The sequence below is a fragment of the Raoultibacter timonensis genome (genome assembly GCF_900240215.1).
GTDB classification, from domain to species: domain Bacteria; phylum Actinomycetota; class Coriobacteriia; order Coriobacteriales; family Eggerthellaceae; genus Raoultibacter; species Raoultibacter timonensis.
The window spans coordinates 5,684-236,369 of the sequence record NZ_LT964681.1 but is presented as its reverse complement, the minus strand read 5'-3'; the positions used below and the strand labels follow the sequence as shown (position 1 = coordinate 236,369).

Genomic DNA, 230,686 nt, shown 5'->3' with positions numbered 1-230,686 from the left:
CTTTGGGCTGATAGTAGGCGACGAACTCGCCGTTTGCCAAAGCAGCGACCGCCTCGCCCTGCAGCGTTCGCTGCTCGATATCCCGTTCCTTCATATCGGAAGTATAAAGAGCGACCGTGCTGCGAGAGGCCTCGCCGATGCTCTCGCGTGCGTATCTCGCGCAGTCGATGAGTTCGGAAACGGGGTCTTTTCGCGTTTCGCCTCCCGCTTCGAGCACCGTGATGCCGCCGAATACGAGGACGCGGTATCGGTGCTTTTCAAGGATGCCGAGGCCGTTAAGCTCCTTGTCGAGCCGCTCGAATCTCCGCTCGAAATTTTCCTTGCCCGTCCAGCGGAGAAGCGCAACGAATTGATCGGCGCTCACGCGAGCGACAAACTCGTTTTCGTCGACGAACTGATCGAGCAGGTTTCCCATGGCGACAAGGAACCGATCGCCTTCGGCGTATCCGAAGGCTGCGTTGAAGTTCTTGAAACGGCTGATGTCGAAGAAGAGCATCGCGTGGGCGTGCCCGCCGTCCTCCTCGAGAACCCGAGACGCTTCTATCTGGAATCGGTTGAGGTTCCAGCCGCCGGTGAGGGGATCGGTGTAGACAAGGCGGGTGATTCTCTGCGCATTGCTCGTCTTGCTGCGGTAAATGTATACGAAAATGCCCGTTCCCGAGATGAACAGCAACGCGATCCCGCCGATGATCTGCAGCGGGTACTGCCTGATGATGTCGGCGGGGCTGGTGGGGTGTGAGATCAAAGCCGTTTCGGTAACCCATCGCGTCATCGTTGAATCGGAGGTGAACTGGACGCACCGATCGAGAATGCTGACGAGCAGGGGATCGGCTGAAGCGGATACGCCGATGGCCATGTTGTTGGTGTAATCGGTCAGGGCGAGCAGGCTGAGCGAATCGTACTGGGGCTCGGTAAGCAGGTAGTCGGCAACATGGATGTCGGCGTACGCCATATCGGCCTTTCCGTCGAGGATCGCATCGAAGCACTGTTTCGGCGTTTCGTAGTAGGTGGACTCGTGGTCCTGCGAATCCTCGGCGATTTCGGCGGCAAGCGAGAACCCCTTGGGCAGCGCAATGCGCGTCCCGGTCGGATTGCTTCCGACTATCTTCGCCATAGGGTCTTTGAGGTAGGGGCCGGTGGTGCGCATCGAGCTCGACGAAGAGAGTTCGACCGATTGGTCGACGGCGTAGACGATGTCGGCTTCTCCTGCTTCTACCATCGCGAGCGCCTCGTCGTGATCGTCGACGGGCACGTAGGTGAACTGCAGCCCGGTAATGCGCTCGATGTCTTCGAAGAGCATCGCGGTGACGCCGGCGTATTCTCCCGTAGTCGGATCGGTGTAGGAAAGCGGGGTTCTGAAAGAGTCGTAAGCCACCGTCAGCGTGGGCGCGTTCTCGATGTATGCGTACTCGTCGCGCGTGAATACGGGATCCTGCCTCGTGTTGATGCTGAAGTACGTTTCGTAGAGCTCGGTGAAGTAATCGGGATTGCGAATCAGCAGGCGGTCGGTCGCATCGTCGATAGCGGTTTTCAGGTCGTCTCTGCTTTTCGCGATGGCAATGTAGAGCGGTTCGGGCGAAAATTGCGCAACGGTTTTGTACTGCGTGTTGACGCCGAGGTAGGTTATGGCGATCGCGTCGAGCTCGCCTTGATCGAGGGCATCAGTGAGAAGGGGCGTTTCGCCGAAGGGCACGATTTCGACCGAGACCCCGTTTTTCTCGCAATAGCTTTCGAACGCACGTGCGTCGAGACCCCCCTCGATGACCCCGACCCTCATATTTTGGAATGCGGAAAAGTCGTCGTAGGCGAACCGATCGTCGTCGATGCGGACGTTGATTGCCGTGTAGATGCTGCATACGGGCGTTTTCGAGAAGAGCATGTCTGCGTCGCGCGCATCGGAGTGGTAAACCGACGGCAGGATGTCCACCTCGCCCGCCGCGATGGCGTCGTACGCTTCTTCCCAGGTTTCGAAATCGACGAACTCGTACGACCAGTCAGCATACCGTGCGATTTCGTTGAGGTAGTCGATGTTGTACCCCGCATACGATCCGTCGTCGTTGCGATGCATGTAATCGCCATCTTCGTAATAGGCGACTGAGACGGCTTTTTTCGACGCCGGATCGTCAGTGCTTTCCGCAAATGCTTCCGGGAGGGGCTTTCCTATGCAGGCGATCAGGCAAACGGCCACAAAACCTGCCGCGAGGAGGTGGCGTACGCTTTGCGCGATAAATACCGATGCTCGGATGGTGATCGTCTCGCTTTATTTCATCGAACGTCTGCCGCTCGGTCGACCGACGTGCAGCGGGTTGCTGCTACGTCTATGATAATACAAGTGAAATGATCATAGAACGACGATTGGCAATTCTGGTTTGCGCGCAAAGGTGGCCGTCCTGTCGTATTGAGGGGCCACGGGGCCGCTCGATAGGCGCTTTATGGGCGGGTGATACCTCGTTGAGGGTTTGTCTGCATTGCGGCACGGGCGCGATCGTGCGGTTCTCCTGAGCGTGGCGTTCCGGGAAAAGGGAGTATAATTGCAAGCGTATCGATAATATATGAATGGACGACAAATGAACGAAAAGGCCGCACCCTTGCTTCATGAGATGCCTCGCTTTGCACGTCGAGCCCTTTCGGTGGGATTGGCTGCGCTGTTGGCGCTCTCCTTTACGCCCCGGTCGTTGGCTTATGCGGATTCCACTCAGCCTGGTTCGGATGCTCGGATTGAGGCCGCCTCGGACGAGGGAAATGGGAGAGCGGCCGATTCGGGGGGAGATGCCGACCTCTTAGCATCGTATCCGATGCCGACGGTTCGCGCGGATGCGACAGTGCGCTCGAGCTTGGTTCTGCTCGTGAAATTCAAAGACGACGCATGGGGGGATTCCGATTTCTCCCATACCGGGTTTAACGCCGCGTACCCCTACGGGGGATTCCGAACGTATTGGGAAAAGTTCTGCGCGTCTCTCGATTCCGTTTCCGGAACGCCGGTTCAGCGGTCGTTCAGGAGCTATATTCGCCTGATGTCCGACGGCCAGCACGATGTGCAGAGCTTTTTCCCTCAGACCAACGAGTCCGACGGAACGGTGAGCTGCCTTTCCCTCGATTACGAGGCGTCCCACTACGTCGATAACGACGAGGAGATGATTGCCGAAGCATTGGCGAAGTTCAACGATGCGTATGCCGACTACGATGCATCGGCGCTCGATGCCAATGCCGATGGCTACGTCGATAACCTGCTTATCGTTCCCGTGGTGGGGCGAGGGGGCACGTTTACCAGCCACGAGGCGGTCAGCTACGGACAGCCGTCGATCGGGTCCGTATCGCCCAAGAAGATCGGATCCTACAACGTTATCGAAGCTTACATCGATCCGACCACTGGCGAGGTCAGCACGATTTTCTTCGAGGGCACGGCTGCGCACGAGTATCTGCATACGCTCGATGTTCGAGACTACTACCGCCTCGGCGATGGCGATGCGGATTTGGGCGTTCCTGTGGGCGTTTGGGATGTTATGGCCAATTCGGGAGCGTTCTCGTGGCCTCTTGCCCTTACGCGGCAGACTGCGGGGTGGTGCAGCATTGCCGAAGAAGCCCCTGAGGGAACCTACACGCTGTATGCTCCTGCGGATGTCGGCTCCGAAGAGGGGCGGGCTGCCGGCAAGCGCCAGGCCGTCAAGATCAAGACGCCGCTGTCGTCTTCCGAATACTTTGTGGTCGAATACCGCCAGAAAACGAGCGGCGTTTCGAACTACGACACCAAAATCGGCGGCTCGGGCTTCATCGTATATCGGGTGAACGAAAAATACGTAGAAGAGGGTAACGTTACCGCACAAGGCGACTACGTATACGTGTTCCGCGAAGGCGAAACGGGCATGACGAACGGGCGGGCGAACGGAGCAGGCGATATCGTACACGCTCAGGTCAGCACGCCCGATCGTTGCGAGGGGGGCAATCGCACCGAAATCGGCTTCACCGATGTGACGAAGGGTCTGACCGATGGTGCGATTTGCTATTCGGATGGGCGAAACTCCGGGCTGCATATAAAGCCCGTCGAGCAGACCGATGGATCCATTACGATCGAAGTGAGCCATGCCGATTGGTCGGGGACCGATTTTTGGCAGGAGGTTGCGGACCCGTCGGGCAATGTGCCGTTCGGCACGATGGGGGTGCCTGCTGTCGCCACGGCAACCGACGGCGCAAACGTGTATGTGCTAGCCAAGAGCCAGATGCTGGGGGGAGATCGGACGCAGCATCTCGGCCGTGTATGGAAGTACGATGGCAGCGCTCGTTCGTGGGGCGCTTGCGGTGCCGAGATAACGGGGATCTCGAACGCGCAACTGGCATGGTTCAACGGGGCTCTCTACCTGGCCGGCGCGGATGCGAACGCGCGAACCGTGAGGTTGATGCGCTTCGACGGCGCCTCCTCTTGGGTCGATGTTGCCAGCACTCCCGGGACCCCGACGGGAGCATCGTTTCCCGGCCTCGCCGTATCGGGCGGCGGTCTGTACGTTCTTGCCGACGACGGCGGCAGCAACACCAGGCTGTACCGACTCGATGGGGCGAATCTGGTCCAGCAAGGTGGGAATATCCCCCTCGGAATGGCGGCAAACTCCACGGTATTCGATTTGAACGGAAGCCCTGCAGTGGTTGCGGGCGACATCGACGCGATGCCATGGGAAACGGGCATATACCGTTTGGCGGGGAGCTCGTGGACGAAAACGGCAACGGTTGGTGCGGGTGCGGCGGCATCTATCAGCGCCGTTTCGGTTGGCGACACCGTCTATCTGTATACATTCGAATCCGGCAGCGGCACCGCGCGTCTTTCGTCTCTCGCCGACGATGGATCCGTCTTATCTGACTGGGTCGTTTCAAATGAGGTAGCCTCGGCTCTCTCCCTTTCCGGCTGCCTTGCGGCCGACGATGCCCATCTGTACCTTTGCGGCGTGAACAGCGAGGGGTCGGTGGCAGCGTATGCCGCACCAGTGGATGACGTTAGCGAGTTTATCCAGCTCGGTGACATGGTGTATCGAAGCGGCTCGGGTCTTTCCGTCGCTCTCGTCGAAGGCACGTTGTACTGTGCCGTTGCCGACGGTAACGGCAAGACAATCGCCGTGCGCTCGCATGACGCTCTGTCTGCCCCGAAACCGCCGGTCGATCCTCCGACCGACCCGCCTGTCGACCCGCCGACGATCCCCGATAATCCTGGCGAGACGGAACAGCCCGTGCAGAAAGCCGAAAAGGAGCTTTCCGGCTCGACGCGCATCGGTACAGCCATCGCGGTGGCGCGGGAGACGTATCCCGGGGGACCGAAAGGCGTCATCGTCGCCAAGTCGAACAATTTTCCCGACGCGCTTGCCGCTTCGACGCTGGCGGGAGCGAAGGGGTACCCCATTCTGCTGAACCCGTCGGACGCCCTGGACCCCGACCTGCGCGCGTACCTGCGTGCGACGAAGGGGACATTGGGCGAGATCATCTTGATCGGCGACAAAAACTCCCTGTCGAGAAAGGTGGAGTCGGACATCCGCGCGATCGTTCCGTCCGTGCAGAGGATCGGCGGCGTCGACCGCTTCGATACGGCAAGGCTGCTGCGGGAGGCGGCTAAGAAGGCGGGAGCTGCAAGCGACACCGCTGTTGTCGCGCGATCGGACAGCTTTCCCGATGCGTTGTCCGTCTCGCCGTACTGTGCGGCGACGGGTGCACCGCTTTTCATTGCGAGTCCCGGATCTTCGCTCGATAAGGCTCTCCTGAAAGAGCTTTCAGGCTATAAGCAGGTGCTTATCGTCGGCGATACGAACTCCGTTTCGGCGAAGGTTGAAGCTTCGTTGAAGTCGACTTCTGCGCGGGTGGTGCGGCTTGCGGGCGGGGTGGGCAACTCCTATCCCAAAACCCGCTACGGCACATCGGCGGCCATCGCCAGCTGGCTTGTCTCGAGTGCGGGATTCAGTGCCGAGCGGATTTCATTCGCGACGGGGCAGAACTTCCCCGATGCGCTCTCAGGCGGCCCGCTATGCGGTAGCAAGCGGTTTCCCATCCTGCTCGTCGATGCGGACGACTACTCGGCTATTCGAGTCATTCCCGCCGGGCAGGCAAAGGGATTGTACTGGCTCGGTTCGACGAATACGCTTTCTGCTGGTCTGAGAACCAAGATCAAGAAGACGATGGGATATTAACGCTGCGCGGCGTCGATGGCGAGCGGGCGGTCGCGATGCAGCGGAAGCGAGTGCGTTTTTGCATCCCCTTCGTGCGATTTGTGAAATACCGCATTGAGCAAGCGAATCTGAGCTCCGAGTGAAAGCGCCTATGCTATACTAATTCAGCTTGTATCGCAGATGCGGTATAAGCGTGAAAACTGTAGGCCCCCGAGACATGTTTGTAGCACGGTGATAAACCAGGCTTCATTGCATAAGCGAACATGGTGAATGTAGCAAGCAATCATGACGAAGGGTCCCCGATTTTTGTTTTGAAAGGGGTCCGTTTTGACCGAAATCAAGAACACGTCCGTTATCGAGTTCGACGACATCTCCGATGAGCAGATGAACCAGATGATCGACGGCACGCTGACCGAGTTCGACGAGGGCGATCTGGTCGGTGGTACGGTCGTTAAGATCGAGCATGACGAGGTGCTCGTCGACATCGGCTTCAAGAGCGAGGGCGTCATTCCCTCCCGCGAGCTGTCCATCCGCAAGGATGCCGATCCTGCTGACATCGTGAACCTGGGCGACGAAATCGAAGCTCTCGTTCTGCAGAAGGAAGACAAGGACGGCCGTCTCATCCTCTCGAAGAAGCGTGCCGAGTACGAGCGTGCATGGATTCAGGTTGAAGACAAGTTCAAGGCCGGCGAAGTGGTTACCGGCGAGGTTATCGAAGTCGTCAAGGGCGGCCTCATCCTCGACATCGGTCTGCGCGGCTTCCTGCCTGCTTCCTTGGTCGACCTTCGTCGCGTGAAGGATCTCGACATGTACCTGGGCACCGAGATCGAAGCCCGAGTCATCGAGATGGATCGCAACCGCAACAACGTCGTGCTGTCCCGCCGCGTGCTCCTCGAAGAGGGCCGCAAGAACGAGCGTGCCGAGATTCTCGAGAAGCTTTCCAAGGGCATGCGCCTCAAGGGCACCGTCTCCTCGATCGTCGACTTCGGCGCATTCGTCGACCTTGGCGGCATCGACGGTCTGGTGCATATCTCTGAGCTTTCCTGGAACCATGTCAACCACCCCTCCGAGGTCGTCAAAGTCGGCGACGAGGTGGAGGTCGAGGTTCTCGACGTCGATCTGCAGCGCGAGCGCATCTCCCTCGGTCTCAAGCAGACCACCGAGGATCCGTGGATCAAACTCGTCGAGGCATACCCGCTGGGAACCATCGTCGATGGCCGCGTGACCAAGATCGTTCCGTTCGGCGCGTTCGTCGAGCTGGGCGAGAACGTCGAGGGCTTGGTGCACATCTCCGAGATGTCGCTCAAGCACATCGATTCGCCTGCACAGGTCGTGCATGCCGGCGACGAGGTGAAGGTTAAGGTCATGGAGATCAACCCCGAGCGTCGTCGCATCTCCCTGTCCATGAAGGCCGCTGCTGAGGAGCTCGGTTTCGAGATCGAAGTCGACGAGAGCGTCGTCGTCGAGGAGAAGCCGGCCAAGAAGAAGGCTGAGAAGGTTGAAGAGGCCCCCAAGGTCGAGGCTGCCGAAGAGCCCGCCGCCGAATAACGCAGGTTCGATAGCGCGTTCAAGAAGGCGTCCGAGAGGGCGCCTTCTTTTTTGTACGGAGGATGCTGATTGACCGCGCAGAGAGCCATTTGGGCTCGGAGGATCCCGCGAAAGCTCCGATGCCTGCTAGCCGTTGAGCGGTTCCTTCTTGTCGAGCAGACGCTTCTCGTTCGCCTTCGCCTCCACGAGCGTGATGATCTCCTGCTGCGAGTGCACGTCGAGCTTTTTGTAGAGGTGATAGCAGTGGGTTTTTACGGTATGCGAGGAGATGAACAGGACATCGTGGATGTACTCGGTGTCCCTGCCCCGCGAGAGGAGCTCGAGCACCTCGGTTTCCCGCGGTGAGAGGTCGGCCTTTTCGGCGATTTCCAGAATGCTCTGCTTCCAGTAGTTCTTGCGATCATCCTCGATCCTGCTTGCCGTGTAGTCGGGCCAGCGGACGAACGTGAGGATGACGACGAGCAGAAACACGCAGCTGAGGCATGCCGTCGTGAAGACCGCATCGCCGAAGTCGCTTGCGAGAAGCACGATCGACCCTACGATCCAGCCGATCACCACGCCGATGGCGTTGGCGAACCTACCCAGCGCGAAGTATTTGGCGGGACGCAGCGATTCGGCGCGGATGATGCTTGCGAGGACGCTAAAGCTCAGCATGTCGTAGCAGGTAAAGCCAAAGATAAGAAGCGAACAGCAGACGATCCTCCAGAACGTATCGAGAAACGGGAGGGGCAACAGGATGGCGGCGATGCAGGAGAGGAGCACGCGCGATACGGTGGCGGTGCCGATATGCCGGTTAAGAACCGTGCAGTACAGCAGCAGAAAGACGCCGGGGAGTCCGAGCGCTATCCAAACAAAACCCTGACCTTGGTTGTGAAGCGAGAACGATACGCCGATGCAGAGGGCGAGACCGAATACGACCGAAAAGAAAAAAAGCTCAAGCGAAAGCTGCTTGAACGCCCGCGATGCGCCGGTGGTACGCGTTTTGACGATTTCGCTATCCTGCGAGGTGCAGAGGCGCGGCGCTCCCCAGAGAAGCGCTCCGGTGCTGCACGCGAGCGTTGCGATGGCGATAACGGCTGCAACGCCTTGCATGTTCGCAACGGCGAGGTAGATAATTCCAGCGAGAATCGTGCCCGTTGCTACGGCGTAGGGCAGCTTGTCGCCGTCGATGCGGGTGATGAGCGTGCCGAGTTGTACGAGCGCGGCGGCGGTTCCGCATCCCATGATCAGCCAGAGGACGGCTGTCGGCAGAGGCCAGGGGCCGAAAGCTGAAACGCTGCTGACGATCGGGGGAATGCAGGCCGCAAGCCCGCAGGTAAGGGGAAGCAGTTTTGGGGCGATGCTCCTGGTCCCTTGCGAAAACCAACTGTGGGTTCGGTATGCGACGAACAGAAAGAGGGCCGATCCTGCGAGCCCTGCTCCTTTGAGCAGCAGATCAGGTGCTTCGGTTCCCTCAAGGGACACCATGAGGATATCGGTGAAGTACGTCGAGAATATCCAGGCCCAATACAGGGCTACTGCAAGAAAGCCTGCGAGGAATTTCGGGGTGAAGTACGAAAGGGTGCTACTTGCTGCGTCGGGAATCGCACCCGACTGATCCTCGCTGCCCTGTGCGCTGTTCCGGCGACTTTGCGCTTCGCTTCGGTTGCTGTCGTATTCCGCCACGCGACCCCCTGATGTACGTAAAATGCAAACCGATCACATGATACTACCGAATGGCTTTGGGCGATCGGCCGAACGCAACCCCATACCGAAACCTTCGATCGTCGGCACCCTGCGAGCAAGGGCAAAAGGGTTCGAGCGATTCGAACCCCTTTGCGGGTGGGCGTTGTGTGCGCCATCGTGCGGATGCGCGCCTTATTCCGCTGGCTGCTTCAGCGAATCGGCCGATCCGAGGCGGCTGCCGCATGCCTTGCATCGCTTGGCGGTCGGGCCGTTCATGTGCCCGCATGCATTGCAATACCCCGGCACCTCTTCGAGTGCCGGTTTCGGGCGGGCAGGCTTCTTGCCGCATCGCCCGCAGTTCATGCACGCGTATCCGCACATCCGGCACCTCCTTCATTCGTGCGAAACGGGCTCGAGGCCGCGTTCACACCTTGTTCTTCTTGCAGTACACCCATCCGGCGGCTACGCCGAGCAGGATGAGGGCGGCGAATATGCCGAGCACGAGCGCGACCATGCTCCAGTCGCCCATGAGCGCCAAGGTGGTTGCGCCGAACACCGCATCCCCCGCGCCGACGGCCATGATGAGCATCCCGGCAGTGTTGAACGAGAGGAGCGACCCCATGATGCCGAGCGCTGAGAGCAGACCGCCAAGGCCCAAGCCGAAGATGAGAAGCTTGGGCGGTTCGAGCTTGGTCACCATCATGATGGCTTGGAATACGAGGCAGGTTGCCCCGCCGATAAGAAACGCGTTGAGAAATTCCATGTACGGTCACCTATCCGATCAGAAACGCGACGACGCCGACGATGACGACGATGAGCGAGCCTGTTCCGAGAACCCATGCTGCAAGCTTTACGCCGGCGAGCATCGAGGCTCCCATGGCCGCCCCGTCCTCTTTAGCCCGCACGACGGTTCCGGCAACAGCGGCGGCGAGTCCCGAGAACGGAAGCGCTGCACCGAAGCCGCCTACCTGCTCGATTTTCTGGTACACGCCGAACACGAACAGAACCGCGCCGACGAGGCCGACACCCACGAGCGTAGTTGCCGCAAGAAAAAACGAATCGGGTCCCAAAACGGCTACCGCGATGCTCATGAACGCCTGGCCGACCATTGCAAGTATTCCCCCAACGATAAACGAACCCACCAGTGCTTTAACCGAGTCCATCTGCTTCCCCCAATCGAGTGGGCTGCGGTGACCAAGGGGACTTGGACACCGCAGCGATACGAGTCCTTACGGTACGATGAGCAATTGCTGCGGCTTCTTCTCAAGCTCGCTTGCAAGCTCGGCGACGGGGCCGTAGGTGAGGCATTTTGCCTGACAATGCGCGACGCACGCAGGAAGCTTTCCCTTTTCGGTTCGCTCGCGGCACAGGTCGCACTCCTTGCTGAACAAGGGAACGTTCGCATGCTGCCAGTTCTTCCCCTCGATCTGCCACGGGCCGAGCTCGAACAGCTTCGCCCCGAAACGGTCGGTCGGCAGCCCGTGCTCCATCTGGCAGGCGACCTCGCAGGTGTGGCATCCGGAGCACCATTCGTAATCAACCAGTATTCCAAAGCGGGTCATGGCTATTCCCCTTCCTCGATCTTGTAAACCTTGCACAGAAGCGTTTTGTAGTTGCAGCCGAATCCGGCTTTGCCGGGGATGTACTGGAACAGGTTGTTCACATTCAGGTCCCGTACATCGAAGAGGTTCTCGGGATCGGCCTCCGGGTACCACCAGCCGTGGTCGGTCGAGACGGTCATCTCGTTGACGATGGGCGTGACTTCGAGGCGGCGCTTGCACCGTCCGCGCGCGTTCTCGACCCAGACCCAATCCTTGTCCTCGAGACCGAAGCGAACGGCGGTTGCCGGGTTCATCTGCACGATGGGGTCGGGGTGGACGGCGCGCAGATGGGGAACCTGGCGGTTTTCCGAATGGAACAGGGTGAAGTTACGGGCGCCGGTTGTGAGCACGAGCGGATACTCCTCGAGCAGCTCGGGCGTGGCGGTGGGTCCGGGCGTCGGCTCTTCGAAGTAGGGCAGCGGGTCGAGGCTAGCGTTGTTGTAGAAGTTGCTCCACAGCTCGATGCGGCCGGACGGCGTGTCGAAGCCGGGCTGTCCGTCGGCGCGAAGCAGGCCCTTTTCGTACTTGCGGTATTCGAAGGGGATGTAGGCGGGCGCGTTTTCCTGCAGCTCGTGGAAGTTCATGCCGACGCCTGCGTCTTCCAGGATGAAGGAGAACATCTCGTCGACGTCGGCCCACGGCCACGCGTCGGGGTTCAGGCGCTTGCCGAGCTCGAGGTTGATCTCCATGTCCGATTTGCATTCGCCGATTTGGGTCACCTTGTTGATGACCTCGCCGCGCTGGACGCCGTCGCCTACGCGCAGGCCGTCGCGCTCAGGATAGGTGCAGGCGGGAAGCACGATATCGGCCAGCGCCATGGCAGTCGGCGTCATGAACAGGTCGGTGACGACGATGAAGTCGAGTTTCTGCCACGCGGCCATCGTGCGCTCGGTGTCGGGAGCGGTGCAGGCAAGGAAGTTCGTGGTCTGCAGCCAGGCAGCCTTCATCTCGTAGGGCTTGCCGGTCTCGAACGTCTTGATCATCTCGTCGGTGGATGCAACCTGGAACCCGAAGTTCAAAAGCGCGTACTTGTCGAGGCCGATGCGTTTTTTGGCGATCTCGGGGTCGAGCAGCTCGTTGCCCCAGCCGCCCGCATAGTACAGGATGGAGGGCGGGGCGATCATGCCGCCGGGGTTGTCGATGTTGCCGGTGATCTCGAACAGCGCCGAAATGGCCTGACAGGCGGGCAGCGCCTCTTTGGTGGTGTCGATGGCGAGGCCCCACTGCATGATGGCGTTCTCGGCGTTCGCAAAGGTGCGCGCCGCTCCGATGATCTCCTCCGCGGGCACCCAGGTGATCTCCTCGACCTTCTCGGGCGTGAACTCGGCGACGCGCTCTTTCAGCTCGTCGAAGCCGTAGCACCAGCGATCGACGAAATCGTGGTCGTAGATATCCTCGTTCATGATGACGTTGAGCATGCCCATGGCGAGCGCGGCATCGGTGCCGGGGCGCAGCTGGCAGAAGTGCTCGGCCTTGCTGGAGAGCCAGGTGCGGCGCGGGTCGACGGTGATGATCTTCGAGCCCATCTTCATGCAGTCGACGATCCAATGGCCGTAGAGGCCGTCGGAGTTCGAAACGATGGGGTTGTTGCCCCAGAGCATGATGACTTCGGGAAGCTTCCAGCGCGGGTCGTCGTAGCGCTGGGCGAACTGTTGCGAGTAGTCGCCGAGCCAGAATGCGCCGGTGGTGGCGAAGCATCCGGCTACGCGGGGGAGGTAGCACGACATGCCGCTCATGCCGAACAGGTAGTTGGGACTGCCGTACGACCAGGCGAGACGCGTGATCCATGCGGCGATGTCGCGGCCGGTTCCCTGATAGAACGCCACACGCTCGGGACCGAACTCTTCACGGATATCGATGAACTTGGTTGCGATGGTGTCAAAGGCCTCGTCCCAGCTGATGCGCTCCCACGTGTTCTTGCCGCGGTCTTCGCGGGCTCGCTTCATGGGGTACTTCAGGCGATCGTCGTGGTTGGTGCATTCGGGCAGGGCGAGACACCGCGGGCAGAGGCGCCCTTCGTTGAAGGGGTTCTCGGGATCGCCTTCAACCTTGACGAGCTTGTCGTTTTCGTCGGTATAGAGTAAAACGCCGCAGCCGATATGGCATCCGGGCCCCGTCCATGCGCTTCCGCGCGTAACTTTGAGACCGTCCTCCTCGTAGTGCCATGGCTTCTCATGCGCTACGAGCTCAAAGCCTTTGTCTTCCATGTTTCCACATCCTCTCGTCTTACGTGCCGTGTGCGATGCATGCGGGCGGCGATACAGTTTCGGGCTTCCGAACCGCATGCGGGCTTGGGTGCATCATGGGCGGGTAAGGTGTGCAGCGCAATCAAACGGGGCGCGCCATTATGGGGAAAAGGGCGAAAGCAGGCTCATACCAGCGATGTGAATCGTCGGTAAGACGGGCTGTGTGAGTGTGGATAACACCTGGTAGAATTAGTTTACGGGAAAGGCGCACTGTCCGATTGCATGCGTTCCCGACATCGGATCCGGCATCGGACGGGCTGCTTGCCGACTTGCGGAGCCGATTTGATCTCAGCCTTCGAGTGCCTGCTTGATCATGTCGACGTAGACCCGAGCGCCCTCTTCGGTCAGATGGGTTCCGTCTCCGTCGAAGTAGCTTTCCTGCCCCGCGCTCAGCGCCGACCAGTCGATGAGGTGTACGTTTTCATATCGATCGGCCGCCGCTGCAAGGGCTGCGTTGGTGGCGTCGATCCACGATTCGGGAGCGCGTGCGGTGATGAAGTAGATCTGTCGATTTTCGCCGACCTCGGCTACGAGCTCGTCGATCTGATCATCGGTAGCTACGCCGTTGGTTCCCAGGGCGAACACGACGGTTTTTCCGACGACGCCCGCATCGTCATAAGGGTCGAATACGCTTTTTGCCGTATAGAACTGACGGCTGATCTGTGCGTCGATGAGTCCGTCGGGGAAGGCTTCTTCGAAGTAGGGAACGGTTCGAACCGAGACCGAATCACCTATCATCACCGGGTTGTATTTCTTGACGACGGGATCGGGTTTTGGCGCTTCGATCACATCGCCTACATGGCGATCGCCTATGAGGGGCATGAGCGAAACGTCGAGCCCCATCTGCTGCTTGACGAGGGAGGCGCGGCTTTTCTCGGAGCTGGTTTTCATCTCGTCAATACCCTCGACTGCCGAAGTGGGCGGCACGATCGCGATGCCGCCGATGGCCATTGCGGCAACGATTCCGCAGCTTGCGAGGGCAACGAGGTGCTTTTGCGCAAACGCCTGCAGGTTGATTTCGCCCGATCGGACGCCTTTGACGAAGGTGCCGATGGCGCCTTTCCTGATCGGGTCTTCGATGAATTTGAACGAGAAGGCGGAAACGGCGAAGATGGCGGCGAGCTGCACCAGGCAGTACAGAAGGTTGATCTCGCCTGTGGCATTGCCGGGGTTCATGAGCAGCAGCACGGGGTAATGCCACAGATACATGCCGTAGGATCGTTTGCCGATCCAAACGAGCGGGCGTGCCGAGGCGATCGACCCGAACCTGCTTCGGGGGTTCGCGATTACCGCAATGACGACGGCGGTGAGCACCGAGGCGATTACGAGGCCGCCCCAGTACAGAAACGGCGAGAACCCGTCGGTAAACGCCACCATGAGCACAAGGCCGGCAAACGCTGCTATGCCGATGCCGTCCATGGCCATGCGGCCTTGCTTGGTAAGGCGGGCGCCCACTTTGCCCATGCGGCTCGCAGGCATCTTGAACGCGAGCCATGCTCCGATGAGCAGCGAGAAAGCGCGCGTATCGGTTCCGTAGTACACGCGGCTCGGATCGGCGATGGGATTGTAGAGAAAGGCCATGGCGAGTGCGGATGCGGCGGCGAGCACGACGGCTATGCGGCGCAAGAGCGGCCGTTTGGCCCCTAGCTTGAATGCGGCGAGCAGGGCGACGGGCCATACGAGGTAGAACTGCTCCTCGATGGCGAGCGACCAGAAGTGGTTGAGCGGCGAGGGCGCGCCGAGGGCTTCGAAATACGAGAGGTCGTGGAAGATGTACCACCAGTTGCTGAAGAAAAGAAGCGCAGGCGGTATGTCGGGACGCATCTTCGTGAGCAGCTCGTGGTTGAACACGGTACAGAGGGCGGCTACGACTATGATGACGAACACGATGGCGGGCACGAGCCTTCGAACGCGCCGCAGCCAGAAATTCTTGAGGTCGATGGTTTTCGTTTGAGCCCATTCGGTTACCAGCAGGCCGGTGATCAAGTAGCCGGAAAGGACGAAGAATACGGTGACGCCAAGCAGTCCGCCTTGGGCCCACGAGAAGTTCATGTGGTAGGCGATGACCGCGAGAACCGCGAAAGCGCGCAAGCCATCGAGAGCGGGAATGTATCGCGATTTAGAGCCAGACATGCTGCAGTTCGTCCTTGGGTCAATGGTTGTCGAAACGTTCTTGCATCAACAGGAACCGATGCATTATAGCATCGCATTGCCTCATAAGCACAGCGAACGCGCGCAGGGATCGAGCGGTTGGGTCTAGGACAGCGAACGGTTGAAGCGGTGTTTACTTCATATTGGAAAAACGCTCGACCGCTTTCGCGAAGCTTTCGATGGTCTTGTCGGCATCGCCGTGTTCGATTCCGTCACGCACGCAGTGTTTGATGTGGCCCTCAAGCACGACCTGCCCCGCTTTGTGAAGCGCCGATTTAGCGGCGTTGATCTGCGCAAGCATGTCTTCACAGGGAATGTCTTCGTCGACCATGCGGTCGAGTGCCTGTACCTGCCCGACGATCTTTTTGAACCGGCGATGCAGATTGTCTGCATCCATGCACTGTCTCATGAAACCTCCTCGTCGCATCCGCGCGGCAGCGGCCGGCGCATGCGCGATTGCGTCTTCGGGAATCGCTTCGCTGTCCTCAGTATATACGAGTCGCTATTGCGGTCCGCTTTCGGAACCGAACGGAAAAGTTAAAAAACCTGTTGCCAGTATAACGTTTTGCTGTATTATACCAATACCCCTATAGGTATAATACCACGGTTAACATAATGGGATGCTACGGTGTACGGAGGCGAAAGCGCATGATGGGAATGCTTGAGAAAATCGTCGAGTGGGGCGGTGTGAAGCGCGACATTGCGTTCTTGATCGTATCGGCGGCGGCGCTCGCGCTGAGTTTGTTCAGACCTGCAGGGCTGCCTGTTGATCCTGCTTGGGTCGCCATCGTGCTCTGTGGTTTGCCCATCGTGCTCGAGGCGGTCATCGGACTGGTAACGGAGTTCGACATAAAGGCCGACGTGCTCGTATCGATTGCGTTGATCGCCTCGGTTATCATCGGGGAGTATTTTGCGGCGGGCGAAGTTGCCCTCATCATGCAGCTCGGTGCGCTTCTCGAGGATTTGACAGTGGCAAAGGCTCGGGCGGGCATTGAGAGGCTGGTGGACCTTACTCCGAGTACGGCGCATGTGATCGTCGGCGGATCGGTGCAGACCGTTGACGCTGCAGAGGTGCGCGTAGGGGATACGGTGCGTGTGCTCCCCGGCGAGACGGTGCCGGTGGACGGTATCATCGAAGAGGGGCAGACGTCGATCGACCAATCCGTGATGACCGGTGAATCGATGCCCGTCGACAAGAGCGGTGGCGACGAGGTGAAGAGCGGGACAGTCAACCAGTTCGGCGCCTTTACCATGCGCGCTACAAAGGTTGGCGAGGACAGCTCGTTGGCCCGCATGATCCGCCTCGTCCAATCGGCCGATGCCGGCAAGGCGAAGATCGTGCGCCTAGCCGACCGTTGGGCTACCTGGATCGTCGTAATCGCACTGGCATCCGCTGCACTGACATGGTTCGTGACCGGGGAGATCATTCGTGCCGTTACCATCCTCGTCGTCTTCTGCCCCTGTGCGCTCGTGCTTGCGACGCCGACCGCCATCATGGCGGCGATCGGCAATCTGACCAAGGTGGGCATTCTCGTTCGCGAGGGCGATGCGCTCGAGCGGTTGGCGAAGGTTCGTCGTATCGTATTCGACAAAACGGGCACGCTCACTTACGGAAAGCCCGAGGTCGTGGCGATCGAAACGCTTTCGCACGCGAACGAAATCGGGAAAGACGAACTCTATGCGCTGGCGGCGGCAGCCGAAGCTTCGAGCGAGCATCCCCTTGGCAAGGCTGTTGCCGAGAGCTATCGATGCGCCTACGGCAAAAACGCATCGGCGTCATCTGATTTCGAGATGCTTCCCGGGCGTGGCGTGTGCGCAAACGTTGAAGGGCGCCACGTGCTTGCGGGCAATGCCGAGATGATGATCGAGCGGGAGGTAAGCGGCTTCGATCTCGCCTCCGCCGAGTGCTACGTCTCGCAGGGCTGCACGATCGTGCTTGTTGCCGTAGACGGTGCGCCCGCGGGTTTCATTGCTCTTTCTGACACTATTCGCGAGGATGCCCGATCGACGGTCGCCTCGATCGGGGCGACCGGAATTCAGCCGGCACTGTTGACGGGGGACCACGCGCAGGCGGCAGGTCGTATAGCTGCCGAGGTGGGAATTGCCGACTATCGAGCCGATTGCCTGCCCGAGGACAAGCTCGCCGCCATCGAGGCCTATGGGCGGTCAGGCGAGCGGGTTTGCATGGTGGGGGACGGTGTGAACGATGCTCCTGCGCTCAAGAAGGCGTATGTTGGCGTTGCCATGGGCGGCATCGGCAGCGACATTGCGGTCGATGCGGCCGATATCGCGCTCGTGCATGACGATATCGCGGCTTTGCCCCATATGCTGGCGCTGGCGAAGCGCATGATGAAGACGATCAAGCTGAACATGGCGTTTTCCATGGCGTTGAACTTTATCGCCATCATCCTCGCCATGGCGGGCATCCTCGATCCGGTTGTCGGCGCTCTCGTGCACAATGCCGGTTCGGTGATCGTCATCGTGAACTCGGCATTGCTTTTACGGTGGGGCGTGCGAGGCCGTCGGCGGAAGGGTTTCCTGGCGCAGGCGCTTTCTCTGGAGTCGTCGGCTGCGAGCGCGAGTTGAGGATTGAGCGCTACCGTGTATGACCCTCGATCCCGCCAGGATTCTACCAGGTGCTTGTGTTGCGGCGGCTACCCGTCCGCCAGCCGGCGGACGGGTGCGGTTTTCGCGGGGCTTGCGTGTAGGCAATCGCGATTCTGCGGGCGATTGTGGTGTGGCGATAGCGTTGCCCGCAGCGCCGATATCTCGAAATATTTCCATACCCCCTTGACAGCTCCCTTCCTATCCTTATACTTATGAACAGTTGTTCATATGTTTGAAAGGTAAAGCTATGGAAACGGAGAACGAGCGCGCGACGGCTGCCGAGGAAGCATCCGCATGCGGATGCGGGGAGCCCCATGGCGAAGAGGCCCCCGAGTGCATGCCCGACGAAGAGCTCCTGTACGACCTCGCCGACTTGTTCAAGGTGTTCGGCGACACTACGCGCATCAAGATTCTCTACGCGCTCATGGGCAAGGAGCTGTGCGTAGCCGATATTGCCGAGACGATCGGGGCTACGCAGAGTGCGGTATCGCACCAGCTGCGCACGCTCAAACAATCGCGGCTCGTGCGTGCGAAGCGCGATGGGAAAAACGTTATCTACTCGCTTTCCGACGATCACGTATACACGATGCTCGCCCAGGGCATGACGCATATCTGCGAATAAGGGAACAATCGGGTGGCCCGCATATCGCGAAGGCGAAACCCGGATCCTCATACTGTTGCGACGAAGGGATACCACATGCGTAAGACATTCAAGCTCCAGGACCTCGATTGTGCGAACTGCGCGGCTAAGATGGAGAACGGCATCAAGAAGATAGACGGCGTGAATGACGCCACGATGAGCTTTATGACGCAGAAGCTTGTGATCGATGCCGACGACGGTCGGTTCAACGAGATTCTCGACGAGGTCGTCAGCGTGTGCAAGAAGGTAGAGCCCGATATGGTGATCCTTCGCTAGCAGGTAAGCCGCACTGCCGCAGGGATAAAAGACGAGACCTGCGGTCCATCGATTACGTTATGTTCGCCGACGGGCGCGGTCTATCCTCATGCCCGAAACCGGATAGGCGAATGAAGGGAAAGCCATGAATAAGAAGCAGAAGCGAACGCTCATCCGCATCGTTGTTGCGATCGTGCTGTTCGCTATCATATATCCGCTGCCGCTCGAAAGCTGGTTCGGGAGCCCCCTGGGGCTCTACGTCGAGTTCGCGCTCTTCCTCGTTCCGTACCTGATCGCGGGCTACGACGTGCTGTTCAAAGCGGCGCGCAACATTGGGCACGGCCAGGTGTTCGACGAGAACTTCCTCATGAGCGTGGCGACCATCGGCGCGTTCGCGCTCGTGCTGTTCCCCGATTCCGATCCGCATATGGCCGAGGGCGCAGCGGTCATGCTGTTCTATCAGGTAGGCGAGCTGTTCCAGAGCTATGCGGTCGGCAAATCGCGCAAATCGATCGCCGACATGATGGATATCGCGCCCGACTACGCCAACGTCATGCGCGACGGCGAGCTCGTGCAGGTCGATCCGTACGAGGTCGCCGTGGGCGACGAGATCGTCGTGAAGCCGGGCGAGCGCGTTCCGCTCGACGGCACCGTCGTGTCGGGCGCGTCGCANATCCTCGAACTCGTCGAGAACGCGAGCGAGAAGAAGGCTCGCACCGAGAACTTCATCACGCGGTTCGCGCGCTACTACACGCCCGCCGTCGTGATCGTGGCCGTGCTGCTTGCGGTCGTACCGCCGCTGCTGTTCGGCCAGAACTGGTCGGACTGGGTGCAGCGCGGTCTGATCTTCCTTGTGGTTTCGTGCCCCTGCGCGCTCGTTATCTCCGTGCCGCTTTCGTTCTTCGGCGGCATCGGCGGTGCGTCGAGGCTCGGCATCCTCGTGAAGGGAAGCAACTACCTCGAGGCGCTCGGCGATACCGAGACGGTCGTGTTCGATAAGACGGGGACGCTCACCGACGGTACGTTCAGCGTGGTCGCGGTTCATCCCGAAACCGACGTCGATCCCGACCTCATCCTGTCGGTAGCGGCGCACGCCGAAGCGTACTCCGACCATCCGATCGCCCTGTCGGTCAAGGAGGCCTATTCGGGGCCGATCGACCGCGAGCGCATCGCTGATGTGGAGGAGAAGGGCGGCCACGGCGTACGCGCTACGATCGACGAGCGGGTCGTGCTCGTGGGCAACGACAAGCTCATGTGCGAAGGCGGCGTGGACTACCACGATTGCGAGTTGACCGGCACGATTCTGCATGTGTCGCTCGACGGCGAATACATTGGCCATATCGTAATCGCCGATGTGGTCAAGGAGGATGCCGCCAAGGCCATCGCCGAGCTCCATGCGGTGGGAGTGAAACGGACCGTCATGCTCACGGGCGATCGCAAAGAGGTGGCCGCAGCCGTGGCTGCCGAGCTCGGCATCGACGAGTACCGCGCACAGCTGTTGCCGCAGGATAAGGTGGCTGCAGTCGAGAAGCTGCTCGATGAGACGACCGGCAAGGGCAAGCTCGCGTTCGTGGGCGACGGCATCAACGACGCGCCGGTGCTCACCCGCGCCGACATCGGCATCGCGATGGGCGCGATGGGCTCCGACGCCGCAATCGAGGCTGCCGATATCGTGCTGATGGACGACCGCCCCTCGAACATCGCGAAAGCCATCCACGTTGCCCGCAAAACCATGGGCATCGTGCGTCAGAACATTGTGTTTGCCCTGGCGATCAAGTTCCTTGTATTGATCTTGGCGGCGCTTGGCATCGCGAACATGTGGCTGGCCGTGTTCGCCGATGTGGGCGTGGCGGTGCTCGCCATTCTGAACGCCATGCGCGCGATGAACGTGAAACGGGATTAAGCTGCGGCTTCACGAGAAGCGCGGCATCTAAAGCGGCCCTGATCCTTGAGGATCGGGGCCGTTGTTCTGCCGATGCGAACTAGCCGCCAGTGCGCACTTTGCGGCGGACGTCTTCGGCTATCTGCAGCGATTCCGTGCGAAGCTCATGAAGATTGAGATCTTCGAGTGCAACAGGCTGGCCGGTTTTCGGAAACGCGCATGCACCCCGCAACGTTTCGTTGCTCTCATGCACCGCAATGCCTTGAATCATGAGCCCCAGCGGCTTCGCGCAGGAAATTACCGTATCGCCGTATGCATCGATTACCGCTTGCATCTTCTCGCGATCAGAAGCGTAGAGGTGCAGGCGATAGTATGGGGTGCCGCTTTCCGCCCGCCTGCTGAACCTCGTTTCCACCAGAGCCGCACCCTCGATCTTTTCGAGAATCGACCCGGCTTGGTCGAGGTTTTCGAAAGATCGGCAGAATGCGCGCTTAACCGTTTCGAGCAGGATGGACTGGTCGGCTCTCGCGTGGCGGGCGTCGGTTTTCGGCGCCCGCTTTCCGCTCGGCGAGTCTGCCTGCGCGCATCCGAGCAACTGGGCGATTCGCTCAACCGATTCGGGGAAGAGGTGGTGCTCCTTCATGCCCGCCCTTGCGGGGTGGATTACGATCTCGTCAACGTGGAGCCCCTCTTGCGCCATTGCGAGCCTCAGCAGTTCTCGGCGGGCGTTGATTTCCGAGCGGGCCATCGAATCGTCGATATAGACGCCTAGGAGGTACCATCCCTTGTCTTTCGCCGCGCCCTTGCGTGGCGCGGTATCCTCCTTGAAGTACAGGCCGTTCGTGTGGCTGAGCAGGAAGTCGGCAACGTTGGGATCGTCCGACCACGTGCTGACGACGGAATTCTTGTATCGCGTATTGTTTTGGGCAATGCGAAGCAGCTTGGCCTCGTCGGGATCGAGTGCCGCGAGAAGGTTCGATATTCCTGTGGCAAGGCTTTCCATGTTTTGCCTCTCGGATCGTGTCGGCGTCGAATAGTATAGCTTACCGCATACGATGCGCTCGGGCGAACACGAAAGCGGCGGGCGTACGGTTTGTCCTTGGCGCATGCTGCTCGCTGCGGATCGACCGGTTCATCGTCAAACCGGGATCGCGGTGCCTCGGTCGAACGCGAGCAGCCGTTGGTAGCGGGCGCTGGTTTGCTCGAGGTCGGCGGGCGAACCCGAGAGTTCGAGCTTGCCGTCCTCGATGAACACGACGCGATCCATCATCGAGGTGCCCTGGAGGTGATGGGTGATCATGACGAGCGTTTTGTCCCGCGTCGTTTCGAAGAACGTTTCGAGCAAAGCGCGTTCGGTTGCGGGGTCGAGGCCGACGGTGGGCTCATCGAGGATGATAATGGGCACGTCTTGGAGCAGGACGCGGGCGAGTGCGACGCGATGGCGCTCGCCTCCCGAAAAGCGCATGCCCGCCTCGTCGACGAGTGTGTCGAGGCCTTCGGGCAGCTGCGCGACCATGTCTGCGAGTCCGACCTTGCCGAGAACCTCCCGTATTTCATCATCGGTTGCGCGGGGGTTGCCGATCTGCAGATTCTCGCGCAGCGTCCGATTGAAAAGGTAGGTCTGCTGCTGGATAACGCCGATGTAGCGCGCCATGCTGTCGCCGAATCGGGTTGTCGCCACGCCGCCGAGCGTAACGGCGCCGGCAACCGGTTCGAGATCGCCGCGTATGAGCGAGGCGAGCGTGCTCTTGCCCGAACCGCTTTTCCCGAGGATCGCAAGCCGCTCGCCGTGCGCGATGTGAAGGGTGAGGTCATCGAGTACGCGGCGATTCGTGCCGGGATAGCGAAACGTCAGGCCGTCGATCGCTATATCGAGGGGCGCTTCGGGCTCGACCGCATCGCCTTCGGTGCGGGCGCTTGCCGGAAGTTCGCCCAGCCGCTCGATCGAATCGCGATACGAACTGGCTTCGGTTGCCGCTGCCGGCAGGGGGGTGAAGGCGTCTATGAGGGGGAAGAAGCCGAGTACGAATGCGGCGATCCAGTTGGCAGCGCCGCCATGGGCTCCGCCGAACATGTTTGCCGACCATACGAGCAGCATAACGGCGACCAGCGCGAACACTGCGCTCGTGAGAAGGTCGCGCCTGCGAGAGAAGCGTTCCGTCGATGCATCGATGTTCCTCATAGCGCGCTCGGTTGCTTTGTATCGGGCGAGGTACTCGTCGCCGCGATGCGAGAAGATCCAATCGGAGACGCCGAGCACGTTATCGGTGAGTTCGCTGTACAGTTCGTTCTTCATCGCTTTGCGCTTGGCGTTGCGTGCGCCGTTGACGAGCGCCGAGACGAGGGGTGCGAGAAACACGACCACGCCGAGGACGAGCAGCATCGCGAGGGCAAACCAGACCGAGAAGAACCCGAGGCCGATAACGATGGCGAAGTAGAGCAGCCAGGCCACGATCGTGGGGAAGACCGTGCGCAAGTACAGGTTCTGGATATGCCCGATATCTTCGGCGAGCAGCCCGAGGATATCGCCGGTTCTGCGGGATCGCTTGAAGGCTATCGCATCGCCTTCAAGCGCCTCGTAGAGCTTCAAGCGCAGACCCGACGTCATTCGGAGCACCCAATCATGGCTTGTGAGGCGCTCGAAGTATTGGAAGATCGGCTTTCCGATGCCGAATACGCGCACGAAGATGACGGGGAGGTGGATCATGAGGATGTTCCCCGGCATTTCGGCTGCACGGCTGATCAAATAGCCGGAGGTGAACATGAGGGCGCCTGCGAACACGAACGTAGCCAAGCCGAGTACAAGGGCGAGCACGAGGGCGCGACGATACTGCTTGAAGAACGGCTTGACCCAGCGATCGGCCTTGACGGTTGTCTTCCAGCTGCTCATCGGACCTCCGACCATTCCGTCAGCGCGGCAAGGGCGGCGAAGCTCTCGTTGCTCGCGCTTAAATCGGCAAGCGCTCCCTGCCCTGCGATGCGTCCGCGGTCCATGACGATGACCTCGTCCATGTCGTGCATCCAGTGCAGACGATGCGTAGCGAAGAAGACGAGCCTTCCTTCCATGAGCGGAAGCATCTTCTCTTTCAGCTCCATTTCCGTTTCGATGTCGAGGTGGGCGGTGGGCTCGTCGAAGAGCAGGATCCGCCGAGAACTGTCGAGGAAGGCGCGGGCGAGTGCGATCCGCTGCGCCTGGCCGCCGGAAAGCGGACGGGCCCCCTCGCCTATGATGGTTTCAAGGCCGTTGGGCAGTTCGTCGACGAGGCTGTCGAGCCCGACGATCTCGACGGCGCGCACGATATCCTCGGCGCATGCGCTCGGATGGTAGAACGCGATGTTGTCGCGCAGCGAGGCATGGAAAATATAGGGGTCCTGGGGAATGTAGATGACCTGTTTCTGCCAATCGGACTGCCCGAGATCGGGAAGGGCGGTGCCGTCGATCGAAACAGAGCCCTCGTTCGGCGCACAGAAGCCTCCGAGCAGGCTGATGAGCGTGCTTTTTCCCGCTCCGCTCGCTCCGACGATGCCGTACTTCTTCAAGCCGCTTGCCGTGAAAGAAATGCGGTCGAGCGTCGGCTGATCGGCGTATGCGAATCCGACGCCTTCAAGCGTGAGCCGCGATTCGTCCGACCAGGGTGAAATCGGTGTTTCGCTCGGTGTTCCGTCGGGCGAATCGATGAGGCTGCGAATGGATGAGAGGGCGTTCTTCCCATCGAGGGATGCGTGGTAGTCGGAGGCGAAGTTCCTGATGGGTCTGAAGTATTCGGGCGCAAGCACGAGGATGGCGAGCGCGGGGAACAGCACGAGCGTTCCGTCCAAAAGCCGCATGCCGAGCATGAAGGCAACCGCCGCGATCGAAAGCGTGGAGAACAGGTCGAGGACGAAGCTCGAGAGCGTAGCCACGCCGAGCGTCTTCATCGTGGCGATTCTGAACCGCTCGCTCACCTCGAAGATGGTCGTGCCGTAGCCTTTGCTCGCGCCGAAGAGTTTGAGGGTGTCGATTCCGCGCAGCGTATCGATGAAGTGGTTGGACATGATCTGAAAGGTGCGGTGCTGCTTCGAGGCCTTCTCCTTGGCGGTGCGACCGAGTATGGCCATGTAGAGGATGATGAACGGGAATGCGATGAGCATGATGAGTGCCGAGACCCAATCGAGGGGGAATGCGACGACGAGCAGGATGATCGGGATGACGAGCAACGCGCACATCTTGGGTAGGATGAGGCGAAAATACGTTTCGACTTGGTCGACGCCTTCGAGCACGGCTGCCGTAACACTGCCGGTGCCGTTTTCCTGCACGAGGCGCGCTTTCGAGGTGAACACTTTGTGCAGCAGTTCCGATCGGAGCGCGTCGGCGCGCTCGTAGGCGTAGCGATCCATGAAGCCGTCCTGAGCGTAGGCAACGCCCTGTTTGCCGATGAAGCACGCGAAAAAGAGGGCGATCCAGGCGAGCTGGTCGCCGAGGGCACCTCCGTACCAGAGGTTCGCGATGGCGCGTGCGAGCGACCAGGCTTCTCCGATGACGCACAGCGCTTGGCAGGCGGCGAATGCGCACAGTACGCCGAGGACCCGTTTGATCCCCGGCAAAGCGAAGACGGATTTGTCTAACATCGATTGCACTACCGTATGGTCCCTCGGTTGCTGTCGCAGGTGTTCTGGTTCATCCCGAAAGCAGAGTGTAGCACGCATGCCCCCTTTGTCGCTCGTTGACATCCTGCTGTAACCAATAATGATATAAATATAGTAGCATTTAATTTGAAAAGGCGCCACATGATGGAAGGCATGCAGGAACATCGTGTGCGAATCCGAGTTGCAAGCTCATGGTTTACATATGAGAACAGATGTTCTATATTGATAAGACGATAAGCCGGAACCCGCCAAAACATCGGACCATTTCCTCGCTGTGCGATCAGCTGGTGTCTTGGGCGAGTCCCGACAAGGAAAGGGGTTTCCTATGGAACTCGATCTCAAAGATTTTGCAGAAACCGTCAAAGCCGAAGAGGTGATGTATTTGGCGACGGCGGCGGGCGATAGGGTGTCGGTCCGTCCGGTTAGCCCGCTTTTGCTCGATGAGAAGACCGTCTGCTTCTACACCAGCAAAGATGCACTCAAGTATGCTCAGATGAAAGAGAATCCCCATGTCGGATTCGTCGTCGGCGCGGTTGGCCGCTATCAGGGGGAGGGCACGGTGCGATTCCTCGGAAGCGTCTTCGCCGAAGAGAACGCTGCTCTTGCGAACGCATATAAAGCGAAATACCAAGGAGCCTTCGAGGAGGCGGCACCCGGCGAGGTGATGGGGTCAAACGAGTTCCTGGTCATCGATCTGGGCTTGCTGAGGGGCTGGATATTCGACAAGGAAAACCCCGAAGTACCGATCGGGCAGGGCGAAATCGCGTTGTGAGAGCCGTGATCCCCGCCTGCTCGCGATCCCCGGCTTTTCTCGGCTTCGAACTCGTCTTGTCGCGAACCGCTCTTTTCCAGGCGTAAGGGTTCGGGGCGCGAAGGCCTCGTCGTCTACTGCTTTACGAGCAGGGGAACGGCGAGGCTTATAAGCAGAAAGATGGCGAGGATGACGAGCAATACCGCGGTTGCCTTGCGGTTGAGCTTGACGTCTTCGGCCTTCAGGGCGTTTTCGGCTATGAGCTCGTTCTCGGCAACGCGTCGTTCCCGGCCCATCTTTACGAACATCCAAACGAGGTAGGCGACCAGCGCTGCCGCGAAAACTCCGCAGAGAACGCCGCCGGCTGCGTACACCGCTTCGTTGTTGAGGTAGCTGCCGAGCCCGAGCAGGGGAATGGCTGCAATCATGGCGCAGCATATGATCATTGCGACCGATACGCGCTTGCCGAGCGTGCGCTGCTCGGGGCTGTTGTACTCCTCATCGGTTACGAAATTATTGCCGGCAATGGAGCGCAGCCATTGGCCGTGCCAGTACTTCCACGCCAAGAGCGCAAACAGGGCGAAGAGCGCGAGGGACAACGCGAGCCCTATGGCGAATGCACCGAGGTCGCCGACATGTTTCATAGCTCACTTCCTGTCTTGCGCGGTCGGGGTCGCCCGACCCGGATCATCAATACCTTAGCATTGCTAAATATACCCGAATCACTGTTAATTGGCAAGGCGAACGCACGCTGTCGAGTTGTGTCATCCATCCGAGGGGCTTCTTGGGCGTTCGGCGGGCGCTCTGTCCCGAAGCGACGGGGATCGTCTGCCGTAAGCGCATGGATGTTCAAGGGGTGGGGAAAGCCGTGTGGCAGAGCGAGTTTACAGATCCACCTCGCGTACATAGTCTACCCCTGTTCGTTCGCAGAGGCTGACGAGCCTCCGATCAGCCGTGAAGAGGGTCGCTGCACGACGTCTGGCCAACGTCAGATACAGCAGGTCGTATACCGAATGGTCGAGGCGTGCCGCTTCGAGAAACGCCTCATCGATGTTCTCTTCCAAGGGGATCGTCTCGTCGACGAGAGCGAGCGCCTTGGTGGCGTAGCCTCGTGCGGTGTTGTAATCGAGGAGGCCGGCGTGAACGTACTTCCAAAACGCATTGCGTACTTCAACGGTAAAAAGCGTGCTTGTGACGACTTTTTCCCGCTCAAGCATGAGGGCCCTGAAACCGGATCCAAGCGATGTGTCGCGTGCTATTTCGACGGCGGCGCTGCAATCGAGCACGATCATAGGGCGCTGCTCCGCTTCGGCTCGACGGCGGCCATGCGCTCCTCGCGCATCTCGCGTACCAAGTCGGCTGAATCGGGGAACCCTTTAGGTACGTCTAGCAAGGGGAGCTCGTCCATTTCGTCGAACAGCGCCTTGCGATACGCGATGCGCTCGGCCCATGGGTCGATGTTGGCTGCCTCGGCTTGCTCGTCGAATATCGCAACAACAGATTCCAGCGGGTCGGACTGCTTTCTTTTGCGCATGCTCAGATAAGCCCTCATAACGTGTACGGTCTGCTGGGAGATGCTCCTGTCGTCAGCGGCAGCGCATGCCCGCAGGTCATCGTAGAGGTCTTCGGGAAAATCCCGAACTTGCAAGGCTGGCATAGGCACCTCCTTCATATTACATACTTTTTCATGAAGTATACATGCATGATGAAAAGAGAGCAAGAGGATCGGGATTCTGGTCCAGTAACTTCGGTGGGCTTCGGTAGATAACGGCTATCGGCGGTCCTCTTCACGTGGAGGTTTCAGAGGCAATCTGGTTTACGGATTCGTCCAGTGCGAAGCGATCGGGGCGATGAATCTCGGCGCGCGCGAAAGGCGGGGTGCGGTGGAGATTGTCGGATCACTTGACGATGCAACGATGGCCGAAGTGATGGCTCGCGTTCTCGTCGTGATCGGCGCCGAGGCGGTCTAGCTTTCGGGTTCGCTGTAAGCTACTGTCGGCAGCGCCTGTTCGGAGACCCTGAGGCATCGGATCGTCGATGGTTGTGTGGGGCACGTCGGCGATGCTCCCAACATAGGGAAGCCATTCTATGTCCGCCAACCGCCGCTGTGCGATGGATTTCGGAGTCCCCTTCCGAATCCGAGACACGTTTCCCCTGATCAAAATTTTCCGAGCTGGATTATCAATAAAAAAACGTCGCACAGAGGCGGTTGGCGGACGTTGCATCGCGTGTTCCCTGCCGAATCGCTGCCGACATTGTCTCTGTTTGGGGCTTTGAATCGCCAGTTGCCGTCGGGGCCGCTCGGGGCCGGTAAACGGTGATTGCCGGTGGATGGGTCGGGCAGATCTTCCCTTTGCCTTCTCGAGCACATGCTTCCGTTTTGTAACTTGACAATACCCCTTGGGGGTATATACTTGCACGGAACGAACATACCCCTATGGGGCATATGAGCCCCGAGCGAGTCTTTCCACATAAGGACTGAACATGAACAAAACCAGACAAGGCGAAAAGGTATTCGAAGCCAACAGCGCTCCAGCGAACGACGGAGCAGGTGCTGCCCTTGACGCACCTGCCGGCAACGAAGCTGCGGCCGCTGCCTGCTGCCACCACAAGGACACACCCCGCAGCGCCGAATTCCAGGCCGATCTGCAAAAGCGGCTAAATCGTGCGATAGGTCAGCTCAACGGTGTGAAAGGGATGCTCGACGACAACCGTTACTGCGGCGATGTCCTCGTGCAGCTCGCCGCCGCCGAAAGCGCCATCCGAAGCGTTTCGGGAAAGCTGTTGCAGGATCATCTTGAAACCTGCGTTGTCGAGCAGATTCGACAGGGCAACGACGAGGTGGTCGGCGAAGTGATGCAGCTGATGAAGCGGTTCTCGCGTTTGTGATTTCCCGATCTCGGCGCAACGCTGCGCCGATTGCGAAGCAAGGAGCTATCCTATGAAACAGACATTCGACGTGACGGGCATGACGTGCGCAGCCTGTTCGGCGCGCGTCGAGAAGACGGCGAATGCGGTTCCCGGCGTCGAAAAGGCCACGGTGAACCTGCTTAAAAACTCGATGGAGGTCGACTATGACGGCGCGCCCGACACACTCGCCTCCATCAGCGCGGCCATCGACAAAGCGGGCTACGGCGCCGCACCGCGCCCGAGCGCTTCNCATATGTTCGGCTGGCCGCTGCCGAGCGTCTTCCTCGGTGACGAGAACGTGCTCATCTTCGCATTCACCCAGTTCCTGTTGCTGCTTCCCGTTATTTTCGTCAACTTCAAGTTCTTCCGTGGGGGCTTCAAATCGCTGTTCCACGGCTCTCCCAACATGGATTCGCTCATCGCGCTCGGATCGACCGCTGCGACGGTGTACGGCATCTACGCGATCTACAAGATCGGGTACGTCCTCGGCTGGGGCGACATGCACCTGGCTCATGCGACGGCCATGGATCTGTACTTCGAATCGGCAGCCATGATCCTCACGCTCATCACGCTCGGCAAGTACTTCGAGGCGCGGGCGAAGGGCAAGACGACCGATGCCATCTCCAAGCTCATGGATCTCTCGCCCAAAACCGCAACGCGGCTCGTTGACGGTACCGAAGAAATCGTTCCTGCCGAAAGCGTGCGGGCGGGCGACATCCTCGTGGTCAAGGCGGGGGAGGGCGTTCCCGCCGACGGCGTGCTCGTCGAAGGCGGGGGAACGCTCGACGAATCGGTGATCACCGGCGAAAGCGTGCCGGTCGAGAAGGGGCCGGGCGATCCGGTTACCGGGGCGACGGTCAACCGCTCGGGGTGGTTCACCATGCGCGCCGAGAAGGTCGGCGAAGAGACGGCGCTTGCGAACATCATTCGGCTCGTTGACGAAGCTACGAGCTCGAAGGCCCCGATCGAGAAAATGGCCGACAGGATATCGGGCGTGTTCGTACCTGTGGTTATCGTCATCGCCGTTATCACGTTCGTTGTCTGGATGGCGATCGGGGGCACGCTCGAAACGGCGCTCTCGCACGCCGTCACCGTGCTCGTCATCTCATGTCCCTGCGCGCTCGGCCTTGCCACGCCGACGGCCATCATGGTGGGCACCGGTCGCGGGGCGGCGAGCGGCATCCTTGTGAAATCGGCAGAGGCGCTCGAGACGGCGCACGGCATCTCCACCGTCATGCTCGACAAGACCGGCACCATCACCCAGGGCAAGCCCGAGGTCACGGACGTGATCGAGGCGGGCGGTGCGGCTGTTGACGGCTCGGACGGGGGCGTCGCTTCGACGGGTGCGCAGCCAGGCGACGCGCGCGCGTTCATCGCGTTCGCTGCCGGCATCGAGAAGCGTTCCGAGCACCCGCTTGCCCAGGCGATCGTGAGCTACGCCGAGGCGCAGGGTGTCGAAGGCGCTGCGGTCGGGGACTTCTCCCAGATTCCCGGCGAGGGTATTTCCGCGACGGTCGATGGCGAAGCTTGTTTTGCCGGAAACCTCCGCATGATGGAGGCGCACGGCATCGACGCTTCCGCTTTTACCGACAGGGCCCGCTCGCTTGCCGACGACGGCAAGACGGTGCTCTACTTCGCCCGCGCAGGACGGCTCGTCGGCCTGATCGCAGTCGCCGACGTGGTAAAGCCCACGAGCAAGCTCGCGATCGACGAGCTGCGGCACATGGGCATCTCGACTGTCATGCTGACCGGTGATAACGAGCGCACCGCTGCCGCCATCCAGCGCCGCGTCGGCGTGGACACGGTGATCGCCGGGGTGCTGCCGCAGGACAAGGAGAAGATGGTACGCGATCTGGCGGCCCAGGGAACGGTTGCCATGGTGGGCGACGGCATCAACGACGCCCCGGCGCTCGCGCGCGCCGACGTGGGCATCGCGATCGGGGCGGGCACCGATATCGCCATCGAGAGCGCCGACATCGTGCTCATGCACAGCGATCTTGCCGATGTGCCGGCTGCTATCGGCCTTTCGCGGGCGACCATGCGCAACATCAAGCAGAACCTGTTCTGGGCGCTGTTCTACAACGCCATCTGCATCCCGATCGCGGCGGGCGTGCTCGCGGGCATCGGCATCAACCTCAACCCGATGATCGCCGCTGCTGCGATGAGCCTGAGTTCGGTATGCGTGGTATCCAATGCGCTCAGGCTGCGTCGATGGAAGCCCGCGCTTTCGGCGGGAACCGCCGACGAAGTAGGCGCGGGGGACAAAGACGCTCACGATCGGCAGGCGAGTACCGATGCGATTGCCGGCCATGTTCCCGGCGAAGCGGCGCGAGCGATGGACGGGGACGCCGCCCAACGGCTGGATGCAGCCGAGACGGAAGCAACCCGGATTGCTGGAAACGATACGGAACCGAACGGAAAGGACACCACCATGGAAAAGACGCTCGATGTTGAAGGAATGATGTGTGCGCATTGCGTGGCGCACGTGAAGGAGGCGCTTGAGGGAATCGACGGCGTCGAGGAGGCTGTGGTTGATCTCGACGCGGGTACGGCCACGGCGAAGCTTTCCGCCGACGTGGCCGACCAAGCGCTTATCGACGCGGTGGTCGATGCGGGCTACGAGGCGAAGATCGCAAGCTAGGTACGACCGGGCGGGCGCGGATCGAATGCGGGACGGCGGGCTGCATGCCGCATGGGCAATCCTTGGCATTCGGCCTGCTGCGCGCCCCTACGACCCATCGGAATCCTTGCGGTTTTGCGTCTGCTCCGTCGCATCGAGGATGATGCGGTTGGGGATCTTACTGTGGAAATAGTCGGGCTCGCGGACCATCTTCCGACGCTCTGCGAACAGCGTTACGAGGTCGTATCCAGCGTGGGTTATGGCAACGAGAAGCAGGCTTCCCGTTGCGAGGTAGGCGACGTTCAGCAGAACGGCGAGCGCGAGGGTGAGCGCGCTCGACCAGAAGTCGCGATAGCGAACGTGCGCGATCCAGAACACGAACGACGAAACGAATACGGCGACGATCGCGGCAAGCAGCGGCGGCACGAAAAGGGAGAAGCCGTACAGCAGCAAGCCGAGCAAGACGAAGCGGAACAGCAGCTCCTCGGTGAAACCGGTCAGCACCATGAGGACGACGATGGCGCTTGCGGGCAGGCGGGGCATCTCGCCGTTTATCCCTTGCCGCGTTGCGATAACCGCTTTTCGCCCCGAAGGGCTGCGAAGCGCCCAGCGCTCGCATGTCCATGCGAGCGCGAGAAGTACGAGGGCGAGCGCGGCGCCGGCAACGGCTGCTTGTGCGGGGTTTGCGGACATCGAGACGACGACGCTCCGTATCCACTCGGAGCCGAACACCGTCTGCTCCCAGTCGCCCGAAGCCAACCCCGTGAGCACGATAGCGCCCGCAAAGCCGGCCAAAAGCAGGATACCCTGCGAGACGGCGAGGTTCGCTACGAGGGATCGTTCTTCGTTTTCATCAAGCGGATAGCGGTTCCGCGCGCTCACCGACGCCTCCTTACCCGGGTCTTCCGAACCATCGTAGCGCCGGCGGGCCCGCGGGCGGCGGTGATTCGCGCAAGTCCATGGCGATTCCGTCAGCGGCGGAATGCGCAGCTTGTTGATGATGGATGAGGGCGTCTGGCGATGGCAGCTCGTCAGCGAAATGACTAAACATGGCAAAGAATTGGACACAAGCTTCGGAGATGGATTGAGCTGTCGGAAATGGCCGACGAGGAGGTTTTCGCTTACCGCACCTCAGAGGCCTTTCATTTCGAAGCGCAGAAGAAAGAGACTGAGAAGCTAATGTGCGAGCATGCGAAAAAGGACCGTTGGCAAAGGCGTAAGGAGGCGGTGAGGTATCGAGATCATGACGGTGTTTGCGATCGTCGTCGAAGCCCGAGCATTCTCGCTCTGCCGTTTGTCAAGCGCTCTGCGTCATAGCTTGTTCTCGTTCCATCTGAGCGTTCGAGTGGAGACGGGCTCCGCTGCGGTAACACCACCAAGGTTGGCAGCTCGCACTTAAGGATATAAGTTCGTAGAGTCCCCTCGGAACCGTGCCGGCTCCCATGCGAGCCGCAAGCGCGACGAACGGAAAAGCGGTCTCTTCGAGAGTCGAGAACCATGCCGCTAAGGGAGCGAAGCGTCTGGTCGAGAGAAGATAGTGGTAACTAGAAGCCCGCATTCGCCAACTGCGCGACAACCCGTGGGCTCACATACTGGTTATGGGCGATCGGGCAGATACGCGAGGATGTCTCGTAGGCGGTCCGAAATCCAGCGCCACTTGCGGCGTCTTTTCTGCCTTGTTTGCCTTTTGGCCGATTGCCGTCGGAGGTCGTTCAGGTTTTGGTTTGAGTGCAGCAAAATGTAAGTACGCTCGTGGAATGATTCTTCTCACACGGAAGTGAGGATTCCAGCCGTAGTTCCGAACTGCGTTGCTGGCGTTCTCGGAATAACGGGTGCTGCGGTCAAGGTAACCGAACGAGACTTCGACCGCCTACGAAGATGAGCCTATGTATAGCAAACTGTAGAGACGGGCGTCTGATCAGGCACGCCACTCGAAAGACATGTGACAAGCGAAGATGGATCGGCTCCCGGTTTTAGAGGTTTTGAGCCTGGTCCCTTGTTTCCCCTTGGCAATGTTTGCTCATGTTATGCAAATCGGCGCAATATATTGCCATCTGTACTAGAAATGGGACTCGCTAACCATCCAAATGATATAAGGTGTCGAAAAGCTTATCTATCAGGTTATACTAAAAAAGAAGACCCTCAAGGGGATCTTCTCAATAAGTCGAATTTGCCACCTCCGTGGCGCCCGAGGGCTTTTGTGGCTATCGCCGTATTTCGACTTGCAGTGGAATCTTGACTGGTATCAAGACAGGCTTACTTTAGCACGGACGGAAGGGGATGTGAAGCATGAATTTGCGCCATGTTGACAAATACGACATCGGTCTCGATATAGGAACTGGATCGGTGGGCTGGGCGGCACTTAGCTCTGATGGCGAGCTATTGCGCTTTAACAAGAGGCCAGCGTGGGGCAGTAGGCTGTTCCCCTCTGCAGATACAGCGGAATCCACCCGACTCGCGCGTGGTCAGCGACGTCGCTACGAGCGACGTCGCTGGAGGCTTGATCTGTTGCAGGGGCTGCTGCAGGAAGAGATCGAAAAAGTCGACTCGGAGTTCTTTATTCGTCTGCGGCAGGCCCGACTGCTACCCGAAGATCGCGCAGAGGGCCATGCTGCATATCGATGGCCTCTTTTCAATGATTCCGATTTTACGGAACCCGACTACTACAAAAGGTTTCCGACAGTCTATCATTTACGCAAATGGCTTATGGAAACCGATGAGAAAGCGGATATAAGGCTCATTTACCTGGCTTTTCACAATATCGTGAAACATCGTGGCAACTTCCTGTACGAAAGCTCGACAAATTTGAGCGCCCGCCAGGCGAATATGAAGGATTCGGTTGATCGGTTCGCAAGCGCGTTCGAGGATTGGTGCGATGCGAACGGAGTTTCGTGTTCATGCCAGAATGCGGAAATCGCTCAGGCTCTCGAAGATGCCTCGAAAGGTAAAGGCGACAAGCGGAGAACGGTTCAAGCTCTGTTTGGTTTGGAAAAAGACTATGCTGCCACCATGGGAAAGGCGCTTTCTCAGGCGATGGTTGGGTACAAAGCAGAGTTATCTCACGTGTTCTTCGTCGAGAAAGCTTCTGAAACGAAGTTCAATATGGCTGAAGAGGAGAAAGTGGAAGTGTTTTGCTCCCTTTGTCCCGATGCCGGAATTGAACTGTTCGAAGCTCTGCAGGCAGTGCATTCCTCGTTCGTGCTCATGGGCATTCTCAAAGAAGCAAACGGGGGAACCCTGTCTACGTGCAAGGTGGCGGAGTACGATCGATACGGAGAGAATCTCAAAACCTTGAAAACTCTGGTAAGGAAGTACGCCCCCGAGCGGTACGATGCGTTTTTCAGAGGGGAGTTCTACGAGGGCACGCACGTGTACGATCCTACGAAAGCCCAAGGTTACACGAAGTACGACATCGGGCCGAAGAATTCCGCATATAAGCCAACTGCCCCTATGCAATACGAAGACTTTGAGCGAGCGGTACAGAAGCTGTTCGACAATACGCCTGCGATTGGCGATAAGCGCTATGTCGCGATGATGGACGGATTCAAGGAAGGCTCGTTTCTTCGGCGGCTTAAAACGAGCGACAACGGAAGCATTCCTTACCAGCTTCATCTCGAAGAAATGAGAGCCATCATCGAAAACCAGGGGAAGTACTATCCTTTTTTGAAGGAGGAGGAGAAGAAGCTCGTTTCGCTCGTGGAGTTTCGGATTCCTTACTATGTGGGTCCTCTGACGACGCTCAATGCGGCAAAGGATGCGAAAGGGAAAGCCCGCTTCGCGTGGTCCGTACGGAAGCCAGGGCAAGAACGGACGGCCATTAAACCTTGGAACTGGGAAGACGTTATAGACCGCCATCAAAGTGCAGAGAATTTTATCATGCGTATGACGGGATTATGCACGTATCTGCAAGGGGAGGTTGTGCTTCCTCGGTGCTCCCTGCTGTATGAGGAGTTTTGTGTTCTCAACGAGTTGAACGGTTCGCGATGGACTCTCGACGGTGACAAAGAGCCGCGATTTGATCGAAGCGATCGCGAGGGGATCGTGCGCGAGGTGTTCATGCGGCATAAGACGGTAACGTACAAGCGGGTGGCCGATTGGATGTGTCGCACGCATGGCTTCTCGAGCGTGCGCGTAAGCGGCGGGCAAGGGGAGGCGGGATACGAGTCAAAACTGGGTTCGTACATTTTCTTCTGCAAAGACGTTTTCGGTGTTGACCAGTTGCCCGAATCCGATATCCCCATGATTGAGGAGATAATCCTTTGGAATACGCTTTTCGAGGATCGAAAGATCTTACGGGAGAAAATCGAGGGGAAATACGGGGATCGATTGAGCGCCGAGCAGATCAAGACTATCTGTAAAAAGCGTTTCACAGGATGGGGCCGCTTATCGCGAAAGCTTCTTGCAGGGGTAAACGTTGAAACGAATGCGGGCCCGAAAACCATTATCGACGTGCTGCGAGAAGGTCATCCAAATGCGGGCCATAATTCTTCAGCTATGGTTCTCATGGAGGTTCTTCGCGATGACGAGATGGGGTTCCAGAAACATATCGATGAGCTGAATGAGGTGTACATTCAAGGATGCGGTCAATTCGATGTGGATGATCTACCCGGTTCACCGGCATTGCGACGAAGCATCAAACAGGCACAACGCATTGTTCGTGAGATTGCTTCTATCGCTGGGAAAGAGCCCGAGCATATCTACATCGAGGTGACGCGTGACGAGGATCCGAGGAACAAGGCCAAGCGCACAAGGCGCCGATACGACAACTTGAAAGAAGCGCTCGCAGCATTCAAGAACGAGGATCCCGATGTATGGAAAGAGCTATGCGATTTTGCGTCGCAGGATCTCGACGAGCGTTTGACGCTGTACTTCATGCAGCGAGGAAGGTGCCTTTACTCGGGCAGGCCGATCGATATAGCTCGAATTGCAGGCGATCTGTACGAAGTCGATCACATCTTGCCGCAGGCATACATTAAGGACGACAGCTTCGAGAACAAGGCGCTCGTGCTGCGAAGCGAAAACCAGAAAAAGACTGATACGCTTTTAATTGATCCGTCAATCCGCCGTGCGAGAAGCGCGTTCTGGAAGAGCTTGCACGATGCCAAGCTCATTGGGGATAAAAAGTTCAAGAACCTTATGCGAACATCGGTAGGCGAGAACGATATGAGGGGATTCATCGCACGGCAGCTGGTCGAAACGAGCCAAGTCGTGAAAATGACGCAGCAGCTATTGGCAGGGGAATACCAGGACACGAAAATCATCCCAGTTAAGGCAAGCCTTTCGTCCCAGTTGCGCGATGCTAAGAATCTGGTGAAATGCCGTGAGGCCAACGATTTCCATCATGCTCATGACGCATATCTCGCCTGTCAAATGGGCCGATTTATCGCTACGTGCCATCCTTCCGTATACGAGAACCCCATCGGCTTGGCACATGCGATAAAGGCTATGGTGAAGCAGCAGGGCGAAGAGTTCCGCAAGACGAGGCGAGCACCAGGGTCGAGCGTCTACTTGGTAGCTAGTTTCCAACGCCGGTTTATCGATCCCGATACTGGCGAGATCCTATGGGATGGCGAAGATGAAATCAGTCGCATCAGAAAATGTCTGAACTACAAAGACTGCTACATTTCGCGGATGCCCGAGCTCGCCACGGGGGCGTTCTGGGATCAGACGATCTACTCGCCGCGCGGAGGGAAGAATCTAGGTTTGCCGCTCAAGCAGGCGCTCGATCCTCAAAAGTACGGAAGCTTCTCGCGCGAGCAGTTTGCGTACTTCTTTGTATACGAGGCGTTTAATCCCAAAAAGAAGAAAAAGCTCTTCCAATTTGCGCCAGTACCTGTTCGCGTGGCGGCTCGTTTCGAAAGCGACAGCAATGCATTAGAGGAGTATGCCCGGAGGCTTGCCGCAGAAGTGGGGCTGGAATACGTACGTATCGCTCGGGAGAAAGTGTATAGGTATCAGCTGATCGAGCTTGATGGGGACAGGCTCTATGTAACTGGCAAGAAGGAGGTGCGCAATGCTCGACAGCTGGCTTTTTCGCAGAAAGAAACCGCTCTGTTGAAGAGGCTGGTCGAAGGAGGTGAGACGACAGAGGAGGATAGGGTGGCGCTGTTGAACAGTGCTGTCTCGAAGATAGAGCTGAGAGCCGGAAAACTTAGAAACAGTTTAAAGGTTGCTGAACTCGGCGATTTCTTCATACGGCTTGATCAAAAACAGCAAGCAAGTGTTTTGAGATCACTCATATCGATTGCAAATGGCAAGACAAACATGATCGACTTGTCTCTTGTTGGGGGATCCAAGTGTTCAGGATGCTTAAACCCAACGTTTTCGAAGGAACTCTCCGATCCCTCAGTCGTGTTCTGCTTTATCGACCAGTCTGTAACCGGGATGTTCGAAAGGCGGTACCGATTTGAGCTTTAGGACCGTCTTTATCGAGAATCCCTGCCGATGCTCGTACCAAAGCGGATACTTGGTCGTGCGAAAAGAAGACGATACGGCAAAAGTTCATCTTTCGGAAGTATCGTCGGTGATATTGCAGACAAACCAGGTTTATATCAGCGCGTATTTGCTGATGGAGTTAGCAAAGGCGAAGATATCGCTTGTCGTATCCGATGAGAGCTGTAACCCGATCGGCCAGTATCTCCCTCTTTACGGTGCCCACAACACCGTCAAGCGTATTGGCGAACAGCTGCAATGGGGTGAACCTATCAAGAAGCGCGTATGGCAGCGTATAGTGAAAGATAAAATAAACAGCCAAGCTCGGTTTCTGGAAGAGCGCGAGTACACGGAGGCGCCCGCCCTCAGGACGATTGCCGCTGAGGTGCGTTCCGGGGATACGACAAACAGGGAGGCGCATGCAGCACGCGTTTATTTCAAGGCGCTGTTTGGCCAAAGCTTTTCAAGGGATCAGGCCTGTTCTCAAAATGCGGCCTTGAATTACGGCTATGGGATACTCCTTTCCATGGTGAATCGCGAAATCGTTTCGCGTGGGTATCTGACGCAGTGCGGTGTTTGCCATCGCAACGAATTCAACCAGTTCAACCTTGCATGCGATTTCATGGAGCCTTTTAGACCGGCGGTAGATCGACTTGTTGTTGATTATCTTGCAAGCGAATTCGACGCCGAAGTCAAGCATGTTCTGGGAGATCTAGCTGGAAAAGGCGTGTCGTATCGCGGCGGTTCATATCGGTTGGGATCGGTAGTGTCGTTATATGTGCAGGATTGCCTCAATGCTCTTAACAAAAAGATTGCCATTGAAGATATCGAGGCGTTCGATATCTTATGAGCAGGGACGCGAGGATTCGGTATATGAGGCTGATGGTGCTTTTCGATCTTCCCGTGGAGACGGATCGACAGCGAAAGGAATATCGGGTGTTCAGAAAGCGCCTTATAAAAGAAGGCTATTTGATGATGCAAAAGTCCGTGTATGCGAAATTGGTTGTAAATGAAGGTGCTGCAGGAGCTGCGATTGTACGATTGCGTAAATTCCGACCTCCTGAGGGGCTTGTTCAGGTTCTGAAGGTAACAGAAAAACAGCTCGCCACAATGGAGTTTATTACTGGTGGTAGGGCTGATTTTGATGAGGTCGATACAATGGAGGAGTTCTTGATCTTATGAAAATCAGCTTTGCGGGCATGGATCGACCCATTGAGGTGGCGCAAAATGCTACTTCGGTTTTGGAGGTGGAGAACACGGTATTGCACGGGCGTATATGCCAGTCATTGATTTCAGGGATGGGTCAACAGGCGATCGAGCCGTATACGCTGTGGGATGAAAACGAGAACGAACTTCGTGCGGCTAGTATCTTTCTACCTGTTGCAAACCCCTTCGGGCTTCCTTGGGACGATAGGTCGTTGCAAGCAGGATGGTATGACCGTATAGGCGAGATTTACCTGGAGGACGATGATGTGCGATGTGAAGTAGAATCCCTTAACGCTCGTATGAATTCTCGTATTTCAGAACTGGGTTTTCAGTTGCATGCGGAGTATTCATTTGCGATAGAATGGGATCTGATTCGACAGATCAAGACGCTGGGGTTCGGTGTTCAGCGCTCTGCCAGCGATTCGCTCCTTGACAATTTGATACGATTTATTTCTTGGACAGTGGATGCCGGATGCTTGAAAACGCTTCTTTTCGTAAATCTCAAAACCTTTTTATCGAAAAGTGACCTTGTCGAACTATATGAGCAGGCGTTTTTTCTTGGCTCTGCGCTGCTGTTACTGGAAAACAAGCGTGACGACACAAGCTATGAATATGAAGCTAAAACGCGGATTGACCAGCGTTTTATTGAGTATTGAATGTGGTTCCAGTCGGGATTTCCATCTTTTTGCAGGAAAGATTTTGCTCCAATGGTTTCGGAGCAGTGGAATTCTGACTGGTAGCAAAACCTCTTCCAGTTCCCCCATGCCGAGGCAGATGTTTCGGAGCAGTGGAATTCTGACTGGTAGCAAAACCGGTCGTGGACAGCAACACCATCCGCATATGTTTCGGAGCAGTGGAATTCTGACTGGTAGCAAAACTAGTTACTGGTCAGAAGGCGGCAGGAAGTTGTTTCGGAGCAGTGGAATTCTGACTGGTAGCAAAACCCAGCCAAACCGTCACCACGAACACCAACGGTTTCGGAGCAGTGGAATTCTGACTGGTAGCAAAACGCGGGGATCATCAAGAACGACAACTGGACGGTTTCGGAGCAGTGGAATTCCGACTGATAATTAGTCGCAAATCAGTTTGCACCATATGGGGAGCACATTCTTTGGATGATAGGGTGGACATCGGGAGCTGTGATACACTGTGATCTTGCACTTCCTCGTGCGAGCGCTGCCGTGCCTGTGACGGCACCCGCAGTGAACTTCGACGCATGAGGGGCTCCCATGAACCATAAACGAAAACGACCGCGGAATCGCCGCGCTTGCTGCAAGCTCTGCAAGTTTTGGAAGGTGAACGGCTACGCAACCGAGCGCTCGGAAGGCGAGCGGTGGTCCGATCACAAGCGGAGGATAAACCTGTTTCGAGACTGATGAGAGATTGCGGGGCCCGTTGCTCGTCGTCGCGGCGATGCCGCAGTGCGGGCTCCGATACGATGGTGTGCGAGCGCAAGCGGGCGCCCGTACGGCTTTCGGACGGCTGCGAGGCGCGTACGGGGCATCGGCCAAGATAGCGCCCGACGGGCGCTAAATGCGGTCGGCTATTCCTCGCCCGTGTCGTCGACATGTTCGAGGATGTCGCCAGGTTGGCATTTCAGCTCGGTGCAGATGGCATCGAGCGTTTTGAATCGCACGCCGCTCACTTTGCCGTTTTTGAGCTTGGAGAGGTTGCCGTCGGCGATGCCCACCTTTTCGGCCAGCTCCCCGAGCGAAATCTTGCGGTCCGCCATCACGCGGTCGAGGCGTAAGATAATAGCCACGGCAATTCCTAAATGATCTCGTAGTTTTCGTCTTGGACGAGGTAGCCGTACTCGAAGATCTGTCCGAGGCAGAACACCACGAACGCGAGAGCGAGAGCCACGATGCTGTTCTCGTCGAAGATGACGAAGGATACCGTGCCCGTTGCACCGCTGATGACGGCATAGCCGATCCACTGGGGCACCGTGAGGGCGACGAACAACAGTACCGCTGCGATCTTGATTCTGCGGGGCAGCTCCTTGAAGAACGGCGTCTCCTCGGAACCGATGCGGAAGAATATGAGCGCCGCGTATACGAGCAGGGCCGAGATGAGCGTGTATCGTAGAAGCCATACGCCTGCATTGACCTGAGCGTGAATATCGAGCGTTTGTTTCCCGCCGATCCAGTTCCAGGCTCCCCAAAGGACTGCGCAAATGCAGATCGCCGCGATGCACAGCAAGACGACCGCGATGGCCGTACTCGTTCTTTCGATGCGCGCCCTTACCTCGTCCATGCCGTCCTCCTTCTGCTCGATGACTGCATCGTACCATAGAAAATGATGAAAATCGGCAAGAATATGACGTAAAACGTCATATTCTTGCCGAGAGTCAGCTGATTTGCGGCGTTGCATGATGCTCTCGGTTGTGCGGCGAATGCCATGAGGGTTGCTCGCTGGCGGTGGCTTGCGGCGCGCCCGACGAAAGCGGGATTCGTTTGCGCGCGGCGCGGCGCGTGCTTATATGCGCCACGCCTGATCCGATGGCGGTCGGCATAGGCGGCGGTTTTTCATGGTGGTGGCTGTACCGATGAGCTGCGCCGGTTCTTGAGCGAGCGCGCATATATGAGTAGAATGGTTGCCGTAAAGCGGCAATCGGGCGGTGGGAGGTCGCGGTGATCGATCGCATGTTCATGGTGGTTCCGACAGCGGTTGCCCTTGTCGTAGTTGCGGTAGCGTGCGTGTTCTACCGCGTCCGTCCCTCCCGTACCTTGCTCTATCTTACGCTCACGGCGTATGCGGGCGGGGTGATCGCGGTGACGCTTTTCCCGCTTCCGTTCGAACCGGCGTTTGCGTCGATGCAGACCGGCGGCGATTCGTGGGCCCGAGGCTTTAACTTCGTGCCCTTCGCCGTCATCGTCGATACGATCGAAGAGGCGGCGGCAACCGGATGGTGGTGGACGATTGCGGCTACGATCGTCGGCGGAAACGTGGTCATGTTCGTGCCCTTGGGCGCCATGCTCCCGATGCTCTCCGATAAGCTGCACAAGCTTTGGAAGACGGCGGTAGCCCTGGCGGCGTGCTCGGTGGGTATCGAACTTGCCCAGCTCGTCGTTGGCCTGGGTGTGGCGGGCTATATGTACCGGGTCGTGGATGTGGACGATGTCATTCTCAACGTGGTGGGCGGTTTAATCGGATACGGTCTCTGGCGTCTCGCCCAAGCTTTTCGCTTGCGCAAACTTCCGTCCAAATGGAATAGTCGCGACCGATCGGGTTAGATCGCGGCGCGGTCTTAGTAGATACTGTCTTCGACACAAGTAAACCTTGGCTAACAGTTAGGAGACGCTATGGCTACGCAGGTCGCGGTGAAAGCGAGCCCTCGAAGTTCAGAGGGAAAGGTTCTTAAGGGACGGGATCTCATCAACATCGGTATTTTTACCGCTATCTATTTCATCATCCAATTCGTGTTTATGTTGTGCGGCGGTATCCATCCGGCCCTTTGGGTGTTCATGCCGGCACTCGATGCGCTTTTCGCCGGCATTCCGTTCATGCTCATGTGCGCGAAGGTGCAAAAGCCCGGCGCCATCGTTATCATGGGGCTCATCGTCGCGCTCATCTATTATGTGACAGGCATGTTCACGCCGCTCATCCTCGTCATGATGGCGGGCGCGTGCATCATGGCGGAAGTCATCCGCGCAGTTTTCCGCTATACGAGCTTCGTCGGCAACGCGGTGGCCTATGCGGTGTTCGGCTTTGGCATGTGCGGCAGCCCCCTCCCGCTCTGGGTGTTCCATGATTCGTTTGTCGCTCAGATCGCCGAGCAGGGTATGGGCGCCGGCTATCTGGCCTCGCTCAATTCCCTGGCGACTACCCCGACGCTCATCGCCATGTTCGCCGCAACCTTCGTTGCGGGGCTTGCAGGCGTCTACATCGCGCGTGGGCTGTTCAAGAAGCACTTTGTGAAAGCGGGTCTTGTCTAATGGAGGCAGCGGTGCGGAGCAAAGGGGCATCGGCCTCGGCTGCTGGCGCAGCCGAGGCCGAACCTCGCGAAAGGGTTCTCGGCAACGTGCACAAGCGCGGCCCGATCTCGCTCGATCCGCGCACTGTCATGGGCGTGCTCTTCGCGGCATCGCTCGTCGCCTTTATGCCTAAGGGGCTGTACGTCGAGCTGGCGCTGGTTTTGGCCGTGGCGCTTTTGCAGGCGCTTTGCGGCCACTGGCGGATGGCGTTGGCGTTCGGCGGCTTCTATATGGCGCTTTGGGCTGCACTCAACGTGTTGTTTCCCCACGTCGGCGGCGTCGCCGCGACTATGTTCACCATCGGCTTCACCTTTTCTCGCAAGATATTCCTCTGTCTGATGGCGGGTGCTTTACTGGTTGGCGAATGCTCGGTCCATCGGTTGACTGCCGCGCTGCAGCGCCTGCGCGTTCCTCAGGTCGTTCTCGTTCCGTTGACGGTGACGATGCGTTATTTTCCGACGTTCAAAGACGAAGCCTCGCATATCCGCGATGCCATGAGATTGCGCGATATCCCGCTTTCCGAACGGGTCGAGTGCTTCATCGTGCCGCTTATCATGTCGGCCACGAACACCGCCGACGAGCTGTCGCGCGCAGCCACGTGTCGCGGCATCGAAAACCCGGCGCTTTCAACCGATACCGAGCGGTTGCGCATACAAGCGGTCGACTGGGCGGTGTTGGCGCTCGCTGCACTTGCGGTGGTGGCCGTGGCCTTGACGGGAGGTGCTCTGTGAAGGTCGCAGGCGGGGCTTTGGCCAAGGAAATGCATGAGCCGGCAGCCGATGAGCCCCTTGTTGAGCTTCGGGGCGTCACGTGTCGCACGTTGGATGGCGATGTGATCCTCGATGAGGTCGACCTTGCCGTAAGGCGAGGGGAGTGCGTGCTTCTGTGCGGGCGATCGGGTATGGGCAAGACTACGGTGACCAAGTGCATCAACGGGCTCGTCCCCGCGTTCGAGCCGTCGATCGAACGCGGGGGGAGCGTGTCGGTATGCGATTTCGACCCCGCTGATTGCGAAATGTACGAGCTCGCCCGTCGTGTAGGAAGCGTGTTTCAGAATCCGAAATCGCAGTTTTTCAACCTTACCTCGAGCGACGAGCTCGCCTTCGGCTTGGAGGCCGCCGGGGTCGACGCCGATACCATCGAACAGCGCATCTGCGAGACGGTTGACGCCCTGCGTGCCGAGCATCTGCTGGGCCGCAACGTGACGAAGATGTCGGGCGGCGAAAAGCAGAGTCTGGTTTTCGCTTCGGTGGACGTGATGGATCCGGACGTCTACGTGCTCGACGAGCCTACGGCGAATCTCGATGCGGAGGCGATTCGCATTCTGCACGACCAGATTGCGGCGATTCTCGCTCGCGGAAAAACGGTTATCGTTGCGGAGCATCGGCTGTACTTCATGGCTGATCTTATCGGCCGGGCAATCTACATCGACGCTGGGCGCGTGATGCGCGAGTTCTCGCCTTCCGAACTGGTATCATTGACCGACGACGAGCGCGAGAACCTGGGTCTGCGCGCCACTGATCCGACGGATGCCATGAACGCGGACTGTCCGCCCGCTCGAACGGGTGGGGCAAGCATCCTATCGAGGGGTCTGTCGCTGCGCGGCTTCACCTGCTTGCGCAACAAGCAGCAGGTGTTCGAACGCATCGATCTCGACGTGCCCCGCGGATCGGTCATGGGCATCATGGGGGCGAACGGCGTTGGCAAAACCACGTTTTTGCGGGCGCTGTCGGGACTTGAGCGCACGACGGACGGAAGCGTTCTGCTCGACGGTGCGCCTCTCGCCCGCAAGGCGCGTCGCCGTGCGGGCTCGCTCGTCATGCAGGACGTTAACCACCAGCTGTTCAGCGATAGCGTGCGCAACGAGTGCGAGCTTTCGGCAGGCTCTGAGGCGGGCCGTGTCGACGAGGTACTCGATGCGCTCGACCTCTCCCGCCTCGAAGATCGCCACCCGATGGCGCTCTCGGGCGGGCAGAAGCAGCGACTGGCTGTGGCCTGCGCGCTTTTTTGGGGGGGGGGGCCGTAAGGGGCTGTTACTCGACGAGCCGACGGGCGGGCTGGACTTCGGNGCAACCCGACGCGTGGGCTGGCGCAAGCGATGCGCACCTGTCGCACGCTGCATCGGGCTCCGGCTTCGGGGCTGTAGGCGGTGCGCTGGCGTGCAGGGCACGCCGATCCCGCGCAGCTGCAAGTCCGGGGCCGGTGTCAGGATGGTACACGGTGCGGGGCAGGACGTCATCCACGTGCAAAGCGATTCGGGCGAGGGTACTATGACGTTTTTCGAAGTGTTTCCGGGCGTGAGTCTCTCGTACAACGATTTTCACATGGACAGGTACGATTCGGGTTTTGTGGTGGACGGGAGCGTGCTGTGCATCGACCACTGCCGCGAGGGTCGTATCGAACAGCCTGTATCGGGCGGTGCGTACTCGTACGTGGCGGCGGGCGACCTCAAGATCGACGACCGCACTCGGCATACCGGCGAGTTCGTGCTGCCGCTTGCGCACTACCACGGCATTACCGTCTCGTTCGAAATCGAACGTGCTGCTGCCTCGATCGAGCAGGCGCTCGGGGGATTCCCTGTCGATCTGCGCGCGCTTCGCGATCGGTTCTGCGTGGGCGGCGACCCTCTGATCATGCACGATGCACCGGGCGTCGAGCACATCTTCTCCGAGTTGTATTCGGTACCGGAAGAGATTCGCAGTACGTACTTCAGAATAAAGGTGCTCGAACTGCTGCTGTTTCTGCAGGTGCTCGAACCGAATGCCAAGGTAGAGCGTCGTCCGTACTTCTACCGTTCGCAGGTCGAGAAGGTGAAGGCGGCACGCGATCTGATGGTGTCCGATCTTGCTGTCGAGCGTACCACCGAAGAGCTTGCCGAACGCTTCGGCCTGCCGCTGACTGCGTTCAAATCGTGCTTCAGGGGCGTCTATGGCATGCCGCTGTACGCATACATCAGGGCGTACCGTATGGAGCACGCTGCGTCGCTTCTGCGCGATACCGACATGCGCGTCGCCGATATCGGGCTTGTCGTGGGATACGATAGCCCGTCCAAGTTCACCGCTGCGTTCAGGGCGGTCATGGGGGATACGCCGACTGGATACCGCCGCACGCGCCGCAGATGAGTCGCGCCTGCCCGTTGTCGCAACCTTATTTCAGCCGAGTTGTCGACGTGTTTCCCTATCGTAATACCCCATCAGGCTTTATGTGCGTGTCTCCAAAATTCAAACGGTACCTGTAAAAAATATCTTGATTTCCAACAGGTACCCGTCTATTATGATGGGCATACTACAAACGGTACCTGTTAGAAATGTAAGGAGACCTATCATGGAAGCAACGACGAATGCGAATATAAACCTCTACGAAAAGCTCGCAACGCTTCAGCACCTGCTGATGCGGCAGCGGTTCGCCCGCAAGGGCGCAGGACCGGTAGCCGATCCCATGCGCGGCCAAGGCAGGATCCTCGCCCTCCTGAAAATAAAGGACGGCGTGAGCACCAAGGACATGTCGAGCGTGCTCGGCATCCGCACGTCTTCGCTCAACGAGCTTCTTTCCAAGCTCGAGGCCAAAGAATACGTTGTGCGCGAGCAATCGGAAGAAGACAAGCGCGTAATGGTGGTTAAGCTCACCGACAAGGGACGTGACGTCGAACAGCCCGCCGCCGGAGCGGCGACGGCCGATATGTTCGACTGTTTGACCGACGAGGAGAAGAAGGCTTTCGGCGAATGCCTCGATAAGATGATCGCGCACTTGGGCGCCGAGGTGAGCGAGCAGAGCGACGAGGATTTCGATGCCATGCTCCGCAAGCGCGAGAAGGCTTTCAAGAAGTTCTTCGGCGAAGGCCATCGATTCGACGGCCCCGAGGGGTTTCCTCCATTCGGCGCGTTCGGCCCGCGTGGCTGCTGCGATGGGTTCGATCCGCGTGACGAGGGCCGTCGCGGACATGGCCGCCGCTCGGAAGGTCGCGAGAGGGATTGAGCTTGCAGGTAGTAATCGGTAGCGGCGCTGGGCATTTCGATAAAGCGAGGTAATTTCATGGATATGGCGAAGAACTTGGGCAAGAGCGCGGGTGTGGGCGAGAGCTATGCCGACTTGCATGAGGAAGATGGATTCGCACGCGAGATGCGGGAGCTGGCGCTGAGTCTCGTCATGCAGGTGCCGTCTCGACCGCAAGCGGTATATGCGGCACCGAACGACGAGGGTCTTGCGGTTGGCGACTCGATTACCATCAGGCTGGCTGATCAAAGCGATATTGAGATCATTTGCGCATTGCGCTGCGCTCAATCGGTCGAATACTGGGAGGTGGCGCCTTCAGACGATGCGTACCGCCTGTTCTGCACCCAAACGGAAGCGTACGTGCGCCGCAACCTCAACACGCATGTGTATTTTGCCCTTGTCGAATACGATGGCAGCGTCGTATCGATGTCGGGCCTTGAAGTGGTGGATCGGATGCCCGCCATCGCAATGCAAGGGGGCGCCGAGCGTGCTGCAACGATCGTATCGTGCTATACGCTCCCCCAGCATCGAGGCAGGGGGTACATGGGCCAAATGCTTTCAACGTGGACAGCCATTGCCCCTATGATCGGGGTGGATGCGATATACCTCGAGAGCCGCAATCCGTCGATGCAGCTGCTTGCGCTCGACGAAGGCTACGAGTATGTATCCGAGAAATATCGAATCGACCTGAGGTCGCTCGATAGCGCACCGAACCCCGTTCAGCTCGAAGTGCTCGAATCGAGGCACATGCCCGAGCAGCTGCCCGCAAGCTAGCCGCAACGCGCAGCCGAGGGGACCGTAGGGGAAGTCGATCGATGCTGGCGGCGCTCGTCAACCCCCGCACCGTCGCCTTCGGGCACGGTTGAGTTTCGATGGGAGGTGCATCTCCCATCGAAACCGGCGGCTTGTGAACATGCGCTCCAAGAGCAAGAGGCCGCTCGTGTTGGCGGCCTCCTATGCTTTCGGAATGCTGGGGGGCTTGGGAGCACCGGGCGCTTTCGGTGCTTTGGGTGCGCCGCTCGTCTGCGGGGCTGCGGGCGGTTTGATCGTTCCTTCTCCCGCAGCGCTTGGGGCGATCGATGAAAGATCGGACCCGCATCCCGAGCACGTTTCAGGAAAAGGCATTCCTGGAATAACGGGAATGATTTTGCCGCATTGCGGGCATTCTTTGGGTCCTGAGATATCAGCTGGTCTGAAGCACATGGCGATTCCTTTCTGCGCGGATGAATGAGGCGCTACGGTCGCAAGTATATGAATCAACATGCCGATCGCACATGGCAAAACCTCCAAAATCGTTCGTTTGATTTTGGAGGTTTTACTCTGCCACCTGCTCAATTCGCTGGTTGGAGCGACGTGCGTAAGGCGGTTCGAAAAAGCTCTAAAAATCGGCACCTACTTTTGTGAACTCTTCCATGTTCGACCTCATTTTTCTTGGATAGACTGCGCCCAACGGAGCTCTTTGTGGGACGGGGGACAAAGCGTCGAATGGGTCGTATTCGAGCGCGCAACCGAGCTCTATCGGGGGCACCGTATGCATTCGGCATAAGCGGACGAGAGAGGAAGGTGGGGTTATGGAGCTTTTCGAAAAAAAGTTTGACCCTGAACTCTACAAGACTGATTTTCATTGGAAGGAGGGGGACTACGACGTTTACCGCGTGTGCCATTGGTCGGCACCGGGCTGCCACAACTCATGCGGCATTCTTCTGTATGTCAAGGATGGAAAGCTGGATCGGGTGGAAGGCGACCCGAATCAACCGTATAACAGAGGTCGCTTGTGCATGCGCTGCCTTAACCTCCCCGAGGCGTGCAACGAGCTGCTCGATCGCCTGAAGTGGCCCGTGAAGCGGGTAGGCGAGCGCGGTGAAAACAAATGGGAGCGCATCAGCTGGGACGAGGCGTACGACATCATCGTCGAAAACGTTCAGCGCATTCAGAAGGAATGGGGCGCTGAAGCGATTTGCGGCATGATCGGTACCGGTCGAAACGTCTGCTGGCAAAACCCGCTGATTTGCTATGCGGGCTTCGGAACGCCCAATATGAGCTTTGGCTTCCTTTCCGGCGATTGCTGCATGGTTCCCCGCACGTCGCTGTCGTTCTGCGTGTGCGGAGATCTTCCTGTTGTGGACGCATCGCAGTTTAACGAGGAGCGCTGGGATCATCCCGAGTACGAATACCCTGAGGTTGTTCTCGTCTGGGGTAACGATGTGATCAAGTCGAACGGCGACGGCTTCCTCGGTCACTGGATCGTCGATATGATGACCCAAGCCAAGACGAAGCTCATTGTCGTCGATCCCGACCTTACCTGGTTGGCGTCTCGCGCTGACGTTTGGATTCAACCCAGGCCGGGTGTCGATTCCGCTATTGCCATGGCCATGACCAACGTGATCATTCAAGAAGATCTATACGATCATGATTTTGTAGAAAATTGGACGTATGGTTTTGAACAGCTGGCCGAAAGGGTCAAGGATATGACTCCTGAGAAGGCGGCTGAAATCGCTTGGGTCGATGCGGAGGATATCCGAAAAGCAGCTCGGATGTTTGCGGCGGCGAAGCCTGGCGCTCTCCAATGGGGATTGACCACCGACATGCGCGTTAACGGTATTTCCGAAGCGCATTGCCTCATGTCCCTGAACGCCATTTGCGGCAATGTCGACCAAGCCGGTGGCAACTACCTCGCCCGTGAAGCGTACAGCATGAACCTCGCCTATCTGTGCGGTTATTTCGAGAATCTCGACGTTGACATGCGCGCTAAACGCCTCGGCAACGATATCTCGCCCATGCATCAGTTCGGATTGAGCTCAACGGCTGCTTCGGATGTTGTGCTTCAGGCCATCGAATGCGGCGATCCGTATCCGGTGAAGATGCTGTGGTTCCAGGGCTGCAACTCGATTGCAAACATGGCTGCAGAAGCACCGCGCGTATACGATGCCATCAAGACAACCGAATTCAACGTCGTTGTCGACTACTGCATTACCCCGACGGCGGTTGCCTGCGCGGATATCGTGCTGCCGTGCGCTATGAGCCCCGAGCGCAACCAGCTCCGTACGTGGTGGACTCCGCTGCGCCAGTCGACGAGGGTTGTCGAGTACTACGAATCGAAGACCGATGAACAGATCATTCTTGAGCTCGGAAAACGCTTGAACCCCGATGCCTGGCCGTATGAGACTGATGTCGATCTGCTCAACGCCCGTCTCAAAGAGGGCGGTGTGCCCGAGGATTTCGCCGGATTGCAGGAAATGGTGTACGACTGGGAGCCGCTTCAGTACCATCGCTACGAAAAGGGCCTCCTGCGCCCCGACGGACAGCCTGGATTCAATACGCCGACAGGTATGATAGAGCTGTACTGCACGACTCTCGAGGCGTTCGGAAACGATCCGCTTCCCAGTTACGAAGAGCCGCCCGAGGGCCCGTTGAGCACCCCGAAACGGTTTGAAGAGTATCCGATCGTTCTCACGACGGGGCATCGTTCGTTCGAATTCTTCCATTCGGAGCATCGCAACCAGAAAACCATGCGCGAGTTCCATCCTGAGCCGCGGGTGCGCATCCACCCCGAAACCGCTGAGAAATACGGTATCGAAGACGGACAATGGGTTTGGATCGAGAATCAGCGCGGTCGCTGCCGTCAGATCGCCTGGGTGACCGAGGGCATGAAGCCCGATTGCGCAAGCGCCGAGCACGGTTGGTGGTTCCCCGAAACCGACGGCGCTGAACCCCATCTGTTCGGTGTGTTCGATTCCAACATCAACAACCTTACCTCGATGATGGTTGTCGGTGAGACGGGCTACGGCGCACCGTACAAGGGGTTGCTGTGCAAGATATACCCCTGCACCGAAGAAAATAGCAGAATCATGCCATCCGAGCAGGTCACCCGCCTCGGTGGTTGGGAGTACGACCGCGTTGAGAAGTTGGCTATGGGAGGTCATCAGTATGAGTAACAACTACGGACTTTTCATCAATTACGAGTATTGCACCGGCTGCCATACGTGTGAAGTTGCATGCAAGAAGGCGCTGAACCTTCCCGAAGGACAGCACGGGATCGTGCTCTGCGAGGATGGGCCTCGCAAGAATCTCAATGGCCAGTGGGAGCTTACCTACCTTCCGCTTCCTACCCATCTATGCGATTTCTGTGCCGATCGGGTAAGCGAAGGGCGCCTACCCAGCTGCGTGCATCATTGCCAGTCGGGGATTATGGTCTACGACACTTTGGATAACCTGGCAAAGCTGGCAGCAGAACATCCGCGCAGCGTCGTCTTCAGCTCTCAGCAATAAGCGAGAGTGAAGCGCCGTTGCGGCGGATCGCGTATCCGATTTCTATAGAAGGGAGATCGAAATGACTGAAAGGGAGCCTTTCCCTACGTTGGTTGTAAACGAAGTATGGGCTCGATGCGGCGGCTGCTGCGAATGCGAAGACGTATCTCACGGGCATGAGGGCGCCTGCGGGCAGCGGTGCATTCTCCCCATGCAGGGAGGCCCGAATATCGGTGGCTGGGAGGCTGTTGCTCGGGATCCCGATGGGCCTCTGACGGCCGAGAACTGCATGATCGTCTGTGCTCCGTGCTTTAAAAAGATGCGCGAGTCGGGGCAATAGCATCTGGTATTCGGCAGGGGGCGCTCTGTGCGGCATCCCCTGCCGGTCATTGTTCGCACGATGAAGGAGTCGTTTATGGACGAGTCGAAAAAAATAGCAAAGACGCCGTATGCGTGGTTGATCCTTGCTGCGGCGTGCCTTGCCCATTGTTTTTGGAATATCGCTATCATTCAGCCTGGCGGCCTCTCGCAATTCTTCTTTGACCCTGCCGGTGCGTACCTGTATACGCCCATGGAGTTTTCCATGGTTATGACCGTTCCGTTTCTTACAACGGGTCTGTTCGGCCTTGTGTTCGGCGTATGGGCGGACAAGAAAAGCCTTGCGATAGCTACCGACGTTGGCGCTATCTTGGGCCTTATCGGCGTAATCGCAAGAGTTTTCTTGTGCGACGGCGGATTCATGCCGATGTTTTGGTCGAGTTTTTTGATGGGCTTCGGTCTTGCGGGCCTCAATGCGAACGCTTCTAAAATATTCGCTTCGTGGTTCCGTCCTGAGAAAGTAGCTATGCTCATGGGGCTCTATATCGGCAGTTGTACGCTGGGCGCGGCAATTGCTTTGGGTATCGGAGCTCTTTTCGACGGATTGCGGTCGGCCTTTACCTTTTCCGCGATTCTCGGCGTTGTCGTGGTAGTGATCTACGTTGCCGTTCTGAGAGATCGTCCGAAAGGCGAGCCTAAGCCAGCGGCGGAGCCGACAATCGAGTATCTCAAAGTGGTTGCCAGCAAGAAGCTCATATGGCTTGCAGCCCTTGCAGCCGCTATCTTCATTGCGTTCGGGACAACGCAGAACAGCTATCTTACGCAGGCCTTGACGACTATCACGGGAGCCGATCTCCTGGGCGCTGGTTTCGTGGGAACGATCGTGAACGTTGCCGTTATCTGCGGTTCTTTGTTTTGGCCGTGGTTCGCTACGAAGGTCGGGCGATTCCGCATCGTCGCCGTTGGAGCTGTGCTCGCCGCTGTTTGCACGGCGATTGCCATCTTTGCTCTCCCGTTTGGCACATGGACGTACGTGCTGTATTTTATAGTCGGATTCGGTGCGGGCGGCGGAGCTCCGATCGTTATGGCGATGCCCGCCCTTATGCCCGGTGTGGGGGCTAAGTATGCAGGTGCTGGCGGCGGCCTGATCTCAACGGTCATGAACCTCGCTTCGTTCGTTCTGCCTTCGTTCGTGCTTGCACCTCTGTTTGCAAACGATATGAGCGTGCTCTTCACCGTTATCGTCGTCGGTTATGTTTTGTTCGCCGTGTCTCTGTTCGTCATCCCCGAGGTTGGCCGTAAGGGGAAGATATGGAAACAAGGAGGCTCCGAGGGGGCTGTTCGGTAGCCTTTTTCGCTGATCTGATCGTATCTATCTTATGTCCCGCGTTTCATTGCTTAGGGGGTTTGAAATGACGGAAATGAAGTACACGGTCTCTAAAGAGGGTATAAAGCTCTACAACTATCGATGGGTTATCATTGCCTGCATGTTCGTTGTTCATTGCTGTCTGAACGGGGCGCTTTTGATTCTCGGTGGAGCAGCGTTGAACGTGATGTCTGCGTTCGAGCTCGATCCCCAGGGTTTTTCGCTCTGCATGAGCGTTTCGTTTCTGACGGGAGCCATTCTCGGCATTCCGTCGGGGACGCTTGCCGATCGGATCGGTATCCGCAAGGTTATGATACTGGGCCTTGTTGTTGCCACCATAGGAGCGGTTTGGCGTGTGTTCGCCGTTGATTTCTGGACCTTGTTTTTATCCAGCTTCGTTATGGGCGTTGCACTTGCTGCGCTGAACGCCAATTCGGCAAAGCTGCTGAGATTGTGGTTTCCTGGCCGGTTCATGTCGGTTGGCATGGGGATCTACGTTGCCGGTGCGACGGTCGGCTCCGCAACTGCCATTGCATGCGGTCAGTTCGTCGATATTCATGCCGCCTTTATCGTGCTGGCCGTTCTACTTGGGATATGCGTTGTCGTCTGGGCTGTTTTCTGCAAGACGCACCCCGATGGCGAAGGTGGCGTTAATGAACCAGTCTTCGAACACATTGGCGTTGTCTGCCGAAGCAAGGGACTTTGGATAACGTGCATACTCATGTTTTTGATCATGGGCCTTTCGTTGACCGAAAACGGGTTTCAGGTGGCGGCGTTGACGTCCCCTGCTGCGGCAGGCGGGTTGGCCTGGGATCCCGTCTTGGCCGCTACGCTCACGTCGGCGACGAACGTATGCGTGTCGATTGGCGGCGTCTTGATTCCGGCTATAGCTGCGAGAATCAACAAGGTAAAACCCGTGTTTATCCCCGCGGCATTCGCGATGGCCTTGCTGGTGGCCATAGCGTGGTTCTGCGGCAACCCGATAATCACGTTCGTTTGCTTCCTGTGTCAGGGGGTTCTTATGGGAGGCGTTATCCCCATCGGGAAAACCATGCCGGGGCTCTTGCCGGATATCAAGCCAGAGCATATGGGCGCTGCCGGAGGCCTGCAATCAACGTGTCAGAACCTCGGTGCGTTTATAGTCCCTTCCTACATAGTAACGCCGCTTGCGGGTAGCAATTACACCAGCATTTTCATCGGCGTGATCGTGCTTTGCATCTTGATCGGATTAGTGGGTTTTGCTCACAAGGAGACCGGTGCAACCCCAGCGCACGATCGGACAGAGTAGAAAACGAGGTGTGGGCATGCCGTGTTATGTGTGCAATCCGCAATGTGGCCGCTGTCGCCCCCCGCGCCGAGGAATGCGGCGATGCCCCTACTGCAACGTGCTTGCGATGCCCTCGGATGACTCTGACATTTTGGGCGAAAACGTATGCCCCCGATGCGGGCGCATGCTTCCAGAGCCTGAGAGCACCAAGTGCGAGTACACCAGGAGGCTGTGCGGAATTCCCTGCGTTCGGGCAGTTGAAGAGGCGGAGTCGGGGCTTTCGGAGCCATGTCCTTGGGGTGATGATTTCGGTCGATAGGGCCGATGGCATTTCGGTGCCAACCGATAGATAGGAGACGTCATGGACTATAAAGAGTGCGGGGAAAACGAAAGCAAACTGCAGAAGCGGTTCAGCGTGGCCCTTTCTCGAGACGAGTACGGCGAGCTTTCGCAAGAGATACTCGTCTTTCTCGCCATGCAAATGGGTGTTGACTACATTACAAACCAGCCCCAAGACGCATTGCGGAAGAAACTAGGCGACGATTTAGACCATCAGGTTGCGCTTTGCCTGGCGAATCAATGCGTTGACGAGATCGTAGGCAGGGAGGACCTGCCGGCGGCTCTCGAGCCGGTCGTTGAATCCATGGCGGGATATCCTGAAGGTCCGGAGTTCACCTTCGAAGCAACGGTGTATCTCAAGCCGGAACTTGAGTTATCGTCGTACGAGCCCGTAGCTCTCGCTCTGCCCGATTTCGCTGTATCGGACGATTTGGTCGCCCGGAACATGCAGGCCATTGTTGAAGAAAAAGCCCGCCTCGTCAAAGACGAGCAAGCGAGCGAAGCCGATGCCGGCACCAGAAACGTCATTTCGCTTGATACGAAAAAATGCGGGATGCAAGTGCGGGCCCTCACGATGGCGGAGACGGTTTATCGCATAGGCGATGGCTTGCTGCCCCCGCAGATAGAGGAACGGCTTCCCGGCATGAAGCCTGGCGATATCAAAGAGTTCTCGTTTGTCGTAAAAAGCAAGAATTTCCTCGGCCTTGAAGTCGAAGAGACGATGGACTGCGTGCTCCATCTGATCGATATTGTAAAAAAAGACACGCCTGACGTTACCGACGATTGGGTGAAGAGCTCCATACCGGGTGCGCATGATGTCGAGGGCTTTCGCACTTTGGTCAGGGAGAGTTTGGCCGAAAAGGCGCGCGTCGACTACGATAGGGCGAAAGAGGAAGCCGTTGCGTCTGCTCTAGCGCAGCGGTTAAGGGATCTCGATCTGCCGGAAGTATACTACGATTACGCCCGCGCGGGACTGATGCAGAATATCTCCGCGGCTCTTGCTAAGCAGGGTATTGCTGAAGAGGAATTCTATGCAATGCAGGGGGTCACGGGTGCTCAATTCATGGCACGTATGCGCATGAGGGCTGAAGAAGTTCTGCGTCAGGGTCTTGCGTTGGATGCCCTGGCCCGCCATGAGAACTTGGAAATTGGCGAGGATGACATATTTTGCGCCCTGAGGACCATAGCTCCAGGAAGCGAGCTTGAGACGCGTAGGATGCTTGAAATGAACGGCCGTGTGTATCAGTTGCGCGAAATGGCATTGCGGGCCAAGGCGCGTACGCATCTTTTAGATAACGCGGTCATCCAGCTGGCCCAAAGCGCCTGAACGCTTTGAGGGCACTAAACGGTCCGAGTCGCTGTGCCTTGCGATTCGGACCGTCGTTTTTCATTCCGCGATCTTGAGGGCTTGCTCCGCAGATGCTTCCTACGGGGTATCTTGTCCGAGAATCTCTCGGTACAGTTCAGGGTTTCGCATGAGCTTGCAATACAGGATCGAGAAATCAAAGAGCACCCTATCGCGCGACCAGCTTTCGTCGAAGTTCAATCCGAAGCGCTTTTCGATTTTATCGATTCGATACAAGACGGTATTTCTATGCATGTGGAGCTTCTCTGCAACGGCGGTCGCTTTGCGTTCGTGATGAATGTACGATGCGAGAATGCGAGCATCGTCACCGCCGGTTGCGATGTCCTCTGCAATGATCTTCTCTAATATCGTATGGGAGAACGAGAAATCTTTGAGTTCTTGATTCATGTCGCTGGAGTCGAGGATAGCGAACTTGAGTACTTCTTCGAATGTATAGCACGGAGCCTGCAGCTCCTTGTCCGCTGTCGTAAAACGCTGTTCGAGGTTGACGAACTCTTTGTATTTGATGACGAGGTTAGTCTGCTGGTATGCAAACAAAAGGTTGGAAATGTCATCGAATACTTGCGACATTGCCACGTATCCTTTGATGGGGCCACAGCAACGAAGCAATTCTTCTTCAATAATCGAGTTCGAAAGAATGTTGTCGAGACCCTTCGAGTAGAGCAACACAAGCAAGTCATCGTTGTAGACTACGGGAAGGCATTTCCCATCGTTCATGTGTTTTGCTTCGTTAAGCAGGCTCGGCAAACCGTCATCGGCTTCGGGGTTCTCTGAAACGAAACGAAGGAGCCTGAATTCGGCATCAAGGGGGAAACCGATGTTGTACGCGTAATCGTTCAGCAGACCCTTGGCAACGTATCGCCCCTGTATCAATTCATCGAAAAGCGAATATGCCGAGAACCGGGCAGGGGAGTAGCTGCCCGTTTGCCGATCCGATTTTTCTGCAATCTTTTTTGCAAGCATGGCGAATAGGTCGCGTTGGCCCGGCGTTGGCTCTTTTTCGTACAGGGCGAGAACGTGGTAAAGGTCTTTGTTTTTGTTGCGAATGAGCTCATTCGCAACAAAAACATTGCTTGCCGTGCCCTTGAACGAGATCAAAGGCCTTCTCAGCATGAGTACGCTGTTGAGGATTTCCTTCTCACGTTCGGCGAACATCTTGCATAGGGGAAGATTCGCATTGAACCACGATCGAGCCAGCGGCACGAGATCGGCGTTATAGAGCAGCAGCGGCACTCCGAGAACCTTTCCGCTTTTGTGGAGTACCTGTTCGTACCCGTCAGAGGAAAGCGGGATCCGATCGAGTTCGTTTTGCCAAGCTTGGATTGAGAGAAAATAGTTCTGCAGTATTTGCAATAGGTTAGCCGAACGGGAAGTGCCCCGTATGACGATTGCCTGATTGGGGATGTCGGGCGTCGCCTCGGAAGCATCCTCTTCGGCGATTACGATCAGGCAGGACGAGGGGTGAAGCTTCGATGCCTGTTCGGCGGCTTTGCCTTTGCATACGAACAGCATGTCCTTTTCGGGGACAATGCCCTTTTCCCAATGGACCGACGACACCCATTTGAATCCCTTGGGGGGATGTGCCGGTTCGGAGATAATCTCATTCGGTTGCAGCATGTCGATAACCATGTTGTACGAGATGGTGGTAATGTATGTGCCGTTAGCCACAGCGTCCCCCGATCCAATGGCCGCGCACCCAAAAGCGCCTCTGATGTTGCTTAGTGATGTGTTTTGCGGTATGCCTGCTTATCATACCATGTGGGTGGGCGCTTCTGCCGTTATGGTCTTGCGTACGCCATAGCGCAAACTACGCGGGCACGGGGATTACGACGTTGAGCACGAACACGCCGTCCTTCGCCTCGAAGCTCATGGCTCCTCCGTGTTTCTGGGCTATTTCCTCGATGCTGTCCAATCCGAAACCGTGGCCTTCTCGCTGGCTTTTCGTGGTTGCCAGACGCTGCCCTCTCTTCGAAAGCTCGCCGACGAAGTTGTTGTTTACCCGCATGACCATGAGGTTGCGATCGTAGGATACCTTGAGGGCAATCTCGCGCAGCGCTTCTTCCCCAAGCGGGGCCGTAGCTTCGATGGCGTTGTCGAGGGCGTTGCCGAACAGCGCGCACAGTTCGAAGCTCGTCATGAAGCCGAGACGGCTGGCGTCGACGTAGGGGACGAGCCTGATCAGCTCGCTCTGGCAGAGGGCGGCCTTGTCGGCAAGGATGATGTCGACCGCTTCGTTGCCTGTCTCGACGAACGCCTCGTACGGCGAGATGCTCTGGCTCATGCCCTCCACGAACGCCTGCACCTGGCCGATATCATGGCTTGATTCGAGAGTTCCCAGGTAGTGCTTCAGGTCGTGGTATTGGCGCCGCACCGCATCGACGGCGTTCTTCTTCATCGCATAGTGCTGATGCTGCTCGCGCAAGAGCGCCTCCATCTGCAGAAGCTCGGCCTTCTTCACGACCGAAGAAAGGTTCGCGGCGTTTACCACGATGATGACGATGATCGACCCGAGCAGCAGAAGCAAGGTGAGCACCATGTCCTGGTACAGGGGCGTATCGGCGTTCTCGTAGGCGTAGCTGCGCGATCGCAGCAGCATGAAGGGGAGGATGGGCAGAAGGATCGAGAGGCACTGGGTCCACGTGAGGTTCTCGGCGCCGTTGTCGAACAGCCAGCGGCTCACGAGAAGCGAGATGGCTGCCAGCACGCCGAAGGTGAGGCCGAAGTTCAAGAGCGTGAGCGCAAGGGGCGACCACTGCGAGAAAAGATCGACGAACGGCTGCATGAACAGGTCGAGGGCGACGATCTTTCCCGCCTCTACGCACAGGATGAACACGCAGCTGACGTAGAGGTCCTGCTGCTTGCTCGAGCTTTTCTCCCAAGCGAGGTAGGAGAAGTACCCGGCGAGGCAGAGAAAGAAGTCGATGGAGAACTGCTGGTGCAGGTACGTGACCAGCATTTGGTAGGCAACAAGCGCGATGGCCGCCCATGCGGCGGGCCAGCCGAGCGGGCGGCGGCTTTGCAGGGGCCGTACGAGCACGAAGAACACGAGGCACTCGAGCAGGCAGGGAACCTGCCAGATGATGCCCGTCGTGTCGAGAAAGTACCCGCTTATCATAGGAACCGTCCTTTGTAATCGGCAAGCACCTTCATGAAGAAATGCTTGCGGTGCTTGCTGATGGGAATAGCCGTGCCGCGGACGACCACGTCTTTCGGCATGACGGTGTCGACGTAGGCGAGATTTACGAGAAACGATGCGTGCACGCGGAAGAACTGGGCGGGATCGAGTTTCTTTTCGATCGCCTGGAGCGCCTCGTTGCAGAAGATGCTGCTCGTATCGGTATGGACAAGCGAGCGTTTCTGCGATGTTTCTACGTACATGATCTTATTGCTGTTCACAAACACGTGCTCGCGGCCGCTGCGCAGGGTGACGAACCGCTCCCGCCGTTGTTCGAGCGTTTGTATCGCGCGCTGCATATGGGTGCGGAAAAGCGGATAGCGCAGCGGCTTGACGATGTAGGCAGACGCGTTGACCGTATATCCCTCGAGTGCGAACTGGATCATGTTCGTTACGAAGAATATGAGGACGTCCCCGTCGTGCGCGCGTATGGTGCGTGCCGTAGACAGGCCGTCGAGCCCTCCCATTTCGATATCGAGAAAGACGATGTCGGTGTCGGCGGGGTAGCGCTCGACAATATCCGCGCCGTCGTGAAAGACCGCAATGTCGAATGCGGTGCCCTGCTCCGCCGTAAAGCGGTCGAGCGCTTCGCGCAGAAGACGTGCGTCACGGTCGTCGTCCTCCACTATGCAGACGCGAATCGAATCCATACCGTCTCTTCCCGTGCGGCCGCGCAGCGCGACGAGCCGTTTTCGCCTGATGCCAGTATAGCAATTCGGCGAAAACGCTTTGTGCCCAATCGTTCCCGTCTCGCGGCCAAACGTCCATGGTTTCTTGAGGGCGGCCAACGGGCTTGCCATGATGTGCCCCGCAAGGGGGCCGGACGCATGAGCGGAACGTGTGCGCGGTGCACACGATGCCGGCCGCACCCAAGAGAAGGGATGTACGCATGGAGAACTTCGAGTCTGGACAAGGCGCTGGATTGTCGCGCCGTTCGTTTCTGATGGGCCTGGCGTTGGCCGGGACGGCAGCGGCGGGAGCGGGACTTGCGGGCTGCAGCCCTGCGAGCTCGACTGCGGCGGCCGAAGACGGTGCCGCCGATAGTGCGGGCGAGGAGGCGGGAAGCGGGGCCTCGTCTACGTCGAACGTGGGAACCGACGTCAACGGCAATACCGTGTACTACTCGATGCGCCGTGACTGGTTGGGCGAAGCTCCGACGATAGCAGACGATCAGGTAACCGAAACCCAAGAGGCGGATATCGTGATCGTCGGCGCAGGGTATGCGGGATCGCAGTGCTTTCGCATGGCATGCGAGAAAGGTCTGACCTGCATCGTCGTCGACACGCAGGCAAAGGAGACGTTCGAGACGTACGGCGGGCAGCTCGGGCATTTCAACTCGACGTGGCAAGAAAAGGTGCTCGGCATTCCGAAAGATACGTTCGACCCGGTCGATTTCATCGACAGCTATCAGCTGCAGTCGGCGGGTCGTGCTCATCCCGATCTCATCAGGCAGTTCGCCCATCGCAACGGCGAAATGGTGGATTGGATGATGGAGCTGCAACCCGATCTTTCGGCTGTCACAGGCGTGAATTCGCTCAATACGAGCGGGGACTACAGCTACAAGAAGGGTTACTTCTGGACGTACCCGGCGGTCATCAACCTCGGGTCCGGCGCGTTCGAGACATCGGGCGCCTTCTGCACCGCTTCGGTCGACAAAGGCATCGAGGCGAGCCCCGATTCGCAGGCGCTGTTCGGCTATACCGCCAAAGTTCTTGTCAAAGACGGCGATGCGGTGAGCGGCGTTATCGTGCAAAACGATGCGGATGAAACCTACGTCAAACTTGTCGGCGCAAAGGGCGTTGTGCTGGCGACCGGCGACTTCAGCGCCAATTCCGAGATGTACAGCGCGCTCTGCACCGAGGTGCAGGAATCGAACCCCTACACGCAGCTTGTAGGCTCGGGCCGCGACGGTTACGGCATCAGGATGGGCATGTGGGCCGGTGGCGTGATGGAGCTCGGCCCGCGCGCTGCGATGGGCGGATGCACCTCGGCTCTGCCGATGGGCACGTTCGGCGCCGCATCGGGGCTGTGGATCAACAAATACGGCAAGCGCTACTGCAACGAGGCGTTCGGCGTACCGTTCGTGGCGGGCGTGCAATCGGCTCGTCAACCCATCGACAGCAGTGTCATCCAGGTGTGGGATAACGGGCATTGGCGCGAGTTCGCCCAAAACCAAGCGCTCGGGCACTTCAACCTGAGCGATATCAGCGATGCCAAGATGGACGAGCTTGCTGCTACGCTGCAATCCGCCGTCGATGCCGGTGCGACGGGCGTGAACGAGAGTCTGTTTGCAGCGGATACGCTTGAAGAGCTGGCGGGATATCTGGGCTTCGAGGGCGAAGCCGTCGACAATTTCGTCGAAGCGGTGCAGACCTACGACGCCTACGCGGCCGCGGGCAAAGACGATGATTATGCGAAATCTGCCGATATGATGTTCCGCATCAGCGAACCCCCGTACTTCGCCGAGAAGCTGCAGCGCAACGCCAACATCGTGCTCGTAACGCTCGCGGGCCTGTTCATCGACGGCGACGGCAGGTGCCTCGATCAGAACTTCGAGCCCATCGAGGGCCTCTATGCTACGGGGAACGCTTCCGGCGGTCGCTTCCCCCTGCAGTACACCGCGCCCATGAACGGCATCAGCATCGGGTTTGCCACCGTGTTCGGCGCCCTTTTGGGTGAGCATCTGGCCGAACAGGCGTAAAGACCGGTACCGTTTATGCCGCCATCCGAGCGCCGGGCCGCAGCATGCGATGCACTGCGGCCCAGGTTCGCTCGAATAAGCTGCGGGTCGCTCGTTTGATCGAAGGGCGATGCCGCGCCGACCTCCGAGCGCGCGACGGCGTTGCGCGCTCGCTGCAGAAAGACAGACGATTGGAAAACCCATGTACAACCCCGATGCAAAGCAGCCGATAGCCTTGTTCCTCAGCGCTCCGTTTTGTCCTTGCGTGTGCCCGTACTGCATGCAGGCGACGCTCGAGGCGGGCGATCCGCGGGTGCGACGTGCCTACATTGAGGCGCTCGGCCGCGAGATCGAATCGGCGGCGGGCGGATTCGACGATTGCACCGTCGCGGCCGTTTGGGTGGGCGGCGGCATCGCGGGGCACATGTTCGACGAAGAGCTCGGCAATCTTCTCCGGTCGCTTCCCCGCATGTTCGATATGGCCGCTGATGCGGAAATCACGTGTACGGTGCATCCCGGCATGGTGAGCGTCGAGACGCTCAACGCTTGCAGAAGGGGGCGTGTGACGAGGCTTGCGGTGGAGTACGAAACCGCAAGCCCGTCGGAGTGGGCGACGCTCGGGAGATTCCTCGATCCGTCTGCCATGGATACGACGTCGATGGTCCTGGGAACCGCTGCCCGCGCGATGCTTTCGCTCGAGTTCAGCCTTGCCGTGGGCATAGCGGGGCAGACCACCGCCTCGCTTCGGCGGAGCATCGACAAGGCGATTGCCTACGGAGCCGCGCACATCACGCTGCAGTCCGTGAGCCCGCAAAGCCCCGCATGCGCTTCCTCCTCTGACGAAGGGCGCGCGCAGCTGCTCGGCTTCGCCACGGCCTACCTCACGGCACACGGCTTCGATCAGTACCTTCCCCTGCTGTTCGCGCAGCCGGGTGCCCGGTGCCGATATCGCGAAATGGAGGCGGGCGGTAGCGACGTGCTCGGGTTCGGCCTTGGAGCCCGAACCCGCTTCGCGGGAGTTCGGGCAACCAATACGACGGACCTCGACACCTACCTTCCTTACGCTGACGCCCCCGACGTGTGCGTTGCCGAGATCACGCGCCCCACGGCGGTTTGCTAGTTCGCCCGTGCGGCCGATCGCGATTGCTCACGCGGCCGCTATCGGTATCGCTCACACGGAAAGAGCATCCCGCTTAGCGAAAACACGGCCATGATCCAAAGAAATATTGGATAATGCAGCAGATACGCTTTATTATGGTAAAGCGGTTGTCCGTAGTAATTTGCGCATGTGGACCATGCAAAGAGGGAGGGATACCTATGAAATTGAAGAAATGGAGCCTGCTCGCCGTCGTTGGCGCGCTCGTTGCAGCGCTTGCGCTGTTCGGCTGCTCGTCGGGCGACGACGGTGCCAAGAAGGACGAAGGCGGAAGCGCTCCCGCCACTGAGTCGGGCTACGCGCTCATCAACGACGGCAAGCTGACCGTTGCCGCTTCGCTCGACTTCCCGCCGTTCGAGAACCTCAACGGCGACAAGCCCGAGGGCTTCGAGGTGGAGCTCATGCAGGCTCTGGCCGAGGAGATGGGCATCGAGTGCGAGTACCTGCCGTCAACGAAGTTCGACACCATCGTGCCGCTCATCCAGACCGGCGGAAAGGCCGATGTGGGCGTGTCGGGCATCACCATCAACGACGAGCGCCTCGAGCAGGTTGATTTCACCGATCCGATCTGCGACGTGAACCAGGGCATCACTGTGCTCAAGGAGTCCGGCATCACCGAAGTGAACCAGCTCGAGGGCAAGAAGGTCGGCGCCCAGACGGGCACGACCGGCTACGAGTGGGCTGCCGAGAACATCAAGGACGTCGAGATGGTCGGCTTCGACGAGATGACCGCGGTGTACGCGGCGCTGCAGTCGGGCCAGATCGATGCCATCGCCGTCGATTTGCCGGTGACCAACTACTACGTGAAGACCGCCTACACCGACTGCGAGGTCATCGCCGAGATCCCGACGGGCGAGCAGTACGGCATTGCGGTGAGCAAGGACAACCCCGAACTCACCAAGGCGCTCAACGAGGCTATCAAGGCAGTGCGCGATAGCGGGAAGTACGACGAAATTGCCGCCAAGTGGCTGCAATAACCTACCGAGCAATCTACAGATAGGGTGACGATGCGGACCGCTATTCAGTTCTTGCGGAAACACACTCTTAGCGCCGTGGCGATTCTGTTCGCCGCGGCGCTTGCCCTTTCGTTCGCCTTGCCGGTCCAAGCGCATGCCCTCGATGTGGAGCGCTGGACCGCCAAGCCGAACAAAGACGGCGATAGCACGACCGTTTTGGGCGCAACGGCAACGCGGGTAACGTGGCAGGGCCAATCCGCCGAAGACGAGTCGGTGGCCGGCGTGGTCATCGAGCTGCCCGAAGGATCGACCGTCGAGGCCGAGAACGTTAAAACGACGGTGCTCGCGGGGCTCGATCGTCTCGAGGCCGAGGCCGAAGCGACCGTCGACGGATCTTCGGTCACAGTGGCGCTCTCCGAGCCGGCTCCGGCAGGATCGCTCATCATGGTCGAGTGCAACCGAACGCTCTTGCCCGCGAACGGCGGCACGTTCGGCGTTGCGGGAAGCTACACCACCGCCGACGGGCAGCAGCACGAGATGCCGGCGACCGACCAGGTCATTACGGTTTCGAGCACGTCTCCAACGGAGCAGGCCTCGTCGTGGCTCGGCGAACAGGAATGGGTCAAGGCGTGGAACTCGAACAAGTTCCTCCACCTGTTCTTCGATCCCACGCTCATCGTCACTTCGGTGCCGGCGCTGTTCTCCGGCTGGCTCATGTCTTTGGGACTCGTCATCATCAGCTTCCCTCTTGCCATTCCGCTCGGCCTCATATGGTCGTTTTTGCGCATGGCGAAGCATCGCCTGCCGCGGGCCCTCGGCGCAACCTACATCAACATCGTTCGCGGAACGCCCCTGTTCCTGCAGCTCTACATCGCGTTTTTCGGCCTGCCGCTCATGGGCGTGCAGATGGACCCGTTTATGATGGGTGCCATCGTGCTCATCATGAACTCGAGCGCGTATCTGGCCGAGATATTCCGTGCGGGCATACAGTCGATCAACAAGGGCCAATCCGAGGCGGCGCGCTCGCTTGGCATGAGCGGCATGCAGACCATGTTCTTCGTGATCATCCCTCAGACGGTTCGCCGCGTTATCCCGACCATGACAAGCGAGTTCATCCTCATGTACAAGGACACCTCGCTTCTGGCTGCGGTCGGCGTCATGGAGCTCATGATGTACGCGAAAACCATTACGGCCGCAACGGGCAACGTGACGCCCTATATCGTGGCTGCGGGCTTCTACCTTATCGTGACCATCCCCATGACGAAGTTCATCAACTCGATGGAGGCGCGCATGGCGCACGGCCATCGCAAGCACAAGAAATCCGATGGCGGCTCGGCGGGTACGGCGGAGGCGGCTTTCGAACCCGGCTCCGACGCCGCGGTGGCGCGCTCTATCCGCATGTCCGAAACGTTTGCCGGTCCGACCGAGGCCGATGCGGCAGCGCAGATCAAAAAGACCGCGCAGCGCAATGGCAACCACATCAGTCACTAGGGGTGAGCGGTAGATGAGCGAATCGAACAACGAGATCGTGGTCCGCATCGAGGACCTCCATAAGAGCTTCGACGATAACGAGGTGCTGCGCGGCATCGACCTCGCCGTGCGCCGCGGCGAGGTTGTGGTCATCCTCGGTCCTTCGGGTTCGGGCAAGTCGACGATGCTGCGGTGCGTGAACCTTCTGGAAAAGCCTACGGGAGGGCGCATCTTCTTCGAGGATACCGAGATTACGGCCAAGAAAACCGATATCAACGTCGTGCGCGCGAAAGTGGGCATGGTGTTCCAGAACTTCAACCTGTTCCCGCACCTGACGGCGAAGAAGAACGTGATGCTCGCCCAGCAGAAGGTGCTCAAGCGTTCCAGGGAAGAGGCCGAGCGCGTGGCCGTCGACCAGTTGACCCGGGTGGGTCTCGGCGACCGCATCGATTACAAGCCCTCCGAACTCTCGGGCGGCCAGCAACAGCGCGTGGCCATCGCCCGCGCGCTTGCCATGGATCCGCACGTGATGCTGTTCGACGAGGCTACGAGCGCGCTCGATCCGGAGCTCGTGCGCGACGTGCTCGGCGTTATGAAGGAGCTTGCCAAAGGCGGCATGACCATGATGGTGGTGACGCACGAGATGGGGTTCGCGCGCGACGTAGCCGATCGGGTCATCTTCATGGACGGCGGCGTGATCGTGGAGGAGGGAACGCCTGAGGCGGTGTTCGACAATCCGCAGTCCGACCGCACGAAGGACTTCCTCGGGCATATCTCGTAGAACACGGCGGCTACGATGGGCGATCGCGCGACAGCACAAAAGATCCTCGTCGTCGAGGATGACCAGGATATCAACGCTCTGCTTGCGAAGATCATGCGAAACGAGGGCTACGAGACGGTCCAGGCGTACTCGGGCACCGAGGGGCTGCTCCGCATCGAAAGCGATGCTTTCGATCTCATACTGCTCGACATGATGCTGCCCGGTATGGACGGGATGTCGTTCGTAGCCCGGTTGCGCGGCGAGCTGCTATCGAGCACGCCCGTCATCATCGTATCGGCGAAAGCGGGTCTTGCCGATAAGGTCGACATGCTTTCTCTCGGCGCCGACGATTACATCGTGAAGCCGTTCGAGCCCGAAGAGGTTGCCGTGCGCGTGCGGGCCGTACTGCGGCGCAGCGGGGACGCATCTGCGCGGGAGACGGACGGTGGGGGGAAGACGTACGTTTTCAAAGGTTTAACGCTGGACGAAACGGCTCGCAGGGTGATGCTCGACGACGCCGAAATCACGTTGACGGTATCGGAGTTCGATATCCTTTCCGTGCTGATCCAGTCTCCCGACAAAGTGTTTTCCCGAGAGCGCCTCTACGAGCTCGTATGGAAGAGCGGTTATTACGGGGAGGATAACGCCATCAACGTCCATGTGAGCAATATCCGCAAGAAGCTTGCGGCGATTCGCCCCGACGAGGAATACATCAAGACGGTATGGGGCATCGGGTTCAAACTCTCGTAGGCGGGATCTGCGCCGCGGTGCTTGCGGATGCGCGCGGACGGTGGCGATTCGGGCTTCGGTCGGCGCAAAAGTCGATCTTGATCTGCGGGTATCCAACGGTCGCGGATTGGTTGCAGCATGGGTGCGGCGGCATCTTTACGATTTCCTTAGATTTCGTTGAGGACTTATTAAAGGCCCGAACGGTACAGTTCTCTCATGCAATCGAGACCGTGGGAGAAAGGAAGAACCGATACCTATGGATACGGTGATAGAAACAAGGGGCTTGACGAAGCGGTACGGTGATTTCGCCGCCCTGGACGGGGTGGACGTTTCGGTGCGCCGCGGTGAGATATTCGGACTCGTCGGCGATAACGGAGCCGGAAAAACGACGCTCTTCAAGCTGCTATGCGGGCTTGCGTTTCCGAGCGGGGGCGAGATGCGCCTCTTCGGCGAACACGCGCAGGCCGATCTCGAACGGCAGCGTTCGCGGGTGGGGGCCATCATCGAGCAGCCGGGGTTTTATCCGAACCTGAGCGTCGAGAAAAATATCGAGTACTACCGAATACAGAAAGGCGTTCCGGGCAAACAGGTGGTTTCGGAGCTTTTGGAGCTCATGCGCCTCACCCACGCGAAGAGGCGCGCATGCAAAAACCTTTCGATGGGAATGAAGCAGCGCCTCGGGCTCGCGATGGCGCTTCTGGGGGAGCCCGAGATCCTTATCCTCGATGAGCCGATCACGGGGCTCGACCCGAGCGGTATCGTCGAGATACGCGCGCTTCTGCAGCGGCTTAACCGCGAACGGGGAATTACCATCGTGCTTTCGAGCCACAATCTGGCCGAACTCGAACAGCTGGCAACCACCTATGCGTTCATGAGCCATGGGCGCATTCTGGAACAGGTGAGCGCCGAGCGCCTTGTTGCGCGATGCGCCGATTGCATCGACATTGCCGTCTCGGATGCCGAGCGCTACACGGCTCTGTTCGAAAAGAGCTTCGGGCAGACTCGCTATCAGGTGCTTCCCGACAAGACGGTGCGCATTTTCGATCCGCAGCAAAGCATTGAAGCCTACAGTGCTCTGGCGAGCGAGCAGGGGATGGGCATCTTCAAACTCGAACGGCATCGCATGTCGCTCGAGCAGTACTATCTGGATTTGAAGGAAAGGGGAATCGCGTAATGCTGAACTATATGAAAAGCGAGTGGTACCGCATCGTCCATGGCAAAGAATTGTACCTGATAACCGGCATACTCTCGGCGGTTGTTTTGGCGGCGAACGTCATCTTGTATGCGATGACGTTCGTCGAGGATGCGTTTCCCTATGCGTCGGTGCGATTTTCGCTCAGCAACCTTTTGTATATGATGACCATGCTGTTCGCTCTCGGAGGCGTGCTCGTCGCCGTATTGTACGCCGATGATCGGAAAAACGGCACGATGAAGAACGCGATCGTGCACGGCTGCTCGCGCACGAGCCTCTTCATCGGAAAGAGCCTCATCTCCGTGGCGGCGGGGCTCATATGCATGGCGGCGGTGCTGGTCGTCTATATCGGAAGCGCTGCGCTTTTGCTCGAAGGCCCTGCTGCAGAGCCTGCAGTCGAGCTTTTGATGGCCGTCGTAGCTGCGCTGCCCTCGGTTGTTGCAATCGTCGTGCTCGCGGTGGCGCTGGATGGTTTCTTTTCGAAGACGACCACCGCTATCGTCGCGTTCGCGGTCATCGTGTTCGCCATCCCGCAGGTGCTTGCGCTCATCGGTTTGCGCTATGAGCCGATCGCCGAGCTCGCCAGCTGGTTTCCGGCGGTCCTGTTCGGCAACGATGTGGGTGTATGGCCCCTTGATTTCACCATGCCGTGGGAACAGCTGTTAGGCTGGGCGAAATGCATGGTCGTCGGATTCGGATGGTTGGCGGTGTTTGCGGTTGCGGGCCTTTGGCGCGCACGCAGGGTTGAGCTGTAGGAAAGGAAGCGTATGGCTGAAGCGCCCTTGATCGTTGTGCTCGTACTGGCTCTCGTGGCTGCGGGGTACTTCTGCCTGCGGTACTTCCTGTTGAAACGGTCGCTGCGAAACGCCGATCGCGAACTGCGTGAAATTACGGAGGATTTAGGGGAGAACCGCATAGTCAAATTGGCTGCTCCCGATCGTGATCTGGAGGCGTTTCTCGGAACCGTCAACCAAGCGCTGGCCCATATCCGAGGCGAAGCGGTGCGCTACGCACGGCAGGAAGCCGAATTGAAGTCGCAGGTTGAACGTATTAGCCACGACCTGCGAACGCCGCTCACCTCGATCCTCGGATACTTGGCGCTTGTGGACGAGGGCAGCCTCGATGGGGAGACGCGCGATTCCCTTGCAACCGTGCGCCGCAAGGCCGATTCGCTTCAACGGCTGATCGCCCAGTTCTACGACCTCTCTTGCGTGAGGAGCGAAGATTACCGTCTCGATGTGGGCGAGGTTGAAGTCGGTCGGCTCGTGCGGGAGTCGGTTGCCGGGCAGTACCGGCTCCTCTCCGAGGCCGGACTCGAGGTGGACGTGGGGATTCCTTCGCATGCGGTGTTCGCGTTGGCAAACGAGGCTGCTGTCGAGCGCGTGCTGGCGAATCTGCTCACCAACGCCGGCAGGTACGCGAAGACGGCGTTCGAGGTAACGGTTTCGGAGAACGCGGACGAAAGCGGCGTTTCGCTCGTATTCGCCAACGATACCCGCACACTCGACGAGAGCGAAGTCGTTCGCCTGTTCGAGCCGTTCTACACGGTCGATGAATCCCGTACGCAGGAGAGTTCGGGTTTGGGTCTGACGATTGCGCGGCACCTTGTCGAGCGCATGGGAGGTACCCTGACGGCGCAAACCGAGGTGCGCGGCGGTACTCAGTGGTTGAAGTTCGAAGTGGTGCTGCGGGCCGGCGGGTACTCGGCGAACTAATCGACTAGGGTTTCGACGGCGGGGAAGTCGCACTGCTCGAGCGTCTTTACCTGATAGGTCATCTGAAGGCTCAGCCAGAAATCCGGCGTTGTGCCAAGCGCCTTTCCGATAAGATACGCCATTTCGGGCGTGATGGACCGCCTGCCGTGGATGATGTCCGAGATGGCGGATTGCGGCTTGCCGATCGCCTTGGCGAGACGGTACTGCGAAATGCCGAGCGGGTCGAGAAACTCCTCCTTAAGGATTTCACCTGGGTGAGAAAGGAGCGTTTTAATGGTAGTCAACGAATTCAACCTCCTCGATACCGCGTTTTGTCCAAGAAAAGCAGAGGCGCCACCGACTATTCATCCGTATACTGTAGCGTCCCTCGCGGTTTCCGCTGAGTTTCTCGAGTCGATTGCTGGGCGGGATGCGCAAATCGCCCAAACACCCCGATGCTTCAGCGGCGTCGAGCATCTGGAGCTTTCTCATCAGCGGCTTCCGAAGCTCTGGTGGCACGCGTCGGGATGCGGTTCCTGAGCAATCGATCCAAAAAGATTCGATGTCTCGATCTTTGAATTACATGGCGGCTCCCATACTTCTGCAAAACAGAATGCTACTGCAAAACAGATATAAAGGCAAGCGCTGCTATACCAGCGTGGCTTGCCGATCGCCTTGGGCTATCGGGTCGAGTAGTTGGGAGGAAGCGTGTCGAAGAGCATCTGGTGGAGCTTCCGCCTTCTCGTGCGGTAGTCTTCGCTGTCTTCAGGGGGTTCGACTCCCAGATGCCTCATGAGCTCATGGGCGATTTCCTCGTTCGCATCGAAATCGGCAAGCTGTTCGCAGGTTACCTCGATTACGGTGGCATCGGGGTGGGACGCAATATCGAACGGCCGTCTTCCCGGATCGTCGATGATGTCGATGGCTACGTTCGCTTCGGGCCAGTAGAGGCTCATGATCTGCTCCTTTGTCGCGGTGGCGGTATATTCTGAGTATAGAGCGGTCGTTTTGACTGTTCGTCCGACAGGTTTCGCGGGGTTCTTGCAGAAATCGCACGCGGTCGCGACGCAAACCTTGCAGAAATCGGATGCGAATCGTACGGTTTGCGGAACCGTTCGCGATCCCGGCGCGACGTGGGCCGCCGATCGTTCGGCGGCCCACGGGCTGTACTCGCGAATGCGCTGCGGCTTGTCAACCTCGAACCGCGATACGGTTCGAGGCGGTAATGCAGTTTCCCCTACGATGAGTCTCGAGCGTGCAGATCGACCACTGTCCCGTCGATGGTTACAGCTACCAGATCGTCGAAATCCTCGATAGGGGCGATGATGAAGATAGCTCCTTCCTGCGCGGTCAGATCGATCGAAGAGCCGTTTCTCGGTGCCTCGCTCAGATCCCTTTCCGTTCCGTCGCGGTACACGAGTCGCACGTCGGCATCGACGGCGTTTTGCTGTACGGCGGCATCGACAGCGTTTTCATCGGCTAACGCTTCATACGTGAAGGACAGCTTCACGCCGAGCGGCGAGACGCTCACGGCGTCGACGATGAAGTTCTTTCCCCTGTCGGGCAGGGCTACGCTGGTCTCGATCTCAAGCACATCGATCCGCTCGGGCACGGTGAACGCCACTTCCCAGTTTCCTTCGATCAGGGTGTCATGCGAGAACCCGTATACGTGCAGCCGATAGTACGGCAGATCGGCTTCATCGATGCGGAAGACCGCTTCCCGGTAATCGCAGGCAAGGTAGGTCATGCCGTCTTTCGGACACTCGTATGTTCCGTATCCCACCTCGTAATAGATGTCGATCTTTTCGCCTGTGCGCATGTCGATGAGGTTGAAAGATTGCATCGCCTCGGGGCCGCCGCTCACCTCATCTGTGGGGTTCATTTGAACGTGCAGAAGACCGTCTTGGTAGCAGATGTTGGATAGGTAGCCGGTATCGAGGCCAGGGATGGCAACGTGCATCTCGTCGCGCACGAGGACCCGATCGACGTCTTCGATGCGGTGCCCTTCTGCGACGAAATCCGTGCTCGACCCGCCGCTCAATCCGCCCTCGCTCATCCAATCGATATCTTCGAACGTTCCGCCTTGTCCGAGCAGCCCCGCAAGGTCGAGGTCTTCGGCGACCATGCTATGCTCTGCCCGATTGGCGTAGATGTTCGAAATCGATAAAGTGGCCGTTTCCCCCGATGCCAGCCCGGAACCCTGCATCATGAGCGTGGCGGTTTTCGTTTCGGGATCGTAGCTCAGCGTCTCCTCGCTATAGCCGTGCGAATTGTCGTCGAGGCTCATCTTTCCGAAATGCAGGTTGTCGGACAGGCGATCGCCGGTCGTATCCTGCAGATCGACGACGAGGTAGGTGGTTTCGCCGTCGTTGATTGCCGCTGCTACGTCGAGCTTGATTCCCTGGTCGGTCGTGCTTGAGCCGATGACCTGGGCTTGCTTGGCGACCTCGGCACCTCCCCCGAAATACGACACGAACAGTTCCTGGATGCGGTCGGCGTAGGTGAATCCTGCAAGCACGATAAGCGCTGCGGCCGCGAAGAGCGCGACGAAGCGCCCGGTCCTGCGATGGGGGGCTTCGGGGGCCTGCTTTTCCTCGTCGACACAGCGGGGAACCGTTGCCCCATGTTGTTCGGCCGATGCCGCAGCGATCTTCTGGGCGAATCGTGCTTTGATGCGTTCGGTGCGATCGTCGTCGAAGGGGTGCTCGTACGACGCGATGTCGCGCAGTGCGTCGTCGGACAGGTTTTCGGGGTATCGTTGGTTTTCGGTCATCGCTGATCCTCCTGATTCTCGGACAGGGAGACGGATAGGGTTCTCTTCGCTCGGTACAGTCGGTTCTCCACGTCCTTTTTCGCTCTGCCCATCGCTTCGGCGATGGCGGCAGGCTTCTGCTCGTAGAAGTATCGGCGCATGAGAATCTCGCGCGTCGGTTCGGGCAGGTGCGCGATCGCTTCGTAGAGAGCCTGGTAGTCGATGGGGTCTTCGGGCTGGGCGGCGGCGAGCTGCTCATAGCAGTCTTCGAGCGAAACGGTCGATCCCCGGGCTTGTTTGCGATATGTGCTGATGGCTCGGTTTCTCGCCATCGTGCAGAGATACGTTTTCAGGCTGCCTTTGCTCGCATCGAATCGTTCGGGGTGCTGCCACAGCTGGAAAAACGCATCGCTCACGCATTCTTCGACATCCTCTGCGGAGAATCCGGCGGATTTCGGCAGATAGCGCCCCGCCACTACCCAGAGCAGCCGTGCGTACTCGTCGACGATCGCCTCGTATGCTCGCTGATCGCGCTCGCGCAACTTCTCGATAAGCTCATGGTTGCTCAATCGTCCTCCTTGGTCGAAGGCCTGCGATGCGGCCGCCGCATCCTTCGTCGTTCGCTGTTCTGTAAGCTTACCTATACGTATTCGCAGCGAACGCGAAAAACACTCGCCGGATAAAGTAGATCGCGCGATCGGTCGGCATAATAATCACTTCCAAAGTAACAATTATGTGAAAGTTCACCACTGATAACATTCGAGCGGCTACTATGGCAGCATAACCTTAAGAGACAGGAGCAACCCATGTCCATGATCAACCAGGAGATCGACGATTTTTCCGTCCAGGCCTTCCATAAAGACGATTTCGTCACCATCACGAAGGACGACGTGCTGGGCGGGTGGTCGGTGTTCTTCTTCTATCCCGCCGACTTCACGTTCGTGTGCCCGACCGAGCTCGAGGACCTCGCCGCCATCTACGATAAGTTTCAGGAGGCCGGATGCGAGATATACTCGGTCTCGACCGACACTCACTTCGTCCACAAGGCGTGGCACGACACCTCCGAGAGCATCGCGAAACTCCCGTTCCCGATGCTCGCCGACCCGACGCATCGGCTCTGCGACATCTTCGACGTGTACATCGAGGGAGAAGGCGTGGCCGAACGCGGCAGCTTCATCGTGAACCCCGAGGGCAAAATCGTGTGCTACGAGGTGAACGCGGGCAACATCGGGCGCAACGCCGCCGAGCTGCTGCGTCGTGTGCAGGCGAGCCAGTTCGTCGCCGAGCACGGCGATGCCGTGTGCCCGGCCCGCTGGATGCCGGGCGCAGAAGTGCTCCATCCGGGCATCGATCTGGTCGGCAAGCTGTAGACGCGTCGTAAGCCTGACTGCCGCAAAGATGCTCGGCGCTGTGGCAGGTTTCGACATCGGACGATCAACCGAATAGGCGGTTCGCGGCCCGGGCGAACCCGGGCCGCGGTACAATAGCCGCGAGAGAAAAGGATTGCGCATGTACGACGGCGAAGGACAACCCGGTCGCAACGACGAATGCTGGTGCGGCAGCGGCAGGAAATACAAGAAGTGCCACCTGGAGACCGACGAGCGGCTCCAGCAGCTCTACGAACAGGGGTTCGAGGTTCCGGCTCGCGGTTTGCTCAAAACACCGGCAGACATCGAGGGCATCAAGAAAAGCGCAGCTGTGAACATCGGCGTGCTCGACTACGTTGCCGAACGTATCGGACCCGGCACGACCACCGGCGAGATAGACCGTTGGGTATACGATTACACGGTCGAGCACGGTGCTGTGCCGGCTCCGCTCGATTACGAGGGCTATCCGAAAAGCGTATGCACTTCGGTGAACGAGGTGGTGTGCCACGGCATTCCCTCCGACGACGAGGTGCTCGCCGAGGGCGATATCGTCAACGTCGACTGTTCGACGGTACTGGGCGGCTACTTCTCGGATTCCTCGCGCATGTTCTGCATCGGCGAGGTGTCGCCCGAGAAGCAGGAGCTTGTCCGCGTGACGAGAGAATCCCTCGACAAGGCGCTCGAGCACGTGAAACCCTGGGGCCTCATCGGCGATGTCGGTCGGGCGGTGAACGATTTCGCGAAGGAGCACGGCTATTCGGTCGTGCGCGAGTTCGGCGGCCACGGCATCGGCCTCGAGTTCCACGAGGATCCGTTCGTGAGCTTCGTCGCGCAGGCGAAAACCGGCATGGTGCTCGTACCGGGGCTCGTGTTCACCATCGAGCCGATGATCAACCTGGGCGCGCAGGAGATCGACATGAGCGATCCGAACGGCTGGACCGTGCGCACCAAAGACGGCAGCCCGACGGCGCAATGGGAAATCCAGCTTGTTGTAACCGAAGACGGATACGAGCTTTTGTCCTGGTAGGGCTGCGGCTGCATTGAGGCTATACGTGCCGCCTCGAAAACGAATACGTTTCGTGGAAAAGGCGATTGGCATAAAGTGAAGTAAACGTACAGTGTGGTCAGAGAAGCGCCCGACGATTCGTATTGCACCTACCTCCGGCGCTTTCATATCCCCAGTAGTTTCTTCGCCCTGCTTTCCGAGGGGAGTGTCCTTGGTCCAATTCGCAAAACGGTTAGCTGTGTGTCTCCGTTCGGCGCATGGCGGCAATCTCGGCTCCTTCCTTTGCATCGAGCAGATTTGCCACAGGTGTTGAACGATTCGTACCGTGCGAGCGCCGGGAAATCTGTTTTGCATCCAGTGAGGTTTGCCGCCTGAAAGAGCCCGCAAACCGGGCTCTGAGGAACTTTTTGTATGTATACCGATAAGCTTTCATGTATCATCAAGTGAGCTGAGATTCGCCAATCGCTTTCGAACGCTTAGCGGCGGGTTGATTTGCGGAATCGGAAAATGCGAAACGGAAAGGTTGGAAGATGATGTTGATTGAAGCAGGCGGCGCGGACGCTTCGGCGCCGGCGGCACGGTGCGAAATGCGCCGGGGGGGGGTTCTGTTTTAAGAGCCGCTCTGCTGGCTTTTTCGGTATGCTTGGCGGCGTTGGCTCTTGCGGGATGCGCTGATACCGCTTCTCCTTCAAGTGGGGGGAACGCCCCAGCGGACGACGGTGCATCCGTCCCGGCTCAGAGCGAGCCGCCCCAAACCGATGAGCCCCAAGCCGCTGCCTCGGTCGACACCTACTACGCGCAACATACGCGCGGAAACACCATGACCCAGCTGGCCTCCACGTCGGGGGAGGTCGTCGAGCTGCCCGACGGATACCAGGTCGTAGGGCCCTATTCCGAGGGTTTGGTCATGGTGCGCTGGCTTGAAGCCTCGAACGACCGATGGGGGGTCGGCACCGACGGGAACTTCGACTACGGGTTCATGGACGCGTCGGGCAACCTCGAAATCGAGGTGGACGATGCGGCGGCGTCCATTGGGCTGCCGGCCGAAAACGACGAAGGAGCCGCCCTGCGGTGCACTCCGGGCGCGTACTTTCAGGAAGATCGTGCGGTGCTGGACTGCCGGTACGGCGCGCGCGGCAACGGGTACCATTTCTCGCTGGTGATCGACGCCCAGGGAAGCGTCGTCGCCTGGACGGGGCTCGACGCCGGGTACATGGACGTCGAGTCGGCGGCCTCTTTGCCCTATACGAGCTTTCCCGACTCCATGGAGCTCGTCAACTTCCCCAGCTTCGGCATCGCGGGCGCGTACGAGGACGGGCTCCTTCGGACGAGTCTGGGCACGTCTCTGGCCCAAGACCATACGATTCTGCTCGATGCGGACGGGGAGGTGTACGCGAACTTCTACGGGTCCGACAGCTACGTGCGCAGCTCGGATCTGCTGAACTCCCGCTATGTCGTGGGCGGTCTGTACAACGTGTGCTCCTACGAGGCCCGCGCGCCCGAGGCGAACCCCGTCGACGCGTTCGACGTCGTCGACATCCTGGAAGCCGAGGATTTCGACGACGCCCAGATCGTCGATATGGCGGGGGACGGGCCGGCGGCCATCCTCAACGCGCGGTCGAACACCGCCAAAGGGGAGCGCGTACTGACGGGCCTCTACGATATCGAGGCGGGCGCATGGATCGGCGAGCCCGTGCTGGGCGGCGGCGCGCAGGCGGCGCACTACGGNGCTGGGGGTTGATGCGGGAGTGGGAGCGGCGGCCCAGGAGGCGCTTCACATGCAGGAGTGGACGAACTACCTCTACGACGAGTCCGGACGCCTCGTGAAGACGGCGACGTTCGGCGAGACGGTCCTTGCCAATACGGTCTCCTCCTACGAGTACGACGCGGACGGCAGGCTGCTTTCCGCACGGGTCCAATCGGGAGACGGGGACGTCGCGTCTCTCGACTACGCTTACGAAAACGGGAGGCTGGCAAGGGCGGAGGCGACGACGGTCGAAAAGGGGGAGGCGAGCGGCGCTGCCGTCGAAACGTATACCTACAACGAGGAATTCTGCGCTCTTACGGTTGACCAGTATTATGCGAACGGCGATTTGAAAGGAGCTTTCGTGGCGTACTTCGACGAAGAGCATCCTTGGGAGGGCAACCCCATCGATTACGACGGGGGGCGTATGGTATCTGCCGATGTTTACACTGCGGAAGGCGAGATGAAGCAGCATGAAGAGTTCGTCTACAACGAAGACGGCACCCCGTCGCTGAAAACCATCCAGGTGTTTCCCGTCGATGGCGGCGAGGAGTCGTACAGCGAGCGCGCGTACTCCTACGACGAGAACGGGTTCGAAACGTACATGACCTTCGAGCAGACCCTCGCCGACGTCCGCCAAGCGCACCGCATCGAGCGGACGTTCGGCGCCGACGGAAGGATGACGCGGAAAATCGAGCGGTCGAACACCGGCGACGAGGTGAGGACGTACGCCCGCGACGAGCGCGGGCGCGTCGTCGCGAGCAAGTGCGTCTCCGGCTGGGCCCCCATCGCGTGGTCCCCCTCCCTGACGGTGTACCAGTACGATCTGGGCCTGACCGAGGCGTCGCCTTCCGAGGAGGGCATGGAGGAGGCGGCGCAATACGAAAGCGACCGCTTGAGGGAAAGCTACTACGATCTGGCGGCCGTGTACGTGGCGGGGAGCTATCAGGCTAGGAGCGGAAGCATGTACGACGGGTCGCAGCCGGTGCTCGAGCTGCATGCCGACGGATCCGGCACCTTCGACGGCGTTTCGGGCAGATGGGAGTGGGACGATACCGCCCGCGCCCTCTACGCCTACACCGGCGGCGAGGCTCCCGCGTGGTACGTCTGGGGGCAGGAGGCGGGCTATCCGAGCGGGCAGCGCTTGGGCGACGGCGCATTCGCCGAGTTCGACCGCGTGCGCGACGAGAACGGCGTGCCGGTCGACTGACGCGCCCCGCGTGATCTCGTGGCGAGGCGTGCGTCTCGTCCAAGGCGAACGTATTCAAATCAACGATAGGAGGAACGATATGGACGTTAGCAGCGAAAGCCGGCCGACAGGATGGCGGGCGGCGGGCGCCGCATCCCGGGCAGTCGCGGTCGCGACCGCGCTGTTGGCAGGCCTCATCGCCATGCCGGGCTGCTCTTCTAAAACATGCGACGATTGCGGGGAAACGTTCTCTGGCCAGGCCTACTACCAAAGCTATTCCTCGAACCCGAACTACAACCCCTACCGGGAAGACGGAGGGGAGCTGTACGAGGGCGCCGGCACGATCTGCGAAGAGTGCGCGCAAGACCGCTGGGGAGACGATTACTGGGACCATAAGGCGAAATAGCGCGACGCACGGGGACGCGCGGAAGCCCGACCCGCCCTTCGCCTCGCTGAAAGGCGAAGGGCGCGAAGAGGGTCTTCGCATGCCATGCTTCCAGGATCGCGCTGATGCGAGAAACGAGGCGGCCGGGAATCGGTTGTGGCGTGCGGGGGATTGCTGGCTCGGCGATTCAGTTTGCGCGATCAATAACGCATGTTTGCCCTACGGAGGCAGTGGGGATGTTCGTGTCTATTCGGAAAGCAAGATGACGAAGCTTTTGCACGATCGGTTTTCTGAGACTTCATGGTTCAGGGTCGGGCGTACTTCGTGCATTGCATGGGCCGCGAAATGCACGGACTCCCGCTATCTCTGTCGCGCTGTTTTCTTGAGACACAGCGGGCCTCACAATGCAGGACTGATCTTGCCGAGCGGCTTTTCGGGGCGAAACCGAGTGTGACCAAGACGATTGAGAGGCTGCTTCGCTTGGACGCGTAGAAGAGGTGCGCAGCCGCTCGCAGGCGTTGACCGTTCGTAGGCCTGCTGCAGCCAAAGCGCTGTTGTCTACAGCGGATACGACAGAACGATCGTTGACGGAACGGGGCATTGCGCCCGTGTGCATCTGCAAGCTTGCCGAAGAGGGAGCTTTGGATGGTTGCGCCTACGCGATCTTGCCGGGTGCGAACGTTTTGGACGGCGCAGCCTAGCACTAGTACCGTCGTTTAATACGGCTTAATGCGCAATTCGAAGCTATTTCGCCCCGTCTCCCATGTGCCCCGAATCCTCGACGGTGGTGGCGAGCGGCGTTTCTCTCAAGAAGATCATGAGCGCGAGGCCGATAACGCCGAGGGGCAGCATGAAGAAGAATACGGGTACGAGCGCATCGTTGTATGCGGTGCCGAGCGCCTGCTGTACGGCTTCGGGCAGACCGTGCACGATGCCCGGTGTGAGCGAGTTCGCGTCGACTCCGAGCACCCCTGCGCCCCCGACCGACGAGAGGTTTTCGGCCAGCGTTCGGGTGAGTCCGCTCGTGAAGATGGCCCCGACGATGGACGTGCCGAGCGTCGTGCCGACCTCGCGGAAGAAGTTCGTCGCAGCGGTGGCCATGCCGACGACCGATGCCGAGAACTCGTTTTGCACGACGAGCACGAGGATCTCGAAGTTCAACCCGATGCCGAAGCCGAGCACCGCAAGGAACATCCCGATGAAGGCGAAGTGAAGCTCGGCGGTGATCGTCGTGAGGCAGGCGATGCCGACGACCATGATCACGAAGCTCGCTACCATGAGCTTCTTGTAGGTACCGCGCTTGCTCACGGCGTAGCCCGAGATGAGCGAGGCTATGAAGTAGGCGATGCTCATGGGCATTTCCATGTAGCCGGCCGCGGTGGCGCTCATGCCGTCGACGATCTGGAAGTACGTGGGCAGGTAGGTGACGGCGCCCATCATGGCGAACGTTGCGATGAACCCGGCGATGGTGGCGATGTTGAAGTTGCGGTTCTTGAAGAGCTCAAGCGACATGATGGGCTCTTTCGCCCGACGTTCGGCCAAAACGAACAGGACGCCGAACGCGGCGGCAGCGGCGAAAAGCCCGACGATGACCGGAGAATTCCAAGCGTGTTCGGTGCCGCCCCACGAGGTGGCGAGCGTGACGCACGTTATGGCGATGGCGAGCGTCATGGTGCCCCAGAGATCGAACGAGGCTTTTTCCACGGTGCGCTTCGGCTTGGGCAGGCAGATGACAGCGGTGACGATGGCGACGGCTGCGAGCGGGATGTTGATCCAGAACGCCCAGCGCCAGCCGATGGTGTCGGTGAACAGGCCGCCCAAAAGCGGCCCGACGAGCATGGGCACGGCGTAGGCGATGCCCATGATGCTGAGGTACAGGGCGCGGTCGCGCGGCGGTATCACGTCGGCGACGATGGCCTGGGAGAGGATCATGAGACCGCCGCCCCCGAGCCCCTGCACGGCGCGGCCCGCCACGAGTCCTTCCATGGAGCCCGTGAGGCCGCAGACGACCGAACCAGCGACAAACAGGACGAGCGCTCCGATGAACAGCCCTTTGCGGCCGATGAGGTCGCCCATCTTCCCGTATAGCGGCATGGTGACGGTGGCCGCGAGCACGTAGGCGGTGGTTACCCACAGCATGTGGTTCACCCCGCCGAGTTCGCCGACGATGGTGGGCAGGGCGGTGGCGACGACGGTCTGATCGAGCGATCCGACGATCATGGCTACGAGCAGCCCGGCGAATACGGCGATGACCGACTTCTGAGGAAGCTCGATGGCGTGCGGGGTCTTGTCGTTTCGGGGAGATTCCATAGGTGTCTTTCCTTACGATTGCATTGCTTGCTGGAACAGGTCGAGAAACCGCTTGCTGATCTCGTGCGCGCGGATCATATCGTCTTCGCCGATCTCATGCGCGCAGCGAAGTTCGATGCCGCGCAGGTCGCCCATGATCTCGTCGCAGCGGCGTTTGCCCTCGGCGGTCAGTACGTGAAGCTTGCTTCGCTTATCGGCCTCGTCGGTGCGATGGGTTGCCAGCCCCCGCCTCTCGAAGGTGCCGACGATAGAGCTGATCGTCTGCTTGGGCAAAAACAGTTCGGCGCACAGGCTCTTCTGGCTGATGCCTTCGGGGTTCTCCCCTAAAACGAAGAGAACCGACATCGAGTAGTACGACTCGCCGTAGCGTTTCGCGAACTCGCCGTACAGGTAATCCATATGGAAGAAGTCCTCGTACATGTTGTCGATGTGCTGCCCGAACCTGTCCATGGCCTTGTCCCTTCGCGCGAAGTCCCTGCAAGCGGGCGCACACGCTCGCAATTAGTCTGATATCAGACTAATTTAGCGTGAGATGGTGCGGGACGCAAGGGTTGCGGGACGGTACTCTGTTTCTCCATAAGCCGCATTCGACGAATGCGCCCTCGCCCTATTCTGAGCGTTCCACGGCGCGTTCCCGCTGTGCGCAGCGACGATTTCGATGCCCGTGACAGGGAGGTGCGCTCGAGCGGAAGCCCGTGAAGCGCTCGTGGCCGCAGACGGCAAACGCGCGACCGCACGGGGCCGATCGCCTGCTTGTGCAGCTTGCGTAACGCCTGTTCGATGGTGCATTATCGTGCTACACTGATGCCGTCGACCGCCAACGAGAAAGGACGATGCGATGATCGATCATATGAGTGTCAAGGTGAAGGACTTCGATAAGGCCGCAGCGTTTTACGTAGCCGCGCTTGCACCGCTCGGCTACGTCAAAGGCATCGAGTATCCCGGCGGCTTGCAGCTTCACGTCGAGGGCGAGCCGGGTGACGTATGGGTGATGGCCCTCAAGGACGACGAGGCGCCCCTGCCCACCCATATCGCGTTCACTGCGAAGGATGCCGAAGGTGTCAAGACGTTTTACGAGGCGGCGCTTGCGGCGGGTGGAACCGATCACGGCGCCCCCGGTCCGCGCGATTACCATCCCGGCTACTATGCGGCGTTCGTGTACGATTTCGAGGGCAACAACATCGAAGCCGTCATCCACGACTTTGCCGAGTAGGGCGGGCTTTCGCGACCGCGCAAAAGGCCGTTGGGCAAACCGTTCACTCGGCCGAAGCGGAGCGAACGGTCGGGATGGGCCACCGGGCGGATTGTACGCCGATCGTCGGGCGGGTTGCGGAGCGCACCGCCAAGCCGGGGCATTTCGGTTCGGCCCAATCCGCTCGGTGGTTGTTGCACATGCACGATACTGAACCGTGAAGGTAAGAAGGGAAATAGCTGACCTGCGGGTCTCGTACAGGTGCCCAACGATATCGCACTTATAGGGGCGTCGGATCGTTCAGTATCGCAATTCTCAAGCAGCAACCGTTCTTTCAGCGCGAGACCGGGGCAGACGCGCGCGAGACCGGAGCCGACCCTGCGCGAGGTCGCGGTCGACGTGCGTTGATACCATGCGTCGGCACCGTGCGCTAGCATGTCCGAAACATCGTATCGTCGTCAATGCTCATACGGGATCCGGTCCATGCTACAGGCGGCTTTCGATACGGCCGCTGCACGGTTGCGCCCTCGCATCCTCCGCGCAGCTTTCAGGCTGCGAGCCTTTCGCGTTACGCCGAAAACAGCTTGCGCATCTCGGCGAGCAGCTGCTTGCGCGTGAACACGAGCAGTGCGAGGAGGAACACGCTCGCAGTCAGCGCGCTCACGTAGGCGAGCACGTTCCATACCGTGAGGTTCAGCGCCACGAGCACGAGCGGCGTCAACCCGAGCAGCACGTCGAACAGCAGGTATTTGGCGTACCCCGACACGAACGTGCCTTTGAACACCGCGATGAGCACGGTGTCGAATACGAGGGCGACCAGACATATGCTCGGAATGACGAACGTGGTTATGATGAGGTTCTGCGACACGGCGAACCATACGGCGGCGATGCCGAGCAGCACGAGGAAGTAGCGCACCACCACGCGCAGAAAGTCGGGCGAGTGCGTGAGGATGTTGCGCACGAACAGGTAGTTCACGGCGAGCGCCACGCACACCGTCAGTACGATGTCCCACGGAAGCGGTATGAGCTGCCCCAAGAACAGCATGACGAGCAGGCACACGCCGGTGGCGAACGCGAGCACCCGAAGCGCGATGGCTCCCGATTTGCGCACCTCGTTGCGAGGGAACGGCGACGGATCGGCTTCACCCGTGAGTTCGGCCTGGCAGAGGGGGCATCGGTCGAGGTCGCCGGTAAAGCTCACGCCGCATTTATTGCACTTCATCATCGTCGGCGCTCCTTTCCTCCCGGGCTACCTTCTGCTTTCTGGGCTTCGCGGGTTTTGCCGTTCGTTCAGTCTTTACGGCCCGTTCGGGCTTTGCGGGTTTTGCGGCTTGCCCCCGCTTCGCTGCCTTTTCGGGCTCCACTGGTCTTCCGGGCTCCTCGGCTCGTCGGGGTTTTCTCGGCGCCTTGGCCTTCTTGGGCTGCGGCTCGTCTTCTTCGCTTGCGGGCACCTGGCCGCCCAAGCGTTTGACGGAGGTTTCGAACTTGGCTTCCAGCCGGTCTTCGGCAACCTCTTCGCTCGTCTTGTTGATGTTGATGGTGCCTTCGATGCCCTGGCTCGAGAAGTACCGGCAGAAGTTCTTGATGATGTCGGGATTGGAGTACACCGAAGAGATGCCGATGCTCAGATCGTTGCCGAAGGAGCTGAGGAGGAAGTTGATTCCCGTAGTCGAGGTGAGCACGTTGATGTTGCGGATGTACGGGGCGAGCCGCTCGTCGATGGCGATCTGCCCGAGGTTCGAGACGGTCGTGGTGGTGTCGCGGGCGGCAAGGTCGGTGGCGAACTCGAGGATGAGGTCTTTCACGAACAGTGGCGCCAGGCGCAGGACGGGGTTCTTCTCGAGCGCGATCATGCGGTTCATGCGGGATTTGAGGTGTTCGGCGTTGGTGACCACCTTGAGTTGGGCGTGCACCTGCCTCGCCACCTCTTCGACGGGTTCGTCCTCGTCGCCCGGCACATAAGATACGAACGCCAATCCGAAGAAGTTCTTCGTGGTGGTGGATTTGAAGTGCTGGCGAAGATCGACCGGCACGTCGAGGCGGATCGCGCGGTTTCGATCGCGCCGCGGCATCTCGGTGCGTATGGCGCACATGACGGCGGCGATGACGAGCGATGTCACGCTGACGCCGAACGAGCGTGCCAGTTCGAGAACCTGCGCGGCGGGCACGTGGTACTCCATGAACGTGGGATCGGCCTCGTCGCGCCAGCCGGTGATGCGGTACACCTTGGGCGCATGCGTTGCGGCGGCCTTGTCGCGCTCGTAGTACTTGTCGAAGCTGTTTTCAGACTTCTGGTGGTCGGAGCCGTCGTATTCCAGCGGGACGCCCTCGATGCCGTAGCGTTCTTGCAGGTAGGCGTAGAGCAGCGCCTTGAAAAAGCTCAGGGTTCCGCGCCCGTCCGATACGATGTGCGAGACTTCGAGGTTGATGCGGTTTCGATAGTAGCTCACGCGGAACAGGATGCTCTTCGCGTCGACGTGCAAGCCGAAGCAGATCGGCAGGTTCTCGCGCTGCACGACGGGCGGCTTGGCGGCCTGCTCGAGGTAGTGCCAGAACATGCCGCTGCGCAAGCTCACGTTGAAGCCGGGGAAGATGTCGACCGTTTTCTCGAGCGCATGCTGCAGTACTTCGGGATCCACCTCGTCTACGAGGGAGGCCGAATAGCGGAACACCGTCTGGGCGGAACTGCCCGCCTGCGACGAATAGAACTTGCCGACGTTGTCTAGTCTGTACCAAGTAGCCCGAGCCACGCCGGTTCATCCCCCTGTTCCAGCTCGTCCCCATCAAGGAAGTGCTTGATGATGCGATACGTGTCCTTAACGATGTTGAACACCGAGGGGTACAGAAGGTACCCGTGCACGGCGTCGAGCACACGATAGCACGCTACGCAGCCGCCGTCATCTGCCAGACGCTGCGCGAACACTTCGCCCTCGTCGCGCAAGGGGCAGTACTCGGCGGTGATCACGAGGGTTCGAGGCTGCTCGGCAAGGCTTGGTGCGATTAGCGGAGCGAAGTACGGCTTGTGGAGGTCTTCCGACGAGGAGGCGTACAACTCCATGTAGCCCATGATATCGCGTGCGGTGAGCAGGTAGTCCTCCCCGTTCTCGCGCACCGAATCGAACAGCGAGGTCGTCGGGTTGTGGTCGTTGTACGTTGCGGGGTACAAAAGCATCTGGGTGCGCGGCAGAAACTCGCCGCGATCGCGGGCCATGAGCGACACCACGGCGGCGAGGTTGCCGCCCGCGCTATCGCCGAACAGCACGATGTTGCCCGCGTCCACGTCGGATAGCAGCGTGCCCGCATGCAGCTGGCGCGCCACCTCGTAGCAGTCTTCGGGCGCCTGGGGGAAGCGGTGCTCGGGCGCGCGTCGATAGTCGACCGATACCACGCGCCGTTCGAGTTTGATCGCCATCGTGGTGCATGCGTCGGTGTAGAAGTCGACGCTGCCGTTGACCCATCCGCCCCCGTGGAAGAACAGGATCGTGCCGCGGGAATCCTCGGTGACCTTGAGCCCCGAAGCGAGGGAGAAATCGATATCGAGCGGTGTGAACACGCGCAGGGGCAGCTCGAAGCCGTCGGGCATGGTCGCCTTGGCTTCGTCGATGCGGCAACGCGGATCGGGGATCATGAGCCTGGCGCTCACTTCCTCGGCGACGCGCTGCGCCTCGTAGGATTTCCTGATATCGGGTTTGATCCGCGAAGCCGCTTTGAAAGCGGCGAGGATCGCCTTGTTGATGGGCATGTCGATGCCGTCCTTTCGCAAAGAGCGGCGGCACCGATCCCGTGCCGGCTTGCCGCGCGGCGCACGCTCGCGCCGCTGATGGGTCTATCGTAGCACAGAGGGAAGACCGCATGCGTGGCGAGGCGCGTATGTTCCCCCTCCGTGAATACGGGGAATCGTTTCCTTGCATCGGGCGTGCTTTTGGCCGCGCAGCGCAGGATGCTTTGATCTTTCGCCGATCGCCCGACGTTATGCGGTATAATACTGTACTCTATTACCTGCCAGTAAGCACGTCGGGTAACGGCACCAACGATATGCCGTCTTCGCGTCTTCACGATGCAGCCCGCGCAGCCAGCAATCGGAGGGATTTGCCCATGGCTACCAAAACCGCCGTCCGCTTCTTGCCCGCTTTTCTGCTGATCGCCTTGCTGTTGCTCTCGTGCATGGCACCCGATACGGCTTGCGCCGAGGGAGACGGCGGACAAACGCCGATCGGGGCGCTTGATTTCACCAACCCGGCAACGCCTTCTTCGGGCGAGGGATACGCATGGGACAGCGGTGCGAAAACGCTTGCGCTCTCAGGAGTCAACGTGCATGCGCAAGGAAGGGGGGTTTCTGCGCTGACGGTGCCCAGCGGAACGACTATCAAGCTTGAGCCGGGAACGTCGAACACGCTCACCTCCCTGGAGGCGGGCGGGATCTTCGTATCGAACGGAAACGACGGTGTAACGCTCGAGGGGGAGGGGTCTCTTACGATTACGGCGGCGTCTGACGGCATCGGGGCTTCTTCCGGAACGGTGCTGGTTCACGGTGCTTGCTCGCTCTTTATCGATGCGGGAGAGAACGGCGTCTACGTGCTCGACGGGAGCATCGCTCTTTCTTCGGGTGCTTTCGTCGATGTTCGTGCGGGACTCTCGGGACTGGTAACGGGCGTTTCGCTTTTCGGCGATGACGGCGTTTTCGTTGAAACGGGCGCTTCGGCTACCATCGATGCGGGACAGGATGGAATCCTTTCGGGAGGGCTCGTGAAAATCGACGGTGCGGGCCTTATTACGGTTGCCGCCGGCAACAACGCGATATTCAGCGATACGGAAGCTTCGATAACCGATAGCGCGGGCATCGTCGTCACGTCGGGCATCCAAGGCGTCTATGCGAGCGAAGGCGCCTCGGTCAAGGGAACGCCTCTCGATATCGCAACGACGAGCGCGTGCGTTTCGGCTGGGTATACCGTCGAGCTCGACGGTATCGAGGGCATGCGCCTGTCGCCGGGGGAATCGGGCATCGCACTGGTTTCGGACGCCATCAAACTGACCGGCTGCACGGGTTCGATCGTGGGTGCAGCGCGCGGCTTCGAGATATTCGGGCAGGGAGCCGTCGAGCTTGCGGGTACGTCGCTCGATGTTGAAGCGCGCGGGTTCTGCGTTGCCGATACGCTTTCCCTCATGCAGGGATCCTCGGTTCGCCTTGCCGCGAGCACGGCATCCGACCTGCCCGCATCGGCGATATGGACGATCGACGAAACGAGCTCGCTCGTCAACGGCGGTTCGTTCTCGAACGGCGGAAGCCTTGTTGTGGACGGGACCTTTACCAACAACGGAACCTATACGGCGCAGGCGGGGTCGTCTCTCGGCGGAACGGGATCGCTTCAGGCGGGAGCCGGTGCGAAGGTCATCCTCCCGAATTCGACCGATGCGGTGCAGCGCGAGCTTCTGGCAAGGCTCGGTACGCTGTTTTTCATTGTGGACGGACCGCTCGATTTTACCGATCAGCACAATCCTGAACAGGGCGATGGGTACGCATGGGACCCCGTCTCGAAGACACTGACGCTTTCCGGCGCCACAATCAGGGTGGAGAGCGAAGCGGGGGGTGCTCGCGGGGATGTTCCCGCCGTGCGTTTGCCGGATGGATCCAGCATCCATCTCGTTTCCGGCACGATCTCGTCTATCGATACCGATACGGCATCGGGTGCGGTCATCTGCGGCGAGGGCGATCTGTCGGTGTTCGGAACCGGGATGATGCAGTTGAACGGGCGGGCGCTTGCAATGCAGGTTGGCGGCACGCTTGACGTGTGGGGATCCACGCTGTACAGCACGGCGTTTTCGGGCATTGCCGCGAACCGCATCGACATCGCCTGTGCGCAGGTGGCGGTATCGTCGCAGAGCGGACCGTGCTTGACGGCGCTTGAGCACCTGTCGATCGAGAAGGCTGGAGTGCACCTCACGACCCAAGGGAACCCGCTGATCACCGGGGAGTCGGTGATCAGGGTTCCCGCAACCGACCAGGCTTCCGACGCATCTTCGCTCATCTCGATCGATCAGCTGCCGTCGGGGTATGCTCTTGCGGTGTTCCAAGACGATTATCTCGGGCTTTTCTACGCGGGCGTTGCCGACGGGCAGGGCGATCCCGCTTTGACGCTCGCCATCGACGGGTATGCGCCGGGTCACACGGTCTCGTTCGTGAGCAATGCGGGCGTCGACATTCCCCGAGCACGCGTGGTTGCGGGGGATTTCGTAGCCGAGCCGCCGATCGAGCGCGACGGGTACGTGCTCGGCGGCTGGAGCAGGGATCCCGAGGGATCTGACCGCTACGATTACGTAACGCCGGTTTACGAGGACCTCACGCTGCATGCGCAGTGGACCGCGTCGCCCGTTCCCGAGAGCCCATCCGAAAACGGCGCGACGATCCTGCCGAAGGTGGGCGACGGCTTTGGCTTTGCGGTTTCGGGATTTGGCGCGATCGCGATCCTTGCGGGGGCTTTTGTCCTTGCGGCGACGGTGCGCAGGCGCTTTTCGGCAAACGGATAGCAGACGGGCTTACCGGCCGTCGGGCTGCTCCCTCGCCGAGCTCCGTTGGTCCGCTCGCTGTTATTCGCTGTGCGCGGGGCAGTCGACCGTCATGGTGGCGAAAGAGGCTTCGACGCGTGCGAGCCGTTCGGCATCGTAGCCGATGCGGTCGATTTCGGCGAGGTCGGCCTTGTCCTTTTCGCGGTCGGTTGCCGCCTTGGCGGCGCGTACCGATTCGATGGTTGCCACGCCGATGCGCGTACCGTCTTCGAGTTCGCGCATTTCGACGAAGTCGGCCTCGGCGAGGCCCTCGATCGCGGCGACGAGCAGCGCATCGTATCCGGCGAACGAGCGGTGGAGCGCGTTTCTCTGGGTGAGCTTGCCGTCCTCGATCCTGAAGGGGGCGAAGCTGACCATGACGCCGTCGATGAGCGCATGCACGCCGTAATCCTCTCTTTTGGAATTGCATGCGATCTCCCGCGAATCGAGCGCGGCGTCGTAGAAACCCCGTGTTTGCAACCACGTGCGAACCGTCGGCATGTCTTCGTCGCGCACCGAGAAGTCGACGTCGTCATGACAACGGCCCGAGGCGTTGCCCGAGATGACCCAAGGTACCAGACCTCCTTCGAGAAACACCTTGCCGGCGAGTTCGGGCGCGAGCAGGACCTTGAGGGCCACCGCCTTCGCATCGGTAAAGCTCGTGGTTTCCATGGTCTTCCAATCTCTCGGTTTTCGGTACTTCAAACTCGAATCTCTCGAGCTTTGCTCCTGGTGCTCCGCATGCGGCTTTGCGCTCGTTTCGGATCGGCGGCTCGCGGCGGCTCGGATGGTCGTGCTACGCGCTTTTCGGAGTGGTCAGTCTCATGAGGTAGTGCGCCTTTTCGGCCACTTCGTCAATGCTGAGTTTGGGCTCGTCGAAGAGCCAGAGGCGGATGATGCCGACGAGGCCCGAGGCCACATAATGGAACAAGAACTCGACGTCCTGCTCGGCCATGTGAGGGTTCGCGCTTTCCCAATCGGCGTGGTACGCCTCGTAGAGAAACGAGATCACACGATCGATGAAGTTCCCCTCGCCGCGGTTCTGGAATGCGGCGCGGATGAGCACGCGATGATCGGAAGCGAATGCGATGAGGGCCGGCGCCATGTCGAACACATTGGCGGGAAGCTGCTCGACATAGCGTTCGAATCCTGCGAACAGGTCGTCTTGCATGGCAAGCAGCAGGGCGAATTGGTCGGAGTAGTACTTGTAGAAGGTTTTGCGCGAGATGCCCGCATCGTCGCAGATTTCGCTTACGGTGATCTCGGATGCAGGTTTGCACTCGAGGGCCCGCGAGAACGAATCGAAGAGGCATTGCTTGGTGTAGCGCTGCCGCGAGTCTTTCGGTTCGATGTACATCAGGGCTCCTCGTCGTTTTACGGTGGTCGGAAGGCTGCTGCTTTGCGCATTGGGCGATCGCCTGCCCTGTTCATTATAATCGCTTCCGCTGCACGGGCGGGCAAGGCGTTTGGCATTGCCGGAATCGTGGTTTTATCGAATGAGAATCCGTCAACGCCGCCCGGTCCTCGCGTGGGGGCGCCCGATGCTCCGCAGCAACCGCGCCTGCGCGAGCATCGTCCGCGCTTCGGCGTGAGCCGCCCAGAGCAGATACCTGAGCATGCGCTCGCGTTCGACCAGCTTGAGGACGAGCGCTGCGGGCGCGGCTCCCGAGTCGAGCCGCGTGCCGTACTCGGTGATCGAGTAGGCGTTGACTTCGAACCGTCCCGTCATGAGCATGGTAGCCGCGCAACCGAACTCGACGATCGGTTGCGCGTCCGCGACGCCCCTCGACTTCATCCGCTTGGCTTCACGGCTATTGTACGGCCTGATGGCGATATGATTCGCTCCGCTCGCGAGCGCGGTGTCGATGGTGCACTGGAGCTGGTGGGCGTTTTGACCCGGTTGGGCGAACGCGAAGTTGAGCGAAACGGTTTCGAAGGCCACTTCTTTCAATGCGGTAAGAGTCTCGGTGCAGACGGCGTTCGGCGAGACGGGGGCATCGGTTGCGCACGGCTCGGCAGCGCTCAGGTTGATGGCGATATGCGCGACCCCGGACTCTTTGAGCGTACGAAGCCGATCGGCAGTTACATCGGCCGATGCGAGTTCGAAACCCGTGCCGTTCGTAATGTCGAATCGCTCGCGGACCGACTGCATGAGGGCATCGACCTCCTGTTCGTCGAGCGCTGCGGTATTGCCCTTGATGAACAGCGTGGTGATGGTTTTCCGGGAGCCTGATTCGGCTTTGCGGAGGCGTCCGTCCGATACGCTGAAGGCGGTTCTCCAGGAAGCGGATCCTGCCGCATCGATCGCTCGGAGGATTTCGTCGAGAAGTTTGCGTTCGTCGCTCTCCCGCTGAGCGCGACTATGCGCGCCATCGTCGCATGCGCGATCGTTCAGGGGGGTGTTCGCGAAAGGAACGTGGATGTACATTCCCAGGTTGGCCGCCTCGGCGTAGTCGAAGTACGAACCCCGCTCGTGGGAAAAGCGCAGGGGTTTGATCGAGCTTAACTTGGTCGAACGTGACAGGCAGGCGTTGGCGAGCGAAGATACGGCTTTCATGGTTCCTCCCGTGATCGGTCGGGTGGTCGGTCGGTTCGGCGTCCGTGCATTGCCGATATTATAGACTTATGTTACTTAAGAAACAATAGACTATAAAAAAGAATGCAGGAGGACTCGATAGGGTGAGCTATCGCATTGTGCGCTCTTGGTTCGAAATGCGCACGGCACCGCGTTTCCATCGATGATCGGCAGGGTGAGCTGACGATACAAAAAATGCCGTCGTGAAGCGTTTTCGTTAGCCCCGGGTGTGCATTTTTGGGCACCTGAGGGCTTCCTCGGAGGCGTTCGAGAGCGCGTAAGGTTCTGATCTGGCGGTTCCGAAAGCGGGCGGAACGGCCTTCGCTGAAGCCGGGGGCGAAGGCTTCACAACGGCGTTTTTTTGTCCTTTTTAGCGGGTATTCCGTGCAAAAGCGTTGTCGGCATCCCCGTTTGCTTGGGGGCGAATTGCGGGATTGGTATACTGCTAGAAATCTTGGAACCGTTTCGGGAACCCGTGGCTCCCGAAAAACTTTCGGCGTGGGGATTTCCTGCGTGCGATACGAAAGGCGCTGTATGGACGGCAAGGCACAAGCAGGAACAACGCGCGTAGCCCTCGGAATGAGCGGCGGTGTTGACAGCGCCGTGTCGGCCGCCGTGCTCATGCGTGCGGGCTATGCGGTCGTCGGCGTTACGTGCCTGTTCGTTTCCGACGAGAAGTCGCAGGCGGCGGCCGAGGACGCAGCGGCGGTCTGCGCCCTTTTGGGCATCGAGCACGAGGTATGGGAGTGCGAAGGCGCGTTCGAGCGATCGGTCGTGCAGCCATTCGTGCGCGACTATGCCCAGGGGCTCACGCCGAGCCCCTGCGTTTCGTGCAACGCGCTCTGCAAGATGCCCCAATTGTTTGCGGCGGCCGATAGGTACGGGTGCGAAAAAGCTGCGACCGGCCATTATGCCCGCATCGCCCAATTCGAGGAAAGCGGGCGGTTTGCGGTGAAGGCGGCGCTCGACGCGTCGAAAGATCAAAGCTACATGCTCTCGCAGCTGACGCAGGCGCAGCTGGCGCGCCTCGTGCTTCCCCTGGGTGCAGCGACGAAAACGGACGTGCGCATGCTTGCGGCCGACCTCGGACTCCCGGTTGCCGATAAGCCCGAGAGCCAGGATATCTGCTTCATCGACGGCGATCACCTATCGTTTCTCGAAGAGCGGGGAGTTGCGGATGCGCCGGGTGTCATCGTCGATGCGCGGGGGCAAGCGCTCGGCCGCCATAACGGGCTTTTCCGCTATACCATCGGTCAGCGCAAGGGGATCGGCATTGCGGCGCCCGAACCGTACTACGTGATCGGCAAGCGCTTCGATCGAAACGAGCTCGTGGTCGGCTTCAAGCGCGAAACGCTTATCGGTACCGTTCGCGTCGCTCGTCCGAACTGGCAGGCGATCGAATCGCTCGATGCTCCGCTTGATTGCATGGTGAAGCTTCGCTACCGCAGCATCAAAGCCGCGTGCACGGTAACGCCGTGCGACGGGGGCTCGGTCGACGTTCGCCTGGTGAGCCCCCAGCCGACGACGGCGCCCGGCCAGCATGCGGTTTTCTACCTGGGCGAAACGGTGCTCGGCGGCGGGATGATCGAGGCGGTGGGCGACGGCTCGTAAGGCGGGCTGGGCGATGCCCGGCTCCGGCTTCGCAAGGCGCGAGGGCAACGTCTTGTCGCCCTGTCTTTTGCTGTGCGGATCGCTGTGATATGATGCGCGAAGGAATGCACGGGCAAGCGCGAGGAGGTCGCAGGACATGAAAAAGATCTTCATTATCGGCGGTATGGGCGCCGGGAAGTCGATGGCGACCAAAGCACTCGTCGAGGAGGGATTGCCGTTCATCGACCTCGACGAAGTGGGGCATGAGGTTCTGACGCGCGATTACGTGAAGGCCGATCTGGTCGAGGCGTTCGGCGAGGATATCCTCAACGCCGAAGGCGAGGTCGACCGCCCCGCGCTCGCCGCAAAGGCGTTTGTCAACGAGATTCAGACGAGCCTGCTCAACAGCATCACGATGCCCCGTATCGAAGAGACTTTCGCCGACCGCATCGACGATCTTGCGAAGGAAAGCGAAGCGGTCGTTGTCGAATACTCCGCATTCAAGAACAGGAGCATTTCGCTTGCTGCCGATGCCGATTGCATCATCGCGGTGCTCGCTCCGCTCGACATGCGTATCGAGCGCGCCGTAGCGGCGGGGTGGGATGAGGAAGACGTCAAGCGCCGTATCGCGCGGCAGATCACCGACGCCGAGCGCATCGAGGTGGCCGACGTGGTGTTCCATAACGATTCCACTCCCGAGGATCTCAAGCGCCAGGTTGTCGAGTGGTGGGACGCCTTCAAGGCGGGAAACGCCTAGGACGAAACCGCTGGCTTTTCAGGTCGGTCGGCCGGATGGGGCCGCCGGTTCCGCGTTGCCGTTGGTTCCGAAAAGCTAACAGTTCGGTACAATCTTCACGAACATCTGTTCACTTCGCGTAGCATGTGGTACGCTAATACCCTTATGCGTACATGCGCCTGATCGACCGCGCGCGTGCGCGAAGCTTCGCGCACGGCGGCTTCGCGCGGCGCTTGTCGAATCGAACGTTTGACATGGGATCGGAGGAGCGATGGCTCACCTTTCGAATATAGATGGTATGGAGATGGCGGGCAAGCCGCAGGAGGTTCGCCTTGCCTCGACGCCGTTTCGCGCGGTGTCGCCGTTCGAGCCGGCGGGCGATCAGCCTCAGGCGATCGAGCGGCTTGCTGAAAACGTCGAAAACGGCATGCGCTACCAGACGCTTCTGGGCGTGACGGGCTCGGGTAAGACCTTCACCATGGCGAAGGTCATCGAGGCCACGCAGAAGCCAACGCTCGTCATGGCACCGAACAAGACGCTCGCGGCTCAGCTCGCTTCCGAGCTCAAGGAATTCTTCCCCGACAATTCGGTCGTGTACTTCGTCAGCTACTACGACTACTACCAGCCTGAAGCCTACGTGCCTTCGAGCGACACGTTCATCGAGAAGGACGCTTCGATCAACGAAGAGGTCGAGAAGCTGCGCCATGCGGCAACCTCGGCGTTGCTTTCGCGGCGCGACTGCATCGTGGTGGCGTCGGTGTCGTGCATCTACGGTATCGGCAGCCCGATGGACTACGCCGGCATGGCCGTGTTCGTCGACAAGGAAAAGGAGATGGATCGCGATACGGTCATCCACGACCTCATCGACATCCAGTACGACCGAAACGATTACGAGCTCAAGCGCGGTACGTTCCGCGTGCGCGGCGATAACCTCGACGTGTTCCCGCCCTACGCCGACAATCCCATCCGCATCGAGTTTTGGGGCGATGAGATCGAACGCATCGCCGAGGTCGACAACGTGACGGGCGAGGTGTTGAACGATTTCGAGGCGCTGCCGTTGTGGCCCGCGTCGCACTACGTGACGGCGCGCCCGAAGATGGACAAGGCCATCAAAACCATTGGCGAGGAACTGCGCGACCGCTTGGCCCAGTTCAAATCCGAAGGCAAGCTGCTCGAAGCGCAGCGGCTCGAAATGCGCGTCAATTACGATCTCGAGATGCTCGAGACGATGGGTTTCTGCTCGGGCATCGAGAACTATTCGCGCCACATGGACGGCCGCGATCCGGGCGAGCCCCCCTACACGCTCATCGATTACTTCCCGAAGGACTTCCTCTGCATCATCGACGAGAGCCATGTGACGGTGCCGCAGATCCGCGGCATGCACGAGGGCGACCGCAGCCGCAAGATCACGCTCGCCGAGCACGGTTTCAGGCTTCCGAGCTGCCTTGACAACCGCCCCCTCCGCTTCGACGAGTTCGAGGAGCGCGTCCCGCAGTTCGTCTACGTGTCGGCGACTCCCGGCGATTACGAGGAGAAGGTATCGCAGGACAAGGTCGAGCAGATCATCCGCCCGACAGGGCTTCTCGATCCCGAGATCATCGTACGCACGTCGGCTTCGCAGATCGACGACATCATCGACGAGGCTAAGGAGCGCGCGGGGCGAGACGAGCGCGTTCTCATCACCACGCTCACGAAGAAGATGGCGGAGGATTTGACCGATCACCTCCTCGATCAGGGTGTGAAGGCCCGCTACATGCACTCCGACATCGCAACGCTCGAACGTGTCGAGATTCTTCGCGATCTGCGTCGCGGCGAGTTCGACGTGCTCGTGGGCATCAACCTGCTGCGCGAGGGCCTCGACTTGCCCGAGGTTTCGCTCGTTGCGATCCTCGATGCCGACAAGGAAGGGTTTCTGCGCAATCACCGCTCGCTCATCCAGACGATCGGCCGCGCTGCCCGTAACGTTTCGGGCCAGGTCATCATGTACGCCGACAAGATCACCGATTCGATGCGCCTCGCCATCGACGAGACGCGCCGCCGCCGCGAGATCCAGATGCAGTACAACGAGGAGCACGGCATCGAGCCGCAGACCATCCGCAAGGCCATCAACGACATCATGAGCTACGTGAAGGACGAGGTGGGCAACACCACCGCCGAGCAGGTGAACCTCGAGCTCGCGGCGCTTTCGCGCGAGGAGGTGCTGCGCATCATCTCCTCGATGGAGGACGACATGGTGTCCGCTTCCAAGAGCATGGACTTCGAGGAGGCCGCCCGCCTGCGCGACCAGGTGGTCAAGCTGCGCGCGCAGGTCGAGGGCTCGAGCGAGGACGACGTCCTCAAGCGGCTCAAGAAGGACGCCCGCAAAGGCAGCGCGTTCGGAAACCGCAAGCACGCCGCCTACGGGTCGAGCCAGCGGGCGTAGGCTAAGCTGCGTCCGAGGCGACCCTTTTCGGGAGCCCGGCGAATTCCGCCAAGAAGTAGCGTACGAGATCGGAGCGGCTCACGGTTCCCGCCAGCTTCCCGCCTGAAACGACGGGCACCTTCTTGATGTGCGGATCGGAGAGCGCGAGACAGACGTCTTCGACCGAAGCATCCGCCTCGATGCAGACGACCTTTTTCGTCGCAAGCTCCATAACGTTCGCCTTGAGCAGGTCGGGTACCCGCTCGGCCAGATCGCCCCGCTCCGCGATCGACAGGTAGGCGTACAGCGGATCCATCCGCTTGCGCTCGCCGCCGGTGAGGTAGCGCATGACGTCGCCGTCGGTGATGAAGCCGACCACCGCATCACGCGTATCGACGACGGGCACGCCGCCCGTCTGGGTATTCACCATGGTGTCGATCGCTTCGAGCACGGTTGCGGTGTTTGCAACCCGATAGGCGTCCGACTTGCCGATCAGAGAAAGGATGGGAGCAGCCTTTGGCGTCTCGGCGCTATCCGCCATATCTTCGGTGAGTCCCGGTGCGCCTTTGTGCGCGTAGTACACCGCTACGAGGAACNGAGCCCGACGCCCGCGTACACGAGCACCGATCCGACCAGGACGGGAACGAGGGCGGCGCTCATCGAAACGAAGGCGATGGCCACCTGCCCGATCGCTATGATACCGAATCCGATGGGGAGCAGCGGCCATGCGCCGATCTTGTCCATGACGCGTCCGCCGAAGATTGCGGTCACCGAGTTGACGAGGACGGGAACGAGGATGAGGAGGCCCGATACGAGAGCGGTGGCTTCAAGGGAGCCCTGGTAGTACAGGGGGAGCAGCACGCTCATCGAGAACGTGGTCATCATGGCAACGATCACGAGCGGGCAGGCGAGCGCGAAGCGTGGATTCACGAGCGGAGAAAGATCGATGAGCGGTTCGTCGAGCTTGCGCTGCCTCAGTACGAAAGCGGCGATCGTCGCTGCTCCTGCGATGAGGCCGGTGAAGCCGACGAAAACATCCGACGTGAACGACGAAAGACCGTAGACGAACGCCGTCAGGCCGATCGCTGCGAGGGCGACCGACGGGGCGTCGAGTACAGTGCGCTCGGTGTCGAGGATGCTCTTCACAGCGAAAGCGCCAACGACGACGATGACGGCGATGGCGACGGTGGGCAAGAAAAAGATCGACCTCCATCCGAGATAGGTGACCATCAGCCCCGAGATAACCGGCGCGAACGCGGGGCCGAGCGTGATGCAGCAGCTTCCGACGGAAAGGAAGGTGCCGAGCTTCTGCTTGGGCGCGATGACGAGTACTGCGGTCATCATCAGGGGGATGAAGATGCCGGTTCCGACCGCTTGCAGCAGGCGGAATACGAGCAGCAGCGGAAAGGTCGGCGCAACCAGGCATGCAGCCGAGCCGATAACGAGGAACGCCGATCCTGCGAAGAACAGCGTGCGAACCGAGAACCGCCGCGAAAGGTAGGCCATGCAGGCCACGATGATAGCCGTGACGATCATGTATCCGGTGACGAGCCATTGGGCGAGCGCGGAATCGACCGAGAACGCGGCGATGATGTCGACGAGTGCGACGTTTACGATGTTCTCGTTGAAGGCGGCGACGAATGCCGATGCGTAGAGAACCGCCAGCATGGGCAGCAAGTTTTTCTTATTCAATTAAGCATGATCCTTTCTATGGCTCGGCGAGGATCGAGAGTAACCGCCTCTCGCGCCGAGCTCGAACGAGCGTCTATTCTAGCGAAGAGCGGGCAGCGTTCGTAAGCGTTATTTTGTGGAGATTCGGGCGACGGCGGGCAGCGTTTGCACGGGCAGACCGGGCAGCGTTTGCACGGGCAGACCGGGCAGCGCAAGCGCGGGTGGGCGTTGCGGGTTTTGCTGGGCTCCGGTCGTCGCGGCAAACAATCATCGTATCGCAAACGCAGAACGCCAATAGCAATCCGCCGCTCTAAAGACTCGATCGGATGCGTATCGATGGCAGTTTGGTGGCGGATGGCTCTGGATCTGGCAGAGAATTCGACCTGTGTCAAAAGATAAGGTAGTAAGTATCGCACGAGGGGGTTATTGCGATTTTGCCACCTGGTGTTTTCTTGCGGGTAGCCATATTATCAATAAAGTAAGTCATTCCTGAATTGACACAGGTCGAATTCTCTGCCAGATTAGGCGATGCCACTGTTAAGTCAGGATTGGCATGTGTCCGTTCGGAGGTTTCAAAACGTCGGCTCCCCTCAAGAGCTATGCGGAGGCGCGCCAATGGCGTTTTGGCAGCGGAAGGCCATGCGGGCCGTTAGCCCCCATCGGCCTGCGCTTGTATGGCTCCTGCCGACGGGTCGTCAGCAGGAGCGCCTAAGAGATGGCAACAGTTGGTTTTCGGCCACCGAAACGAGTGCGATAGGCGCCTGCGCATCCACCCGATACCGGTATTGACGATCGTGTCTTGAGCGTGCGTTCAAGACACGAGTCGATGCGGTTAAACGTAGCTTTGCTTTCGAGCCTGTCGGGCTCAAGGGCGGCGAATGTGGGCGCTCGATATGCGTCTGCCTGCTTGCATCTGCGCTCGAAGCAGGTCATACGGATCGCTCTGCTCGTGAAGGCAGAGTCGGAAAGCCCGAAGAACCCGAAGAACCCGAAGAACCCGAAGAACCCGAAGAACCCGAAGATCGACGCCGCGCCGCCGATCACATCAGCGAGCCTTCGAGTTGGGCACCGCGCCGCCGACTCCTTGTCGGAAAACGGCGGCGGCGCGGAGATCTTGCCGCTGCTGCTATTCGCAGGTTTCGGCAATGCGGTTTGCAGTTCCGTCGGCCGCATCTGCACCCGGCTGTCCGTCCCCGATGCCCTCGGCAGCAGCCGTATCGAGTGCCCGGACGCTCTTGGGCAGGTAGAGCACAAGCCCCAATGCCAAACACAGGATGCCGTCGACTAGGAAGAACGGCGCGATGCCGATTGCCTCGGCAGTCACGCCGCCGATCGCCACGCCAAGCGGTGAGGCGAGGCCAATAGCCGCGGTGGTGAGTCCGAGCGCGCGGCCCATCTTCTCCTCGGGCACGTTTTTCTGCACGAGGGTGATGAGCGGACCGTTGAACCAGGCGCACGCGACGGCCATGACGGCGCACAGTGCGACGAACACCCAGAACATGTTCGGCGTGAGCAGGCCGCATACAGCTGTCGACGCGCCGACGATGATGGCGGCCACGGCCATAAGGCCGGCAAGGCGCTTGCCGCCGCCCCACGCCATGAGGATGCCCGAGCCGACGAGCATGCCTACTCCGAACGCCGCTTCGGTGATCGACGCGGCGAAGCCGTCGCCCCCGAAGTGGTCGTAGGTCATGAGCGGGAACATCGCGCCCAGAGGCCCGAACACCATCATGCCGAGCGTGATGCCCACGATCAGTATCATGAGGCCGCGGTTCACCGACAGCGCCTTCCATCCGTCTCGCATGTTGGCGAGCACATGCTGGTTTTCCGTCGTTTCGTCGTGGATGGTCGGGATCTTTGCGAGTGCCAAGCCGAGCACGGCTACGCAGGCTCCCAGAAAGTCGAGGAACATGACCGAATAGAACCCGATAACGGTGTAGAGGAAGATGCCGAACGCCGGCGCGCCGATGCTCGCCATGCTCATGAGCAGCTGGTCGAGCGTGTTGATGCGCAGCAGGTGCTTCTCGGGCACGAGCAGCGGCATGGCCGCCATCATGGCGGGGCCGTGGAAGGCCTGGCCGATACTGCGGGCGATGATCATGACGATGATGAGCCCGAACGATGCCTTTCCGAGCAGGATGAAGATGCCGAGTACGAGCGAGATCACGCCGACGCCCATGTCGGCGACGATCATGACGATCTTGCGGTTGTATTTGTCGGCGATGACGCCGCCGAAGGGGGAGAGCAGCCCTTGGGGCAGGTAGGCGCATATGGTCGCGGCGGCGAGCATGAGGGCGCTGCCGGTCGTCTCGGTGATGTACCACACGGCAGCGTATCCTGCAGCGTAGCTCGTCACCATCGAGACGGCTTGACCCGCCCAGATGGTCGCGATAATCGCGAGCCAGCGCTTTGGCAGGGGTCGGCCCGCTGCGCTGAGTACGGTTGTCGATTCCGTCATATGATGAAACTCCTTGTTCTCGTTCGATGTTTAGTAGCGCGCTTTCAATTTCAGTGTGGGGTTGCGGGGGGAGCCTTGCCAGCTATTCCTGTTGGAATTTTCCGCAACTATCGGGTGCGGATGCGATGCAACTGTGCTGATCGGAGGCGCTCTGCCGCCACGGAAGTTCCGATTGCGCCCCATGATGGGCAGGCGCAGGGCAAGTGAAGCGATAGAACCGAAGCAGTGCAAGGTGATTCGCATCCGCATGCCGAAGCACGCGTGATGTCGCGGACAAGTCTCTCGTACCCTAGCGGGTTAAAGAAACATGTGATGAATCCCTGCCATAATCTCCTCGGTTCCTCTCGGATCGGTGCGAGGCTGGCATCTCGATTGCCGATTGCCGCCGTCGATCCGTAAACGGCCTTGAGTTTACCATGAGAAGGGACGATGATCGACGAATAATTGCGCAGCACGCGAGAAAAAGCGGAGAAACGGAAAACATACGGCATTGCGGAGAAAAATGGAAAGCTTGCTTTACATTGCGAGAAGAGCTGTCTATACTATATGGAAAGCTAGCTTTCCATTTTAGCCATAAGGTGCATTCGAGCCCGTATCTGTCGAGAGAGGTGCGAGGCGGTGTTCGAGTGGAACCGCACATTCTAGGAGGATCCCGATGGCCACTGCAACGAAAAGTCGGACGACATCGGTCGTAACGCTGTCAATTGGGTTTTTGTGCCTGCTCGTCACGGTGGCGCTCGGTCTCAACATCGGCGGCGCTGCCGATATGTTCCCTACGGCGGGCAAGGCGGTGTGGGGCTTCGGCGGCTGCACGGTTGCACTTTTGATCTGCGGCATCGCATCGTGGCTCCATAAACCGACGTCAAGCGAGCTGGTGAGCGAAGCCGACGAGCGCAACATCGCCATACGGTCCCAAGCCGCCGAGAAGGCGTTCACGCTGCTTTCGGTGCTCGTGCCTATCGGGGCGCTCGCCTTGTTCGTCTCCGATCAGCTGAGCGTCGCCGGCGTGTTGATCATGATCGGCCTTGAAGTGGTTGCGTTTCTCGGCTACCTGTTGTGGATCGCAAAGATACAGCGAAGCATGTAGCGTTCCATACGCGCTGGAACGCACGGGTCTGAAACGGGCGAAGCCCGACTGGCGTTTGAGGGAACGCGCCGGTCGGGCTTCGCTGAAGAAAAGCGGGTACGGTCGGGTGATCGTTATTCCCAGGGTGAGAGCGCCGTGGCGTTCATTCCGGCGATGTAGGAGAAGGCGAATCCGGGGCCGAGCGTGCCGCCCGCGCCGTTGTAGAACAGGCCGGGCCCGCCGATGCCGGCGTTGTTGCCCGAGGCGTACAGGCGCGGGATGACCTCGCCCGTGACGCTGATGACCTCGGCCTTCTCGTTTACCTTCAAACCGCCCTTCGTGCACATTGGGTACGGCTCGCAGATGACGCAGTAGAACGGGCCCGCCTCGATGGGGGCGAGGCACGATTCGGGTCGCGAGGTGCCGCCCTGGTCCCATTTCGTCTCGCCGCGATGGAATTCGGGATCGACGCCTTGCGCAGCGTACTCGTTGTACGACTGGATGGTTTTGAGGGCGGTTTCGCGAGCGTAGGCATCGCGGAAGGGAATCTGGTCGAGCAGTGCCTCGAGGGTGTCGGCCTGGTAGGCCACCCAGGAGCATACGTCGCCGTTTGCGTCGCGCATGGTCGAGTTTTCAGCATCGGCGACGGTGGAGTCGCAGATGTAGAACGCGGGGATGTTCGTCCAGCTCGTTCCGTAGGTTGCACCCTCTTCGTCACCCGAGAGGCCCAGATCGCGGCCCCAGAAGCCATGCCAGAGCGAGTCGTAGTCGACGGCTTCGTCCATGAAGCGGCGCCCGAACTTGTTGAGTACGCACGATCCAGCCTTGCACATCAGGCCGTAGAACGTGCCGAGTCCGAAATCGTTGTATTCGGTGGGGGCGTCGCACCACTCGTGATAGGGCATGTCGGCAGGATCGACGCAGACGACCTGGCCCCATGCATAGGACATGAGGTCGAGGTCGGCACCGACCGCCTGCCCCATGAGGATGCCCTCGCCCTTGCACGTGGCAACTTCCATCGTGCGGTTTGCGGGGATCTCCATGTACTGGCGTTTCATGTCGTCGTTCCAGCCGAAGCCGCCGGCACCTAAGATGACCGCCTTCGACGCTTTGATGCTGATCGTCTTGCCGTTCTTGGTCTCGGCTTGCAGGCCGATGACCTCGGCGGTGCCATCATCGGTCGTGCGGGTGATCAGGCGTTTGGCGGTCGTGTTGGTGAGTATCTCTCCGCCGTACTTCTCGACGATGCCGTTGGCGAGCGGGTCGGTGACGAACGCGCCCGACGAGGTGGTGCCGAAGGCCCCGGTCATCTGGCCGGCTTCGGTCGACTGCTTGCCGACGGGAGCTATGGTGCGCACCTGATCCTTCGCACCGGGGAACACGTCGTAGTGATAGTCGATGCGGGGGCTGATCTCCCAGGACAAATCGGCGGTTTCGGCGAGGAAGTCGATGGCTTCAGGCCCATAGGTTAAAAATGCATCGAGGATTTCGGACGTTGATTTGCCCGCAGCCGTCGCCGTGACGTAGGCGAGCGCGTCGTCGCGGTTGTCGAGCCCGTCGGCCATCGCCGTCGAGTTGAGCGGCATCCACGTCTGGCCGTTCGATGTGGCCGTCGTGCCGCCGGTTTTGTCGGCGGCCTCGATGATGATCACGCGATCGCCCTCGGCGGCAGCCTTGCCCGCACCGGTGAGCACGGTTCCCGACCCGACGACGGCCACGTCGCATTCGTAGTCCCACGACTCGGGTACGCCGACGGCGGCGTTTGCGGTTGCTCCCTGCGGAGCGCAGCCCGCAAGCGATGCCCCCGCTGCAGCTGCGGCGGCTACGCCGAGCGCTCCGAGAAACCCGCGGCGCGTCAGGCCCGCGGCGGTTTGGCCCTGCTCGGTTTTCATTACGTTTTCCATGATGGTCTCCTTGACTGACGGCGAGCGCCCAAGCGGTCTATGCGCGCTTGCCGTACAACCCCTCGTGTTCCCTCAAAATATCGATCGGACCCCGTGTCCGATCCGTCCCGCTTGGCGGCTGCTATCGTAGGGCGGTAAGGGGGCGGGGAGAATGGCCTGTATGGGGGTATTTGCTGAAACATTTGGTTGAACAGGAAAAACTTAATTATTATCACCCTGATCGGGTAATTGGCGATCGAGCCGAACGACATGAAAAGGTAATGCTATAATCGGCTCGAATCGTCGGGCCGGGGTGCGACAGGAGGCAGGATGGGCCGCGTTCTTCAAACGGTGAAGTCGACGGCGGACGACCTCAAGCGGGGCGGCATGATCGTCGTTCTCGGGTACATGATGTACGTCGCATGGGATTCGATGGAGCGGGACCGGTATCTGACGGCGTACCAGGGTGCTGGGGAGATACCCATCCTGTGGTCGCCGGCCTTTCTTACGGTCGCCCTGCTGTGCGCGTTGGCGGCGTTTCTCGCTCACAAAGGCATCGTGCGGACGCTCTACCTCAAGCCGCTCTGCATCGCGGTGCCGATTATCGGATCGGTGTCGAGCATCGTCTTGTGCCTGCAGCGCCTAGCGGGAGAAACGCCGAACCCTTGCCTTATCGCGACGTTCGGCTTGAGCATCGCGTGGTTCATTCTCGTGTGGGCGGAGCGGTTCGGCGCCATAGGAGGTTGGCGGACGTTTTCCATCGTGCTCGTGGCCGATGCCGTATCGGCGGTCGTACAGTACGTGTGCGTTCAGACCATGGGGTCTGCGGCTTTACTGGTTACCACGGCGCTGCTGCCAGTGCTCGCCGCTGTCTTGCTGCATTTCGCTCCGTATCGCGAGAGCGCTCGGGAGCTGAAAGGCAAATCCCCGACGTTCGCTTGGACGTGGGTTCTCGCGGTGGCGGTGGCGGCGTTCGGCGTCATGTACTTCATGCTCCGAAGCGTGCTGTACACCCATTCCTACACGTTCATCAATGCGGCGATTGTTCCCGCCGGGTCGCTCTGCGCCCTTGCAGTGCTGTTCTGCCTTGCGGTGTTTCTGCCCCATGGGGATCGCTTTGCCAACCTGTTCATTCCCGGAGCGATTGCCATCGCTACGCTCATGTTCGTGTTCGCCATGGTGCTCACGCCGTTTCTCCATGCCGATGCGGTATGGAGCGTGCTCGTCGTCATGGGCAACCGTTTCGGGTTCGTCGCGCTTATCGTGGGTTTGGCCGAACTATCCCATCGGCAGAACGTCTTGCCCGTTTCGGTATACGGGGTCGGTTTCGCTGCGCTGTATGCGGGGTATGCGGCAGGCGGCTTCGTCGGCGTGTATCTCGCCCAGTATGCCGAAAGCGTTACTGGCCTGCTGATCGGTTGCTCGATCCTCTCACTTCTATGCATCGGCCTTTCGTTCGCATGGATATTCCGCGAGCGTGCGGGTGAGGGCATAGCGAGGGTTGAGGGGGAGAAGGGATCGGCTGCCGCGCAATCGGAACCCTCGTCGTTCGATGGGTTCTTCGATGCGGCCATCGCCCAGGTGCAGCAGGAGTTCGAGCTGTCGCCGCGCGAAGCGGAGGTGCTCTCTCTCATGGCGCGGGGACGGACCGGACCCTATATATCGGAAACGCTGTTTATCTCGCAGAACACGACCAAGAAGCACATCCAGCACATCTACCGTAAACTCGACATCCATTCGAACCAGGAGGCGATCGACTTGGTCGAGGCGCGTTGTCGCTTGCTCGGAAAGGCGTAATCGCTGTCGATGCTGACGGGCTAGCCGCCAGTCTTGGACGCGCTGCTGCAATGGCTCTGGGCGGCAGCCGCGCTCTTCTCGCTCGCGGCGCGATCGGTCTGGAGCCAGGCGTCCTGAGCGCATAAACTCGAAGCCGAATGCTCAAAGGCGAAGAGCCGAAGCCCTCCGCCTTCGAACCTGTTTCGGTACGGCCCCGAAGCCGCTATGCGAGGGCGTACTCCGGCTCGGTTTCGTGCTCGTGAATGTCGGTCTTGGGCTTTTCGAGCCCCTCGATCACGATTCCCTCGCGTTCGGCGTAATCCCAGAGCGCGGCATGAATCGCCTCTTCGGCGAGCAGCGAGCAGTGTACCTTTACGGGCGGCAGGCCGTCGAGCGCTTCCATGACCGCCTTGTTCGTGACCTCGAGCGCTTCTTGGATCGTCTTGCCCTTGACGAGCTCGGTGGCCATCGAAGAGGTGGCGATGGCGGCGCCGCACCCGAAGGTCTTGAACTTCACGTCGCGGATGCGGCGGTTGTCGTCGATATCGAGGTATACGCGCATGATGTCGCCGCACTGGGCGTTGCCGACGGTTCCGCATCCGCTGCAGTTCTCTATCTCGCCAACGTTTCTCGGGTTGGTGAAGTGGTCCATTACTTTTTCGCTATAGGCAAAAGCCATGATCGGCTCCTTCCGGTTTCTTTGCTTGCAGGTCTGTTGCCGTTCGCGCGACGGCTCGGTTTCTAACTTGCCTTTTTCTGGTCTTTGAGGAAGTCCTCGTACAGCGGGCTCATGGCGCGGAGGTTCTCGATCGTGCCCTTGAGCGCGTCGATCGTATAGTCGACGTCCTCGCGGGTGGTGTCGCGTCCGAGCGTGAGGCGCAGCGACCCGTGCGCGATCTCGTGGGGCAACCCGATGGCCAGCAGCACGTGGCTCGGGTCGAGCGATCCCGAGGTGCAGGCCGATCCGCTCGAAGCGCTGACGCCCTTGAACGCGAGCTGCAGAAGCATGCCCTCGCCCTCGATGAACTCGAACGAGAAGTTCACGTTGTTGGGCAGGCGCTCGCGCCTGTGGCCGTTCAGGCGGCTGTGCGGAATTTCGCGTTCGATCCGCTCGATGGCGTAATCGCGCAGCTCGCCCAGCCGGGCGGCCTCTTCTGCCTGCTCGGCTAACGCGAGCTCGGTCGCCTTGGCGAATCCGACGATGCCCGCGACGTTCTCGGTGCCCGCGCGAAGCCCGCGCTCCTGCTGGCCGCCGTGGATGAACGCCTTGCTTCGAACGCCTTTTCTCATGTAGAGGAGCCCCGTGCCCTTCGGCCCGTAGATCTTGTGGGCCGAAGCCGACAGCAGGTCGATGCCCATTTCCTTGACGTCGATAGGCAGATGCCCGAACGCCTGAACCGCATCGGTATGGAAGAGCGCGCCGTGGTTGTGGGCAATCTTTGCAAGCTCGGCGATGGGCTCGACGGTGCCGATCTCGTTGTTGGCGAACATGATCGAGACGAGGATCGTGTCGGGCCTCATGGCCGCTTCGAGCGCGGCGGGGGAGACGATGCCGAACTCGTCGACCGGCACATACGTGATCTCGAAGCCGCGTTTCTCGAGGTATTCGGCCGTATGGAGGATCGCGTGGTGCTCGATCGCGCTCGTGACGATGTGGCGGCCTTTGGACTCGTATGCCTCAGCCGTCGCGATGAGCGCCCAGTTGTCCGATTCGCTGCCGCCCGAAGTGAAGTACACCTCGCGATCATCGGCGTTGATGGCCTGCGCAACGGTGCGGCGCGCTTCGGCGAGCGTTGCGGCCGCCTCTTCCCCGAGAGGATAGATCGAGCTCGCATTGCCGTATGCTTCGGTGAGGTGCGGCATCATCGCTTCGAGGACTTCGGGGCGCATCTGCGTGGTGGCCGCGTTGTCGAGATATATCTGCTTCATGGTGAATGCTCCTTGGTGCTATTCCGGCTCGATCATGGATAGGTAGCGCTCTCCGGTATCGGGCAGTACGACGACGATGGTCTTGCCTGCGAACTCGGGCCTTCGGGCAAGCGCGCGGGCGGCTGCCGTAGCGGCGCCCGACGAGATGCCCGCAAGCACCCCGATGTTGCGGGAGAGCTCGGCTTGGACGGCGAACGCCTCGGCGGTGGGAATGCGGACGACCTCGTCGTATATCGCGGTGTCGAGCGTGTCGGGTATGAAGCCCGCGCCGATGCCCTGGATCTTGTGCGGTCCCGATTGCCCGCCCGAGAGCACGGGCGACTCGTCGGGTTCGACGGCCGCGATGAAGAGATCGGGATTCTTGTTCTTCAGGAACGCGCCCGCGCCCGAGATCGTGCCGCCGGTGCCGACGCCCGCGACGAGCACGTCGACGTTGCCGTCGGTGTCGCGCCAGATTTCGGGTCCGGTCGTTTCGAAGTGGACGCGCGGATTGGCGGGGTTCTCGAACTGCCGCGGCATGAATGCTGCAGGGTCTTCGCCGAGCAGTTCTTCCGCTTTCGCGATGGCGCCGGGCATGCCCTTCGCGCCTTCGGTCAGCACGAGTTCGGCGCCGTATGCCGCCAAGAGCTTCCTGCGCTCGATGCTCATGGTTTCAGGCATGACGAGTGTGAGGCCGAAGCCCCTGGCTGCGGCGAGCATGGCAAGGCCGATGCCGGTATTGCCGCTTGTGGGTTCGATGATGCGTCCGCCGGGGGCGATAAGGCCCTCGGCCTCGGCGTCGTCGAGCATCGCTTTGGCGATGCGGTCCTTAATGCTTCCGCCGGGGTTGGCGGCTTCGAATTTGCCGAGTATTCGTGCGGGCTCCTGCTCGCCCGCAATGCCCGATATATCGAGTAGGGGGGTGTTGCCGATCAGGTTGTCGATGTTCCGTGCGTACATGGTGTGCTCCTCGTCGTTCGTCTTACGTCACCATAATTCCCAGTAATATACTAGGAATAAGATACTCGCAATAGTGGAAAAGTCAAGATATGTTGCCGAATGGTCGAAAAAACATAGTAATATAGTAGGAAATAAGCCCACGCGACGAGAATTCGAAGCCACATGTGTGCTTTGTGCCCCTGCGGCGGTTTGCGGCGGGTACAATGAAGGCTGCTTTACCATGCTCGCCGAACCGACCGTATGATTGAGTTCATCGGTTTTCGGGCGTCAAGAAGTATTTCTAATCCGGATCAGACGATGGGGTACCGCAATGATGATTTCGACCAAAGGACGCTATGCCTTGCGCTTGATGATCGACGTCGCCGAACAGGGCGACGGCGCTCGCGTGCCGCTGCGCGAGGTCGCCGAGCGTCAATCCATCTCTATCAAGTACCTTGAGCAGCTTGCAGGAAGTCTGGTGCGCGCCGGCCTGCTGAAGAGCACGCGCGGCGCACGGGGCGGATATGTGCTCACGCGGCCCGCTGCCGAGATGACCGCAGGCGACGTGCTGCGGGCCGCCGAGGGCAGCTGCGCTCCGGTTGCATGCCTCGAGGATGATTTCGGGGTATGCCCGCGCAGGGGCGAGTGCAACACCATATCGTTTTGGGAAGGTCTCGATCAAACGATCGAGCAGTACGTCGATGGCGTATCGCTTGCCGATCTGGTGAACAAGCCCGATTGTGCGATGTAGCGGCTCGGTGCTTTACGAGCGCCCGTCTGCATCCCCGCCGTATTCGGGCTGCAGGATGGCGTCGAGTATCTTGTCGCGGTTGAGCAATTCGGAGGAGATTGCTTTCTCCATGAGCTTTTCAAGCGTTTCGGCGAGGTCGACGGCGCAGAACAGGCGGTGTTTCGACAAGCGGGATATCTCGCGGACTATTCCTGCTTCCGTGAGCTCTTTCATGGCGTTGTTGGTCGCTGAAAACCCCCGTCCGATTTTTTCTGACGCAATTGCAATGGTAAGGCAGGGCCATCCGAGGAATAGCTTGGCGAGCGTGAGCGTTGCTGAATCGCTCCGCGTCTTGCTGAGGCTTTTCTGCCATCTCTGCCAATAGGCGGCAAGGATGCTTTGGCAAAGGTGGGCGGTCTTCACGGCCATTTCAGCGCAATAGGAACTGTGTCGGAAATCCGTTTGCATACTCGTTTCGGAAGTCTTACTGTTGACGAGACCTTCCATGTTCGAAACGAGCGATTGAACGTGGCGTGTGACGTTTCGCGCCGGGCCGATGGCGAGTGGAGCGATGCTGCTGGTAAGGACTCCTCGCCGGTAGAAGACCAGATGGGAAAAAACTCGTTCGTATGCATCGAGGTTTCCCTCGTAGGGCTTGATCAGCTGCAGCTGGGCATGAGAGATTTCAGCTTGCGCCGAGGGGGTTAATATGTTTGCGTTCAAAAGGTCGATATAGTCGTCGATGAGCGCATCCTTCGCAGGCGTTTGTCGCCTGCTTTCGGCGGATTCCGCTTTCCTGCGGATCGCTCTTCGCTCGCGAGGATCGAGGGATTCCGGATTTGCGATGGCTTCGATCTCGTTTTCGTTGTACAGATCGCGGATCGTTTCGAAGATGCCCGAATCGATGACGGTGTCTTTCGCGATGTTGCGCGCGACCCAATCGACGGTTCGCATGTAGCGGTAGGAAACGGTGGCACCCGAGGCGTCTTCGAGCCCCAGTTTGTTCGCGAGGCGGTAGAGCCTCGTGCAGTCGTCGTCGGTGAACGGGGTGTTGAGAATGGCAGCCTCCAGCTTAAGGAGGTCGAGGTATTTCACACGTCTCCCATCGATGCTCACGGACGAAAGCGCCTCGACACGCAACAGCTGCTGCCTGGTTTCGCTCATGAGCTGGCTTTGGGATGCAAGCGCGTCGAACCTCACCAAGTCCATTTCTGAAGAAGAGAGAAGACCTGCGGTATAGCCGTCGATGCAGATCGATTCGTATCGGGATAAGCTGCGCATTTCCATTGGCTCCCCCTAAGACAAGTGCATGCGAGCATGGTTGTTCGTTCCGCTTGGAACATTATATTGTCATTTAGGGTAACAAGCTACAACATTGCAGGTTAGGGTCTCTTCCTGCAATTCAAAGCGCAAGGTCATCATTATTTCCATCTTGCTATAAATGAATTCCCTGTTCAAGACGATATGCTCCGCACCATAGCAGCCGAATTGATTCAGTGAGGGGGAATAATGACGAGAGAACGCGTAATCGGCGATCTTTCTGCGGCGCACGACGGCACAGAAATCAAGTACACGTGCTGTGCGCAGAACGGGTGTTGGGATGCCAGCTGCATCGTCAGATGCGAAACGAAAGACGGAGAGCTCGTTTCGCTTTCTGCGGATGACAGCATCAACGCCGGGTTGCCGCGCGAAGACGTGAGCGAGGAAGCTCTTTGGCAGGGCATGGTGCAGATGAGACCTTGCGCCATGGGCCACGCTTGGAAAGGGGAACTCAACGCCGAGACGAGGATCCTTCATCCGCTTAAGCGCATTGGGGGCAAAGGCCCGGGCAACGGTCATTTTGTCGAGATTTCTTGGGAAGAAGCGCTCGACACGGTTGCCGGAAAGCTAGTGGAATTCAAAGAAAAATACGGTCCGTACTGCATAGCCCACAGCGTAGACGATGTGTTCGAGGATTGCGGCTTCAAGCTGGCCCCTTGGTTTGGCATGGGCATGGCTGCGTGGGGCGATAGCTCATGTTCGGGAACGACGTGCGGTGAGAAAATGCACCTCGGATTCGACATGGTGGGGGCGTTTCACGGCAACACCGACGTATGCGTTGGCTTCGAGGCGCCCGATCTGTTCAATTCGAAGCTGATCGTGCTTTGGGGCCTCGATCCTTTGGTGGGTTGGTACGGGTCGGTCTCCTACTACATGAAACTCGCTGCAGAACGCGGCGCGCAGATCATCGTCATCGATCCGCGCTACACCAACAGCGCAGAGACGCTTGCCGACCAATGGCTTCCCATACGCCCCGGCACCGACATCGCCATGCTCCTTGCGGTCGCCTACGTTCTGTACAGCGAAGGCATTTACGACCGCGAATACGTTGACCGATGGGTTGAACCGGACGGCTTCGAGGCCTGGCGCCGATACGTCATGGGAGAAACCGATGGCATTCCGAAGACACCGGAGTGGGCAGAGCCTATCACCGCTCTTCCAGCGGAAACGATCAGGGGATTTGCGAATCTGTATGCAACGAGCAAGCCGGTCCACCTCCATTTTTACTATGCGCCGGCGAAACGTCATCTCGGCGAATATGCGGCGAACGCGGCGATGCTTTTGCAGGCGATGACGGGAAACCTCTCTATCCCGGGCGGTTGCGAGACGGGATGCAGTCTGATCACGCCTCCGAGGATGCCGTTCCCCTCCGTCGACTGGCAGCAGGCGGCTCCCGAGTACAATCCCCCCGTCTGCTACAACATCCAAAAGATTGCAGAGGCCATCATCCAGCGCCCGAACCTCGATAGCGGCACCATCGACGAGGAGACGTATCGCGCGCTCATCGGCTCGCCTCCGGCATCCCCGCTTCCGAACATTAAGATGATGATCGTCGAAAACCAGTATCCCATCAGTCACCACGAAACCAACAAGCGCATGAAATCGCTTGAGATGTGCGAGTTCAACTGGGGTTTCCAGTGGCATTACGGGCAGGCGTCCCTAGAGTTCATGGACATCGTGTTCCCGGGCGTCAACATGATGTTCGAATCGCGCGATAACTACCAACTTGGCTCGGAGCGGTTCATGTACGGCCCGAACGGCATGCGCAATTACTTTCTGTACGCCGATAAGATCTGCGAGCGTCCGGGCGAGGTGCGTCCGATCCATTGGGTACACACCGAAATTGCGAAGAGGCTCGGTATTGCGGAGAAGTACAATCCCCGCCTGGCGAACGTATCGCTTGACGAATGGGACGATGCGGTGCATGAACTCTATCACGAGGCCTACGATGCGTGGGCGGCCGATCCGGCCGGTGAGCTGAAAGCGCTTGGTATCGAGCCGAAGCCTTGGAACGAATTCTTGAAGATGCCCGTCGTGCGCATCCCGATCGACAAACCCTTCTATCCTTACAAGAACTACATGGAAGCGGAAGAGGAGAAAAGCCCGTTTGCTACGCTGAGCGGCAAGATCGAGTTCTCTTCGAAGACGGTTGAGCTGCTCGATATGAGGACGCAGACCTGGTATCGGGGAGGTCTCGAGCCGATCCCCGTTTACGACCCCGCGTACATGGAAGGCAAACCCGCAAACGACAGCTTCTACAACCCGAAGGCCGAGCGGTATCCGCTCTCACTGGTAACGCCCGTCTCCGCATATCGGCAGCACGCCTGCCTCGACGCGAATCCCCAGCTGCGCGACGAGTGCTATCGCCACGCGATCTGGATGAGTCCCGTCGATGCAAAGAAGCGGGGTCTGAAAGACGGCGACGTTGCGCGCGCGTACAACGAATTCGGCGAGGTGCGCATGCCCGTGTACGTCACGTCCCGCATGATGCCGGGAACGGCCGCCGTTTTTCACGGCGCATGGTATACGCCGAAGATCGAAGAGAAGACGGAAAACATGCCCTACGGACTCGACCTGAGGGGCACGCCCAATTTTCTGATCGGCGATGAGCACGCTCCCCATATCGTCGGGGCGCTTCTCACGGCAGGGCTTATTGAGGTCGAGAGAGCTGGGAGGTAGTAGCAATGACCCAATACGGATTTTTTTTCGACCAGAGCCGCTGCTACGGCTGCCAAGCGTGCGCGACGGCGTGCAAAGACTGGAACGGCCTCGCGCCCGGTCCCGAGAAGTGGATGACCGTTTACGAATGGGAGTCGGGAGCCTTTCCTCTGACGAGGATCCATACCCTTGCGTTTTCATGCGGGCACTGCGAGAACCCTGCGTGCGTTCCCGCGTGCCCCGAGAATGCGGTTTTCAAGGAAGACCGGTTCGGCGCCGTTCTTGTCGATGACGAGAAATGCGTCGGATGCCGCGAATGCGCGAAGGCCTGCCCGTTCGGTGCTCCAAAGTTCGCCTCCGACGACGAGGGCGAGAAGATGAGCAAATGCACGATGTGCGTCGACAAGCTCATCAGGGGTGACCAGCCGCAGTGCGCACTTGCCTGTCCGATGCGCGCTTTCGATTTCGGTCCTTTGAGCGAGCTCATTGAGAAGTACGGCGATGTGCGCTCGCTTGAGGGTATGCCCGATACAGACGTTCTCAGGCCGGCTATGGTATTCAAAGGGCTAGCCGAGCGCAAGGAGCTGATTCCGTTCGATGCCGAAAAGGTTATCAGACTCAATGCTGATCGCGGCGATCTGCCGAAACTCTTTGACGAGGCGACCGACGTCACGGAGATACCGGAAGGCATCGTTCTTCGGAACGGGCTCACGATGAGGCATGACTCTGCGGGCGACCTTATGCGGGCAACAAGAAATGATTTGGGGTAACGGCTGAGTGCAGCCAAACATATCAGTTTTCAACGTTTGAAAGGGGAACACGTGGAAGCAGCAAAGAAGAGCATAAGCGCGTACAACCCGAGGGTGGCCTGGCTTGCTCTCCTCGGTGGCGTTGCAATTTACTTCGTCAACAGTGCGGCCCAGTACAAGATTCCGCCCATCATGCTCGAACTCAACCAGGCTTTGGGGCTGACGCTATCGGAATCGGGGTGGCTCATGTCCATCATGAGCCTCTTCGGCTTGATCTTGGCATTGCCCGCCGGCGGCATAATCATGAAGATCGGCGTGAAGTGGACGACGGTCATCGCTGCCGGGTTCCAGCTCGTCGGTTCGCTGATCGGGACGTTCGCTGGCGGTTTCGAGTTGATGCTGGTCAGCAGGGCTCTCGAGGGCGTCGCCCTTGGTTTGTGCAATGTCGTCTCCTTCGCGGTGGTAACCTCGTTTTTCCCTTCGGAAAAGCGAGGCGTGCCGAATTCCTGCGTGACGGCGCTGTTTACCGTTTCGGTGTTCATGATGATGAACGTCGCCGTTCCGCTCGATAACAGCTTCGGCTGGCAGGGCATCTGGTGGTTCGTCAATATCCTGAGCGTTTTGGCGGTTCTTGCCGCCCTGTTCCTGATACCCGGCAAAGACAAGGAGATCGACTTCGACGAAGATGTCGAGCAGCCGGGCGTGAAAGAAAAGGTCGACTACAGGAAGCTTCTGAGGACGCCGGCGATCTGGATTCTACCCCTCGTGTTCATCGGTTTCAACATCGGCTACTACGGCATCTCCACCTATATGCCGACCTATCTTGTCGAGGTTGTCGGTGCCGATCAGGCTACCGCAAACTTCGCGGTAAGCTGGAACTCGCTCGTTGGACTTCCCGCAGCCCTCATTATCGGCGTGATCCTGAACAAGGTGAAGATTCCCAATCGCAAGTACGTTACGGCGATCACGATGTTCGTTCTTGCCGTTTGCTACTTCGTAGCGTTCAGTATGCCGACCGTCGAGTCCGCGGCGTTCCTGCTCATCTTTATGGGATTCATCTGCACCTTCGTTCCCGTTTCGCTCTATACGATCGGGCCGGATGCCATTCCTTCGGCGGCGTACGCAGCCATCATTCTCGCTATCGTCACCTTTGGCCAGAACCTTGGCATGACGCTCGGCCCGCTGGTCGTTGGCTACATCGTCGATGCGGCCGGTAACTTCGCAGCCAGTGCCATGCCGCTTGCGGTTCTGGCTGCCATAGGCGGCTTCATCATGCTTTTCGTCAAAGTGAAGAAGCGAAACGCCAGCGAAGCGTAGCGGGATTCGGTAAAAGCTGCCGGCAGTGTAGAATCGAGAGAGAGGATCATCCAGTGTGTTTCAGACCGTCAAATGCTTCGGCATCGGAGGCGAACAAATGCCCCGAATGCGGAAAGACCATTCCCCTGTTGGGGGGAGTCGTGCTGATGGAATGCCCTTTTTGCAAGTGTGATTTTTCCCCGTACATCAACCCCGACGGGACGCCTAAGATGAAGGCACCGGGCGCTTGCGCCCCTGCGGCACCAGGCATCCATCAGGCGCCAAGTGCTCCTGGGGCACCGAAGCCGCCTGCGGCCCCGAAACCGTAGCGCCTCGGGTTTTTTCGCTGCTGCATTAGCGCGATCGATTTGCGCTGGTGCTTGCAGTACGATCGAGGATATGCCGAATCGATGGGAAGCGGTCCGATCCGTTGGGTTTGACGGGTCGGACCGCGTGCTATGCAGCGGTGATTCGTGCCTGTGCTTTCGAGCCGCTCGCGTCGGCCGCCCTTAGAACTCGCGCTTCGCGTAGAGCTTCACCGAGAGCATGCACGAGGCCAGGTAGATCACGGCGCTGATTGCGATGATAATGCCTGCGATCGCAAACGTCCCGGCAACGGTTTCCATCATCGATCCGACGGTGTTGAGAAACGGCATGAACGAACCGAAGTCAAGTTTGAACACCTCTCCCGAACCGACTCCGAGCAATATGACGACGAGGAAGAACACCGGCACGTAGCGAACGGCTTTCGTCATTCCAAAGCGGGCGATGAGGGGCAGCGTGATGGATAACATGACGCAGATCATGCCGACGGGCGCGATGGCGCTCAGTATTATCTCCTGGGCGCTTAAGCTCGCCGATAGGCCGAACAGCTCCGGGATGTTAGGCATGAAGCTCGATGCCGCGACAACGATCAGGCACGCTGCAAGCCCCAGTACAATGCTGAAAAGCAGCACGATCGCCAAACTCGCATACCTGCCTGCGATGACGTTTCTGCGAGAGAGCGGCAAGACGAGGCGGAACTGCTCCCAGTTGTTGCGCTCGTCGTAGGCGAGCAACGTGAACGCAAGGGAGAACGGCATCATGACACCGAGAAACGGTACGATCATGTAGATGTTTCCCATGAAGATCGACAGGGCAATCACGATAACCGTATACAGGAGCGCCTGTTGCTTCATGTACTTCTTAACGGTCAGAAGATCCGAGAGAATCATTGCCTTCATCGGGTCTCTCCTTTCAGCATCAATCCCATGTAGGTGTCGATGCTCGCCTTGTCGAGTGCGATGTCCTTGAAGTTCTCGGCGAAGGCGAAGCGGTCGGGTACGAGTACGGAAATACCGTAAGTGTGACGCAGGTAGCGCATATCGCCGGGCGCGAAGAACCCGCTTTCCGCAAGGGACTCGAACTCGGCGACGCGGCAGTGGGCAACGCCGGCGGTATCGGTGATGGCGTCTTTCTCAACGGAGAAGACGATGCGCCCCCCGTCGATGCAGACGATGTAGTCGGCGATCTTCTCGAGGTCGGAGGTGATGTGGCTCGACATGAGGATCCCGTGCCGTTCGTTGCGCATGAAGTCGCGCAGCACGTCGAGCGCTTCGTCTCGGGCGAGGGGATCGAGGCCCGCGGTCGCTTCGTCGAGGATGAGTAGTTCGGGATTATGCGCAAGCGCGCAAGCAAGCGAGAGTTTCATGCCCATGCCGCGGGAGAGGTCCTTGACGGTTTTGTCTCGAGGCAGCTCGAACATGTCGAGATACCGTTCGAACAGGGTGCTATCCCAGGCGGTGTAGCAGTAGCTCATGAGCTTGCCGACGTTTTTGACGTTCATTTCCTCGGGAAACGAGCAGGTGTCGAAGACGACGCCCATGCGCTGTTTGATGGAGACGGTCTGCGAAGAGGACATGTGCGCATCGATACGCTGCCCGAACACTTCGATCGAGCCGGAATCGGGCGCGATGAGGTCGAGGACGGCCTTGATGGTGGTCGTTTTGCCGGCGCCGTTGGAACCGACGAACCCGACGATGCTTCCGGCGGGTACGTGCAGGTCGATATTCTGTAGATCGAAGCCATCGTAGTGCTTCGACAGGTTTCGTATGTCAAGCAGGTTATTCATGGTCGTTGCTTTCTATCAGGAGGGCGAGCATGTCGATGAGGTCGTTCGGATCGATATCGGCGCTGTGCGCTTCGTCGATCGCCTGGGAAAGGAGGTCTTCGACTCGGCGGAGGCGTTCCTCGCGGAGAAGCTCGAGGTTGCCGCCGGCGACGAAGCTGCCTTTGCCCTGCACCGTCTCGATGAACCCTTGAGCCTCGAGATCGGCGTAGGCGCGTTTGGTGGTGATAACGCTGATGCGCAGATCGCCTGCAAGCGCGCGAATAGAGGGAAGTTGCTGGCCCTCGGCGAGCTGCCCGCTCAGGATGAGGTCTTTCATCTGAGAGGTGATCTGCTCGTAGATGGGCTTGCTACTTGAATTTGAAATGATGATGTCCAATAGTGCTCCTCGGTTACCGGTTCGTGAGGCGCCCGGCGTCCCGAGTGCCTCGGTGGCCGGTTGCAGCGTCCCGCGTCCGGCCGGATAGGATCGAGCACGTTCCTCGCGCCTATCGTCGGGTATAGTGTATATACCCTATATGCACACTATAGACACAGTATACACACCCGTCAAGAAGTTTTTGGAAAAGAGCCGAACCCGGCGAATTCGGTGATTTGCGGTATTTGACAAAATCGCGCGATTTGTTTCTAATGGGCGTACTCGGTGCCGGGAGCTCTGTCGCGGGCGGGGCACCTTGAGCGCTTTGCGACGAGCGGCGGTTGGCGGAAGTTGGCAGGGGGTTGCCCGTTTTCGAGCGCGACAATGTCTTACAACAGCATAAGGGGGAATCATGGCCGTTGCCGCAAACAACGATCAACAGCAGATGCTGCTCAGCCGAAGCGGGGCGACGCTCATAGCGGGCGTACTTTCGCTGGCGGCGTACTGGGGATGGATATTCTCGACGTATTCCTCGACGGTCATCAACCCGTTCGGATCCGATGGAATCACCGCTTATCTGGCTTTGCTGGTTATAGCGGCAGGGTCTTCGGCGCTGTGCATGTTCGTAACGGCGCTTGCCCCCGATCGGATGGAGTCGTTCTTCCGCGGGACGGGAGGCACGGTGCTCCTTGCAGTGCTTTCGCCGATCGGTTGCATTCCCGCTTTCCTGAGTCGTTTGGGCGTCGATGTCACGTTTGCCCAAGCGCTGGTTCCATGGATTGTATCCACGTTCGTATCGTCGCTGATCTTTCTTAAGACGGGAGCCTTCTTCGTATGGCTTAAACGCGCGAAGCTGTCGCGTTGCATCGCGCTGAGTTTTCTTCTGGCGGCGATGTTCTACGTGCTCTCGCTGCTGCTGTCTGCGATTGTGGGCGTTCTCCTGGTTATGGTGCTGCCGGTCGTTTCGTGCATCTGCACGCTTGTGGCCGACCGATATATGGCCGGTGCGCAGCCGGTCGACAAAGGTACGCGTGCGGCGGTCGAGCGCAGGAAGGAATCGCTCGGATCGCGCATCGCCGAGCTCAGGCATTTCGCACCGCTGACCCTTATCTACACCATATCCTTCGGGATCGTGTCGCATGTGGTGCTTTATCTGGCATCGGTGCACGATCTGATTATCGTCATCGCCGTGTCCATCCTTGTGTCCTCCGTGTTCGCCGCCGTCTGCTCGTTCGTGTTCAAGGCGAATTTCGAAGCGGAGCGCATACGCCGCTTGCTGTTGCCGCTCATCGCGGTTGCCCTGCTTCCGTTCCCCTATCTCTCACCCGTGATGAAGGTCGTGTTTCTCTCGGTTGCGGTGTTCGGATTCACGTGCTTCGACGCCATCGGATGGGGAGATTTGGCCGATGAGGTGCGCGATCGCGGTTTGAAGCTTTTCGGTTACCTCAGTGCGGCGTCGACCATCAACTTCGCAGGTATTTTTGTGGGATGGGGTATCGGGTACCTCTTGTTTTCGCTTTTAGGGGAGGGCGGCTATGAAACGGGGTTCGGCATCGTTTCGATCGTTCTCGTCATACTGCTCATCCTCAATCTGGTGATGGACAGCATCGGGGAGACCGAAGGCGGCGGCGTTGCCAAGACGACGGAGTTCCGCGATACGTGGAAGGAGCGTTGCGTGAGCGTGGCGCAAAGCCATAAGCTTACCAAGCAGGAAGAGCGCATATTCATCATGCTGGCGCGCGGCCGTAATTACAAACACATTTCAGACGAGCTCTATATATCGGTTCATACCGTCAAGACCCACATCTACCACATATACAAAAAGCTCGATATCCACTCCCAGCAAGAGCTTATCGACATGGTGGAGATCGAGCTGTGACAATGAGATCGATCTGCGAAAACCGTTTCTCATACCCTATGTAATACCGCGTTTTGGCGCCAAAATGGCGACGGCGGTTCGATGTGCCGCGTGTGCCGCGTGCTCAATACTTGCGCTGCATGTATTGTTGCGGAAAGGGGGAGCACTATGCGTCGCAAAGCTTGGATTCCCGTATGGGCGATCATCATCGCCAGCATTTTGATTGCAACTCAATATGGGAAGGTTCCGCCATCACAGCCATCGATGATCGAGTCATTGGGCCTCTCGTACACCATGCAGGGGCTTCTGATGACGGCATTCTCTGCGTCGGCGCTTGTCATGGCGCTGTTCGGGGGAGTTCTGATCGATCGTTTCGGGGCGCGAAAGGTGGTGAGCGTGGCGCTTGTCGTATCCGTTGTCGGAACGGTGATCGGCATGTTCATGACCAATGATGCAGGATTGCTTGCATCGCGCGTATTGGAGGGAGCCGGCTACGGGGTAACCATGACGGCGGGTCCCGTGATCATCGCTGCGTGGTACGAACCGGCAAAACGAGGAATCGTATCAGGCGTTTGGGGAGCGAACGTGGGCATCGGCATGCTGATTTCGCTTGGCGTTGCCAACCCCATTCTCTCGACCACCGATTGGACGGGCATGTGGGTGTTCTCGCTGATATCAACCGTGCTGGCAGCCGCGCTCGTCGTCATATGCGTCCGTATGCCCGACATGTCGCAACGGCGTGATCTCGATGAGATCGAGGCGGAGCGCGAAGGTAAGAAGCACGGTGTGCTCTGGGGCTATATGGCGCCGCTCGCCATGTTGACGGCGTTCATGTTCTTCCTCGTGGGTGGCGCAACCGATGCGTTCAACAGTTTCACCATCACCTATCTGAACATCGATTTGGACCACACGTACGAAGATGCGAACATGGCTTCGATGATCGCATCGTTTGGTATGCTGGTCGGCTCCATCATCGTCGGTATTATCTTTGCTCGCGTTCGCGATAAGGGTATGGTGCTCATCGTCAACATCGTTCTTTGCATTATCGTGCAGTTCGCCTGGTTCAATCTCGACGCTTCGATGCCGGTCATGTTCTTTGTGGCGTTTCTGGCAGGATGCGTGCTGGGAGCTGCGCCGACGCTCTTTTTCGCCATACCGCCGTTCGTCGCTCGCTCGTCTACGACGGTTGGTGCTGCCGTGGCGCTTGTGGTGCTCGGTCAGAATCTGGGAACGCTTGCCGTGCCCACACTCGTCGGATCGGTGCTCGACAATGCAAACTACTCGGCTGCTGCGATGGTCATGGGCGGCCTATCCTGCGTTGCGCTCGTTGCCGCATTCGTTTTTAGGGCACGTTTTCGCAAACGCGAAGAACAGGCGGAAACAGCCTGATCGCACCTGTTTGAGCCGCATCATACCGTTGGTCATACCGGTTGTTTCGTAGGCGTTCAACCTTAATGCAGAGTACGAAATACGATGATCGGCCGATTACCGAGAGCCGATACGTACGGCAGAATCCACAACCAGTGCAAGGCATGAGTTCAGCAAAACGTGAGATCAAAAGGAGGAGAAATGGAAGACAAAAGGGAATATGCCCTCGTCGAGCATGAGAAACCGTTCAGGTACGATGAAGACGGTCTGCATGTGACGCGCGGGAGCGCATGGTCGGGCCCCGGATGCCATTTGGGGTGCGGCTTGCTCATGTACACCGATGACGAGGGCCGTCTCGTCAAGGTGGAGGGCGATCCGGAAAACCCCTTCAACGAAGGAAGGCTCTGCTGCCGCTGTCTGGCGTTGCCCGAAGTGGTCTATCACGAGGATCGCATTCTATATCCCATGAAGCGCGCCAAAGAGGATCGTGGCAAAGATCGATGGGAGCGTATCTCTTGGGAGGAGGCGCTCGACACCATTGCGACGACGTTTCTCGATCTGAAAGAGAAGTACGGCCCTGAGTGCATCGCATTCTACTCGGGCACGGGCCGCGATATCGGTCAATATATTACACGGTTGAGCTGGGGCTTTGGGAGTCCGAATTTCGTTTTCGCAATGAGCGGGCAGTCGTGTTACTCGCCGCGCGTTGCGGGATGCTTCGCGAATACCGGTGCGTTTTGGCTGGGAGATTACTCGCAGCAGTTCCCTGATCGCTACGATAATCCCAATTGGGTACTTCCCGAATGCATCGTCGTGTGGGGCAACAATCCCCTCGTATCGAACTCGGACGGCCTGTACGGCCATTGGATCGTCGATTGTATGAAGCGCGGATCGAAGCTCGTTACCATCGATCCGCGGCTGACCTGGCTCGGAGCAAAATCGGAGCACTTCTTGCAGATCAGGCCCGGCACGGATGCCGCACTTGCTTTGGGCATGATCAACTACATCATCAAAGAAGACCTCTACGATCACGAGTTCGTCGATTTATGGTGCTACGGATTCGATGAGCTTGCCGAGCGGGCAGCGGAGTTTCCGCTCGGCAAAACGTCCGAGATCACTTGGATTCCCGAAGAAGATATTGCGGCGGTCGCCCGCTTCATCGCCGAGGCGAACAATGCGATCCTTCAGTGGGGCGTCGCCATCGACCAAACTAAGGAAACGATTCCGACCGCGCAGGCACTGCTCGCCGTCTTCGAGATCACCGGCAACATCGACAAACCGGGCGCTATGGTCAATCCGCCGAGCATTCTCTACTACGCCGCTGGCTGGGGATCGGAATTCCTGACCGAAGAGCAATACAACAAGCGCATTGGGCTGCCCGAGTATCCGTTGTTGAACCTTGGGTTCCAGGAGTGCGCGACCGACGAGCTCATCAAGACGCTCGAGACGGGCAAGCCCTACAAGCTTCGGGCTGCGTGGCTGCAGACCACCAATATCCTTGCATGCACGAGCCCTGATCCGGAGCGCACGCTCGCAGCCCACAACAACTACGATTTCATTGTCTGCGTCGACCTGTTCATGACGCCGACGGCAATGGCACTCGCCGATATCTTTCTGCCCGCTACCACGTTCCCCGAACGTAACGGCCTGCGCATCGGCGACGGCATGCAGCGCGGCGAAACGATCAATCAGGTTATCGAGCCTCTCGGCGAATGTAAATCCGACATGGAAATCGATCTCGAGATCGGCAAACGTATCTCTCCCGACGTGTGGCCGTGGGATACGGTTGAAGACATGTACACGAGCATCCTTGCGGAAACAGGATACAACTTCGAGGAGATGCAGGAAGTCGCACCTGGGTTCCCCCCGTTCGAATACAACATGCATGAGAAGGGCACGCTGCGTGAAGACGGGCAACCCGGTTTCCAGACGCCGACCGGCCGCATCGAACTGTGGTCGCACTACTACAACCATGCCGATCTCGATCCGCTGCCGTATTTCGAGGAGCCGTCGCCGGGCCCTGGCGCCACTCCCGAGCTGCTCGACGAGTATCCGCTCGTGCTTACCACGGGTGCCCGCATTTGGAGCATGTTCCACTCGGAGCATCGGCAGATCCCGCACCTGAGAGCTTTGCATCCCGATGCGATAATCCAGGTCAATCCAAAGACTGCCGCCAAGTACGGCGTGAAAGACGGGGATTGGGTTTGGGTTGAGAACCAGCGCGGCCGCTGCAAGCGCCGCGTCGTTGAAACGCCGGTTATGGATGAGCGCGTGTGCAGCACCGACCATGCATGGTGGCTTCCCGAGGCGCCCGGCGAACTCGAGGACGGCCTATACGGCATGTTCGATCTCGACATCGGCAACCTCATCGAATACAAGTGCGGCAAATCGGGTTTTGGCGCTAACTACAAGACGCTGCTGTGCAAGATATATCGTGTCGATGAGGGGGAGGAGTAGGTTATGACCGCATACGGTTTGCTTATTGATTACGAGTGGTGCACCGGGTGCCATACCTGTGAGGTCGCCTGTCAGATGGAGCATGGGTTTCCCGTTGACCAATGGGGGATAAAACTTGTCGAGGTGGGGCCTTGGGAGTATGCTCCCAAAACGTGGCAGTACACGTATCTGCCCGTCCCTACCGACCAGTGCGATCTGTGCGCTGAGCGCGTTGGCAAAGGCAAGGTTCCGACGTGCGTGCACCACTGCCAGGCGAAGTGCATCGAATACGGTCCCGTAGACGAGCTCGCTGCAAAGCTTGCCGAAAAGCCCAAGCAGAGCATTTTCCGTCCAGCCGAGACGAAGTAGAGGAGCGGTCTATATGAAGAAGCATGCTTGGATTCCCGTATGGGCCATCATCGTAGCCAGTATCCTGATCAGTTTCGAATACGGCAAAGTGCCGCCATCGCAGCCGTCGATGATCGAGGTTTTGGGCTTGTCGTATACCATGCAGGGCCTGCTGATGACCTCGTTCTCCGTTGCGGCTATCGTCATGGGCCTGGTTGGCGGAACGCTCATCGATCGCTTTGGCGCCCGCAAGATCGTGAGCATCGCTCTTGTGGTTTCGATCGTCGGCAACGTGCTGAGCCTGTTTTGGACAAGCGATGCGGGGTTGTTGGTTTCCCGCGTTATGGAGGGCTTCGGCTACGGTGCCGTAATGACGGGCGGGCCGGTAATCATTTCGGCTTGGTACGCTCCTGCAAAACGCGGTCTGGCTTACGGTGTGTGGGGTGCGAACGTAGGCGTCGGCATGCTCATCTGCACCGGTGCCGCCAATCCGATCCTCGCCGTATCCGATTGGTCGGGTATGTGGGTCTTTGCGCTCATCGGTGCGGTTTTGGCTCTGCTCATGGTTGCCATCTGCGTGGGCATGCCCGCCGACGAAGACAGGCAAGACCTTTTCCTCGACGATGGGTCGACGGTCGAGTCCGATGAAAAGCACGGGGTTTTATGGGGGTATCTGGCGCCGCTGCCCATTCTTGCTGCGCTCATGTTCTTTCTCGTGGGTGGCGCGACCGATGCGTTCAACAGCTTTACCATCACGTATTTGAACGTTGCGCTCGGCTACGACTACGGCGCGGCGAATCTCTGCTCGTTCATCGCTTCGATCGGCCTGCTTGTCGGTGCGGTCATCATGGGCTTCGTGTTCGCAAAGGCCAAGGATAAGGGCCTTGTTCTGATCGTCAATATCGTGCTGGCTGCCATCGGCCTGTTCCTGTGGTTCAGCATCGACCTTCCCCTGGAAGCTACCTACGTGATCGCGTTCTTCATCGGTTGCGTGCTCGGTGCCGCCCCCACCGCTTTCTTTGCCGTCGCTCCCATGACGGCGCGCTCTAAAGACACCGTGGGTTCGGCGAACGCCGTTATCGTGCTCGGCCAGAACATGGGTACGTTGGTTATCCCCACGGTAGTGGGCATGGTGCTCGACGCCTCATCGTTCATGATGGCGGCTATGGTCATGGGCGGCGTATCGGTTGTGGCTCTCGGCATTTCGTTTGCATGGCGCAGCATCTACCGGAAGAAGATGGCCGAGAAGTAAGGGATTCGAATACCTTATCGCAGTTGGATCGAATCGTTTCGGGGGCGGGCTTCTTCGGGGCCCGCCCCCGCGCTTAAAGGAGGAAGGTCGTGTGCTATCCATGTTGCGGTTGCGGTAAATGCAGGCCGAAGTTCAGCATGCAAACTTGCCCGAGCTGCTGGCAGGAAAACGAACCCGGTGCAACCGCGTGTGCTCTGTGCGGCTATGTGTTTCCGCCGCGACCCGGCGTATCGGCCAAGAATGCGGTCGGAAAGAAGCGCGGCAGCGAAAGAAAAGGCGATAGCGGGACGGGCGGATCTGCGGGTTCTACAACGAATCGGTATCGAGCCAGAGCGTAAACGGCCCCTCGTTGACGAGCTTCACGTCCATCATGGCGGCGAACACGCCGGTATCTACGTGCGGCACATCTGCGCGGGCGAGATCGGCGAAGTATTCGTAGAGGCGCTTCGCCTCGTCGGGCGCACCCGCTTCGGTGAACGAAGGGCGGTTTCCCTTCTTGCAGTTGGCGAACAGCGTGAACTGGGATACAACGAGCACTTCGCCGCGCACGTCGGAAAGCGAAAGGTTCGTCTTGCCCTCGTCGTCTTCGAATATGCGAAGCTTGGCTGTTTTCGCCCAGAGTTTCTCCGCCTGCGCCTCGGTGTCGCCGTGGCCGACGCCGAGAAAGATCACGAGACCCTTCCCGATAGAGCCGACCGTTTTACCGTCGACGTCCACTCGAGCTTCCGATACTCGCTGAATGAGCGCTCTCATGCCGCCCGCCGATCAGCCGGCCAGCACGGGGTTTACGTAGCGCCCGCGCGCTTCGGTCTTCTTGCCGTACTGAATCGAATGGAACGGACAGCGGTGAAGGCAGCCGAGGCATTGCGTGCAGCCCATCTCGGCCCAGCGCGGCCTTCCGTCGATGATGGTGATGGTGTTCGTGGGGCAGTTGTCGGCACAGCGTCCGCAGCCGATGCAGGTTTCGAGCGTGTAGAACTCCGCCGTTGAGCGGGGTTTTTCTTCGCTTTCGGTAAATTTGGACATGATCAGGCCGAACGGATTTCGGGTTTCCTTGCGCACGGCGGCGCGCTGCTTGACGTCTTCGGCGACGCGAAACGATTTCGCGAGGGCGTCGTCGAGGAGCTTCTCGCGTTTCCTGCCCTCGGCGGGTGCGTAGAGATAGGTGCAGTTACCGACTGATTTCACGCTGAACGAGGCATCGAGGTTGATGCCTTGGGTGCGTCGAAGCTCGTCGGCGAAGAACCGCGCCGTGTTGCCCACGAACGCTCCGCAAGAGAGCACCACATAACAGTATCCTGGCATGAACGGCTTACCGTCGCGGCCGGTGAAGCGCGCCTTTTTCAGAAAGGCGTCGATGATCGGCGGCGTCGTCCACGCGTAGACGGGAAATACGAATCCGAGGTTCTGCCCCTGGATCATCGTGAAGTCGAACTGCTTGTACTTGTACGCCTTGCCGATGTCGACGATCGTATCGTTGGTCTCGTCGCCGAGTACCTGCGCCGTAGCGAGCGAGTTGCCCGTGCCGGTGAAGTAGAAGATCATGGTGCCCTCCTGGTCGTTTACTGGTATCCAGTATACGCATCGCCGCCGTTTCGGTCTTCGATTGCGAACGACTTGTTGATAACGCGTTAGGGCGGGTGCGATCGGCTGTGGCAGCGTCGGTGCGGCGGGCGGCAGGAGTGCTTCGCGAATCGGACGGTCCGGTTTGCGGCGGCAGCGCTCGTTTTCCGCGCAACGCCGATCGACTTTGCTATGATGGATTCAAACGGAAGGAGATCCTATGGCGGATATCGTATTCATCTGGTACCCGAAATGCTCGACGAGCAAAAAGGCCAAGAAGTGGCTCGACGATCACGGCATCGCATACACCGAGCGGGATATCGTCATCAACAATCCCACGGCAGTGGAGCTCAAAGCCTGGCATGCGAAAAGCGGGCTTCCCCTCAGGCGATTCTTCAATACGAGCGGTATGCTGTACCGCGAGCAGAACATCAGAGAGAAGCTCGATGCGGGCATGCCCGATGATGAGGCCTACGGGCTTTTGGCAACGAACGGCATGCTCGTGAAGCGCCCGATCGTCGTAGGCGACGATTTCGTGCTGACGGGCTTTCGCGAAGCCGATTGGGAACGGGCGCTCCTCTAGGGTGCCGAAAGCCGTACGCCGGTAGCATGACCGATCAATCCTACACAACCGTCGACGGGCTGGCCGTTGCCGAGGTTACCGAGAAGAAGAGCCGCTTCATCTCGTCTCTCTCGCACGCCGAAACCGAGGATGAAGCGCTGGCGTTCGTCGAAGCGATCAAGGCGGCCAACCGCATGGCGCGCCACAACGTCTATGCTTACGTTTTGCGCGAAGGCGGGCGCGTGCGCTACTCGGACGATGGCGAGCCTCAGAAGACCGCGGGGCTTCCGACGCTCGAAGTCGTAGTACATGCGGGGCTTACCGACGTCGTCGTGGTAACCACCCGCTACTTCGGCGGCACCCTTCTCGGGACGGGCGGGCTCGTACGCGCCTATACGGCATCTGCGCAAGCCGCTGTCGAGGCTGCGCGACTCGTGGTGGTGTCGAGGTGCGTCGATGTGAGTACTGCGGTGCCGTATTCCCTCTATGAACAGGCGATCCGCATTGCGGATGCATGCGGGGCCAAGGTCGAGCGCAGTGATTTTTCCGATGAGGTGGCGCTTGTCTTTCGCATGCTCGACGGGACGCAGGCCCCCCTCGAAGAAAAGCTCTCAGAGCTTTCGCGCGGACGGGCTTTCGTCTCGGTGTCCGAGCCGTTCGATGCGGCGTTTTGAACGTCGCGTGACGGTTCGGTTGAGGGTGCTGCCTTTCCCCTTGCGCGCTGCTATGATGAGGGCGATAGGAGATGGCTATGAAGTACCTTATTACGTTTGCGAGTACGACGGGAAACACCCAGGAGCTCGCGCAAGCCGTACGCGAAGCGCTCGACCCCGAGGAGTGCGTCAACTTCGGCTCCACTATGATGATCGCGCCGCATGACGTGGTCGAGGCGAAGCGGGTATACGTGGGGTTCTGGACCAACCGCGGTACTTGCCCCGATGCGATCGCTGAGTTTCTAGGCGGCCTTGCGGGCAAGGAAGTGTTCCTGTTCGGCACCGCTGGATTCGGTGAAAGCCAGGATTACTTCGATGGCATTCTTGCCCGAGTGAGGGAACATGTGCCGAAGAGCGCGCGCATCATCGGGGAATTCATGTGCCAAGGCAGGATGCCGTCGAGCGTGCGCACGCGCTACGAGGCGATGCTCTCGGATTCCGACGAAGAGGCGAAGGCGCGGTTTCTCATCGAGAACTTCGATCGTGCGAGCAGCCACCCCGACGAGACCGATCTGTCCAAACTCAAAGAAGCAGTAGGAAAGGCGAGGTGAGCCATGAAATTGAGCGAACTTCCCAACATCGGCGCCCATGCCGAACAGCAGCTGACCGAGGTCGGCATCGATACGGCGGAAGCATTGATCGAAGCCGGTGCCGAGCAGGCGTGGCTGCGGGTGAAGACCATCGATCCGGGCGTATGCCTCCATATGCTCTACGGCCTCGAGGGCGCGGTGCAGGGCATTCCGAAAAAGAACCTGTCGCCCGAGCGGAAAGCCGAGCTCAAGGCGTTCTTCGACGCTGAACGATAATTGTCGGCACGTGCCCCCGAGGGTTTTGGGCCTCAACGCAACCGTCGGCGAAAACGCGCGGCATGCGCGAGTCCGCGCGATCGTCGGAATCGGGTTTCCGATCAGCGGAATCGCCGGATACGAGCGCTTTTCCGACTATCGGAAGCGTTGCGGGTTAGCGATCCTTGTGGTTTTCGCCGGGGGTGTCGTCGAGCTTTCTCTTGAGCAGTTGCAGCCCTGCGACAACGGCGCCGCCGATAAGGAAGAACAGGACGCTGAACTGACCCAATCCCATGGCGGGCATCGGCGAGGCAAGCGTGAGCGGCCCCTGCGTGATCGAGTACAGCGAGCCGATCATCATGCCGACGATGCAGTAGATCGTCTGCGATCGGTAGCGGCGCAGGCAGAATCGGATGAGTCTCACGAACAGTAGAACGCCGCATACGACGCCCAGAACGAACACGCCCAGGATGGGTGCGTAGGCGAAGTCGAATCCCATGACGCTGCGCACTGCGCCCATGATGGGCACGTAGAGCCCGAATATCAGCAGCAGCGTCGAACCCGAGATGCCCGGCAGCACCATGGCCGAGATGGCTATCATGGCGGCGAAGAACACGTAGGCGACGAGTCCGAAATCGAGGTGTTCGATGGCCACGTTCACGCCTGCACCCGATGCGGGATTGAGCAGCGTGACGGCGACGACGAGCGCAATGCCCGCAACCGTAAAGGCGAGGTTGCCCCAGCGGCCTTGCAGCGATCGCTTTTCCTCGAGCGCAACAACGGGTATGGCAAACACGATGAAGCCCATGAACAGCGAGCTCACCTCGTAGATATGCGAATCGAAAAAGCTCGTGAGCACGGCGGCCGATATGCCGAAACCGACGATCCAGCCGATGGCGAGTTTGGCGAGAAACCTGATCGCTTCGAGCCGATCGTTTTTCTTTCCATGGAACAGATCGTCGAGCGAGCCGATGAACCGATCGTAGAATCCGAGCAGAAACGCGATTGTTCCGCCGGAAACGCCTGGCACGCTATCGGCCAGCGCCATGCAGAATCCCCGGATAAAATTGATCGCGAGGTTTTTGGCTCTGCGCACGGCGTTACGCCTTCCAGATGATCTGCGCTAGGAGGCGTCCCGCAAAAACGCCTACGAGGCAGAGGGCGAGGCTCAGCCCGATATAGAGCGCACCCAAGCCCGTTGCTCCCGATTGAAGGAGGTCGATGCTCTCGAGGCTGAACGTCGAGAAGGTGGTGAAACCACCGAGGATGCCGGTTATGCAGAAGAGCTTCCACGAGCCGCTCGTGGGAAAATCGGCTTGCATGAAGAAATGCGAGGCAAAGCCGATCACGAAGCACCCGACGATGTTGACGATGTTGACGAAAATCGTCGCCACGGGAAATCCTGCGAGCGCATGTTCCGAGGGGATGAGCGCCTGTGTCGCCAGGGCGACACCGTAACGGCCAGCCGCCCCGATGGCGCCTCCTGCGGCGACGGCTAAGAAACTGAAAAGCATGGTCTGGGCTTTCTCGTGTAGTGTGCGATAATCGAACCAAAAGGTATTGTAGGACATGTTGAACGGCCGCGTGCCGTTTTAGGGAAGAGGACACAATGGAAATGGAAACCGTCGCAAAAGGCGAGCGTACCGAAGAGCTTGTGCGCGCCGTTGCCGCCGTATGGGAGGCATCGATTCGCCCTACGCACCTGTTCCTTGCGGAGTCGGACATTGACGAGCTGCGCCCGCAGGTACGGCAAGCCCTATCGGCGGTCGACACGCTGGTGGTCGTGTTTGACGATGCGGGTAAGCCCGTGGGCTTTCTCGGGGTTGAAGGCGACATGATCGAGATGTTGTTCGTATCCCCTGAGCTGTTCGGCGCGGGGGTGGGCAGGCGGTTGCTCAACTATGCGACCAAAACGCTTGGCGCTCGCAGGCTCGATGTGAACGAAGGAAACCCCGGTGCCCGTGGATTCTACGAGCACATGGGCTTCGCGGTGGTCGGCCGCTCCGAAATCGACGGGCAGGGAAGGCCGTTTCCTCTGTTGCATATGGAGCTGCAAGACGAATAGGCCTTGTGCGGCGCGGGTTGCGTTTTCCGCGGCGAGATGTTCAGGGCCGGGCATATCTGCCCCGTCGGAGGCGGCGCTCCAGTCGCGCGTTGCTGAAATCTGGCATAAATTTCGAGGTATGGCAAAATATAGTATATTACTAATTAGTAAAGTGCATGGAAGATTTTTTCTGACCAGGAGTTTTTTGGCAAGCATTCAAAAACTAGGTATGTAGCATATTATCAAATTGCCATACCTCCAATTTTGTGCCACGTTCCGCGTGTTGCGAAACGTGAGGCCTGGATGGGAAGCTCGGATCGGCAAAGGTTTATTCTGCGGCATCTGCCATGCTTGCCGATACCTATCTTGCATCTTGTGATCGAGCCGCGTGTATCGTGGCAACCAGCGAATGCGTCTGGGCAAGCCGTAAGCGTGCCTTTACAGAAACACCGCGACGCAGGCAAGCAGTGCGACTCCGAGGGCTCCAGCGAGCGAATCGCTCCGCCTCATCCGCGCGATGCTAAGGTGCGTGCGTGCGGCACCGGTGTAGCAGCGGGCATCCATGGCGCAGGCGAGCGTATCAGCGCGCCTGAACAGGTTGATGAACAGCGGCGTGATGATCGGCACCCAAGCTTTGGCCCGCGTGAGCAGGCTTCCTTCGTCGAAGCGCAGCCCCCGTGCCCTTTGCGCCTTCATGATGCACTCTGCTTCCTCGACGGTCGAGGGAATGAATCGGATCGTCAATGCGCATACGACGGCCACGTCTTCAACGGGCACCTTGAGGCGGGCGAGCGGACGCAAAAGCGAGCGGACCGCATCGACGATATCGATAAGCGGGGTCGTGTAGGTGAGAAGCGAAGTTGCGGCAATAAGGAACACGATGCGCAGCGCGAAGAAAACACCGTTCTCGACGCCCTGAAGGCTGATGCCGAACGTTCCAGCAAGCGCGATGGTTCCTGTGCTCGCAGGCGCTCCGTCGCCCGATCCGGCGTTGAAAGTGAAGGCGTTGAGCGCCACCGTGAACAGCAGAATGAACAGGACCGGCTTGAGGCTCCGTACGGCGAGCTTTGCCGGGATGTTCGCGGCGACGTAGCCAAGGGCGCCGAGCGCGCCGCAGATGCAGATGCCGATCCAACCGGTCGAGAGGAACAGCGCGACCGCATACGCGATGACGAGAACGAGCTTAACGCGCGCGTCGGTGCGGTGAACGATGCTTGTGCCCGCTACGTACTGTCCGATGGTGATGTTCGCGCTCATGGCTTGCCTCCTGCGAACCTATGAGCGTTTCGCGGCGATTGCAGCAGCGTGTCGATTTGCCAGTCGATCGGCTGTTTTGCTGCGATCGCCGGGTGCGGTCTTGCTGCGGCCGCTAGCGGTTGCCTGCAAGGGGGGAAGCGCTCTCAGCACTCCGAATGCGATCGTCCCCGTTGCAATACCCGTAATGCAGGCGGCGATCACCATGACGGGCAGGTTGACGAAGAGCGCGGGCGTCTGCATGATCGCTACGGCAACGCAAAGCTGGCCCATGTTGTGCAGCAGCGCTGCAATCACGCTGACGGCGACAAGCGAAAGCTTGCCGAAACGCCACGCTGCGTACATGCCGAGATAGGCGAGCACACTTCCCGCAAGGCTGTATACCGCCATCGAAGGAGCGCCGATTATAAGGGAGGTCACGCCTACTTTGAGGAGCATGACGGCAAACGCCCAGCGGGGTCCCATCAGATAGAGCGCAATGAGCACCGCTATGTTGGCGAGGCCGAGCTTCACTCCGGGAATCGTTATGGGGACGGGTATTGTCGCTTCAAGGTATCCGAGCACCAGGGTAAGTGCTGCGAAGAGGGCGATGTAGGCCAGTTGTTTCGTTTTTCCGCTCATGATTTCCTCCCAATGTACGGCGGCTAGCTTGCCACGGTGTCGATCGCCGATGCGCCTTCGTCGGTGCCGCCCTCGATGCTTACGATGAGCTTGTGGGGCAGGCACACGATGATCTCGCCTGCGCTGCCGATGGCGCCTTGGTTGATGCAGTCGTGACCGGGGCAGTCGGCTGAATCCATATGCACCTCGCCGTTCTCGATGGCTACGACGTTCGTGCCGAGGGCGGTCTCGACGGGGTAGCTGCCGTTTTCGCTGAGGGGGATTCGCTGCGTAGCCCCCTCGCTGTCGGTAATGACGGCTATTCGGTCGTCGGCGTTGGCTGCGAATGCGATTTGCATGCAGCCCCATGCGGCGATCGCAATGACGAGGAGCCCCGCAACGAACAGCAGGCTGCGATGCGATTGTCTTCTTGCGACGACGGATGCATAAGGAGATGCAGCGCTGTTTTCGGCGGCGGACGAATCTACGGGTGCGGTGCGCATGCTGGTGTCGGGTGCGGCCATTGCGGCTTCCTTTCTCTCGTTTGCGGGATCGATGCTCATCGGGTTTGCTCCGTCACCATTCCCGACGAGGCGCTTGCGGTTCCTCCGGTTTCGATGAACAGCGCCTCGAGCCCGTCGTGCGATTCGATGAATGCCATGCCGGCCTCGGCGCCGAGCAAGAACGCGGTCGTTGTGCACGCGTCGCCGTCGAGCGAGGATGCGCTCACGATGGTGACGCTTGCGAGGCCGTTGTCGGCGGGCATGCCGGTTGCAGGGTCGAGCAGATGGTGGTACGTTCGGCCGTCCTGCACGAAGCTGCGTTCGTTGATGCCGCTTGCCACCACTGATTTGTCGGTAACGGGAACAGCGGCGAATGCGGTTCCCCGCGCCTCGTTGGGATCCTGCAGGCCAACGTTCCAGACCGACCCATCGGGTCGTCGTCCGAGCGCATAGGTGTTTCCGCCCAAGTTGACGAGCGCGTTTTCGCAGCCGTTCTCCCGCAGCATCCGCGCTATGTCGTCGGCGATGTAGCCTTTGGCGATGCCGCCGAGATCGATTCGCGCAAGGGGGTCGCATACGCGTACCGTCTCGCCGTCGAGATCGACGGCGCGGTAGTCCACGTGAGCGAGCGCTTCGGCGAGCGCCTGCTCTTCGGGCACGATGCCCGCTTTGAAATCCCACAACGCCACAACGCCGCCGATGGTGATGTCGAACAGCCCGTTTGACTCCTCGCTGTAGGAGAGCGCCCGCGCGATGATGTCGGCCGTTTCAGGGTGCACGGCAACCGAATCGCCTGCGGCGTTGTTGATGAGGTCGACATCGCTTCCGGCGACCGTTTTCGAAAAGATGTTCTCGAAGTAGATGAGCCGCTTCTCTACCTGGCCGAGCAGGCTTTCGGGGCAATACGCCTCGATGCTCACCAGCGTATCGAACAGAAAGACGTCGAGCGTAGCGGCTTCGTTGCAAGAATGTGCTTTCCCGTCTGCGGGGGCGAGTCCCGCCGCGCTGGCGGCCGCTGAGGTGCAGCCGCCGAGCGCGGGTACGAGGCCCGCCCCAAGGGTGGCGAGAGCAGCAAGCGAGATGAAGTTTCTGCGGGTTAGCATCGGGGCACCTCGGCTCACTCGGGTGTTTCTAGTTCTCTGCGATGGCTTCGGCGGCAAGCTTGCCGGAAGTGAGTGCCCAGCCGTTGTTCGCGCCGGAGGGGGAGTTCGATCCCATAACGCCGCCGACGACTTCGCCCGAAGCGTACAGACCCTCGATGGGCTCGCCGCTCTTGTTCATGACCTGCAGCGAATCGTTCACTACGAGACCGCCCATGGTGGTGGCGTAGCGCGGCTTCTGCTCGACGAGGTAGTAGGGGCCTTCGCCGATCTTCATCTGGAGATACTCGCCCGTCCGTCCGAACTCGTCGGTTCCCGCATCGACGCCCGCGTTGTAGGCGTCGACCGTGGCCTGGAGCGTTGCAGGATCCATGCCGAGCACGCCGGCGAGCTCTTCGATCGTATCGCCGTGTGCGAAGATGGGGGTGGTGGAACCGTTGGCCTCAAGGTAGCCCTCGACGGCCTGCGTGTTGAAGCCGGTATCCTTGAGCTTGGTGCTCCATACGTCGAAGTTCTCTTGGTCCATCAAGAGGTAGAGCATCGAATCGGTCTGCTCGAGTTCGACTTCGAGGATTTCGTGGTTGGATGCCTTCTCGTTCACGACACGCTCGCCCTCGGCGTTCACGAGGATCGTGCTCATCGGCCATACGAGCAGGTTGCCGTCGATCGTGGACTTGGCACGGCCCGGGGAAACCTCAGCGCCGTTGGGATAGAGCTTGGCGTATTCCATGAGGCGCGTATCGGCATCGATGCCCTCGGCGGTCGCCATGGTGAGGCCGTCGCCGGTGGATCCCATGAGGCCGTAGTAGAGCGAGTTCTGAAGCTCCTCGGTCAGATATTCGTCGCTGTTGCCGTAGCCGCCCGTGGCGAGCACGACGGAATCGGCTTTGAGAACGTACGTGGTGCCGTCTTTGCCGACAGCGTTCACGCCCACGACCTTGCCGTTCTCTTCGATGAGGCTCTCGGCGGTCGTGTCGAGCAGCACGTCGGCTCCGGAATCCTTCACGGCCTGGCGAAGCGATTCGGTAGCGCCCGCGCCGCCGCCCGCGTAGGCGAGCTCGCGATCGTGGGAGTACTCGGCCAGGTCGTGCAGGCCGCCTTCCATGTTGTACTCGACGCCGGCGTACTCGTGGATCCAGTCGGTGGTTTCGCCGACGTTGTTCGCGTAGAGCTCGATGAGCTCGGGCACGCAGATGTCCTCACCGTTCTTCTGGAAGTCCTCGACCATCGATTCGGCGCTGTCATCGGTAACGCCCGCTTCGGCCTGAAGCTTGCTGCCCGTGACAACCTGGTTGCCGCCGCTCACGGAGATCGATCCGCCGAGGCGGTAGGTTTTCTCGACCAAGATGACGTTCTTGCCGAGCTCCTGCAGGCGGATGGCGGCTGCCATGCCCGCACCGCCGCCGCCGACCACGATGGCGTCGGCTTCTTTTTCGACCGTCTCGGTCGACTTCTCCTGTGCGGGAACCTTCTTGAGTTGGCTCACGTTGCCGCCTGCCTGCTCGACGCAGTCGGTGATGGCGGCTACGAGCCCGAGGCTCGACATGGTAGCGCCCGACATCGTGTCGACGCCGAGGCTCTGATACTCGATTATGGAAGCGGGGATGGTCTCAAGCGCTTCCGCTGCCACGGTTTCAGTTTCCGATTGGGAGACCACCTTGATATCGGTGATGGCGTCTTCGCTGAACGTCACTTCTACGGTGATGTCGCCGCCATTGCCCGTGCCGGTGCCGGTATAGGTGCCGGGCGTGTAGCTCTGCTCGGACGCGGCCTCGTTCGAGCCGCTATTGCCGCCGTTGCCCCCGTTGCTGCTGGGGCTGCAGGCGATCAGGCCCGAGAACACCAGCATCATGCTGAGTGCGAGGGCGAAAACGCGCGCGAGCGTAGCTTTGTTCTTGCTTCCGTGCGGTTTCGGCATGCTCGCCGTTCCCTGTTCGGTTTTCATCGTACCTCCTTATTGATTCTCTTCCTCGTTTTGCGGCGGATTGTCACCGCACGCCAATCGTATGGACGCAGGATGGATCCGATAAGAACCCCAAACGGGTCGAATGCGGTTTTCATGCCACCCGAAACGGGTCTTATTGCCTTTATGGGGCCGTTTTCGGCGGCATCGATCGGGGGAAGCCGAAATGGTACAATCGGGCATGTTGTTTATGCGGGCGTAGGCGGGAGCAGCATGCGGTTCTTCAAGACGGTACAGCCGTGCAATCTCGGGCTGATGTGCATCCATATATGGATCTACTGCTCCACGCATCGCGCGATCCCCGCCGAGGGCATGCCGCTTATGACGGTGATGTACCTGGTGCTGTCGGTGTCGCTCGTGGCGATGGTCTTCGTCGAACGCGCGAAGCCGCTTGCGGAGCGCACGAAGCGCCGCGTTGACGTTGCGTCCGCGGTCTGCATGGCGTGCGCGGCGTTCTTCTTGACTTTCCCCTTGCCGTTTTCGGGCGCGTCGACCACGTTTTTGGGAGCTGTCCTCGGCGGCGTGAGCGTGGGGTGGACCTACGCTCGGTGGGCGGAGTTCTACGCCGAACTCGATATCCACTACGCGGCCCCGCTCGTGCTTCTGACCATGGCGCTCGGGTCGCTTGCGAAGACCGTCGTCGACCTGCTTCCCCCGGTGCCCGCTACGGTGGTGCTCGTGTGCATGCCGATCGTTGCATACGTCACGTTGTACCGCTCGACCGCGTCGGTACGCCCTGCGCTCGAGCCGTACCGCTATTACAACAGCCGCACCATCATGTCGCTGTGGCGTGTGGGATTCGGTATCGCCGTGTACAGCTTCACGGTGGGTGTTATCCAGTCGATGCCGCTTGCGCAGTTGGCTTCGACCGGGGTCGTGGCCATCGTCGCCAAGCATGCGGGCGAGATCGTCGTGGCGCTGGCGTTGCTGGCGTGGGTCGTGGCGTTCAAGCGGGGCCTCTCGTTCGGACGCATCTGGAACCTCGTGCTCGTGCTCATGGCCACGGCCCTCATATTCACGCCGTACCTTGAGGACGTGCTGAGCGGCTACCTGTTCACGTTCGTCGGCGTTGCGCAGACGTTCGTGATCATCATCCTGTTCCTCGCGCTCGCCGATATCGCGCGCCACAGCTCGTATCAGCCCATCACGGTGTTCGCCGCCGGATGGCTCGCCTACACGCTGCCGTTTTCGCTCGGCGATATCCTCGGCGAATCGCTCCAGGCGATCACGCCCGACGCGTCGATGGCCATGGCGGCCATCGTGTGGCTGCTCGTGATCGTCACGCTGCTCTTCTTCGACGAGTCGTCGGCGGGCAAGCGCCTCATCTTCACCGAGTTGAACGACGAAGGTGACGAGGATACGCCGGCTAAGCGCTTCGGCGCGCAGCAGGAGGCGCTCAACGAAGAGAAGGCCGCCGACATGTTGTCGCTTCGGTGCACGGCGCTCGCCAAGGAGCTGAAGCTCACGCCCCGCGAGCACGAGATCCTCGAGCTCATGGCGCGCGGCAGGAGCAAAACCTATATCGCCGAAGCGTTCTTCATCTCCGAGAACACGGTGCGCGGCCACGTGAAGCACCTCTATGCGAAGCTCGGCGTGCACAGCAAACAGGATCTGGTGGATCGGGTCGAACAGACCGAGGTGAGAGGTTAGGGTTTGGCTGCGCTGCGTGAGTTCAGAGCAGCGCGACGGGCGGGCGGTTTTGAGAGAGCTTGCCCTGAAGTAGACCGATGCGGCGGTGCTCCCCCCGACCGCCCTACTCCGTGCGCCCGATCGCCTTTATGCGCAGGGCGCTTGCGAGCGCGAACACCCCGAACAACCCTACCATGAGCAAGACGTTTTGCACCACGTTCTCGCCCGAGAAGGCATTGAACGCCCACCGCGAGGGGAGGAGGCCCCCGATCGTGCGCATGGCTTCGGGGAGGAACTGATCGGGCAGCATGATGCCCGAGAGCATGATGCTTACGAGGAAGAGCATCATGGCGACTACCGAAAGCTTCGCTTGGCTTTTGAACAGCAGCCCGAGAAACACCCCGATTGAAACGGCGGCAGCCATGAAGCAGAGTGCCACGCCGAGAAACGGCAGCGCTTCGGCGACGGGCTCGGCTCCGAAGGTGATCGGGGAGAGCGCGGCGATGACGCACGATACGACGAGCAGATGGGCGCATGCCGAGACGAACCCGTTGGCAGCCGCCGTCCACGGGGGCACGCCGCCGATCCGGTAGGCCTTGCGCATATCGGTTCCGAAGAACCCGATGATCGACGTCGGCACGCCCACGAACGCTCCCGCGCACACGGCGAACACCGTCATCGCATAGGCGAGCGTCTCCTTCATGTCCGGGTCGATCGACGAGAAGATGCCGCCCATGAACAGAAAGAAGGCGAGCGGCATGATGTAGTACATCATGAGGACGTCTTTTTTCCTGAAATCTATTTTCCACTGGAGCCAAACCCCGTACGCGAACGCCTTCATGCCGCATCTCCTCCCTTGGATATTTCCATGAACCGCTCCTCGAGGCTCGCGCGTTCGGTTCGAACGTCGAGTATCTCGAGTCCGTGCGTGCGTGCGATCGAAGCGATCTCGAACAGGGCTTCGCCAAGATTGCTTGCGCGAAACACGCTGTAGCCGCCATCTTCCCCGCAGTAGCTGCACGTTCGAACGAGGCGCGGCAAAGCCTCGCCCGAGGCCCGCACGGCGATGGTGGCGATCCGGCCTACTTCGCTTTTCAGCTCGGCCGGAGTTCCGCAAAACGCAATGCGGCCGTCGCGCAGGATCGCGAGCGTGTCGCAGAGCTCTTCGACTTCGGCCATATCGTGGCTTGCGAGGAGTACCGTCTTGCCTGCCGCCCGCATGGCCCTGATCTCGTCGTGGAGCTGCAGCCGACCTTCGATGTCGAGCCCTGCGGTCGGTTCGTCGAGTACGACGATGTCGGGATCGCCGATGAGGGCGAGCGCTACGTGGAGCCTTTTCTTCTGGCCGACCGAAAGCGATCCGTAGCGCTTGCTTTTCAGCTGCTCGAGGTCGAATAGGGCGAGCGTTGGCGCGGTGGGCGTCTTGTTCCAGAGGCAGAACAGCGATACGGCCTCTTTGACCGTGCATTCGGCGACGATGCTCGAGGCTTGCAGCTGCACCCCGAGCGATCCGCCGAGTTCGACGGTTCCCCCGTCGGCGCGCCGTAGGCCCTCGATGCATTCGATCGTCGTCGTCTTGCCCGCGCCGTTCACGCCGAGCAGCGCGAACACCTCGCCGCGCGCTACCTGAAACGATACGCCTCTCAGCACGCGGTTCTGGCCATAGCTTTTGGTCAGGTTCCTGACGTTCACGATCGCATTCATGCGTTTTCCTTCCTCGGCCCGGACGTCGGTTGCGCGCCTTCGCGGCCGTCCTGCCTCTCTTCGTCTTCTCCGGCTTGCCCGAAGTCGAGTTCGGCCGCCTGCTCTTCGAGATACGAAAAGAGCGATCTTCCCATGAAGTCGTCGATGGCCTCCTGCCGTCCGCGCATTTCGTCGGGCCAGTTCTCTTTGCTTTGGCCGAACTCCATGAGTTGGGGAAGCAGGCCCATGTCGCCTTCGGTGAAGTCCTCGATCATCGCCCACATCGCCTGCGCCGCCGCTCGGCCTTCGGGGCCTGCGGGATCGGCTCCCGCCTGCGACAGCTCGTACATGCGGTTCGAAACGGCTTCGAAACGCTGTGCAAGGCGGAGCATGAACTGCTCGTCGCGTTCAGCCCGCGCCTCTATGTGGGATTTGAGCTCGCTTCCGAACTCGTCGAGAGCGGGCCAATCGCGCTCCTCTACGGTGCGGACGGCGAAAATCGCATCGGCGACTCGCTCGAAATCGATCTCCGATTCGCCTCCGATCTCTTCGGCCACGAATTTCAGCGTGACGAGGGCTTCCTTCAGCCGCGCTATCTGCATTTCGGTGATCGCGATCTGACGATCGAGAAGCTGGCGAGCATGTGCTGCATCGGACTCTGCCGAGAGCTGCTGCTTTATTTCGTCGAGCGAAAGCCCGATGAACTTGAGCGAAAGAATGTGCTGCAGCCTTACGGCATCTTTCGGGCCGTAGAGGCGCCGACCTCCTTCCGAGTACGCGGAAGGCTTGAGCAGGCCCTGCCGATCGTAGTATTGCAGGGTTCGTACGGAGACTTTCATTTTGTCGGCAAGCTCGCCAACGGTGTACATCGAATCGATCATGGGCATCCTCGCATCGCGTTTACGTGCTGTACGGGCAAGCTTATTACATGACGCTACGTAACGAACAAGAGGTTTCCGAAAAGGTATTGACTCTTACGTTACGTCATAGTTTATGCTTGCTTGCAGCATGGGGATACGATCGAAAAGCCTGCAGGCGCTCCGTGCTGAAACATGAGAATCGATAGGCGGGAAACGAGAGGAGCCACATGGCGATGAGGCAAAGCGGGCCCCGAGGTGGCGAGGCGAACGCCGCGGGAGCTGCGCATGATCGCAATGCGAGGTATTCGGTGCACGAGCTCGCCGAGCTTTCGGGCGTGAGCGTGCGCACGCTGCACCATTACGACGCCATCGGGCTCTTGAAGCCCCAACGCGCTGAAAACAACTATCGGGTGTACGGGGTAGCCGAAGTCGATCGATTGCAGCAGATACTCCTGTACCGAGAAGTCGGCATGGGACTCTCCGAGATCAGCCAGGTGCTCGACGGCAGCTCGTTTTGCGCCGAGCGGGCGCTCGAGGGACACCTTGCCCGCCTCATCGAGCAGCGTGAAAGAACGAACGTGCTGATCGCAAACGTGGAGAAAACGATTGCGAACAAGAAAGGAATGCTGGTTATGAACGATACGGAAAAATTCGAAGGATTCAAAAAGAAGCTCGTGGAGGACAACGAGCGGCAGTACGGAACAGAAGCGAGGGCGGCTTATGGCGATGAGGCCGTCGACGCGAGCAATGCGAAGGTGATGGGGATGAGCGAAGAACGGTATCAGGCGGTCCAAGGTATCGAGGCCGCCATGCGCGAAGCGCTCATCGCGGGCATGGCGGAAGGCGATCCCGCAGGCGAGCAGGCACAACGCGCCGCCGATCTGCATCGCCAGTGGCTCATCGCATTCTGGAAGGACGGGCAGTATTCGCCTGCGGCCCATAAGGGCATGGTGGAGATGTACGTCGCCGACGAGCGGTTCAGGAAATACTACGAGGCGATGGCCCCCGGCGCGGCCGAGTTTCTCCGCGAGGCGGTTCTTGCGTACTGCTCGTAGCCGCACGGGCGGTCGTGGGCGGATGGCGCCTTGCCGCCCTGTGCGGCCGCTGAAACGGCCCTGGAACCGAAAGGGGTTCCAGGGCCGTTCTGGTCGGATCATGCGTTTGATTCTGCGGCCTAGTCCGCTTCCTTTTGCCTCAAGAGTTCCAGCTGCTCGAGCGAGGTGGTGGGGATCCTGATGCACATGAGGTACAGGAGCCACAGCGCGACCAAGCCGAGCACGAGCCAGATGTACCAGCGCTGCACGAGAAGGGCGCTGATTCCCATGAGCACGTACGAAACGGCGAGAATGCGCACTTTGACGGAGGCGGGGATGCCCCCGTTCTCCTTGAAGGGGATTACGTACTTCTTGTAGATGCCGGTCGACATGATCCATGCGTGGCAGCGCGGTGACGATTTGGCGAACAGAAACGTTGCCAGAAGCAGAAACGGGGTGGTTGGCAGAACAGGAACGAACACGCCGATGAAACCGGCAATGCAGGCGATCCAGGCGCAAACGAGGAGTAGGTAGCGCTTCATGGGTCCCTTTCGTCGGGGCTGATGCAAGCCTGTCGGAGCATCGAGTATAACAAATGCCGCGTGAATTCTCATCGGGGAAACCCCGGATAAGGTTCCATCCTGCTAAACTCCCATATATCGGAAAACCACAGGCGAGCGAACGCGCAGGGCAACCTCTGGCCGCTCGATGATGTTTTAGGACGCGATGCGTATCGTCGCGTTGATTGGATAGGGAGGAGTCGTGCGATGATCGACGAGATACATGTGCAAAACGTCGCGTTGATACGGGAGGCGCATCTAGTACCGGCTCGCGGCCTAACGGTCTTGACCGGCGAAACGGGTGCGGGGAAGACGGCTCTGCTCTCTGCGTTGAAGCTCCTCTGCGGAGAGCGCGCCGATGCGGGGTACGTGCGCGAAGGCTCGTCCTCGCTGCTCGTCGAAGGCAGGCTGTTCTGCGGCGACGATCTCGACGGTACGGTGGTCTCCCGCAAGGTCGGTTCCGACGGCCGCTCTCGCGTGTCGATCGACGGATCGCTTGCGAGCGTCGGGGAACTTGCATCGCGCGTCGGCTCGACGGTTGATCTTTGCGGCCAGCACGAGCACCAGCGTCTGCTCAGGCAGCAGACGCACGTGGGCATGCTCGACGCATGGGCTGCCGAATCGATCGGTGCGGCTTTGGCCGCCTATCGTGAGGCGTTCTCGAAAGCTCAGGCGGCAGCCGCAGAGCTCGAACGAGTCGAAGAGGCGGGGCAGGCTTCGTCGGCGAAGTTGGACGAAGCCCGGTTCGTGCTGCAGCGGATCGACGAAATCAACCCCGTCGAAGGCGAATACGAAGAGCTCGCGAACACGCTCGCGAAAGCGGAGCACGCCGAGTCGCTTGCGCGCGCTGCCGATACGGCGCATGCCGCTTTGGCGGGGGAGTCGGGTGCCATTGACGCCGTGAGCGCTGCTGCTGCAGCGCTTGATTCCATGAGTGCGGTCGACGATCAGTTCGGCGCCCAAGCTGCAAGCCTGCGCGAGGCGACCTATGTGCTCGAAGACGTTGCGCGCGAGGCGCTCGCCTATCGCGATTCGATAGAGTACGACCCCGATACGCTGGCTGAGAACCAGGATCGCATGGGTGCGTTGCAGGGACTCATGCGCGCTTTCGGCCCGCGCATCGAAGACGTGCTCGCCCGACGCGACGAAGCGGCGGATCTCGTATCGCTCGTCGACGATTCCGCAGAGCGGGTGCGCCGTGCGCGCGCCGAGGCAGAGAAAGCCGAAAGCGAGCTCGCCGAAGCTGCGAATGCGCTCGACGAGGCTCGTCGAGAGGCTGCACCCCGATTCGCCCAGGCGGTATCGCGGCAGATGGCTCGCTTGGAAATGGGCGGAGCATCGATCGAGTGCTCCCTCGAGCGCCAAGCGCGCGGGCAATGGACCAAGACGGGCCCCTCTCGTTTCGAATTTCTCTTCAGGCCGGCCGAGGGTCTTGCCGCGCGTCCGCTCGCGCGGATTGCATCGGGGGGCGAAGTGAGCCGCGTCATGCTTGCGATCAAGGTCGTGCTCGGCGAAACCGACGAAGTCGAAACGCTCGTGTTCGACGAAGTGGACGCCGGGGTGGGCGGCGCCACGGCCGTGGCGCTCGCTGCGGTGCTCGCCGATCTTGCGAAAACCCACCAGGTTATCGTCGTTACGCATTTGCCGCAGGTTGCCGTAATGGGGGATGCGCATTATCTGGTTGCAAAGCAGGGCGATGCGGGAGCCCCCATCCCCCGAGTCGAAGGGCAATCCGGGGATCGAGATACCGGCGGGCAGGGGGCATCCGATGGCTCTTCGGGCGGGCTATCCGTTCCCGAAACCGTGCTCGTCTCGCTTGAGGGCGAGGCCCGCGTTGCCGAAGTGGCCCGCATGCTGTCGGGCGGCGCTTCGGAAACCTCGCTTTCCCATGCCNAGCAGGGCGATGCGGGAGCCCCCATCCCCCGAGTCGAAGGGCAATCCGGGGATCGAGATACCGGCGGGCAGGGTGCATCCGATGGCTCTTCGGGCGGGCTATCCGTTCCCGAAACCGTGCTCGTCTCGCTTGAGGGCGAGGCCCGCGTTGCCGAAGTGGCCCGCATGCTGTCGGGCGACGCTTCGGAAACCTCGCTTGCCCATGCTGCGGAAATGCTTGCGCGAGGGGATCGGCGCTAACCGCTTGGTTCCACCGTTCGTTGCGGGAGCGGAGCCGAAAACGCCCGGGCGGTCACGCTTCCGGGTCGCCTTCGGCACGCTCGTCTCGCATGGGGATGCGCCGTACGAGCATCTCCCGTTCTTTGGTGAGGTCAGATGCCTTTTTCTTGTGCGCGTGCTCAAAACCTGAGTTTTCACCCGTACAATTCTCGACGTATGTAAGGTAAAAGATTATATATACGTTATGAACTGAGAAAAAGTTCTTGTCGCAGGTCGCTACATGTATTATGATACCAATCAGTGACGTAATGACTTACCATTAGAGACCTCAAAGGAGTATCATGAAGGATAGCGACCACGTATCTGAGTACAGCCCCGATTACCTTATGCTGAGGATGCTTGTCGGTTTCGGCAACAAGCTCGGAACCATCGATCGTATGACGTTTCGTGAGTTGACCGGCCGCCAGTGCACCCTTATCGCGTCGATCGGGACGTTCGAAGAGCCTCCGACGCTCGGCCAGCTCGCCGAATGCGAGGGGAGCTCGCACCAGAACATCAAGCAGATGGCTTTGAAGCTTCAGGAGAAGGGCTACGTGAAGCTTCTGTCCGACTCGAGCGACGCGCGCAAGATCCGCGTGACGGCCACAAAGAAGGGCCATGAGTTCTGCAAAAAGCACCATGAAGCGGAAGACAAGTTTCTTGAGCTGCTGTTCCAAAACATCGGCGAGAAGGAAGTCGCAAACGTATCGAAGGTCATGAGCAAGCTCAATGAAAACCTCGACACCATGATCTGCGACGGGCTCAAGCTGAAGTAGCTTGCCGCCGGTCTACGACGTACGGCCTGGTCAGACGGCCTTGTTGTATGGTATAGCACATCGCGCCGCATTCTTCTGCGAAACGGTGCGCCCGTTGTCGGCCAAAAGACACGGAATCGTTGGAAAAACCGTGTTTTACGACCGACAATGTTGGGCGCACGCAAAAGGCATATGCGCTGCGATGTGTCGCGCTGTGAAAAAACCGTTGACAGCATCGCGGGGGTATGTGCTATAGTACCCTCACAACTGAATACCTCAAACCGATGAGGCGAGAGTCAAGCCATCATGAGCACTCACAGAGAGCGGGCGTTGCTGGGAATCCCGTAGGAAGCTGGATGGTAAATGGTTCGCCGAGGGAAAGGGGAAAGGGTTGTTCGCAACCCGAGTATCTGGACCGTGAGCCTGCGTTAAGGGCAGAAAATGTGTTGGCATTTTCGTGAGAGGGCTCGATTTAGAGTCAAAAAAGGTGGCACCGCAGGTACAAGACCTGTCCTTTTCTCGAAGGACAGGTCTTTTTTGTTGCTGCGGCCACGCGAATGCCGGCGAAACCCGTATGGGGTTCTGCCGGAGCGTGCATCTTTTTTGATCTGCCGAAATCCTCATCCGAGTTCGTGCCGGCCGAATGAAACGCCCGGCGACGGGCAAAGGACGCGGGGCGACCCGCAGGAAAGGACTGAGGAACATGGCAGATCAGATCAAGCGCGAAATCGCAACGGAAGCAGCATCGGGCAAGGCGGCAACCGCCCGCAAGCGGAGCCTCGATGCCGAGCAGAAGAAGGGCTTCGACATTTCGGCGCTCATCCTCGTGGCGGTGCTACTTGCTGCGGGCGCCGTGCTCAAGATGACGGTCGGCAGCTTTGTCAATTTCTTCGGCATGAAACCGAACTTCATCATCGCCATGTACTGCTTGGCGATTCTGCTCGTTCGCCCCAATTTGGGGCAGGCGGCCATCATCGGCCTCATTGCGGGCGCGGTGTGCCAGCTGCTGCCGGGGACGCCCTACATCAACTTCATCTCCGAATTTCTCGGGGCGGTCGCCATGGCGGCGCTTATTCGCATCCCGATGAAGATCGGGCGGGCGAACCTGCAGACCATCGTGAGCACGTTCGTTGCAACCGTCGTTTCGGGCGGCGCATTCACCATCTGCCTGTTTCTGTTCCTCGGTGCCGATGCCTCGAGCTTGGTCGCCTACGTGCCCATCGTGCTGTGCACCGCGCTCATCAACTGCGTGATCGTCCAAGCGCTCTACGTACCGCTCGCGAAGGTGCTCAAGAAGGAAGCACCCGTGAAGGCGATCGCCTAGGCGCATCGGGAAACGGCAGACTGGAAGGATGAACGACATGGCTGCGGAGCACCAGCCCATCATCGCCATCGAAAAGGCGAGTTTCACCTACGAGGGTGCGAGCAAGCCCGCTCTCGAATCGATCGACCTTGCCGTGCACGAAGGCGATTTCCTCGGTATCATCGGCCCGTCGGGTGCGGGCAAATCGACGCTTGTGTACAGCATGAACGGGATCATTCCCCACTACTGCAAGGGCGATTTCTTCGGGTCGGTGTCGCTTGGGGGCAACGATACGTTCGAGACGAGCCTGACCGATCTCTCGCGCATCGCCGCGACGGTGTTTCAGGATATCGACGCGCAGATGGTGGCGTCGGTGGTCGAGGACGAGATTCTGTTCGGACTCGAGAATTTCGGCGTTTCCAAGACCGAGATCGAGCCGCGGCTCGCCGAGGCGCTCGCGAATGTGGGTATATCCGACCTGCGCAACCGCGCCATCTCGTCGCTTTCGGGCGGCCAGAAGCAGAAGGTGGCCGTTGCGGCGGTGCTCGCGCTCAAGCCGCGGGTTCTCCTGCTCGACGAGCCGACTGGGGCGCTCGATCCTGCCAGTTCGCGGCAGATATTCGAACTCCTGCGCGAGCTGAACGAGCATCATGGGATCACCGTCGTCGTGGTCGAGCAGAAAATCGGGCTGCTTGCCGAGTTCACGAAACGCCTTGCGGTGCTTGCCGGCGGAATGCTGCGCTACTGCGACGAAACGCGTGCGGTTCTGCGTAACGCCGCCGAGCTGCTGGCGATCGGCGTGAACGTGCCGCGGGTCACCACGCTTTCGCTGCTGTTGCACGAAGAGGGTTACGGTATCGATCGGTTCGCAGTCGACGTCGACGAAGCGAAAGGTATGATCGAGGGGATTGTCGCATGAAAACAGTACTCGAATTCAACCAGGTGAGCTACGCATACGAAGCGCAGGCCGATGGCAATTCGGTGGTTTCGGGCCTTTCGTTCTCGATTCGAGAAGGCGAGTTCGTCGCCCTTATCGGAAGCAACGGTGCGGGAAAAACCACCACGTCCAAGCTCATGAACGGCCTTTTGAAGCCAACGGAAGGATCGGTGCTCGTCTGCGGTGCGCCGACGACCGAGCTTAAGACGAGCGCCGTCGCGCGCACGGTGGGTATGCTGTTTCAAGATCCCGATAGGCAGATCTGCCAGAATACGGTATACGAAGAGCTCGCGTTCGGCTTGCGCCTGCGCGATCTTTCCGAGGGCGAAGTTGCTGCACGTGTCGAGGAGGCCATTGAAGATTTCGGATTCGACGGGCAGGCGGCGCCGTTCATGCTTTCGCGGGGCGAGCGCCAACTGCTCGCCCTCGCTTCGGTCGTGGTGTGCGAACCCGAGGTGCTGATCCTCGACGAGCCCACGACCGGCCTCGACTACCGCGAATGCATGCACATCATGAACCGCATCAAGAAGCTCAACCATGCGGGCACGACCGTTGTTATGGTGTCGCACGACATGGAGCTCGTGTTCGACTTCGCAGGCCGCGTGCTCGCCATGGCGGCAGGCCGCCTCGTAGCCGACGGTGCGCCTGAGACGGTGTTTCGGGATGCTTCGGTCATGCGGGAGTCGTCGCTTGTTCCGCCCCAGATGATCGAACTGTCGCTTCGGCTTTCCGAGGAGCCCGAAAACGGCAGGGCATTCGCCCATGTCGCCTCATCGTACGAAATGCTCCAGGTGCTCAAGGCAGCTGGATTCAAGGGAAGAAGGGTTTCGTAATGGCCGGATTGCTTGATTACTCCGCAGGTTCGACGGTGCTGCACCGACTGAATCCCATCGCGAAGATCGCGCTTGCGCTCGCCGTTTGCATCGCGGCGTTTCTGAGCGACAGTTTCGTGTACCTGCTTGTCTTACTTGCGTTCAACGTGTGCATCGGGCTTGTTGGCGGCATTCGCAAAAAGACGTTCTCGCTGCTGTTCGGCCTGGTGAAGATTTGCATCTTCCTCTTCGTCTTACAGGTGCTGTTCATCCGCGCGGGCACGCCGGTGTTCTTGTTCGTGACCGACGAAGGCCTGCGCATCGCGACGCTTGTGGTGCTGCGCCTGATCGATGCGACGATGCCGCTTGCGCTCATGCTGGCGCTCACCCAGATGAGCGACCTTTCGAACGCGCTCGTGAAGGTGCTGCACCTGCCGTACAAGTACGCATTCACCGTTACGACGGCGCTCAAGTTCATTCCGGTGTTCACTGACGAGATGTCGTCCATCATCGAATCGCAGACGGCGCGCGGCGTCGACTTCGATACGAAGAACCCCATCCGCAAGCTCAGGCTCGTGCTGCCCCTGTGCGCCCCTTTGCTCATCACCTCGGTGGGCCGAACCGAGCAGGCGGCGATGGCAGCCGAGGTGCGCGGGTTCTACCTGCGCGACCGCTCGTCAGGCAGCAAGGAATACCCGTTCGGAATGATCGACGGAGGAGCGCTGGCGGTTATCGTGGTATTGGTGGTGCTCGCCGTGCTGGTATAGTGGTTGCCGGCCGCAAAAGAAAGCGAGTTACGAACATGCTGACGATCGGATGCCACCTGTCGAGTTCCAAAGGCTACCTCGCCATGGCGAAAGACGCCGTGTCGATCGATGCGAATACGTTCCAGTTCTTCACGCGCAATCCGCGCGGGGGCAAGGCGAAGGCCATCGATCCCGATGATGTGCGGGCGTTCTACGCCTTCGCTGAAGAGCAGGGGATAAAGACGATCCTTGCGCACGCCCCCTATACGCTCAACCCGGCGGCAGCCGAGGATCGCGTGAGGGAGTTCGCGCTCATGACGTTCAAGGACGATCTGGCCCGCATGGAGAACACACCGCACCAGATGTACAACTTCCATCCGGGAAGCCACGTCAAGCAGGGCATGGAGGTCGGCATTGCGAAGACAGCCGATGTGCTGAACGATGTGCTCAACGACAGTCGGACCACGACGGTGCTGCTCGAAACCATGTCGGGCAAGGGCACCGAGGTGGGAGGCCGTTTCGAGGAGCTTGCCGCCATCATCGACCGTGTGCAGCTCGGCGATCGGCTGGGCGTGTGTCTCGATACCTGTCACGTTTGGGACGCCGGCTACGACGTCGCGGGCGGTCTTGACGGCGTGCTCGCCGAGTTCGACCGCATCGTCGGGATCGACCGCCTTAAAGCGATTCACCTCAACGATTCGCTCAACCCTTGTGGAGCGCATAAAGACCGCCATGCCACGATAGGGAACGGCGAGATCGGCTTCGAGGCGCTTGCGGCGGTGATGAACCATCCGCTGCTGCGCGACCTGCCGTTCTACCTTGAGACCCCCAACGATCTCGAAGGCCACGGCGCGGAGATCGCGCAGCTGAGGACGGCCTACATCGGTTAGATGCGCGGCGTAGGCCGGTTGCGGGGCGGCGACGCCGCCCGAACGCCGCGCCGTTCGGCTAGCGGCGCCCTGTGCGCGCCGCCGATTCCTCGATCGCCTGCGTTTCGATCACCTCGCTCATCAGCCGTCCGAAATCGGGTGCCGCTTTGCGGGTGATGACCGAATGCCCGATCTTCTTCTCGGCTGCTTTTCGGGCAATGCCCGCAACTTCGCTGCCGGATGCCGCCGCATCGCGGTGCTCGTCGAAGGTGCCGGGGTCGACGGCACGCTCGATTTCGGTGACGGTTGCTTCGGCGAGCGTGCACAGCGCGAGTTCCATATCGCCCATGTTGTCGCGAAGGCTTTCCTTCCCGAGCCCCTTATATGCTTTGCACTCGCGCGTCGTCATGTCCGACCAGGCGCGGTATATGTCGTTGGTGAGGATGGCGTACTCCGAATTCGATGTGACGCCCCGCTCGGTCCATTCGAAGGGGAGGCTCTTTCGCGTGCGAATGGACGAGAGGCGCTGGCCGATCCATTCTTCGGTACAGCCCTTGCGGCGGTAATGGAGAATGGCGCGCTCTATTACCTGCTCGGGATCGAATACTTCATCGATGCGCTCCTTTCCGATCCGTGCGAGCCAGAGCTTGAAAGGCTCTGCTTTGCGCGAGGGGATTATCTGCACGAGTCGAAGAACCTGCTCGGTGTTGCCGACGTCGGTAAGTCTCATTTTTCCGTCCGTCGCACGCATTTTCAAAGCGTTACAATTTGTAACGCTTTGATTTCCCTCGTCCTTGAGTCGCTTTTTCAGAACGCGCCAATAGGTTTGCGGCTTCGGGCTATCGGTAAGGACCTCTACCACATCGATGATCGAAAAATACCAATCCTCTTCGTCTTCCGACCAGACCGATCTGATCTCGCGGCCTTCGAACAGGTGCATCTCGCTCAGTCGGGGCGCTTCGCGCGGGGCGGTTGCGGCTCCTGCGCTGACCGCGTCGCCCGCTGCGGTTTCGTCGCCCGCACCGCCCAAGCTGTCTGCACCGCCCGAGCTGCTTGTCCCGCTCGATAGAGCCGCCGACCCTCTCGGGTTTCCCTCGGTACGCTTTGCGTGCCTATCCTCGGTTTTCAGCATGGCTTCGCCTTCCTTTCTTGAAGGTCCACAAAAACGATGAAGTTGGCAGGCGGCGGGGAATGTGCGAGCGAGGACGTAGCGAGCGAGCGGTGCCGCCTCTTGATGTGCAAGCCAGCGGCATACCGTACGTGCTACTCTTATAATACGAACATATGTTCTAATGTCAAGATATGTTTTCGAGAAATGTAATCTTGTGCGAAAATGGCACTTGAAAACGAATCCCACCGATAGGCAACCATGACCGCTCGCATACTCATCATCGAAGACGACGCCGATATCAACGAGGTTATCGCCACCCATCTCTCCCGCAACGGCTTTTCGTGTACGCAGGCTTATTCGGGAAGCGAAGCGCGCCTGTTGCTCGAAGTCTCGGCGCAAAGCGATTCTTCCTTCGACCTCGTGATCACCGACCTTATGCTCCCCGGCATCCGCGGGGAAGAGCTCGTCTCCCTCATCCGTGCCCGCGGCGATGTACCTGTAATCGTCGTGTCCGCGCAAAGCGAGCCTGCGGGCAAAGCCGAGCTGCTGCGCTGCGGGGCGGACGATTACCTTGTCAAGCCGTTCGACCTCGACGAACTGCTCGCCCGCGTTTCGGTGCAGTTGCGCCACGCGGCGCGGGCTCGCGGTAGTGCGGCGGCGCCGANTATGGTGTACAAGGAATGGGAGCTCGATCGAGAGTCCCGCACGTTCAGGGTTGCCGGCAATCCGGTGAAGCTAACCCGCATCGAGTACAACATCGTCGAGGCGCTCGTGCGTCGGCCGAAGAAAGTGTTTACCAAGCAGGAGCTTTTCGAGGTGGCATGGAACGAGGAGTGCTTCATCGAGGAAAAGGCCATCAACGTGCATGTCAGCAATATTCGCGGCAAACTCAAGCCTACGGGTACCGATTCCTATATCGAGACGGTATGGGGCATCGGGTTCAAGCTTGCGGATTAGGATGATCGTGCGAGCGCGTTGTGCGACCAAAGCGCGTCGCGCTTCTCGGATGGGCGGTTTCGGTTCGGCCGCGGCGGCATCATCCGAACGCCTCGGACCCCCTGTGCCTTCTTTAAGCTTTCTTAACGGTTTCGAGGCGATTGCTGAAACTCCCTTTCGTATCGTGGATGCATACCGAAACGAAAGCGGAAAAGAAAGGAGCGGACTGTGAACGTAATCGAGACCTACGGACTTGAGAAAACGTACGGCGGCAAGCGAGCCGTCGATCATTTCGACATGCACGTGGCCAAGGGCGACATTTACGGATTCGTCGGCCTCAACGGCGCTGGCAAATCGACGGTCATGAAGATGCTGGCAGGATTGGCGAAGCCGACGGGAGGCGAGATCAAGCTGTTCGGCGAGACGAGCGGCGGCGAGGCTGTTCGTCGCATGGGCGTGCTCGTCGAGGCCCCCGGGCTCTACGGCAACATGAGCGCTTACGACAACATGATGATGAAGGCGCTCGCCCTCGGCCTCGTCGATCCGAAACGCAAGGTAAACGATCTGCTTGCCTTTGTGGGCCTCGGGCATGTTGGAAACAAGAAGGCCAAGCAGTTCTCCATGGGTATGAAACAGCGCCTCGGCCTCGGACTCGCGCTTTTGGGCGATCCCGATCTGCTGCTGCTCGACGAGCCTTTGAACGGGCTCGATCCCGAGGGGGCGCGTGAGATCCGTGAGCTCATCATGCGCTTGAACGCAGAGCGCGGCATTACGGTCGTAATAAGCTCGCACATTCTCGAACAGCTCGGCCGCATGGCAACGCGCTACGGCGTGATACGCAACGGCCATATGGTTCGCGAGCTTTCCGCCGAGGAGGTCGAGAAAGAGTGCAGCGATTGCCTCCAGGTTTCGACCGTTGACCCCGCCCGATCGCTCGCCGTACTGCAGGAGCGGTTCCCCCAGGCCCGGTTCCAGGTTATGCCCGACAACTCGATCAGGATCTTCGGCGTTACCGATGCCGCCGCAATCGGCGGGGTTCTCAACGACGCCGGTATCGCCATCCAGGGGCTCTACGCCCATCGGCGCGATCTCGAGGAGTTCTTCGTGGGTTTGATGGGAGCTGAGTACCATGGTTAATATCTTGAGAATGGATTTCTACCGCGCCATCCGCAGCAAGTCGTTTTGGATCCTGCTCGGCAGTTTAGTGGTTCTCGGCTTGATCGCCATGGGATCGATCAGCTACATGCTCTCTCCCGAGTTCATGCAGACGATGCAGAACGCGAGCGGTGCAGCGGCGAGCTCGGGCTTCCAGTTCGGCATCTCGACCCCCGGCGGCGAACAGATCGACATGAGCGAGGTTAGCCAGAGCATCGACCAGGCGCAGTACATGCTTTCGGGCCTCACGCCCATGGCTCTCATCGGCAACATCTTTATGAACGGGGGAGGATTGGCATGCCTGTTCGTGGTATTCATCGCCATCTTCTTCGCAGCCGAATTCGAGAACGGTTTCAGCAAGAACGTGTTTACGGCTTCTCCGAGCCGCACGGTGTACCTTCTTACCCGTGCTGTTGAGATCGTGCTGTTCGCCATCGTGTTCACGCTCGTAACCGCGGCGGCGACGCTTGCGGGAGCTGCGATCTTCGGGATTGAGACGGTCGCTGCGTCGACGGGCGATATGGCGCTGTGGTTTGCGCTTGTGGTGCTCGTTCTTTCGGGCATGGGCATGCTCACAGCGCTGTTCGTGTGGCTGACGCGCAAGATGGCTGCTGCCATCGCCATCGGCATCGTGGTCGGCAGCGGTCTTGTCGTCTCGATCGTTCAGGCGCTGCTGCCGCTCTTCCCGGACATCGAGCATCTGGGCGATTTCACCCTGTACGCGTGCATGCGCTCGCTCGGGGTCGGTCTCGACGGTGGCTTGAGCGTCGCGCACATCGCGGCTGTCAGCCTCGTGTTCCTGGTCGGCTATGCCGCGTTGAGCCTGCTTATCCTCAAGAAAAAGGACGTCTAGGCCATGAACGCCCTGGTTGCCGTTATCATCGTTCTGGCTGTAGCGGTTGCCGTGCTTGCTGTCCAGGTCGTCCGTTCGGAGCGGGAACTGCGCAAGCTCGCGCAGTTCCTCAACCGCCGCGATTCGGCAAGCAATGCGCGCGTTACCATTTCGGTGCATTCGCGCGGGTTTTCGAGCTTGGGCCAGGCGATCAACCGGCAGCTCGATCGGCATCAGGGCGAACGGATTGCCGCCGAAGAGCATGCATCCGAGATGCGCCAGGGCCTCACCTATCTTTCGCACGATATCAGAACGCCCCTTGCCGGTGCAAAAGGGTATGCGCAGCTGCTCGAGGACGAGGGCGACGTCACGGCGAGAAGGCGCTATCTCGAGGCGATCGAGCGGCGTATCGACGATGCTTCGAAGCTCCTCGATCAGCTTTTCGCCTATGCGCAAGTGCAGGATCCCGATTATCGCATCGAACGCGAACCCGTGGACGCGAACGCGGCTTTGGCCGAAACGCTCGCGGCGCTGTATCCCCAATTCCAGGAGAAGGGATGGGCGCCGCGGATCGACCTCGAAGACGAGCAGCTCGTCGTATTGGCCGATGCCGAGGCCCTCGCGCGCATATTCCGCAACCTCGCGGTGAACGCGCTGCGCTACGGCGCCGATGCGCCGTCGATCGTGCAGCGTGGTCCGGGCATCTCGTTCTCGAATCGCGTGGAGGACCCCGGAGAGCTTGATGCGGCGCGATTGTTCGACCGGTTTTATCAAGGCAGCGAATCGCGGAGCGAAGGCAGCGGGGGCTTGGGCCTCGCCATCGTTGCTCAGCTTTGCAGGGCGATCGGCGCAGCTGCGACTGCGACGCTCGACGGCGACGTGCTTACCGTAGCCGTCGAGTTCGAGGGCGCGCGGCGTTAGGTTTTGCGGTTTCAGATTCGAAACGATGCCAGTCTGTCCGCTGCGGTAATCCGCGGCAGACGTATACTGGCCTTTTTCGGATTATGGTTTCGTTCGGGCGAGGCTCGGATCGAGAGATGGGCGGTGGTTGCGCGGTGGGAGTCGAGTCGGATGCGGGTAAACGAAAGCGTCGGCATGCTGGCAGGTGGATCGCCCTTGTTCTTGCGGCGATCGTGGTTCTAGCCGTGGGCGGGTTTGCGGTTTACGTAAACGATTACTACCACGCCGCTTCGGACAACGGCGCCTACCTTGAATCAACCGAAAGCGTTCCCGTCGAGCAAACGGACGGCCTCCTTGCTTTCGGCGATCCCGATTCGCAGGTCGGTCTTATCCTCTATCCGGGAGCCAAGGTTGCCTACGATGCCTATGCGCCGCTTATGAGCGGCTTGGCCGAGCAAGGGGTGTTCTGCGTGGTCGTCGAAGTGCCCTTCAACATCGCCTTTTTCGGTTCCGACGCGGCGGCGAAGGCGATCGAGGCGTATCCGAACGTGGGGTCGTGGTACGTGGGCGGCCATTCGCTCGGGGGCGTTGTTGCAAGCTCGTGGGCGGCCGACCATGCAGGCGAGGTCGAGGGCGTGGTACTGCTCGCATCGTATCCGACGGCCGACCTCTCCTCGTCCGATTTGCGGGCTATCTCCCTGTACGGCAGCGAGGACGAAGTGCTCAACCGCGACGCATACGACGAGGGTCGTGCGAAGCTGCCCTCGAGCGTTGAAGAGGTCGTGATCGAGGGCGGCAACCACGCCCAATTCGGCAATTACGGCGAACAGGCGGGCGATGGCGAGGCATCGATTTCACCCGAAGAACAGTGGGCCGAAGCCTCCTTCGCCATCGCCGATTTCATGAAGATGCGTGCGAGCTAAGCGCCTCCCGCGCTTGCTCCGGCACGTCCTCGTACGCCACTTCCTCCCAGGCGACAACACCTCGAATCGGCTTTGTCTCGAGTTCGAGATAAGCGCCCGCGCGCAGCTCGCGGCTTGTTTGGAAGGTGGCGAGCGACCGGTTTCCCGCATCGTCGTAGGCGTCGAGGTTGTATTCGTACGCCATGCCTGCGCGCGGTTCGATGGGCCGCACCCTGCCGCTGTCGATTACGACATAGGAATGGCCGCTCTCCCCGTACAGAGCCCACGCTCCGAGTGCGGTAGCTCCTACCACCGCAGCGATTACCGCTCCGAGCCCGATGACGATTTTCGCTTTACCCATGTATGCTCCCGTCGATTCGATACCGCCGTCCACGATACGCGTGCTTCCTTGCGGTTATCTTGAGGAAACCTTGCAGCCACCTTACTTTCGGGAGCCGCTTGGCGGCGCTGCGTGGTTCGCGAGATGGAGCCAGGTGCGCTATACTGGCTTACGCGAAGATAAAAACACGATCCGGCCGGTAGTCCGGATGCGGGATTGCTCTTTTCGGCTGCAGCGAGCCTCGTGCGGGGCTCGCATGCACGTTCTCCGATTGCACAATTCCGTCAGTAACCTGCCTCCTTGGTTGTCCCTTCTTCGCGCGAGCGACAATGCAATAGGAGGAATCATGCAGGTCAATTCATCATCGACATTGACGATACTTCACGACGGCCAATTCTGGGTTGCCCTATGCGAGCACGAAGAAGCCGGGCTCTACGGTGCGCGGCGCATCGTGTTCGGACCCCACGAGCCGACCGACGAGCTCGTGCTTGCATTCGTGTGCGGGCGATGGGACAAGCTCGGCATCCGTATGGGCGCAAAAAACGCAGACGGCGAAACCGGCATGCGCGCCGACCGCATCAACCCGAAGCGCATGCAGAGGATCGTGCGTCGCGCGATCGAGGCGCACGGCGTGGGAACGAAGGCCCAGCAGGCGATCCGCGAGGGGTACGAGGCGCATAAAGGCGAGTGCAAAGCGCAGGAAAAAGACGCCCGTCGCGCCGATGAGCAACGCCGGTTCGACCTCAAGCAGCAGAAGCGCAAGGAGAAGCGCAGGGGCCACTGACCCTGCGCTTTCTAGAACAGCCCCAGCTGACTCGGCTCCTTCTTTTTGTAGGCGTCGATGATGTCGGGCATGCGGTAGAGGATACCCGCTTCTTTACACCGCTTTCGGAGCAAGCCGAGCGCCTCGCGTTTGCGGGGCGAGTTGCACATATAGCGGTCGCCGAATTCGATTCGATAGCGATCGGGGAGTTCGGGCGAAACGTCGCCGAGCCGATCGAGGAAGTGCTCCTTTTGTCCCGCGCGCATGGTTACGCCGCCCATCGTGTAGATGAACCGCGCGCCCGCTCCCTTTGCCGCCGCAACCATCGCTTCGATCGTCTCGTCGTTGTCGGTGACGTAGGGTAGAAGGGGAGTGAACAGGATTCCGCAGAACAGATCTGCATCGGCAAGCTCGCGCAGGGCCGCGAGCCGCTTCGTCGGGAGGGGTGCGCAGGGTTCGATGATGCGGGCGAGGTTGTCGTCGGTCGTGGTGATCGTGAGCTTGACGATAGCCGAGTGCTGTTGGGCTATGCGTTGGAGGATGTCTATGTCGCGAGTGACGAGCGTGCTCTTCGTGTCGATCGAGACGCCGAACCCGTACTGCTCGACAAGCTCGAGGGCCCCGCGGGTTACTCCGAGCTCGCGCTCGAACGGATTGTACGTGTCCGACATCGCCCCGATGCCCACAACGCCTTTGCTTCGGCGAGAGCGCAGCTCGCGGTTCAGGATGGCGAGCGCATCGAACTTCACGCGCACCTCGTCGAAGTTCTCGATGCGGTAGCAATCGCTGCGGCTGTCGCAGTAGATGCAGCCGTGCGAGCACCCCCTGTACAGGTTCATGTTGTAGTCGATGCCGAACCACTGCGCATTGTCGTAGCGGACTTTCTGGAGGATGGATTTCGCCCTGATCGTTTTCATGGGTGCAGCATACCAGAGTAAAGCGGACAGGATGCGTCCTCTTCGGATGACAAGACGATCCGTGCGGGATGCACACGCCCGCCGCATGGTCCGACGCCAGAATCATAGCCCGATGTCCAGAGTTCGACCATTGCCTGACGGCAAAGCGGGGTTCCGCGTACAAAAAACGTCGATGTGAAGCGTTTGGACGGGCGCTGAGGCGTTGTTCCGGCGAATGCTTGCGGAGCCGAACGTGCATGCGGAACGGACGCCAATCTGATCAGGCGATTCGTGGGAAACAAGAAACCTGTTCGATCGCCGATGGGCTTGCGGGCTTCACGTCGGCGGTTTTTGTACGCTTGAGCGGGTTTCGGTGGCCTGAAACGAGGCGCAGCGCCGAAACCCGCTTGCGTTCGGGCTATGCGGGGCGGATGACCATTTCCTGTATCAGGCTGTTATCGAGCGCGCAGCTGCCGTCGTTGCAGTTCTCGATCGTTGCAACGGCGTGGACGACGACGCCGTTGTAATCGGCGTAGAAGTTGACGGTGCGCTCGTCGACGACGCGCGGGTCGAGCATCGAGAAGCCGCTCAATACGAACTGGTTGTGGTAGAACATGTCGATGGCTCGCTTGCCGTAGGTGTAGAAGTTCTCGAGTCCCACAAGCTGCGGGCAGTAGTCGAACAGGCGGCACGTTTCGGTGAAGCACTCGGCTAGGGCCTCGTGATCCTTATTCTGCATGGCTTCGACGAAAGCTTGGATGATCATAGGGGCCTCCTAGTAGACTTTCTCGGAATGCAAGAGCGCATCGGTGCCGCCATCGACGAACAGCACGACGCCGTTGATGCCGCGCGCTTCGGGCGAAGACAGAAATGCGATGGCGTTGGCGATCTCGGTCGGATCCATGAGCGGGTCGCCGCCGTAGTTGGTCGGCACCGGCAGCGCCCGCACGGCGACGAGCATCTCGTCGGTCAGCTGATCGGTCATGGCGGTACGTACGTTACCGGGGGCAACGGCGTTCACGCGTACGCCGCGCGCACCCCAGTCGGCGCTCATGCGACGCGCCCACCGGGCGAGGGCGTATTTCGTCGCCGCGTAGAACGCATGGGCGGTTGCGGGGTCGTAATCCTTGACCAAGTCGAGGATGCGGTCTTCGTCGGCCTGGTTGTTGAGCATGCCGACCACGTCCATGCGGGCAGCGCCCTGCGCGATGGTGTTCGACGATATGACGACGCAGTTGCCGCCCCTCTTCTCAAGCAGATCGCGCACGCCGATGGCCATCTCGGTAGCGCCGAAGTAGTTGAGCGAGATGATGAGCGGTATGCTGCCGTTGGCTGCGGAAACGCCGGCGTTACAGATCATCGCGTCGATACCGTCGGGATAGCGCTTGTGCAACTCGTCGATGGCTGCCGCGCGGCCCTCTTTCGAAGCGAGGTTCGCGTTGATGTCGCCTCCTTTGAGGTCGATGTTGACGACTTCGTGCCCCTGCTCTTTCAGGATCGAGGCGGTTTTGGCACCGATTCCGCTGGTGGCTCCGGTGATCACGTAGATACCCATGCGTATAAATCCTTATCTCGTAGAGCGCCCGTCGTTCGGCGTGCGCATCGCGTGAACCAGCGCATCATACCATGCCTGCGAGCAGGCTTTGTTTCCGGTTCGCCAACGTTGGGCGAGCAGCCTTTGACGGTCGGGGTTCGGTAATCTCTGCCGTATCTAACCCAATTTGACAAACAAATGTTCGTTTAGTATTATGTCCCGGACGATGATCGGCTGCGTGCGGAGGCGGCTGGCAGTTTCAGGAGGTTGCATGGCTTCAAGTCAAGAGTTCGCCGAGTACGTGTGCGATCAGCTCGCCGAAGCGGGTTTCATCCACGTTCGCAAGATGTTCGGCGAATACGGGGTGTACTGCGAGGGGAAGTATTTCGGCCTCATTTGCGATAATCGGTTCCTCGTCAAGATAACCGAAGGTGGAGAGAAGCTCATGCCTGGCTGCCCGCGGGGCTTGCCCTACGAGGGTGCCAAGGAGGCGTTCCTCATCGAAGATCTCGAGGATCGCAAGTTTCTCGCAGAGCTGGTGCGAGCAACGTGCGCCGAGTTGCCCGCACCGAAACCGAAAAAGAAGAAGGCTCGCTCATGAAGGATGCAGCGCAGACTATCGGTAACCTTGTCGATCATCAGAACACGACGTTCATCGGCTCGGTCGGCGAGGACGGCTTTCCCGGCGTGAAGGCCATGCTGCCGCCGCGTAAGCGCGAGGGCATCCGCACGTTCTACTTTACGACGAACACGTCGTCGAGAAGGGTGGCCGATTTTCGCCGCGATTCGAAGGCGTGCATCTATTTCGTCGACCGGCGGTTCTTTCGCGGTGTCATGCTCCAGGGGACGATGGAGGTTCTCGAAGATGCGGAATACAAGGAGATGATCTGGGAAGGCGGCGATACGGCATATTATCCGCTCGGCGTTACCGATCCCGATTACTGCGTCCTGCGCTTCACGGCCGAGCGAGGCCGTTACTACCGTAACTTCTCTTCGGAGGATTTTGAAATCGAATAGCGCCTGCCCACCGTATCCCTGCGCCGCTTCAAGCGTATCGGCTAAAACAAGCTCGTCTGCTCCTGCTCGGTGTGGTTCTGGCTCGCATGGATGATGTCGTCCATGCGATAGAGAATACCCGCCTTATCGCATCGTTCCCGCAGCAGCGCAAGGATGTTGTTCAGTTCGAGGCTGTAGCAGAAATACGATGAGCCGTACGTGTCTCGGAACCGTTTTGCAAGTTTGGGAGACATGGCTTTGAGCTTGCTCATGAAGTATTCCTTCTGCCCGTCGCGAATGGATATTCCCCCCAGCGTGTAGATGAACCGCGCGCCGTTGTCGTGGGCAAGCTCGACGAGGGATTCGATGTTCTCTGCGGTATCGGTTACGAAGGGGACGAGGGGAGTGAGCATGACGCCGGTAAACAGGCCGCTGTCGCTGATCTCTTTCATGGCGGCGAAACGCTCGCTGCTCGACGGCGCATGGGGCTCGATGGTACGTGCCAGATCGTCATCCGCGGCGGTGATGGTGAACCGCACGTTTGCGGAGCGCGCCCAAGCGACCCGTTCGAGTACGTCGATGTCCCGGGTGACAAGCGGGCTCTTCGTGTTTACGTCGGCTCCGAATCGACAGTCGGCGATGATCTCGAGGGCCCGTCTCGTCACGCCGAATTCCTCTTCGTAAGGATTGTAGCAATCGGCGATAATGCCTGTGCTGATGATGCCGCTCGACTTCTTCGCGTGCAGCGATTTGGCGAGCAGCACATCGGTGCCTTCTTTTACCTGTACTTCGGTGAAGTCCTTTATCCCGTAGCAGTTGCTGCGGCTGTCGCAGTAGATGCAGCCGTGCGTGCAGCCCCTGTACAGATTCATGACGTAGTCGATTCCGAACCATTCGGAAGGCTCGTAGCGAGACTTCTGCAGAATGGTCTTGGCGGGAATCATCCGAACCATGCCCTTTGCCCCTTTTCGGTTCGATGCTGCGCTGCAGCACTGTGTACATAAGGAATTACCGAAATAGTATAGCGAAGGACGAACCGATACCTGTGGGCATCGTGAGGATTCGAAGTGGCGAAGCGTTGTACGATGCGCTAGGCCGTACGGATGGGATGGCGAATGACCGTCTTCATGTTCTCGGGCTTACTGCGCCGTGGGTCTCCGAGGTATATCTCGTGGTGCCTGCGCGCGATGGGAAAAGCTTCTTGGTCGTCGGAGAAGTCGCTTGCGTATCCTTGCTCCTCGATGAAGCGGTCGAGCGCGATGATGGTAGCGGGCTCGTCGTCGTAGGGTCCCTTGTGCATCACCTGGGCGCACAGGCCTTCGTGCCACGTTTCGAACCGGGCAAGCGACATGTCGAGCTCGGGCTTCTTGCGGGAGGCTTCGTCTACGGCCCAGGCGAACACTTCGGGCGTGACGAACTCCGGTTGCCTGATCATCGAGATCCATGAAAACGCGCTCTTATCGTTGACCGTGATGCCGTTGAAAGGTTCGCCCTCGTTCCACCAAAGGCCCTCCAAGGGAGGCACTACATAGTCGAAGTACCCGTCGGGCTGGCTGCCGGACAGTTTGGACATCTTGATGGTGAATGCAAGGCCGTACAGGATGCCGACCGCTCGCTGGTACTCCCCGTTCTCTTCGTTGGGATCGCCTTTGCCGGCTACCATGATGAACCCCATGGCGGGCACGTCGATAACGGACGGCTTTGTTTTGGGAAGGTACAGATCGGGATATGCCTTCTTGTAGTCGAGCTTCGCTTCCGCCATGGGGTTCCTTTCGGTAAAGACGATTTGTGGGTGTGCGCTATCGGATTGCGATGTACAGGTCGATGTCGGTATCGCTCTGGTCGTCTGACGGGGGATACGCTTCGAAATCGACGGTCCAAGCGCGACGCGACGTCAGCTCTTCCATTGCCCAGATCTCGTTCCATGCCTCGACAACGGTGTTGACGCAGTCACCGTGAACGGTGAACTTCGCATAGGTGCCTGCCGGGATGATGAGCTCTTCCATGCGCTCGGGTACGGCTCCTTGAGCGCTGGCTGAACCGACCATCATGGCGTACGACTGGTCTTCCATGCTGTAATCGTAGTATAAACCGTAGCACATATAGGGCTCAATCGAGGCGTTCGGCACCGATTCGGCCATACCCTCGCCCATGAACGACTGCCAAAGGCCGCCGATTTTCTCAGAGCAGTCGGGTGCGTCGTTCGAGGTGCGGATGACCGGCCCGATGATGCGGTTTTCGGCAAGTTCGACAACGGTGTAATCCATGAGGTTCCTTTCGGTTGGGTTTGATGGTACCAGCATATCGCCCCTTAGCGGACAGGGTATGTCCTCTAATGCGAAAGAATTTCGAGGCACAATGCAACGCTTGTTGATCTGTGCCGATCTGTAGTTGCGGTGGGTCGGGCTTTCGTTCTTGCCAAAGCTTCGGGAGGAGATTCGCCAAAGTTCGGGTTGCGGCACGGGGGTGTGTCTCGCCTCGTCGGAAGCTGGCTTTCCGCTCGCCCGGAGTCCGTTCAGGGTCAACGCAAGGTCCCAGTTGCACGAAAACCCTGTACTCGTGGCAGAAAACGCAAGATATTCGTCGTAGGACGGCGCTGATGGGAAGGACTCGGCTTCCTCGTTTCATCCTCCTTCGAGTTGTCCCAGCTCAACGGCTTGCGGTCGGGATTAGATCATGGAAGGGGTTCCGATTGGCGACGAATACCATGCGTTTTCTGCCATCTTGATGCCTGTTCGGCGATTCGGCAGCGTATTGACCCGGCAGCGTATCGAGGATCGAACATGACCTAGTGCTGTTCGCAATATATGTCTGCCACCCGCTTCGCTTGTTCGCGCAGCCAAGTTCTCAGATCGTGCGGCTCCAAGACCTCGAGGGTCGATCCGAACGACAGAAGGTAGAACCTCGTTCGCTCGTCGAGCGTGCACGACAGGCGGACTTCGAGGCTGCCGTTGTCGAGGTGGCCGATCATCTCGGGGGCGAACTCCTCGCGGACGCGTTCTTTGGCCGATGCGGCGAAGCGGAGCACGAGCTCATCGTCGCCGCGCGGGCGCGCACCCGATTCGCCGAGCGATTCGGGTATCGGGCGCGCTGCGAAGCGGTCGGGCAGCAGCTCCATGTTTTCCCAGTCGATGCGAAACAGTTTGAAGGTGCGCCAGTCCTCGCGTTTGAGACAGTACGCCCTCACATACCAGCACGACTCCTTGAACACGAGGCGCGCAGGCTCTACGGTGCGCACCGACGCGTTGCCTGCGGCGTCGTAGTAGGGAAAGCGGAGGAGGTGGCGGGTGCATATGGCGCGCCTGATGGTGTCGAACGCGTGCTTGTACTCCGGGGGAGCGCCCCAAAACGAGAAGTCCATGTCGAGCCAGTCGACGGGTTCGCGCTGGAACACGCGGGCGAGGCGATCGCGGACCGCATCGCCCGCNTTTCGGTGGCCTGAAACGAGGCGCAGCGCCGAAACCCGCTTGCGTTCGGGCTATGCGGGGCGGATGACCATTTCCTGTATCAGGCTGTTATCGAGCGCGCAGCTGCCGTCGTTGCAGTTCTCGATCGTTGCAACGGCGTGGACGACGACGCCGTTGTAATCGGCGTAGAAGTTGACGGTGCGCTCGTCGACGACGCGCGGGTCGAGCATCGAGAAGCCGCTCAATACGAACTGGTTGTGGTAGAACATGTCGATGGCTCGCTTGCCGTAGGTGTAGAAGTTCTCGAGTCCCACAAGCTGCGGGCAGTAGTCGAACAGGCGGCACGTTTCGGTGAAGCACTCGGCTAGGGCCTCGTGATCCTTATTCTGCATGGCTTCGACGAAAGCTTGGATGATCATAGGGGCCTCCTAGTAGACTTTCTCGGAATGCAAGAGCGCNCCTGGTCATGTAGACCGGCACGCCGGCACCGGACAGGGCGTCAACGTCGCGCCTGATGGTGCGGGTCGATACTTCGAGTTCGCGTGCAAGCTCGGCGGTGGTCATGCGCCGCCGCTCCATGAGCAGGTAGACGATTTCGAACAGGCGCCCCGTCTGCATGGTGCTACCCGATCGCCTTGTCGAAGCGAGACGGAACCTCTCCTCGAAGGATGCCTTCCACGAGAGAAGCGTCGAGTGCTGGAAGGGGGATGACGGGCTGCGGAGCGCCGGCGAAGCTCCCGATCTGCTTTTGATACCAGGCAACATCATGCCAGGCTCCGCATTTGAATCCCGCTTGCCTTTGGATGCCCATAAGTGAGAACCCCAGGGCTTCATGCAGCCCGATGCTCGCATCGTTCGGAACGGTGATGAGACTGAACACGTTGCGCACCCCTTGCGTTGCCAGGAGGCTCAGAAGCGCGGTGCAGAGCGTGCGACCGAGCCCTGCACCCCGAAAGGCGGAGTCAAGGTATACGGACAGCTCGGCGTTCCATGCATAGGCCGCTCGCTCCCCGATGCGGTGGGCGTACGCGTATCCCGCTACCGTTTCGTCGCGCACCGCGACGATGAGGGGGTAGGTGTCAGCGAAACCGGCGAGCCTCGCACTGAAATCATCAAGCGAAGGTACGCTTGTCTCGAACGTGATAGCGGTTTCGTTTACGTAGGGTGCGTAAACCTCGAGAATGGCGGCGAAATCGCCGGTCCCGCCAAGTCGCAGCGTTACCTCGGACTGTTCTGCCATGGAATACGTCTTTCTCGATAGGGCCTGTGATCCTTGCGGTTGCGCAGCTGCCGGGCAAGCGGTTTTGCCGGGCAGCGCGAACGCCGTTTCATCCTAGCAGAACGAGGAAGCGCTGTGCGGCACCGCCGGGCAAACAGCATGCCATTCTTATGCAATAAGTTACCTGAATATATGTAGATTAATGATACATATCTGCCCAAGGCGAAAACATTTGTCATAATACGGTTGTTTCCACCTGTATGGTGGCAAATTTGTTTTCCGTACCAGCCTGCCGAGCGGCGGGCTTTTTATATCGGGTAGCCGGTAGGAGCGCGGCATGGCAAAGCGGATCTACGTGGGACATAAGCCTCACTGGTACGAGAATCTTCCCGTATCTCCCGCCGTGCTCGCTCTCGTGTTGGCCGTCGTTGTGATAGGGGGAGGGGCGTGGGCCCTTCTCGGTATCTTCGCTTCTCCTCCCGAAGATGCGGGTGACGATGCGCCGGCAGAACTCGGGAGTGCGAGCGATGCCGTCGTCGAGCCGGTTGTCGAAGCTCCCGAACCCGAGCTTGAGTTCGACGCGTCTTCCGTCGATGCCGCATCGGGCGTGTACGAGATCAACCTTTTCTCGGCGGTCGACGGGACGAGCGAGGCGCTCGGGGATTCCCAGACGGAAGCGATCGATGCGGCTATCGCAGATTTCGCTGATTTGGGCTATCAAGCGGGATTCGTGGTTCTTGACCTGCATACCGGTAAAGGTATCGGCTATAACGCCGACGAGGAGTTCTTTTCTGCGAGCACGATCAAGGCGCCGTTCGTGACGTTTCTCTACCAGGAGTTCGTTGACACCGGCGAGACGGAGCTCGACGAGCATCTTGACAAGGATTACGTCCTCGGCGGCACCGGTATCATGGCATCCGAAAGCAAGCAGGAATACGAGCTCGAAGAGGTGATAGCCGATACGATCGTCTATTCGGACAACACGGGGTACGGAATGCTTCGAGACCACTACGAAGGTCCGAGCTGGGATGAGTGGACTGCGGCGGCGGGCGTCCCCCCAGGCCCTCAGCGTCGAGGGATGGTATCCCTTCTACGGAGCCCGCGACCTTGCGAAGTACTGGATCGCCATCAACGCCTACCTCGAAACCGGGTGCGAGGATGCCCTGAGCCTCAAGGAGCTTTTCGGGACGACTGAAATATCGTTTCTGCGCACGGCGCTCGGATCCCATTCCGAGGTATACGCAAAGGCCGGCTTCGAAATCGATTCAGAAAACGGCGATCTGGGGGCGATGAACGATGCGGGTATCGTATCCGGGCCGTCGGGCGATTACCTGATTGCCGTTATGTCGAACGCCGATTACGATTCCGAGTGGATGACCGAGAACACCGAGCTCATGACCAATCTCATCGTGGCGCTCGACGCGGCGCATGCGGAGTATCTCGCCGAGTAGCGGGTTTGCAGCACGGGCTTCGGCGGATTCGAAACCCGTTGCGCACACGGCGTCGTCCAACGGGCAAGCGATGCGCCTACGAGATGCTTCGACGCTGCTCAAGACCTGTTTGTTGCCGAATAACCGAGAAATCTATTTGAAGGTTCGCAATATATGAGTATCATACTTATATATGAGCGAACGGTATCCATACGGCGAGGGACCCCGTTCCCGCAGCGCTGCTGCGGGGTCTGATCGAAATGGCGTGCGCTCTCGCCATACCGTGGAGCGGGTATCCGTCTCGTTTGGGTCGGGACGCTCGGTGCCCGGCGGATTCGAAGACGATGACGCGAGCGAGCGTTCGTGCGGTGTGGAGCACGATTCGGGATCGCCTGGCCGCACGAAACGTGTGCCTCGCATCGACAACGGCTCGACAGCGCGTCGCGCAAAGGCGCGGCTCCCCCGAACCGGAAGCGAAGCACGCCAGCGGCCGGCTGCTCCGCCAACGAGGGGCGCTCGATCGTTCGATCGTTCCTCGGACTGGAACTCGCGTAGCGTCGGAGCGCCGGTTCTTGCGGGAAGGGAGGCGCTCGGCAAAAAGCCCCGTCGCGGGTTTTCTCCTTTCCGGGTTTTGGCGGCCGCAGCGGTTGTATGCTTCGTATTCGTGGGCGGGATGGCGCTTTTCGGCACTTTGGCTTCCGGGGAGCAGCACAGCGGGCATTCCGGGGAGCCGACGGAGTTGAGCTCGGCGGTGGACGGTGCCCTGACCGCCTTGGTTGAAAACCCGCCGCATCTCAATCTGGAGCAAACGGATCTCGCCATCGTGCCGAGCGGGCGTGACATCACTGCGTTTTCCGTGCTCAAAGGCACCGTGGAGCCTCTTGGAGAAAGCCAGTCCGCTACGCTGCGAGGTGCGATTTCGGCTTTCGGCGATAGCGGTTACCATGTGGGCTTCGTGGTGCTCGACCTGACGACGGGTCGAGGCGTCAGCTACAACGCCGATACCGATTTTTTCTCGGCGAGCACCGTTAAGGCGCCGTTCGTCACCTTCCTCTGGCAGGAGTTTATCGAGGGCGGCAGGGCTTCAGTCGAGGACGTGCTCGTCAAGGAAGACGTATACGGCGGTACGGGTGTCATGGCTTCGGAAGAGGGCAAAAGCGAGTATGCGCTCGAAGAGGTCATGGCCAATACGATCATGTACTCGGACAATACGGGATACGCGATGCTCCGCGATCACTACGACGGCGATAGCTGGGATGCGTGGACGGCGAAGGCGGGGGTCTCTCAGGCTACGAGCGATTCCGGCTGGTACTACGACTACGGGGCATGCGACCTCGCAAAGTACTGGATCGCCATCGATTCGTACCTCGAGGGGAATACCGAGGGCGCCCAGAGCATCGAGAAGCTGTTCGGATCGACGGAGGTGTCGTTTTTGCGGCAGGCTCTCGGATCGGACTGCGCGGTCTATGCGAAAGCCGGGTTCGAGTCCAGCTTTGTCGGCAGCGCTGCGGCGCTCAACGATGCGGGAATCGTGGAAAGCCCTTCGGGCGATTACCTCATCGCCGTCATGTCGGATGCCGATTACTCCTATCCTGATGCGACGGAAAACGCCTATCTCGTTGTCGATCTCATCAAGGCGCTCGACGGCGTCCATGCCGAGTTGCTTGCGGCATAGCCCCGCGGGTTCGCGGCGACTTATGTGGTATCCGCTTGAAAAATCTGGGACACGAGGCGCAGGATGGGCTATACTAACGCGTTACAACAGCATACCCAAATGCTATGACGAAGACAGCATCGCGGTTCCATGACGCCACCAGAGAAGAGCTCCATCGGCTGAGAAAGCTCGACGGCATGCACGATGATTCACTTTACCAGCAGCGGGGCTGAACGGTCGGGCTTCCCGACGCCAGTAGGTTTCGCCGGGCGCTCCCGTCACAGGGCACATGAGTGGACTGCTCGTCCGTTGCGCGCCCGATGGCGCTTTCGGTTTACGCGGCGGTCAACCGAGGTGGTACCGCGAGAGTCTTATCTCGTCCTTGGACAAAAGGATGGATAGGGCTCTTTTTTATTGCTCGCGCCCGGACGGTTTCCGCAGCGCGGGGTGATGACGAAAGGCAGGAACATGGCACTAACAGACGAATTGGCGGCGCTTCGCTCCGAAGCGCTCGCCGCCATCGAGCAGGCGGCGGATTCCGCAGCGCTCGAACAGGTGCGCATCGCCGTGCTCGGCAAGTCGGGCACGCTCACCGGGTATCTGCGTTCGATGGGCAGCGTGCCCAAAGAGGAGCGCGCTTCCGTGGGCAAAACCGCCAACGAGGTACGCATCGCCGTCGAGGGAGCCCTCGAGGCGCGCAAAGCCGAGCTCTCGGCTGCGGAGCTCGCGGCGAAGATCGACGCGAGTGCGGTGGACGTGACGCTTCCGGGCCGTGCCCAGCAGATGGGTACACGTCACCTCATCAGCCGCATCACCGATGAAATCGCCGAGGTGTTCCTCGGCATCGGCTACACGGTGGTGTCGGGTCCCGAGGTGGAAACCGACTACTACAACTTCGAGGCCTTGAACGCACCGGCCGACCACCCATCGCGCGGCTTGGCCGACACGTTTTACGTACGCGACCTCTCGGGTGCAGTTGCCAACGTGCGCGGGGAGTCGGACGTGCTGCTGCGCACGCAGACATCGACCGTGCAGGTGCACGCTATGGAGGATCAGGAGCTCCCCATCTTCGTTATCGCTCCGGGCAAGGTGTACCGCCGCGATGTGGCGGATCCGAGCCATCTGCCACAGTTCACCCAGATCGAGGGCCTTGTTATAGACAAGGGAATCACGTTCGGCGATCTCAAGGGGACGCTCGATTACCTGTGCAAGCAGATGTTCGGACCCGACCGCAAGACGCGGTTCCGCGCCCATTACTTCCCGTTTACGGAACCCTCTGCCGAAGTCGATGTGAGCTGCGGCATCTGCCATGGCGAAGGCTGCCGTTTCTGCAAGGGAACGGGCTGGCTCGAGATCCTCGGCTGCGGCATGGTCGATCCGAACGTGCTCTCCATGTCGGGGATCGATCCGGAGGAGTATTCCGGCTTCGCGTTCGGCATGGGCGTCGAGCGCATCGCGTGCCTCAAATACAACGTGCCCGATTTGCGCATGCTGCTCGAAGGCGACATGCGGTTCCTGCGTCAATTCTAGCGGAAGGCATCCCAATGAAAGTATCTCTCAAATGGCTTAGCGAATACGTAGACGTGCCAGCCGATACGAAGGCCCTCTGCGACAGGCTCGATCTGACCGGTACGGGCGTCGAGGGCGTCGAGACCGTCGGCGCCGCGTTCGAGAACATCGTGTGCGGTCAGGTCGTCACCAAGGAAAAGCATCCCGATTCGGACCACATGTGGGTGACGACGGTGGACGTGGGCGCCTGCAACGCGGACGCCGACGGCAATCCGGAGCCGCTGCAGATCGTGTGCGGCGCGCAGAACTTCGATGCGGGCGACCATATCGTTGTGGCGATGGTGGGCGCGGAGCTTCCGGGCGGCATCAAGATCAAGAAATCGAAATTGCGCGGAGTCGCGAGCTGCGGCATGAACTGCTCGGAGCGCGAACTGGGGCTCGGCAACGATCATGACGGGATCATGATCCTTCCCGAGGACGCGCCCATCGGCGTCCCGTTTGCGGAGTACCGGCAGCTGACCGATACGGTGCTCGACCTGGAAATCACACCGAATCGCCCCGATTGCCTGAGCATGGTTGGCATGGCGCGCGAGCTGGGCGCGATGTACCAGCGCGATTGGACGAACCCGCTTGCCGCGATGGCGTCTGAAATGCGGCTCGATCAGGAGGCGGTGCCGGTTGATTCGGCGGTAAGCGTGACCATCGACGATCCGAAGCGCTGCCCCCGTTATTCGGCGCGCGTCATCCGCGGGTGCAAGGTGGGGCCGAGCCCCGACTGGATGGTCGAGCGCCTGGCGGCCATCGGTCAGCGTTCCATCAACAACATCGTCGACGTGACGAATTACATCCTGTTCCTGTTCGGACAGCCTCTCCACGCGTTCGACCTGCATAAGCTCACCGGCGCAGACGGATGCGCCCATGTGGTGATCCGCGCTGCCGAAGACGGCGAGAAGCTCGTAACGCTCGACGGCGAGGCGCGCGAACTCACCTCCGACATGACGGTCATCGCTACGCCCGAGCGCGGTGCGGTTGCGCTTGCCGGCGTCATGGGCGGGCTCGATACCGAGGTTACCGACCAGACGGTCGACATACTGCTCGAGGCGGCCACCTTCGAAGCGGGGCGTACGAGCCGTACGAGCCGCAACCTCGGCCTCATCAGCGAAAGCTCCATGCGCTACGAGCGCGGTGTTGACGATCACGGGATCGACCTGCGCTCGGCCGCCGCTGCGGCGCTCATCGTGGAGGTCGCCGGCGGAGCGGTGAGCTGCGCTGCGGACAACGCCGCAGGTATCGTGGACGAATGGCCGCTGAAGTCCGAGGCCCCGCAGCTGGTTTTCCGCATTGCGCGCTTCTGCGACATGGTGGGTACCGACATTCCCCGTGACTTCATCGAGGACGCTCTGCGCCGCTTGGGCTGCGAGGTTGCCGATTCCGACGAGGCTGACGCCTTGTCGGTTGTCGCGCCGACGTTCCGTCCCGATCTCGAGCGCGAGATCGATCTGTACGAGGAGGTTTTGCGCCTGTACGGGATGGACCGCGTTCCCGCAACGCTTCCGGGCGGGCGCGGGCGCGTCGGCACGCGCAGCGTAGCAGAGCAGAAGGTGTCGGTCATCCATGCGGCGCTCCGTGCGAGCGGTTTGAACGAAACCATGACCTACTCGTTCGCCGAGCCGACCGAGCTCGAGCGTCTGCGCATGAAAACCGACGGCTTGGGCATTCCCGTCGAGCTTATCAATCCGATGAATGCGGATCAGTCGATCATGCGGCAAAGCATCATTCCCGGCCTTTTGCGTTCGGTTGCTTACAATCAGAGCCACGGCGTGAAGAACATACAGCTCTACGAGATGGGCGTCGTGTTCTTCGGGGCCGAGGGGCGCAAGAAGCCCAAGGAGAAGCAGAAGCTTGCCGGCGTGCTGGCGGGAGCAATGGGCGAGGCTGGTTGGAACGCGAACCCCGCGCCGTTCGATTTCTTCGACGGCAAGGGCGTGATTGAGAATCTGGTCCGCGAGCTCGCCATCCCCAAGGTGCGCTTCAAGGCTCTCGATGCTGAAGAGGCACCGCACTTGCAGCCCGGCCGTGCGGCCGAAGTGCTCAGCAGCGGCGCCGTGCTCGGTTGGGTGGGCGAGCTCCATCCGCTCGCGACGGAGGCCTACGAGGCTACGGCTCCCGTGGTTGCGTTCGAGTTCGATGTGGATGCGCTCGTCAAGGCGAGCTGCCCCGCACGCGATTACATCGACGTGCCGGTGTTCCCGGCGGTATCGATGGACGTTGCATTCGTCGTTGACGAGGGCGTGGCGCACGAGCGCCTCATGCAGTGTATGAGCTCGGCGGGCGGCAAGATGCTCGAGAAGGCGGAATTGTTCGACGTGTACCGCGATGACGAGCGGGTCGGAAAAGGCAAGAAGTCGATGGCCTATGCGCTCACCTATCGTGCGCAGGATCGTACGCTGACGAGCGAAGAGGTCGATAAGGCCCACGAGCGCCTGATCAAAAAGGTGTCGGCAGCAACCGGTGCCGAGGTGCGCGGGTAACCGCACGGATAGCCGCCTGCAAGCGGCGGCAGGCGATTGCAGGGCGGGCGTCTTCGGGCGTCCGCCCTGTTCGTTTGCGGTGGACCGGCGGCATGTTTGCTATCGCGCGATCACCTCATTCGGGCCGATCGGGATCATGATGGTCAGCACGAACTCATCGTCTGCAATATCCCATGAAAGGTAGCCGCCGTACGATTCGGCAGTGAGCCGCATGCTCTTGATGCCGAATCCGTGGTTTTCCGTATCGGCCTTGGTCGTTCCTATCGAGGCTGTTTCGCAATCGATCGCTCCTGAAAACTGGTTTCTACATTGGATTACGGCGAGGTCGTTCGTGTAGGTGATGGTGAGACAGATGTCTTTCACTTCGTTTGAGGGAAGCTTCTGAGAGGCCTCTATGGCGTTATCGACCGCGTTGCCGACGATGGCGCATAGGTCGAAGCTGTTCATGAACCCGAGTTTGCTGCCGTCAACGTAAAATGCTGGTCTGATCCCGTTGTCCCAGCAGATTCTGCGCTTTTCGGTCAAAAGGATGTCAAGCACTTCGTTTCCTGTCTGCATCTCGCAAGCAAGGGGTTCGATTTCTTGCTTCACGGCAGAGGCGAATTCCTCGATATCATGCTTGTCGGGAGTGTATCCGCCTCGCCCGAGGTCTTCGATTTTGCCGATGTACTGCTTGAGATCGTGGTACCGTCTGTTTACCGCATCGACCGCTGTTTTTCCCGCTAGATACTGCATGTGCTGTTCGCGAAGGAGCGCCTGCATGTGCAGAAGCTCGTTGCGTTGGATCTGCGCTGAAAGATTGTGCGCATTTGCGACGATGATTGCGATCGTGCATACGCTGAGGAGAACAAGGATGAGCACCATATCCTGGTACAGCGTGTGGTTTGTCGAATCGTATACGTATCCGCTGGTGCGGATGTAGGTATAGGGGATAAGCGGCAGAAGGATGAACAGGCTTTGGCTCCAGGAAAGACGTCCTACTCCCTCGCCGAAAACCCATCGCGATATAGCGAAGAGCGCGAGGGCGTCGAAGGCGACGTAAAGGGCTATCCAGATGGACGTGATTGCGATGGTCGACAAGGGCGAAAGCGCACTGAAGAGCGGCTGCATGATGCCGTCGACAGTGATGATTTTTCCAATCTCAGAGCAGAGGAGAAATACGCACGCAAGGTAAAGGGATTGACCATTGCGAGTGTTTCGCGTAAGGGCGAGGTATGCGGTGATCACTGCGATGTTGAGTATGAAATCGAACACGAAATCGAAGTGGAGCAGATGTACGCCATGCCAAAGGGCGAACAGGACGATCCCGTACGATGCGGCCTTGATAGACGTCATGCGCTTGCGTTCCAGCGGACGAACGAAGGCAACGAGCAGGGCGAGCTCTGCGGCCGATGCGACGATCCAGAACGGATCGGTGTAGGCGAGCATGTAATTGGTGATCATATCGTTTTCCCTACATAGTTGGTCAATGCTGCAAGAAAATCCTGTTTGCGGTGTTTGCTTACAGGAAGAGTCTGGTCGCTGACAAGGGCATCGGTTGGCGTGATGGTTTGGATATGGGCGAGGCTTACAAGATATGCGTTGTGGATGCGGAAAAACGAATGCCCAGCAAGCTTTTCTTCGATCGCCTTCATGGGTTCGCTGCAGGGTAGTGGACCGCGTGTGGTGTGGATGACGGTTTTCTTCCGTTCGGTTTCCACGTAGGCGATCTCGTTTGCATCGACGAAAAGCGTTTGTTTTGCCTGTTTAACCGGTATAAGGTGCGTTCGGCGCCGCGCACTGCGTTCGACCGCTCTCTTGAGCATCTGATAAAGCGATCGATAGGTTATCGGTTTGATGAGGAACCCCATGGCATCAACTGCGTACCCCTCGGGGGCAAGCTGTCCGTAATTGGTCATAAAGCAGATGGAAACGGTGGTGTCCAATTTCCGGATTGCATGGGCGGTTGCGAGTCCATCTAAGACGGGCATGTCGATGTCGAGGAGGACAAGATCGACATCATCGGTATAGTGTTCGAGCAACTCTCGGCCATTCTCGTAGCTGCGCAGGCATATCTGCGACAACCCCTCGTCGATGCAGCGATCTAAGAGCAGTTTTACCCGCAGGGCGTCATCGTGGGAATCTTCGGCCATTGCAAGTGTGAACATCTTCAGCCTCCTGCTCTCAGTATACCGACGTCTGCTTGTTCCGTGCATCCAGACGGTCGCAGCAGACGGCCAGCCAGTCGGATTTTGTTGCGCCGCCTTGGCGGCATCGCCATTATCCGTGGTGTTCGGTCGAGTTGGCTGAATCTATCCGTCGAGGAAAGGACAAGGGGATGAATGCAAGCAAGGGATTGTCGAGGCGTTCGTTTTTAACGGGAACCGCGGTTGTCGGTGCTGGTGCGGCGCTATTCGGTATGGCGGGATGCTCGCCGTCGGGTGCGTCATCGGAGGCGAGCGCCGAGGCTGGTTCGGCTGCGGGCGTCGCGGAAAACGCGACTGTGCAAGCGGGGTATCTGACGTATTTCGATTGGTTGGGGGAAGAACCCGCGATCGATGATGCCGATATCGTCGAAACCGTGGATGCGGAAGTGGTGGTCATCGGCGGCGGAAACGCCGGGGTCTGCGCTGCCCTTGGGGCAGCCGAGGCGGGTGCGAAAGTGGTTGTTCTCGAAACGCAGACGGAAGACGTGTATACGTTTTTGGGCCACGATATAGGGCATCTTAACTCCGCGTGGTCGAAAGCCCACGGTGGCGACGAGATCGACGAGGTGGAGTTCATCCAGGATTGGACTCGCAGGAACATGAACCGCAGCAATTACGAGCTCGTCCGGCAGTTCGCTTCGGAAAGCGGTTCGGTACTCGATTGGATCCTTTCCCATCTCAGCGATGACATCGTTGAAAACTGCGGTATTTTCGGCGTTCCGAAGCCAACTGGGTATCCTGGCGAAATATCGGGCTACAAGTGCTGGTCGTCGGCTATTCATTTTCAGGATGAGGGTACCGATTGGCCCGATGCGGCAAAGGCGCTGAAAGCGGCAGCCGAAGATCTTGGCGCAGCATGGTACTTCGATTGCCGGGCTATGAAGATCGTCATGGACGGCGATCGGGCCGCGGGGGTAGTCGGCATGTCCTCGGACGGCACGTATACGAAGTTCTCCGCTTCGAAGGGCGTCATCATTGCGGCGGGGGACTACAGCGGAAATCCCGAAATGGTCTTTGCGTTGAACGACGAGTACCGTGATTTTGTGCAGTCGCGCAAACAGGATTACGCCGAAATAGTCGGAAGCGGGCGTGTGGGCGACGGGCAGAAGCTCGGTTGTTGGGCGGGCGGTCGTATGGAGCCGGGGCCTCGCGCGTCGATGGGTCGCGCAATGGGCGCAGGTGCGTTCGGGGGTGTTGCGCTCCCGCAGCTGAACCGGGACGGTTTGCGGTTCATGAATGAGGGCATTCTGGGCGTTTGGGGCAATTTGTTTCAGGTTATGCGCCAGCCTAAAGGCATGATTTACGGTGTGGCGGACGCTTCGTGGTGCGAGTACATTCAGAAGAACGCGCCTGAGCACGTGTATCCGGGAACGGGCGGCTTTCATGATGGCGGATTCCTGGAAACGCTCGACGCGGAGATTCCCAACGTCTTGGGAACGGGAACCGAGGGCTACAAGATTCGCGGCTGCCTGACGTATGCGGGCGAAACGCTCGAAGAGCTGGCGGATAACCTTGGGTTGTCGGGAGAGCCCAAGGAGAACTTCCTGGCCTCCATCGAGCGCTACAACGAACTGTGCGAAAAGGGGGTTGATGAGGATTTTGGCAAAGACGCATTCCTTATGGACCCTATCGTCGAGCCGCCGTTCTATGCATCGGTCATCGACAGCAGCGAGTTCAAGTTGGGGCTTGTCGAGCTGAGTGGATTGGTAACCGATAAAAACCAGCAGGTGCTCGACTACGATGACGATCCTATACCCGGTCTCTACGCTACGGGGAATAGCTGCGGCGGCCGTTTCGCTCTGCAGTACTGCACGCCGATTGCGGGCATCAGTATCGGCTGGGCGACAACCATGGGCAAGCTCGTCGGCGAAACCGTAGCGGCAAGCTAGTTGGCGCGGTGCCGGATGCGGGCCCGGTGCGCTTGCCGTTGGGCCTAGCGGCAAGATCCGAACAAGAAGGACCTAGGGGAAACTCCGAGGTCCTTCTGCGCATATGTATGCAATATGTATCATGTTGACAATATTTATAAACATAATCATAATACGTTTATGAAATACAGAACAAGCGAACACAGCATGTATGAATGGAGTAAACGCAATGGATTATGGGACATTGACTATCGAAGAAATCAGAAACGGCTACCGCTACGACGAGGCCGAGAAGGCGCACGTGTGCAACTACTGCGGGCGCATGTTCCCGCGGGGGCAGGTGTTTCCCATCGGCGATCGCTACTATACTCCCGAGTATGCGGCGAGGGAGCACATCGCCTCCGAGCACGATAGCTCGCTCAAGAAACTCATCGAGGGCGGTGCGAAATACAACACGTTCACCGATACGCAAAAGGAGTTGCTCGCGCTGTTCGGCGAGGGCCTGAGCGACAACGAGATCGCCAACAAGCTCGGCATCAAGGCGTCGACGGTTCGCCATCAGAAGTTCACCTTCCGCGAGAAGGCGAAGCAGGCGAAGTACTACCTGGCCGTTTACGAAGAGGTGTTCGGCGATGGCGGCAAGGCGCGCAAAGCCGACGACATCGTGGACATCCCCAATACGGCGACGATGATGGACGACCGCTACGTGATTACCGAGAAGGAGCGCGAGCGCATCCTCAAGAGCGAATTCGAGAGCATGAGGCCTCTCCGGTTGCGTCACTACCCGTTGAAGGCGAAGAAGCAGGTGGTCGTGCTGAGCGAGGTTGCGAAGCTGTTCGAGCTCGGCAAGAAATACACCGAGGCGGAGACGCGCGAGATGCTCGCTGCCGTGTACGAGGATTACAGCATGCTGCGTCGCTATCTGGTCGACTACGGCTTCATGGGCCGTACGAAAGACGGAACCGAATACTGGCTGAAGTAGCTCGCAGGCAAAGCGGCTATGAAAAAGCGGGGCGGCTGAGGTCGCCTCGCTTTGCGTTGTCGAGGGCTTTCGGGAAACGATGCCGCTCGACGGCGCGACCATAGGGGATTGGGTCCGCAGCTTGAAAAGAAGCACGGTTCGAGAGGCTGCGTTATGGCAGGGCCTCCCGGAAACTTCCTGGGGTTCTGCTGCGGAGTTCTCCGACTTGGAAGGTTATGCATCGTTGCGTCTGCGCGGCTCCCGCAATGAGCTTAATGTCCGCGAACCGCCTTCGTGCGAGGATTTTTCGGGCTGAACCGAGTTCGAAGAACCGGCGAACTGGGAAAACGCTTGTCTGTTGCGCAATGCACGTTCGAAAACCCTCGCACGAAGGCGGTTCGCGGACATCGTTCATCGGTTCTCCGCAACGCGCTCGGCTCCGCAACGCGCTCGGCTCCGCAACGCGCCTGGCCCCGCGACGTCCGCCCACACAACGCGCACGGCTCCGCAACGCGCTCGGCCCCTGCTGCGCACAATTCCCGCAGTGTGCGGGAGCGAATCTCCGCTTGACTATGAGGCCAAAAAGTCAACTATCGCTCCATTGCATCAACTATTGCGATATCCCATACTGGAATAGGACGGGCATATGCCCGTCGATGCGGGCGATCGTTTCGGAGGTGCGGCATGGAAAGCATCAACCTCGGCAGAATGATAGCGCAGCTGAGAAAATCGGCGGGTCTTACGCAAGCCGATCTGGCCGATCATCTCGGTGTGACCAAAGCTGCGGTTTCGAAATGGGAACTCGGGCAGAGTTTGCCCGACATAGCGCAGCTGCCGCGCATCGCATCGTATTTCTCGGTTACGATCGACGAGCTTTTCGCCTATCGGCCGCAGATGAGCGAGCGCGACATCAAGCGGCTCGCTGCCGAGATCTCGCAATTTCTGCCCGACGATACCGAAACGGCTATTGCCGAATGCCGTCGTTTCATCAAGGACTATTATTCGTGCTGGCCTCTCGTGATCAAGCTATCGCACCTGATGTACACAGCGGCAATCCGTGCCAATCCGTCAAAGCCCGATCCGTCGATCATCGAGGAGGCGTCGGGGTACTACGAGCATGTTGCCGAATGCGCCGATGACGTCGAAATGGTGAGGGCGGCAAGGTTCGTCGGCGCGGGTATGGCTTTGACGCAAGGCCGCTACGAGGAGGCCGTCGAGCGTTTCGAGGGGCTCAAGACCGTGCCGCCGCTCGAGGTCGAGCCATCCCTCGCTGCCGCGTATCGAATGCTCGGTGATACCGAGAAGGCGATCGAGATCAACCAGGAGCACTTGTATTGGAGCGTTTCGGGCGTGATAAACAGCTGTGCTGCGCTTATTCCACTCTGCGGACATGATGGTGAACGGCTGCATGCGCTCGTCACGGCTGTGGAAGGCGTGATCAAGTTGTTCGGCCTGTCGGATGCCAACCCCTCTTACGAGCTGTCTGCCCACTTCGCTGCGGCGTCGGCGTACAAGCAGATGGGGCAGCTCGACCGGGCCTACGAGCAACTGGAACAGTTCGCGCGCGATGCGGGGCGCGCCGATGAGCTGTTCTCGCTTGATCGCGATCCTGGGATGCTCTTCGATCGACTCGGCCATCTGTTTCGTCCCGAAGCCGACGACGATAGGGTATACCTCGAAAACACCATGGCGGGATTCGGGCGGCTCGGTCTGATCCAGATGCTCGAAACCGATCCAGCATGGGCGGACGCGCACGACGACCCACGGTTCGCCGCCATCGTTTCCTCGATCGAATCGTCGTAGACGGGCCGTTTCTGCGAGCTTACAGCCATCCGAGGGGATTTATGTTGGTGAGAAGGCAGAACGTTGTGGGCACGGCAAAGATTCCAGCGACGACGATGGCGTATCTCAAAGGGGATTTCCTCCGCTCGACGGGACTGCCGTTCGCTTGAGCTGCGTCGGCGAGGTATCGGACATCGTCGACGCAGCAGGCGACTCGGAACAAAAGCCAGGTGATTACGGCTCCGATGCCGGCGTACAGGAACAAGGAAATTGCCAAGAGTACGTAAAATCTAATCATATGCGCGCCGCCTTCCAGCGATTCCGAGCCAGTCGCGTCGGCGCGGAAAAATCGCTTACCTGGTAGGGTGCCTCGCCGCTCATCGCCGATAGCTCGTGAAAGGCAAAGCTTCGATGCGAAACGTCTATTCGATCGGAATATCCGTCTTCGAACATCCGATGGAATCTGCAGTAGACAGGTGTAAAGTAGATGCCGCTTGCCATGCCGGCTATGGCGCAGCCCAGCGATACGGCGCCTATGACGTGCAGCGGCGGTGCGTATTGCAGCCACGTTACGACTGCAACAAACGGGCTGGCGAACAAGGCGCCGAACAGCAGGCTTCCCAATGCGGCCCGGAAGAGGCCCCGAACGAAACCGAGCGCTTTGCGCACCCGAATCGCTATTGCGAGAAAAGCGAGGGGGAACGCCCCGCTTTGGAGAAGGTTGAAAAAGGCTTCCTGGTGGTTTCTCGCGGTAGCGCATTCGGCCGCGAATGAGAGAAGCACGATAGCCGTGCCGATTATCAGCGTCTCGAACGTCATTCGCCTTTGGGAACTTCGGTCCGGCGGGGTGGCAGGATCGGCGGCGACCCGTATCAGGCTCCCGTGCCCCCGTTTGTTTGCGTGGCGGTTGAGTCGCCCGGGAAGCCCGGCGTTCTCGTCGATTTTCATAAGCAGACAGGGTAAGCCAGCCGCGACGATGACGGATGCGACGAAAAGTGGGATGCCGAATGCGACCACGAGTCCCCGTTTCTCGAGCGATGGAGGTGTATCCGAATCGACACCGATTGTAGCAAGCTCTTACAGCTGCGGGTATTCGTCTGGCATTTGAACCGAGTAACTCTATTAAATATTCGCGAAAAGGTCATCTATCAGGATGTTCCTTAACCGCTTCGTCGCGTACGGCTGCGTACAGCCGTACGTTGGGTTTTTCGTCGAACGGGCTCCCGCTTTCCGGCATTGCGCCAACGCGGCGGAGCGCGCTTTGGGAATTCGGGGTGGACGGGGCGGCTCTCTGCGGGGGATAATGCCGTGAGCGGATGGGGCTTGCTGCGAGCTGGCTGCATTCTGCGCTTACGGCGGAAGGGACCCTATGGATATCGAAGCCATCGTTTCGAAGATGACGCTCGAGGAGAAATGCGATTGTCTTACCGGAAGCGACTACTGGACGCTCGGTGGATGCCCGAGGCTCGGTGTGGCACCCCTCGTTGTTGCGGATGGCCCGCACGGCCTGCGAAAGCAGCCCGGTCCAGCCGACAACCTCGGTATTGCGACCAGCGATCCAGCCGTATGCTTCCCGACGGCGAGCGCTTCGGCCTGCTCGTTCGACATCGATCTCATGAGGCGGATGGGGGAAGCTATCGGCGATGAGGCGCGCGAACAGCAGGTCGATATCGTGCTCGGCCCCGGGGTCAATATGAAGCGAAGCCCCCTGTGCGGGCGCAATTTCGAGTACTTCAGCGAAGATCCTCATCTGGCGGGGGAGCTGGCGGCAGCGTATGTAGAAGGGGTGCAAAGCAGGGGTGTGGGAACCTCCCTCAAGCACTTTGCGGCAAACAGTCAGGAGACCAACCGCCTGATCGTCGATTCGGTGATCGATGAGCGCGCGCTTCACGAGCTGTACCTCGAGCCGTTCCGCATTGCCATAGAGAAGGCGCATCCCTGGACGGTCATGACGGCGTACAACCTGGTGAACGGCGTTTATTGTTCTGAAAACAGCTACCTGATGGACGAGGTGGCTCGCGGGCTATGGGGCTTTGCGGGAGCTTTTATCACCGATTGGGGCGCCGAAAACGATAATGCGGCTAGTCTTCCAGCCGGTCTCGATCTTGTTATGCCGGGCCCGCGGCCCGATTATCGCGCCGATGTTCGCACCGCCGTCGAGTCGGGCGCTCTTGAGGAGAGCCTGCTCGACAAAGCCGTCGAACGAATACTGAAGCTGCACGAGCGGTGCGAGCGCCACGAGGCCGCATTCGTTGTACGCGATGCGCAGGCCCGCTTGTCCGTTGCACGCGAAGTGGCCGAGGGCTCGGCCGTCTTGGTGAAGAACGACGGGGTGCTGCCCCTTGCCGCCGATGCGTCGATCGCGCTCATCGGTGCGTTTGCCGAAGCTCCTCGGTACCAGGGAACGGGCTCATCGAAGATAAACCCGGTCGCCCTGTGCTGCGCGCGCGAGGGGTTTGCCTCTCGGGGTGCGACATGCGCATACGCGCAGGGATACGATCGGAAGACGGGGGAAACCGACGAGGACATGCTTGCCGCCGCGGTCGAGCGAGCTCGCAGCGCCGAAGTGGCGGTCGTGTTCGTGGGACTTCCCGATGCGGCCGAGGCGGAGGGATCCGATCGGGCCGATATGGGCCTTCCCGACGGCCATAACCGGCTGGTTGCGGCCGTGTGCGACGTCAATCCGAATACGGTCGTCGTCGTTCAGGGGGGAGCCCCCGTCGAACTGCCGTGGCGCAGTAGGCCCAGCGCGATCCTTCTCAGCTATCTTGCGGGGTGCGAGGGGGGAAGCGCTACGGCGGCGATTCTCTTCGGAGACGCGAATCCGTCTGGAAAGCTTGCCGAAACATGGCCCGACCGCCTTGCCGACGTGCAGAACGCGAACTCGTACCCTGCCGCAGGTCGTCAAGCCCTTTACACCGAGAGCGTATATACGGGGTATCGGTACTACGATGCCGCCGAGGTGGAACCTGCTTATCCGTTCGGCTTCGGCCTTTCCTACACGACGTTCGCGTATTCCGATTTGAGCATCGAAGGTGCGGGCGAAGGCTTTGATGTCTCGTGCACCGTGCGGAACAGCGGCGCCCGTAAAGGGGCGGAGGTCGTTCAGCTCTACGTTGCCCCCGTCGATCCGTGCGCGTTCATGGTGCCTCAGCAGCTCAAGGGCTTTGCGAAAGTGAGCTTGGAGCCTGGCGAGGAGAAGCGCATAACCATGGCTTTACCTCATCGGGCATTTGCCCATTACGATGCCGGTCGGGGCGACTGGATTGTCGAGGGGGGCTGTTACGAGATCAGAGTTTCGGCGTCGAGCAGGGACGTGCGGCTCGTCGACACGGTGCTTGTGCCAGGGGAGGTCGGGCATTCCGACGGGGTGCCCGACATCTACCACCGCGTCGAGCCAGGGTGCTTCACCAACGAGGCGTTCCTCGCGCTGTACGGGCGCCCGTTTCCCAAGGTCCTGACGGCGATGCGCCCCTATACGGCGAATGCGACGGTCGGCGATCTGAGGACCTCGCTTATCGGCAGGCTCGTACAGGCTGCATTGCGTCGCGAGCTCAAGACCCTCATTCCCGACGACAAGGAGATGCGCGCCGCGTTCGATCGGGCGGCGATGGATACCCCTTTGCGCGCGGTAGCCATGTCGGGCATCGATATGAACGTTATTAAAGGTGTGGTGGATATCCTGAACTACCGCTTCATCCGGGGAATCAAACGCCTCCGTGCCGTGAATTCGCATGCGAAGGACGCCGAAAGCCCGCGGGGCGAACGCCCGTGAGGCAATGCCGCTCAGTCGAGCGAGGCGGTTGCGAGAGCCGAGAACCCGTTCGGGCTACTCGCCTTCGGCGGTGATGATTTCTATAAGCTCGGCGCGCGAGTGGATGTCGAGCTTCAAGTAGATGCTCTTGATGTGCGATTTGACCGTGTTTTCGGAAACGAAGAGCTTTTCCGAAATAGCGTGCACGGTTCTTCCCTGGGCGAGGTGGAGGACGATTTCTCGTTCGCGCGGGGTAAACCGCTCGCGATCGGCAAGCGCGTTGCACTTGAGTGCGAGAACATCGAGGGGTTCCGCGCTCGTGGGCGTTTCCGCTGTCGGGTGCGGCCGCTTTCTTTCTTTGAGCAAAAACAGTGAAATCATGGCGACGAGGTATACGGCAACGAGCGCCACCGTCGTCAGCGAGATGTCTCCGCGTGCAAGCGTTTCGGCATTTGCATGCGCAACAAGCGTGCCTGCGAGGCGCGAGCCGTTGACGACGAGCAAGGCAAGCGAAAACACGAGCGAGGCGGGGAGCTTGGTGTCGCGCACCGTATCGGCGAGCATGCACCACAGGATGATGTTCGCAACGAGCGTGCCGAGCTGCGCGCAGGCGTTTGCGAGGCCTCCCGCATCGTTCCAGATTAGAGGAAGCAGCAGGAAACCCGCCGCCGAGAGGGGCAGCGCTACTTTGTAGACCGAGCTCAGCTCGGGCTGCCTTTTTATGAAGAGAGCGGGTACGAGAAGCGCGACGATGACGACGGGTTGCGTAACGAGCGATGTCATCTGGAACGTAGCGAGGGGAATTTCGCGCTGAGCGGGCATTTGCAGCATGAGCGCACTTAAAAACGACAGGATGGCGGTTCCGAGAATTGGCCGCCAAAGCGAAGCGATAGCGCTTCTGAACACGGGCGTCGAATACTCGTCTGTCTGGTCTGGTCGGGATTCGATGCTCGGTTTAGCGAACAGCACGGCGCATACGAAGAGCGCTGCGGTGGCAGGGAGGATGAAGGCCGGCGGGAGCAGCACGAGAAGCAAGTACGCTGCAAGGCTCGCAAGGTTCGAGAGCAGAGCGAACAGATACACCGACCGAAGCGAAAGCGCGCTTGAGAATCGGGCCCACAGAAGGTTCGCTACCGCATCGCCGATGCCGAAGAACGCTCCTGCGCATATCATCCAAGGGAGCAGGGCGGCGTTGGGGGCGAAATCTGAAAACTGTATCAGCATGCAGACGATGAGAAACCCGATGGCTCCCGATATGCATGAAACGGCTATCGAAATCGAGAGCGGCGGGGTTTTGCGAAGCGCTGCGAGCACGGTGGTGGCGGCATAGACCGCAATGCGGGTTGAGACTATCGCGATGAGGAACCAGAATTCCGTCTGCTCCTCGACATGGCCGTTCGCTGCAGAGAACAGCGTTGTCGGATGGAAGAGGGTGTAGCCGAAGGCGAGGTAGAGCGCGTAGCCGAACACGAACGCGGCACCTCGCGTTCCCCCCGCCAGTACGCTTCGTATCCCCTGCATAACTACCCCCTAAAGCCTTCAGCATACCATACGCAAAGAGGTCAGAATACTCACCTCTTTCGGGTAGGGTACAAGAAATTGCTTCAATGAGAAATTCACCTCCTTGTAGGTGAAGCCGTCGATGCCGAAACCCCGTAGGTTATGCGCTGCAGGCAATCGGCAACCGAGACGGGCTGCCGAAGCGCCGCGAATCGTTGAGGGAAAAGAGGAGGATGGTACTTATGGGCAACCAAATGAGCCGAAGGGCGTTTCTGGGACTCGGTGCTACGGCGGCGGCTGTTGCGGGCGCGACGGTGGCTGGGTGCGCGCCGGCAAAGCAGGAGACGGCTTCTTCCGCGGAAGCAGCTCAGACGACGAAAGCCGATGGGACGCCGGCGTTTCTCGTTCAGCCGGAAGTTCCGAGCGCGGTGGCGGAGGAGAAAGATTGCGACGTGCTGATCCTGGGGCTCGGTCTCGCGGGAACCGCCGCCGCGAAGGCGGCGACCGACGAAGGCGCGAAGGTCATCGCCGTCGAAAAGCAGCCCGAGGATACGTACAGCGTCGTCTCGATGGCGGGAGACTGGGGCATCGTCGGTTCGAAAGTGCAAAAAGATCTCGGAATCGAATTCGCTCCGAAAGAAGATATCGTCAACGAAATCGAAAAGGAATGCGGCTGGCGTGCCGATGCGTCGTTTTGGAGCTATTGGTACGATCATTCGGGCGAGGACTTCGATTGGTTCATCGAGGGTGCCGATTACGAGGTGCTCGATTCGACGGCCGAAGACCTTGAAAGCGGCGATCATAAGCCCAACTACATTCGTCCGAAAGCGTTCCCCCCGCTTGAGGGATACGATTACAAGAGGGAGTACTACCCGTATTTCCACGGATCGGTTACGACGAATCCGAATATGGGCTGGGCATGCGAAGCCGCTCGCATGAGCGCCTTGGACAAGGGTATGGAAGTCCTGTACGGCACCACGGCAGAGCAGCTCATCAAGGAAGGCGATGCCGTTGTCGGGGCGTATGCCAAAGGCGCTGACGGTGCCTACACTAAGATCAACGCCAAATCGGTTGTCATCACCTGCGGCGACTACGGTGCCAATCCCGAGATGCGCCAATACTACGCCCCTGAAACGGTGATCTTCGAAGGCGGCGTCAATACCGGAGACGGTCAGCGCATGGGCATTTGGGCGGGCGGCCGCATGGAGCGCGGGCCCCACGCCCCGACGACGCACCACATGGGCGGCGTGCTCGGCGTGGACAGCTTCCTGCAGCTCAACACGCGCGGAAAACGCTTCATGAACGAGGACATTCCCGGCCAGAACATCACCGATGCGCTCGTTCGCCAACCCGTTGCCCTCGACGGCGAAACAAAGGATGCGGGAATAAAATCGTGGCAGATCTTCGATAGCAAATGGCCCGAGCAGATCGGTTCGATGAACGATGGGCACGGATACATCAACCACTACGTTCCCGCCGATCAGGTCGACCAGTACGCAACGGTTCTGAACGGCTTCAAGCTCGGCTACGTAACCGATCAGATGGTCGAGGAGCAAGCGACGGTGAAAGCCGATTCGATCGAGGAACTAGCCGAGAAGATGAAGCTCGATGCAGCCACGGTGAAAGCGGAGATAGACCGCTACAACGAGCTGTGCCGCAAAGGCCATGACGACGATTTCGGCAAGATGGCGGAAAGGATGTTTCCCGTCGAGAACCCCCCGTACTATGCGTGCTCGCTTACCGTGGGGGGAATGCTCTACATATTCGGCGGTCTGGAGTGCGATCTCGATATGCACGTGCTCGATGACGACGATGTGCCGATCGAGGGCCTTTACGTCGCGGGCAATAGCATGGGCCGCCGCTTCCTCGTCGAGAAGCCCGTTGTCGTTGCCGGTTTGAGTTTGGCTACGGCAACGTCGTTCGGGCGTCTCGCCGGCGCAAACGCCGCCAAGGGAGTCTAGGGCCGGGCAGAGCGGCGCAGCAGCGCCGAGGCAAGGCGAATCGGGGCCCGCGCAGTTGAAGCGCGCGGGCCCCTGCATCGTCTCGGTCGCATGGACGGATCTTTCGATCCTGCAGCCGAGGTGCCCTACGACTGGGCGGCGTAGAGTCCGGCGAGGTACCCGTGCGTGATGCAGTTGCCGTGGTTCATGCCCGACATCAGCGTCGAATAGCTCGGGGCGAACTTCATGCCGACGGTGTTGCCCGCGCCCCAAAGACCTTCGATGGGGTCGCCTTCCTTGCTGAGGATCTGGAGCTTTCCGTTCGCCCGGAGGCCGAGGTAGGCACCCATGGCGGGAGCGACGTCGGCTCGGCAAGCGAAGAACGGCGGCGTATCGATGGGGAAGAGCTTGGCCGGGTCGCAGCCGAAATCGTCGTCCTTCTTCTGGGCGACGAGCTCGTTGTAGCGCTCGACCGACGCGATGAACGCATCGCGCGGCAGGCCGGCGAGGTCGGCAAGCTCCTCAAGCGTGTTCGCCCCGAACACCGGTCCGGCATAGGGGTCGAGCCTCGGGATGACGCCTTCGGGTTTGCCGACCGACGACATGAACGCTTCATGGAACGCCTCGATATACTCGGGTCCTGTGTAGCCGATGGCTACCGGCAGATCGGTGACCATGAGATTGCGGTGCCCTGCGGCTTGGTAGGGCAAGCGGTCGCGCCAGTTCACGTCGATGATGTCGTAGCAGCAACGGTCGGGCTGGTTCATCACCTGGTCGTGCTTTTCCCAGATGCCCATGTCCTCGTTCCAGAAGCGCTCGCCTTTTTGGTTGACGCAGAGCGCAACCGTGCCGCCGATGCCCGATTCGCATGATCCCATGGCGGTGTCGCCGAAAAGATCCATTGCGGCACCGACCCACAGCGCCATGATCTGGGCGTCTCCGGTCGTACCGCCGAGCTCGAACGGTTCGAGTTCGAACATGGTTTCCCACTCCGGCTCGCCGCCGGTGACGATGCGGTAGTTCTTGACCATCTGCGGCGCGTATACCTTGTGCATGACTTCCGATCCGCATCCGAATTGCGCGCAGCCGCCGCCGCAGAGGATGACGCCCTTCGAGGCTTCGATTTTGGATATCGCCCCGCTCTTGTCCTTCACGTAGCCGCCGTTGACTTTGCCCGACTCGTCGGTCGTGAGCTTGATGACGGCCGAGCTGAACCGGAATTCCGCGCCGAGGTCCTGGGCGATGTCGCGGCTCTTTTCGCCGAGGTGGATCCAGGTGAGCGAGCCGGTGCCGTTATCGGGGTCCTCCTTGAAGTCGATCGCTCCGAGAAACGTCTTGCACATGTCGTTCGCTTCGGCTCGTTCGGCCGGCACGGGGTAGTAGGCGAGCGTTACGTTTGACATCTCGTCGGGCTCGTCGGCGATGGGCTCGATGTACCAATCGAGCACTTCGCCCGAGTAGTTGGCCCATAGCGATGCCAGGGCCATGTTGGCCCTGCCGACGCTCCGGCGCTGGTATTCGCACAGTATTTCCGATACGTCGACTTCGCCGATAAGCTCTTTCGATATCGAATTGTTCACCGAAGCGCATTGGAAGCCGTGGATGCTGATCCCCGTCTTCTTTTCGACGACGATGACCTTCGCTCCCGCTTCGGCCGCCGAGCGAGCTGCCGCGACGCCCGTGATGCCCGCTCCTACGATGAGCACGTCGCACGATACCGTCTCCTTCACGTCGGCATCGGCTACCTCGGGTGCGGTTCCGATGGCGCTTTCGTCGCCGGGTTTGATGTCGGCGGGCGCCGAAGCCGCCCCGCTCGGTTCGCTGCCCGCGCTGCTATCCGTTTTCGCGGGTGCCGAGCATCCGGCAAGCCCTGCGACGGCCGCGCCTGCGCCGGCGAAGGCCCCCATCTTCAGAAAGTCGCGCCTGTTGAACGATGCATCGATACTCATAGCTGTTCCCTTCCTCGCGTTCGGTCGGCCTTGCACCCCTGCCGATCGAATCTGGTGTATGCTGCCTTGGTGAGGCGGTTAGCATCCTAGCAACTGGAAAACGAAAGCGCTTCACACCCGTTATGTGAATTCAATAGGGAATAACTTAATATAGAATGGAGCTATGCGTTTCGGCTGGAGCGACGGGAGGACGCGTGGCGCAACGCAGGATCAGAGCATCCGAGTACGTCTCGGAGCATCGGCGCAGCTTTGCGGCAAGCGTTGGCTTTGCGCTGTTCATGCTCTGCTGCATGCTGACCATTTGGGGCGGCCTTCCGCTTTTGGAGCGAACGGGGCTGACACTCCTCTCGCTGCTCGCATGGTGCTCGATACCGCTGTTCGCCACGATCGCCGCAGCGCTTTTTGTTTTGGCGTACGCACGGGCGCTCCCCCCGTCGGTGGCTCTCGTTGTCGAGGTGCTTTCCCGCCCCTGGGTTGCCTGCGCCCTCATCATCGGCAGCTACATCGTGCTCGCTTTGGTGGGCAGCCTGTCGGGAGAAGCGGCTGCATGCGCGTTCGGCGTTCTGGCGGGCGGGGGAATCGCCTCGCTGCTGATGCGGTGGGAGCTGGCGTTCGGCGCGCTCGGCGTGGGCGAGGTCGTCAAAGTCGTTCTTGCGGCGCTCGTCGTCCATTCGATCCTATTCGCGGTTCTCGCCTTGGCGCCGTTGCTCGTGCTCGAGGCGGTGTTCGTTTTAAGCACCGTCGGCTCGACGGCATTGCTCTGCTTTTTCGAACGCACGGGAAGATCGGGTGCGGCAGCGGGGGAGGTCGGTGGATGCGCCTTCCGCACGGCGGGTGCGGAAGAAGGTGCGGTGCAGGATTCGGGCAAGGCGTCTTTCCGTCTCGATGCGCTTTTCAAGGCGCTCCGCAACCCTATCTTCTGCGTGGCCGCGACCGTGTTCGCCGTGGCGATCACGCGGACCATGGCCTTGCAGACGGTGCCGCAGATGGTTGCCGCCGTGGGCATTACGAGCTCGATCGGCGCCGCCGTTACGGGGGCCGTGCTCGTTTTGGTGCTCGTCAGCCCGCTGGGCTCGGGAGCATGGGTGCGGGGCCCGAGCATTACCTCCCTTTACCGCATCATGTTTCCGGTGATCGCCACCGCGCTGCTGGTGCTCTCCATCTTCAACGGCACCGAGCTGATCGTCACGATGCTCCTGTACGCCGCGTTCTCGCTGCTGTTCGCCATGATCATGCCCTCGTGTCTCGAGACCGCCCAAAGCGAAGGCGTAGAGGTGCGGTTTGCATTCGGGGTGTTCGCGGGTATCGTGTACGCCGCGTTCGCGGCGGGAGCGCTGGCAAGCGTTGTCCTGTACCATGCCCGCGTGTTCGACGCCCCCATCCCGCTCATTGCCGCACTTCTCGTGCTCTATGCGCTGTCAATGGCGTATGCCGGCATGCAGCGTCGCGAGAAACCCCAGGGGGAACGAGATGCGGGCGAGGCGGTGGCCGATGCTGCGGGGGAGGCGGTTGCGGCCTCGGATGCCTCGCTCGAGAAGCGGTGCGAAGCTATCGTTCGACGCTTCGAGCTGAGCCCCCGCGAATCCGATGTGCTCGTTGCGTTCGCCCATGGTCGCAATGTCGCCTACCTTGCCGAAAGGCTCTGCCTTTCGGAGAACACCATCCGAAGCCATAGCAAGAGCCTTTACACGAAGCTCGGCATCCATTCGAAACAGGAACTGCTCGACCTTGTGGAGGAGGCGGGCAAGGGCGATTGCGGGTAACTCGGAAAGTTTTGCAGTTGATGCTTTTTTGACATTCGTCTGGTATCGTTCTCGCTTATCGGCAGGCGATGGTTGCCGAGCAGTTGAGAATTCGGCCGACCGAGCGGATCGGGGGCTTTTCGGGCGAGCGGGAAAGGCGAAGCGCATACGTGGTAGACGAAACGGGTACAGGGCGGGAGCGAGCCGACGGGCCGCTCATTCTAATCGCGGATGACGAGCGCGATATCGTGAGCATGCTCAAGAGCTATTTCGAGCTCAACGGGTACCTTGTGGCTACCGCGTTCGACGGGGCCCAGGTGCTCGATCGCGTGGGAAAGCGCCAGCCCGACATCATTCTGCTCGATATCAACATGCCTTCGGTAGACGGTATTTCGGCTTGCCGCATGATTCGCGATGCGGTTTCGTGCCCGATCATCTTCCTTACGGCCCGCGTCGAAGACGCCGATAAGCTCGAGGGCTTTGCGGCGGGGGGCGACGATTACGTAACCAAGCCGTTTTCGCTCGAGGTTCTCGGCGCTCGGGTATCTGCCCACATCGCGCGCGAGCGCCGAGTCCGAACCCGCAGCGTCATTTGCGTGGACGAGGTGCTTTCGATCGATTTCGGACGCAGGGCGGTGCTTGTCAACGGCATCGAAGTGTCGATGACCAAGAAGGAATACGAGATATGCGCGCTGCTCGTCAAGCACCGGGGGCAGACTTTCGACCGCGATCGCATATACGAGCTCGTGTGGGGCGAGCCGGGAGACGGCTCGGTGGTAACCGAGCATATCAGACGGCTGAGGAAATCGCTTTCCGAAGCGGGTGCCGAGGGCGATTACATCAAGACGGTATGGGGCGTGGGGTACCGATGGCGCGCATAGGAGGAGAGCCGCACGGTTCGGATCGCCCCGGTTCTCAACCGCATTGCGATTCGGGATTCGCTGATTCCGAATCGCGCCGCGCTCCGGCTGGCTTTGCGAAGGGCAAACCGGGCATGCTTCATCCCCTGCGCCGCTTGCGGGCGTTCATGCGCTCGTGCTCCCTGAAGACCGCGTTCGTGATCTACGCGATAGCGGCCACCGTCGTCGCGCTCGCCGTGTCGACGTGCGCCGCAAGCGTTCTGTCTAACGCATCGTCTGAAATCTGGCGTGAATCCTCGGCTCGATCGGGGATGTACATCTATGTGAGCGACGCCAATGCGCTCGTGCCTGCCGAGGCTCTGTCGTGGTACGGCAACGAAGACGACTCCCTGTACGTTGAGGTTCCGGAAGACGAATCGGCCTTAGCCATACGGATTGACGAGCCGGGTTCGGATAGCGAAAGCATGCGCGTGTACGATGGGCGAATTCTCGACGGCGAGGACCTCGCCGAAGGCGCAACCGAAGACCCCATTCCCCTTGCTGCCGTGCCCGCTTACGACGAGGCCCAGAAGAGACGCCTTCCCGAAGGCGCTGCCGATGGGTCTTTGCTGCCGGCGGACGAAAGAGGCGAAAAGCCGGCTTCGTCGGTCGTGTCCTATTATGTCGCCCATCACCCCGAGGATGGCGCATACGACGCTTTGCAACTGCTCACGTTCCTCGTGTTCCCGGGAGTGTTCGCCCTCGTCTTCGTTGCGACGGCCCATCTGTTCTACCGCAATCATCTGAAGCAGCCGATTGCGACGATGCGCGGTGCTGCGCAGCGGATCGCCGAAAACGATCTCGATTTCGAGCTTGCGCCCGATAGCGGCAACGAGCTCGGCAAGCTTACCGAAAGCTTCGAGACGATGCGCGCGTCGCTTGTGACGAGCAACCGCGAAATGTGGCGGATGGTCGAGGCGCGCAAAGAGGCGAACGCGGCGTTCGCCCACGATCTGCGCACGCCGCTTACCGTGCTCAGGGGGCAGCTCGAGATGCTTGCATCGTATACGGCGAGCGGAAGTCTTGCCGCCGATCAGATCGAGGAGATGGCGCGTTCGTCGCAGCGGCAGGTTGAACGTATCGAGCGCTATATCGAAGCCATGCGCGATCTTGCAAAGCTCGACGATTGCGAGGTGGTCGCCGTCGACGTCGACGCAAGCCGCCTTGTCGAGCGCCTTGGCGAAGCGGCGCGAGCGCTGGCTGCCGATTGCGGCAAACGTTCCGACGTCATCGCCTCCGAGCTGCCCGAAACTGCACGCCTCGATGCCGATGTCGTCGAGAGGGTTGCAGGTAACCTCCTCGCGAATGCGGCGCGATACGCGACCTCCCTTGTCGTGTTGGTTTGCGCGGCGGACGGATCGGATCTCGTGGTGACCGTGGAGGACGACGGTCCCGGTTTTTCGGCAGAAGCCCTCGAGCAGGGGCTCGAACCCTACTATCGCGATACGTCTCGCCCCGATTCATCGGAGCATTTCGGGCTGGGCCTCGGTATATGCTCGTTGCTGGTTGCCAAATGCGGCGGCTCGGTTGTTCTGTCGAACCGTTTCGACGAAACGGGCGCACGGGTGGAGGCCCGTTTCCCCGGCGTTTTCAATTGTTGATGCTTATTTGACACTTGCGTTCGATGATGGTTCTGACGGATATATCGAAGGGATCATCATGCGGCGAGAAGCAGCGAAGACGGGACAGGCGGCGTCGATCGAGCAGCGAGGGGTCCTAATCGCGAAACGCGCGGCGGTAATCGTGGTCGCCGTTGCGGTGTTGGCTGCAACGCTTGCTTGGTCGGCGGTATACGGAAAAGACGCGTTTTCCCTGTTTACCGACGGCCAGCGATTGCAAGCGTGGGTCGACGAACGCGGTGCTTTGGCTCCGGTCATCATGGTTCTGCTCGTGGTGGCCCAGGTGGTTGTTGCCGTCATTCCCGGCGAGCCGCTCGAGCTAGGGGCCGGTTATGCATTCGGGTTTTGGGAGGGGACCGCTCTCTGCCTTGCCGGCAGCCTGATCGGAACGGTCGCTGTCGTTGCTCTTACGCGGACCGCCGGCATGCGGGTTGTCGAGCTGTTCTTCTCTCGCGAAAAGATCGAGTCGATCTCATGGCTTCGCGCGTCGAAGCGATTCGAACTCATCTTGTTCATCTGCTTTCTCGTTCCCGGCACGCCGAAGGACATCATGACCTATGTTGCGGGCCTTACGCCTTGCCGTCTGTCGCGCATTGCGGCCATCACGACCGTCGGCCGCATACCCTCTATCGTTTCGTCGACGCTCGCCTCGGCCTATGCTGCGCAAGGCGACTGGACGGCTACCGCTCTCGTCGCGGTTGTCACCCTCGTTTTGGTCGCCTGCGGCGCGGGGGCGTACGCGCTGATTGCGCGCCGGGAGAAGAATTCGGGCGGGACGGACGCCGTGCAGCCTTAACACACTCGAAACACGGCGCATATCCTTCTGAAACATAGCGCCCGTACACTCGTAGCACCACAGAATGCCGGCCCCGTACCTCGAAGCGTTCCGTCTGGGTTCGCAAACTCATCCGAGACGGCAGGTAGGGCGTTCGTCGGAAGCTCGGTCGGCCGACGAACGCTCGCGGGCTGGGTACGCGTATCCGCACGATGAAATGAGACGAGGTGTACAGCGCATGACCTTACGCGAAGGCGATATCAGGATTCCGTCCGGGTGCGCCATTGCGGGAATCATGGATAAAAGCGGCGGACTCCACGACGGGAGCGACATTCTGAAGTCCATCGCATTGATGCATGATCGCAGCAACGGCCTCGGTGGCGGGTTCGCCGCATACGGCATCTACCCTGCGTATCGGGATCTCTACGCGTTCCACATCATGTACGAGAGCAAAGAGGCGCGAAGCGAAACCGAAGCGTATCTCGATGGGTACTTCATCAGCGAGAAGCAGGAGCGCATTCCCACCGAAGCGGTGCGGGGCATCCAGGATCCGCCCGACATCTGGCGCTACTTCGTTGCGCCTCATCCGGTCAAACTCAATATGAGCGGACTCGACGAAGCCGAATACACGATGCAGCATGTGTTTCGCATCAACGCTTCGATCCTCGGAGCTTTTGTAGCCTCGTCGGGCAAGAACATGGGAGCGTTCAAGGGGGTGGGCTATCCCGAAGACATCGGCGAGTTCTACCGCATCTGCGATTACAAGGCGTGGCTGTGGACCGCGCATGGCCGCTTTCCCACGAACACGCCCGGATGGTGGGGCGGGGCGCATCCGTTTACGCTGCTCAACTGGTCGATCGTGCACAACGGCGAAATATCGAGCTACGATGCCAACCGCCGCTACGTCGAGCAGTTCGGATACGATTGTACGCTCATGACCGACACCGAGGTCATCACCTACATCTTCGACCTGCTCATCCGCCGTCACGGGTTTTCGCAGGAGACGGCGGCCCGCATCATGTGCGCGCCTCTGTGGGACGAGATCGACCGCATGGAGCCCGAGCGGGCGGCGTACGAGACGGCGCTTCGATGCGTGTATTCGAGCGCGCTTGTGAACGGCCCCATGTCGGTCATCCTTGGCTCCGACGAAGGCTTGCTTGCTTTGAACGACCGCCTGAAGCTGCGTGCCCTTATGGCGGGCGAGAAGGGAAGCATGGTCTACCTCGCCAGCGAGCAGGCGGCGATCGAGATCGTATGCCCCGGCGTGGAGAACGTCGCTCCCATCGACGGAGGCGTGCCGTACGTGGTGCAGCTCGACGAAGTGGCTGCGCGCAAGGCGCAGGAATCGTGCGAGAACGTCCCGGCGAAAGATCGGCTCCAAGAGCATTTAACCGGCGTTCTGCCGGCATCGAGCAAGGGGGTGCTCCGCCATGCTTGATTGCCTGCTTCCCCGCTACAAAGTGCTGCGCGACTCCGAGGCGTGCGTTGAGTGCGGCGTATGCGAGCGCTCGTGCGCCAACGGGGTCCACCATGCCGATGAAAAGAACGGCCGTTTGAGCGCCGATCACGCCAAGTGCGTGAACTGCCAGCGCTGCGTGGTCATGTGCCCGACCCTGGCTCTCGCCGTAACCGCGTGGCCCCAGGTGGGCAATGGGTCGAACAACTGGACGCTCGGCGTTATGCAGGATATCGCCAAACAGGCGCAAACCGGTGCGGTGCTCCTTTCGTCGATGGGAAACCCGCAACATTATCCCATCTACTGGGATCACCTGCTGCTCAATGCGAGCCAGGTGACGAACCCGTCCATCGATCCGTTGCGCGAGCCGATGGAGACCCGCGTGTTTCTCGGAAGCCGCCCCGATAAGCTCGTAGTCAACGAGCGCGAACACGCGGTGGTTACCCGCATGCCTCCGCAGCTCAAGCTCGATATCCCCGTGATGTTCTCGGCTATGAGCTTCGGCTCGATATCATTGAACGCGCAGAAATCGCTTGCGATGGCAGCCGTTGAGCTCGGCACGTACTTCAATACCGGCGAGGGCGGATTGCGCAAGGATCTCGAGCGGTACGGCGACCACGCGATCGTGCAGGTGGCGTCGGGGCGCTTCGGCGTCGACATGCACTACCTCAATGCCGGCTCCATGATCGAAATCAAGATCGGCCAGGGGGCCAAGCCGGGCATCGGCGGGCATCTTCCAGGCGAGAAGATCAACGAGGAGGTCTCGCAGACCCGCATGATTCCGCAGGGAACCGATGCCATATCCCCTGCTCCGCACCACGACATCTACTCGATCGAGGACCTGCGCCAGCTTGTATTCTCGCTTAAGGAGGCCACGCGGTATACGGTGCCGGTTGCCGTTAAGATCGCAGCCGTCCACAACGTTGCGGCCATTGCGAGCGGTATCGCCCGCGCGGGTGCCGATGTGATCGTGCTCGACGGTTTTCGCGGCGGTACGGGCGCAGCGCCCGCGCGCATCCGCGACAACGTGGGCATCCCCATCGAGCTCGCTCTTGCGGCGGTCGATCGGCGGTTACGCGACGAAGGCATTCGCTCGAAGGTGAGCCTTGTTGCCGGCGGCTCCATCCGTTCGTCGGCCGACGTGGTTCGCGCGGTCGCCCTCGGAGCCGATGCGGTGTACAGCGCCACGGCGGCGCTCGTCGCGCTCGGATGCCACCAGTGCCAGGACTGCGCAAGCGGCAGGTGCAACTGGGGTATCGCAACGCAGCGTCCCGATCTCGTGCGCCGTCTAAACCCGGAAATCGGCGCCGAGCGCGTGGTGAACCTCATGCGGGCGTGGAACCGCGAGATCGAGGAGATGATGGGCGGCATGGGCATCAACGCCATCGACAGCCTGCGCGGAAACCGGTTGATGCTGAGGGCGGTGGGCTTGAACGATAAGGAGCTCGAAATCCTCGGCGTGAGATATGCGGGGAGTTGATCACATGAATAAGATAGGGACAGTGTGCGCAACGGGCGGCCCGGCCGAGCCCGCTGCGTGTTCGGTGACCCTTGGAACCGAACATTTTACCGAGGCGAACGCGCTTGTGCGCGAGGCGCTCGAGCGGGCGGATACCGTTGAGATTCGCGAGGCGTTCGCTCAACGCTATCTGGGGTGCGGGATGCCCAGCGGCAAGACGCTTCTGATTCACGGCGTTCCCGGTAACGATATGGCGTGCTATATGGACGGCGGCGCTATCGAGGTTTTCGGCAATGCGCAGGATCAGATCGGCAACACGATGAACGGCGGCAGCATCGTCGTCCATGGACGTTGCGGCGACGCTGCCGGCTACGGCATGCGCGGAGGCACGATATTCGTGCGCGATGGCTGCGGATGGCGCGTGGGCATTCATATGAAGCAGTTCGAGGGCAGATGCCCCATCATCGTTATCGGCGGCGATGCGGGGAGCTTCCTCGGGGAATACATGGCGGGCGGCATTATCGTGCTTTTGGGAAAGCCGGGAAGCTACCTTGCGACGGGCATGCATGGCGGCGTCATCTACATGAAACACGAACTCGCGTGCGCCGATGTTCCGAGGGGGCTTGTCCAAGAGCCGATCGACGAGGCCGACGAAGCCGTTGTCGGACGCCTGCTTATCGAGTACAACGAGCATTTCTCGCACGATCTCGGCGGGTCGGTTGATGCGAGCGCAACGGGTTTCTTTTGCTTGCGGCCCGCCTCGTCGAGGCCGTACGCAAGCATGTACGCCAATTGATTCGCACCGCACGATCGTGCGGTGCGATGGTATGACTCGCTGCCTTGTACGGGGGCCGCGCGGTCGGGGGCCGGGCTGTATCTGTGGCAGTCCGGCCCTTTTACGTATCGAGTCGTTTGATGCCTCGTTGCCAGCCGCCTTGGCGGGCTGCCGACGAGGCTACCGTGTGAAACACCGATGCGCAGCTGGTTTCGGTTGCATGAAAAAAGCGAGCCGCAGGGGCTCGCTTTCGTATCCAACGCTGTTTGCGCGAGGGTTAGTCGGCGCACTCGACAAGCGTGATCTCGAAGTTGAGATCTTTGCCGGCGAGTTCGTGGTTCATATCGAACGTGGCAACGCCGTCGGTGATGTCCTTCACGAACACGGGGAAAGGCTGTCCGCCAGGACCCTGCATGTAGATGGTCTGGCCGACGGGCAGCTGGTCGCCGTTGGGGATTTGGGAGACGGGAATCTTTTGGATCAGCTCTTCGTTGTACTCGCCGTAGGCTTCTGCGGCGGGGATGTGGACGGTCTTGGTCTCGCCGACAGCGAGGTCTTTGACGGCGGCATCGAAGCCGGGGATCATCTGACCCACCATGCAGGTGAACTCGATGGGCTCGCCGCGGTCCACGGAGGAATCGAACTTGGTTCCATCGTCAAGCGTTCCGGTGTAGTGGACCTTGACCTTTTTGCCTTCGTTGCTCATAAAAGAGCTCCTTTCAAAAGAAAACAGTGGATTCAGTCTAACCGAACAGGTAAGCCCAGCCTGGCCGCAACGACGAAGCGGCGCAGCTTCGTCACAATTTCGTTGATTGGGATCGACGAAGACGTCGGCGGATGCTCGTCTCCGATTCCGGATCGGCGCGAAGGGCTCCGATCGTCAAAGGGGCAAGACGGTATGGCGGATGCGGGGCTTGCCTGAAAACCGGCGCGATTGCCCCGCCGCGGTTGCCGCCGCTTCGGGCCTCGCTAGCACCGATCGAGGTCGGTTACCGCGAGCAGGGTGATGGTGAAGTTGAGCGCTTTCGCGATGGCGTCGTGGTTCGTGTCGAACACGGCTTTCTCGTCGGTTACCTCGATGACGCGTGCGGGGAAGGTTTGCCCGGTGGGATCTTCGAGGTTGACCATCTCGCCAACGGGAAGCTTGAGATCGCTCGGAATCTTTCCGCGAGGGATCTCGATGATGCGCTCGTCGGATCGCTCTTCGTACGCCTCGTCGGCGGAGACGCGCACCGATCGCGTCTCCCCGATTTCCATCGAGCGCACGGTTTCCACGAATGCGGGCGGCATCCATCCGTCGATGCAGGGAAACTCGATCGGGGGGTCGGTCTGGTCGATGAACGCGTGTCCGTCGTCGAACGTGCCCACGTACGAGACCCTCACCATTTTGTTGCTGTTGTCCATGATGCATCCTCGCTTGACGGCGGTAGCCGCTTCGGCTGTTCGATCGGGTCGGCAATCGCTGCCATCGACTAATCCTCTTCGAGGAACCATTCGATATGGCCGCATCGAGCGCAAATGAGGATCGTTGCGTTGCGGTTCGCCCAGTCGAGCCCGAGGAACGTCAGCCCCGCAGTGTTGAGCTGGGCCGTGCTCTTTTCGAACCTCTTCGAGCCGCAGTGCGAGCACTCGACGATCCTGTCTGCAACTTCGTAGCTTGCTCCGTCTTCGATAGGCGGTTCGTTCGAGCTGTTCTCGGATCCCATGATGCCCCCTTGCTTGCCGATGCCTTCGGTTGGCTGCATGTCGGATGACGCTTGGCCGCAATCGTACCCGTGTGGCGCTATGTTCATGATACGCTATGATGCTGTCGGTCTTGGCGAAAACGGCGGTTTACGGCCTCTCTTGCCGAAATGCGTCGAACATGTCCAAAAGCTCCATTTTCGTATGGATGCCCATCTTCTTGTAAATGTTGTACGTGTGCGTTTTCACGGTACCCGTGGCGATGAAGAGGTTTTGGGAAATGTACTGCGTCGTGCGGCCTTTCAGAAGCGGGTCGAGCACGTCGATCTCCCTTTTTGAGAGCTGCCATGATTTTCCGAATTGCCGAATGCACTCGTCGGGGGTCTGGCTCGGATTGTTGTTCTGCGCGAGCTTTTCTTCGAAACCCCTCTCTTCCGCTATGCCGCTGAGGGAAAACACCTCCTTTTCGGTGAATACCAACGTCGATGCCACGACGGTCACGACGGCGCCGATGCCGACGACGAACGCGATCGGGGACACGAAGGGCGGCAGCGTGGTTGTTGCCATGCCGATGAGCCAACCCGACAGCATGCCCGCCGTTATGGCGAAGCGGGCGATGCCGAAGGTCCGCAGCGGGGGAAGATCGTTCATCTTGATCGCATTGCAGTAGTCGTTGAGAATCAGTATTTCGAAAGCCAGGTAGGCCGTCATGATGAATATGTCTGCAACGATGAACGCGTTGTGCTCGGCGAAGAGGAGCACCGCGAGGCCGATGGAGAAGGCGAGGGGGACGAAGCGGTAGAAGTAGTATATCCCCCGTGCTTTCTTCTTCGAATTGAAAATCAGCGCGATGGCCAAGCCCAGCCCGATGCAGCACGGCGCTTCGATGTAGGGTCCCGCGACCGCACCGCTGAACCCGTTGCATACGGCAGTGCTCGTGACCATGCCGAACAGTATGGCGTATAGGCCGAGAGCTGCGGTCATTCTGGTTATGTAGGGAAAAATGGGCGCTTCCCTGTGGCCGTTCGGTCTCATTTCGCTGAGGATGGCACCCGATTCCCCCGATTCGTGCTCGTACAGCTTGTTCGAGAAGATAAACGTGATGCCGGATAGCACGGGGAGCGCAACGGCGCATGCGCGCGCAGCCTCTAATCCCGCCCACGTTATGCAAACGAAGAGGATCGAGCCCATGGCGTACGAAAGCGTCATGTACAAAGCGGTCTCACCGAGCTTCATGTGGCCGAAGAAGCTGAGCCAAAGCATGAAGATGGACGCATCGGCGCACGCTACGAGGGCAATCGTCAGCGGCGAGGCGCCGAAGGCGATCAGGAGCGCGGAAGCCAGGGGGCCGACAACGCTTCCCATGCAGAGGAGAAACATGCGCCCTGTGACGGAAGAGAGCCAGGCAGAAAAAACGATGATGAGCGCGATGCCCGCTAATCGAAAGAGCAGCTCCATTGCCTCGAGGGGGTATACGAGTTGCGAAGCGCCTTCGAGAACGGGTGTCGGCGATACGCCAACGAGAAACAACCAAGCCCAATAAAAGCCGAATCCAAGCATGCGGATAGGAAAAAGCGTTTCAGTCTTCATGATTCCCCCTGACAAGATCAGTCGACTGCGATATCCGGTGACCTAAGCGGTCTGCCCCCTTGTTTAGTGTAGAGGGTTGAGGGTTCTCGCAACATAAACCAATAGTCGTAAAGATTCTTTCTGTCCTTTGGATGATTTGAAAAACAAGTCGTCGCACTTACGATTTCGCACGAAGCGTATCGGTTCGTAGAACGTGGATACGCATTGCATGACGAGAGAGGATGAGTGCTTATGGGCATTGAAACGAGAGGCGAAACCGTTTATCGGGGCATTGCGTGGTCGGCGTTTGCGTGCAGTGCGAACACGGCGGCTGTTGACGTCAAAGATGGGAAGATCATCCGTATTCGACCGCTCCATTATGACGAAGTTTCCACCGAAGAGCAACGCAAACCGTGGCGCATCGAAGCGCGCGGCAAGGTATTCGAGCCCGGTAAGAAGACGCTGCTGCCCCCGCTGTCGCTAACGTACAAGAAGCGCATCTACTCCCCGAACAGGGTTCTGTTTCCCATGAAGCGCGTGGATTGGGATCCGAACGGCGAGCGCAATCCCCAGAACCGCGGTCTTTCCAAGTACGAGCGAATCAGCTGGGACGAAGCCACCACCCTCATTGCATCCGAGATCAAGCGCATCCACGATACGTACGGGCCTTTGGCTATCATGTGCCAGGCTGACGGTCACGGGGAGACGAAGGTCGTGCATGCTCCTCACGGTGCGCAGGCGATGATGCTCGAACTGTGCGGCGGATACACGCTGCAGGCGCGCCAGCCCGACAGCTGGGAGGGCTGGTACTGGGGCGCCAAGCACATGTGGGGCATGGATCCGGTGGGGATGCAGGTCAACCAGAGGAATCTGTACAAAGACGTGTGCGAGCATGGCGATGCGGTTCTGTATTGGGGCTGCGACCTCGAGACTACGCCGTGGGGTTGGGGCGGCCAGCAGCCGAGCCGCATGGCGTACTTCCTGGAGGAACTGGGCTTGAAATCCTTCTTCGTTTCACCTGACCTGAACTATACGGGCGCCTGTCATAGGGGAAAGTGGATTCCCGTGCTCCCCAACACCGATGCGGCACTGCAGCTGGCCATTGCGTATGTATGGATCACCGAGGGAACCTACTACAAAGAATACGTCGAGAGCCACACGGTCGGCTTCGATTGGTTCGAGTACTACGTGCTCGGCAACGAGGACGGCGTGCCGAAGACGCCGAAATGGGCTGAGGAGAAGTGCGGCGTGCCATCGTACACCATCAAGGCCTTCGCCCGCTACTGGGCCAAGCACGCCGTTTCGATCGCCCATGCGGACGGCGGCGGCATGATTCGCTCGCCGTTCTCGCACGAGCCCGCGCGACTCGAGATCGTTCTTTTGGCAATGCAGGGCCTGGGCAGGCCCGGTACGGGGCAGCTGCATATGATCGAGTTCGGGCAGTTCGGCTTCGACGAGTGGAACCCCATGCCCCGCTCCGAGAAGTACTTCGAGGTGCCGGGCGCCTACCACGGCTGGATGGAGACCATCGGACGGCAGAACTTCTTCCCGAAGACCATGACGCCGCAGGCGCTGACGCTTCCCGAAGGCGAGAAGCTGCGGTGGTACGGCCACGTCGTGTGCACCGCGCCCCGCGCCGATCAGTTCGTTCCGTTCGAGTTCCCCGCCGACGGCGCGCCGATGATCCATATGGTGGTTTCCGATTCCCCTAGCTGGACGACCTGCTGGAACGGCGGCTACTCCATGCAGGAAGCCTTGCGAAACGAACGCGTCGAAACCATCGTGATGCAGCACCCGTGGTTCGAGAACGATACGGCGTTCGCCGACATCATATTGCCGGTGAACACCATGTTCGAAGAGAAAGACGTGGCGGTTGACAACTGGTCGGGCCAGTTCAACATGATGTACATCCAGGACGACTGCATCGAGCCTTTGGGCGAATCGAAATCAGACTACGAGTGCGCCATCGAGGTTGCCAAGAAGCTGGAGCGCTACGGCGGGCCCTACGAGAACCTGGTGCAGCGCTATACGCAGGGCAAGACCGTCGACGAGTGGATCGAAGCCGGGTTCGAGAGCGCGCAGGCCGACAGCTTGATGACGTACGACGAGTTCGCAGAGAAGAAGATGTGCCTTGCGCCCACGGCGGACGGCTGGGAAGACGATCCGGTGGCTTTGAGGGCGTGGTACGACGATCCGGCATCCCAGCCCCTTTCGACTCCGACCCGGAAAATCGAAATCTACTCCACCGGGTTGGCGGAGCACTTTCCCGATGACACCGAACGGCCCATCGTTCCCCATTGGATCGAGGAGACCGAGGAGCACAAGGAGCGCATATCGAGCGACCGGGCTGTGAACTACCCCTTCCTCATGGTTACGAACCATCCCCGATGGCGCGTTCACTCCGAGCACGACGATGTCACCTGGATGCGCGAGATCCGCACGTGCAAGGTCGAGGGGCCCGATGGATACCTGTACGAGCCCGTTTGGATGAATCCCGTCGATGCGGGCAAGCTGGGCCTCGAAGACGGCGACGTGGTGCGCGTGTACAACGAGCGTGGAAGCGTTCTCGGCGGTATGTACGTCAACGAGAGGATCATGCCCGGGGCGGTGTACCAAGACCATGGGGCCCGCGTCGATCCGATTGTGACCGGGAAGTGCGGGCTCGACCGAGGCGGCGCCAACAACCTCATCTGCCCGACGGCCACCACGTCGAAAAACGCTGCCGGGGAGGCGACGAACGGCTTTTTGGTGAACGTCGAGAAGGTCGACGTGTTCTCCCTGGCCGAAGAGTACCCCGAGCAGTTCGGCCGCGAGTACGACCCGTCCGACGGCTTGCGGGTTTCCGCCTGGCTGGTCGACGGCCAATAGGGCATGCGTTGGCGCGGCGGACGCCGTTCGATTCGACGCCGCGTCGTGCAGCGCGATTCCACTGCGAAGAAAACGGAGAAGAGCATGAAGGTATTTGTATTTGATCTCGACGCGTGCAACGGGTGCCACAACTGCCAGGTTGCGTGCAAAGACGAGCACTGCGCTACGAATTGGCTTCCCTATGCAGAGGAGCAGCCCGATACCGGGCAGTTCTGGTGCAAGGTGGACGAGGAGGTGTGCGGAAGGGTTCCGCACGTCCGCGTGAACTACCTGCCCCATCTGTGTAACCATTGCGATAACGCACCCTGCATAGTCGCAGCTCCCGAGGCGGTATACAAACGCGAGGACGGTATCGTGATCATCGATCCCCGAGCTGCCCACGATCCCGAAGCGCTTGTCGCCTCATGTCCGTACGGCGCCATCTTCTGGAACAAGGAGTTGGGGATAGCGCAGAAGTGCACGGGATGCGCGCATCTGCTCGACGACGGGTGGGCCGAGCCGCGGTGCGTCGACTCCTGCTGCACGGGAGCCTTGCGGTTTGGGAACGAGGAAGACTTCGCCGAGGAAATCGCTCGTGCCGAAGTTCTGATCCCCGAAGCGGGTACCGCCCCGCGCGTGTACTACCTGAACAAACCAAAGCGCTTCATCGCCGCAACCATCGTTGATATCGAGGCCGATGAAGTGGTCGAGGATGCGATGGTCACCCTGCAGCGCATCATCGACGACGAAGTGGTTGCCGAGGTTCGAACCGACGAGCTCGGCGATGTGTGGCTCGAAAACCTTGAGCCGGACCGATACCGCATGCGGGTGAGCAAGGAAGGGTATCTGGATCTGCACCAGGAGTTCGACTTGTCCGAAAAGGACCGATCCGTCCCTGAAATGCGCCTCTATCGGGTTCCTGCTGCGGTTTAGACACCGCGGCTCTCATAGGGCGGCCCGGTCGACTGCGGTCGATGCCCGAAGCGGGGATGCGAACAGCGGATCGGGCCGCATCGAATCGTTTACGCAAGGAGGTTTTTATGGGTAAGAACACAGGGGAGAAAAAGAAAGGGGCCCTCAAGCGGGGCTATGGGATGAACGAGGTTCCGCGGGCGGGCGAGCTCGGCGCTTTCGGCTTGCAGCACGCGCTGCTGATCCTGTTCCAGACGCTGCCCGCTCCGCTTTTGATAGCGGGCGGATTGGGGCTGGGGCCGGTCGAGACTTCGATTTTGATTGCATCGGCTCTGTTCGTCAGCGGCATCTGCACGTTCGTGCAGAGCTTCGGCGTCGGTCCTTTGGGAGCCAAGATCCCTATGGTCATGGTGGGCAGCTTCGTGTTCATCGCGCCCGCACTGCTGATCATCCCCCAAGCGGGATTCGGCGGCTACATGGGGGCGTGCATCGTCGCGGCAATCATATGCGGCATCGTGTTCGTGCTCTTCTCCGATTGGCTCAAGGTGATCTTCCCCTCGTTCATCTCGGGTGCGGTTCTGCTCGTTTTGGGGACGGGCCTTATCGGCAACGCGCTTGCGAATTGCGCGGGCGGCAGCGGCGCTGCGACGTTCGGTGATCCGATCAACCTCGCCTTGGCCGCGGTAACCTTCCTCATCACGCTCGTTTTGAGCATTTTCGGAAAAGGGTTCATCCAGGGTGCCGCGCCGCTGATCGGCATGGCGGCGGGCTTCGTTGTTGCGATCTTTCTCGGCATGGTCGATTTCACGTCGGTTTCGGAGGCTGCCTGGTTCGGCCTTCCTCAGCCGCTGCACTGGGGCATATCGTTCCCCCTCGACGCGTGCCTGGTCATGACGCTCATCGCCGTCTGCGGTGTCGTTGAGATACTCGGTACGACTGCAGCGACCACCACGGTTGCCGACAATCGCATGGCGACTCCCGGCGAAACGAAGAAAACCGTGCTTACCCAGGCCGTTACGAGCGTGTTTGCGGGCATTTTCAATGCGGTGCCCACCATTTCCGGCAGTGCGAACATCGGCCTCATGGATGTCACCCGCGTATTCACGCGCTTTGCGGTATCCGTTGCGGGCGTTCTGGTCCTGCTGATGGGGCTGTGCCCGAAGCTGTCCGCGATCTTCTCGGTCATCCCGAACCCCGTTTTCGGCGGCGCGGTGCTCATGCTGTTCGGCTCCATCCTCGTCAACGGCATGAAGATCATCATGGATTCCGAGCAGACCTCGCGCACGCAGACCATTCTTGCGGTGTCGCTTGCCGTCGGCATCGGTTTCAACTCGGTGGCAGGAGCGCTCGATCAGTTCCCGTTCTGGGTGTCGACCATGCTCTGCGGCGTGCCGGGCACCGCGTTCGTTGCGGTGATCCTCAACGTCATCCTGCCCGGACGCAATCTGAAGAAGCAGTCGGTGTACGAGTATGCGGCATCTCTGGGCGAAGCGGATCTGCCCGCCGATGTCGAGCCCTCCGCGGGCATGAAGGCCGCCGAGGCTCTGCCTGACGATGCGGGCGGCGCGGCAGTGGCGGCCGATTACGTGCCCGACGATTCTGATTCGCGCAAGATCTGATCTCGCTCGCTGGGTGCGGTTCGTACTGTGCAAACGGAGCTGCACCCAGCGATCGGACCGCAGGCGGAAACTTTGTTGACCCTGGGTTTCGGTCCTGCCGATCCGATAGTCTATCGGTGCCTCAAAGCCCTTTGTCCCACCTTCAGGTGCTCGAGGCGCAACTTCAATCGGTCTTATCGAATCGATTGCTAAGGGGGAGTCCAATGAAATCGCAAGGATACGGGATGAACGAGCGCCCCCCGGTGCATGAGCTTGTCCCGTTTGGCATACAGCATGCGCTTCTGGTTGCTTTCCAGGCGCTGCCTGCGCCGTTGCTTATAGCTGCGGGGTTGGGATTCGATCCCGCCCAAACAACCATCCTCGTTGCCTGCGCTCTGTTCGTGGCGGGCATATCCACTCTCGTCCAGACGCTCGGTATCGGATCGGTTGGCGGCAAGCTGCCGATCGCCATGGTATGCAGCATCGTGTTCGTCTCGCCGGCGCTCGTGATCGCGCCGCAGGTCGGTTACGCGGGCTATGTCGGGGCCTGCCTCGTGGGCAGCATCGTGTGCGGCGTGGTTTTCGTTGTTTTTTCGGATAAGCTGAAGATACTTGTACCATCGTTCGTGTCGGGGGCGGTGGTGTTCGTCTTGGGGACCACGCTTCTCGGCGTTGCCCTGGCTTACTGTGCCGGTGGGTCGGGAAGCGTCGATTTCGGAGATCCGGCAAACTATCTGCTTGCGGGGTTGACGCTGATCACCGTTTTGATTTTCAACGTGTTCGGCAAAGGGTTCCTGCACGGAGCGGCCCCGCTTATCGGCCTTGCGGTGGGCTTTGCCGTAGCGGCCGTTATGGGTCGAGTCGACTTTGCCCCTGTTGTCGAAGCGGCATGGTTCGCCTTCCCCGAGCCGCTGCATTGGGGAATCGAGTTTCCGATCGAGGCGTGCATAACGATCGCATTCCTCGCCATCTGCGGCATAGCTGAACTCTTGGGGGATACGTCGGCGACCACGATGATAGCCGAAAAACGGATGCCCACAAAGAGGGAGACCCGCGGTGCGATATTCACGCAAGCTGTCACGAGTGCGTTCTCTGCGGTGTTCAACAACGGGCCGACTATTTCGGCGAGTGCGGATGTGGGCCTTTTGGGTATCACGAAGGTGTACAGCCGCTACGTTGTCGCTTTTGCCGGCGGCATCATGATACTGGCCGGTTTGTGCCCCAAGGTCAGCGCGCTGTGCTCCGTCATCCCCACTCCGGTGTTCGGAGGCGCGGTGATCTTGACGTTCGGGATCGTGATGGTAAGCGGCATGCAGATTATCATGAGGGAGAAACCCGATGCCAGAACGGTAACCATTCTGGCCGTTTCCCTTGCGGTCGGCCTGGGCTTCAACGCCCAGCCCGAAGCCTTGGCGAGCTTTCCTCTGTGGGTCTCCATGTTTCTGAGCGGCGTTCCCGGCACGGCGCTCACGGCCGTTGCCCTGAATCTGCTCCTCCCTGGAAGGAAGGGCCGGAAGGGAGATACAGGGCAGTAGGCGAAACTGCGCATGATGGACATGGCAGGGTAGGCTCATGCGAGTGGCATGGTTGAGCGAAGGCGGGCGGCTGCCTGAGCGGGCGAGTCGTCCGCCTTCGCGCTAGCCGCGCTCTGCCAGATCGGCGAGGGTCACGCGGTCGGCGACGAGGCGTGCGAGCGGATCGAGGTAGTGCCGCTCGCTTTCTGCCAATCCTCTCCGTGCGATGGCGACCATCCGGTCGGCAAGATCGGCTACGGGGCGGCCGTATACTTCGGCAACGTACCCGCGTGCCATGAGCGCTTCTTTGGCGGCGTCGATGTCGGCTCCGCTGACGCCCCCGAACAGCGCATCGAGCGCGTCAAGCGTTTCTTGGGTGGCGAACAGGCCTTTGACGAGCCCGGCGTAGGCGATCGCATAGGGGATGGGCAAAGCGTCGGCCGGCCTGATCTCGATGTAGGTTTTCAACCGCACGTCGTTGAAGAACATGGAAACGGCGTGCTCGACGTCGCTCACGTCCATGACGGTATCGGCGTACAGCTCGCCGAACGTCTTCTCCGAATAACACCATCCGTGCTTTGCGCACGATACGAGGATCGCCGGGGTGTCGAGCACGTACTCGGCGTAGGCGCGCATGTCGAAACCTTCGTCCATGACGCCGGGTACGAGGCCGCAGCGGTCGGGATCGCAGTACTTCCAGATCTCGGTTCTCATAAGTTTGTGCGGGCGCTGCTTGCCCTCGAACACGGGGGAGTTGTCGCATATGAGCGAGAAGACGGGTACGAGCGCATAGGCGAGGCGCAGCTTGCGCAGGCAATCTTCGGTCGACGCGTAGTCGATCGACACCTGGGTGGATGCGCTTCCCCGCATCATGCGCGGCCCCCAGGGGCTGATCTCGCCCAGGTAGAGATTCATGAACTTGTAGCGGCGTTTCGGGATGAGCTCGAGATCCTCGGCGCGGGCCGTCGGATGGTAGCCGATGGTCAATGCCTCGAGGCCGACGGGCGAGAGGATGTCTTCCAGACGGTCCTCGAAGGCGAGAAAGCACGCTTCGGCGCTTTCGAGGCTCTTGAACGGTCCGGCGGAAAGCTCGAGCTGCGCGGCGGGTTCGAGGGTGACGGCTTCGCTTTTGCGGCTCACGCCGAGCAGATCGCCGTCCTCGGCGAACGTCGCCTCGGGGTAGTCTCGGTGAAGCTGTTCGAGCAGCCAATGCACGCCGTGCCCCTCGCTGTAGGATACGGGCTCTTCGCCCGCTGCCTTGACGATCGTATGCTCGAGCTCGATGCCGATTTCCCCGGTCACCGGCTTGATGCCGCTCTCGTAGTACGCGACGATCGCGGCTATGTTCTGCTCACGTGCGGGCTGCGAACCGAGGTCTGCGCAGGCGGTCGGAACGGGCCGCTCTACCGCCGATTGCGTGGCTGTAGTATTCATGTAGTGAACTCCTGAAACCGTTTCGGTAGCTTTCCATGGTAATTGATTTGTGTACAATACTCCTTCGGCAGGGAAAACCTGTAGCGATTCTGAAACCAAACACATTTTTCGCTGAAAGCAAGGCGCAATGGATTTCCATATCACCAAGCGAACAGCACTTCTGCTGTTCTTCGATATAGCGGCGACGTATGCCGCTTACTGGCTTGCGTCGCTTCTGACCGATGTCGTCGGCGAGGTGTTTTACAACAACGAAATCTACTTCATGCTGGGCATCCTCGCGCTCATCAACGTGCTCGTGCTCGGCGTATTCCACCTGTACAACAACCTTTGGGAGTATGCGAGCGTCGACGAGGCGATCCAGATCGTGCTCGCCGTCGCCCTCTCCACGCTGGTGGGGGCCGTGTTCCTCTGGATCATCGACGTTCGCCTTCCCATCCGCGTGTTCTTCGTCGCCCTGTTCCTGCTCATCTTCTTCTGCGGGGGCATGCGCATGGTCTACCGTGTTGCACGGCGCAAGAAACGTGCATTCACCAGGCCCGAGCAAGCCTGCGACAGGCCCCGCACGCTCATCGTGGGCGCAGGCGAAACCGGCTCGCTCACCATCGATCGCATGGCGAGCAAGGATCCGCTCATGCCGGGCATCCCGCTTGCAGCCGTGGACGACGATCCCTCGAAACGGGGATTGCGCATCCACGGCGTGAAGGTCGAGGGCACGAGCGACGACATCCTCGAACTCGTCGACAAGTACGATATCGAGCAGATCGTCGTTGCCATCCCCTCCTCGACGCTCGAGGAGCGCAAGCGCATCTTCGGGATATGCACCAAGACCGACTGCAAGCTGCGTACGCTTCCGAACATCCGCGAGCTGCGCATCGACGAGCTCGGAGACGTGTCGCTGCGCGATGTCGACGTGGCCGATCTCCTGGGCCGCGAGGAAATCGTGCTCAACACGCGCACGGTTTCGGGCTATATCGCAGGCGAGACGGTGCTCGTCACGGGCGGCGGCGGATCGATCGGCAGCGAGCTTGCCCGACAGCTTTGCAAGGTGGCTCCTGCGCGCATCGTCATCTTCGACATCTACGAGAACGACGCCTACATGCTGAGAAACGAGCTTCTGGCCGAATACGACGATATCGAGATCGATATCGAGATCGGCAGCGTCTGCGACGCCGCCCGCATCAACGAGGTGTTCGAAAAGTATCGGCCGGGCGCGGTGTTCCATGCCGCCGCTCACAAGCATGTGCCGCTCATGGAGATATGCCCGCGCGAGGCGATGCAGAACAACGTGTTCGGCACGCTCAACACGGTTCGGGCGGCCGATGCGTACGGGGTTGCCCGCTTCATCTTCATCTCCACCGACAAGGCCGTGAATCCCACCTCGGTCATGGGGGCGACCAAGCGCCTCGGCGAGATGGTCGTCCAATACTACGCCCGTACGTCGAAGACCGTTTTCTCGGCGGTTCGCTTCGGCAACGTGCTCGGCTCGAACGGCAGCGTCATCCCCGTGTTCAAGCGCCAGATCGCCGCGGGCGGTCCGGTGACGGTCACCCATCCCGATATCGAACGCTACTTCATGACCATCCCCGAGGCGTCGCGGCTCGTCATCCAGGCGGGCGGCCTTGCCAAGGGCGGGGAGATATTCATCCTCGACATGGGCGAGCCGGTGAAGATCGTCGATCTGGCCAAGAGCCTCATTCAACTTTCGGGGCTTACGCCCGACGTCGATATCGAGATCACCTTCACGGGTTTGCGCGAGGGGGAGAAGCTCTACGAGGAGCTTTTGATGGACGAGGAATCCACGCTGCCCACCACCAATTCCTCGATCATGATCTCCACCGGTCAGGAGATCAGCTACGACGAGGTTGCCGCAAAGCTCGACGAGGTCGAAGCGGCGATCGCGAAGACCGACGACGAAGCGATTGCGATTCTCGAAGCGGCCGTTCCCACCTACACCCATACGACGAACCGAGGGTAGGCCGCCCGGGCAACCGTGCGGCCTGTTTTCTACGTGCGATCGCTGCCGGTGGCCTTTCGGCGGTGCCTGCCGCGTCGCTCGCTGCGAAGCGAATCGGCTGTTTGCGCGTCTCAATCGTCGAGTGCGGAGGTCGGGCATCGTTACCGAATCATGACTTTTCGCGAACGAGTTCGCTCGTTTCCTTGCAAAACGAGCTGTACTTACCGTAGGATAGATGGCACGAAACACGCAGGTTTAAGGCATGAGCCGAGGAGCAGACATGACGATAAAAACGGGCATTGTTGGGGCGGCCGGATTCGCCGGCATCGAGCTCGTGCGGCTCCTGGGCGAGCATCCTTCGTTCGAAGTGGGCGTCGTCACCTCCGATTCGCTTGCCGGAACGCCGGTGTCGGATCTGTACCCCGCGCTCGTCGGCCATACCGATCTCGTCTTCGAGAAGCACGGCATCGATGCGCTCGAAGGATGCGATGCGGTCTTTCTCGCCGTGCCCCATACCGCAGCTATGTCGCAGGTGCCCGCGCTTCTCGAGGCGGGCATTTCCGTTTTCGATCTGTCGGCCGATTACCGGCTCAAAGACGCCGCCGTGTACAAGCGATGGTACGCCGCCGAGCACACCTCGCCCGAGCTGCTCGAAAAGGCTGCGTTCGGCTTGCCTGAACTGTTCGCATCGGAGCTTGCACGTGCGGCAGCCGAGCGGGAGGCGGGCGCGGCTGCGCTCGTCGCATGCGCCGGCTGCTATCCGACGGCCACTTCGCTTGCGGCGTACCCCGCCATCCATACGGGGCTTGTCGACGGGACGGTTATCGTCGATGCCGTATCGGGGGTGACGGGCGCAGGCAAGAAGGCGACGGAGCGGACGCATTTCTGCTTCGCGAACGAAAGCATCGAGGCCTACGGCGTTGGAACGCACCGCCATACGCCCGAAATCGAGCAGATCCTCGGACTCGAGGGCAAAGTCGTGTTCACGCCGCATCTGGCCCCGCTCAACCGCGGCATCCTCTCGACGGTGTATTTGCCGCTTTCCGCCGAGCATGCGGGCGAAACGCCGCTTGAAGCGATCCGCGACCTCTACACCGAGTTTTATGCGGAAGATGCGTTCGTCCGCGTGCTTCCGCTCGGAACGATGCCGAAAACGGGATCGGTTGCGGGCAGCAACGCCTGCCACATCGGCCTCGCTCTTTCGGCTGCGGGCGATATGCTCATCGCGGTCGGCGCGATCGACAACCTCTGCAAAGGCGCCGCTGGCCAGGCCGTTCAGTGCGCGAACATCGTATTCGGACTCCCGGAGACGACGGGGCTTACGGCTCCGGCGCTTCCGGTTTAGCTTTGAAGAAAGGTTGCGGTATGGAACAGGGATGCATCAGGCTCGATCCGCCTCCGAATCTCACCGTCGTGGCAGACGGGGGAGTGGCGAGCGCGCACGGGTTTGCGGCCTGCGGCGTGCATGCGGGCATCCGCAGAAACCGCGACGAGCTCGATCTGGCGCTTGTCGTTGCCGACGAGCCGTGCGCGGCAGCGGGCACGTTCACGCAGAACGTGTTCTGCTCGGCGCCGGTTACCGTGTCGCGCGAACACCTCGACGGCGTGTCGTACGGCACCGCCCGCGCGGGGCTCGTCAACTCCGGCANGCGGCCTCACCGTCGAGTTCGACGAAGACGAGGCGCTGAAGCGTTTTGAAAACCCCGAGATCGTCCTTTCGGTCGATCTCGGTGCAGGTGAAGGTTCCGCCACGATGTGGACCTGCGACCTTACGCATGACTACGTGACGATCAACGGAGACTATCGAACATGAAGTACGCAAAGGACACCCGTCCCAAACCCGTATCCAGCAGAACCGCCGAGGTCCTCGTCGAGGCGCTGCCCTGGATCAAGAACATCACCGGCAAGACCGTCGTCATCAAGTACGGCGGATCGGCGATGGTCGACGGCCAGCTGCGCACCGATGTCATGAACGACATCGTCCTGCTGAAGATCATCGGCATCAACCCTGTCATCATCCACGGCGGCGGCCTTGCCATCACCGAGGCGATGAACCGGTTCAACATACCCGTGGAGTTCAAAGACGGTCAGCGCGTGACCACCGAGGAGGCCATGGAAGTCGTACGCATGGTGCTCATGGGCAAGGTGAACCAGGAGCTCGTCGAGGCGATGAACGAGCACGGCAACCTCGCCGTGGGCGTGAGCGGCGCCGATGCGGGTACGATCATGGCGGAGCAGAAGTCGCCCGAGCTCGGACGGGTGGGGCGCATCTCGCGCATCAATTCGGGGTATCTCGAAGACCTCATCAACGCCGATTACATCCCCGTCGTCGCATCCATCGCGATGGGCGAGGAAGGCGGTTACTACAATGTGAACGCCGATTTGGTGGCGGGCCACATCGCCGCGGCCATCGGGGCGCACAAGATCGTGTTCCTGACCGATGTCGACGGGCTCTACGAGGATTTCGACAACAAGGATTCGCTCATTTCGAACCTCACGATGTTCGAAGCGCAGTACATGGTTGAGAACAACGTCGTTTCGACGGGCATGATCCCGAAGCTTCAATCGTGCATCGCGGCGCTCGAGGCGGGGGTGTTCCGCGCCCATATCATCAACGGCACGACGCCGCATGCGCTTCTGCTCGAGCTGCTGACGAACACCGGGGTCGGCACCACCTTGCACAGTACGGAAGAGTCGTGCAGGTTCGATGCCCATCCGCTCGGCAACTTCGCGGCAAAGCTCATCGAGAACCGTCAGCGGCCGACCCTCATGAGCGATTCGAACGATCGATAGCGTTGGTTCGACGACGGCTGCGCCGTAGACGGCTGCGCCGCGGTTCGAAAGACAAGGTAATCCTTCAGGGAAGAAGGCGGATAGCTATGAGTTTGGCAGAACAGAAGACCCTCGAGTCGACGTACCTCATGAGCACGTACGCACGCAAGCCGATCGAGCTTGTGCGCGGCGAGGGCATGCGCGTGTTCGACGACGAGGGGCGCGCGTACCTCGATTTCGTGTCGGGGGTAGGCGCTGTGAGCCTCGGACATTGCCATCCGGCGGTGACGGATGCGGTTGCGGCACAGGCGGCGCAACTCATCCATGTGAGCAATTACTACTATATCGAGGGGCGCGGCCAGGTTGCCGAGCTTTTGTCCGGTTTGCTCAACGCGTGCACCGAAGAAGAGCATCCGTCCCCTTGGCAGAGCTTTTTCGCCAATTCGGGTGCCGAGGCCAACGAGTGCGCCATCAAGCTCGCCCGCCTGTGGGCCAAAAAGCACAAGGGAGGCGCCCAGACCATCGTGACGCTCGATCGGGGCTTCCACGGCAGGACGCTCGCCACGTTGGCCGCTACGGCGCAACCGGCCAAACAGGAGGCGTTCAAACCCCTGCCGGCGGGGTTCGTCCACACCGTCCAAAACGACATTGCAGCGCTCGAGGCCCTGTTCGCCGAGCGGGGCGACGATATCTGCGCGGTTATGCTCGAATGCGTGCAGGGTGAAAGCGGCGTGCATCCGTGCACCGAGGGATACCTGCACGCGGTACGCGATTTGACGAACCAGCACAAAGCGCTGCTCATCTGCGATGAGATCCAGTGCGGTATGTACCGTTGCGGCACGTATCCGTTCGGGTTCCAGCACTTCGGCATCATGCCCGATATCGTGACCGTCGCCAAGGGCGTCGCCTCGGGTTTCCCGACCGGTATGTGCGCGGCGCGAAGCGACGTTGCGGCGGCGTTCGAGCCGGGCGACCACGGGTCGACGTTCGGGGGGAGTTGTTTGGCCGTCGCCGCCGCCAGGGCGACGATCGAGACGCTTGGCGAGATCGATGCGGCGGCAAACGCCGAAGAGGTGGGCGCGTATTTGCGCGAGCGGCTGTCGTCGCTGCCCCACGTCGGGGAGGTGCGCGGTCTGGGACTTATGTGCGCATGCGATTTCGATGGGTCGGTCGATGCGAGCGCGCTGACGATCGCCGGGCTGGAAGAGGGCCTTCTACTCAATTCCACCGGACCGCATACGTTGAGGTTTTTGCCTCCCCTCGTCTGCACGAAAGGCGATGTAGATGCGCTTTTCGAGCGTCTGAGCAGGCTCTTATCTTAATCGGGGGATTCGTTGCGGACGAGAGCCGACGGTGTTTGACGAGAAACTTATGCATCTTTTGAAATTCTTATCGCACTTGCAGGCTTTTTACGTTAAGATAACCTGCATAAATTGCAAGGGTTTGTGCAGTTTTCTGCATATGCCCAGCAAAATGGTAGACCGTATGTGTTTTACTGCTCGAGTGAAGGACTGAAAGCGCCTACATGAGAAAGCGGCAACAGAGGCATGACGTCATTCGCGATATCATTCGCGAACACAACGTCAAAACACAGCGCGATCTGGCCGAACAGCTGCAAGCTGCCGGGTATGATTGCACTCAAGCCACTATATCCCGCGACATCATGGACATGGGGCTCGTCAAGTCTCGGGAAGGATTTTATGTTCTTCCTGAAGAGATGCGGTTGCAACGTATGGTCTCGGAACTAGTCGAGGAAGTACACTTAGCCGGTAATATGGTAGTTGTGAAGACATACTCAGGTGGAGCAGCAGGCGTCTCAGCCGCGCTCGATAAGGCAGCCCTTAAGGGCGCCCTGGGTACTGTTGCCGGCGACAACACCATCATGATTGCCACACCGACCCCCGAAGCTGCTTCGGATGTAGCGGGCGCAATCAACCGACTGCGACGACGTTAGTCGTCTATTTTCTTTTGGGGACGTATGCGCCCCTACCCTCATCCCCGCTCTACACTTGTGAGCCCGACCAGGACCTAAGCCTGCCCGGTCGGCGGCGATCCGCACAGCAGGATCGCTGAGTAGGTAAACCTGTACGAAAAACCGTATGCGTTGCCCAAAATCCCAAGGGAGCGGCCCGCCGCAAGGCATTCTCGGCTCATCAGACAAGGTAACAAGCCAGCAAGGAAGGAACTAAACAATGGCTAAGGATAAAGTTGTACTCGCGTATTCCGGTGGACTCGACACGTCGGTTTGTCTCAAGTGGCTCCAGGATGAGAAGAACCTCGACGTTATCGCGGTGGTCGGCGATGTGGGGCAGGAGCATGACGGCCTCGAAGAGGTCAAAGAGAAGGCCCTCTCCCTCGGCGTGCTCGATTGCCTGATCGTCGACATGAGGGAAGCGTTCGTTGACGAGTATCTGAGCAAGGCCCTCTATGCGAACGCCATGTACGAGAACAAGTACCCGCTTCTTTCGGCGCTCTCGAGACCGGCCATCTCCAAGCATCTGGTCGACGCCGCCCACAAGTACGGTGCGAAGTACATTGCCCACGGCTGTACCGGCAAGGGCAACGATCAGGTGAGATTCGAGGCTTCCATCATGATGCTCGATCCCTCGATCGAGATCATCGCGCCCGTCCGGGAATGGGATCTCAAAACCAGGCCCGAAGAGATCGACTGGGCGTTGGCCCATGGCGTACCGGTTCCGGCTACGAAGGACAATCCGTATTCCATCGACGACAACCTGTGGGGCCGGGCCATCGAGTGCGGCGTGCTCGAAGACCCGTGGGCCGAGCCGCCGTCGGACATCTACACCATGACGGTCGATCCGCAAGACGCTCCCGACGAGCCCGAGTACGTGGAGATCAAGTTCTCCAAGGGCATCCCGTACGCCCTGAACGACAAGCAGATGAGCTTCATGGGCGTTATCCTCGAGCTCAACAAGATCGCCGGCGCGAACGGCTTCGGCCGGATCGACATGATCGAGAACAGACTCGTCGGCGTGAAGAGCAGGGAATGCTACGAGGTTCCCGGGGCGCTCGCCCTCATCGAAGCCCATAAGGCGCTCGAGGACCTGTGCCTCGAGAGGGAAGTGCTGCACTACAAGCTCGGTATCGAGCAGAGCTGGGCGACCGCTGTCTACAACGGCTTGTGGTTCTCGCCGCTCAAAGAGGCGCTCGATGCGTTCCTCGCTTCCACCCAGCAATGCCTCTCGGGCACCGTGAAGGTGAAGTTCTACAAGGGATCCTGCACGGTTGTCGGACGGAAGAGCGCCTATTCTCTCTACGATTACGCGCTTGCTACCTACGATGCCGACGATGCGTTCGATCACGGTGCGGCCAAGGGCTTTATCGACCTGCATACGCTTTCGGCCAAGACCTGGGCTTCCAATCGGAGGCAGGAAGGCGCGCCCGCCGATGTGTTCAGCGCCGAGAAGGCTCAGGGGCCGCTCAAAAAAGGCAAGTACGATGCGGTGACCGAGATCGTGAAAGAAGACGACCACTCCGACATCGTCGAAGAGGCCGAGCAGGCAATGTACGGCACCGCGGTGAAGGCGTAAGGCCAAACGGCCCGGAAGGAGAAGAACATGGCATTGTGGTCAGGGAGATTCGAGCAGGGGGTCGATGCGTTCACGCAACGCTTCGGCGCATCGCTGCCCGTCGACAAGGCGATGTACAGACAGGATATCGCCGGCTCCCGCGCACATGCGAACATGCTGGCGGCTCAAGGGGTGATCGCGGCTGAGGATGCGGCGGCGATCAGCGAGGGGTTATCGTCTATCGAGCGCTCGATAGACGAGGGCTCTTTCGCCTTCGACGTCAACGACGAGGATATCCATATGGCGGTCGAGAAGGTTCTCACCGCCGACGTCGGGGATGCGGGTGCGCGGTTGCATACGGGCCGCTCCCGCAACGATCAGGTGGCGACCGATGCCCGCCTGTTCGCCAAAGAGCTTTGCGGCGAACTCATAGCGCACAACGTATCGCTGCGCCGCGTGCTCGTCGAGAAGGCCGAAGAGCATTTCGGCACCGTCATGCCGGGATACACCCATATGCAGCACGCGCAGCCCGTGCTCTTCTCCCATCATATGCTCGCGTACTTCTGGATGCTTACCCGCGACTGCGTGCGCCTCAAGGCGGCCTACGATGCCGCCGATGCGAGCCCGCTCGGTTCGGCGGCGCTCGCTGGGACCACCTATCCGCTTGATCGGGGGATGACGGCCGCCGAACTCGGCTTTGCCGGCGTGACCGAAAACTCGCTCGATGCGGTATCCGATCGCGATTTTCTGCTCGACCTCGATTACGCGTGTGCGGTCTCGATGATGCATCTCTCGCGTTTGTGCGAGGAGATCATCCTGTGGTCGTCTTCCGAATTCGGGTTCATTACGCTGTCGGACAAGTACTCCACCGGCTCGTCGATCATGCCGCAGAAGAAGAACCCCGATTTCGCGGAGCTCATCCGCGGAAAAACCGGACGTGTGGTGGGCGATCTCGTCGGCCTGCTCGTCACGATGAAGGCGCTGCCGCTCGCATACAACAAAGACCTCCAGGAAGACAAGGAAGGCGCGATCGACGCCGCCCATACGCTTGCCGATTGCCTTGTATGCATGGACGGCATGATCGAGACCATGAGCGTGAACGCCGCCGCCATGCGCGAACAGGCGAAAAAAGGATTTCTCGCGGCAACCGACGTGGCCGATTACCTGGCCAAGAAGGGCATGCCGTTTCGGGCCGCCCACGAGGTTGTCGGCAATCTGGTATTGATGTGCGAAAAGCGCGGTTGCGACCTTGACGGACTGTCGGTCAAGGATTTCAAGGCCGCAAGCGATCTGTTCGACGAAGATATCGTTTCGGAGCTCGATCTTGAAAGCATCGTCGAGGCCCGCACCACCTACGGCGGCACCGGCCACGAAGCGGTGCGCGTTCAGCTGAAGCGGGCCCATGAGGTCCTCGAGCAGGACGCACGACTACACGGATAAGCTCCCTTCTGGAGCATTACCGCATGACAGGGACGGCCCGTGCGCATCGCGTGCGGGCCGTCGCCGTTTCGGCCGGGGTTGCTGCTCGGTGGCGCAAGGCCTACATCCACGGGGGTAGTTACGCGGCGCCTTCCTGAACGCCCTATGGCCTTTTTTCAACAAACTTATGTACTTTCATAAGCCCAAGAGGCCTGATGGTAAAATGGGCGAAGTTTTTTCCTGGAGGTGACCCGTGGCTTCTCGCTCTATCAAGAACAGGCCCAACGTTAAGAAGAAGAACAAATGGACGGTGCCGCTTGCGGTGCTCGCCGTGCTGATTGCCGTCATCGCTGCAGGTGTGGGCGGTGTTTGGGCGCTTGGCGAATCGTGGCTCAAGGACCTTCCCGACTACGAGAACGTCGATCAGTTCAACACTGCGCGCAAAACGACGGTTTTGGCAAGCGACGAGGCAACCGTGCTTGCCGAGTTCTATCTCGAAGATCGCGAGCCGGTAGAACTCGACCAGATCAGCCAGTACGTGCTCGAGGGCACCGTGGCAACCGAGGACGAACGCTTCTACGAGCACGGGGGATTCGACCTGTGGGGCATCGCCCGCGCGGTTGTGGTTAACCTGACCGGTTCGTCGCGCGAGGGCGCTTCGACCATCACGCAGCAGTTCGTGCGCAACACGATCCTCTTCGAGGAGGCCAACGATATCTCGATTAAGCGCAAGGTGCGCGAGATGTACCTGTCGATGAAGCTCGAGGAGATATACAGCAAGGATGAGATCCTGCTCATGTACCTCAACACCATCAACTACGGTTCAGGCGCCTACGGCATAGAGGCCGCTTCCCAGCGCTATTTCTCGAAGAGCGCAGCCGATCTTACGCTCGTCGAGGCGGCTACGCTCATCGGCATACCCCAATCGCCCACCTACAACAACCCCATCGACTATCCCGATGCTTGCCAGGAACGGCGCAACCTCGTTTTGAACCGCATGCTGACGAACGGCTACATTTCGCAAGCGGAATACGACGAGGCGGTCAACACGCCGCTCGAACTCAACGTAACCGAGCGCTCGAACGACGGTATCTACCAGTACCCGTACTTCACGAGCTACGTGCGCGACTATCTTCTCTCCAAGTATTCGAAGTCCGAGATATTCGAAGGCGGCTGGACCGTGTACACCACGATCGATCCGACCATGCAGGAACAAGCCGAAGCCGCCGCTCAGGCGAAGCGCGACACGCTCGCCGACAACTTCGACGTGGCGATGACGGTGGTCGATCCCGAAACCGGATTCGTGAAGGCGATGGTGGGCGGCAGGGACTACTATGCGAACCAATGGAACCTTGCGACGCAGATGGAGCAACAACCGGGCTCATCGTTCAAGACGTTCACCCTGGTCGCCGCACTCGAGGCGGGCATCAATCCCCAAACTATGGTTGACTGCTCGACGAGTATGACGGTGGAGGGGCACAAGATCTCGAACATCTACAATATCAATTACGGAACCCGAAGCATCGCCCGCGCGTTCGCCGTGTCGTCGAACACGGGCTTCGTGAGGCTGGCGATGTCGCTTGGGCCTACGAAGGTTGCCGAAGTGGCCGAGCGCATGGGGATCACGAGCGATCTCGATCCCGTTCCGGTTCTCACCCTCGGCGCAAGTGCTGTAAAAACCATCGATATGGCCGAAGCGTACGGAACGATAGCCAACGGCGGGGTAAAGCAGGAGGCGACCGGCGTCGAACGCATCCTCGACCGCAATGGCAATATAATCGAAGACAACACCAACCGCCAAGGCGAGCAGGCGATCACTCCCGAGGTTGCCTCTGCGGCGACGCAGGTCATGGAGGGCGTCATCAACACGTCGGAGGGAACCGGTACCCGAGCGGCGTTGGCTTCCGGGCAGCCGGTCGCCGGCAAGACGGGCACGACCGACGATTACAACGATATCTGGTTCTGCGGGTTCACGCCGCAGCTTTCCGTTGCCATCTGGATCGGCGATCCTCGCGATAGGAACGAGAGGCAATCCCTTTCCACCGACGAGACGGCGACGACCGTGTTCCGCGATTTCATGACCGCCGCTCTCGAGGGCCAGCCGATCGAGCAGTTCAAGAAGGCCTCCGCTCCTCCGTACAAGAACTACACCGACTCCAAGTGGAACATCGGCGGCAAGTCGAGCAGTTCGGACGACGAAGACGAGGATGCTAAGAAGAAGGCGGAGGAAGAAGAGAAGAAGAAGCAGGAAGAGGAAGACAAGAAAAAGGAAGAGGAAGAAAACAACAAGCCCGATCCGACGCCGACGCCCGACCCCGATCCGACACCGACGCCGACGCCCGACCCCGATCCTGATCCCGATCCGACGCCCGACCCCGATCCCTCGAACCCGAGCGGTGGGGCATCGACCGCCTCCGCCCGTTTCTCCGATGCTCCTTCGCAGATGGCGAGTTTGTCCGGGATCCCGTGGTCTCCGTATGCAGTCCGTAACGATTGGTTATCAGAGTTGTCATCGGGCAACGGGATTTCTTTCCGTACAATAAGCTTAACAGCAGCGTAATGCTCGGTATCGATACGAAAGGTACTCATGAAACGAACGAACCTCACTAGACTCCTGGTCGTCGCCCTCTTCGGTGCGTTGCTTGCGATGTCTCTGGGCGGCTGCATGGCTCAGAACAACACCGCCAACACCCAACAGACGGAAAACCGCCAGTACATGTCGAAGGTCAATCAATCCATGGAGGATCTGACCAATCGCCTCGACAGCTTCAATCAGGCTGTTTCGAACAACGATTTGGTGGGCATGAAAACCCAGGCCGACAACGCGTTCAAAGCGATCGACGATTTGAACGCCCTCGAGGCACCCGAGGCGCTAAAAGATATTCAGACGGCTTACGTCGACGGCTGCACCGATCTCAAGGATGCGTTGAGCCTCTATGTTGACTTGTATACCGAGATCGAGAGCGCTACCGAAGAGGAACCGTTCGATTACTCGACCTACGATGCTCGCCTGAAGGAGATCCAGGACAAGTACGATAGCGGAATCGATAAGCTTGAGGAAGCCGATAAAAAAGCTAACGAGATGCCTAATTAAGGCACGTGCTTCGAAGCGAAGCACGCAGCTCGTCTAAGCCGAGCGAGCGGCGGATGCGAAAGCGACCCCATGGGGTCGCTTTTTTACGTACCGATGTCCTGAAAGCGCAGAGATGCTCGCCTACGGAGGCGGGAGCGAGGGCTTATCCTCCCGGGTTCGGGCCGAGGGATACGTGGAGGCGCACCTTGCCGCCCACCACTTCTTGGCTGATGACGATGCCTTGCGGCACGGTAGCCGAATACTCTTCAACGTATTCGGCGCTGTAGCCCGCAAGGGCGTTGGCGGCTTGGTCGAGCGTCATGCCGACGACATTCGGAGGAGCGGGTGGATCTGCGGGTTTATTCTGCTCCTGCTGCTTCTTCTCGTCCTCCTCCTGTTTCTTTTTCTCCTCTTCCTCTTTCTTCTTCTTTTCTTCGGCTTCCTTTTTGCCTGCTTCGGTTTCTTTGTAGAGCTTGTCGTTCTGTTCTTTGTTGAACTTGTTGCCGTAGGACGGATCGGCTGCGGGGGCAAAATCTTGAATCTCGTATCCCTCGAGTGCCATGTTCATGAAATCCTGCCAAATGGCGTTGCATGAGAGGTTCTGGTTGCCCGGCTGTTCGTAGTCGGGGTTGCCGATCCAGATCGCGCAGGAGAGCTGGGGCGTATAGCCGACGAGCCAATGATCTTTGAAGTCTTCGGACGTTCCCGTCTTGCCGGCAACCGGTTGTCCGTTGTAGGGCATGTATCCTGCGGCCGTTCCCTCGGTAAATACCGTTTTGAGCACCTTGGTTACCGCATAGGCGACCTCTTCGGAAATAACCCGTTCGCCTTCGGTGCTGCTCGAGCTGATCTCGTTGCCGTTGCGGTCGAGCACCTGGGTGATGGCTTCGGGCGAATGCTTGACGCCCCCGGTTGCGAAGGTTCCGTAAGCGCTGGCCATTTCCAGGGTGGTAACGTTGCCGGCGCCGAGCGTTGAAGTGAGAACCTCGGGTTGGGGGGTGGTGATTCCCAATCGGTATGCCGTTTCGACGGCCGTGTGCGGGGTTACCTCTTGGACGAGGCGAATGAAACCGGTGTTGGACGAGACGGCGGTGGCGCTCTGGATCGAGCGGATGCCGTAGTTGATGTTGCCGAAGTTCTCGACGGTGTATTCTGCGTTAACCTTGTACGGCGACGTGCAATCGATGAGGGTTGAAGGATTGATGCCCTGCTCGATGGCGGCGGTAAGGGTGAAGGGCTTGAACGAAGAGCCTGCCGATCGGCCTCCCTGCGTAGCAAGGTTCCATTCCTCGGTGTCGTAGTCTTTGCCGCCCACCATGGCGAGGATGTATCCGGTGTTCGGATCGAGGCAGGTAAGGGACACTTCGTCCTCTTCGCTCATGCGCGCGTACTGGTTCTCGCAGGCAAGCTCTGCCTTCGCCTGCATGGCGGGGTCGATCGTCGTGTAAACGGTAAGCCCGCCCTTGAACACCTCGGCCTGGGAGTACTCTTCGAGCAGCAGCTGGCGTACGTAGCTGGTGAAATACGGGTAGGCGTAGATGCCGTCGCTTGAGCGCGGGGGAGCGGGGTCGAGCACGAGCTCTTGTGCGCTCGCCTCGTCGTACTCTTCCTGGGTGATGTTGCCCGCGGTGAGCATGCGGCTCAGTACCACGTTGCGCCTGTCGCGGCAGGCGTCGGGGTTGGTTTTCGGATTGAGGTAGGTGGGCGACTGCGGGATGCCCACAAGCGTTGCCGCCTCGACGAGCGTGAGGTCGGCGGCTGATTTCTGGAAGTAGTTCTTGGCGGCCGTCTCGATACCGTAGCAGCCGTCGCCGTAGTTGATGGTGTTGAGGTACATGAGAAGGATATCGTCTTTCGAGTACACCTTTTCGAGTTGCGTTGCGAGTTCCGCCTCTCGGATCTTTCGTTCGAAGGATATCTCCGTCGCTTCTTCCGCGAGCAAGGTGTTGCGAACGAACTGCTGCGTGATGGTCGAGGCTCCTTCGAGCGCGCCTCCCCGAATGTTGTTGACGAGCGCGCGCACGATGCCCTGCGGGTCGACGCCGTTATGTTCGTAGAAGCGCACGTCTTCGGTTGCCACGGTGCCTTCGAGTACGTATTCGCTCACCTGATCGATGGCCACCGGCTCGCGGTTCTCGACGAAGAACTCAGCCAAGAGCGTGCCGTCTTTCGCGTACACGCGGGTTTTTTCGGCGAAGTTGAACGCATCGGATCCCTCGATGCTCGGAAGATCGTCGAGCCAGGAATTCATGACGCCGAGCGCGCCCTGCACGCCGCCGTACACGACGAAGCAGGCGGCGATCAAAACGATGATGACTCCCCATTTCGATGCGTGGGCGTGGACCTCGCGCTGTTTCCTTCGGTTCTTCATGCGAACACTATACTAGAAAGTGGGGCTTTTGTGCGCTCTCGCAGGGCTTTCTGCTTTATTTGGGTGAGGGCGACGCGGGGAGTGCCTATTCGCTATCATGTGCTTTGCATACGAGTAAGACGAGATCGGGTTGTTGCGCGATTCTTTCGACGCCCCGATCGCACCGATACGATTACGGATGGTCATGAACACAATGCAAACCGAAGCGCTTCGGGCAGCACCCGAACTGCTCGCTCCTGCGGGAAACGAGCAAAGTCTCCATGCGGCCGTGCAGGCGGGCGCCGATGCGGTATACCTGGGCGTCGAATCATTCAACGCGCGGCGCTCGGCCGAGAACTTTACGCTCGAAACGCTCGCTCGAGCGTGCGACTTTGCGCACTTGCGCAGCGTGTCCGTGTATCTGACGCTCAACACGGCCGTCCTTCCGAACGAAGCCGACGACGCCATGGAGCTCGCCCGTCAGGCGTTTCGGGCGGGCGTCGATGCGTTCATCGTACAGGATATCGGCATTGCATCCGAACTCGCCCGAACGCTGCCCGAGGCCCGAGTCCATGTTTCAACCCAGATGAACACGCATTCGACGGCGGGTCTCGAAGCTGCCGCTGCGCTCGGCGCGAAGCGGGTAACGCTTGCGCGCGAGCTTTCGCTCGGTGAGGTCGGACAGATGGCGAGCGCTGCCGCCCGGCTGGGCATGGAAGTCGAGACGTTCGTGCACGGTGCTCTGTGCGTGTGCTATTCGGGACAGTGCTTCATGTCGTCGATGATCGGAGGCAGATCGGCCAATCGGGGCTTGTGCGCCCAGGCGTGCCGCCTGCCCTATACGCTTCACAACAAAGCGCTGCGCAAAACGCTCGATGCACCGGGTGAGCACCTGCTTTCGCCTAAAGATCTTCGCGCCATTGAGCTTCTGCCTTCGCTGCTTGAAGCGGGAGTCGCGTCGTTGAAGATCGAAGGCCGGATGAAGTCGCCCGATTACGTGTTCGCGGTCACGTCGGTGTATCGCCGTGCGCTCGACGAGGTGCTCGCTGCCCGAGCCGACGACGACACTTCTTCGACGCTCGGCGACTCCGGACACGTGCGCTACCGCGTTGCCGATGAAGACGCCCAGGTGCTTGCCGAAGCGTTCTCGCGCGGATTCACCACCGCCTATCTCGAAGGCGAACGCGGCAACGATATCATGAGCTATGGGCGTCCGAACAACCGGGGCGTGTTCATCGGACGCGTTGCACAGGTGCGCGACGGCTTGGTCGAGATAGCTGCGGAAGATGCCATCGTCGCAGGAGACGTGCTCGAATTCTGGACGAACAAAGGCCACTTCGCGTATTCCGTCGAGCGTATCGATGCGGTCGACGGCGCCACGGTGCGCGTGCCTCTGACGAAAAAGGTCGGCAAAGGCGACCGCGTGTTTCGCGTGAGAAGTGCTGTCGCGGTCTACGTCGACGATGCGCTCGAGCCGCGCATTCCCGTCTCCGGAACCGTTGCCATGCGCATCGGCGAGCCGCTCGTCATGGAATTCTCGGCAGCGGGCTCGACTGCCCGGATCGAGGGGCCCGTGGTCGAGGCGGCCCGAACGAAGCCGGTTACCGAAGCGGAGATCCGCGAGCATGTCGACCGGTTGGGCAACCTACCGTTTACGCTGCAGTCGCTCGATGTGACGGTTGACGAGGGCGTCGGAATTGGGTTTTCGCAGCTGCACAAGCTGCGCACCCGGGCGTTGGGGCAGCTCGAAGAGGCGATGCTCGAACCGTACCGCGCCAGAAGGCTGCCGCGCATCGAGCCCCGTCGCGCCGTTGCTTCGCGATGCACGAACCGTTGCGATGTTGCCGTGCTGGCCACCAATCCCGCCTGCGCGCGCGCCGCTAAACGCGCGGGCGCGAACCTCATCTACGTTCCCGCGCTGAATTACAAGCGCGGCGAGGCGGTCATTGCCGGGCAGGTGTCGGGAACCGCTGAGCAGGCGGGCTATCCGAAGCAGGCGATCATCGCATTGCCGACGGTCGGCCACGATGGCGAGGGCGGTTCCCGCGAAGGCGCGGTCGGGTTCGATCCATGGGCGTATGTGAAGACGGGCAAGCCCGTACTCGTCGAAAACCTCGGACAGCTCTTCGAGGCATCGCGCCTGGGTGCTCTTCCCGAAGTCGGCCCCCATCTCCCCCTGCTCAATCGCTTGGCGCTCGATGCCGCAGCCGATCTCGGGGCGGGGCGCGTATGGCTTTCGCCCGAGCTCTCGCTTGTCCAGATCGAGGCGCTTGGTAAGGGCGCACCGGTGCCGCTCGGGTTGACCGTCATCGGATCGCAGGAGCTCATGGTCACCGAGCACTGCCTGCTGATGAGCCAGGGTCCTTGCAACGAGGATTGCGCGTCGTGCGCGCGGAGGAAGAGCCCTCACTACCTCAGGGATCGCAAGGGTTACGAGTTTCCGGTCGTCACCGATTGCTGCGGAAGAAGCCACTTGTACAATGCGGTCGCACTCGATATCGCCCATGCGGTGCCCGAGCTCATCGAAGCCGGGGTGTCGGCCATCATGGTCGATACGGCGCTCATGAACGTGGAGGAAACGACCAAGGCGGTTCAGCGGGCTGTTCGGGCCCGCGACATCGCGCTTTCGGGTGGCAATCGCGTGGCGAAGTCCGAAGGCGCCACGAGCGGGCATCTGTTCAGGGGGATTGCGTAGGGGCTCTCTTGCGCTTCGTGCGAAGCGGGCGGGCGTTCGGCGCCAAATGCGGCTTCATGTGCTACCATAACAAACCATCGTGCGGCTCGGGCCGCGCAATGTGGGAAACCGGTATTGAAGGAGATGAGTTCGATAACCCCCGAAGAGCAGATGCATATCATCAAGTCGGGTACGGCGCAGATCGTCCCCGAAAGCGCCTTGCTTGAGAAACTCAAGCAAGGAAAGACCCTCAATGTGAAGCTGGGCGTCGATCCGACGGCACCCGACATCCATCTCGGGCATGCGGTGCCGCTGCGCAAGCTGCGCACATTCCAGGATCTGGGTCACCGCGTGACGCTCATCATCGGCGACGGTACGGCGCTTATCGGCGATCCGTCGGGACGCAACTCGACACGCCCTCAGCTCACATCCGAACAGGTGAAGGCTAACGCCCAAACCTACGTCGATCAGGCTTATCAGATCCTCGATCCCGAAAAGACCACGCTCAAGTACAATTCCGAGTGGCTTTTGTCGCTCGATATGGAGGGCCTGCTCTCGCTTGCCTCCAACTTCACCGTCGCCCGTATTCTCGAGCGCGATGATTTTCATAACCGTTATACGTCGAACCAGCCCATCAGCTTGCACGAGTTTCTGTATCCGGTCATGCAGGCCTACGATTCGGTCGTCATCGACTCCGATGTTGAGATCGGTGGAACCGATCAGCTGTTCAACCTGCTTGCGGGCCGCGAGCTTATGGAGAAGAAGGGCATGGAGCCGCAGGTGTGCCTGACGCTGCCGCTTCTCGAGGGCACTGACGGCGTGCAGAAGATGTCGAAGAGCTACGGCAACTACATCGGCCTCACCGACGAGCCTGCCGATATGTTCGGCAAGGTCATGTCGATTCCCGACGAGCTTATGGTCAAATACTATCGCCTTGCATCGACCTGCTCGGTCGAGGAGGTCGACGAGATAGAGCGAGGCCTTGCTGCCGACGAGCTGCATCCCAACAAGGTGAAACGAGCCTTGGCGCGCAATATCGTTGCCGCGTACTACGACGAGGAGGCGGCTCGTGCCGCCGAAGATCAGTTCGACAAGGTTTTCAAACAGCACGAGATGCCCGACGACATCCCCGAGTTCAAGGCGGATCTCACGCCGAACGACGAGGGCCTGGTCTATCTGGCGAAGCTGCTTGCCGATGCAGGTCTTGCTTCGTCGGCCGGCGAAGCGCGCCGTCTCATCGACGGCGGTGGCGTGAAGATCGACGGTGAAGCGGTTGCCGCGAAATCCTACAACGTCGAGCCCGGTCGCCTCGAAGGCGCTGTGCTGCAGGTCGGCAAGCGCAAGTACGCCAAGCTGGTGTAAATCGGGAACGCCCGAAGGGGTTTTGTCGAATAAAATGCGAGGACTTCTTCGGAAGTCCTCTTTTTTTAAAAAAGTTGCAAGGATTTCCTTCTCTTGATCGTTTTGGTAGGGTAAGGACAAGAAAAGGAGCAGAATCATGAATAAGAAGAAAGTTGCCGCCATCGTTATCGGAGCACTCGTCGTGGCGCTCGCCCTGCCGACGGTGGCGTTTGCCGGCTCGCATGGCGGATTCGGCGGTCGGTTCGCCCAGTGCCAAGGCGAAGGCTTGGGTGCTGCCGTCATGCGCACGCAGGGTGTGCTGAGCGAGGTAGNGGTTCGAACGACCGCCGTCGGGCAGCGTTGTGCTTCGGGTTGCGGCTTGAAGCGGGATTAAGATGGACGGCATGAGGAATAGATCCGATATAGAGCAGGTCATCGACGAGCACGGCAATACCGTGTGGCGCGTCTGCGTGCTCTACTTCCATCAGAGCCCCGATGCGCAAGACGCCTTTCAGGAGACGATGCTCAAATACGCATTGCACGGGGGCGATTTTGCCGATGCGGAGCACCGCAAGGCGTGGCTCATCCGTGTGGCCACCAACGTTTGCAAAGATATGCTGAAGGCATCGCACCGCACGAGATCGGTGCTTGACGACGGGACGATTGCCTCTTCGTCGGCCTCGTCCGATACGCATTCGCAACCGGGCTGCGCCGAAGGCGAAGTGCTCGATGCCATGCTCGGCCTCACCGATCCTCCGAGAACGCCCGTTTACCTTGCTTTATACGAGGGGTATACGGCACCCGAGATAGCCGAGATGCTCGAAGCACCCGTAAATACCGTCTACTCGTGGATTGCTCGCGGAAGAAAGCTCTTGAAGGAGGCGCTCGCATGAACGAACTAGAACAGAGGATCCGCGAAGCCTTCGATGACGTTGTTCTTCCCGAAGAGGCCAAGCGCGCTACGCTCGAGGCCTACGATCGGCTCGCCTGCTCAGACGAGGTTGCCGGGGGGCCGGAGACGCCCGACCAGGCTACAGGTTTTGCCGTTTCCTCCTCGGTCGCAGCTGCGGCACGGCGATCGCGGGCACGTGTTCTGCGCAGGGTGGGGTTCGCCATGGCCGCCTGCATGGCGCTTGTCGCCATCGGGCTCGGCGGGTTTTCGGCGTACGCTACCGAAACCGCCCAAATCGGGATCGACGTGAATCCCTCGATCGAGATCGGAGTCAATCGGTTCGATTGCGTGGTGTCCGAGCGCGCCGTCAACGAGGATGGCGCCGAGCTACTCGGTCAAGTGTCCCTTGTGGGGAAAAGCTACGACGAGGCGATGGCGGCGCTCTCCCAGAGCGAGCTGTTCATGTCGTATGTAGGAGACGACGCGTACATCGAGATCAACGTGACATCCGACGATGCCTCCCAGGCCGAATCGCTTACCCAAGCATCCGACGCCTACCTGCAAACGCTTCCATGCCGCGGATCGTGCCATACGGTTTCTGTCGAGGATCGGGAGGAGGCCCTCGCTGCGGGTATGGGCGTAGGTCGCTACAACGCCGCCCTCGAGCTGATGGAACTCGACTCGAGCGTGACGCTTGAGGAATGCCGATCTATGACGATGCGAGAGCTGCGCGATCGCATTGCCGCTGCGGGGGGAGATGCGGAGGATGCTTCGACGGGAATGGGCGAACATCACGGCCAGGGATCGGGCAACGGGATGCGCGGACAGGGAGCCGGAAACGGCCGCCGCAGCCATTCGGGCGAATGAGCTGCGGCGAACCTGCGTTTACAGGGCGAGCTTGCTGAACGATTTGAGCGCGGTTTTCGTCTCGTCGTCGAGCTCTTTGACCGCGATGCCCAGGACGGCTCCCTCAAGCGCATAGAGCCAGTTGATCGAGGTGGCGGGATCTTGCTTCTTCAGGAGCACCCACGATGCCCGGCTTCCCTTTTCCCGCAGTGCCTCTGCGGTTGGTATTCCGACCGATTCGAGTCGTGCGGCAAGCGCCTTGCCGATGCCGGGGAGGTTCTCGAGAGGGGTCTGTGCCCCCGATTTTGCCTGCGCGGGCTTGCGGCCTCTGCGGCGGCTCGGCTTCGCGGCGGGCTGCTCGTCTGGCCTCTGCGGCGCTTCGGCCTCTGCGGCGACGGGGGATTGCGGAGCTGCTTTCACTGCTCCTGTCGGCTTGGGCGCAGCTGTTTTCCGCTCGGCAACGGGGGCCTGCTCGGGGGATCCCTCGGCGCTCTTTGCGGCTTCGGCCGTTTGTGCGGGCTTGCGACGGGGGCGTTTCGGGCGGGGGGCCTTCGCCTCCTGTTCGGCTTGCGCCGGTGCCTCCTGGCTTTCTGGTGTTGCGATCGGTTCGGCCTCGTTCGGGCGGGGTTGGACCGCTGCTTCGGCGGATGCGGCGGAATCGTTGACGGCCGCGCGCGGCGCCTTCGACCTGCCGGCCGATCTGCGTGCGTTTTGTCGCTGGGGCTCGGCCGGCGCGCTTTCCTGCTGCTCGTCTTCGACATGCGCTGCATCGCCATCTGCGGGTGCAACCCCGTTGCCGTTCGCTTTTGCTGCAGAGCGCGGCTTGCGGCGTTTGCTCGACTTGCTGCGCTGCGAGCCGCCGTTGCCGACGCCGTTTCCGTTTTGCTGGACCGCTTCGTTGGCCGATTCGGGGAAAAGCGGCGCTCCCTCGACGGTGTAGCCCTCCTCGGGCTCGTCGGAGCCCGATGTCGAATCGAAGAGGTTGCGGATGTTGCGGTACATCGCGGTGCCGACGATCTGTCCGGCGGTGCGCACGAGCGCTTCGTGCACGTCTTTGCGGGAGTCGGCCGATACGAGGGCATCGGCCAGCATGAACTCGTCGATTGACTTCTTGAGGCCGAGGAAGCGGAACTCGTCGGCGTAGCGGTTCAGAAGGTAGTGGATCGCGGGTTTGTAGCCTTGGTCCTGGCTGACGATGTAGCCGTTCTCGATTTCGTGGCAGGCGATCCGGCGGCTGAGTTCGGCGATCAATTGCACGTCGAGGCTGTTCTTTACGCCGGAGTCCTGGCAGAGGATCCACTCGATGCGGGCGGGGGAGTCTTTGATCGACTCCTTCTGCTTCTGCGAGAGGTTGCTTTCCCGGTGAAACACGACGACGAGATCGTCTTCGCTGAGCGATTCGATGCCCTGCAGGCACGTGTTGATGTGGTTTTCGCTGTCGATGAAATAGGTACGACGCGCTTTGACGGGGGTTTCGGTTTCCATGATTACTCGTTTCTCTATCCTTGTATATGCGGAATAAGCGAATGGCGTCTTGCGTGCGCTCGCCATCGCCTTATCGATACGTTTTGCCAAGAGTAACAGAAATCGTAACCGCGATACGCATATGCAGAGAAGCAACATGCGATCTCGGCGCCGTACCCCGCCGGAAATCGTTCGGCATGTAGCGTTCTTGCAGGACTTGTCGGGGGGGGGCGAGGCTCGTGCGGTGTTCGCGGCGGTCTCGCTAGCGATGCGAGCGGGCCCGCAGAAGCCAAGTGGCGCCGACGATATCGTTGAGCAGCTCGTCGTATTCGCCCCTTTGGGCTTTAAGGTAGTGCGCGAACAGATCGGCCTGCTCGGGATGCATCGAGCTGAGTTCGTCGACGCGCTGCGCAATCCATCCCATCTCCTTGTCGTAATCCGTTGCGGAGTCGGTTGACGGGCGGCATGCGACGATTTCGAACCCGGCGTTTTCGAACAGGCTGTTCCAGGCATCCAAGGTGGGGTACGGAGCTGCCGTATCGCCGTCGTTCGCATAGGCGTCGTCGAGCAGCAAATGCCCCCCGCTCCGAAGCGTTTTCCGCAGCGCGGCAAGCATGGCTTCGGGTTCTCCGAGAACGGGGCCGACCGCACCGTAGACAGTGCAGTCGTACCCTGTTTCGCTCAGCACGCGCACCGTGATGTCGCCGATCTCGAAGGAGCATCGATCCGATACCCCTTCGCGTATCGCAGCGCTGCGCGCCTGCCCGATGAACTCGGGGATCGCATCGATGCCCTTGACGCGCATCGCGAGACGTTTAGCCAATGCGATGGCTACCGCGCCTTTGCCGCAGCCGAGATCGAGGGCTCGTTGCCGTTCGCCCGCGGGCACATGATCGGCTAAGAGCTCGACCATGTCATCCGGCGAGCTGCCCAGCTCCCAGAAATCTTGGAGCAAGTAGGCGAGGTAGGGGATGATGACGGTCGTATCCGCCGTCATCGATGCCGCAAGGTTCTGTTCCGTTTTCGTATCCATGGAAGTATTGTAACGTATTATCAGAGAAGGCTCCTGGGCTTTCATGAGTTGAGTCCGGGCTCAAGTGAATTCCCCGTATGCAAGCAAGCAAATATCTTCCGCTTATAAAGTAAAGCCGCCTGTCCGATAAAGCCCTTTGCCAATTAAGAGCGCTCAGGTGCGTTCGTCGGCGATGCCAGAGTCGGGCAATCGAGGGCGTCTCGCGGCTCCGTAGTGCCCAGCAGAGGCATTTTCCAGATGCTTATCAGACAAAATAATGGAAAGAGAAAATAGACGCAATTTTCTTCGCAATACCCCTTGCGTTTTCTTTTTCATAGGTCTAATATATTCAACCCGCGCTTTTGGCGTGGGACCGCCCTAGAGTTTCGGATGATGCCGACCTTTTCAGGGAAATCAAAACGCTGAGAAATAAAGTTAAGATTTCCGAAAAAAGTTCTTGACACCGATACCAAGGGGCAGTAATATATCTCCTTGCGCGTTTGCCTCCGGCGGATGCGCGGGACGGCCCGGAAGGGCCGCCGAGAACCTTGAAAACCGGATACTGTGATACGAACAAGCTAGTAATAAACCTCGTCAGATGCCCGCCCCCAGAACAGGGCTCCGGGCACCTTGACAAAAGACCAAGATTCAAATTTTTCGAA

196 protein-coding genes and 1 CRISPR repeat array (1 of these 197 only partly in view) are annotated in these 230,686 nt (G+C 59.8%); of the genes, 113 read left to right on the top strand and 83 right to left on the bottom strand.

Annotated features, from left to right (window positions below; all coding sequences use genetic code 11):
* Window positions 1-2,068 carry the 5' portion of an EAL domain-containing protein gene (locus tag C1722_RS13195; protein ID WP_146040688.1) on the bottom strand. The gene continues 731 nt to the left of window position 1, outside the view, so only the first 2,068 of its 2,799 coding nucleotides appear in the window; its start codon is at window positions 2,066-2,068; its stop codon lies beyond the left edge, outside the window.
* Window positions 2,069-2,567: 499 nt separating this feature from the next.
* On the opposite strand from C1722_RS13195, the gene C1722_RS13190 reads away from it, so the two are divergent.
* Window positions 2,568-6,161 carry a cell wall-binding repeat-containing protein gene (locus tag C1722_RS13190; RefSeq protein WP_219724316.1) on the top strand — a complete coding sequence of 1,198 codons (3,594 nt, stop codon included), beginning with the start codon at window positions 2,568-2,570 and terminating at the stop codon, window positions 6,159-6,161.
* A 306-nt stretch (window positions 6,162-6,467) separates the two neighbouring features.
* Window positions 6,468-7,688 carry a 30S ribosomal protein S1 gene (gene rpsA, locus C1722_RS13185; protein ID WP_102379838.1) on the top strand — a complete coding sequence of 407 codons (1,221 nt, stop codon included), beginning with the start codon at window positions 6,468-6,470 and terminating at the stop codon, window positions 7,686-7,688.
* Window positions 7,689-7,814: 126 nt separating this feature from the next.
* Here the strand turns inward: rpsA and C1722_RS13180 are convergent, their stop codons facing one another.
* The 8 genes from C1722_RS13180 to C1722_RS13145 form a co-directional block, all read right to left on the bottom strand.
* Window positions 7,815-9,353, bottom strand: a complete 1,539-nt coding sequence (locus C1722_RS13180; protein ID WP_102379837.1) for a LuxR family transcriptional regulator — start codon at window positions 9,351-9,353, stop codon at window positions 7,815-7,817.
* A gap of 192 nt (window positions 9,354-9,545) precedes the next feature.
* Window positions 9,546-9,734, bottom strand: a complete 189-nt coding sequence (locus tag C1722_RS13175; protein ID WP_102379836.1) for a hypothetical protein — start codon at window positions 9,732-9,734, stop codon at window positions 9,546-9,548.
* Window positions 9,735-9,777: 43 nt separating this feature from the next.
* The gene (locus tag C1722_RS13170) at window positions 9,778-10,116 is read right to left on the bottom strand and encodes a SpoVA/SpoVAEb family sporulation membrane protein (RefSeq protein ID WP_102379835.1); all 339 of its coding nucleotides are present in this window, start codon (window positions 10,114-10,116) and stop codon (window positions 9,778-9,780) included.
* A gap of 10 nt (window positions 10,117-10,126) precedes the next feature.
* Entirely contained in the window at window positions 10,127-10,516 is a 390-nt protein-coding gene (locus C1722_RS13165; RefSeq protein WP_102379834.1) for a SpoVA/SpoVAEb family sporulation membrane protein, read from the bottom strand.
* 66 nt (window positions 10,517-10,582) lie between these two features.
* Complete coding sequence (locus C1722_RS13160; RefSeq protein WP_102379833.1) at window positions 10,583-10,915, bottom strand: 4Fe-4S dicluster domain-containing protein; 333 nt, start codon at window positions 10,913-10,915, stop codon at window positions 10,583-10,585.
* Window positions 10,916-10,917: 2 nt separating this feature from the next.
* On the bottom strand, window positions 10,918-13,161 hold the full coding sequence (locus C1722_RS13155) for a molybdopterin-dependent oxidoreductase (RefSeq protein ID WP_102379832.1): 2,244 nt from the start codon (window positions 13,159-13,161) through the stop codon (window positions 10,918-10,920).
* Window positions 13,162-13,488: 327 nt separating this feature from the next.
* Window positions 13,489-15,333, bottom strand: a complete 1,845-nt coding sequence (locus C1722_RS13150; RefSeq protein ID WP_102379831.1) for an acyltransferase family protein — start codon at window positions 15,331-15,333, stop codon at window positions 13,489-13,491.
* A 151-nt stretch (window positions 15,334-15,484) separates the two neighbouring features.
* On the bottom strand, window positions 15,485-15,760 hold the full coding sequence (locus C1722_RS13145) for a metal-sensing transcriptional repressor (RefSeq protein ID WP_102379830.1): 276 nt from the start codon (window positions 15,758-15,760) through the stop codon (window positions 15,485-15,487).
* A 239-nt stretch (window positions 15,761-15,999) separates the two neighbouring features.
* Between C1722_RS13145 and C1722_RS13140 the strand changes: the two genes are divergently transcribed.
* The 4 genes from C1722_RS13140 (at window position 16,000) to C1722_RS13125 (ending at window position 20,756) form a co-directional block, all read left to right on the top strand.
* Window positions 16,000-17,937, top strand: coding sequence for a heavy metal translocating P-type ATPase (locus C1722_RS13140; protein ID WP_102379829.1), 1,938 nt, complete (start codon window positions 16,000-16,002; stop codon window positions 17,935-17,937).
* 358 nt (window positions 17,938-18,295) lie between these two features.
* On the top strand, window positions 18,296-18,580 hold the full coding sequence (locus C1722_RS13135) for an ArsR/SmtB family transcription factor (RefSeq protein ID WP_244412610.1): 285 nt from the start codon (window positions 18,296-18,298) through the stop codon (window positions 18,578-18,580).
* A 75-nt stretch (window positions 18,581-18,655) separates the two neighbouring features.
* Window positions 18,656-18,874 carry a cation transporter gene (locus tag C1722_RS13130; protein WP_102379827.1) on the top strand — a complete coding sequence of 73 codons (219 nt, stop codon included), beginning with the start codon at window positions 18,656-18,658 and terminating at the stop codon, window positions 18,872-18,874.
* Window positions 18,875-18,998: 124 nt separating this feature from the next.
* Window positions 18,999-20,756 carry a heavy metal translocating P-type ATPase gene (locus C1722_RS13125; protein ID WP_102379826.1) on the top strand — a complete coding sequence of 586 codons (1,758 nt, stop codon included), beginning with the start codon at window positions 18,999-19,001 and terminating at the stop codon, window positions 20,754-20,756.
* Between the two features lie 79 nt (window positions 20,757-20,835).
* On the opposite strand, the gene C1722_RS13120 is transcribed toward C1722_RS13125, so the two are convergent.
* The 3 genes from C1722_RS13120 to cydD all read right to left on the bottom strand — a co-directional run bounded on the left by C1722_RS13120 (window position 20,836) and on the right by cydD (window position 25,343).
* A complete protein-coding gene (locus C1722_RS13120) occupies window positions 20,836-21,738 on the bottom strand; it encodes a hypothetical protein (RefSeq protein WP_102379825.1) in 903 nt (300 codons plus the stop codon).
* 135 nt (window positions 21,739-21,873) lie between these two features.
* A complete protein-coding gene (cydC, locus tag C1722_RS13115; RefSeq protein WP_102380391.1) occupies window positions 21,874-23,625 on the bottom strand; it encodes a thiol reductant ABC exporter subunit CydC in 1,752 nt (583 codons plus the stop codon).
* Window positions 23,622-25,343 (bottom strand): thiol reductant ABC exporter subunit CydD, encoded by a 1,722-nt coding sequence (gene cydD, locus C1722_RS13110; protein ID WP_102380390.1) that lies wholly within the window; start codon window positions 25,341-25,343, stop codon window positions 23,622-23,624. Before cydD ends, cydC begins: the two co-directional genes overlap by 4 nt.
* A 343-nt stretch (window positions 25,344-25,686) precedes the next feature.
* Here cydD and C1722_RS13105 point away from each other — a divergent pair, with 343 nt between their 5' ends.
* Window positions 25,687-26,133, top strand: a complete 447-nt coding sequence (locus C1722_RS13105; protein ID WP_102379824.1) for a pyridoxamine 5'-phosphate oxidase family protein — start codon at window positions 25,687-25,689, stop codon at window positions 26,131-26,133.
* Between the two features lie 113 nt (window positions 26,134-26,246).
* Here C1722_RS13105 and C1722_RS13100 read toward each other — a convergent pair whose 3' ends face one another.
* From C1722_RS13100 to C1722_RS13090, 3 genes are all read right to left on the bottom strand, one after another.
* The gene (locus C1722_RS13100; RefSeq protein ID WP_102379823.1) at window positions 26,247-26,756 is read right to left on the bottom strand and encodes a DUF3784 domain-containing protein; all 510 of its coding nucleotides are present in this window, start codon (window positions 26,754-26,756) and stop codon (window positions 26,247-26,249) included.
* A 240-nt stretch (window positions 26,757-26,996) separates the two neighbouring features.
* Window positions 26,997-27,404: a type II toxin-antitoxin system VapC family toxin gene (locus C1722_RS13095; RefSeq protein WP_102379822.1), complete on the bottom strand. Its 408-nt coding sequence runs from the start codon at window positions 27,402-27,404 to the stop codon at window positions 26,997-26,999.
* A complete protein-coding gene (locus C1722_RS13090; RefSeq protein ID WP_102379821.1) occupies window positions 27,401-27,769 on the bottom strand; it encodes an argininosuccinate lyase in 369 nt (122 codons plus the stop codon). The genes C1722_RS13095 and C1722_RS13090 overlap by 4 nt, the downstream gene beginning before the upstream one ends.
* A gap of 827 nt (window positions 27,770-28,596) precedes the next feature.
* Between C1722_RS13090 and C1722_RS13085 the strand changes: the two genes are divergently transcribed.
* Both C1722_RS13085 and C1722_RS13080 read left to right on the top strand, forming a co-directional pair.
* Complete coding sequence (locus C1722_RS13085) at window positions 28,597-29,001, top strand: metal-sensing transcriptional repressor (RefSeq protein ID WP_102379820.1); 405 nt, start codon at window positions 28,597-28,599, stop codon at window positions 28,999-29,001.
* Between the two features lie 52 nt (window positions 29,002-29,053).
* Entirely contained in the window at window positions 29,054-31,663 is a 2,610-nt protein-coding gene (locus C1722_RS13080) for a heavy metal translocating P-type ATPase (protein ID WP_102379819.1), read from the top strand.
* Window positions 31,664-31,750: 87 nt separating this feature from the next.
* Here the strand turns inward: C1722_RS13080 and C1722_RS13075 are convergent, their stop codons facing one another.
* Complete coding sequence (locus C1722_RS13075; protein ID WP_102379818.1) at window positions 31,751-32,524, bottom strand: CPBP family intramembrane glutamic endopeptidase; 774 nt, start codon at window positions 32,522-32,524, stop codon at window positions 31,751-31,753.
* A 1,407-nt stretch (window positions 32,525-33,931) separates the two neighbouring features.
* Between C1722_RS13075 and cas9 the strand changes: the two genes are divergently transcribed.
* From cas9 to csn2, 4 genes are read left to right on the top strand one after another with little or no spacing between them, the layout of a single operon-like run.
* Window positions 33,932-38,059 carry a type II CRISPR RNA-guided endonuclease Cas9 gene (gene cas9 / locus C1722_RS13065; RefSeq protein ID WP_102379816.1) on the top strand — a complete coding sequence of 1,376 codons (4,128 nt, stop codon included), beginning with the start codon at window positions 33,932-33,934 and terminating at the stop codon, window positions 38,057-38,059.
* The gene (gene cas1 / locus C1722_RS13060) at window positions 38,049-38,924 is read left to right on the top strand and encodes a type II CRISPR-associated endonuclease Cas1 (protein ID WP_102379815.1); all 876 of its coding nucleotides are present in this window, start codon (window positions 38,049-38,051) and stop codon (window positions 38,922-38,924) included. The genes cas9 and cas1 overlap by 11 nt, the downstream gene beginning before the upstream one ends.
* Window positions 38,925-38,947: 23 nt before the next feature.
* The gene (cas2, locus tag C1722_RS13055) at window positions 38,948-39,256 is read left to right on the top strand and encodes a CRISPR-associated endonuclease Cas2 (protein ID WP_102380389.1); all 309 of its coding nucleotides are present in this window, start codon (window positions 38,948-38,950) and stop codon (window positions 39,254-39,256) included.
* Window positions 39,253-39,936 carry a type II-A CRISPR-associated protein Csn2 gene (gene csn2 / locus C1722_RS13050; protein ID WP_102379814.1) on the top strand — a complete coding sequence of 228 codons (684 nt, stop codon included), beginning with the start codon at window positions 39,253-39,255 and terminating at the stop codon, window positions 39,934-39,936. Before cas2 ends, csn2 begins: the two co-directional genes overlap by 4 nt.
* A gap of 54 nt (window positions 39,937-39,990) precedes the next feature.
* Window positions 39,991-40,356: direct repeats of the CRISPR family, unit length 36 nt; unit sequence GTTTCGGAGCAGTGGAATTCTGACTGGTAGCAAAAC.
* Between the two features lie 467 nt (window positions 40,357-40,823).
* Here csn2 and C1722_RS13045 read toward each other — a convergent pair.
* Both C1722_RS13045 and C1722_RS13040 read right to left on the bottom strand, forming a co-directional pair.
* Window positions 40,824-41,042: a helix-turn-helix domain-containing protein gene (locus tag C1722_RS13045; protein ID WP_102379813.1), complete on the bottom strand. Its 219-nt coding sequence runs from the start codon at window positions 41,040-41,042 to the stop codon at window positions 40,824-40,826.
* A gap of 8 nt (window positions 41,043-41,050) precedes the next feature.
* A complete protein-coding gene (locus C1722_RS13040; protein WP_102379812.1) occupies window positions 41,051-41,533 on the bottom strand; it encodes a hypothetical protein in 483 nt (160 codons plus the stop codon).
* 377 nt (window positions 41,534-41,910) lie between these two features.
* On the opposite strand from C1722_RS13040, the gene C1722_RS13035 reads away from it, so the two are divergent.
* The 12 genes from C1722_RS13035 (at window position 41,911) to C1722_RS12975 (ending at window position 56,112) form a co-directional block, all read left to right on the top strand.
* Window positions 41,911-42,513 (top strand): VanZ family protein, encoded by a 603-nt coding sequence (locus C1722_RS13035; RefSeq protein ID WP_102379811.1) that lies wholly within the window; start codon window positions 41,911-41,913, stop codon window positions 42,511-42,513.
* A gap of 69 nt (window positions 42,514-42,582) precedes the next feature.
* Window positions 42,583-43,215 (top strand): MptD family putative ECF transporter S component, encoded by a 633-nt coding sequence (locus tag C1722_RS13030; RefSeq protein WP_102379810.1) that lies wholly within the window; start codon window positions 42,583-42,585, stop codon window positions 43,213-43,215.
* 11 nt (window positions 43,216-43,226) lie between these two features.
* Window positions 43,227-43,985 (top strand): energy-coupling factor transporter transmembrane component T, encoded by a 759-nt coding sequence (locus C1722_RS13025; RefSeq protein WP_244902579.1) that lies wholly within the window; start codon window positions 43,227-43,229, stop codon window positions 43,983-43,985.
* Entirely contained in the window at window positions 43,982-45,280 is a 1,299-nt protein-coding gene (locus tag C1722_RS13020) for an ABC transporter ATP-binding protein (RefSeq protein WP_244902578.1), read from the top strand. Before C1722_RS13025 ends, C1722_RS13020 begins: the two co-directional genes overlap by 4 nt.
* 184 nt (window positions 45,281-45,464) lie before the next feature.
* The gene (locus C1722_RS13015) at window positions 45,465-46,376 is read left to right on the top strand and encodes a helix-turn-helix domain-containing protein (RefSeq protein WP_102380388.1); all 912 of its coding nucleotides are present in this window, start codon (window positions 45,465-45,467) and stop codon (window positions 46,374-46,376) included.
* 202 nt (window positions 46,377-46,578) lie between these two features.
* Window positions 46,579-47,229 (top strand): MarR family winged helix-turn-helix transcriptional regulator, encoded by a 651-nt coding sequence (locus tag C1722_RS13010; RefSeq protein WP_180995250.1) that lies wholly within the window; start codon window positions 46,579-46,581, stop codon window positions 47,227-47,229.
* Window positions 47,230-47,286: 57 nt separating this feature from the next.
* Window positions 47,287-48,021, top strand: coding sequence for a GNAT family N-acetyltransferase (locus tag C1722_RS13005; protein ID WP_102379807.1), 735 nt, complete (start codon window positions 47,287-47,289; stop codon window positions 48,019-48,021).
* A gap of 797 nt (window positions 48,022-48,818) precedes the next feature.
* Window positions 48,819-51,182, top strand: a complete 2,364-nt coding sequence (locus C1722_RS12995) for a molybdopterin-dependent oxidoreductase (protein WP_102379805.1) — start codon at window positions 48,819-48,821, stop codon at window positions 51,180-51,182.
* Window positions 51,175-51,516 carry a 4Fe-4S dicluster domain-containing protein gene (locus C1722_RS12990; RefSeq protein ID WP_102379804.1) on the top strand — a complete coding sequence of 114 codons (342 nt, stop codon included), beginning with the start codon at window positions 51,175-51,177 and terminating at the stop codon, window positions 51,514-51,516. The genes C1722_RS12995 and C1722_RS12990 overlap by 8 nt, the downstream gene beginning before the upstream one ends.
* A gap of 394 nt (window positions 51,517-51,910) precedes the next feature.
* Window positions 51,911-53,161 (top strand): MFS transporter, encoded by a 1,251-nt coding sequence (locus tag C1722_RS12985; RefSeq protein WP_180995249.1) that lies wholly within the window; start codon window positions 51,911-51,913, stop codon window positions 53,159-53,161.
* A 64-nt stretch (window positions 53,162-53,225) separates the two neighbouring features.
* Window positions 53,226-54,467, top strand: a complete 1,242-nt coding sequence (locus C1722_RS12980) for an MFS transporter (protein ID WP_180995248.1) — start codon at window positions 53,226-53,228, stop codon at window positions 54,465-54,467.
* Window positions 54,468-54,807: 340 nt separating this feature from the next.
* The gene (locus C1722_RS12975; RefSeq protein WP_102379801.1) at window positions 54,808-56,112 is read left to right on the top strand and encodes a trigger factor; all 1,305 of its coding nucleotides are present in this window, start codon (window positions 54,808-54,810) and stop codon (window positions 56,110-56,112) included.
* 99 nt (window positions 56,113-56,211) lie between these two features.
* Here the strand turns inward: C1722_RS12975 and C1722_RS12970 are convergent, their stop codons facing one another.
* The 3 genes from C1722_RS12970 to C1722_RS12960 form a co-directional block, all read right to left on the bottom strand.
* Window positions 56,212-57,819 (bottom strand): PucR family transcriptional regulator, encoded by a 1,608-nt coding sequence (locus C1722_RS12970; RefSeq protein ID WP_102379800.1) that lies wholly within the window; start codon window positions 57,817-57,819, stop codon window positions 56,212-56,214.
* 139 nt (window positions 57,820-57,958) lie between these two features.
* On the bottom strand, window positions 57,959-59,266 hold the full coding sequence (locus C1722_RS12965) for an ATP-binding protein (protein WP_102379799.1): 1,308 nt from the start codon (window positions 59,264-59,266) through the stop codon (window positions 57,959-57,961).
* Window positions 59,263-59,976, bottom strand: coding sequence for a LytR/AlgR family response regulator transcription factor (locus tag C1722_RS12960; RefSeq protein WP_180995247.1), 714 nt, complete (start codon window positions 59,974-59,976; stop codon window positions 59,263-59,265). The genes C1722_RS12965 and C1722_RS12960 overlap by 4 nt, the downstream gene beginning before the upstream one ends.
* A gap of 239 nt (window positions 59,977-60,215) precedes the next feature.
* Here C1722_RS12960 and C1722_RS12955 point away from each other — a divergent pair, with 239 nt between their 5' ends.
* From C1722_RS12955 to C1722_RS12915, 9 genes are all read left to right on the top strand, one after another.
* Window positions 60,216-62,027 (top strand): FAD-binding protein, encoded by a 1,812-nt coding sequence (locus tag C1722_RS12955; protein ID WP_102379797.1) that lies wholly within the window; start codon window positions 60,216-60,218, stop codon window positions 62,025-62,027.
* Window positions 62,028-62,208: 181 nt separating this feature from the next.
* Window positions 62,209-63,126, top strand: a complete 918-nt coding sequence (locus C1722_RS12950) for a hypothetical protein (protein ID WP_102379796.1) — start codon at window positions 62,209-62,211, stop codon at window positions 63,124-63,126.
* Window positions 63,127-63,323: 197 nt separating this feature from the next.
* A complete protein-coding gene (locus tag C1722_RS12945; protein ID WP_102379795.1) occupies window positions 63,324-64,139 on the top strand; it encodes an ABC transporter substrate-binding protein in 816 nt (271 codons plus the stop codon).
* Window positions 64,140-64,169: 30 nt separating this feature from the next.
* Window positions 64,170-65,609, top strand: a complete 1,440-nt coding sequence (locus tag C1722_RS12940) for an amino acid ABC transporter permease (RefSeq protein WP_102379794.1) — start codon at window positions 64,170-64,172, stop codon at window positions 65,607-65,609.
* A gap of 13 nt (window positions 65,610-65,622) precedes the next feature.
* Entirely contained in the window at window positions 65,623-66,369 is a 747-nt protein-coding gene (locus C1722_RS12935; protein WP_102379793.1) for an amino acid ABC transporter ATP-binding protein, read from the top strand.
* 15 nt (window positions 66,370-66,384) lie between these two features.
* Window positions 66,385-67,098, top strand: coding sequence for a response regulator transcription factor (locus C1722_RS12930; RefSeq protein WP_102379792.1), 714 nt, complete (start codon window positions 66,385-66,387; stop codon window positions 67,096-67,098).
* A 235-nt stretch (window positions 67,099-67,333) separates the two neighbouring features.
* Window positions 67,334-68,251, top strand: coding sequence for an ABC transporter ATP-binding protein (locus tag C1722_RS12925; RefSeq protein WP_102379791.1), 918 nt, complete (start codon window positions 67,334-67,336; stop codon window positions 68,249-68,251).
* Window positions 68,251-69,024, top strand: a complete 774-nt coding sequence (locus C1722_RS12920) for an ABC transporter permease (protein WP_102379790.1) — start codon at window positions 68,251-68,253, stop codon at window positions 69,022-69,024. The genes C1722_RS12925 and C1722_RS12920 overlap by 1 nt, the downstream gene beginning before the upstream one ends.
* A gap of 12 nt (window positions 69,025-69,036) precedes the next feature.
* Window positions 69,037-69,984 (top strand): sensor histidine kinase, encoded by a 948-nt coding sequence (locus C1722_RS12915; RefSeq protein WP_102379789.1) that lies wholly within the window; start codon window positions 69,037-69,039, stop codon window positions 69,982-69,984.
* Here the strand turns inward: C1722_RS12915 and C1722_RS12910 are convergent.
* The 5 genes from C1722_RS12910 to C1722_RS12890 all read right to left on the bottom strand — a co-directional run bounded on the left by C1722_RS12910 (window position 69,981) and on the right by C1722_RS12890 (window position 73,284).
* Window positions 69,981-70,268: a HigA family addiction module antitoxin gene (locus C1722_RS12910; RefSeq protein WP_102379788.1), complete on the bottom strand. Its 288-nt coding sequence runs from the start codon at window positions 70,266-70,268 to the stop codon at window positions 69,981-69,983. The two genes, C1722_RS12915 and C1722_RS12910, sit on opposite strands and share 4 nt — an antisense overlap.
* Window positions 70,255-70,482 carry a type II toxin-antitoxin system RelE/ParE family toxin gene (locus C1722_RS17900; RefSeq protein ID WP_280522955.1) on the bottom strand — a complete coding sequence of 76 codons (228 nt, stop codon included), beginning with the start codon at window positions 70,480-70,482 and terminating at the stop codon, window positions 70,255-70,257. The genes C1722_RS12910 and C1722_RS17900 overlap by 14 nt, the downstream gene beginning before the upstream one ends.
* A 161-nt stretch (window positions 70,483-70,643) precedes the next feature.
* A complete protein-coding gene (locus C1722_RS12900; RefSeq protein WP_102379786.1) occupies window positions 70,644-70,919 on the bottom strand; it encodes a hypothetical protein in 276 nt (91 codons plus the stop codon).
* Between the two features lie 281 nt (window positions 70,920-71,200).
* Window positions 71,201-72,736 (bottom strand): hypothetical protein, encoded by a 1,536-nt coding sequence (locus tag C1722_RS12895; RefSeq protein WP_102379785.1) that lies wholly within the window; start codon window positions 72,734-72,736, stop codon window positions 71,201-71,203.
* Complete coding sequence (locus C1722_RS12890) at window positions 72,733-73,284, bottom strand: RNA polymerase sigma factor (RefSeq protein ID WP_180995246.1); 552 nt, start codon at window positions 73,282-73,284, stop codon at window positions 72,733-72,735. The genes C1722_RS12895 and C1722_RS12890 overlap by 4 nt, the downstream gene beginning before the upstream one ends.
* A 237-nt stretch (window positions 73,285-73,521) precedes the next feature.
* Here C1722_RS12890 and ahpC point away from each other — a divergent pair, with 237 nt between their 5' ends.
* The 4 genes from ahpC to C1722_RS12865 all read left to right on the top strand — a co-directional run bounded on the left by ahpC (window position 73,522) and on the right by C1722_RS12865 (window position 78,427).
* Window positions 73,522-74,085: an alkyl hydroperoxide reductase subunit C gene (gene ahpC / locus C1722_RS12885; protein ID WP_102379783.1), complete on the top strand. Its 564-nt coding sequence runs from the start codon at window positions 73,522-73,524 to the stop codon at window positions 74,083-74,085.
* 139 nt (window positions 74,086-74,224) lie between these two features.
* A complete protein-coding gene (locus C1722_RS12880) occupies window positions 74,225-75,109 on the top strand; it encodes a methionyl aminopeptidase (protein WP_102379782.1) in 885 nt (294 codons plus the stop codon).
* A 1,757-nt stretch (window positions 75,110-76,866) separates the two neighbouring features.
* On the top strand, window positions 76,867-78,042 hold the full coding sequence (locus tag C1722_RS12870) for a hypothetical protein (protein WP_102379780.1): 1,176 nt from the start codon (window positions 76,867-76,869) through the stop codon (window positions 78,040-78,042).
* Between the two features lie 79 nt (window positions 78,043-78,121).
* Window positions 78,122-78,427, top strand: a complete 306-nt coding sequence (locus tag C1722_RS12865; protein WP_102379779.1) for a hypothetical protein — start codon at window positions 78,122-78,124, stop codon at window positions 78,425-78,427.
* A gap of 723 nt (window positions 78,428-79,150) precedes the next feature.
* On the opposite strand, the gene C1722_RS12860 is transcribed toward C1722_RS12865, so the two are convergent.
* Together C1722_RS12860 and C1722_RS12855 are read right to left on the bottom strand one after the other, a co-directional pair.
* Window positions 79,151-80,716: an MDR family MFS transporter gene (locus C1722_RS12860; protein WP_102379778.1), complete on the bottom strand. Its 1,566-nt coding sequence runs from the start codon at window positions 80,714-80,716 to the stop codon at window positions 79,151-79,153.
* A 12-nt stretch (window positions 80,717-80,728) separates the two neighbouring features.
* Window positions 80,729-81,166 (bottom strand): MarR family winged helix-turn-helix transcriptional regulator, encoded by a 438-nt coding sequence (locus C1722_RS12855; RefSeq protein WP_102379777.1) that lies wholly within the window; start codon window positions 81,164-81,166, stop codon window positions 80,729-80,731.
* Between the two features lie 388 nt (window positions 81,167-81,554).
* Between C1722_RS12855 and C1722_RS12850 the strand changes: the two genes are divergently transcribed.
* The gene (locus C1722_RS12850; RefSeq protein WP_102379776.1) at window positions 81,555-81,929 is read left to right on the top strand and encodes a VOC family protein; all 375 of its coding nucleotides are present in this window, start codon (window positions 81,555-81,557) and stop codon (window positions 81,927-81,929) included.
* A 547-nt stretch (window positions 81,930-82,476) separates the two neighbouring features.
* On the opposite strand, the gene C1722_RS12845 is transcribed toward C1722_RS12850, so the two are convergent.
* From C1722_RS12845 to C1722_RS12835, 3 genes are read right to left on the bottom strand one after another with little or no spacing between them, the layout of a single operon-like run.
* Window positions 82,477-83,133 (bottom strand): DUF6320 domain-containing protein, encoded by a 657-nt coding sequence (locus C1722_RS12845; protein ID WP_102379775.1) that lies wholly within the window; start codon window positions 83,131-83,133, stop codon window positions 82,477-82,479.
* Entirely contained in the window at window positions 83,117-84,658 is a 1,542-nt protein-coding gene (locus tag C1722_RS12840; RefSeq protein WP_244902577.1) for a phthiocerol/phthiodiolone dimycocerosyl transferase family protein, read from the bottom strand. The genes C1722_RS12845 and C1722_RS12840 overlap by 17 nt, the downstream gene beginning before the upstream one ends.
* A complete protein-coding gene (locus C1722_RS12835) occupies window positions 84,631-85,650 on the bottom strand; it encodes an alpha/beta hydrolase (protein WP_102379774.1) in 1,020 nt (339 codons plus the stop codon). Before C1722_RS12835 ends, C1722_RS12840 begins: the two co-directional genes overlap by 28 nt.
* A gap of 353 nt (window positions 85,651-86,003) precedes the next feature.
* On the opposite strand from C1722_RS12835, the gene C1722_RS12830 reads away from it, so the two are divergent.
* Window positions 86,004-88,433: an InlB B-repeat-containing protein gene (locus tag C1722_RS12830; RefSeq protein WP_180995245.1), complete on the top strand. Its 2,430-nt coding sequence runs from the start codon at window positions 86,004-86,006 to the stop codon at window positions 88,431-88,433.
* A gap of 60 nt (window positions 88,434-88,493) precedes the next feature.
* On the opposite strand, the gene C1722_RS12825 is transcribed toward C1722_RS12830, so the two are convergent.
* The 3 genes from C1722_RS12825 to C1722_RS12815 all read right to left on the bottom strand — a co-directional run bounded on the left by C1722_RS12825 (window position 88,494) and on the right by C1722_RS12815 (window position 91,008).
* A complete protein-coding gene (locus C1722_RS12825) occupies window positions 88,494-89,123 on the bottom strand; it encodes a hypothetical protein (RefSeq protein ID WP_102379772.1) in 630 nt (209 codons plus the stop codon).
* Window positions 89,124-89,247: 124 nt separating this feature from the next.
* On the bottom strand, window positions 89,248-89,808 hold the full coding sequence (locus C1722_RS12820) for a TetR/AcrR family transcriptional regulator (protein ID WP_102379771.1): 561 nt from the start codon (window positions 89,806-89,808) through the stop codon (window positions 89,248-89,250).
* 150 nt (window positions 89,809-89,958) lie between these two features.
* Window positions 89,959-91,008, bottom strand: coding sequence for a hypothetical protein (locus tag C1722_RS12815; RefSeq protein WP_102379770.1), 1,050 nt, complete (start codon window positions 91,006-91,008; stop codon window positions 89,959-89,961).
* A 552-nt stretch (window positions 91,009-91,560) separates the two neighbouring features.
* On the opposite strand from C1722_RS12815, the gene mnmA reads away from it, so the two are divergent.
* The 3 genes from mnmA to uvrB all read left to right on the top strand — a co-directional run bounded on the left by mnmA (window position 91,561) and on the right by uvrB (window position 95,774).
* Window positions 91,561-92,637 carry a tRNA 2-thiouridine(34) synthase MnmA gene (gene mnmA / locus C1722_RS12810; RefSeq protein ID WP_146040687.1) on the top strand — a complete coding sequence of 359 codons (1,077 nt, stop codon included), beginning with the start codon at window positions 91,561-91,563 and terminating at the stop codon, window positions 92,635-92,637.
* 136 nt (window positions 92,638-92,773) lie between these two features.
* The gene (gene coaE, locus C1722_RS12805) at window positions 92,774-93,373 is read left to right on the top strand and encodes a dephospho-CoA kinase (RefSeq protein WP_102379769.1); all 600 of its coding nucleotides are present in this window, start codon (window positions 92,774-92,776) and stop codon (window positions 93,371-93,373) included.
* 250 nt (window positions 93,374-93,623) lie between these two features.
* Window positions 93,624-95,774 (top strand): excinuclease ABC subunit UvrB, encoded by a 2,151-nt coding sequence (gene uvrB, locus C1722_RS12800; protein ID WP_102379768.1) that lies wholly within the window; start codon window positions 93,624-93,626, stop codon window positions 95,772-95,774.
* A 1-nt stretch (window position 95,775) separates the two neighbouring features.
* On the opposite strand, the gene C1722_RS12795 is transcribed toward uvrB, so the two are convergent.
* The 3 genes from C1722_RS12795 to C1722_RS12780 form a co-directional block, all read right to left on the bottom strand.
* Window positions 95,776-96,294, bottom strand: coding sequence for a CBS domain-containing protein (locus C1722_RS12795; protein WP_102379767.1), 519 nt, complete (start codon window positions 96,292-96,294; stop codon window positions 95,776-95,778).
* A 44-nt stretch (window positions 96,295-96,338) separates the two neighbouring features.
* Window positions 96,339-97,421: an MFS transporter gene (locus C1722_RS12790; protein WP_102379766.1), complete on the bottom strand. Its 1,083-nt coding sequence runs from the start codon at window positions 97,419-97,421 to the stop codon at window positions 96,339-96,341.
* Window positions 97,422-98,550: 1,129 nt separating this feature from the next.
* The gene (locus C1722_RS12780) at window positions 98,551-99,882 is read right to left on the bottom strand and encodes an MFS transporter (RefSeq protein ID WP_102379764.1); all 1,332 of its coding nucleotides are present in this window, start codon (window positions 99,880-99,882) and stop codon (window positions 98,551-98,553) included.
* Window positions 99,883-100,537: 655 nt separating this feature from the next.
* Here C1722_RS12780 and C1722_RS12775 point away from each other — a divergent pair.
* Window positions 100,538-100,969 (top strand): hypothetical protein, encoded by a 432-nt coding sequence (locus C1722_RS12775; protein ID WP_102379763.1) that lies wholly within the window; start codon window positions 100,538-100,540, stop codon window positions 100,967-100,969.
* A gap of 113 nt (window positions 100,970-101,082) precedes the next feature.
* Here the strand turns inward: C1722_RS12775 and C1722_RS12770 are convergent, their stop codons facing one another.
* Window positions 101,083-102,852, bottom strand: coding sequence for an FAD-dependent oxidoreductase (locus tag C1722_RS12770; protein WP_102379762.1), 1,770 nt, complete (start codon window positions 102,850-102,852; stop codon window positions 101,083-101,085).
* A gap of 309 nt (window positions 102,853-103,161) precedes the next feature.
* Here C1722_RS12770 and C1722_RS12765 point away from each other — a divergent pair, with 309 nt between their 5' ends.
* On the top strand, window positions 103,162-104,628 hold the full coding sequence (locus C1722_RS12765) for a helix-turn-helix transcriptional regulator (protein WP_102379761.1): 1,467 nt from the start codon (window positions 103,162-103,164) through the stop codon (window positions 104,626-104,628).
* Window positions 104,629-104,830: 202 nt separating this feature from the next.
* Here the strand turns inward: C1722_RS12765 and nifU are convergent, their stop codons facing one another.
* The 3 genes from nifU to cysK form a co-directional block, all read right to left on the bottom strand.
* The gene (gene nifU, locus C1722_RS12760; protein WP_102379760.1) at window positions 104,831-105,286 is read right to left on the bottom strand and encodes a Fe-S cluster assembly scaffold protein NifU; all 456 of its coding nucleotides are present in this window, start codon (window positions 105,284-105,286) and stop codon (window positions 104,831-104,833) included.
* A 62-nt stretch (window positions 105,287-105,348) separates the two neighbouring features.
* Window positions 105,349-106,536: a cysteine desulfurase NifS gene (gene nifS, locus C1722_RS12755; protein WP_102379759.1), complete on the bottom strand. Its 1,188-nt coding sequence runs from the start codon at window positions 106,534-106,536 to the stop codon at window positions 105,349-105,351.
* Between the two features lie 18 nt (window positions 106,537-106,554).
* A complete protein-coding gene (cysK, locus tag C1722_RS12750) occupies window positions 106,555-107,475 on the bottom strand; it encodes a cysteine synthase A (protein WP_102379758.1) in 921 nt (306 codons plus the stop codon).
* Between the two features lie 310 nt (window positions 107,476-107,785).
* Here cysK and C1722_RS12745 point away from each other — a divergent pair, with 310 nt between their 5' ends.
* The gene (locus C1722_RS12745; RefSeq protein WP_102379757.1) at window positions 107,786-108,205 is read left to right on the top strand and encodes an RrF2 family transcriptional regulator; all 420 of its coding nucleotides are present in this window, start codon (window positions 107,786-107,788) and stop codon (window positions 108,203-108,205) included.
* 12 nt (window positions 108,206-108,217) lie between these two features.
* On the opposite strand, the gene C1722_RS12740 is transcribed toward C1722_RS12745, so the two are convergent.
* Entirely contained in the window at window positions 108,218-109,471 is a 1,254-nt protein-coding gene (locus C1722_RS12740; protein ID WP_146040685.1) for a hypothetical protein, read from the bottom strand.
* A 222-nt stretch (window positions 109,472-109,693) separates the two neighbouring features.
* On the opposite strand from C1722_RS12740, the gene C1722_RS12735 reads away from it, so the two are divergent.
* From C1722_RS12735 to C1722_RS12725, 3 genes are read left to right on the top strand one after another with little or no spacing between them, the layout of a single operon-like run.
* Complete coding sequence (locus C1722_RS12735) at window positions 109,694-112,183, top strand: molybdopterin-containing oxidoreductase family protein (RefSeq protein ID WP_102379755.1); 2,490 nt, start codon at window positions 109,694-109,696, stop codon at window positions 112,181-112,183.
* A 5-nt stretch (window positions 112,184-112,188) separates the two neighbouring features.
* Complete coding sequence (locus C1722_RS12730; RefSeq protein ID WP_102379754.1) at window positions 112,189-112,932, top strand: 4Fe-4S dicluster domain-containing protein; 744 nt, start codon at window positions 112,189-112,191, stop codon at window positions 112,930-112,932.
* 51 nt (window positions 112,933-112,983) lie between these two features.
* Complete coding sequence (locus tag C1722_RS12725) at window positions 112,984-114,228, top strand: MFS transporter (protein ID WP_102379753.1); 1,245 nt, start codon at window positions 112,984-112,986, stop codon at window positions 114,226-114,228.
* Window positions 114,229-114,716: 488 nt separating this feature from the next.
* Here C1722_RS12725 and C1722_RS12715 read toward each other — a convergent pair whose 3' ends face one another.
* The 3 genes from C1722_RS12715 to C1722_RS12705 are packed head-to-tail and all read right to left on the bottom strand — an operon-like array spanning window position 114,717 to window position 116,693.
* A complete protein-coding gene (locus tag C1722_RS12715) occupies window positions 114,717-115,430 on the bottom strand; it encodes an ABC-2 transporter permease (protein ID WP_102379751.1) in 714 nt (237 codons plus the stop codon).
* Window positions 115,427-116,317 (bottom strand): ABC transporter ATP-binding protein, encoded by an 891-nt coding sequence (locus C1722_RS12710; protein WP_102379750.1) that lies wholly within the window; start codon window positions 116,315-116,317, stop codon window positions 115,427-115,429. Before C1722_RS12710 ends, C1722_RS12715 begins: the two co-directional genes overlap by 4 nt.
* Complete coding sequence (locus C1722_RS12705; RefSeq protein ID WP_102379749.1) at window positions 116,310-116,693, bottom strand: GntR family transcriptional regulator; 384 nt, start codon at window positions 116,691-116,693, stop codon at window positions 116,310-116,312. The genes C1722_RS12710 and C1722_RS12705 overlap by 8 nt, the downstream gene beginning before the upstream one ends.
* A 391-nt stretch (window positions 116,694-117,084) precedes the next feature.
* On the opposite strand from C1722_RS12705, the gene C1722_RS12700 reads away from it, so the two are divergent.
* The 5 genes from C1722_RS12700 to C1722_RS12680 all read left to right on the top strand — a co-directional run bounded on the left by C1722_RS12700 (window position 117,085) and on the right by C1722_RS12680 (window position 123,934).
* Window positions 117,085-118,551, top strand: a complete 1,467-nt coding sequence (locus C1722_RS12700; RefSeq protein WP_102379748.1) for a helix-turn-helix transcriptional regulator — start codon at window positions 117,085-117,087, stop codon at window positions 118,549-118,551.
* An 81-nt stretch (window positions 118,552-118,632) separates the two neighbouring features.
* The gene (locus C1722_RS12695) at window positions 118,633-119,919 is read left to right on the top strand and encodes an MFS transporter (protein WP_102379747.1); all 1,287 of its coding nucleotides are present in this window, start codon (window positions 118,633-118,635) and stop codon (window positions 119,917-119,919) included.
* Between the two features lie 180 nt (window positions 119,920-120,099).
* Window positions 120,100-122,355, top strand: a complete 2,256-nt coding sequence (locus C1722_RS12690) for a molybdopterin-dependent oxidoreductase (protein ID WP_102379746.1) — start codon at window positions 120,100-120,102, stop codon at window positions 122,353-122,355.
* Between the two features lie 3 nt (window positions 122,356-122,358).
* Window positions 122,359-122,703, top strand: a complete 345-nt coding sequence (locus tag C1722_RS12685) for a 4Fe-4S binding protein (RefSeq protein ID WP_102379745.1) — start codon at window positions 122,359-122,361, stop codon at window positions 122,701-122,703.
* Window positions 122,704-122,716: 13 nt separating this feature from the next.
* A complete protein-coding gene (locus tag C1722_RS12680) occupies window positions 122,717-123,934 on the top strand; it encodes an MFS transporter (protein WP_102379744.1) in 1,218 nt (405 codons plus the stop codon).
* A gap of 306 nt (window positions 123,935-124,240) precedes the next feature.
* On the opposite strand, the gene dtd is transcribed toward C1722_RS12680, so the two are convergent.
* Together dtd and C1722_RS12670 are read right to left on the bottom strand one after the other, a co-directional pair.
* On the bottom strand, window positions 124,241-124,687 hold the full coding sequence (gene dtd / locus C1722_RS12675) for a D-aminoacyl-tRNA deacylase (RefSeq protein ID WP_102379743.1): 447 nt from the start codon (window positions 124,685-124,687) through the stop codon (window positions 124,241-124,243).
* 12 nt (window positions 124,688-124,699) lie between these two features.
* Complete coding sequence (locus C1722_RS12670; RefSeq protein ID WP_102379742.1) at window positions 124,700-125,479, bottom strand: EFR1 family ferrodoxin; 780 nt, start codon at window positions 125,477-125,479, stop codon at window positions 124,700-124,702.
* 238 nt (window positions 125,480-125,717) lie between these two features.
* On the opposite strand from C1722_RS12670, the gene C1722_RS12665 reads away from it, so the two are divergent.
* The 4 genes from C1722_RS12665 to C1722_RS12650 all read left to right on the top strand — a co-directional run bounded on the left by C1722_RS12665 (window position 125,718) and on the right by C1722_RS12650 (window position 127,578).
* The gene (locus C1722_RS12665) at window positions 125,718-126,080 is read left to right on the top strand and encodes an arsenate reductase family protein (protein WP_102379741.1); all 363 of its coding nucleotides are present in this window, start codon (window positions 125,718-125,720) and stop codon (window positions 126,078-126,080) included.
* A 26-nt stretch (window positions 126,081-126,106) separates the two neighbouring features.
* Entirely contained in the window at window positions 126,107-126,733 is a 627-nt protein-coding gene (locus C1722_RS12660; RefSeq protein WP_102379740.1) for an IMPACT family protein, read from the top strand.
* 77 nt (window positions 126,734-126,810) lie between these two features.
* Complete coding sequence (gene bilS / locus C1722_RS12655) at window positions 126,811-127,323, top strand: flavodoxin family protein BilS (protein ID WP_102379739.1); 513 nt, start codon at window positions 126,811-126,813, stop codon at window positions 127,321-127,323.
* A 3-nt stretch (window positions 127,324-127,326) separates the two neighbouring features.
* Window positions 127,327-127,578, top strand: a complete 252-nt coding sequence (locus C1722_RS12650) for a TfoX/Sxy family protein (protein ID WP_102379738.1) — start codon at window positions 127,327-127,329, stop codon at window positions 127,576-127,578.
* 154 nt (window positions 127,579-127,732) lie between these two features.
* Here C1722_RS12650 and C1722_RS12645 read toward each other — a convergent pair whose 3' ends face one another.
* Window positions 127,733-128,653, bottom strand: a complete 921-nt coding sequence (locus tag C1722_RS12645) for a DUF368 domain-containing protein (protein WP_244902576.1) — start codon at window positions 128,651-128,653, stop codon at window positions 127,733-127,735.
* A 4-nt stretch (window positions 128,654-128,657) separates the two neighbouring features.
* Window positions 128,658-129,071, bottom strand: a complete 414-nt coding sequence (gene crcB, locus C1722_RS12640; RefSeq protein ID WP_102380385.1) for a fluoride efflux transporter CrcB — start codon at window positions 129,069-129,071, stop codon at window positions 128,658-128,660.
* Between the two features lie 95 nt (window positions 129,072-129,166).
* Here crcB and C1722_RS12635 point away from each other — a divergent pair, with 95 nt between their 5' ends.
* Window positions 129,167-129,622, top strand: coding sequence for a GNAT family N-acetyltransferase (locus tag C1722_RS12635; RefSeq protein WP_102379737.1), 456 nt, complete (start codon window positions 129,167-129,169; stop codon window positions 129,620-129,622).
* A 417-nt stretch (window positions 129,623-130,039) separates the two neighbouring features.
* On the opposite strand, the gene C1722_RS12630 is transcribed toward C1722_RS12635, so the two are convergent.
* Genes C1722_RS12630 through C1722_RS12610 form a run of 5 tightly spaced genes read right to left on the bottom strand, consistent with a single transcriptional unit; the run spans window position 130,040 to window position 135,003 of the window.
* Window positions 130,040-130,858, bottom strand: a complete 819-nt coding sequence (locus C1722_RS12630) for an energy-coupling factor transporter transmembrane component T family protein (RefSeq protein ID WP_102379736.1) — start codon at window positions 130,856-130,858, stop codon at window positions 130,040-130,042.
* An 18-nt stretch (window positions 130,859-130,876) separates the two neighbouring features.
* A complete protein-coding gene (locus tag C1722_RS12625; RefSeq protein ID WP_102379735.1) occupies window positions 130,877-131,476 on the bottom strand; it encodes a Gx transporter family protein in 600 nt (199 codons plus the stop codon).
* A gap of 23 nt (window positions 131,477-131,499) precedes the next feature.
* A complete protein-coding gene (locus tag C1722_RS12620) occupies window positions 131,500-131,979 on the bottom strand; it encodes a NusG domain II-containing protein (RefSeq protein WP_180995243.1) in 480 nt (159 codons plus the stop codon).
* Between the two features lie 35 nt (window positions 131,980-132,014).
* The gene (locus C1722_RS12615) at window positions 132,015-133,061 is read right to left on the bottom strand and encodes an FAD:protein FMN transferase (RefSeq protein WP_102379733.1); all 1,047 of its coding nucleotides are present in this window, start codon (window positions 133,059-133,061) and stop codon (window positions 132,015-132,017) included.
* A 28-nt stretch (window positions 133,062-133,089) separates the two neighbouring features.
* The gene (locus C1722_RS12610; RefSeq protein ID WP_219724314.1) at window positions 133,090-135,003 is read right to left on the bottom strand and encodes an FAD-dependent oxidoreductase; all 1,914 of its coding nucleotides are present in this window, start codon (window positions 135,001-135,003) and stop codon (window positions 133,090-133,092) included.
* A gap of 231 nt (window positions 135,004-135,234) precedes the next feature.
* On the opposite strand from C1722_RS12610, the gene C1722_RS12605 reads away from it, so the two are divergent.
* Window positions 135,235-136,671, top strand: coding sequence for a helix-turn-helix transcriptional regulator (locus C1722_RS12605; RefSeq protein ID WP_180995242.1), 1,437 nt, complete (start codon window positions 135,235-135,237; stop codon window positions 136,669-136,671).
* 103 nt (window positions 136,672-136,774) lie between these two features.
* Here the strand turns inward: C1722_RS12605 and C1722_RS12600 are convergent, their stop codons facing one another.
* From C1722_RS12600 to C1722_RS12590, 3 genes are read right to left on the bottom strand one after another with little or no spacing between them, the layout of a single operon-like run.
* Window positions 136,775-137,491 carry an ABC transporter permease gene (locus C1722_RS12600; protein WP_102379731.1) on the bottom strand — a complete coding sequence of 239 codons (717 nt, stop codon included), beginning with the start codon at window positions 137,489-137,491 and terminating at the stop codon, window positions 136,775-136,777.
* Window positions 137,488-138,354 (bottom strand): ABC transporter ATP-binding protein, encoded by an 867-nt coding sequence (locus C1722_RS12595; RefSeq protein WP_102379730.1) that lies wholly within the window; start codon window positions 138,352-138,354, stop codon window positions 137,488-137,490. Before C1722_RS12595 ends, C1722_RS12600 begins: the two co-directional genes overlap by 4 nt.
* Complete coding sequence (locus tag C1722_RS12590) at window positions 138,351-139,214, bottom strand: MerR family transcriptional regulator (protein WP_180995241.1); 864 nt, start codon at window positions 139,212-139,214, stop codon at window positions 138,351-138,353. The genes C1722_RS12595 and C1722_RS12590 overlap by 4 nt, the downstream gene beginning before the upstream one ends.
* 206 nt (window positions 139,215-139,420) lie before the next feature.
* On the opposite strand from C1722_RS12590, the gene C1722_RS12585 reads away from it, so the two are divergent.
* Window positions 139,421-140,248: a MerR family transcriptional regulator gene (locus C1722_RS12585; protein ID WP_244902575.1), complete on the top strand. Its 828-nt coding sequence runs from the start codon at window positions 139,421-139,423 to the stop codon at window positions 140,246-140,248.
* A 119-nt stretch (window positions 140,249-140,367) separates the two neighbouring features.
* Here the strand turns inward: C1722_RS12585 and C1722_RS12580 are convergent, their stop codons facing one another.
* A complete protein-coding gene (locus C1722_RS12580) occupies window positions 140,368-140,769 on the bottom strand; it encodes a YbaN family protein (protein WP_102379728.1) in 402 nt (133 codons plus the stop codon).
* Between the two features lie 225 nt (window positions 140,770-140,994).
* Between C1722_RS12580 and recN the strand changes: the two genes are divergently transcribed.
* The 7 genes from recN to C1722_RS12545 all read left to right on the top strand — a co-directional run bounded on the left by recN (window position 140,995) and on the right by C1722_RS12545 (window position 148,381).
* Window positions 140,995-142,920, top strand: coding sequence for a DNA repair protein RecN (recN, locus tag C1722_RS12575; protein ID WP_102379727.1), 1,926 nt, complete (start codon window positions 140,995-140,997; stop codon window positions 142,918-142,920).
* Between the two features lie 320 nt (window positions 142,921-143,240).
* Window positions 143,241-143,714 (top strand): MarR family winged helix-turn-helix transcriptional regulator, encoded by a 474-nt coding sequence (locus C1722_RS12570; protein ID WP_102379726.1) that lies wholly within the window; start codon window positions 143,241-143,243, stop codon window positions 143,712-143,714.
* Between the two features lie 682 nt (window positions 143,715-144,396).
* Window positions 144,397-145,017 (top strand): tryptophan transporter, encoded by a 621-nt coding sequence (locus tag C1722_RS12565; RefSeq protein WP_102379725.1) that lies wholly within the window; start codon window positions 144,397-144,399, stop codon window positions 145,015-145,017.
* A gap of 37 nt (window positions 145,018-145,054) precedes the next feature.
* Complete coding sequence (locus tag C1722_RS12560; RefSeq protein WP_102379724.1) at window positions 145,055-145,915, top strand: energy-coupling factor ABC transporter ATP-binding protein; 861 nt, start codon at window positions 145,055-145,057, stop codon at window positions 145,913-145,915.
* A complete protein-coding gene (locus C1722_RS12555; RefSeq protein WP_102379723.1) occupies window positions 145,912-146,766 on the top strand; it encodes an energy-coupling factor ABC transporter ATP-binding protein in 855 nt (284 codons plus the stop codon). The genes C1722_RS12560 and C1722_RS12555 overlap by 4 nt, the downstream gene beginning before the upstream one ends.
* Window positions 146,766-147,512: an energy-coupling factor transporter transmembrane component T family protein gene (locus C1722_RS12550; protein WP_102379722.1), complete on the top strand. Its 747-nt coding sequence runs from the start codon at window positions 146,766-146,768 to the stop codon at window positions 147,510-147,512. The genes C1722_RS12555 and C1722_RS12550 overlap by 1 nt, the downstream gene beginning before the upstream one ends.
* 35 nt (window positions 147,513-147,547) lie before the next feature.
* On the top strand, window positions 147,548-148,381 hold the full coding sequence (locus C1722_RS12545; RefSeq protein WP_102379721.1) for a deoxyribonuclease IV: 834 nt from the start codon (window positions 147,548-147,550) through the stop codon (window positions 148,379-148,381).
* Between the two features lie 58 nt (window positions 148,382-148,439).
* Here C1722_RS12545 and C1722_RS12540 read toward each other — a convergent pair whose 3' ends face one another.
* Entirely contained in the window at window positions 148,440-149,492 is a 1,053-nt protein-coding gene (locus C1722_RS12540; RefSeq protein WP_244902574.1) for a BRO-N domain-containing protein, read from the bottom strand.
* Between the two features lie 237 nt (window positions 149,493-149,729).
* Here C1722_RS12540 and C1722_RS12535 point away from each other — a divergent pair, with 237 nt between their 5' ends.
* The 5 genes from C1722_RS12535 (at window position 149,730) to C1722_RS12515 (ending at window position 154,217) form a co-directional block, all read left to right on the top strand.
* Entirely contained in the window at window positions 149,730-150,428 is a 699-nt protein-coding gene (locus C1722_RS12535) for a response regulator transcription factor (RefSeq protein ID WP_102379720.1), read from the top strand.
* A gap of 207 nt (window positions 150,429-150,635) precedes the next feature.
* Window positions 150,636-151,544, top strand: coding sequence for an ATP-binding cassette domain-containing protein (locus C1722_RS12530; protein WP_102379719.1), 909 nt, complete (start codon window positions 150,636-150,638; stop codon window positions 151,542-151,544).
* A complete protein-coding gene (locus C1722_RS12525) occupies window positions 151,537-152,415 on the top strand; it encodes an ABC transporter permease subunit (RefSeq protein ID WP_244902573.1) in 879 nt (292 codons plus the stop codon). The genes C1722_RS12530 and C1722_RS12525 overlap by 8 nt, the downstream gene beginning before the upstream one ends.
* 3 nt (window positions 152,416-152,418) lie before the next feature.
* Complete coding sequence (locus C1722_RS12520; protein ID WP_102379717.1) at window positions 152,419-153,315, top strand: sensor histidine kinase; 897 nt, start codon at window positions 152,419-152,421, stop codon at window positions 153,313-153,315.
* Between the two features lie 116 nt (window positions 153,316-153,431).
* Window positions 153,432-154,217: an alpha/beta hydrolase gene (locus C1722_RS12515; protein ID WP_102379716.1), complete on the top strand. Its 786-nt coding sequence runs from the start codon at window positions 153,432-153,434 to the stop codon at window positions 154,215-154,217.
* Here C1722_RS12515 and C1722_RS12510 read toward each other — a convergent pair.
* A complete protein-coding gene (locus C1722_RS12510) occupies window positions 154,195-154,557 on the bottom strand; it encodes a YxeA family protein (RefSeq protein WP_180995240.1) in 363 nt (120 codons plus the stop codon). The two genes, C1722_RS12515 and C1722_RS12510, sit on opposite strands and share 23 nt — an antisense overlap.
* Before the next feature lie 325 nt (window positions 154,558-154,882).
* On the opposite strand from C1722_RS12510, the gene C1722_RS12505 reads away from it, so the two are divergent.
* The gene (locus C1722_RS12505) at window positions 154,883-155,320 is read left to right on the top strand and encodes a YjdF family protein (RefSeq protein ID WP_102379714.1); all 438 of its coding nucleotides are present in this window, start codon (window positions 154,883-154,885) and stop codon (window positions 155,318-155,320) included.
* 11 nt (window positions 155,321-155,331) lie between these two features.
* Here the strand turns inward: C1722_RS12505 and C1722_RS12500 are convergent, their stop codons facing one another.
* The 3 genes from C1722_RS12500 to C1722_RS12490 form a co-directional block, all read right to left on the bottom strand.
* Window positions 155,332-156,216 carry an SPL family radical SAM protein gene (locus C1722_RS12500; RefSeq protein ID WP_102379713.1) on the bottom strand — a complete coding sequence of 295 codons (885 nt, stop codon included), beginning with the start codon at window positions 156,214-156,216 and terminating at the stop codon, window positions 155,332-155,334.
* Between the two features lie 397 nt (window positions 156,217-156,613).
* Complete coding sequence (locus C1722_RS12495; RefSeq protein WP_102379706.1) at window positions 156,614-156,961, bottom strand: nuclear transport factor 2 family protein; 348 nt, start codon at window positions 156,959-156,961, stop codon at window positions 156,614-156,616.
* A 9-nt stretch (window positions 156,962-156,970) separates the two neighbouring features.
* On the bottom strand, window positions 156,971-157,750 hold the full coding sequence (locus tag C1722_RS12490) for an SDR family oxidoreductase (RefSeq protein WP_102379712.1): 780 nt from the start codon (window positions 157,748-157,750) through the stop codon (window positions 156,971-156,973).
* A gap of 250 nt (window positions 157,751-158,000) precedes the next feature.
* On the opposite strand from C1722_RS12490, the gene C1722_RS12485 reads away from it, so the two are divergent.
* Both C1722_RS12485 and C1722_RS12480 read left to right on the top strand, forming a co-directional pair.
* Window positions 158,001-158,330, top strand: a complete 330-nt coding sequence (locus C1722_RS12485) for a TfoX/Sxy family protein (protein WP_102379711.1) — start codon at window positions 158,001-158,003, stop codon at window positions 158,328-158,330.
* Window positions 158,327-158,746, top strand: a complete 420-nt coding sequence (locus tag C1722_RS12480; RefSeq protein ID WP_102379710.1) for a pyridoxamine 5'-phosphate oxidase family protein — start codon at window positions 158,327-158,329, stop codon at window positions 158,744-158,746. Before C1722_RS12485 ends, C1722_RS12480 begins: the two co-directional genes overlap by 4 nt.
* A 41-nt stretch (window positions 158,747-158,787) precedes the next feature.
* On the opposite strand, the gene C1722_RS12475 is transcribed toward C1722_RS12480, so the two are convergent.
* The 7 genes from C1722_RS12475 to C1722_RS12445 form a co-directional block, all read right to left on the bottom strand.
* Window positions 158,788-159,678, bottom strand: a complete 891-nt coding sequence (locus C1722_RS12475) for an SPL family radical SAM protein (RefSeq protein WP_146040684.1) — start codon at window positions 159,676-159,678, stop codon at window positions 158,788-158,790.
* Window positions 159,679-159,815: 137 nt separating this feature from the next.
* Window positions 159,816-160,487, bottom strand: coding sequence for a GyrI-like domain-containing protein (locus C1722_RS12470; RefSeq protein ID WP_102379708.1), 672 nt, complete (start codon window positions 160,485-160,487; stop codon window positions 159,816-159,818).
* 37 nt (window positions 160,488-160,524) lie between these two features.
* A complete protein-coding gene (locus C1722_RS12465; protein WP_102379707.1) occupies window positions 160,525-160,992 on the bottom strand; it encodes a GyrI-like domain-containing protein in 468 nt (155 codons plus the stop codon).
* Between the two features lie 521 nt (window positions 160,993-161,513).
* The gene (locus C1722_RS12460; protein WP_244902572.1) at window positions 161,514-162,119 is read right to left on the bottom strand and encodes a helix-turn-helix transcriptional regulator; all 606 of its coding nucleotides are present in this window, start codon (window positions 162,117-162,119) and stop codon (window positions 161,514-161,516) included.
* An 84-nt stretch (window positions 162,120-162,203) separates the two neighbouring features.
* Window positions 162,204-162,551 (bottom strand): nuclear transport factor 2 family protein, encoded by a 348-nt coding sequence (locus tag C1722_RS12455; protein WP_102379706.1) that lies wholly within the window; start codon window positions 162,549-162,551, stop codon window positions 162,204-162,206.
* Window positions 162,514-162,750, bottom strand: coding sequence for a helix-turn-helix transcriptional regulator (locus C1722_RS12450; RefSeq protein ID WP_102379705.1), 237 nt, complete (start codon window positions 162,748-162,750; stop codon window positions 162,514-162,516). Before C1722_RS12450 ends, C1722_RS12455 begins: the two co-directional genes overlap by 38 nt.
* 4 nt (window positions 162,751-162,754) lie before the next feature.
* The gene (locus C1722_RS12445) at window positions 162,755-163,372 is read right to left on the bottom strand and encodes a GNAT family N-acetyltransferase (RefSeq protein ID WP_102379704.1); all 618 of its coding nucleotides are present in this window, start codon (window positions 163,370-163,372) and stop codon (window positions 162,755-162,757) included.
* A 316-nt stretch (window positions 163,373-163,688) separates the two neighbouring features.
* Here C1722_RS12445 and C1722_RS12440 point away from each other — a divergent pair, with 316 nt between their 5' ends.
* The 5 genes from C1722_RS12440 (at window position 163,689) to pheT (ending at window position 170,475) form a co-directional block, all read left to right on the top strand.
* The gene (locus C1722_RS12440; RefSeq protein WP_102379703.1) at window positions 163,689-164,546 is read left to right on the top strand and encodes a serine hydrolase; all 858 of its coding nucleotides are present in this window, start codon (window positions 163,689-163,691) and stop codon (window positions 164,544-164,546) included.
* A 94-nt stretch (window positions 164,547-164,640) separates the two neighbouring features.
* Entirely contained in the window at window positions 164,641-164,802 is a 162-nt protein-coding gene (locus C1722_RS17020) for a hypothetical protein (protein WP_180995239.1), read from the top strand.
* 730 nt (window positions 164,803-165,532) lie between these two features.
* The gene (locus C1722_RS17015; protein WP_180995238.1) at window positions 165,533-166,456 is read left to right on the top strand and encodes a serine hydrolase; all 924 of its coding nucleotides are present in this window, start codon (window positions 165,533-165,535) and stop codon (window positions 166,454-166,456) included.
* Window positions 166,457-166,903: 447 nt separating this feature from the next.
* Complete coding sequence (gene pheS, locus C1722_RS12430) at window positions 166,904-167,965, top strand: phenylalanine--tRNA ligase subunit alpha (RefSeq protein WP_102380380.1); 1,062 nt, start codon at window positions 166,904-166,906, stop codon at window positions 167,963-167,965.
* Window positions 167,966-167,979: 14 nt separating this feature from the next.
* The gene (pheT, locus tag C1722_RS12425; RefSeq protein WP_102379701.1) at window positions 167,980-170,475 is read left to right on the top strand and encodes a phenylalanine--tRNA ligase subunit beta; all 2,496 of its coding nucleotides are present in this window, start codon (window positions 167,980-167,982) and stop codon (window positions 170,473-170,475) included.
* A gap of 99 nt (window positions 170,476-170,574) precedes the next feature.
* On the opposite strand, the gene C1722_RS12420 is transcribed toward pheT, so the two are convergent.
* Window positions 170,575-171,918 carry an ATP-binding protein gene (locus tag C1722_RS12420; protein WP_102379700.1) on the bottom strand — a complete coding sequence of 448 codons (1,344 nt, stop codon included), beginning with the start codon at window positions 171,916-171,918 and terminating at the stop codon, window positions 170,575-170,577.
* Window positions 171,915-172,622: a LytR/AlgR family response regulator transcription factor gene (locus C1722_RS12415; RefSeq protein WP_180995237.1), complete on the bottom strand. Its 708-nt coding sequence runs from the start codon at window positions 172,620-172,622 to the stop codon at window positions 171,915-171,917. Before C1722_RS12415 ends, C1722_RS12420 begins: the two co-directional genes overlap by 4 nt.
* Before the next feature lie 170 nt (window positions 172,623-172,792).
* Between C1722_RS12415 and C1722_RS12410 the strand changes: the two genes are divergently transcribed.
* The 3 genes from C1722_RS12410 to C1722_RS12400 all read left to right on the top strand — a co-directional run bounded on the left by C1722_RS12410 (window position 172,793) and on the right by C1722_RS12400 (window position 177,293).
* The gene (locus C1722_RS12410; RefSeq protein ID WP_102379698.1) at window positions 172,793-174,550 is read left to right on the top strand and encodes an FAD-dependent oxidoreductase; all 1,758 of its coding nucleotides are present in this window, start codon (window positions 172,793-172,795) and stop codon (window positions 174,548-174,550) included.
* 208 nt (window positions 174,551-174,758) lie between these two features.
* On the top strand, window positions 174,759-175,511 hold the full coding sequence (locus C1722_RS12405) for a DUF2087 domain-containing protein (protein ID WP_102379697.1): 753 nt from the start codon (window positions 174,759-174,761) through the stop codon (window positions 175,509-175,511).
* Between the two features lie 663 nt (window positions 175,512-176,174).
* Window positions 176,175-177,293: a helix-turn-helix domain-containing protein gene (locus C1722_RS12400; protein ID WP_102379696.1), complete on the top strand. Its 1,119-nt coding sequence runs from the start codon at window positions 176,175-176,177 to the stop codon at window positions 177,291-177,293.
* Window positions 177,294-177,312: 19 nt separating this feature from the next.
* Here the strand turns inward: C1722_RS12400 and C1722_RS12395 are convergent, their stop codons facing one another.
* On the bottom strand, window positions 177,313-177,570 hold the full coding sequence (locus C1722_RS12395) for a hypothetical protein (RefSeq protein ID WP_102379695.1): 258 nt from the start codon (window positions 177,568-177,570) through the stop codon (window positions 177,313-177,315).
* A 113-nt stretch (window positions 177,571-177,683) separates the two neighbouring features.
* Here C1722_RS12395 and C1722_RS16710 point away from each other — a divergent pair, with 113 nt between their 5' ends.
* Window positions 177,684-178,046, top strand: a complete 363-nt coding sequence (locus tag C1722_RS16710; protein ID WP_146040683.1) for a hypothetical protein — start codon at window positions 177,684-177,686, stop codon at window positions 178,044-178,046.
* Between the two features lie 595 nt (window positions 178,047-178,641).
* Window positions 178,642-181,047 (top strand): glycoside hydrolase family 3 C-terminal domain-containing protein, encoded by a 2,406-nt coding sequence (locus C1722_RS12385; RefSeq protein WP_102379693.1) that lies wholly within the window; start codon window positions 178,642-178,644, stop codon window positions 181,045-181,047.
* A 54-nt stretch (window positions 181,048-181,101) separates the two neighbouring features.
* On the opposite strand, the gene C1722_RS12380 is transcribed toward C1722_RS12385, so the two are convergent.
* Window positions 181,102-182,547, bottom strand: a complete 1,446-nt coding sequence (locus C1722_RS12380) for a helix-turn-helix transcriptional regulator (protein WP_102379692.1) — start codon at window positions 182,545-182,547, stop codon at window positions 181,102-181,104.
* A 221-nt stretch (window positions 182,548-182,768) separates the two neighbouring features.
* Between C1722_RS12380 and C1722_RS12375 the strand changes: the two genes are divergently transcribed.
* A complete protein-coding gene (locus tag C1722_RS12375) occupies window positions 182,769-184,487 on the top strand; it encodes an FAD-dependent oxidoreductase (protein WP_102380379.1) in 1,719 nt (572 codons plus the stop codon).
* Between the two features lie 125 nt (window positions 184,488-184,612).
* On the opposite strand, the gene C1722_RS12370 is transcribed toward C1722_RS12375, so the two are convergent.
* The gene (locus C1722_RS12370) at window positions 184,613-186,415 is read right to left on the bottom strand and encodes an FAD-dependent oxidoreductase (RefSeq protein ID WP_102379691.1); all 1,803 of its coding nucleotides are present in this window, start codon (window positions 186,413-186,415) and stop codon (window positions 184,613-184,615) included.
* 194 nt (window positions 186,416-186,609) lie between these two features.
* On the opposite strand from C1722_RS12370, the gene C1722_RS12365 reads away from it, so the two are divergent.
* The 7 genes from C1722_RS12365 (at window position 186,610) to C1722_RS12335 (ending at window position 195,161) form a co-directional block, all read left to right on the top strand.
* Window positions 186,610-188,178 carry a helix-turn-helix transcriptional regulator gene (locus tag C1722_RS12365; protein WP_180995236.1) on the top strand — a complete coding sequence of 523 codons (1,569 nt, stop codon included), beginning with the start codon at window positions 186,610-186,612 and terminating at the stop codon, window positions 188,176-188,178.
* 149 nt (window positions 188,179-188,327) lie between these two features.
* The gene (locus C1722_RS12360; protein ID WP_244902571.1) at window positions 188,328-189,038 is read left to right on the top strand and encodes a response regulator transcription factor; all 711 of its coding nucleotides are present in this window, start codon (window positions 188,328-188,330) and stop codon (window positions 189,036-189,038) included.
* Window positions 189,026-190,657 carry a sensor histidine kinase gene (locus tag C1722_RS12355; protein ID WP_180995235.1) on the top strand — a complete coding sequence of 544 codons (1,632 nt, stop codon included), beginning with the start codon at window positions 189,026-189,028 and terminating at the stop codon, window positions 190,655-190,657. The genes C1722_RS12360 and C1722_RS12355 overlap by 13 nt, the downstream gene beginning before the upstream one ends.
* Window positions 190,658-190,715: 58 nt before the next feature.
* Window positions 190,716-191,471 carry a TVP38/TMEM64 family protein gene (locus C1722_RS12350; protein WP_102379687.1) on the top strand — a complete coding sequence of 252 codons (756 nt, stop codon included), beginning with the start codon at window positions 190,716-190,718 and terminating at the stop codon, window positions 191,469-191,471.
* A 217-nt stretch (window positions 191,472-191,688) separates the two neighbouring features.
* A complete protein-coding gene (locus C1722_RS12345; RefSeq protein ID WP_180995234.1) occupies window positions 191,689-192,888 on the top strand; it encodes a class II glutamine amidotransferase in 1,200 nt (399 codons plus the stop codon).
* Window positions 192,881-194,386 carry a glutamate synthase-related protein gene (locus tag C1722_RS12340; protein ID WP_102379686.1) on the top strand — a complete coding sequence of 502 codons (1,506 nt, stop codon included), beginning with the start codon at window positions 192,881-192,883 and terminating at the stop codon, window positions 194,384-194,386. Before C1722_RS12345 ends, C1722_RS12340 begins: the two co-directional genes overlap by 8 nt.
* Before the next feature lie 4 nt (window positions 194,387-194,390).
* A complete protein-coding gene (locus C1722_RS12335) occupies window positions 194,391-195,161 on the top strand; it encodes a GltB/FmdC/FwdC-like GXGXG domain-containing protein (protein ID WP_102380377.1) in 771 nt (256 codons plus the stop codon).
* Window positions 195,162-195,417: 256 nt separating this feature from the next.
* On the opposite strand, the gene C1722_RS12330 is transcribed toward C1722_RS12335, so the two are convergent.
* The 4 genes from C1722_RS12330 to C1722_RS12315 form a co-directional block, all read right to left on the bottom strand.
* Window positions 195,418-195,846 (bottom strand): FKBP-type peptidyl-prolyl cis-trans isomerase, encoded by a 429-nt coding sequence (locus C1722_RS12330; protein WP_102379685.1) that lies wholly within the window; start codon window positions 195,844-195,846, stop codon window positions 195,418-195,420.
* A gap of 263 nt (window positions 195,847-196,109) precedes the next feature.
* Window positions 196,110-196,544 carry an FKBP-type peptidyl-prolyl cis-trans isomerase gene (locus C1722_RS12325; RefSeq protein WP_102379684.1) on the bottom strand — a complete coding sequence of 145 codons (435 nt, stop codon included), beginning with the start codon at window positions 196,542-196,544 and terminating at the stop codon, window positions 196,110-196,112.
* A 68-nt stretch (window positions 196,545-196,612) separates the two neighbouring features.
* Window positions 196,613-196,933: a hypothetical protein gene (locus C1722_RS12320; RefSeq protein WP_244902570.1), complete on the bottom strand. Its 321-nt coding sequence runs from the start codon at window positions 196,931-196,933 to the stop codon at window positions 196,613-196,615.
* Between the two features lie 40 nt (window positions 196,934-196,973).
* Window positions 196,974-198,413 carry a LuxR family transcriptional regulator gene (locus C1722_RS12315; protein ID WP_102379683.1) on the bottom strand — a complete coding sequence of 480 codons (1,440 nt, stop codon included), beginning with the start codon at window positions 198,411-198,413 and terminating at the stop codon, window positions 196,974-196,976.
* Window positions 198,414-198,644: 231 nt separating this feature from the next.
* Here C1722_RS12315 and C1722_RS12310 point away from each other — a divergent pair, with 231 nt between their 5' ends.
* The 4 genes from C1722_RS12310 to C1722_RS12295 all read left to right on the top strand — a co-directional run bounded on the left by C1722_RS12310 (window position 198,645) and on the right by C1722_RS12295 (window position 205,284).
* Entirely contained in the window at window positions 198,645-201,260 is a 2,616-nt protein-coding gene (locus C1722_RS12310) for a molybdopterin-dependent oxidoreductase (protein ID WP_102379682.1), read from the top strand.
* 84 nt (window positions 201,261-201,344) lie between these two features.
* Entirely contained in the window at window positions 201,345-202,172 is an 828-nt protein-coding gene (locus tag C1722_RS12305) for a 4Fe-4S dicluster domain-containing protein (RefSeq protein ID WP_102380375.1), read from the top strand.
* Window positions 202,173-202,279: 107 nt separating this feature from the next.
* Window positions 202,280-203,770: a uracil-xanthine permease family protein gene (locus C1722_RS12300; protein WP_102379681.1), complete on the top strand. Its 1,491-nt coding sequence runs from the start codon at window positions 202,280-202,282 to the stop codon at window positions 203,768-203,770.
* A gap of 224 nt (window positions 203,771-203,994) precedes the next feature.
* Window positions 203,995-205,284 carry a uracil-xanthine permease family protein gene (locus C1722_RS12295; protein ID WP_102379680.1) on the top strand — a complete coding sequence of 430 codons (1,290 nt, stop codon included), beginning with the start codon at window positions 203,995-203,997 and terminating at the stop codon, window positions 205,282-205,284.
* A gap of 102 nt (window positions 205,285-205,386) precedes the next feature.
* On the opposite strand, the gene C1722_RS12290 is transcribed toward C1722_RS12295, so the two are convergent.
* On the bottom strand, window positions 205,387-206,697 hold the full coding sequence (locus C1722_RS12290) for a glutamate-cysteine ligase family protein (RefSeq protein ID WP_102379679.1): 1,311 nt from the start codon (window positions 206,695-206,697) through the stop codon (window positions 205,387-205,389).
* A 127-nt stretch (window positions 206,698-206,824) separates the two neighbouring features.
* Here C1722_RS12290 and C1722_RS12285 point away from each other — a divergent pair, with 127 nt between their 5' ends.
* From C1722_RS12285 to C1722_RS12235, 11 genes are all read left to right on the top strand, one after another.
* Entirely contained in the window at window positions 206,825-208,672 is a 1,848-nt protein-coding gene (locus C1722_RS12285; protein ID WP_102379678.1) for a nucleoside-diphosphate sugar epimerase/dehydratase, read from the top strand.
* A gap of 259 nt (window positions 208,673-208,931) precedes the next feature.
* Entirely contained in the window at window positions 208,932-209,996 is a 1,065-nt protein-coding gene (gene argC / locus C1722_RS12280; protein ID WP_102379677.1) for an N-acetyl-gamma-glutamyl-phosphate reductase, read from the top strand.
* Between the two features lie 20 nt (window positions 209,997-210,016).
* On the top strand, window positions 210,017-210,349 hold the full coding sequence (locus tag C1722_RS12275) for a bifunctional ornithine acetyltransferase/N-acetylglutamate synthase (RefSeq protein WP_102379676.1): 333 nt from the start codon (window positions 210,017-210,019) through the stop codon (window positions 210,347-210,349).
* Window positions 210,336-210,464 (top strand): bifunctional ornithine acetyltransferase/N-acetylglutamate synthase, encoded by a 129-nt coding sequence (locus tag C1722_RS12270; protein ID WP_219724331.1) that lies wholly within the window; start codon window positions 210,336-210,338, stop codon window positions 210,462-210,464. Before C1722_RS12275 ends, C1722_RS12270 begins: the two co-directional genes overlap by 14 nt.
* Window positions 210,461-211,444, top strand: coding sequence for an acetylglutamate kinase (argB, locus tag C1722_RS12265; RefSeq protein WP_102379675.1), 984 nt, complete (start codon window positions 210,461-210,463; stop codon window positions 211,442-211,444). Before C1722_RS12270 ends, argB begins: the two co-directional genes overlap by 4 nt.
* An 86-nt stretch (window positions 211,445-211,530) precedes the next feature.
* On the top strand, window positions 211,531-212,745 hold the full coding sequence (locus C1722_RS12260; RefSeq protein WP_102379674.1) for an aspartate aminotransferase family protein: 1,215 nt from the start codon (window positions 211,531-211,533) through the stop codon (window positions 212,743-212,745).
* A gap of 203 nt (window positions 212,746-212,948) precedes the next feature.
* Window positions 212,949-213,377, top strand: coding sequence for an arginine repressor (locus tag C1722_RS12255; RefSeq protein WP_102379673.1), 429 nt, complete (start codon window positions 212,949-212,951; stop codon window positions 213,375-213,377).
* Between the two features lie 238 nt (window positions 213,378-213,615).
* Window positions 213,616-214,974 carry an argininosuccinate synthase gene (locus C1722_RS12250; RefSeq protein ID WP_102379672.1) on the top strand — a complete coding sequence of 453 codons (1,359 nt, stop codon included), beginning with the start codon at window positions 213,616-213,618 and terminating at the stop codon, window positions 214,972-214,974.
* A gap of 27 nt (window positions 214,975-215,001) precedes the next feature.
* Window positions 215,002-216,393 (top strand): argininosuccinate lyase, encoded by a 1,392-nt coding sequence (gene argH, locus C1722_RS12245; protein ID WP_102379671.1) that lies wholly within the window; start codon window positions 215,002-215,004, stop codon window positions 216,391-216,393.
* 232 nt (window positions 216,394-216,625) lie between these two features.
* Window positions 216,626-218,932: a transglycosylase domain-containing protein gene (locus C1722_RS12240; protein ID WP_102379670.1), complete on the top strand. Its 2,307-nt coding sequence runs from the start codon at window positions 216,626-216,628 to the stop codon at window positions 218,930-218,932.
* Window positions 218,933-218,959: 27 nt separating this feature from the next.
* A complete protein-coding gene (locus C1722_RS12235) occupies window positions 218,960-219,466 on the top strand; it encodes a SadB/YajI family lipoprotein (RefSeq protein WP_102379669.1) in 507 nt (168 codons plus the stop codon).
* A 142-nt stretch (window positions 219,467-219,608) separates the two neighbouring features.
* Here the strand turns inward: C1722_RS12235 and C1722_RS12230 are convergent, their stop codons facing one another.
* Complete coding sequence (locus tag C1722_RS12230; RefSeq protein WP_102379668.1) at window positions 219,609-221,816, bottom strand: PBP1A family penicillin-binding protein; 2,208 nt, start codon at window positions 221,814-221,816, stop codon at window positions 219,609-219,611.
* 184 nt (window positions 221,817-222,000) lie between these two features.
* Between C1722_RS12230 and C1722_RS12225 the strand changes: the two genes are divergently transcribed.
* The 4 genes from C1722_RS12225 (at window position 222,001) to C1722_RS12205 (ending at window position 227,569) form a co-directional block, all read left to right on the top strand.
* The gene (locus C1722_RS12225) at window positions 222,001-224,490 is read left to right on the top strand and encodes a U32 family peptidase (protein ID WP_244902569.1); all 2,490 of its coding nucleotides are present in this window, start codon (window positions 222,001-222,003) and stop codon (window positions 224,488-224,490) included.
* A gap of 123 nt (window positions 224,491-224,613) precedes the next feature.
* Entirely contained in the window at window positions 224,614-225,831 is a 1,218-nt protein-coding gene (gene tyrS, locus C1722_RS12220) for a tyrosine--tRNA ligase (RefSeq protein WP_102379667.1), read from the top strand.
* Window positions 225,832-226,214: 383 nt separating this feature from the next.
* Window positions 226,215-226,703, top strand: a complete 489-nt coding sequence (locus C1722_RS12210; RefSeq protein ID WP_102380373.1) for an RNA polymerase sigma factor — start codon at window positions 226,215-226,217, stop codon at window positions 226,701-226,703.
* A complete protein-coding gene (locus C1722_RS12205; RefSeq protein WP_102379665.1) occupies window positions 226,700-227,569 on the top strand; it encodes an anti-sigma-I factor RsgI family protein in 870 nt (289 codons plus the stop codon). The genes C1722_RS12210 and C1722_RS12205 overlap by 4 nt, the downstream gene beginning before the upstream one ends.
* A gap of 18 nt (window positions 227,570-227,587) precedes the next feature.
* On the opposite strand, the gene C1722_RS12200 is transcribed toward C1722_RS12205, so the two are convergent.
* Window positions 227,588-229,033, bottom strand: coding sequence for a TfoX/Sxy family DNA transformation protein (locus tag C1722_RS12200; protein WP_180995233.1), 1,446 nt, complete (start codon window positions 229,031-229,033; stop codon window positions 227,588-227,590).
* A gap of 241 nt (window positions 229,034-229,274) precedes the next feature.
* Window positions 229,275-230,045 (bottom strand): class I SAM-dependent methyltransferase, encoded by a 771-nt coding sequence (locus tag C1722_RS12195; RefSeq protein WP_180995232.1) that lies wholly within the window; start codon window positions 230,043-230,045, stop codon window positions 229,275-229,277.
* Window positions 230,046-230,686 lie beyond the last annotated feature (641 nt).

Excerpts from the sequence above, each read along its gene's own strand:
- C1722_RS12380 (WP_102379692.1), bottom strand. The coding sequence starts at position 182,547 with ATGCAGGGGATACGAAGCGTACTGGCGGGGGGAACGCGAGGTGCCGCG.
- C1722_RS12895 (WP_102379785.1), bottom strand. The coding sequence starts at position 72,736 with ATGACCGAAAACCAACGATACCCCGAAAACCTGTCCGACGACGCACTG.
- C1722_RS12475 (WP_146040684.1), bottom strand. The coding sequence starts at position 159,678 with ATGGTTCGGATGATTCCCGCCAAGACCATTCTGCAGAAGTCTCGCTAC.
- C1722_RS12225 (WP_244902569.1), top strand. The coding sequence starts at position 222,001 with ATGAACACAATGCAAACCGAAGCGCTTCGGGCAGCACCCGAACTGCTC.
- C1722_RS12770 (WP_102379762.1), bottom strand. The coding sequence starts at position 102,852 with ATGGAAAACGTAATGAAAACCGAGCAGGGCCAAACCGCCGCGGGCCTG.
- C1722_RS12925 (WP_102379791.1), top strand. The coding sequence starts at position 67,334 with ATGGATACGGTGATAGAAACAAGGGGCTTGACGAAGCGGTACGGTGAT.
- C1722_RS12990 (WP_102379804.1), top strand. The coding sequence starts at position 51,175 with ATGAGTAACAACTACGGACTTTTCATCAATTACGAGTATTGCACCGGC.
- C1722_RS12635 (WP_102379737.1), top strand. The coding sequence starts at position 129,167 with ATGGAAATGGAAACCGTCGCAAAAGGCGAGCGTACCGAAGAGCTTGTG.
- C1722_RS13145 (WP_102379830.1), bottom strand. The coding sequence starts at position 15,760 with ATGAGACAGTGCATGGATGCAGACAATCTGCATCGCCGGTTCAAAAAG.
- coaE (WP_102379769.1), top strand. The coding sequence starts at position 92,774 with ATGAAAAAGATCTTCATTATCGGCGGTATGGGCGCCGGGAAGTCGATG.
- C1722_RS12685 (WP_102379745.1), top strand. The coding sequence starts at position 122,359 with ATGACCGCATACGGTTTGCTTATTGATTACGAGTGGTGCACCGGGTGC.
- C1722_RS12795 (WP_102379767.1), bottom strand. The coding sequence starts at position 96,294 with ATGGCGGATAGCGCCGAGACGCCAAAGGCTGCTCCCATCCTTTCTCTG.
- C1722_RS12870 (WP_102379780.1), top strand. The coding sequence starts at position 76,867 with ATGCAGGAGTGGACGAACTACCTCTACGACGAGTCCGGACGCCTCGTG.
- C1722_RS13150 (WP_102379831.1), bottom strand. The coding sequence starts at position 15,333 with ATGTCTGGCTCTAAATCGCGATACATTCCCGCTCTCGATGGCTTGCGC.
- C1722_RS12210 (WP_102380373.1), top strand. The coding sequence starts at position 226,215 with ATGAGGAATAGATCCGATATAGAGCAGGTCATCGACGAGCACGGCAAT.
- C1722_RS13085 (WP_102379820.1), top strand. The coding sequence starts at position 28,597 with ATGAACAAAACCAGACAAGGCGAAAAGGTATTCGAAGCCAACAGCGCT.
- C1722_RS12510 (WP_180995240.1), bottom strand. The coding sequence starts at position 154,557 with ATGGGTAAAGCGAAAATCGTCATCGGGCTCGGAGCGGTAATCGCTGCG.
- C1722_RS12665 (WP_102379741.1), top strand. The coding sequence starts at position 125,718 with ATGGCGGATATCGTATTCATCTGGTACCCGAAATGCTCGACGAGCAAA.
- C1722_RS12830 (WP_180995245.1), top strand. The coding sequence starts at position 86,004 with ATGGCTACCAAAACCGCCGTCCGCTTCTTGCCCGCTTTTCTGCTGATC.
- C1722_RS12935 (WP_102379793.1), top strand. The coding sequence starts at position 65,623 with ATGAGCGAATCGAACAACGAGATCGTGGTCCGCATCGAGGACCTCCAT.
- C1722_RS12625 (WP_102379735.1), bottom strand. The coding sequence starts at position 131,476 with ATGAGCGGAAAAACGAAACAACTGGCCTACATCGCCCTCTTCGCAGCA.
- C1722_RS12370 (WP_102379691.1), bottom strand. The coding sequence starts at position 186,415 with ATGAGTATCGATGCATCGTTCAACAGGCGCGACTTTCTGAAGATGGGG.
- C1722_RS12235 (WP_102379669.1), top strand. The coding sequence starts at position 218,960 with ATGAAACGAACGAACCTCACTAGACTCCTGGTCGTCGCCCTCTTCGGT.
- C1722_RS12835 (WP_102379774.1), bottom strand. The coding sequence starts at position 85,650 with ATGCCCATCAACAAGGCGATCCTCGCCGCTTTCAAAGCGGCTTCGCGG.
- cydC (WP_102380391.1), bottom strand. The coding sequence starts at position 23,625 with ATGAGCAGCTGGAAGACAACCGTCAAGGCCGATCGCTGGGTCAAGCCG.
- C1722_RS13155 (WP_102379832.1), bottom strand. The coding sequence starts at position 13,161 with ATGGAAGACAAAGGCTTTGAGCTCGTAGCGCATGAGAAGCCATGGCAC.
- C1722_RS12855 (WP_102379777.1), bottom strand. The coding sequence starts at position 81,166 with ATGGACAGGTTCGGGCAGCACATCGACAACATGTACGAGGACTTCTTC.
- C1722_RS12470 (WP_102379708.1), bottom strand. The coding sequence starts at position 160,487 with ATGGCGGAAGCGAAGCTCGACTACAAGAAGGCATATCCCGATCTGTAC.
- C1722_RS12285 (WP_102379678.1), top strand. The coding sequence starts at position 206,825 with ATGGATTTCCATATCACCAAGCGAACAGCACTTCTGCTGTTCTTCGAT.
- C1722_RS12230 (WP_102379668.1), bottom strand. The coding sequence starts at position 221,816 with ATGAAGAACCGAAGGAAACAGCGCGAGGTCCACGCCCACGCATCGAAA.
- mnmA (WP_146040687.1), top strand. The coding sequence starts at position 91,561 with ATGGACGGCAAGGCACAAGCAGGAACAACGCGCGTAGCCCTCGGAATG.
- C1722_RS12965 (WP_102379799.1), bottom strand. The coding sequence starts at position 59,266 with ATGATAAGCGGGTACTTTCTCGACACGACGGGCATCATCTGGCAGGTT.
- C1722_RS12355 (WP_180995235.1), top strand. The coding sequence starts at position 189,026 with ATGGCGCGCATAGGAGGAGAGCCGCACGGTTCGGATCGCCCCGGTTCT.
- C1722_RS12420 (WP_102379700.1), bottom strand. The coding sequence starts at position 171,918 with ATGATCACCAATTACATGCTCGCCTACACCGATCCGTTCTGGATCGTC.
- C1722_RS12570 (WP_102379726.1), top strand. The coding sequence starts at position 143,241 with ATGAAGGATAGCGACCACGTATCTGAGTACAGCCCCGATTACCTTATG.
- C1722_RS12255 (WP_102379673.1), top strand. The coding sequence starts at position 212,949 with ATGAGAAAGCGGCAACAGAGGCATGACGTCATTCGCGATATCATTCGC.
- tyrS (WP_102379667.1), top strand. The coding sequence starts at position 224,614 with ATGAGTTCGATAACCCCCGAAGAGCAGATGCATATCATCAAGTCGGGT.
- C1722_RS13175 (WP_102379836.1), bottom strand. The coding sequence starts at position 9,734 with ATGTGCGGATACGCGTGCATGAACTGCGGGCGATGCGGCAAGAAGCCT.
- C1722_RS13130 (WP_102379827.1), top strand. The coding sequence starts at position 18,656 with ATGCGTAAGACATTCAAGCTCCAGGACCTCGATTGTGCGAACTGCGCG.
- C1722_RS12595 (WP_102379730.1), bottom strand. The coding sequence starts at position 138,354 with ATGAATGCGATCGTGAACGTCAGGAACCTGACCAAAAGCTATGGCCAG.
- C1722_RS12315 (WP_102379683.1), bottom strand. The coding sequence starts at position 198,413 with ATGAAGACTGAAACGCTTTTTCCTATCCGCATGCTTGGATTCGGCTTT.
- C1722_RS12375 (WP_102380379.1), top strand. The coding sequence starts at position 182,769 with ATGGGCAACCAAATGAGCCGAAGGGCGTTTCTGGGACTCGGTGCTACG.
- C1722_RS12845 (WP_102379775.1), bottom strand. The coding sequence starts at position 83,133 with ATGATGAAGTGCAATAAATGCGGCGTGAGCTTTACCGGCGACCTCGAC.
- C1722_RS12730 (WP_102379754.1), top strand. The coding sequence starts at position 112,189 with ATGACCCAATACGGATTTTTTTTCGACCAGAGCCGCTGCTACGGCTGC.
- C1722_RS12385 (WP_102379693.1), top strand. The coding sequence starts at position 178,642 with ATGGATATCGAAGCCATCGTTTCGAAGATGACGCTCGAGGAGAAATGC.
- C1722_RS12350 (WP_102379687.1), top strand. The coding sequence starts at position 190,716 with ATGCGGCGAGAAGCAGCGAAGACGGGACAGGCGGCGTCGATCGAGCAG.
- C1722_RS12690 (WP_102379746.1), top strand. The coding sequence starts at position 120,100 with ATGGAAGACAAAAGGGAATATGCCCTCGTCGAGCATGAGAAACCGTTC.
- pheT (WP_102379701.1), top strand. The coding sequence starts at position 167,980 with ATGAAAGTATCTCTCAAATGGCTTAGCGAATACGTAGACGTGCCAGCC.
- C1722_RS12550 (WP_102379722.1), top strand. The coding sequence starts at position 146,766 with ATGGCCGGATTGCTTGATTACTCCGCAGGTTCGACGGTGCTGCACCGA.
- cysK (WP_102379758.1), bottom strand. The coding sequence starts at position 107,475 with ATGTACGCACGGAACATCGACAACCTGATCGGCAACACCCCCCTACTC.
- C1722_RS12300 (WP_102379681.1), top strand. The coding sequence starts at position 202,280 with ATGGGTAAGAACACAGGGGAGAAAAAGAAAGGGGCCCTCAAGCGGGGC.
- C1722_RS12520 (WP_102379717.1), top strand. The coding sequence starts at position 152,419 with ATGAACGCCCTGGTTGCCGTTATCATCGTTCTGGCTGTAGCGGTTGCC.
- C1722_RS12335 (WP_102380377.1), top strand. The coding sequence starts at position 194,391 with ATGAATAAGATAGGGACAGTGTGCGCAACGGGCGGCCCGGCCGAGCCC.
- C1722_RS12950 (WP_102379796.1), top strand. The coding sequence starts at position 62,209 with ATGTACAACCCCGATGCAAAGCAGCCGATAGCCTTGTTCCTCAGCGCT.
- C1722_RS12715 (WP_102379751.1), bottom strand. The coding sequence starts at position 115,430 with ATGAAGGCAATGATTCTCTCGGATCTTCTGACCGTTAAGAAGTACATG.
- C1722_RS13140 (WP_102379829.1), top strand. The coding sequence starts at position 16,000 with ATGATGGGAATGCTTGAGAAAATCGTCGAGTGGGGCGGTGTGAAGCGC.
- C1722_RS12740 (WP_146040685.1), bottom strand. The coding sequence starts at position 109,471 with ATGGAAATGCGCAGCTTATCCCGATACGAATCGATCTGCATCGACGGC.
- C1722_RS12455 (WP_102379706.1), bottom strand. The coding sequence starts at position 162,551 with ATGATCATCCAAGCTTTCGTCGAAGCCATGCAGAATAAGGATCACGAG.
- C1722_RS12325 (WP_102379684.1), bottom strand. The coding sequence starts at position 196,544 with ATGGACAACAGCAACAAAATGGTGAGGGTCTCGTACGTGGGCACGTTC.
- C1722_RS12415 (WP_180995237.1), bottom strand. The coding sequence starts at position 172,622 with ATGTTCACACTTGCAATGGCCGAAGATTCCCACGATGACGCCCTGCGG.
- nifS (WP_102379759.1), bottom strand. The coding sequence starts at position 106,536 with ATGAAGCAGATATATCTCGACAACGCGGCCACCACGCAGATGCGCCCC.
- C1722_RS12880 (WP_102379782.1), top strand. The coding sequence starts at position 74,225 with ATGTACGACGGCGAAGGACAACCCGGTCGCAACGACGAATGCTGGTGC.
- C1722_RS12660 (WP_102379740.1), top strand. The coding sequence starts at position 126,107 with ATGACCGATCAATCCTACACAACCGTCGACGGGCTGGCCGTTGCCGAG.
- C1722_RS13120 (WP_102379825.1), bottom strand. The coding sequence starts at position 21,738 with ATGGAAAGCCTTGCCACAGGAATATCGAACCTTCTCGCGGCACTCGAT.
- pheS (WP_102380380.1), top strand. The coding sequence starts at position 166,904 with ATGGCACTAACAGACGAATTGGCGGCGCTTCGCTCCGAAGCGCTCGCC.
- C1722_RS13040 (WP_102379812.1), bottom strand. The coding sequence starts at position 41,533 with ATGGACGAGGTAAGGGCGCGCATCGAAAGAACGAGTACGGCCATCGCG.
- C1722_RS12775 (WP_102379763.1), top strand. The coding sequence starts at position 100,538 with ATGGCCACTGCAACGAAAAGTCGGACGACATCGGTCGTAACGCTGTCA.
- C1722_RS13015 (WP_102380388.1), top strand. The coding sequence starts at position 45,465 with ATGGTACACGGTGCGGGGCAGGACGTCATCCACGTGCAAAGCGATTCG.
- C1722_RS12615 (WP_102379733.1), bottom strand. The coding sequence starts at position 133,061 with ATGCTAACCCGCAGAAACTTCATCTCGCTTGCTGCTCTCGCCACCCTT.
- C1722_RS12670 (WP_102379742.1), bottom strand. The coding sequence starts at position 125,479 with ATGATCTTCTACTTCACCGGCACGGGCAACTCGCTCGCTACGGCGCAG.
- C1722_RS12620 (WP_180995243.1), bottom strand. The coding sequence starts at position 131,979 with ATGGCCGCACCCGACACCAGCATGCGCACCGCACCCGTAGATTCGTCC.
- C1722_RS12590 (WP_180995241.1), bottom strand. The coding sequence starts at position 139,214 with ATGATCGATTCGATGTACACCGTTGGCGAGCTTGCCGACAAAATGAAA.
- C1722_RS12710 (WP_102379750.1), bottom strand. The coding sequence starts at position 116,317 with ATGAATAACCTGCTTGACATACGAAACCTGTCGAAGCACTACGATGGC.
- C1722_RS12495 (WP_102379706.1), bottom strand. The coding sequence starts at position 156,961 with ATGATCATCCAAGCTTTCGTCGAAGCCATGCAGAATAAGGATCACGAG.
- C1722_RS12465 (WP_102379707.1), bottom strand. The coding sequence starts at position 160,992 with ATGGATTACACCGTTGTCGAACTTGCCGAAAACCGCATCATCGGGCCG.
- C1722_RS12600 (WP_102379731.1), bottom strand. The coding sequence starts at position 137,491 with ATGAAGGCGTTCGCGTACGGGGTTTGGCTCCAGTGGAAAATAGATTTC.
- C1722_RS12985 (WP_180995249.1), top strand. The coding sequence starts at position 51,911 with ATGGACGAGTCGAAAAAAATAGCAAAGACGCCGTATGCGTGGTTGATC.
- C1722_RS12585 (WP_244902575.1), top strand. The coding sequence starts at position 139,421 with ATGGCGATGAGGCAAAGCGGGCCCCGAGGTGGCGAGGCGAACGCCGCG.
- C1722_RS12560 (WP_102379724.1), top strand. The coding sequence starts at position 145,055 with ATGGCTGCGGAGCACCAGCCCATCATCGCCATCGAAAAGGCGAGTTTC.
- C1722_RS13105 (WP_102379824.1), top strand. The coding sequence starts at position 25,687 with ATGGAACTCGATCTCAAAGATTTTGCAGAAACCGTCAAAGCCGAAGAG.
- argC (WP_102379677.1), top strand. The coding sequence starts at position 208,932 with ATGACGATAAAAACGGGCATTGTTGGGGCGGCCGGATTCGCCGGCATC.
- C1722_RS12205 (WP_102379665.1), top strand. The coding sequence starts at position 226,700 with ATGAACGAACTAGAACAGAGGATCCGCGAAGCCTTCGATGACGTTGTT.
- cas9 (WP_102379816.1), top strand. The coding sequence starts at position 33,932 with ATGAATTTGCGCCATGTTGACAAATACGACATCGGTCTCGATATAGGA.
- C1722_RS12980 (WP_180995248.1), top strand. The coding sequence starts at position 53,226 with ATGACGGAAATGAAGTACACGGTCTCTAAAGAGGGTATAAAGCTCTAC.
- C1722_RS12195 (WP_180995232.1), bottom strand. The coding sequence starts at position 230,045 with ATGGATACGAAAACGGAACAGAACCTTGCGGCATCGATGACGGCGGAT.
- C1722_RS12815 (WP_102379770.1), bottom strand. The coding sequence starts at position 91,008 with ATGAAAGCCGTATCTTCGCTCGCCAACGCCTGCCTGTCACGTTCGACC.
- C1722_RS12825 (WP_102379772.1), bottom strand. The coding sequence starts at position 89,123 with ATGGAAACCACGAGCTTTACCGATGCGAAGGCGGTGGCCCTCAAGGTC.
- C1722_RS13090 (WP_102379821.1), bottom strand. The coding sequence starts at position 27,769 with ATGCCAGCCTTGCAAGTTCGGGATTTTCCCGAAGACCTCTACGATGAC.
- argH (WP_102379671.1), top strand. The coding sequence starts at position 215,002 with ATGGCATTGTGGTCAGGGAGATTCGAGCAGGGGGTCGATGCGTTCACG.
- C1722_RS12505 (WP_102379714.1), top strand. The coding sequence starts at position 154,883 with ATGCAGGTCAATTCATCATCGACATTGACGATACTTCACGACGGCCAA.
- C1722_RS12480 (WP_102379710.1), top strand. The coding sequence starts at position 158,327 with ATGAAGGATGCAGCGCAGACTATCGGTAACCTTGTCGATCATCAGAAC.
- C1722_RS12540 (WP_244902574.1), bottom strand. The coding sequence starts at position 149,492 with ATGCTGAAAACCGAGGATAGGCACGCAAAGCGTACCGAGGGAAACCCG.
- C1722_RS13190 (WP_219724316.1), top strand. The coding sequence starts at position 2,568 with ATGAACGAAAAGGCCGCACCCTTGCTTCATGAGATGCCTCGCTTTGCA.
- C1722_RS12310 (WP_102379682.1), top strand. The coding sequence starts at position 198,645 with ATGGGCATTGAAACGAGAGGCGAAACCGTTTATCGGGGCATTGCGTGG.
- C1722_RS12920 (WP_102379790.1), top strand. The coding sequence starts at position 68,251 with ATGCTGAACTATATGAAAAGCGAGTGGTACCGCATCGTCCATGGCAAA.
- C1722_RS12555 (WP_102379723.1), top strand. The coding sequence starts at position 145,912 with ATGAAAACAGTACTCGAATTCAACCAGGTGAGCTACGCATACGAAGCG.
- C1722_RS12960 (WP_180995247.1), bottom strand. The coding sequence starts at position 59,976 with ATGGATTCGATTCGCGTCTGCATAGTGGAGGACGACGACCGTGACGCA.
- C1722_RS13005 (WP_102379807.1), top strand. The coding sequence starts at position 47,287 with ATGGATATGGCGAAGAACTTGGGCAAGAGCGCGGGTGTGGGCGAGAGC.
- nifU (WP_102379760.1), bottom strand. The coding sequence starts at position 105,286 with ATGGCTTTTGCCTATAGCGAAAAAGTAATGGACCACTTCACCAACCCG.
- C1722_RS13095 (WP_102379822.1), bottom strand. The coding sequence starts at position 27,404 with ATGATCGTGCTCGATTGCAGCGCCGCCGTCGAAATAGCACGCGACACA.
- ahpC (WP_102379783.1), top strand. The coding sequence starts at position 73,522 with ATGTCCATGATCAACCAGGAGATCGACGATTTTTCCGTCCAGGCCTTC.
- C1722_RS12295 (WP_102379680.1), top strand. The coding sequence starts at position 203,995 with ATGAACGAGCGCCCCCCGGTGCATGAGCTTGTCCCGTTTGGCATACAG.
- C1722_RS12340 (WP_102379686.1), top strand. The coding sequence starts at position 192,881 with ATGCTTGATTGCCTGCTTCCCCGCTACAAAGTGCTGCGCGACTCCGAG.
- C1722_RS12860 (WP_102379778.1), bottom strand. The coding sequence starts at position 80,716 with ATGGAATCTCCCCGAAACGACAAGACCCCGCACGCCATCGAGCTTCCT.
- C1722_RS12545 (WP_102379721.1), top strand. The coding sequence starts at position 147,548 with ATGCTGACGATCGGATGCCACCTGTCGAGTTCCAAAGGCTACCTCGCC.
- C1722_RS12820 (WP_102379771.1), bottom strand. The coding sequence starts at position 89,808 with ATGTACATCGAACCGAAAGACTCGCGGCAGCGCTACACCAAGCAATGC.
- C1722_RS12250 (WP_102379672.1), top strand. The coding sequence starts at position 213,616 with ATGGCTAAGGATAAAGTTGTACTCGCGTATTCCGGTGGACTCGACACG.
- C1722_RS12695 (WP_102379747.1), top strand. The coding sequence starts at position 118,633 with ATGTGCCGCGTGTGCCGCGTGCTCAATACTTGCGCTGCATGTATTGTT.
- C1722_RS12490 (WP_102379712.1), bottom strand. The coding sequence starts at position 157,750 with ATGGGTATCTACGTGATCACCGGAGCCACCAGCGGAATCGGTGCCAAA.
- uvrB (WP_102379768.1), top strand. The coding sequence starts at position 93,624 with ATGGCTCACCTTTCGAATATAGATGGTATGGAGATGGCGGGCAAGCCG.
- C1722_RS12865 (WP_102379779.1), top strand. The coding sequence starts at position 78,122 with ATGGACGTTAGCAGCGAAAGCCGGCCGACAGGATGGCGGGCGGCGGGC.
- C1722_RS13160 (WP_102379833.1), bottom strand. The coding sequence starts at position 10,915 with ATGACCCGCTTTGGAATACTGGTTGATTACGAATGGTGCTCCGGATGC.
- C1722_RS12330 (WP_102379685.1), bottom strand. The coding sequence starts at position 195,846 with ATGAGCAACGAAGGCAAAAAGGTCAAGGTCCACTACACCGGAACGCTT.
- C1722_RS13165 (WP_102379834.1), bottom strand. The coding sequence starts at position 10,516 with ATGGACTCGGTTAAAGCACTGGTGGGTTCGTTTATCGTTGGGGGAATA.
- C1722_RS12200 (WP_180995233.1), bottom strand. The coding sequence starts at position 229,033 with ATGGAAACCGAAACCCCCGTCAAAGCGCGTCGTACCTATTTCATCGAC.
- C1722_RS12735 (WP_102379755.1), top strand. The coding sequence starts at position 109,694 with ATGACGAGAGAACGCGTAATCGGCGATCTTTCTGCGGCGCACGACGGC.
- cas2 (WP_102380389.1), top strand. The coding sequence starts at position 38,948 with ATGAGGCTGATGGTGCTTTTCGATCTTCCCGTGGAGACGGATCGACAG.
- C1722_RS12320 (WP_244902570.1), bottom strand. The coding sequence starts at position 196,933 with ATGAACATAGCGCCACACGGGTACGATTGCGGCCAAGCGTCATCCGAC.
- C1722_RS12680 (WP_102379744.1), top strand. The coding sequence starts at position 122,717 with ATGAAGAAGCATGCTTGGATTCCCGTATGGGCCATCATCGTAGCCAGT.
- argB (WP_102379675.1), top strand. The coding sequence starts at position 210,461 with ATGAAGTACGCAAAGGACACCCGTCCCAAACCCGTATCCAGCAGAACC.
- bilS (WP_102379739.1), top strand. The coding sequence starts at position 126,811 with ATGAAGTACCTTATTACGTTTGCGAGTACGACGGGAAACACCCAGGAG.
- C1722_RS12440 (WP_102379703.1), top strand. The coding sequence starts at position 163,689 with ATGGCAAAGCGGATCTACGTGGGACATAAGCCTCACTGGTACGAGAAT.
- C1722_RS12630 (WP_102379736.1), bottom strand. The coding sequence starts at position 130,858 with ATGAGCGCGAACATCACCATCGGACAGTACGTAGCGGGCACAAGCATC.
- C1722_RS12945 (WP_102379795.1), top strand. The coding sequence starts at position 63,324 with ATGAAATTGAAGAAATGGAGCCTGCTCGCCGTCGTTGGCGCGCTCGTT.
- C1722_RS17020 (WP_180995239.1), top strand. The coding sequence starts at position 164,641 with ATGAACGATGCGGGTATCGTATCCGGGCCGTCGGGCGATTACCTGATT.
- C1722_RS12515 (WP_102379716.1), top strand. The coding sequence starts at position 153,432 with ATGGGCGGTGGTTGCGCGGTGGGAGTCGAGTCGGATGCGGGTAAACGA.
- C1722_RS12610 (WP_219724314.1), bottom strand. The coding sequence starts at position 135,003 with ATGAAAACCGAACAGGGAACGGCGAGCATGCCGAAACCGCACGGAAGC.
- C1722_RS12900 (WP_102379786.1), bottom strand. The coding sequence starts at position 70,919 with ATGAGCCTCTACTGGCCCGAAGCGAACGTAGCCATCGACATCATCGAC.
- C1722_RS13010 (WP_180995250.1), top strand. The coding sequence starts at position 46,579 with ATGGAAGCAACGACGAATGCGAATATAAACCTCTACGAAAAGCTCGCA.
- C1722_RS12780 (WP_102379764.1), bottom strand. The coding sequence starts at position 99,882 with ATGACGGAATCGACAACCGTACTCAGCGCAGCGGGCCGACCCCTGCCA.
- C1722_RS12260 (WP_102379674.1), top strand. The coding sequence starts at position 211,531 with ATGAGTTTGGCAGAACAGAAGACCCTCGAGTCGACGTACCTCATGAGC.
- C1722_RS12700 (WP_102379748.1), top strand. The coding sequence starts at position 117,085 with ATGGCCGTTGCCGCAAACAACGATCAACAGCAGATGCTGCTCAGCCGA.
- C1722_RS12485 (WP_102379711.1), top strand. The coding sequence starts at position 158,001 with ATGGCTTCAAGTCAAGAGTTCGCCGAGTACGTGTGCGATCAGCTCGCC.
- C1722_RS12405 (WP_102379697.1), top strand. The coding sequence starts at position 174,759 with ATGGATTATGGGACATTGACTATCGAAGAAATCAGAAACGGCTACCGC.
- C1722_RS12345 (WP_180995234.1), top strand. The coding sequence starts at position 191,689 with ATGACCTTACGCGAAGGCGATATCAGGATTCCGTCCGGGTGCGCCATT.
- C1722_RS12605 (WP_180995242.1), top strand. The coding sequence starts at position 135,235 with ATGCGGTTCTTCAAGACGGTACAGCCGTGCAATCTCGGGCTGATGTGC.
- C1722_RS12650 (WP_102379738.1), top strand. The coding sequence starts at position 127,327 with ATGAAATTGAGCGAACTTCCCAACATCGGCGCCCATGCCGAACAGCAG.
- C1722_RS12975 (WP_102379801.1), top strand. The coding sequence starts at position 54,808 with ATGGACTATAAAGAGTGCGGGGAAAACGAAAGCAAACTGCAGAAGCGG.
- C1722_RS12995 (WP_102379805.1), top strand. The coding sequence starts at position 48,819 with ATGGAGCTTTTCGAAAAAAAGTTTGACCCTGAACTCTACAAGACTGAT.
- C1722_RS12955 (WP_102379797.1), top strand. The coding sequence starts at position 60,216 with ATGGAGAACTTCGAGTCTGGACAAGGCGCTGGATTGTCGCGCCGTTCG.
- C1722_RS12565 (WP_102379725.1), top strand. The coding sequence starts at position 144,397 with ATGGCAGATCAGATCAAGCGCGAAATCGCAACGGAAGCAGCATCGGGC.
- C1722_RS12930 (WP_102379792.1), top strand. The coding sequence starts at position 66,385 with ATGGGCGATCGCGCGACAGCACAAAAGATCCTCGTCGTCGAGGATGAC.
- C1722_RS12580 (WP_102379728.1), bottom strand. The coding sequence starts at position 140,769 with ATGAAGCGCTACCTACTCCTCGTTTGCGCCTGGATCGCCTGCATTGCC.
- C1722_RS12745 (WP_102379757.1), top strand. The coding sequence starts at position 107,786 with ATGATGATTTCGACCAAAGGACGCTATGCCTTGCGCTTGATGATCGAC.
- C1722_RS12765 (WP_102379761.1), top strand. The coding sequence starts at position 103,162 with ATGGGCCGCGTTCTTCAAACGGTGAAGTCGACGGCGGACGACCTCAAG.
- C1722_RS12445 (WP_102379704.1), bottom strand. The coding sequence starts at position 163,372 with ATGGCAGAACAGTCCGAGGTAACGCTGCGACTTGGCGGGACCGGCGAT.
- C1722_RS13170 (WP_102379835.1), bottom strand. The coding sequence starts at position 10,116 with ATGGAATTTCTCAACGCGTTTCTTATCGGCGGGGCAACCTGCCTCGTA.
- C1722_RS13100 (WP_102379823.1), bottom strand. The coding sequence starts at position 26,756 with ATGAAACATGTCGGCGACCTCGGTGCATTCGCCATAGGGCTCGCGTTG.
- dtd (WP_102379743.1), bottom strand. The coding sequence starts at position 124,687 with ATGAGAGCGCTCATTCAGCGAGTATCGGAAGCTCGAGTGGACGTCGAC.
- C1722_RS12290 (WP_102379679.1), bottom strand. The coding sequence starts at position 206,697 with ATGAATACTACAGCCACGCAATCGGCGGTAGAGCGGCCCGTTCCGACC.
- C1722_RS12915 (WP_102379789.1), top strand. The coding sequence starts at position 69,037 with ATGGCTGAAGCGCCCTTGATCGTTGTGCTCGTACTGGCTCTCGTGGCT.
- crcB (WP_102380385.1), bottom strand. The coding sequence starts at position 129,071 with ATGCTTTTCAGTTTCTTAGCCGTCGCCGCAGGAGGCGCCATCGGGGCG.
- C1722_RS12500 (WP_102379713.1), bottom strand. The coding sequence starts at position 156,216 with ATGAAAACGATCAGGGCGAAATCCATCCTCCAGAAAGTCCGCTACGAC.
- C1722_RS16710 (WP_146040683.1), top strand. The coding sequence starts at position 177,684 with ATGCGAAACGTCTATTCGATCGGAATATCCGTCTTCGAACATCCGATG.
- C1722_RS12525 (WP_244902573.1), top strand. The coding sequence starts at position 151,537 with ATGGTTAATATCTTGAGAATGGATTTCTACCGCGCCATCCGCAGCAAG.
- C1722_RS12410 (WP_102379698.1), top strand. The coding sequence starts at position 172,793 with ATGAATGCAAGCAAGGGATTGTCGAGGCGTTCGTTTTTAACGGGAACC.
- C1722_RS12850 (WP_102379776.1), top strand. The coding sequence starts at position 81,555 with ATGATCGATCATATGAGTGTCAAGGTGAAGGACTTCGATAAGGCCGCA.
- C1722_RS12395 (WP_102379695.1), bottom strand. The coding sequence starts at position 177,570 with ATGATTAGATTTTACGTACTCTTGGCAATTTCCTTGTTCCTGTACGCC.
- C1722_RS13030 (WP_102379810.1), top strand. The coding sequence starts at position 42,583 with ATGGCTACGCAGGTCGCGGTGAAAGCGAGCCCTCGAAGTTCAGAGGGA.
- csn2 (WP_102379814.1), top strand. The coding sequence starts at position 39,253 with ATGAAAATCAGCTTTGCGGGCATGGATCGACCCATTGAGGTGGCGCAA.
- cydD (WP_102380390.1), bottom strand. The coding sequence starts at position 25,343 with ATGTTAGACAAATCCGTCTTCGCTTTGCCGGGGATCAAACGGGTCCTC.
- C1722_RS12400 (WP_102379696.1), top strand. The coding sequence starts at position 176,175 with ATGGAAAGCATCAACCTCGGCAGAATGATAGCGCAGCTGAGAAAATCG.
- C1722_RS13135 (WP_244412610.1), top strand. The coding sequence starts at position 18,296 with ATGCCCGACGAAGAGCTCCTGTACGACCTCGCCGACTTGTTCAAGGTG.
- C1722_RS12305 (WP_102380375.1), top strand. The coding sequence starts at position 201,345 with ATGAAGGTATTTGTATTTGATCTCGACGCGTGCAACGGGTGCCACAAC.
- C1722_RS12940 (WP_102379794.1), top strand. The coding sequence starts at position 64,170 with ATGCGGACCGCTATTCAGTTCTTGCGGAAACACACTCTTAGCGCCGTG.